This window comes from Streptomyces sp. 1114.5 (genome assembly GCF_003635085.1).
In the GTDB taxonomy this organism is placed as follows: Bacteria; Actinomycetota; Actinomycetes; order Streptomycetales; family Streptomycetaceae; genus Kitasatospora.
In genome coordinates, this window is the sequence record NZ_RBXE01000002.1 from 400,019 (window position 1) to 628,758 (window position 228,740).

Here is a 228,740-nt window from a genome sequence, read left to right on the forward strand (position 1 = left end):
ATGCCCACCGTCCAGCCGACCACCAGTGCCACCCCGAGGGCGAAGGCGGCCGACCCCCCGAGGAAGGTGCCCGCGAGCACCAGCCCGACGCTCCCCACCGGCACCGCCGCCACCAGCGCGGCCGTCCCCCGGTGCCTTCGGATCCCGCCCATGGCGCCCCCGTTCGTACAAGCGATCGGAGGGAAGGCTACGCCGCCGCCGAAGGTGCCTTCCGGCGGGGGCGGCTGCCGAAGCGGGCGAACCAGAGGAGGAGGACGGCGATGCCCGCGTTGAGCCCGATCACCGACCACAGGGAGGCCGTGGAGCCGGCCTCGCCCGGGAGCTTGGGCGCGACGCGCCCGGCCGGGTCCATCCGGACGGTGACGGTGTCGCCGGGCCTGAACCGCTCGGAGTCCTGCGCCAGCGGCCCGCCGGGAACGCCCGCGCCGTCCGCCGACGCGAGGGCGTAGCTCCAGGTCGTCGAGCCGCGGGAGGACTTGTCGGCCTTCGCGGAGACCACCACGGCGTTCACCTCGCGGCCGGAGGAGAGCACCAGGTTCTGCCAGGCGTCCCCGCCCGCGGCGGTGGCCATGATGACGGCCAGGGCGACCAGGGCCAGCGCCCCGCCGACGTCCTTGTAACCGGGGTCGCTCCCGGGCCCTCGGAGCTTGACCAGCCCCACGCCCGCCAGCACGAGGTAGAGGACCACCAGGCCGACGACGAGGAGCGTGCCGACGTAGCCGCCGGCGAGCACGATGCCGATGAACAGGCAGGTCAGGACGGTGATCAGGGCGGCGGCCCGGCCGAGCCACGGGCGGGTGGTGCCCGTGGCCGGGGCGGACCGGGCGAAGGTCATCCGAAGGCCTTCCGGACCGGGTCCCACTCTTCGGGCGGGAGGGCGTCGAGGCTTTCGTCGCGGGGCGGGTGGAAGGAGAAGCCGCGGAAGGCGGTGGCGAGCAGCGGCAGCCACTCGTCCCAGTAGTCGAGGTCCTCGGTGGTGAAGACGGCGGCGACCACGTGCGGGCTCCACGGGTGCGGGAGCAGCAGTTCGAGCTGGCGCACGGTGCTGACGGTGGACTCGGGCACGCCCCACACCGCGCCGGGCACCGGAACGGTCAGGTCGCGGGCGGCGAGGGCGGCGCGGCCCACCGGGAGGTCGACCACGCCGACGTCGGCGTCCGGCCAGGCCTCGGCCAGCTCCTCGGCGACGCGGGCCGGGTAGCTGCCGGGCGGGCCCTGGTCCTGCGGGCGCAGGAAGACGGCGAACATGCCGTGGATCGGCTCGCCGTCCTCGGCGCGGACCAGGCAGCTGGACACGTGGACGGCGCCCTCGCGCAGTTGGGCCTGCAGGGCGGTCTCGGCGGCGATCACGGCGCTGAGCTTCTGCTCGGGGCGGGCCTCGGGGAAGAGCGCGTGGAGCTGTTCGGCCGCGCGGGCCATCCGGTCGCCCAGGTCCTCGTCCAGGTCGACGGCGGTGAACCCCGCGGGGAGGGTGAGCCAGAGCGGGGGCAGGACGGCCCCGGGGGTCTCAACGGCCATAGCCGGCCGCCCATCCGGTCACGCCGATCAGGTTGCCGACGGTGGACACGGTGCCGACGATCGCGTTGGCCTTGCCACCGCCGGTGGCGAGGCCGCCCGAGCCGAGGAGGTTGTTGCCGCCGGTGGTGTAGTTGACCGCGCTGGTCAGGCCGTTGCTCGGGTTGTCCTGGGTGAGGGCGTACGCGGTCGGGGCGTTGAGGCCGGCGGTGGTGACGGCCTGGACGCCGTCGGAGACGTTCATCGCGGTGGCCTTGGAGAGCCCGAGCTTGATGGCGGGCTTCTCGACCGCCGCGACGAAGAGCGGGTTCGCCGGGTCGACCGCCCGGGACGCGGCCCGGACCTCGGTCGAGCCGGCGGTGACCACCCCGCGCACGCCCGCACCGGCGGCGCTCGCCTCCCGGGCGGCGCTCACGCCCTTGGCGGCGACTCCCACCCCGGGGATCGCGCCGAGGACGTCGCCGCCCAGGGTCAGCCAGTTGCCGATGTTCTTCTGCGGCGGCCACAGCTGGCCCTTGGCCGCGTACTGGGCGGTGTGCGCGCCGGCGGCGGCGGCGCTGAACAGGATGGCGGGCAGGGCGAAGGCGGGGAAGAAGATCGCCGCGACGCCGCAGACGCCGGCCGCCACCGTCAGCAGGTCGGCGCCGTGGTTCTTCAGCCAGTTGCCGACCTTGCTGAGCCACCCCGGCTCGGGCGGGGCCTTGCTGTCGGCGGCCTTGCGGATGGCGTCGGCCGTCTTGTGGGCGTCCGCCTTGTGGCCCTCGGCGAGTTCGTGGGCCTGGCTCTGGAGGCCGGTGAGTTCGGCGGTCGCGTTGCCGACCAGGGTGGCGGCGGCGTCGAGGTGGCTCTTCGCCTTGTTGTAGCGCTGTTCGGCGGCGGCGAGGGAGGCGTCGTCGGGGAAGTTCTGGCCGGCCAGTTTGAGGTCGGGGGCGGCGGCCGCGGTGGCGTGGGCCTGTTCGGCCTCGGCCTTCTTCTGCTTGGCGGCGACCGCGGCGCGCGCCAACTCGGCGGCCTTGGGCTGGTGTTCGGTCAGCGCCTTGTACCAGATGTCGAGGGCCTGGTAGGCGGCGGTGATGGAGTCGGCGGCGTCCTGGAGGTAGCCGGGGAGCTTGCCGAACTGGCCGGCGAAGGCCTTGGCGGCATCGCCGGTCCACTGGCCCTGGTTGGCGCTGATCTGGGAGAGCGTGGTGTGGACGCCGCTCAGGTGCGTGCCGACCCGGCGCAGGCTTCCGCTGAGGGCGGTGACGGCGGCGGAGTCGCCGGGGGTCGGGTTGAAGCCGAGGCCGGACCAGTCGGGCGCGGCTGCGGGCGTGGGGTCGCTCATGCCTGGGCCGCCGTCGGGGTGAGGGCCTTGGTGATGCTCTGCTCGGTGCCGTCGTAGCTCTGCTGTACCTTGTCCAGGCCGTCGTCGAGGATCTTGACGCACTCGCGGACCTTCTTCAGGCCGAACGCCCACTTCTCCTTGAAGTGCCCGCAGGCCTCGTCCAGGAAGTCGTAGCCGGTGCCGCTGTGACTGGCTGCCTCGAAGGCCTTGAGCCCCTGGTCGAGTTCGTCGCCGCAGCCTTTGAGGTCCTGGGCCAACTTGGCGAGGAATTCCGTACTGACCGTGAAGTCGGCCACTTTTGCCCCCCGATGCGTCGATTGTCGGACCGGGTGAGCATAACCCTCGTGGGTGCGCGGGTGATCGGGCCGGGAGGATCAAACCCCCGTCGTTACGGGACTTTTACGGGCCGTCGACGCGCCCTTGACGTCGGCGGCCCCACGGCGAGCAGGAGGGGGCAGCGGGTTGCTTCAGTGGCGCCAGAAGCCGCGCTTCGCCGGGGTGACGAGCCGGGCGACGGCGGTGACGAACAGTTCGGCGACGGGGGAGGGCCCGGGCCCGTGGTTGAGGTGGCCCTGGGGGGTCCACTCGCCGAGGACGGTGCCGGGGCTGCCGTCGAGGGGGTGGAAGGCGTGCTCCAGGGTCAGGTAGCGGACGGTCTTGCCGCCCTTGGGGTGGACGGCGGCGACGAAGTGGGCCTCGGTGGCGCCGACCGGGGTGGGCAGGGTGACCAGCAGCAGGTGGTGGCCGTCGACCGACAGGTGGCGGCAGTCGAGGCCGTGGCCGGGCAGGCGGTCCTCGGGCGGGAGGGTCTGGGCGAGGCCGTCCCAGATCCGGGTGATGACGGGCAGCAGGCTGCCGCCGTCCGGGGCCGGGGTGGCCACTCGCGGGCCGAATTCGAGCACCTGGCGGGCGAGCTCGCGGTGGACGAAGCGGTAGTGGTGGGGCCTGGGGTCCGTCATGGGGGACACCGTAGCGAACGGCCGGGAGCGGGAAGTCGGCCCCTCCGACTTCCCGCTCCCATGCGCGAGTTGACCAGCTGTTTCACGAACTGACGATGCGTCAGATGTGCCAGATGCGTCAGATGCTTCAGATGCGTCGGATTCGCCTCAGTGGCTGCTCTTGAGGTTGATCACGACCACCCCGGCGATCACCAGCGCGATCCCCAGCCACTGCAGCCGCCCGAGCGATTCGCCGAAGGCGACCACGCCGATCCCGGCGACCGCCGCCGTCCCGGCGCCCGACCAGACCGCGTACGCGACCGAGACCGGGATGTGCTTGAGGGCGCGGCCCAGCAGCAGGAAGGAGAGCGCGTAGCCGACGCCGACCCCCAGGCTCGGCCAGAGGCGGGTGAACCCCTCGGTGAGCTTGAGGCAGCTGGTGGCGCAGACCTCGCTCAGGATGGCGAGGGCGAGCAGGACGTAGGGCATGTCAGGGTCGAACCGGCGGCGCGGCGGTGATCTTCCCGAGCAGCGCGAGGTCGGCCTGCTCCAGGCTGGCGAGCAGGGTGATCCGGTCGCCGTCCGGCATCGGGGTGGCGGTGGACGGCACGGCGAGCACGGCGCAGCCGGCCGCGCTGGCGGAGGCGACCCCGGTGGGGGTGTCCTCGACGGCGACGCAGCTGGCCGGGTCGAGGCCGAGCCGTTCGGCGGCTGCGAGGTACGGGTCGGGCGCGGGCTTGGTGCGGGCGGTGTCCTCGGCGGCGAGGGTGACGGCGAACCAGTCCCGGCCGATGGCGGACAGCACGAGGTCGACCACCCGGCGCGGGGAGGCGGAGACCAGCGCGGTGGGCACCCGGGCGTCGCGCAGGGACGCCAGCAGGGCGAGCGCGCCGGGGCGCGGAACCGTCTCGGCGGCGACCTTGCCGGCGAAGGAGTCGCCCAGCCGGGCGGCGAGTTCGGCCTCGCTGAGGGTGGTGCCGCTGACCCGGTGCAGGTGGGCGGCGGTGTGCTCGACGGCCTGGCCGAGGACTTCGGGGGCGTCCCGGTCGGTGAGCGGGTGGTGCAGCTCCTCGGCGACCTCGGCGGCGGTCTGCCACCACAGCTGCTCGGTGTCGACCAGGGTGCCGTCCATGTCGAACAGGACGGCGGCGGGGAGCCCGGGGGAGGCGGGCAGGGGGGATTCAGGCATGGCGGTACCTTCGGGGTGGTTCAGCTCGGGTGATTCTCGCAGAGCGCGTTCTGCGAGGGTCAGGCGGGCCAGGCGGGTCGGGCTGGCTACACGGGTCAGGCGGGCTACGCGGGTCAGGCGGGACGGCGGTCCACCAGCACGGGGCGCTGCGGCAGGGTGAGCTCGGCGTGCGAGCCGACCGGCAGGGCGGCGGTGGCCTCGGTGGGCAGGTCGGCCTTGACCTCGGTGCCGTCGGCGAGGCGGACGGTGATCCGGGTGACGGCGCCCAGGAAGGACGCGGAGACGACCAGCGCCGGGCCGTCCGCGGCGGGGGTCAGGGTGACGTTCTCCGGGCGGACCAGCACCTGCAGCTCGCCGTCGGCCGGGATCTCGCCGTCCACCGCGTGGCGGCGGCCGAGCACCTCGACGCCGTCCGAGGTGCGGGCGCACGGGATGCGGCTCATGGTGCCGACGAACTCGGCGACGAAGGCGGTGGCCGGCCGGCCGTACAGCTCGGACGGGGTGGCGCACTGCTCCAGCCGGCCCGCGCGCAGCACGGCGACGCGGTCGGCCATGGACAGCGCCTCCTCCTGGTCGTGGGTGACGAACAGGGTGGTGATGCCCAACTCCTGCTGCAGGCGCCGGATCTCCTCGCGCAGCTGGAGGCGGACCTTGGCGTCGAGCGCGGACAGCGGCTCGTCCAGCAGCAGCACGCGCGGCTGCAGGGCGAGCGCGCGGGCGAGCGCGATGCGCTGCTGCTGGCCGCCGGACATCTGGTGCGGGTAGTGCTCGGCGCGGTGCGGCAGGCCGACCAGCTCCAGCAGCTCGTGGGCGCGCTTGCGGCGCTCGGCCTTGCCGGCGCCGCGCATCCGCAGCCCGAAGGCGACGTTGTCCAGCGCGGTCAGGTGCGGGAAGAGGCTGTACGACTGGAACACCATGCCGGCGTCGCGCTTGTGCGCGGGGATCGCGGTGATGTCCCGGCCGTCGACCAGGACCTCGCCGGAGTCGTGCTGTTCGAAGCCGGCCAGGATGCGCAGCGCGGTGGTCTTGCCGCAGCCGGACGGGCCGAGCAGGGCGAGCAGTTCGCCCGGCCGGACGGTGAGGTCCAGGCCGTCCAGGGCGGTGGTGGCGCCGAAGGAGCGGCGCAGCGCGCGGAACTCGACGGTGGCGCTGCCGGTGGCGGTCCGGTCGGGGAGGGTGGCCGTGGTCATGGCGGGTGACTCCTGGAGAGCGTGGGGTGGTTCAGGACCGGGCGGTCTTGCGGCCGCGGCCGGCGGCGGACATCAACAGCAGGACCAGCCAGACGATCAGCAGGCTGAGCATGGAGACCGCGACGGACATCTGGCCGTCGCTCTTGCCGTTGGAGTTGATCCACACCGAGAAGGGGGCGAAGCCGAGGATGGAGGCGGTGGTGAACTCGCCGAGCACCAGGGCGACGGTGAGCACGGCCGCGTTCAGCAGCGCGCTGCGCAGGTTGGGCAGGACGACGGTGAACACCGCGCGCAGCCAGCCGGCGCCGCAGTTGCGGGCGGCCTCGACCAGGGTGACGACGTCCACGCCGCGCAGTCCGGCGTCGATCGCCCGGTAGGCGAAGGGCAGCGCCATCAGCACGTACGCGATGACCAGGACGATCGGGAAGTCCGGGTTCTGGATCGCCACGATGGTCTGGAACAGCGGGGTGTCCTGCAGGTAGTCCGGGCCCCAGCGCAGCACGCCGATGATGCCGGTGGTGAGCGCGACCACCGGGACGACCAGCGGCATGGAGCACAGCACCTCGATCACCGGGCGCAGCCTGGGCGCGCCGAGCCGGGAGGCGAGCATCGCCGGGACGAGCAGGAGCAGCAGCACCGCGACGGTGACGCCGGCCAGTTCGAGGCTGAGCACCAGGCTGTCGGTGAAGCCGGGGGCGTTCAGCAGCTCGGTGTAGGCGCGGAAGGTGGTGCCGCCCTTGTTGTCGTCGATGCTGAACCACAGCGAGGCGGCCATCGGCACGGCGAAGTAGATGCCGCAGAGCAGCAGCACCAGGCCGCGGCCGAAACGGATGCGTTCGATCAGGCGAGCCACTTGGCACTCCGGCGCTGAAGGGGCAGGTACACGGCCATCACCAGGCAGGCGACCACGATCATGTCGAGGCCGAGGGCGAGGGCGAGGTTGCCCTGGCCGACCAGGACGTTGCCGGACAGGGCGTCGCCGATCTGCATCGAGATCAGCGGCACCGAACTGCCCACCATGGCCTCGGCGGTGGCGTACGCGGCGAAGGAGGCGCCGAACAGCAGGACGAAGCCGCCGAGCAGCGAGGGCAGCAGGACGGGCAGGGCCACGTGCCGCCAGTACTGCAGGGCGGTGGCGCCGTTGTTGTAGGCGGCCTCGCGCCACTGGACGCGCAGGCCCTCCAGGGCCGGGGTGACGGTGATGACCATCAGCGGGACCAGGAAGTAGAGGTAGACCACGGACAGGCCGGAGAAGGTGTAGAGGCTCCAGCCGTGCGCGGTCAGCCCGAGCTTCTTGGTGACCTCGCCGGAGTTGCCGAGGGTGGCGACGAACATGAAGGCCAGCGGCACGCCGCCGAAGTTGGCGAGCACGCCGGAGGCGGACATCACGGCCTCGCGGAACATCCGGAACCGGGAGGTTGCCACGGCCTGGGCCAGCGGCAGGCCGACGACGGTGGCGATCAGTGCGGTCAGCAGCGAGAGCTTCACGCTGCCCCACAGGGCCGTCCAGTAGGCGCCCTGGAGGGAGCCGGTGAGGTTGTCGGTGGTGAAGGTGCCGCCGCCGTCGGGGGCGTCCGAGGAGGTGGTGAACGCGCCGATGGCGATCGCGACGGCGGGCAGGCCGAAGCCGATCACGAAGAACAGCAGCAGGGGGAGGGCGGCGAGCCAGGCGCGGCTGCCGCCGGACCGGCGCCGGCCGGGGCGGGGGGCCTTGGCGGCTTCGGCGGTGGTGGCCTTCGTGGCCTTGGTGGGCGCGGTGGTCGCGGCCGTGGTGCTGGGGGTTGCGGGGCCGGGGGCGCCCCCGCCGCGCTGGGCGGCGGAGGCGGTGGCCGGCACCGGGGTGGGAGCCGTGGTCATCTCAGGTCAGCCCGCGATCGCCTTGGCCCAGTTCTCGGTCACGGTCTTCTTGGCCGCGTCCGTCTGGTCCTGGGTCGGGAAGGTGGTGAAGGGCTTCTCGACGGCCGGGAGCTTGGCGGCGGCGGCCGCGTCGAGGGTGCCGGCGGCCTTCATGGCGTCGAACAGGGCGGGGGTGGCGTAGCCGCCGAGGAAGCCGTTCTGGCCCTGGGCGCTGTAGAGGTACTCCTCCCACAGGCGCGCGGCGGCCGGGTGCGGGGCGTCCTTGTTGATCGCCTGGTTGTAGTACTGGGCGTAGGAGCCGTCCGAGGGGATGGCCACCTGCCAGTCGATGCCCTTGTCCTTGAACTTGTCGCTGTAGCCGGCGTTCAGGTACGACCAGTCGATGCTGATCGGGGTCTCGCCCTTCTCGATGGTCGCCGGGGTGACCTCGACCGGGTTGAAGTTGCCGGCCTGCTTGACCTTGCCGAAGAAGTCGATGCCGGGCTGGATGTTGTCCAGCGAGCCGCCGTTGGCGAGCGCCGCCGCGTAGACGGCGCCGAAGGCGGCACCGGCCTTGGTCGGGTTGCCGTTGAGCGCGACCATGCCCTTGTAGTCGGGCTTCAGCAGGTCGGCGAAGGTCTTCGGGCAGACGGACACCTTCTTGGCGTCGCAGCCGATCGACATGTAGCCGCCGTAGTCGTTGTAGCGCAGGCCCGCCGGGTCCTTCATGGTGTCCGGGATCTTGTCGAAGTCGGCCACCTTGTACGGGGCCAGCAGGCCCTGCTTGGCGGCGCTGATCGCGAAGGCCGAGCCGAGGTCGACGACGTCGGGGGCGCGGTCCTGGCCCTTGCGGGAGGTGACCGCGTTGATCTCGTCCTGGCTGGAACCGTCCGGGTTCTCGTCCTCGATCTCGATGCCGTACTTGGCCTTGAAGTCGTCCATCAGCTTGCCGTAGTTCGCCCAGTCGCGCGGCAGCGTGATGGCGTGCAGCTTGCCCTCCTTCTTGGCTGCGGCGACCAGGCCGTCCATGCCGCCGAAGTCGGCGACCGAGGTGGCGGTCTTGGCGTTCTTGCCGCCCGCGGCGTCGCCGGACTTCGCGGAGGAGCCCGCGGAGCCGCAGGCGGTGAGGGAGAGCGCGGCAGCGGTCAGGACGGCCGCGAAGGCGGCGGAGCGGGCGCGGTGCACGGACACGGGTCAGTCTCCTGAGAAGGGGGAACTGCGAGTGGGCGTCTCGATCGGGGGATCTGGCGAGTGGCGGTCCGGAGTGGTCCGGGCTTCGGGGGCTGTCCGGAACCGTCCGTCGGGTTGTTTCGGAACCGTCCGTCGGGTCGGGGGGAACCGTCCGTCGGACCGTTCGGAGCCGTCCGAGTTGACTAGCCAACTTCGCTGACGGGCCTAAGTACGCCGGAGCTCGGTGACGGGAAGGTGAACGGACGGCCCAGAACCGGGGTCGGCTGCGGGAACGGTGGAATCCGGCCATCGGAGCGTGATCCGTTCGGTGCGATGCTTCGAAGACGCAGCGGGATAGGGTCGGACCGTCCGCGCCGGCACCGCTGCGCAGGACACCGCCCCAGGAGGGACATTGACTGACGTGGCAACAGAGCCCCAGCGCCCCGAGGCCGCGGAACGCCCCGCCACCGAGGGGCGCCCTGTCGCGGCCGAGGAGCGGGCCGCCGGCGCGCTGTACCGGAAGGTGGCCGCCGACCTGCGCGAGGCCATCACCACCGGCGCCTTCGGCGAGGCCGGCCGGCTGCCTGCCGAGGGCGCGCTGGCCGAGCAGTACGGCGTCTCCCGCGGCACCGTCCGCCAGGCGCTCGCGGTGCTGCGCTCCGACGGGCTGGTCACCTCCCGCCGCGGCACCCGCCGGGTGGTGCTCGGCGGCGCCCGGGTGCAGAGCTTCTCCGAACTGCTCAGCTTCACGCACTGGGCGTACTCGATGGGCGAGGAGCCCGGCGGCATCCTGGACTCGCTGGTCCGCCGCCCGGCCGACGCCGCCGAGCGCGAGCAGCTGCGCCTGGAGCCGGGCGCCGACGTGTACGTGACGGTCCGGCTGCGCACCCTGTCCGGTACGCCGGTGATGGTCGAGCGCACCGTCTACCCGCCGCGGGTCGGCGAGATCGTCGCCGAACTGCCGCCGGACGTGGTCTCGCACACCGAGGTGCTGCGCGAGCACGGCATCCTGTTCACCGACGCCGACCACACGATCGACGTGGTGGCGGCCAACGCGGAGGACGCCCGACTGCTCGGCTGCCGCCGGGGCAGCCCGCTGCTGCGCGAGCGGCGCCGGACGACCGACCCGACGGGCACACCGGTGGAGTGGTCCCAGGACCGCTACCTGCCCGGCACGGTGGCGTTCAGCGTGCACAACTCGCTGGCCACGTCGGCGCTTTCGCGGCACGCGCGGGAGATGGACTGAATATTCGCCCGCTCGCCTCCGGCGGTGCACCCGTCAACGGCCATTCGGGTGAGGGGGCTGGGGTTCAGCGCGTTGCGGCGTGGGGAGTCCGGGGTGCTGCGGCACTGTCGGGAGGATTTCCCCCACCTGAGAGGCGCTGTGCCATGGCCCATCCCAACACCACGACCCCACCCGCCGCAGGACATACCGAGCTCAAGCGCGAGGTCGGCGTCATCGGACTGCTCTGGGCCTCGGTCGGCGCGATCATCGGGTCCGGCTGGCTGTTCGGCGCGCAGAAGGCGGCGGTGGCGGCAGGACCCGCGGCGCTGGTGTCCTGGGCCATCGGCGCGGTGGCGATCATCCTGCTGGCGCTGATCCACGCCGAGCTGGGTGGGCTGTTCCCGGTGGCGGGCGGCACGGCGCGGTATCCGCACTACGCCTTCGGCGGGTTCGCGGGAATGTCGTTCGGCTGGTTCACCTGGCTCCAGGCGGCGACGATCGCGCCGATCGAGGTTCAGGCGATGATCAACTACGCCCGGCACTGGTCCTGGGCGGACGGCTTCCTGAACGAGGACCTGACGCTGACCGGGACGGGCTTCGTGGTCGCGGCCGCGCTGATGGGTTTGTTCGTCGCGATCAACTTCCTCGGCGTCCGACTGCTCGCCCACACCAACAGCGTGGCCACCGTGTGGAAGGTCGCCGTCCCGATCCTGACGATCTTCGCGCTCGGGCTCACCGAGTTCCACGGCTCCAACTTCACCGTCCACGGCTTCGCACCGGACGGCGCCAAGGGCGTGCTCGCCGCGATCAGCACCAGCGGCGTGATCTTCGCGCTGCTCGGCTTCGAACAGGCCATCCAGTGGGCGGGGGAGAGCCGCAACCCCCGTCGGGACATCCCCCGAGCCGTCCTCGGGTCGGTGGTGATCGGCACGATCGTCTACGTGATGCTCCAGGTGGTGTTCATCGGCGCCCTGCCGCCGTCGACCTTCGCGGGCGGCTGGGACACGCTGGACTACCCCGGCATCAGCGGCCCGTTCGCGGGCCTCGCGACGCTGATCGGGCTCGGCTGGCTGGCGACGATCCTCTTCATCGACGCCGTGATCTCGCCGGCCGGCACCGGGCTGGTCTACATCACCTCCAGCTCCCGGGTCACGTACGGCCTGAGCCGCAACGGCTACGCGCCGCAGGCCCTGCAGTACACCGACCGCAACTCGGTGCCCTGGCTGGGCCTGATCATCGCCTGGGTCGCCGGCGTGATCTGCTTCCTGCCCTTCCCGAGCTGGCAGCGGCTGGTCGGCTTCATCACCTCGGCGGTCGTCCTGATGTACGCGGGCGCGCCGCTGGCCTTCGGCGTGCTGCGCAAGCGGCTGCCCGGGCTGGAGCGGTCGTACCACCTGCCCGGTGGCACGGTCATCTCGCCGCTGGCCTTCGCGGTGGCGAGCCTGGTCATCTACTGGTCCGGCTGGGACACCCTGTGGCGGCTGGGCCTGGCCATCGTGATCGGGTACGTGCTGCTCGGCGGGTACTCCGCGTACGCCACGTCGAAGGGGGTGCCGAACGCCCCGCGGATGGACTTCAAGGCGGGGCAGTGGCTGCCGGTCTACCTGGTCGGGATGGGGATCATCTCCTGGCAGGGCACCTTCGGCGTCGGCTCGCAGGGGAACCTGCCGCTCTGGTGGGACATCCTCGTCGTGGTGGTGTTCTCGCTGGTGATCTACTACTGGGCCCTGGCGGTCGCCCTGCCCGCGGAGGAGATCGAGCGGAACATCCGTGGTGTCGAGGTGGTGGAGGTCGAGGGGCACTGAGCACCCTGGACGGAGCGGCCCCCGAGGTGACTCGGGGGCCGCTCGGCGCTTCTAGCCGTTGACGGTCGCCGCCCAGGCCGCCTCGGCGGCCTGCAGGGCCGGCTCGGCGTCGGCGTTCGTGGCCGTCGCCAGGGCGGTCAGGCAGGCGCTGACGGTCTCCAGCGCGGCCGCCGGGCCGTAGTGGTTGACCCGCAGCATCCGCGCGGCCAGCGCGCCGCCGCCCGGCTGGACGGGCAGCGCCGGGTCGAGACGGGCGGCGAGTTCCGCCGCGTGCAGGCCGTCCGGGGTACGCAGGGTGGTGGCGACCGGGGCCGCGTGGGCGTCCTCGGTGACGAACGGGGCCAGGGTGCCGAGGGCGCGGGCGCCGGCCCGGGTGGCGGCCGCGGCGGCGCGGTGGCGGGCGATCACGGCGGGCAGGCCGTCGGCGGCGATCCGGTCCAGGCAGGCGCCGAGCGCGAGCATCTCCAACTGGGCCGGGGCGTGCGGGAGTACGGCGCGTCCGGCGTCGGTCCAGCGCTCCTTCCAGTCGAGCAGCGACAGGTAGGAGCGGCGCGGGGCGGCCGGGTTGGCGGCGATCCGCTCCCAGGCGCGGTCCGACACCGAGACCGCGGAGACCCCGGCGGGCCCGCCCATCGCCTTCTGACCGCCGATGACGCACAGGTCGATGCCCCACTCGTCGGTGAGCAGCGGCTCGGCGGCGACGGAGGCGACCGCGTCGAGCATCAGCAGGGCGCCGTGCTCGCGGACCACCGCGCCGATCTCGGCGACCGGGTTGGTGTTGCCGGTGGCGGCCTCGGCGTGGACGAGGGAGACGAAGTCGATCGCCGGGTTCGCCTCCAGGGCCTCGGCCACCTGCTGCGCGCCGACCGCGCTGTCGAAGGGCACGGCCAGGTCGACGACCGTCGCCCCGCAGGAGCGCAGCCAGTTGCCGAAGGTCTGGCCGTACGGGCCGGTGACGATGTTGAGCGCGGTCGAGCCCGGGTGCGCGGCGCCGCGGATCGCCGCCTCCAGCGGGAGCAGCGCCTCGCCCTGGGTGACGATCACGTCGGCCTCGGTGTGCAGCAGCGCGGCCACCCCGTCCTCGATCGCCGCGAACTCGGCGGCGCTGAGCGCGGGGAGGTCGAGGAAGGGGCTCCTCTTGATGACTCGCTCGCTTCGCTCGTTCACGTCGGGTAGGGCCTCTCGCTACGGGGACGGGGGATGGTCGGTGCCGGAACGAGTCTGCCGCATCCGCACTGCTTACACGGAACCCGCCCGTCGGTAGAGTGCGGCCATGAGCGATGGCGCGGTGCTGCACGTGCGGGGTCGGGTGCTGGTCGGTCCGCAGGACGTCCGGGACGAACTCTGGGTGGTGGACGGCCGGGTGAGCTTCACCCGCCCGACGACCGCCGGGGACGTCCGGACCGTGACCGGCTGGGTGCTGCCCGGCCTGGTGGACGCGCACTGCCACGTCGGCCTGGACGCGCACGGCGCGGTGGACGCGGAGACCAGCGAGAAGCAGGCGCTCACCGACCGCGACGCCGGCACCCTGCTGATCCGCGACGCCGGCTCGGCCGCCGACACCCGGTGGATCGACGAGCGTGAGGACCTGCCCCGGATCATCCGCGCCGGCCGGCACATCGCCCGCACCCGCCGCTACATCCGCAACTACGCACACGAGATCGAGCCCGGCGACCTGGCCGCGTACGTCCGGGCCGAGGCCCGGCGCGGGGACGGCTGGGTGAAGCTGGTCGGCGACTGGATCGACCGCGAGCGCGGCGACCTCGCCGCCTGCTGGCCCGGCGACGCGCTGGCCGAGGCGATCGCGGCGGCGCACGAGGAGGGCGCGCGGGTGACCGCGCACTGCTTCGCAGCCGAGTCGCTGCCGGACCTGCTGGCGGCCGGAATCGACTGCGTCGAGCACGCCACCGGGCTGACCGAGGAGCTGATCCCGGTGTTCGCCGAGCGCGGCGTCGCCATCGTCCCGACCCTGGTCAACATCGCCACCTTCCCGGGCCTGGCGGCCGGCGGCGAGGCCAGGTTCCCGGCCTGGGCGGCGCACATGCGGCGGCTGCACGAGCGCCGGTACGACACCGTGGGCGCCGCGCACGACGCGGGCATCCCGGTGTTCGTGGGCACGGACGCGGGCGGCTCGCTCGCCCACGGACTGGTCGCGGACGAGGTGGCGGAGCTGGTGAAGGCGGGGCTGAGCCCGGCCGAGGCGCTGTCGGCGGCGAGCTGGGGGGCGCGGGAGTGGCTGGGTCGGCCGGGGCTGGAGGAGGGTGCGCCGGCGGACTTCGTGGTGTACGAGGAGGACCCGCGGGCGGACGTCCGGGTGCTCGCGGACCCGCGCCTGGTGGTGCTGCGGGGGCGCCCGGTCTCATGATCATCCGCTGAACGCCCTGTCCGTGTAGGCCGATAGGGTGGCGAGCATGGCACCGCGTCCACTGAACGAGATCGTCGAGCCCGGCTGGGCCGCCGCCCTGGAACCCGTCGCCGGACGGGTCGCCGCGATGGGCGACTTCCTGCGCACCGAACTGGCCGCCGGCCGTACGTACCTGCCCTCGGGCCCGAACGTGCTGCGGGCCTTCCAGCAGCCCTTCGCGGACGTGCGGGTGCTGATCGTCGGGCAGGACCCGTACCCGACGCCCGGCCACGCCGTCGGGCTCAGCTTCTCGGTGGGTCCGGAGGTGCGGCCGATCCCGGCCAGCCTGATCAACATCTTCCAGGAGTACGGCCAGGACCTCGGCCTGCCGCAGCCGTCCAACGGGGACCTCACGCCGTGGACGCAGCAGGGCGTGCTGCTGCTCAACCGCGCCCTGACCACCGCGCCGCGCAAGCCGGCCGCGCACCGGGGCAAGGGCTGGGAGGAGGTCACCGAGCAGGCGATCCGGGCGCTGGTGGCGCGCGGCGGGCCGCTGGTGGCGATCCTCTGGGGGCGTGACGCCCGGAACCTGAGGCCGCTGCTCGGGGAGGTCCCGGCGATCGAGTCGGCGCACCCGAGCCCGTACTCGGCGAGCGGGGGCTTCTTCGGCTCGCGGCCGTTCAGCCGGGCGAACGAGCTGCTGGTGCGGCAGGGGGCGCAGCCGGTGGACTGGCGGCTGCCGTAGGGCTGCTGTAGCAGAGTCCGGTTGTAGCAGAGTCCGGTCAGCGCGGAACGTCAATCTCACTCCAACGGGTGAAATGACTTTCCGTGTTGCTCATGTGACGGATAGTTCGAGAAGACTGGCGGCTCATCGTTTCATCTGTGTGGGGGTACCGCCTTGTCTTCTCGCCGAATCGTTTCTGCAGCTGTCGTCGTGGTGGCGAGCACCGCGCTCACCGCCGGGCCCGTCCAGGCCGGCCCGTCGACCCCGCCTTCGCCGGGGAAGGCGCGCGCCGTCACCGCCGAACTCGCCCTGGACGTCAAGCTGTTGAACAACGCCGTGGACGTCCCGGTGAACATCGCGCTCAACAAGGTGGAGACGCCCGAGCAGCGGGAGGGTTCGGTCCTCACCGCCACGGTGGCCGGAGTCGACCAGACCGGCCCGGTCACCCTGGTCAAGGCGGACATCGGCAAGTCCGTGACCCGCGCCGACGCCAAGGGCACCGCCGCCTCCGTCAAGCTGGTCAATGCCGACGTGCACGCCCCCGGCCTGCCCGCCACCGCGCTGCTCGGACTGGAGGCGATGAGCGCCGAGGCGACCTGCCCGGTCGACGGGCAGCCGACCGCGGACGTGGTCGCGCCCGCCAAGCTCACCGTCCTCGGCAAGCCGGTCACCGTCGGCCTGTACGGGCCGACCAACGTGGACGTGCCGCTGATCGGCAGCGTGTCGGTGGAGTTCTCCAAGAAGACCACCACCACGACCACCGCCGCCGCCTCGGCACTGGAGGTGCAGGTGGAGGTCAACCCGCTGAACCTGAACGTCGCCAAGGTCAGCGGGAGGATCACCGTCGCCTCGGTGAGCTGCGAGAAGCCCTCCGCGCCCACCGCCACCCCGCCCACGACCGGCACTCCCGGCACCCCCGGCACCGCGCCGACCAGCGCGCCCGCCGCCCGGCCGGTGGCCGACACCGCCGCCTCGCGCACCGCCGCCCCGCAGGCCGCGGTGGAGAAGCCCGAGCAGCCGGACAAGCTGGCCGCCACCGGCGGCAGCAGCGCCACCGGCCCGCTGGCCGCCGGAGCCGCCGCCCTGCTCGCGGGCGGGGCGGCCGCGCTCTGGGCCACCCGGCGCCGCCGGGCCGCGCACGCGCGCCGGAACTAGACATTCCGCCTGGGCACTCCATGCGGCGGGAGTGCCGTGCCCGGCACTCCCGCACCGTGACCGTGCCAATGCGGACGGTTGGTTCACATGCGCGTTACATGAGAGGAACAACCGGGAAACGGCGGCTTGCGACGCTACGCGGGCACCCACCACCCAGCAATGCGAGGGACCAGCCGTGGCAATCAAGGCCGAGTACATCTGGATCGACGGCACCAAGCCGACCGCGAAGCTCCGTTCCAAGACTCGCGTCCTGCCCAACGCCGACAAGATCCCGACCTGGGGCTTCGACGGTTCCTCGACCAACCAGGCCGAGGGCCACGCCTCGGACCGCGTGCTGGAGCCGGTGAAGGTCGTTCCGGACCCGATCCGCGGCGGCGACCACATCCTCGTCCTCTGCGAGGTCCTGGAGACGGACGGCACCCCGCACGAGTCCAACACCCGCGCCCTGCTGCGTGAGGTCCACGAGAAGTACGCCGCCCAGGAGTCGATCTTCGGCATCGAGCAGGAGTACACCTTCTTCAAGGGCTCCCGCCCGCTCGGCTTCCCGGAGGGCGGCTACCCGGCCCCGCAGGGCGGCTACTACTGCGGCGTCGGCGCCGAGGAGGTCTTCGGCCGCGAGATCGTCGAGCTGCACCTGGACCGCTGCCTCGACGCCGGCCTGGCGATCTGCGGCATCAACGCCGAGGTCATGCCCGGCCAGTGGGAGTTCCAGATCGGCCCGGTCGACTCGCTGACCGTCTCGGACGACCTGTGGATCGCCCGCTACCTGCTCTACCGCACCGCCGAGGAGTTCGGCATCGACGCCACCCTGGACGCCAAGCCGGCCCGGGGCGACTGGAACGGCGCGGGCGCCCACACCAACTTCTCCACCAAGGCGATGCGCGAGGGCTACGACGCCATCATCACGGCCTGCGAGTCGCTCGGCGCCTCCCAGGAGAAGGTGCTGGAGCACGTCAACCAGTACGGTGACGACATCCAGTCCCGCCTCACCGGCAAGCACGAGACCGCCCCGTGGAACGTCTACAGCTACGGCGTCTCCAACCGCGGTGCCTCCGTGCGCATCCCGTGGCAGGTCGAGGTGGAGCAGAAGGGCTACATCGAGGACCGCCGCCCGAACGCCAACATCGACCCGTACGTGGTCACCCGCCTCCTGATCAACACCTGCTGCGAGGCCCTGGAGAAGGCCGGCCAGGTCTGATCCGCCGCCCCCGGGCACACGGCAACACCCACCGCCGGGCCTCCCCTCCTCGTGAGGGGAGGCCCGGCGGTCTTTCCGCGTCCGGCGGTCTTTCCGCGTCCGGCGGTCCTTCCGGGTCCTGCGGACGGTGTCGAACGGGCGGTGAACTCCGGTGGCCGGGGCTGCCGTTGGTTCCGGTGAGGGCCCGCCGAGCGGGCCCGATCCGACCAGTCAGGAGCAGACCATGAACAAGATCAAGGCCGCCGTCGTGGCCGCCGCCGTCCTCGCCGGGGTCGGGCTGGCCGCGGCTCCCGCGTCGGCCGGGGTCATCACCCCCGCGCACTGCGGCAGCACGATGTTCGGCGGCGACTTCCTGTGCGGGGGCGACTACGGCACCAGCGGCCAGACCGTCGTCAACCTCAACGACGGCACCCGGCAGGTCTTCGTGGTCGGCCGCGACCACGCCATGTGGACGCGCTGGACGATCGGCAACTCCAACGGGCTGAGCGCCTGGACCTCCATGGGCGGCTACCTGACCAGCCAGGTCATCGTGGTCAAGGCGGGCTCGGACAACTCCCTCACCCTCCGCGCGCGGGGCGGCGACGACCGCGGGTGGTTCATCGACCGGTACAGCAACGGTGCCTGGAGCAGCTGGTACACCTACGGCGTGCCGAAGGGCTGACCCGGGGGCCTCGCCGGGCCGGGCGGGAGGTTCCGGCCGGGCAGGGGCCTGCAGGGCCGGTCAGGACCCGATCGTGACCGGCAAATCGCTGGTCAATCAGCGTCACCGAACCGAGAATCCCTGACATGACCCAGCAGCCCCTGCTCCTCCTCGACGTGGACGGACCACTCAACCCCTTCGCCGCCCCGAAACGGCGGCCGGACGGCTACCGGACCTACCGGCTGCGGCCCGGCTGGTGGGTGCGCAAGCAGGAGCGGATGGCGGCGGCGGAAACCAGGCTGGCGACGCGCGCGAAGCACGCGAAGCGCCCCGCCGGCCGGGTGAAGCCGCTGCGGGTGTGGCTGAACCCGGCGCACGGGCCCGAGCTGCTGGCGCTGCCCTACGAACTGGTCTGGGCCACCGGCTGGATGGGCGAGGCGAACACCCACATCGGCCCGCACCTCGGGCTGCCCGAACTCCCGTACATCGCCTGGACGGAGATGTTCGCCGAGGACCCGGACGGACTGCACTGGAAGACCCGGGACGTGGTCGCCTGGGCGGCCGGGCGCCCCTTCGTCTGGGTGGACGACGAGCTCGGGCCGCAGGACACCGCGTGGATCGCCTCGAACCACCCCGGCCCTGCGCTCACCCTGCACATCCATCCCGGCAAGGGCCTGCTGGCGGAGGACTTCGCGACCCTGCGGGAGTGGGCGGCCGCCGCATGACCGGGAAGGACGAGGGGGCGGTCCTCGGCACGGTCGAGCGGCTGCGCCGCTACCCGGTGAAGTCGCTGCTGGGGGAGGAGCTGGACGCGGCCGAGGTGACCGGGCGGGGCCTGGCCGGGGACCGCGAGCGGGCGCTGCTCGACCTGGAGACCGGCCGGGTGGCCAGCGCGAAGCACCCCCGGCTCTGGGCCGGCCTGCTGGGGTTCGCGGCGATGGTCGCGGCGGACGGCGGCGTGGCGATCACCGGGCCGGACGGGCGCGGCGCGGGTGTGGCGGACCTGTCCGAGGCGCTCGGCCGCAAGGTCGCACTGGTCGCAGAGCGCGCGGCTGGTGCGACGGTCGAGCGGGCCGTGCCCGAGGAGGTGCTGGCACACGGTATCGCCGCCGAAGTCGGCTTCACCGTCAGCGAGTTGGGCCGTGCTGCGCCCGACGGCGGCTTCTTCGACTTCGCTCCACTGCACCTGATCACCACCGCGACGCTGCGCGCCACCGGCTCCGCGGCCGAGCGCTACCGGCCGAACCTGGTGATCCGCACCGGGGGTGCGGGGTACGTCGAGAACGCCTGGGTAGGGCGGGAGTTGGCGATCGGCCCGACACTGCGCCTGCGCGTCCTGGCGGCCACCCCGCGCTGCGCCGTCCCCACCCTCCGGCACGGGCCGCTGCCCCGTCGCACCGAGGCCCTGCGCCTCCCGGCCGAGCAGAACCGGGTGGTCCCGCTGGAGGGCATGCCGGCGCTGCCCTGCGCGGGGGTGTACGCACAGGTGCTGGCGCCCGGGCGGATCCGGACCGGCGACGAGCTCAGGCTGGACCGAGGAGACTCGAACCGAGCACGGCCTCAAGGGCGTTGAGGAAGCGGTCGGTGGTCGCCTCGTCCCGGACGGCGATCCGCAGCCACTCCTCGCCCAGCCCCGGAAAGGTGTCCCCGCGCCGGACGGCGAAGCCGTGCTCGCGCAGCCGCCGCCGGACCGCTGCTGCGTCCGGCAGCCGGACCAGCACGAAGGAGGCGGCCGGTTCGCCGTACAGCCGTACGGACGGGAAAGTGGCCAGGCCCTTCACCAAGTGCTCGCGCCAGAGCGCCAGTTCGTCCGCGGCTCGGTCCGCCTCGGCGAGCGCCGCCGGGCTGCTGCAGGCCTCGGCGGCGGCCAGCGCCGGGGTGGAGACCGGCCAGAGCGGCTGGGCGGCGCCGAGTTCGGCGATCAGCGGCGCCGGGCCGAGCACGTAGCCGATCCGCAGCCCGGCCAGGCCCCAGGTCTTGGTGAGGCTGCGCAGCACGACGACCCGGCCGGGCAGGTCCCGTACCGGGGCGAGGGATTCGCGCTCGCCCGGCACGGTGTCCATGAACGCCTCGTCCACCACCAGGGTCCGCCCGGGGCGGGCGAGCGCGGCCACCGCCTCGGCGGGGTGCAGGACGGAGGTCGGGTTGGTCGGGTTGCCGAGGACGACCAGGTCCGCCTCCTCGGGGACGGCGCCCAGGCGGAACCCGTCCCCGGGGGAGAGCAGCACCCGGTGCACCCGGTGTCCGGCGTCCCGCAGCGCGGCCTCCGGCTCGGTGAACTGTGGGTGCACGACGGTGATGTGACGAGCCGTCACAACCCGGGCCAGCAGGACGAAGGCCTCCGCCGCCCCCGAGGTGAGCAGCACCTCCTCGACCGGGCGGCCGTGCCGGGCGGCCACCGCGGCGCGGGCGGCGCTCTGGTCGGGGTAGGCGGCGAGGTCGCCGAGGGTGGCGGCGAGGTGGTCGCGCAGCCAGGCCGGGGGCGTGCCGGTGCGGACGTTGACGGCGAGGTCGACCAGGCCGAGCCCGTCGGCGCGGACCTCGGCGTCGCCGTGGTGGCGCAGGTCGGGTTCGGGGGCGGTCACGCGGGGTCTCCCTGGGGGTGGGCGGGTTCGGCGGGTGAGAGGGGTGGCGCGGGCGAGAGGGGTCGGGCGATCGCCGCGGTCGCCGCCACCGCGACCGTCACCATGGCCGACTTCCGCTTGGCGACCAGGAGCCGGCCGCCCGGCGCGCTCGCCAGGGCCGCCGCCTCGGCGACGCTCGCCGTGCCGAGGGCGGCACCGACCGCGGCCGAGGGGTTGGGTACCGGTACGGCGGCCAGTTCCCGTCCCGGGTGCTCGTCCACCGGCACCCCGCCCAGCCAGTGGGCGACCCGGCGCACCGCCGGGTGGTCCGCCTTGCCGGCGACCGTGGCCAGCCGGGCCACCGCGTGCGGGGCGAGCCCGGCCTCCCGGAGCACGTCCGTCAGCAGCTGCACCGCCTCGGCGGACTCGGCGGCGCTGCTCGCGCCGATCCCGACCACCAGGGTGCGCGGGTGCACCGGTGGGTCGCCGGCGACCGGTCCGCTCATCCGCCGCACTCCTCCGTACCCGAGCCCCCGTGATCCCACCACGCACGGTCGGAACGGGTCAATCGCGGGGGGTGTGAGATCCGACGCCACCGGGCGGCAGCTGTTCGTCTGTTCTTCACCTGTCTTGTGCCGTACACGACACCGTGGCGATCCTACTGTTCTCGGCGCTCCCGCCCCGGCAGTCCCGACCTCCGGAGGACCCCATGGCCTTCGTACGACCGCGCACCCCCGGCACCCCCACCGCCGCCCCGCGCCCCGCCGTCCAGCGCCCCACCCGCCGCCGCGGGCCGCGCCCGCTCACCGCCCTGGCGAGCGGCCTCGGGCTGCTCGCCGGCTCGCTCGGCCTCTGGGCCGCCGGCGGCAGCGCCGCCGCCGACACCGCCGCCGGCCTGCCCGCCCCCGACCACGTGGTCGTCGTCGTGCTGGAGAACCACGCCTACACCCAGGTGATCGGCAGCTCCAGCGCCCCGTACATCAACGGCACCCTGGTGGCCGGCGGCGCGAAGCTGACCCGGTCCTACGCGCTCACCCACCCCAGCCAGCCCAACTACTACATGCTGTTCTCCGGCAGCTCGCAGGGCATCGTCGACGACAGCTGCGTGGACGTCGGCGCGCTGCAGGAGCCCAACCTGGCCTCCGAACTGCTCGCCTCCGGCCAGACCTGGGCCAGCTACAACGAGGGCCTGCCCGCCCAGGGCGCCACCGACTGCCGGGTCGACTCCTACGCGCAGAAGCACAACCCGTGGTTCGGCTTCGGCAACGTCCCCACCGACAGCGCGTACGGCATGGACGCGTTCCCGAGCGACTACAGCACCCTGCCCAAGCTCTCCTTCGTCGTCCCGGACCTCTGCGACGACATGCACGACTGCTCCGTCGGCACCGGCGACTCCTGGCTCAGCAGCAACCTCGACGGCTACGCGCAGTGGGCCAAGAGCCACAACAGCCTGCTCGTCGTCACCTTCGACGAGGACAACAGGCTGTCCGGCAACCGCATCCCGACCTTGCTCTACGGCGCCCACGTCGCCCCGGGCAGCAGTACCGCCACCACCTACAACCACTACGACCTGCTGCACACCCTGGAGGACCTGACCGGCGTCAACGCCCACGCGGGCAACTCGTCCGGCGCCGCCGACACCACCGGCATCTGGAACTGACGCCCGTGTACGTCGCGGACTCCCGCAGCTCGAAGGCCCCCGTCGCACCGGCCACCGGCACGGTGCGGCGGGGCGCCGTACCGGGGACGGTGCTCGCCCTGGGCACCGTCAGCCTGGTCACCGACATCTCCTCCGAGATGGTCACCGCCGTCCTCCCCCTCTACCTGCTCACCGGGCTCGGCCTCTCCCCGCTCGGCTTCGGCCTGCTCGACGGCATCCAGAACGGCTTCAGCGCCCTCGTCCGCCTGGCCGGCGGCCACCTCGCCGACCGCCGCGGCCGCGACGGCGCCACCCGCCACAAGGCCGTCGCCGCGGTCGGGTACGGGCTGTCCGCGCTCTGCCGGCCGCTGCTGCTGTTCGTCCACACCGTGCCGCTGATCGGCGCGGTGATCGCCGTCGACCGCACCGGCAAGGGCCTGCGCACCGCGCCCCGGGACGCGATGATCTCGCTCGCCACCGAACCCGCCCACCGCGGACGGGCGTTCGGCGTGCACCGGGCGATGGACACGGCCGGCGCGCTGCTCGGACCGCTCACCGCCTTCCTGGTGCTGCGCCTGACGGGCGGCCCGCTGCTCGCCGACGGCGGCGAACACCACGGCTACGACGCGGTGTTCACGGTCAGCGCCTGCGTCGCCGCGCTCGGCGTGCTGATCCTGCTGCTGTTCGTGCCGAACCGGCAAAAGTCCGACGGCCCGTCAACTCCCGCCCCCTCACTGCGCGACAGCCTCGCCCTGCTGCGCCTGCCCGGGCTGCGCCGACTCACGCTCTGCGCCGTCCTGCTAGGGCTCACCACCGTCAGCGACTCCTTCCTCTACCTGCTCGTCCAGCGCCGACTGGACCTGTCCGTCAGCCTGTTCCCGCTGCTGCCGCTGGGCACCGCCGCCGCCTTCCTGCTGCTCGCCGTCCCGCTCGGCATGCTGGCCGACCGGATCGGCCGCCACCGGCTCTTCCTCGCCGGGCACGGGCTGCTGCTGCTCGCGTACGGGGTGCTGCTCTCGCCGCTGCGCGGGCTGCCGGCGGCGGTCTGCGTGCTGGTGCTGCACGGCGCCTTCTACGCCGCCACCGACGGGGTGCTTGCCGCCGCGGCCGCCGACGCCGTCCCGGCCGAGCAGCGCGGCGCCGGGCTCGCCCTGGTCGGCACCGGGCAGGCGCTGGCCCGGTTCGCCTGTTCGCTGCTGTTCGGCGCGCTGTGGGGCGCGGTCGGCGGCCCGGCGGCGCTGGGCTGGTCGGCGGGGGCGCTGGCGCTGTGCGTGCTGGGCGCGGCCGCGGTGCTGCGCCCGTCCGGACCCGTTGTCGCTGCCGCCGAGGAGAGGGAGAGAACGTGAACCTGCAGAACCGGACCAGGGTGCTCGTGCTGCTGGTCGCCGTCCTGGTGCTCGGCGCAGTCGGCACCGGGGCCGTCCTGTACGCGGCCGACCGCACCGCCCGCCGGGACCAGGCCCAGCCCGGCGGGCCGTCCGTCGAGTCCGGCGCCGTCTCGCTCCAAGTGCCGCACGATGGACGACAGTTGCTGTTCCGCAACATGGCCTGGGGGCCGCACAGGGACGAGATCGTCACCGTCCCCGCCGACCACCCCGACGGCCCGCGCACCGCCTCCGGCCTCAGCTGCCTGCGCTTCCACGCCGCCGCCGGCACCGGCATCTGCCTGCAGGCCCAGCACGGCGCCCTGGAGGACACCTACCGGGCCGTCGTCCTCGACGACCACCTGCGCGAGCGGCGCTCCTTCCCGGCCGCCGGCATCCCCACCCGCTCCCGGGTGTCGCCGTCCGGGCACTTCGCCGCCTGGACCGTCTTCGTCAGCGGCGACTCGTACGCGGGCAGCGACTTCTCCACCCGCACGTCGATCGTGGACGTCCGCGACGGGAACCTCCGGGAGAACCTGGAGGACTTCGCGATCGTCCTGGACGGCCACCCGTACCAGGCGCACGACATCAACATCTGGGGCGTCACCTTCGCCGACGACAACACCTTCTACGCCACCCTCGCCAGCGCCGGGCAGACCCACCTCGTCCGCGGCGACCTCGCCGCCCGCACCCTCACCGCCCTGCACGACAACGTCGAATGCCCCTCGCTCTCACCGGACGGCACCCGCATCGCGTACAAGAAGCGCGTCCCGGGCCTCTCCCCGGACGCACCGTGGCGCCTCTACGTGCTCGACCTCGCCACCATGACCGAGACCGCCACCGCCGAGCAGCGCAACATCGACGACCAGGCGCTCTGGTCCGGCGACGGCACCCTCGTCTACGCCCTGCCCGGCGACTACGGCGCCGACCTGTGGACCGTACCGGCGGACGGCTCGGGCGCCGCGCAGCCGGTCACCAAGGCCGCGGTCGCCCCCGCCTACCTGGGCTGAGGAACTCTCGGCTACGGTCCCACGTCGAGCAGAGTGTGACGTCCTGATCGAGGGGGAGCGAAGAACCGTGGACGGCATCCCACCCGAGCGCATGGTGACCGACTCGTGGCCGGCCCTGAACGGCCGCCCGGTCCTACGGCGCACCGTCGCCGTCTCGCTGGTGCTGTGCGTGTCCGTCGCCGCCGCCCTCGTGGTGCGCGGCGTCAACGCGCTCACCCTCGGCGGCCCCGGCCACGAGACCGACCGCGACCGCGCCGAACGCCTGGCCGGCCTCCACCCCTCCCAGCACCCCGGCGTCGGCCGCTACTACGTGCCGGTCGGCGCCGTCTACACCCACACGTCCGACGGCGCCCCCGTCGCCTACCTGCACTACCGGCTCGGCGGCGGCAGGGCCCCGGGCGTCGGCGACTTCCTCAGCGCCTACGACCTGCCCGACCCCGGGCCCGCCGCGCCCCTGCCGCCCGACCTGGTCGCCGCGCTCGGCGGTGACGAGCCGGCCGAGGCGCCGGAGCTCTCGGAGGGGCCGGTGGCGTCCTCGCCGTCCTCGGCTTCCTCGGCGCCCGCCTCGCCCTCCGGCTCCCCGACGCCGCCCGAGCCGCCGGTCCCCTCCCCCGATCCCGCCGGTCCCAGCGCCCCCGGCGCTCCCGGTCTGCTCTCCGAGGACCCCCCGGACGGCCCGTCCACGGCGGACGGCCCGAACTGCCCGCCCCCCACGGACGGCCCGGACGGCCCGGCTCCCGAGGCCGCGCCCTCCGCCGTCGAGGCGGCCCCCGAGGGCGAGCCAGTCGTCACCGCCCCCGCCGCCGCCCCCGCCGCCGCCACCACCGCCGCCGTCCCGATCCCGGCCCCCACCCTGACCCCGGGCTGGCCCGCCTCCGCGGCTCCCACCCACGCCCCCAGCGCCCGCCGCATCTACGTGGCGACCATCCCGGGCGGCCTCCCCGGCGCCGCCGACATCTACATCCGCGCCACCGGCTGACCGGCTGACCGGCCGCAGCGCTCCGAACCGAGGGCCGACGACGCGCCGAAGCGCCCCGCCGACCGGTGTCGGCGGGGCGCTGGCGTTCCTCGGGCGGCTGTCCGTCAGGCGGCGAGGCCCGAGACGGAGGCGATCGTGACCGGGTGCCCCATGGTGGCGATGCGCCACTCGGCGAGCGCCTGGTAGGCGGGGGAGTGGTACCAGCCGTCGGCGTCGGCCTCGGTGGGGAACTCCAGGATCGCGGTCTTGGTGTACGCCGTCTCGCCCTCCAGCCGGGCCGGGGCGCCGAAGGCGAGCAGCCGGCCGCGGAAGGGCTCCATGGTGGCGCCCACGTTGGCGAGGTAGTGGCCGAGCTCGGCGTCGGAGGTGTGGTCGGTGCGGGTGATGACGATGTAGTGCACGGTGTTCTCCTCGTGGATCGGTGCGGGGGTGCTCAGCGGCCGACGGGCGCGAGCTCGGGGGTCAGGGGGGCGGTGGGGGCGGCCGGGGCCGCAGCGGGGACGGGGGGCTCGGACACCGGCGCCGGGGCGGGCTTCCGGGCGGCCGGGGCCTGGCCGACGACCAGGGCGCCGAGGGCCACCAGGAGGCCGAGGACCTGCCAGCCGGTGAGGGTCTGGCCGAGGACGACGAGGCCGCCGACGGTGGCGACGACCGGGTTGACGAGGCCGAGGAACGAGGTCGGGCCGGCGCCGAGGTGGGCGATGCCGCGGAACCAGAGCACGTAGCCGAGCGCGGTGCTGAGCAGGCCGAGGTAGGCGAAGCCGGCCAGGTTGGCGCCGCTCAGGGCCGGCGGCGCGCCCTCGACGACGGCCGCGAGCGGGACCAGGAAGACCGAGCCGGCGAGCAGTTGCCAGGCCGTGAGGTCGAGCAGGGTGGCGTCCGCGGGGCGGCCCCAGCGGCGGGCCAGCACCGTGCCCATGGCCATCAGCGCGATCGCGGTGACCATCGCGGCGATCCCGACGCCGTCGAGCCGTGCCCCACTCTTGAGCACCAGGAGCGCCACGCCGCCGACCCCGGCCAGCCCGGCGAGCAGGGTCCGCCGTCCGGGCCGGACCCGGAGGACCCCGATGGAGAACCCGGCGACGAGCAGCGGCTGGATCGCCCCGATGGTGGCCGCGACCCCGCCGGGCAGGCGGTAGGCGCCGACGAAGGTGAGCGGGAAGAACAGCCCGATGTTGAGCATCCCGAGCACGGCTGCCCGCCCCCACCAGCGTCCCTTGGGCAGCTTGCGGCCGATCAGCAGGAGCAGCAGCCCGGCCGGCAGGGCCCGCAGCGCGGCGAGCAGCAGCGGGCGGCCCTCGGGCAGCAGCTGGGTGGTGACCAGGTAGGTCGTGCCCCAGGCGGCCGGGGCCAGTGCGGCGGTGGCGGCGATCCCAGCGCGCTTGCGGTCCATGATGCCCATCCCCTCAACGTTGATTATCTGAACGTTGAGATAAGTTCTACGCCCCCAGATCGGTGAACGTCAAGTATGTGAAGGTTAAGATATTCGGGTAGGCAGCAACCGAGCAGACGGCAACCGACCCCCGGAAGGCGGCAGACCATGGAACGGCACGACACCGTGGAACAGCGCGACACCGTCGACGACATCGTCGAGCAGTGGACCAGGACCCGCCCCGACCTCGACGTGGAGGTCATCGCCCTGATCGGCCGGATGCGGCGGCTCGGCATGCGGGTCGACAACGCCCTGCGCGAGTACTTCACCTCCTGCGGCCTGGACTCCTCCGAGTTCGACGTCCTCGCCACCCTGCGCCGCTCCGGCGAGCCCTACGAGCTCAACGCCCGCGCCCTGCTCAAGTCCGCCATGGTCACCTCCGGCGCCATCACCAACCGGGTCGACCGGCTGTCCGCCAAGGGTCTGGTCGAACGCAACCCCAGCCCCACCGACCGCCGCGCCGTCCTGATCCGCCTCACCCCGGCCGGCAAGGAGCTGATCGACGCCGCCCTCGACGGCCACGTCCGCAACGAGCAGCGCATCCTCGCCCCCCTCGACCACGACGAGCGCGCCCAGCTCGACGCCCTGCTGCGCAAACTCCTCATCGCCCACGGCGACACCGAGCCGCTGCTCGACTAGGGCTGTCCCGGCCGACCGGCTCGGGGGCGTGTCCGGCGCCCTCCCGGGTGCGTTAACCCGGGAGGACGCCGCGCCGGAGGAGAGGCCCGATGAAGGACAGGACGCCCAGGGAGATCGCCGTCCACGACCAGCTGCGGGCGGCCGGGGCCGAGGGGGCCCAGTGGCTCGCCGCCGCCGGGTGGGGCCCGCCGGTGACGGTGCCGGTGCAGCTGGCGGCCCCGTGGCAGCAGGAGGTCCGGGCCCGGATGCTGGCGGCGCAGGCGAACCGGTCCTGCACCTGGTGCGACCACCTGCTCGACGGCGGACCGCAGCCCGTCGTCGTCCACGCCGAAGACCCGACCCACCTGATCTGCCGGGCCTGCTCGGTCGCCGCCCGCCCGCACCGCCCCTGCCTGGACTGCGGCAGGCCCGCCGACTCCGCGTCCCCGCTCGACGGCCGCGAGGACGTCTGCATGGGCGCGGTCGCCATCTACACCCGCCTCCGCTGCACCGCCTGCCACCGCAACGGCCCCCCGAACACCACCTTCGGCAAGAGGAGTTGACGGGACTGCTCGGGTCCGGGCGCCCGCTCCGCCGACCTCGCCGCAGACCTGCTCGCCCGGGCCGGTTCCACCGACCCGACCCCGCCGGGCCCCTATACTCCGGGTGCGCGCGGTCGGCCAAGGGGGAAGCATGAGCGTGGTTGTGATCGTCCTCGTACCGGTGCTCCTGGTGCTCCTGTTGGTGGTGCGGTCGCTGACACTGGCGCCGCTGGTGTGGCTCCAGCGGGCGACGCGCCAGCAGGCGGCGGCAGCGGTGGGCGCGGGCGCGCCGGCCGGTCGGCGGCCGTTCGTCGTCGCGTCGGCGCTGGGGCTCGGCTGCGCGGCAGGGGTGGAAGCCCTGCTGTTCCTCGGCGACGTCCGCGGCCTCCGGATGCTGCGGGCCCCGATCGACCCCTCCGACGGGCCGCGCCTGCTGGTCCAGGCATCGCACGTGCCGCTCCACACGGCGGAGCTCTGGTACCTCGTCCCGGCGATCTCGGCGCTGGTGCTCTGGCTGCTGTTCTGGTTCCTGACCCAGCGCAACCTGCTGACGATCCGCATGCCGGCGCGCGTCTGGTCGGCCCGCACCACCCGGCGCCGGGTCTTCGGTCTGCTCGCGCTCCGCGCGGTGCTGGGCGTGTTCCTCCTGCCGTACTGGCTGATCTTCGCCGTGCTGCTGTTCCAGATCGGTGCGACGGTCACCAGCAGGCGGCACGAGCCGGTCGTCGCCAGGGCGGACGCCGCGCCAGCCGTCGTGCCCGCCGTCGTGCCGACGGCTCCCGTCCCCGGCCCGGTCGCGGCCACCCCGGTGCCGCAGCCGTACGTCCCGACGCAGTTCGCGCCGCCCGTCCCGCCCGTCCCGCAGGCCCCGCCCATCGGCAAGCCGCTCAGCCCCCACGACGCTCGCACGATCGGCGGCTACCAGCTGCTCGGCCGGATCGGCTCCGGCGGCATGGGCACGGTCTACCTCGCCCAGCGCCAGGGCTCCGCCACCCAGGTCGCGCTCAAGACCATCAATCTCGAACTCCTCCACGACGCCGAGCTGTTGCGCCGCTTCCAGCGCGAGTCCGAGGTGCTGGCCATGGTGCCCGGCGCCTACACCGCCCGGGTGCTCGACACCGGCGTGGACGCCGGCCGCCCGTACCTGGCCATGGAGCTGCTGGACGGCCGTCCCCTGGACGTCCACCTGCGCGAGCAGGGGCCGATCCGCTCCGCCGAGGCGCTGCGCGCCCTCGCGCTGGCGCTGGCCGTGGCACTGTCCGGGGTGCACCGGCTGGGGCTCGTCCACCGGGACCTCAAGCCCGCCAACATCATGCTCACCTCGGCCGGCCCGCGCCTGCTCGATTTCGGCATCGCGGCGATCGTGGACGGCACCCGGCTCACCGCCACCGGCGGCGGTCCCGGCACCCTGACCTACATGGCGCCGGAGCAGTTCGGCGACGGGCGGGTCGGCACGGCCGCCGACATCTGGGCCTGGGCGTGCTGCGTGGTCTGCGCGGCGCACGGCGCCAGCCCGTTCGCGGCCACCAACACGGGCGCGGTGATCCGCCGGATCGTGGACACCGGGCCCGAACCGGCCGCGCTGGCGGCGGTCCAGGCGCTCGACCCGGCGCTCGCCGCCGTCGTCACCCACGCGCTGGCCAACGACCCGGCGCAGCGCCCGGCGGACGGCACCGGCCTGCTGGCCGCGCTCGCGGCGGCCCAGGCCACCCCGCCGGACCCGACGGCCGTCCACGACCAGATCACCCGGGGCTGGCAGACGCTCGCGCTCTGAGAGCCCCCCGGGGACCGGTCAGCCGAGCGCCAGGACGCGCTCGGCGATCAGTCCGGAGCACTCCGCCGCCGAGGCCCGCGAGGTGTCCACGACCAGGTCGTACGTGACGCCCTCGTGCACCGCCTCGGCCTGCGCGGCGGCCATCCCGGTGACCCGGTCGCCACGGGCGGCCTCCCGGGCCGCGGCCACCGCGGGGTCGCAGCGTACGCCGACCCAGAGCACGGACAGGCCCTCCAGAGCGGCGCGCCAGCGGGCCTGCGAGGCGGTGGTGCCGAGGAACACCTCGTCCACCACGATCCGGGCGCCGGCGCGGGCCATCGCCGCCACCCCGAGCGTCCAGGCGGCGTCCAGCGCGGCGAAGACGGGCCCGACCTCCACCGTGCCGTCCCCGCCCTCCAGGCCGCTGATGCCGCCTGTGCCGCTGCCGCCGTCGCCGCCGTCGCCGCGCAGCGAGGGCGGCAGCGCGTCGACCATGGTGTCCGCGCCGAGGTGCAGCCACGGCTCCGGCAGCAGCTCCTGCAGGCAGCGGGCGATGCTCGACTTGCCGGAGCTGGAGCCCCCGTTGAGGACGATCACGTTCATGCGCGGCATCCTAGGACGCACGGCTTTCAGCGGGCGCGGCTTTCGTAGTCCGCCGCAGCGGCCGCGAAGGCGGAGGCCACCCCCGGCGCCCCCGCCCAGTGCAGGTGCAGGTACGAGGCGTGCACGTTGGTGCCGGCGAAGCCCTCCGTGCGCGGGCCGGTGGGCAGGTGCCAGCCCCAGGCGGGGTGTTCGCCCGCGCCCGGTTCGCAGACCGTCCGGTGGAACTCGTGGCCGCGCAGCCGGGTGCCGGCCGCGGCGAGGGGGGAGTCGTGCAGGGCGACGGCCTCCCGGTAGCCGAGGGTGAGCCGTTCGGTCATCCGGGCGTCGGCGGCCAGTACGCCGCACATCGGCAGGCCGTCCAACTCCCGCCCCAGGTAGAGCAGTCCGGCGCACTCGGCGGCGATCGGCCCGCCCGAGGCGGCGAACGCGGCGATGGCCGAGCGCAGTTCGGCGTTGCCGCTCAACTCCCGGACGTACAGCTCGGGGAAGCCGCCGCCGATGACGAGTCCGGCCGTCCCCTCCGGGAGCGCGGAGGCGTGCAGCGGGTCGAAGGGGACCACCTCCGCCCCGGCTGCGCCGAGCAGTTCGGCGTTCTCGGCGTAGGAGAAGGAGAACGCCGCGCCGCCGGCCACGGCGATCCGCGGCCGCCCGGCCACGGGATCGACCTCGGCCGAGGGCGCCCACGGTTCGGCGTCCAACTCCGGTGCCGTGCGGGCGAGTTCCAGCACAGCGTCGAGGTCGACGGAGGAGCCGACCAGCTCGCCCATGTCGGCGACGGCCTTCAGCGCCTCCGCCGAGCGCTCCACCGCCGGGATCAGCCCGAGGTGGCGGGAGGGCGTGGCGACCGCGGCCGAGCGGCGCAGTGCGCCCAGCACCGGCACGCCGGAGCCCTCCTCCAGCGCCTCGCGCAGCAGTTGCTCGTGCCGGTCGGAGGCGACCCGGTTGAGGATCACCCCGGCGAGCCGCACCTGCGGATCCCAGGAGGCGAAGCCGTGCACGAGGGCCGCCACCGAGCGGGACTGCGAGGAGCCGTCCACCACCAGCACCACCGGCGCCCGCAGCAGCTTGGCCACGTGCGCGGTGGACGCCAGCTCCCCGCGCCCGGACGCCCCGTCGAACAGGCCCATGACGCCCTCGACGACCGCGACGTCCGCCCCCGCCGCGCCGTGCAGGAACAGCGGGGCGATCCGCTCGGGCCCGCACAGGAAGGCGTCCAGGTTGCGGCCCGGGCGCCCGGCGGCGAGTGCGTGGTAGCCCGGGTCGATGTAGTCGGGGCCGACCTTGTGCGGCGACACCGTCAGCCCGCGCGCGGCCAGCGCGGCGATCAGTCCAGTGGCGACGGTGGTCTTCCCGGCGCCCGAGGAGGGCGCGGCGACGACCAGACGGGGGATGTTCACGCGGGCGTGCGCGGGGACGTTGCTCAAGGGGTCACCACTCGATACCGCGCTGGCCCTTGCGGCCGGCGTCCATGGGGTGCTTGACCTTGGTCATCTCGGTGACCAGGTCGGCGAATCCGGTCAGCGCCTCGGGCGCGTACCGGCCGGTGATGACGACGTGCTGGCTGCCCGGGCGGTCCTTGAGCACGGCCACCACCTCCTCCGGGTCGATCCACCCCCAGTGCATCGGGTAGGTGAACTCGTCGAGCACGTAGAAGCGGTAGGTCTCGGCCGCGAGGTCGCGCTTGACCTGCTCCCAGCCCTCCTTGGCCGCCTCCTCGCTGGTCATCTCCTGCTCGGCGGAGCGCTGGATCCAGGACCAGCCGGAGCCCATCTTGTGCCAGTCGACGGTGCCGCCCTCGCCGGAGGCGCCGAGGACGCGCAGCGCGTTCTCCTCGCCGACCTTCCACTTGGCGGACTTCACGAACTGGAACACCCCGACCGGCCAGCCCTGGTTCCAGGCCCGCAGCGCCATGCCGAACGCGGCCGTGGACTTGCCCTTGCCGGGGCCGGTGTGCACGGCGGTGATCGGCAGCGTACGGCGCTGGCGGGTGGTCAGGCCGTCGTCGGGAACGCTCTCGGGGACACCCTTGGGCATGTCGGCTCAGGCCGCCTTTCGCATCGAACGGGTGGGGTTCACGGAACGGTTCTCGCGGACGAGCGAGGCCACGCCCTCGGCGCGCAGCTCGTCCAGGCTGACGGCGCTGCCGCCGAGCTGCCCGGCCAGGGTGCGGGCCAGGCCCAGCCGGACCGGGCCGGACTCGCAGTCCAGCACCACGCTCGCGGTGCCCTGCGCGGCGAACAGCGCGGCCGCGCGGTGGGACTGGGCGAGCGCGTCCCGCCCGCCGGTGGCCCGGCCGTCGGTCACCACGACCAGCAGCGGGCGCCGGCTGGGGTCGCGCAGCCGCTCGACCCGCAGCACCTCGTGGGCGCGCAGCAGCCCGGCGGCCAGCGGGGTCCGGCCGCCGGTGGGCAGCGACTCCAGCCGGGCCGCGCCGACCTCCACCGAGGAGGTGGGCGGCAGTGCCAGTTCGGCGCCCGAGCCGCGGAAGGTGATCATGCCGATCTTGTCGCGGCGCTGGTAGGCGTCCATCAGCAGCGACAGCACCGCGCCCTTGACGGCGGTCATCCGCTGCCGGGCGGCCATCGAGCCGGAGGCGTCGACCACGAACAGCACCAGGTTGGACTCCCGTCCCTGGCGCACCTGTTCGCGGAAGTCGTCCTTCTGCAGCACCAGCGCCCGACCGCTGCGCCCGCGCGCCACCTGGTGCGGCGCGGCGGCCTGCAGGGTGGCGGTCAGGTGCAGCCGGCCGAGCGCGCCCTGCGGCCGGCGGGCGCGGATGGTGTGCCCGCCGGTGGTCTCGGCGGGGGATCGGCGCCCCTGGGCGCCGTGGCCGGTGCCCCGGACGGTGAACAGCTTGGTCCGGTACGGGTCGGCGGCCGCGACGGGCGCCGACTCCCGTGCGGGGGCGGGCTGCTGGGCGGGTACGGGCTGCTGCGGCTGCTCGCCGGCGGAGTCGGCGGAGTCGGCGTCCGGTGCGGACGCCTCCGGGGCGCCGCCGTCGGACGGCTCGGGGGCACCCCCACCGTCCGGGCCGCCACCGTCCGGGCCGTCGTCGCCGGGACCGTCGCCGTCGCCGTCGCCGTCGCCGCCGCCGTCGCCCTCGGGCTCCGGCTCGGGATCGTCCTGCTGGGCGTGCTCCTCCAGCGTCCGGTCCAGCTGCTCCTCGTCCAGCCCCGGCGCGTCGAAGGGGTTGCGCCGGCGCCGGTGCGGCAGCGCCAGCTGGGCGGCCTTGCGGACGTCCTCCTCCAGCACCTCGGTGCGCCCGTCCCAGGCAGCGAGGGCCACGGCGGTGCGGGCCATCACGATGTCCGCGCGCAGCCCGTCCACCTCGAACGCCGCGCACACGGCGGTGATCTGACGCAGCGCCACCTCCGTCAGCTCGACCTTGGGCAGCAACTCCCGTGCCGCGGTGATGTGTTCGGCGAGTGCCCGCTCCTGCTCGGCGAACCGCGCGGCGAAGCCGGCCGGGTCCGCGTCGTAGGCGAGCCGGCGCCGGACCACCTCGGCCCGCTCGGCCGGATCCCGGGTGGCGGCGATCTCCACGGTCAGGCCGAAGCGGTCGAGCAGCTGCGGCCGCAGCTCGCCCTCCTCCGGGTTCATCGTGCCGACCAGCAGGAACCGGGCCGCGTGCCGCACCGAGACGCCCTCGCGCTCGACGTACGAGCGGCCCATCGCGGCGGCGTCCAGCAGCAGGTCCACCACGTGGTCCTGGAGCAGGTTGACCTCGTCGATGTAGAGCACGCCGCGGTGCGCCTTGGCGAGCAGCCCGGGCTCGTACGCCTTGACACCGTCGGTCAGCGCGCGCTCCAGGTCGAGCGAGCCGACGATCCGGTCCTCGGCCACGCCGACCGGCAACTCGACCAGCTGGGACGGGCGTTGGTGTGTCCCGGAGCTGCTGTGCGGCCCGTCCGGGCACTGCGGGTCGGGCGCGGCCGGGTCGCAGGCGAAGCGGCAGCCGTCCACGGCGGCGATGGACGGCAGCAGCCCGGCCAGCGCGCGCACCATGGTCGACTTGGCGGTGCCCTTCTCGCCGCGCACCAGCACGCCGCCCACGGCCGGGGAGACCGCGTTCAGCAGCAGCCCGAGCCGCAGGTCGGCCATGCCGACGATCGCGGTGAACGGATAGCGGACATCGGTCATGCGTCACTCCCAGGTGCCCCGGGCGCCAGGAACGGCAGCGATCCGGCCGCCGGCACCCCGCCCTCGATCAGCTTCCACAGCGCGTCGGTGTCCGCGTGTTCCTCGATCAGGTCGCCCAGCCGGTCCAGCCGGCCCTCGCGGGCCGCGGCGAAGCAGGTGTCCGGCGCGGGCACGAACGCCCGCCCGGCCAACTCGGCGACCTCGCGCAGGAGTTCCCGGCGGAAGCCGTCGTTCTCCAGCGCGCCGTGCCAGGTGGTGCCCCAGACCGAGCCGACCCGGCAGCCGTCCAGGAAGGCTGTACCCCCCTCCACGGTCACCACCCCGTGGTGGATCTCGTAGCCCTCGACCCGCTGCCCGTACGCCTCGCCGACCGGCCGCGCCAGCACCTTCTCGGCGCCGAACCGCACTTGCGTCGGCAGCAGGCCGAGCCCGTCGACGGCGCCCGCCTTGGACTCCACCTCGTCGACGATCCCGCGCGCCAGCATCTGGTAGCCGCCGCACACCCCGAGGATCGGCAGCCCGGCCGCCGCCCGCGCCTTCAGCGCCCGCTCCAGGTCGCGCTCGCGCAGCCAGGCGAGGTCCGCCACGGTGGCCCGGGTGCCGGGCAGCACCACCAGGTCGGCGTCGGCCAGCTCCTCCGGCCTGGTCGCCCAGCGCACCAGTACGCCCGGCTCCTGCGCCAGCGCGTCCAGGTCGGTGAAGTTGGAGAGCCGGGGGAAGCGCACCACGGCCACCCGCAGCACGTCCGCGCCGAGCGGCCCGCGGCCGTCGACCCGGTCCACCACGGTGGACAGGTCCAGCGAGTCCTCGGCGTCCAGCCAGAGCCCGGGCAGCATCGGCAGGGTGCCCAGCACCGGACGGCCGGTCAGCCCGTGCAGCATCTCCAGCCCGGGCGCGAGCAGCCGCGCGTCGCCGCGGAACTTGTTGACGAACCAGCCCGCCACGTGCCGCTGGTCCTCCGCCGACAGCAGCGCCAGCGTCCCGTACATCGCCGCGAACACGCCGCCGCGGTCGATGTCCCCGACCACCACCACCGGCAGCCCGGCGGCCGTGGCCAGGCCCATGTTGGCGATGTCGCGGTCGCGCAGGTTGATCTCGGCGGGCGAGCCCGCGCCCTCGCAGACCACCACCTCGTACCGCCGGCGCAGATCCGCCAGGCACTCCAGAGCGCGCTCCAGCAGGACGGGCTTGCGTTCGCGGTAGTCCAGCGCGCCGACCTCGGCGACCGGCCTGCCCAGCAGCACCACCTGGCTGCGGCCGTCGGCGCCGGGCTTCAGCAGCACCGGGTTCATCGCCGCCTCCGGCTCCACCCGCGCCGCCTGCGCCTGCATCGCCTGGGCGCGGCCGATCTCGGCGCCGTCGGCGGTGACGAAGGAGTTCAGCGACATGTTCTGTGCCTTGAACGGCGCGACCCGCACGCCCTGGCGGGCCAGCCAGCGGCAGATGCCGGCCGTCACCACGCTCTTGCCCGCGTCCGAGGTCGTCCCCGCGACCAGCAGCGCGTTCGTCATGCCCTTCCCCTCTTCCCCAGGAGCGCGCGCAGCAGGACGTGCCCCGCGACCGTCGTACCCAGCGCCAGCGCACCCACCCGCCGGGAGAGCGCACAGGCCCGCTCGATGTCGTCCACCGTCACCGGCCGCAGCTCCTCGCCCAGCACCGGACGGTGCTCCACCCTCTCGCCGTACCGGAGCGTCCCGCCCAGCCGCACCCCCACCGCGCCCGCGAAGGCCGACTCCGCCTGGCCCGCGTTCGGGCTCGGGTGCGCGGAGCCGTCGCGCCGCCACACCCGCCAGGCGGTCCGGGGGTGCGGGGCGGCGGCGACCGTCAGCAGGGCCGTCAGCCGGGCGCCCGGCCAGCCCGCCACGTCGTCCAGCCGGGCCGAGGCCCAGCCGAACCGGGCGTAGCGCGGCGAGCGGTGGCCCACCATGGCGTCCAGGGTGTTCACCGCGCGGAAGGCCAGCAGTCCGGGCGTGCCCGCCAGGGTGCCCCAGGCCAGGGCGTTCACCACGGCGTCGGCGGTGTTCTCGGCCACCGACTCGACCACCGCACGGGCGATCTGCTGCTCGTCCAGCGCGCTCGGATCCCGCCCGCACAGGTGCGGCAGCCGCTCCCGCGCGGCCCGCAGGTCGCCGTCCTTCAGCGAGCGGCCGATGCTGCGCGCCTCCCTGGTCAGCGAGGTGCCGCCGAGCACCGTCCAGGTCGCGGCCGCCGCCAGCGCGGCCCGGCCCAGCGGGCGCCGGCCCACCGTACGGTCCAGGGCGAGCGCGCCCGCCGCGACCGCGCCCACGCACAGCGCCGTGTACCCGGCGCCGGCCGTACGGTCGTCGCGCCACAGGCGCCGTTCCAGCCTGGTCGCGGCGCTGCCGAAGACGGCCACCGGGTGGCCCCGGCGCGGGTCGGCGAAGCGGGCGTCGGCGGCGTAGCCCGCGACGGCGCCCAGCGCGAACGCGGCGGCGCGCACCGCAGGGCGCCCGGCCCGCGGACGGACGGTCACCGGCCGCACGGCGAGAGGCAGCTCGGCGGAAGGATGCTCGGCGAGGGGCAGCCCGGCGGAAGGTGGCCAGGAGTTCGGCGGGGCGGGGCAGCCTGCATCGCGTGCGTGTCCTCACTCAGGGTCCGCGCCCTGGATCGACGTAGCGGGGGCCGAGAGTCTCCTGGCTTCCGGGTCGGACGCACCCCCGGGCCTTCCAGCGGCTTCTGACGGCCCGCCGTGGCGATAGTTCCGAGCGTGCTCCCCGGTGACAGTGGCGGGACCGCGCCGGACTCGCACCGGCTTCCTCTCCATGCCTCCGATTGGCCCCAGGATCCCATCACGCGGCCGAACCGGCCGTCAACCGAGGTCACGGAGGGGTTGGTCACACGCCGGGCGCGCCGGGCAACGCCCGATGAGCTGTGGGATCGCCCAGCGGAGCAGCGCCCCGGCAGCGGCCGCTTCGTGGGTTCGGTCGCTGGGGCCGCGCCGCGACGGGCCCCTACCGTTCGGTGGCATGCGTCGCAAAAAGTCCGCTTCCGTCCCACCTCCGGTGCCGTTCTCCCCCGCGGCCGCCCGAGCCCACCGGGCCGGGCTCGGCCTGACCCCCGAACAGGTCGCCGAGGGCATGGCGGCCCACGGCGTCCGGCTGCTGCCCGGCCACGTCCTGGCCTGGGAGAGCGGTGAGCTGCGGCCGAACGAACCGGAGCTCATCGCCCTCGCCCGAGCCCTCTGGTGCCCCGCCGCCCACCTGATGGACACCCGCCCGGTGAGCCTGCGCGACCACCGGATCGCGTGCGAACTCGGCCAGGCCGCGGTCGCCGAACGCACCGGCACCACCCTCGCCGCCTACCGGCAGGCCGAACTGACCGGCCACTGGGACGGCGACGAGGACCAGACCCTCGCCCTCGCCGACGTCCTCCACCTGAGCCTGCCCGAGCTCGTCGAGGCCACCGGCCGCGGAGAAGCCCTCGACCACCTCCTCCGCCAGTGCGCGGCCGGCCGCTGGCAGCCGCAGCTGCGTGCGCTCGCCCGCATCGTCCCGGCCCCCGCCGACTCCCTCGCCGCCGTCCTCGCCGCCCTCCATCAGGAACACCACGTCCCCACCCACTGGGGCATCACCGCCCGTGCCACCCCGCCCCCCACCCTCGACACCCTCACCGACCGCTTCTGGTACCTCCTCGCCGCCGAGACCGACTGACGCCGAGACCGGCCGGGGGGTGTCCGGCCACGGTGACCCGGACGGCCCAGCCCGGTGGCCGGGCGGTCGGGGCACCGGTGAACTGGTGCACGAACGCCGTCCGGTCCGTGACCAACAGAGCGGGGAACGATATGCGCTGGGGTACCGCTGCCGTCGTGGCGGCCGCCGCCGTCGGGGCGGGGGCCGTCGTCCTGGTGGTCGGCCGCCGGGCCTCCGAGCGGATGGTCCGTCCGGTGGCCACCGTCCAGGAGTCCGGGCCGGTCCTGGTCCGGAGCCTGGGCGTCGGCCGGATCACGTTCAGCCGCAGCCCCGAGAGCCTGCGCCCCGGCCGCTGGGCGGTGGAGTGGGGCGAGGACGGCCACGCGGTCGTCGAGGAGGTCCTGCACAGCGACGAGCAGGGTGTCACCCGCCGGCTGGTCCGCGCCGACCAGGGCACCCTCACCCCCGGCACGGAGGTCCGCTTCACCCCCCGCGTGCACCTCGGCGACCCCACCCGGGCGCTCGGCCTCGCCTACACCGAGACGGCCGTCGACGGCGAGCTCGGCGACCTGCCCGCCTGGTACCTGGACGGCAAGCGCGGCACCTGGGTGATCCTGGTCCACGGCCCCGAGGCCGACCGCCGGCAGACCCTCCCGGTCCTCCCCGTCCTCGACCGCCTCGGCCTGCCCGCCCTCGCCGTCACCTACCGCGGCGACGAGGGCGCCCCCGCCTCCCCGGACGGCTACAGCCACTTCGGCGAGACCGAGTGGCGCGACGTCGAGGCGGCGATCCGACTGGCGCTCGGCCACGGCGCGGGCCGGGTGATCCTGTACGGCTGGTCCGTCGGCGCCACCATGGTCCTGCAGGCGGCGGCCCGCTCCGCCTGGGCGAACGCCGTCAGCGGACTGGTCCTCGACTCGCCGGTCCTCGACCTCCCGGCCACCGCCCGCCGGGACGCCGAACGGCTGGGCTTCAAGGGCGCCGCCGCCGAACTCGGAGCCCTGGCCGCGCAGGGCCGCACCGGCGTGGACCTGGCCGACTTCGCCCGCATCGCCGAGGGCGGCGACCTGCGCGTCCCCACCCTGCTGCTGCACAGCCCGAGCGACCGGGTGTCCCCCTTCCGCAGCGCCGAACGCCTCGCCGCGGCCCGCCCCGACGTGGTCAGCCTCCAGTCCTTCCCCGGCGCCGACCACGCCACCCTCTGGAACACCGCCCCCGACCGCTACACCGAACTCCTCCGCCGCTGGCTCACCCCGCTCCTCTAGGACGCCGGCGAACCGCCTCCGACACGCTCCGTAACCGATCGAACGGGCCCAGCGACCGTCGCCGCCGACCTGGCATGGGCAGGCCACACGTTTCCGGCCAGCCGGTTTGCCACTGTTGCCCGATCTTGCGGAGGTGCGGTCACCGGTCGTCCGGTCGTACGGACAACCGGATGTGACAGAAGGCCCGTACAAGGGGAAGACTGCTCGACGTGACGTCTCGGAACCCGCGCGACCGTGATGCCCCGCTCCCGCCGACGATCGGTACCGGTGCGACGGTGACCCGTCTCCCCGGTACGGCCCACCGGCCCGCCGGTGGCAGGCCGGCCGGGGCGGGTGTCCCCCGTAACGGCGTACCCCGGAGGCGGGGGCCCGCGCCGGCCCCCGGGCGGGGCCGGGTTCCCGTACCCGAGGGCTTCCCCGCGCCGGCCGAGCTGGCCCCGCTGGCCCGCCGGATGCTGGTGGACGCCGTCCGGATCGCCCGCTGGGCCGGGGATCTGGAGGAGGTCGACAAGCGCGGCGAGCTGCTGCCGGAGGACGCCCGTGCGGCGGGCCGGGCGCTGGCCATGACGGTCGGCGCCGCCGCCAAGGCCTGGGGTCAGGCGCTGCTGGTGGGCCTGGTGGAGGCCCGGGACGCCGGGGCCGGCCCCGGCTGGCGCCTGCACGCCTGGGAGCACGACGACGAGGCCGTGATCCGCGGTTGGTCGGCGCTGTTCGACGCCTGGACGCTGCTCGCCCCGGTGCCGCCCGCCGCGCTGCGCGGGGTGTTCGCCGTGCTGGCCGGCCAGGCCGTGGACCAGGCCCCGCAGCTGCTCTCCTTCCTGCACCTGGTGGACGGCCCGGTGGCCGAGAGCGAGCTGCTGGAGCTGCTGCGCCGGGGCCTGGACGAGCGCCGGGTCGGTGGCGGGGCCGGCGGGCCGGGCCTGTCGCCCGTGCCGCACGCCGCCTCCGCGGTGTCGGCGGTCCGCGGCACCTGCCGGGAGCCGCAGATCGACACCCCGCCGGCGCCCTCGGACGTGGCCGCGGTGCTGGACTGGATGCTGGACGGCCTGGCCGCCGTCGGCGCGCTGACGCGCAGGAACGATGCCGCCGAGCTGTCGCCGCTCGGCCACTGGGCGGTGCGGGCGAAGCTGGAGGAGATCTGCACGGTCGCGCAGACCGCGGCCGGGCACATCGAGCAGAGCGCCTTCGAGCTGCTGAACGCCTGCGCGGACTACTCGCCGGGCCCGGCCCGGGCCGAGTACCGGGCCTGGGTCGCGGCCCGTCCGGCGGACCGGGCGGTGGCCGAGCTGCTGGACGCGGCGCAGGGCGACGACGCGCTCGTGCGTGGCCTGGCCTTCGAGGCGCTGCGGGTGGCCGGCGGCCCGGCCGAGCAGGCGGTGCGCGCGGCGGTGGACGAGCCGGTGCTGCGCCCGTACGCGCTGCTGTGGCTGGCGGAGCGCTCGGACGAGGGGGTCGCCCCGGCGGACGTGCTGGGCGCGGACGACGCGGCCTGGCTCTGGGTGGACACGGCCGCGGCGGTGCTCGACCACGGTGAGACGGAGCTGCTGGTGGGTCACGTCGAGGGCGCCTCGGCGGGCGATCCGGTCCGGCTGTTCGCCCGCGCGCGGCAGTCCGGGCACCCGAGAGCGGCCTCGGTGCTGACGGCGGTGTCGAGCGTGCATCCGGACCCGGGTGTGGCGCGGGCGGCCCGCCGCTCGGCCTTCAGCGTCCACAACGGCGGGGCGTGACCCCACCGAGAACGGCACGAGAGCGGCACGAGAACGACGGAAGGGCCCGGAACCGATCGGTTCCGGGCCCTTCCTCGTGTGACGGGATCAGCCGAGCCGCGACTCCGCGCGCCGGGCGCGGACGTCGCCGACCTTCTGCCCCACCTTGCGGCGGATGACCAGCAGCGGCGCCATCGCGGCGAGCGTGATCTGGGCGAACGCGCCGACGTGCATCAGCGCGTCGCCGCCCGGCAGGCCGGTGGCCCAGGCGGCCAGGCAGCCGATGGAGACGACGATCCAGCAGAGCGTGGCGGTGGCCAGCAGCCCCTGCGGCTTCGGGTACTCGATCCGGCTGACCATCAGGTACGCGGCGCCGAAGATGGCGAGCAGACCGGGCAGGAACGGCGGGTCGAGCAGCACGATCGCGATGACCGTCATCGCGCCCATCGGGCAGGGCATGCCCTGGAACACCCCCGGCCGCATCTTGACGGCCGAGAAGCGGGCCAGCCGCAGCACCACCGCGAGCAGCACGGTGATCGCGATGAGCGCCGAGAGCTTGCTGTTGGAGCCCTGGGAGACCATGCCCCAGACCGCGACGAAGTAGGCCGGCGCGATGCCGAAGCTGATCAGGTCGGCCAGGTTGTCCAGTTCCGCTCCGAGGGCGGAGGAGCGCAGCTTGCGCGCCACCAGCCCGTCGAAGAGGTCGCACATCGAGCCGATCAGCAGCAGCGTGACCGCGGTGGCCGCGCTGTGCCGGTCCGGAGCGGCGTCCGGGTTGGTGATGTGCGGGACGAGGACCCCGGTGGTGATCGAGTAGATCGCCAGGAAGCCGCAGACGGCGTTCCCCAGGGTCAGGAAGTCGGCGGTGGACAGGTGCTGGGGAGAGCGCGGGGCGCGCAGCTCGCGGTCGCGCGCCCAGCGGCGGCGGCGCAGGGCCGTCTCCTCGTCGTCCAGGCCGACGATTGTCTCAGGATCAGTCACGGTCAAGGCGCGTCACCCCGGCTGTGGTCTTCTGGCCGACCTCGACGCCGACCTCGACGCCGGCCGGCAGGTAGGTGTCGACCCGGGACCCGAACCGGATCAGACCGATCCGCTCGCCCTGCTCGACCTTGGTACCGGCGGCGACGTACGGCACGATGCGGCGGGCCACGGCCCCCGCGATCTGGACCATCTCGATGTCGCCGAGCTCGGTGTCGAAGTGCCAGACGACCCGCTCGTTCTGGTCGCTGTCCTTGTTGAACGCGGGGACGAAGCCGCCCGCGACGTGCTCGACCGACGTCACCGTGCCCGGCAGGGGCGCGCGGTTGACGTGGACGTTGAGCGGGCTCATGAAGATCGCGACCCGGGTGCGGCCGTCCGGCCAGGCGTCGATGCTCTGTACGACGCCGTCGGCGGGGGAGATCACTCTGCCGGTCCCGATCTCACGCTCGGGGTCGCGGAAGAACCACAGCATGCCCGCGCTGAGCGCACAGGCGGGTACCGCCGCCAGAGCCCACTTGCCGCTGCGCCGGGTGAGGGCGGTGGTGACGGCGGCCGTGGCGAGGGTGGGGACGAACCAGGGGGTGGCTCCGCGCGCGATGGTCACGCGGGGTCGCCGACCGGCCGTCGGGGCTGCGAGGGCATCGCGGTCCGTGACGGAAGTGCGAGGGGACGGGCTGATGGGCATCGAAGACCTTTGTCGCGGGGGATCATGGCCGCTGGACGGGGGCCACCGCGGGATCGGTAATAGAGGGACGGCTTGCTGTCCCGGTGGATGCTATCGGGAGCACACGGTGGGTGGGCAACCCGCCTGCTCGTTCATGTGTCCGGTGGGAGCGCGTCCGCGCGTCCCACCTCTACGACCGTAGCTCGACCCGGTCCGGTTCCCAAGGGACCTGACAGGGCTGGTGACTCTTGTCTCAGCGGGTGCGCCGACGGAACCCGCCGGGGGAAACGGCCGTACGCGCCGGAAGCGGGTGTGCGGAAGCGGCCGCAGGGCGCGTCGTCGCAGCTGTACGCCCTGCGGCCGCTTCCGGAGGGCCGTGCCGGACCCTGGCGGACCAGGCCGGGCCCGTGACGGGGCACGGCCCCGCGCCGGGACGGGCCCGCACGCCCGTCGACCGGCGGTTCGAGGGGGCCGCCCGGCGACGCGGTCCGTCGCCGGGCGGCCGGGGGATCACTCGGCGATCCGGTACTCCTCCAGGAGCCGGCGTCCGACGATCATCTTCTGGATCTCCGCAGTACCTTCACCGATGAGCAGCATCGGGGCCTCGCGGTAGAGGCGCTCGATCTCGTACTCCTTGGAGAAGCCGTAGCCGCCGTGGATGCGGAAGGCGTCCTCGACGACCTCCTTGCAGTACTCGGAGGCGAGGTACTTGGCCATGCCGGCTTCGAGGTCGTTGCGCTCGCCGCTGTCCTTCTTGCGGGCGGCCATGACCATCATCTGGTGGGCGGCCTCGACCTTGGTGGCCATCTCGGCGAGCTTGAACTGGATGGCCTGGTGCTCGGCGATCTTCTTGCCGAAGGTGGAGCGCTGCTGGGCGTAGGAGATGCCCAGCTCGAAGGCGCGGCGGGCGACGCCGCAGCCGCGGGCGGCGACGTTGACGCGGCCGACCTCGACGCCGTCCATCATCTGGTAGAAGCCGCGGCCCGGGACGCCGCCGAGGATGCGGTCGGCCGGGATCCGGACGTCCTGCAGCACCAGCTCGGTGGTGTCGACGCCCTTGTAGCCCATCTTCTCGATCTTGCCGGGCACGGTCAGACCGGGAACCTTGGGGTTCGGGCCGAAACCGGCCTCCTTCTCGATCAGGAAGGTGGTCATGTTCTTGTACGGGGTGTTGCCGCCCTCGTCGGTCTTGCAGAGGACCGCGACCAGGGTGGAGGTGCCGCCGTTGGTGAGCCACATCTTCTGGCCGTTGAGGACGTAGAACTCTCCGTCCTTGACGCCCTTGGTGGAGATGGCCGAAACGTCCGAGCCGAGGCCGGGCTCGGACATCGAGAAGGCGCCGCGGATCTCGCCGGCCGCCATCTTCGGCAGGAAGTAGTCCTTCTGCTCCTGGGTGCCGTGGGCGTTGATCATGTGCGCCACGATGAAGTGGGTGTTGACGATGCCGGAGACCGACATCCAGCCGCGGGCGATCTCCTCGACCACCAGGGCGTAGGTGAGCAGGGACTCGCCGAGGCCGCCGTACTCCTCGGGGATGGTGAGGCCGAAGAGGCCGAGCTGCTTCATGCCCTCGACGATGGCGGTCGGGTACTCGTCCTTGTGCTCCAGCTCGGTCGCGACCGGGATGATCTCCTTGTCGACGAAATCCCGCACGGTGGCGAGGATGTCCCGCTGGATCTCGGTGAGGCCGTCGGTCTGTGCGAGGCGTCCCATCGTGCGGCTCCGGAAAGGTCTAAGAGGGCGGGGGGGGGGGATTGCGGGGGCCCTGCCGGCGTGGCTGCGGCAGCAGGGCCCCCGTTACCGGGTGGGGGTCGGCCGATGACGGCGGCCTGCCCCTCCGGGGTCTCCAGAGAGAGGGGAGAAGTCAGGAGAGCGGGGTGGGGCGGCCGGGCTGCTCGCCGCCGCGCTCCTTGATGTACGTCTCGGTCGGCACCATCACCTTGCGGCGGAAGATGCAGACGACCGTGCCGTCCTGCTTGTACCCCTTGGTCTCGACGTAGACGATGCCGCGGTCGTCCTTGGACTTGGACGGCCACTTGTCGAGGACGGTGGTCTCGCCGTAGATCGTGTCGCCGTGGAAGGTCGGCGCGACGTGGCGCAGCGACTCGATCTCCAGGTTGGCGATCGCCTTGCCGGAGACGTCCGGGACGGACATGCCGAGCAGCAGCGAGTAGATGTAGTTGCCCACCACGACGTTCTTGCCGAAGTCCGTCGTCTTCTCCGCATAGTTGGTGTCCATGTGGAGCGGGTGGTGGTTCATGGTGAGCAGACAGAACAGGTGGTCGTCGTACTCGGTGACGGTCTTCCCGGGCCAGTGCTTGTAGACCGCGCCGACCTCGAACTCCTCGTAGGTGCGTCCGAACTGCATGGCTCAGGCCCTCAGCTTTCCGGGATCTCGAACTTGGTGGTGCGCTCCATGCCGGCGGCCCGGCCCTTGCCGGCGATGACCAGGGCCATCTTGCGGCTGGCCTCGTCGATCATCTCGTCGCCGAGCATCGCGGAGCCCTTGGCGCCGCCCGCCTCGGAGGTGCAGTAGTCGTAGGCGTCGAGGATCAGCTCGGCGTGGTCGTAGTCCTCCTGCGAGGGCGAGTAGACCTCGTTGGCGATGGCGACCTGGTCCGGGTGGAGCACCCACTTGCCGTCGAAGCCGAGGGCGGCGGAGCGGCCGGCCACCTCGCGGTAGCCCCCGGGGTTGCGGATCTGCAGGTACGGGCCGTCGATCGCCTGCAGGTCGTTGGCGCGGGCGGCCATCAGGATGCGCATCAGGATGTAGTGGTAGGCGTCGGCGTTGTAGCCGGGCGGCTGCTCGCCGACCACCAGGGACTTCATGTTGATGGAGGCCATGAAGTCGGCGGGGCCGAAGATGATGGTCTCCAGCCGGGGCGAGGCCTCGGCGATGGCGTCGACGTTGATCAGGCCCTTGGCGTTCTCGATCTGCGCCTCGATGCCGATCTTGCCGACCTCGAAGCCCATGGTCTTCTCGATCTGGGTGAGCAGCAGGTCGAGCGCCTTGACCTGCTCGGCGTCCTGGACCTTGGGCAGCATGATGCAGTCGAGGTTGGGGCCGGCGCCCTCGACCACGGTGATCACGTCGCGGTAGGTCCAGTGGGTGGTCCAGTCGTTGACCCGGACGACCTTGGTCTTGCCGCCCCAGTCGCCGTTGTTCAGCGCGTCGACGATGTTGTGGCGGGCGCTCTCCTTGACGAGGGGGGCGCAGGCGTCCTCCAGGTCGAGGAAGACCTGGTCGGCCGGGAGGCCCTGGGCCTTCTCCAGGAAGCGCGGGTTGCTGCCCGGTACGGCGAGGCAGGAGCGGCGCGGGCGCAGGCGGTTGACAGTGGTCATGAGGGTGGTTCGGTTCCTTCCCAGTGGTCAGCTGGTCAGCTGGTCAGTTCGTGGCCGCGGTCGGTGCGGGCGTCCACGGCTGGAGCTTGTTGGCCAGCCGGATCTCGTCCACGATCCGGCCGATGATGGTGGTGATGCCGAAGTCCTTCGGGGTGAACACGGCGGCGACGCCGGCGGCCTTGAGGGCCTCGCCGTCCGCTGCCGGGATGATGCCACCCACGATCACCGGGACATCCTGCACCCCGGCGCGGTCCAGCCGCTTGAGGACGTCGGGCACCAGCTCGCAGTGCGCGCCGGAGAGGATCGACAGGCCCACGCAGTGCACGTCCTCCGCGACGGCGGCGGAGACGATCTGCTCCGGGGTCAGCCGGATGCCCTGGTAGACCACCTCGAACCCGGCGTCCCGGGCCCGTACGGCGATCTGCTCGGCGCCGTTGGAGTGCCCGTCCAGGCCGGGCTTGCCGACCAGCAGGCGCAGCTTGCCGGCGCCCAGCTCCGCGGCGGTCGCGGCGACCGCGGCACGGACCTGCTCCAGCTCGCCGCCGGGCTCCGCGGCGACGGCGACGGGCGCGCCGCCGACGCCGGTGGGGGCGCGGTACTCGCCGAAGACCTCGCGCAGGGCGAAGGACCACTCGCCGGTGGTGACACCGGCCCGGGCGCAGGCGAGGGTGGCCGGCATCAGGTTGGCCTCGGTGGCGGCGACGGCCTTGAGCCCGGCCAGCGCCTCCTGGGCGGCGGCCTCGTCGCGCCGGCCGCGCCAGGCCTCCAGGGCGGCGAGCACGGACTGCTCGGAGGCCGGGTCGACGACCATGATCGCGGTGTCGAGGTCGGCGGTGAGCGGGCTGGGCTCGGTGGTGTCGAAGCAGTTGACCCCGACGATCTTGTCCTCGCCGGACTCGATCCGGGCCCGGCGGGCGGCGTGCGAGGAGACCAGGTTGGACTTCAGGTAGCCGGACTCGACGGCCGGGATGACCCCGCCCATCTCCAGCACCTTGGCGATCTCCGCCTCCGCGCCGGCCAGCAGCGCGGCGGTCTTGGCCTCGATCACCTCGGAGCCGTTGAAGATGTCGCCGTACTCCAGCAGGTCCGACTCGTACGCCAGCACCTGCTGGATCCGCAGCGACCACTGCTGGTCCCACGGCCGCGGCAGGCCGAGCGCCTCGTTCCAGGCGGGCAGCTGGACGGCCCGGGCGCGGGCGTCCTTGGAGAGGGTGACGGCCAGCATCTCCAGGACGATCCGCTGGACGTTGTTCTCCGGCTGCGCCTCGGTCAGGCCGAGGGAGTTGACCTGGACGCCGTAGCGGAAGCGGCGCTGCTTGGGGTCGGCGACGCCGTAACGCTCCAGGGTGACCTTCTCCCAGAGCCGGGCGAAGGCGCGCATCTTGCACATCTCCTCGACGAAGCGCACGCCGGCGTTCACGAAGAAGGAGATCCGGGCGACGACCTCGCCCATCCGCTCGGCCGGCACCTGCCCGGAGTCGCGGACGGCGTCGAGCACCGAGATGGCGGTGCACATCGCGTACGCGATCTCCTGGACGGGGGTGGCCCCGGCCTCCTGCAGGTGGTAGCTGCAGATGTTGATCGGGTTCCACTTGGGGATGTTGCCGACCGTGTAGGCGATCATGTCGGTGATCAGCCGCACCGACGGGCCGGGCGGGAAGACGTGCGTCCCGCGCGACAGGTACTCCTTGACGATGTCGTTCTGGGTGGTGCCGGTGAGCTTGGCGATGTCGGCGCCCTGCTCCTCGGCGACCACCTGGTAGAGCGCCAGCAGCCACATCGCGGTGGCGTTGATCGTCATGGAGGTGTTGGTCTGTTCGAGCGGGATGCCGTCGAACAGGGCGCGCATGTCGCCGACGTGGCCGACCGGGACGCCGACCCGGCCCACCTCGCCGCGGGCGAGGACGTGGTCGGAGTCGTAGCCGGTCTGGGTCGGCAGGTCGAAGGCGACGGACAGGCCGGTCTGGCCCTTCGCCAGGTTCCGCCGGTAGAGCGCGTTGGAGTCGCTCGCGGTGGAGTGCCCGGCGTAGGTGCGCATCAGCCAGGGGCGGTCGCGCTTCTGAGGCTCGGTCATCGGGGGGCGTCCTCAGACGTTCCGGAAGCGATTGATGGCGTCGATGTGCCGGGCGCGGAACTCGGCGTCGCGCACGCCCAGGCCCTCCTCGGGGGCCAGGCAGAGCACGCCGACCTTGCCCTGGTGCTTGTTGTGGTGCACGTCGAGGGCGGCCTGGCCGGTCTCCTCCAGGGAGTAGACCTTGGACAGGGTCGGGTGGATCTTGCCCTTGGCGATCAGGCGGTTGGCCTCGAAGGCCTCGCGGTAGTTGGCGAAGTGCGAGCCGACGATGCGCTTGAGCGACATCCACAGGTAGCGGTTGTCGTACTGGTGCATGTAGCCGGAGGTGGAGGCGCAGGTGACGATGGTGCCGCCCTTGCGGGTGACGTACACCGAGGCGCCGAAGGTCTCCCGGCCCGGGTGCTCGAAGACGATGTCCACGTCCTCGCCGCCGGTGAACTCGCGGATCTTCGAGCCCAGGCGCTTCCACTCCCGCGGGTCCTGGTTGTTCTCGTCCTTCCAGAACTTGTAGCCCTCGGCGGAGCGGTCGATGATCGCCTCGGCGCCCATGGCGCGGCAGATCTCGGCCTTCTGGTCGTTGGAGACCACGCAGATCGGGGTGGCGCCGCCGGCCAGCGCGTACTGGGTGGCGTACGAGCCGAGGCCGCCGCTGGCGCCCCAGATCAGCACGTTGTCCCCCTGCTTCATGCCGGCGCCGTTGCGCGAGACCAGCTGGCGGTAGGCGGTGGAGTTGACCAGGCCGGGGGAGGCGGCCTCCTCCCAGGTGAGGTGCTTGGGCTTGGGCAGCAGCTGGTTGGTCTTCACCAGCGCGATCTGGGCCAGGCCGCCGAAGTTGGTCTCGAAGCCCCAGATGCGCTGCTCCGGGTCCATCATCGTGTCGTTGTGGCCGTCCGGGGACTCCAGCTCGACCGAGAGGCAGTGCGCGACGACCTCGTGGCCCGGCTTCCAGGAGTTCACGCCGGGGCCGGTGCGCAGCACCACGCCCGCGAGGTCGGAACCGAGCACGTGGTACGGCAGGTCGTGGCGCTTGGTGAGCGGCGACAGCCGGCCGTAGCGCTCCAGGAAGCCGAAGGTGGAGACCGGCTCGAAGATCGAGCTCCACACGGTGTTGTAGTTCACCGAGCTGGCCATGACGGCGACCAGGGCCTCGCCGGGGCCCAGCTCGGGGAGGGCGACCTCGTCGAGGTGAAGGGACTTGCGGGGGTCCTTGTCGCGGCTGTCGAGGCCCGCGAACATCTGCTCCTCGTCCTTGTGGAGCGTGACCGCCCGGTAGGACTCGGGGAGCTTGATGGCTGCGAAGTCCGCCGACGTGCTGTCGGCGCTGAGGATCGCGTCGAGGATTTCCTGCATGGCTGCCTCCGAAGGCGTACCTGTGCGAGGGTCACAGGGCGTCTGGGGGAGCCGGGAGCGGACACCGGCTTCGCTGAGGTGGGTGGTGGGCGGGGTCAGGCTGGGCGCCCGGGGTGAACCGGGCCGTGCTGGCTCTGCTCGTTGCGGGCGCTGCCCGCTACTGGCTCGGTTCCCGGGGTGTGGGAACGCCGGACGACGGCGCGCCGAGGTGGGGAGCCGCGGCGCCGCGACTGGTGAGTAACAAGGTAGTGGCACCCTGTGCCACTCGTAAAGACACCGGGTGCCAGGAATTCCGACGGTCCGAAACGGGCCGAAACGGCGCTCGACGCGCGCCCGGTGAGCATGCGGAAGGCCCGCGCCGACGAATCGGCGCGGGCCCTCAATGCTGCTCTGACCTGCGTAAATACCGGGCCGGTCAGCCCCTGGTGCCGCTCAGCGCGGCCCGGATGCTGTCCACCACGACCTCCAGCGGGGCGTCCGTCCGGGCCACTGTGATGAGCACCTCACCTCCGGGGCTGGCACTCAGTGCGCTCTCGGCCAGGACGTCCCCAGCAGCCCCACTGGCACCGGGTGCCACCAGGGATCCCCGGCGTCTGGCACCGGGCGCACTGGAGCCCCAGAAGGTCCGCCGGATCACCTCGAAGGAGTGGTCCAGCTGCTCCTCCACGTCCCCGCGGCCGCCGGCCCGCAGCCAGCGCCGCAGCACGTGGTTGTGCGCCGCGACGACCGCCGCCGCCGAGACCTCGGCTAGCATCGAGTCGTCCTCGCCGCCGCGCTGCCAGCCGGACGGGATGGACTCCCCGGTGTCGAACCGGCCCAGCAGGTAGCGGGTGAACAGCCGCTCGTAGCGGGCCACCACGGCGATCTCCCGCTCGCGCAGCGCCGGGACCTGGCGGATCAGCTGGTACCGCGCGACCGACACCCCCGGGGTGGAGGCGTACATCCGCAGCACCTCCTTGATGCCGCGGCAGACCACGTCCAGCGGGTGCTCCTCCGGCTCGGCGCTGGCCAGCAGGTCCGCCACCCGGACGAGGGTGTCGTCGTGGTCCGGGAAGATCGCCTCCTCCTTCGACCGGAAGTACCGGAAGAAGGTGCGCCGGGCCACCCCGGCGGCGGCCGCGATCTGGTCGACCGTGGTCTCCTCGTAGCCCTGCGAGGCGAACAGCTCCATCGCGGCCGTGGCCAGGTCCTGGCGCATCTGCTGGCGCTGCGCCGCCGCCCGGCGGCTGCCCGGCCCGCCCTCCGGCCCGGTGCCCCCGGTCGAGGGGGCCGTCCGGTCGGCGCCGTGCGAACCGGCGGGGTGCTGCGGGGAGGCTGACTGAACCCGATCCATGTCCGGAACGCTACACGGCCCCGGGGGAGCGGCTGCGGCCCTTCCCCGGCGCACCGGCTCGACCGGGCCGGTCACCGCCGGGCGCGGCCAGCGGGAGGACACCGTCCCGGGGCTCCAGCCGGGGCGTGTGGAGGGAGCGCCCCCGGGCGCCGCCGTGCCGCCCCCTGGCTGGGGCGTGGTCACCGGCGCGCGTGGTCGCGGAAGCCGCGGCCGGTCTTGCGGCCCAGGCAGCCCGCCGCGACCAGGTGCTCCAGCAGCGGTGCGGCGGCCAGGCCGGGCTCGCGGAACTCCTGGTGCAGCACCTGCTCGATGGTCAGCGAGACGTCCAGGCCGACCACGTCCAGCAGCTCGAACGGGCCCATCGGGTAGCCGCAGCCGAGCTTCATCGCGGTGTCGATGTCGTCCACCGTCGCGTAGTGCTCCTGCAGCATCCGCACCGCGTCGTTCAGGTAGGGGAAGAGCAGCGCGTTGACGATGAAGCCGGCCCGGTCGCCGCACTCCACCGGGTGCTTGCGGACCCTGGCGGTCAGCTCCAGCACCGTCGCGGTGACCTCCGGCGCGGTCAGCACGGTGGAGACCACCTCGACCAGCTTCATGGCCGGCGCCGGATTGAAGAAGTGCATGCCGATCACGTCCTGCGGCCGCGAGGTGGCGGTCGCGCAGCTGATCACCGGCAGCGAGGACGTGGTGGTGGCGAGCACCGCGCCCGGCCTGACGATCTTGTCCAGGGTGGCGAACAGTTCCCGCTTGACCGCCAGGTCCTCGGCCACCGCCTCGACCACCAGGTCGACCTCGGCCAGCTCGGCGTACTGGCCGACCGGGGTGACCAGCGCCAGCGCGGCGTCCCGCTGCTCGGCGGACATCCGGCCCCGGGTGACCGAGCGCTCCAGCGACCTGGCCAGCTGCGCCTTGGCCCGGTCGGCCTTCTCCTGGCTGCGGGCGGCCAGCAGCACCGGGTGCCCGGCCTTGGCGAACACCTCGGCGATGCCGGTGGCCATCGTGCCCGAGCCGCAGACGCCGACGGTGCGGACCTCGCGGCCCGGCACCTTCGGCAGGGCCGGCCCGGTGGCCGCGTCCACCGCCTTGGAGGAGCCCGGCGCCTCGTAGGCGTAGAAGCCGCGGCCGGTCTTGCGGCCCAGCAGCCCGGCCGCGACCAGCTGGCCGAGGATCGGGGCGGGGGCGTGCAGACGGTCCCGGGACTGCTCGTACATCGCCTCCAGGACGGTGCGGGCGGTGTCGATGCCGATCAGGTCGAGCAGCGCCAGCGGGCCCATCGGCAGGCCGCAGCCGAGCCGCATCGCGGCATCGATGTCCTCCCGCGAGGCGTACTTGGACTCGTACATCGCCGCGGCCTGGTTCAGGTAGGCGAACAGCAGGCCGTTCACCACGAAGCCGGCGCGGTCGCCGGCTGCCACCGGCTCCTTGCCGAGGTCCCGGGCGAAGGCGGCGGCGTCCTCGGCGGTCTGCGGGGAGGTCAGCACGGTGCGGACCACCTCGACCAGCTTCATGGTGTGCACCGGGTTGAAGAAGTGCAGGCCGAGCACGCGCTCCGGACGGGCGGTCGCGGCGGCGATCCGGGTCACGGAGAGCGCGGTGGTGCCGGTGGCCAGCACGGTGGCCTCCGGGCAGATCCGGTCCAGCTCGGCGAAGACCTCCCGCTTCAGCTCCAGCTGCTCGGGCACCTCCTCGATCACCAGGTCCGCCTCGGCGGCGGCCGTCAGCTCGTGCCCGACCGAGATCAGCGCGAGCAGCGCGGTGCGCTCCTCGGCGGTGATCCGCTCCCGGTCGACCGCGTGCGCGGTGGCTTCCTCGATCCGGGCCAGCGCCCGGGCGGCCGAGTCCTCGGTGGCCTCGATGCCGATCACCCGGCGACCGCTCTTGGCGACCGCCACGGCGACACCGGCACCCATCGTGCCGAGGCCGACGACGGCGACCGTGGGGAAGGGACGCTCCATTGTCCTGACTCCTAGTCATGAGAGCCCGCGCGTGCTCCGGCAGGCAGGCCGCTGCGCCCGTACGACGGGGGGCGGCCGCCGCCGGAGGAGGGTCCACGCGCGGGGGCTGGGGAGATGACGGGTTCCGGCACACCGGCAGCGGCCGGTCCGCTCCGGCCGAACTGCGGGTGTGCCGTGGTGCTCAGGCGCTCGAAGGTGAAGGAAGCGGCTCTGATACGAGGAAGAGAACCCGGCCCGCCGCGAGTCGCGGCACCGGCCGGTGAAGACGCACCGCGCGAGCGCCGCAGACACGGCGACCGCGAGCCCCGTCGGTGCGGCTCCCGAAGCCCGACAGTGGTGCGTGCGGCCACTGTAGCGAAGCTACTCGCCGGTAGGAAGGGGGCTGTGGGCGGAAAACCGTTCGGGCGCCGGGGCCGCTCTTCGCTAGGGTGATCGACGCGGGGGCGGCTCCGCGGCGTGCTTCCTTCTCACTCATCTCCAAAATGACCCGAGTGCGCCCACTCTCCGCCCCCGCTTCGTCGTACCTGCCGGGGGAAGAGCTGTGAAGAAGCCGAGCGTCGCGGAGCCCGAGACCGGGCTGGACGCCTACCTGCTGCGCCGTCACGGAATGGTCCGGGTCGAGCCCGGCGTCGCGCCCGGGGAACCACTGCCGTGGTCGGCCCAGGGGCTCGTGGCCCTGGAGGCCGACCTGGCGCAGCGCGGCTACGTCCTGACCCGCGCCCTGCGCGCCGCCCTCGGCCGACTGCGCCCGCTGGACCTGTCCGCGGCCGGCACCCGACTGCTGCTGCGGATCGACGCGCAGCTCGGCGCCAACCGCAGCCACCAGCCGCTGTTCCGCACCTTCCCCGACGGCGTCCCCTCGCACGCGCACGCCACCTACTCCGCGACCATCCGCGGCTACCTGCTCTGCCAGGCCGGCCAGATCTGCGTCCTGTGCGAGCGCAGCAGCCTGGAGGTCGGGATCGGCGCGCTGGCCCCGTGCGCCCACCTGATCTGCGGCGAGTGCTACCAGGACATGCTGCTGGAGGACGGCGACGACCGCCGCTGTCCGCTCTGCCGCACCCCGCTGGAACCCAAGCCCTACCTCTCCCCCGACACCCGGGCCGCCCGCCACGCCGCCCGCACCCTCCCGCCCGGCAGCGCGCTGCGGCCGCTGCGCCTGGCCGGCGCCGACGACCCGACCGAGCTCGCCGGCGCCGCACTGGGCGCCCTGCTCGCCCGCCACACCCCGCTGAACCCGCAGGACCGCGAGGACCTCGCGCTGCTGCTCGACCACGCCCCCGCCGACCCGGCCGGCTGGCTGCCCGCCGAGGTCCCCGTCCGGGAGAGCCGCGCCACCGTGCTCGCCGCGCTGCTGCGCGGCGATGCCGACCGCACCCGCCCGCTGCTCGCCGCCCACCTCACCACCGCCACCGACGTGCTGCGGCTGCTCTGGGCGTGGTCCGGCGCCGAGCCCGACCTGCTGCCCGAGACCGCCCGCGGGCTACGGCTGCGCAACCTGCCCCGCCCGCTGCGCCGCGAACTCCTCGCCGTCCTGGACGCGTTCCCGGTCGGCACCCTCGCCGAGGACCTGCGCCGCCACCGGCAGGCCTGGCTGCGGGCCGGCGAACTGCTGCACCCGTACGAGCACCGCGAGCGCTTCCCGTACGCGGCCGCCGCCTTCGCCGTGCTCCGGCAGAGCGACCTCGACCTGCACGGCCTCGGCCCGCAGCTGCGCGAGGCGCCCGCCCCGCTGCGGGTGCGCGAGACGCCCGGCGGACACACCCGGCTGACCGTCGAGACCTTCGCCGCCGCCGTCGAACACGCCCTCGGGCAGGGCGACCTGCCCGCCGCCGTCCGACTGCTGGCCCGCCGCCCGGGCGAACTGGTGCGCCGGCTGCACCACCTGCTGCGGGTGCACCAGACCTGGTGCCGCGACGAGCCGCTGCCCGCCGCGCTCGCCGAGGCGCTGCCGGGGGCACTGCGCGCCGTCGCGCCCGGCCCGCTGCTCGGCGCGTACGGGCGGCTGCGCGCACCGCGCGCGTACGGCGAGCGGCGGCTGTACTTCCCGCGCGGCCGGGTCGCCTCGGCGCACGCCCGCTCCGACCGGGGCACGCCCGTCCCGGCCGCGCTCAGCGCGCCGGTCTGCGCCCTGATCGAGGCCGAACTGCTGCGCCGCGCCGGGCAGTCGGCGCGGGAGGCGGGGCGCCACGAGGTGGCGGTGCTGGACGCCGGGCTGGCCGACCTGGTCGTCCCCTTCGCCGAGCGCGCCGGCGCCAAGACCCTGGTCGCCGTGCCGCGCGGCAGCGTGCAGCGGATCCCGGACGGGCAGTACCTGCGGCTGTTCGTGCACTGGATGCAGCGCCCGCACCAGCGGGTCGACCTGGATCTCTCGGTCGCCTTCTACGACGAGGAGTGGCAGTTCACCGGCCTGTGCGACTACACCCGGCTGGTCATGGGCCCGCGCGCCGCCGTCCATTCCGGGGACTTCACCACCGCCCCGCCGCCGCACGGCGCCACCGAGTTCGTCGACCTCGACCTGCCGGCGCTGGGCAAGGCCGGTGCCCGGTACGCCGTGGTGGTGGTGTTCAGCTACAACGACGTCCCCTTCGAGGACCTCACCGACGCCTTCGCCGGCTTCATGGCGCTGACCCCGTCCGAGGCGGCCCGCCAGCGCACCGGCAGCTTCCACCCCGGGAGCGTGCGCCAGCGGCTGGACCTCGCCGGGGACGCCAGGATCTGCGTGCCGATGATCGTCGACCTCGGGACCCGCCGGCACACCTGGACCGACCTCAACGTCGGCTCCGGCAGCGGCTTCCACAGCATCGACCGGCACCACGAGCGGATCGGCGCGCTGGCCGAGGACGTGCTGGCGCACTTCGCCGCCGGCTCCCGGGCCACCCTCTGGGACCTCGCCTGCGCCGCCGCCGCGGCCGGCAGCGACGAGGTGCTGGTGCGCGACCGGAAGGGCCTCGGGCTGGACACCTACCACCGGGGCGCGGACGAGCCGGTGGCCGACTTCTTCGAGCGGCTGCGCGGGCGCCACGTGAGCGACCGGCGCACCGAGCAGCGGCCGGACGACACCGCCCGGCTGATCGCCGAACGCCTCACCGGCGCCCGGGCGTTCACGGCGCTGGTGCACGCCGACGTGCCCGCCCCGGCCGGTGCACGCGGGACGTTCTACCGGCTCTACCCCGGCCCGACGGACGCCGCCCCGGACACCCTGGAGCGGATCACCGCGGGGGACCTGGTCGCGCGCTTCGCCCCGAACGGGTGAACGGGCGGACGGTCGTCCGTTTGGACCACCCGATAGGGGAGTTACACCACCCCAACCGCCGGGGCAGCATGGTGACATGACCATCGGAACCGGCACCGCCGGCCCCACCGCCTCCGGTCCCGCCCGGCCGTCCGGCTCCGCCGAGCCGACCGGCCCGGCCGGCGCCGCGGCCGCCGTCGCGCTGCCCCCGCGCGCCGAACGGGCCGAGCGCGCCGACGCCGCCGCCGCCCGGCTGCGCACCGCCGCGGTCGAGGCGGTGGCCGTCACCTGGGTGGACAACGCGGGCGTCACCCGGGTCAAGGCCGTACCGCTGGCCGGCCTGCAGCACGCCGCGCAGTGGGGCGTCGGCACCGCGCCCTGCTTCGACGTCTTCCTCGCCGACGACGCGATCACCACCAGCCCGATCATCGGCGGCCCCACCGGGGACCTCAGGCTCTACCCCGACCTGGAGCGGGTCGTCCCGCTGGCCGGCCAGCCCGGCTGGGCCTGGGCCCCGGGGGACAGGTACACCCAGACCGGCGCCCCGCACCCGGGCTGCCAGCGGCTGTTCGCCCGCCGGATGGAGGCCGCGGCGGCCGGGCGCGGGCTGAGCCTCAAGGCCGGCATCGAGGTCGAGTGGGTGGTCGCCCTGGCCGGCACCCCGCAGGAGGAGCCGCAGTACCCCACGCACGGCCCCGCGTACGGGATGCACCGGCTCACCGACCTCTCCGACTACCTGCGGGACGTCCTGCGCGCCCTCGGCGAGCAGGGATTGGCCGTCCTGCAGATCCACCCCGAGTACTCCCCGGGCCAATTCGAGGTCTCGGTCGCCCCCGAGGGCCCGGTCGGCGCCGCGGACACCTCCGTCCTGGTCCGGCACACCATCCGGGCCGTGTCCGCCCGGCACGGCCTGCGGGTCTCCTTCGCGCCGTTGGTCGAGCCGGGCGCGGTCGGCAACGGCGGCCACCTGCACCTCAGCCTCTGGCGCGGCGAGCGCAACCTCGGCCACGGCGGCCCCGGGCCGCACGGCCTGACGGCCGAGGCCGAGGGCTTCCTCGCCGGCGTCCTGGAGGCGCTGCCCGAGCTCCTGGTGCTGGGCTGTTCCAGCCCGGCCGGGTACCTGCGGCTGGTGCCCTCGCACTGGGCCGGCGCCTACCAGTGCTGGGGCCTGGAGAACCGCGAGGCCGCGCTGCGCCTGGTGACGGGGTCCACCGGGGAGCGGGCCGCCGCCGCCAACGCCGAGGTCAAGTGCTTCGACGCCAGCGCCAATCCGTACCTCGCGGTCGGTGCGGTGATCGCGGCCGGTCTCGCCGGGCTGGACCAACGCCGGGCGCTGCCACCGGAGTTCACCGGGGATCCGGCGGCCGCCGAGCCCGGCACGGTGCCCCGGCTGCCGGAGGGCCCGGCCGAGGCGCTGGCCGCGTACGAGCGCTCGGCGGTGCTGCGCGAGGCGCTGGGCGAGCCGCTGTACCAGGCGGTGCTGGCGGTGCGCCGAGCGGAGGGCGAGCAGTTCGCCGCGGCCACGCCCGAGGAGGCGGTCGCGGCGGCACGCTGGCGGTACTGACCGGTGGCCGGGCCGCAGTTCGCACCGTCCGCAGGGGCGCTCGCGCTGGTCGACCACCACTGCCACAGCGTGGTGGCGGCCGAGTTGGCCGACGACGCCCTGGCCGGGCTGCTCACCGAGTCCGACCGACCGCCCGCGCCCGGCTGTTCGCCCTTCGACAGCGCGCTGGGCCTCGCCGTACGGCGCTGGTGCCCGCCGGTGCTCGGCCTGCCCGCGCACGCCCCGGCCGCCGACTACCTGGCCCGGCGGCGGGAGTTGGGCGCCGCCGAGGCGACGGCCCGGTTGCTCGCCGCGGCCGGGCTGGACACCTGCCTGGTGGACACCGGCCTGACGGCCGCCGCGGGGCTGCCGCTGCTGCCGCTCGGCGAACTGGCCGAGGCCGCGGGCGCCTCGGTGCGCGAGGTGGTCCGGCTGGAGACGGTCGCCGAGCGGGTGACGGCCGGCGCCGAGGACTGGCCGCGGGCGGTGGCCGAGGCACTGGCGGAGGCCGCCGGCGGGGCCGTCGCGGTCAAGTCGGTGCTCGCCTACCGGCACGGCCTGGCCGCCCCGGCCGAACGGCCCGCCCGCTCGGCCGTGGTGGCCGCGGCCGGCGCCCGGCTGCGCGGCGGGCCTGAGCGGCTGACCGACCCGGTCCTGCTGCACCACCTGCTCTGGACGGCCGTGGACGTCTGCGCAGAGCTGGGCCTGCCGCTCCAGCTCCACACCGGCTTCGGCGATCCGGACCTCACCCTGCACCGGGCCGACCCCTCCCTGCTGGCGGACTTCGTGCGCGCCGCCGAGCCCAGCGGCGTCCCGCTGGTGCTGCTGCACTGCTACCCGTACCACCGGCAGGCCGCCTGGCTGGCCCAGGCCTTCCCGACGGTCCACACCGACCTCGGATTGACGGCCTCCTACACCGGCCCGCAAGTCGCGGCGGTGCTGGGCGAGATGCTGGAACTGGCACCGTTCGGAAAATTGCTGTTCTCCACCGACGCTTACGGGCTACCCGAACTTTTCTTGGTGGGCACCTGTCAGTTCCGGTACGGACTCGGCGCGTTGCTGGATCGTTGGCAGGCGGACAGTGCGTGTTCCGCAGCCGACGCCGAGCGACTGACCCGGCTGATCGCCGCCGACAACGCCCGCCGGCTGTACGCGTTGTAGCTGCACCGCGGTGGTGCGGCCCGGCGCCCGATCGCCGTTTCCACGTGCACGGCCGCACGTCGGCAAAGCATCACTTTTTAACAATCTTGGCCCTGTTTCCCTTGTTCACCTGCCGACTTCTCGGCTTCGTTGCCGATCCAGGGCTGATCTAGTTGTGACGATTAGATGACTACCTCTTGCGCATCTCATCGAATATTCATTAACGTCCCGGTCATTCTCAGTGCACCTGCCAACCGCAGCTGCCGCATGACGACTCGGGAGGGCCAACCCCAATGAGAGTTCCTCGGATCAGCCGGACCCGGTACGCGGCGGTGGGCCTCGTGCTCGCCACCGCCGGCGCCGTCGCGCTCCCGGCCGGCAACGCCGTGGCGGCCCCCTCCGCCGACCCGACGACCGGTCCGCTGCTCAGCTACGTCGTCAACACCAAGGCCAACCACGGCCAGGTGCAGAAGGTCGAGCAGGCCGTCAAGGGCCTCGGCGGGACGGTCGTCTACTCCTACGACCAGATCGGCGTCGTCATCGCGCGCTCGACGGACACCAAGTTCGCCGAGAAGCTGCGCCTGGCCAAGGGCGTCGAGTCCGTCGGTGCCAGCCGCACCAAGGGCATCACGGCCGCCGACCAGCAGCAGGCCGAGGTCGCCGCCGAGCCCACCGCCGCGCCGGCCCCCGGCGAGGAGCCGTACGAGGCCAACCAGTGGGACATGCGCCAGATCGGTGTCGACAAGGCGCACAAGATCTCGCTCGGCAGCCGCAACGTCACCGTCGGCGTGCTGGACTCCGGCATCGACGCCACCCACGAGGACCTGGCCGCCAACGTGGACGCCTCGCAGTCGGTCTCCTGCATCGACGGCGGCAAGCCGAACACCGACTGGCAGGCCTGGCAGCCGGGCAAGGACGGTGCCCACGGCACCCACGTGGCCGGCACCATCGCCGCCGCCAAGAACGGCAAGGGCATCGTCGGCATCGCCCCGAACGTCAAGCTGGCCGCGGTCCGGGTCGTGGACGACGGCGGGTTCATCTACCCGGAGTACGCGATCTGCGGCTTCGTGTGGGCCGGTGAGCACCAGTTCAAGGTGACGAACAACAGCTACTACATCGACCCGTGGATGTTCAACTGCCCGAACGACAAGGACCAGGCCGCGATCACCGCCGCCGTCCGCAAGGCCGTCGCGTTCTCGCAGCGCAAGGGCGTCCTCAACGTCGCCGCCGCGGGCAACGAGAACATCGACCTGGCGCACAAGACCACTGACGTCTCCAGCCCGGACGACACCACCCCCGGCACCCGCCCGGTCACCAACGACTGCCTGTCGCTCCCGACCGAGCTGCCGGGCGTCGTCGTGGTCTCCTCGGTCGGCGTCAACGGCGAGAAGTCGTACTACTCCAGCTACGGCAAGGGCGTCGTGACCGTCGCCGCGCCGGGTGGCGACAAGCGCTACCAGATCCCGAACACCCCGGACAAGGACGGCCGCATCCTGTCCACCATCCCCGGTGGCAAGTACGGCTACATGCAGGGCACCTCGATGGCCTCGCCGCACACCACCGGCGTGCTCGCCCTGCTCGCCAGCACCTTCCCGTGGGCCAGCCCCGACGAGCTGACCGAGATGCTCACCAACCAGGCCGAGTCCCACGCCTGCCCGACCGGGGAGTTCAACCCGGGCGGCGTCGGCCAGTGGAAGGCCACCTGTGAGGGCGGCGCGGACGACAACGGCTTCTACGGCGCCGGCATCATCAACGCCGAGAAGGCGGTCCAGTGGTGGCGCTGACGTGCTGACCGCGGCGACACCTGATCGCTGAGCCGGGGAGCGGGGCCACCGGGCCCCGCTCCCCGGTCGCGTTTGAGTACCCGTACTCAGGCCGCCGCCGCGCCCGCCGCACAGGATGGATCCGTCACCACCGGAGCCACCACAGGAGTCGATCGGCATGGCGCAGTACCTTCCCGGCGAGCGGGCCCTCCCCGGCCGACCGGCCACCCCCGGCCGGCGGAACCGGATCGCCCTGGCCCTGGGCGTGGGTCAACTGCTGCTCGCCGCACCGATGCTCGCCCAGGTCCTGACCGGCGGCCTGGTGGTCGCGGTGATGGGCCTGGCCGCCGGAGGTCCGGCCGTCGCGGTGCTGCCCCTGGTCCTGCTGCTCACCGGCGGCCCGCTGCTCGGGTTGGGCGCCGCGGCCCTGGTCGCCCGGGTGCGGGGGCTGCCCGGGTCCGTGAGGTTCGCCGTGCTCGCCTCCGGCCTGCTGCTCGGCACCGCCGTCGAATACCTCGGCTGGGTCCGCCCCGCGATCGGCTGACGGCCTACGCCACCGGAGGCCCTAGTCCTCGTCGAAGTGATGGTCCCACGCCGTCTCCACCGACGGCTTGCCGTGCAGGTCCGGTACGTCCCGCAGCCAGGCCGGCCGCCCGGCCCGGGTCCGGGCCGCCCGCCGGCGCTCGGCCTCGCGCAGCTGCTCGGGCGTGGCGAAGCCCTCCGGCAGCCACTCCTCGGAGAGCACCGCCCGGGCGGCCAGGTGGGCGACGTACGCGTGCCGGACGGCGTCCACCGAGTCGAAGCCGGGCTCGCCGGCCAGCCACTCGTCCGGGACGAGCGCCAGCACCTCCTCCAGCAGCAGCACCGTGACCAGTGGGCCGAGCTCCTCGTCGGCCAGCCGGACGTCCGGGGCCGAGCCGCCGAGCGCGTGCGCGCTGAGGTCGTAGCGCTTGCCGACCGCCGCCTCGGCGCCCGCCCAGCGGTGGTGGAAGATCAGCGCGGCGCCGTTGTCGATCAGCCAGAGCCGCCCGTGCCAGACCACCAGGTTGGGGTTGTGTACGGTGCGGTCGACGTTGCCGGTGAGCGCGTCCAGCCAGACCACCCGGCCCGCCTCGACGGAGTCCACCGGGACGAGCCCGGGCCGGTAGTCCGCCGCCCCGGGCAACAGGTCCATGCCGAGGTTGAGGCCGGCGCTGGCCTTGAGCATGTCCTGGATCTCGGTGTCCGGCTCGTCCGCGGCGACGGCCGGGTCGAAGTCCACCAGCCGCAGCTCCGGCACCCGCAGCCCCAGCCGCCGGGCCAGCTCGCCCACGATCACCTCGGCGATCAGCGCCTTGCGGCCCTGGGCGGCCCCGGTGAACTTGACCACGTACGTTCCCAGGTCGTCGGTCTCCACTACACCGGGCACCGAGCCACCGGCCCGCAGGGGGTCGACGTAGCGCACCGCAGTCACCAGATCGAGCACACCGGCCACCCTAATTCGTTGATAGCGGATCGGTGCAGCCAGGGGGCTGTTGTCGGTTCGTTCGAATGCCGTGGTCGTGACGCCTGTGGCCACCCGGGCCGGTGATGCCTTGGGATAGATCGGCGCGCGGCCTCGGCATTCGCGGTGGTGGCGGCCGTGTGGGTGCCGGACGGATGCCTTTCCCAAGCCGGGCCGTCGAGGTCTCTCACGAGAGCGGCGGCGTCCGGTGTCTTCCTGGCCGCCACCACCGTCAGCACCGCGCTCTTGATCACTCGTTGGTGTTGGTGGTGCGAGCCCGCCACACGGTGACCCCTCGAATTGCCCGAGCCGCCTGAGCTCCCGCAACAGACCGGGGCCCGTGGGGTGCGCTGGTGCCACGAACGGCTAGTGAGGTGGCGGACCGGCCGGACGGCCGAGTCCTGGAATTAGGTCGCTGCGTGGCCCGCATGCGCTCGCAACCAGCGCAAACACCGCGCCCCGGGGAGGAAAGACAAGTTGATCTACTGCGGCATCGACTGGGCCGAGCGGACGCACGACGTCGCCTTGGTCGACGACACCGGCCAGTTGCTCGCCAAGCGCCACATCACCGACGACGCAGCCGGTTACAAGCTACTGCTGGACCTGCTCGCCGAGTACGGCGACACCGAAGAGACCCCGATCCCGGTCGCGATCGAAACCTCCCGCGGGCTGCTGGTCGCCGTCCTGCGGACCGGCAGGCGCAAGGTCTTCGCGATCAACCCGATGGCCGCCGCCCGCTACCGCGACCGCCACGCCGTCTCCCGCAAGAAGTCCGACCCCGGCGACGCCCTGGTCCTGGCCAACATCCTGCGCACCGACATGCACGCCCACCGACCCCTGCCCGACGACAGCGACCTGGCCCGCGCCGTCGCCGTCCTCGCCCGCGCCCAGCAGGACGCGGTCTGGAACAAGCAGCAGATGTCCAACCAGCTCCGCTCCCCCCCCTGCGCGAGTACTACCCGGCCGCCCTGGCCGCCTTCGAGCCGTGGAAGAACGGCCTGTGCCGCCCCGAGGCCCGCGAGATCCTCAAGCTCGCCCCCACCCCGGCCAAGGCCGCCCGACTGACCCGCACCCAGCTCGCCGCCGCCCTCAAACGGGCCGGCCGCAAGCGCGGCATCGACACCGAGGTCGACCGGCTGCGCGAAGTCTTCCGAGCCGATTGGGCCCACCAGCCCCCGCTGGTCGAGGACGCCCTCGGCCGACAGATGCTCGCCCTCCTGAGCCAGCTCACGGCGGCCTGCACCGCCGCCGACGACCTCGCCCAGGCCGTCGAGGAGGTCTTCCCGCAGCACCCGGACGCCGAGATTATCTGCAGCTTCCCCGGCCTCGGCGCCCAGCTCGGCGCCCGGGTCCTGGCCGAGATCGGCGACGACCGCGAGCGTTTCGCGGACGCCCGCGGTCTCAAGGCGTATGCGGGGGCCTCCCCGGTCACCCGGGCCTCCGGCAAGAAGTCCAGCATCACCCGGCGGTGGGTGAAGAACGACCGGCTCAACCACGCCGGCTACCTCTGGGCCTTCTCCGCCATCACCGCCTCACCCGGCGCGAAAGCCCACTACCGGCGCCGCCGCGACGACCACGGCGACTGGCACGCTTCCGCCCAGCGGAACCTCTTCAACCGCATGCTTGGCCAGCTCTACCACTGCCTCAAGAGCCGCCGACTTTTCGACGAGCAACAGGCTTTCCCCGCACCACTTGCGGCAGCCGCTTGAGGCACTCAGCGCCCGCAATCGGCGCTCCACTCGTAGACACCCGGGGCCGTCTCGACGACCTCAACGGGCCACGTCCGGCGGACCTGTTCCAGGCGTTCGTGGTGGTCGCTGATCCAGTTCTCCTCCGGGCGAGCCCCGATCATGGTGATCAGGCGGTCCGGATCGTCGACCGTGATCGAGAGCCAACCGTCCTCGTGCAGGTGGAACCCGAGCGTCAGCCCGCGGTCACCGCCGATGCTGGCGTCCCGCCCAAGAGCCAGGGCGGAAAGCTCCTGCTGCCATGCGTCCAGGTCGTGCGGGGAGAGGAAGACGTCCAACCGGGCGTCGACGAAGCTCGCGGACGCGAAAACATCCGCACGCAGGATGTCGTGGAACATCGGGTCACCAGACTTGAAGCGCCCGGTGACCCGCACGATGCAGCGGTTCCCGTCCTCGTCGGCGAGGTCAATCAGGTCCACCGGGACAGGGTCGGTCATCTCGTCGTCGCTCACTCTCGTCGTCCGTCTCGCCCTGCATCCTCTCGTGTCGCGGGATGAGCGCAGCAGCTGGCCCTAGCGAGACCATCCTGTTCGAAAGACCGCCCGGGCCTCGGCCCCGACTTGACGCCTTCGCGCCGTGAGGTGTCTATCCCGCCGCGTCACGGGCGTGACCCTGTGATTGGCTTGCCGGTGAGAGCGCGACCCACCACACGAGGAGAGCAAGGTCATGGGACAGGTGCAGGCCACCACCGAGCGGGTCTACGATGCCGCCCCCGAGCGGGTCTACGAGGCGCTGGCCGACTACCAGGTGACCCGCCCGAAGCTGCTGCCCGCGCAGTACAGCGAGTACGAGGTCCGGGTCGGCGGCACCGGCGCGGGCACCCAGGTGCACTGGAAGCTGCAGGCCACCGAGAAGCGGGTGCGCGACTGCCTGTTCACCGTCTCGGCGCCCACGCCCGACCGGCTGGTGGAGAAGGACGCCAACTCCAGCATGGTGATCACCTGGACGGTCTCGGCCGTCGGCGAGGGCCGCTCCAAGGTCACGGTGACCGCCACCTGGCAGGGCGCCACCGGCATCGGCGGCTTCTTCGAGCGCACCTTCGCCCCCAAGGGCCTGAACCGGATCCATGACCAGGTGCTGGCCAACCTGGCCGCCGAGGTCCGCTGAGGTCCGCTGAGGCCTACCGAGGTCCGCCGAGGCACGCCGGCAGCGGAACCGGAGGCACCGGCACCGCGCGATTCGAGCCGTCCGTTCTTCAACACGCTTGAATCGCCCGGGAATTCGAATGGCTCGGGCGCCCGTACGAGCAGCAAGCCGTACGGGTGGCCGAACCGCCACCTGCGGGTGACGAGGGCCGCCCGGCACGGGGGAGCCACCCTAGGCTCGCCGCCGTGCATATGACGATCCTTCACATTTCCCAACCGGTGGACGGCGGCGTCGCCCGCGTCGTCACCGACCTGGTCCGGGGGCAGCGCGAGGCCGGCCACCGGGTGCTGGTCGCCTGTCCGCGCGGCGGCCGGCTCGCCGAGGAGGCCGCCGCGGTGGGTGCCCTGGTCCAGGACTGGCCGGCCGGGCGCTCGCCCGGCGCGGGCACCGCCGCCGAGGCCTGGCGGCTGCGCCGGATCGTCCGGGCGGCCGCGCCCGACGTGGTCCACCTGCACAGCGCCAAGGCCGGGCTGGCCGGCCGGCTGGCCGTGCGCGGCGCGGTGCCGACCGTCTTCCAGCCGCACGCCTGGTCCTTCGCCGCCGTCGACGGCGCGCTGGCCGCCGCCACCCTGCGCTGGGAGCGCTTCGCCAGCCGCTGGGCGCACCGGCTGCTCTGCGTCAGCGTCCAGGAGCGGGCCGACGGCGTGGCCGCCGGGGTGCACGCCGACTGGGCCGTGGTGCCCAACGGCGTGGACGTCCGGCACTACGCGCCCGCCGACCGTCGGGCCGCCCGGATCGCGCTGGGCCTGGACCTGGACGCCCCGGTGGCGGTCTGCGTCGGGCGGCTCTGCCGGCAGAAGGGCCAGGACGTGCTGCTGGCCGCCTGGCCGGAGGTGCTGCGCCGGGTGCCGCAGGCCCGGCTGGCGCTGGTCGGCGGCGGGCCGGAGGAGCAGCGGCTGGCGGAATTGGTCCGCGGGACCGCCGAGCCCTCCCGGGTCCGGCTGGTCGGGGACGTGGCGGATCCGCGCCCGTGGCTGGCGGCGGCCGACCTGGTGGTGCTGCCCTCGCGCTGGGAGGGGATGGCGCTGGCCCCGCTGGAGGCGATGGCGGCCGCCCGTCCGGTGCTGCTGACCGACGTGCCGGGTGCGCGGGAGTGCCTGCCGCCGGGGGAGCGGGAGCACGCGGTGATCCCGCCCGAGGATGCGTCGGCCCTCGCCACCCGAATGGCCGAGGCGCTGTCCGATCCGATCGAGTGCGAGCGACGCGGCGCACGGCTGCGCGACCACGTCGTGGCCCGCCATGACGTGCGCACCGTGGTCGAACAGGTGGACGTCCTCTACCGCCATCTGCTGGGCGCCGGACCGGCCGCGGGGCGCCGCCGAGCCCGTGTCCCACAGCGGATCTGATCGTTTCACATGCCGTGAATGCCCGCCGTTCCGGCGCTGTCGTATTCGCACCCTCAACCGGATATGGGGCGAGGCGTCAAATCCGAAATACCTATTAATGGGCGGCTGGAATGAAACGGCAAGTCACCTTCCAGCCGGTGCTGCCCGGTTCTGTATTGTCGGATTTTGCCTGCTTCGTTCAGATTTCATTCCGGGAATTCACGGCTGAGCCCCTCGCAACCGAGTCCCTGGCGACCGGTCCCGTCGCGATCGGCCCCGCCGCGGGACATCCGAACGCCGCCAGCGGCAGCAGGTGCTGTCAGGACCGCGCCCGCCGGGCCGGGACGGCAGCCCCGCGCCAACCGGTGCCGGGGCACCGTCACCCCGGGCACACAGCAGGGGAGATCGTGCGCTGATGACCATTGACCACGACAGTGTGCCGCGAGCGGGCGGGCTCCTGTCCGGCCCCCGAAGGCCCGGCACCGGGCTGCTCGACCGTCCGACGGGGACGACGCGCGAACGCGCCGTCCCGGCACCGCGCCGCCACCGCGGGGCGGTCCGCAGCCGGCTGGCCCTGCCGCTCGCCCTGGTCCAGGCCGACATCATCGCGCTGTGCTCCGCCACCGGCATCGCCAACCGGGCCGTCGACCCGGCCGCCCCGCTCGACCCCCTGCTCGGCGTCCCCGCCGTCCTGCCCCTGCTGCTCCTGCTCAACCTCGCCGGCGGCCTCTACCGCTCCCGGCTCACCCTGTCCGTCCTGGACGAACTGCCCGCGCTGGCCGCCCGGGCGGTGGTCGCCGCCGCCTTCGCCGTCACCCTGTCCGGCTGCCTGAGCGGCCGCTGGCCCGACTGCGGCCCGGCCGACCCGGGCCGCCTCACCGCCCTGCTCGGCGCCCAACTGCTGATCGCCGGCATCGGCCGCGCGATCCTCTACCACATGGTCCGGCGGATCCGCCGCAGCCGCCCCAGCCCCGTCCTGGTGCTCGGCGCCGGCCGGCTCGGCCGCCGGATCGCCGCCGCCCTCGGCGAGCACGGCGAGTACGGGATGCGCCCGGTCGGTTTCCTCGACACCAACCCCCAACTGCCCTCCGACGGCACCGGCCTGCCGGTCCTCGGCGGCAGCGAGGTGCTGGAGCGCGAGGTGCGCCGGCACCGGGTCCAACACGTGATCGCCACCGCCGGCGCCACCGACGAGGCCGAGACCGCCACCGCCCTGCGCGAGGCCGCCCGGCTCGGCTGCCAGGTCTGGCTGGTACCGGCCCTACGCGAGTACGGCTCGCTGCCCGCCACCCCGATCGCCGGCGCCGACCACCTGTGGGGCTTCCCCTGCCTGCGGGTCGGCCGCCCCGCGATGCGCCGCCCCGGCTGGGCCGCCAAGCGCGCCCTGGACATCACCGCCGCCACGATCGGCCTGCTGCTGCTCGCCCCCGTCCTGGTGCTCTGCGCCCTCGCCGTCCGCTTCGACACCGGCCCCGGCGTCCTCTTCCGCCAGCAGCGCACCGGACTGGACGGCAAGGTCTTCACCGTCCTCAAGTTCCGCACCCTGCGCCCCAGCAACGAGCACGAATCGGCGACCCGCTGGAACATCGCCCAGGACCACCGGATGGGCGCCGTCGGCCGGCTGATGCGCAAGAGCTCGCTGGACGAGCTGCCGCAGCTGTGGAACGTCCTGCGCGGCGACATGAGCCTGGTCGGTCCGCGCCCCGAACGCCCGTACTTCGTCATGCGGTTCGGCCAGGCCTACCCCGAGTACGCCGACCGCCACCGCGTCCCGGTCGGCCTCACCGGCCTCGCCCAGGTCAACGGCCTGCGCGGGGACACCTCCATCGAGGACCGGGCCCGGTTCGACAACCGCTACATCGAGAGCTGGAGCCTCTGGCAGGACGTCAAGATCCTGTGCCGCACCGCGGCCATGATGCTCCACCCGGACGGGAGCTGACCGCGTGGCCCTGACCCTCACGGCCCTTCCCCGTCCCTCCTTACGGCGCGCCCTGCCCGCCCTCGTGGACCGGCCCAGCCTGCTGGCCGCGGCCACCGTCCTGCTGGTCTGCGTGCCCACCGGGGAGAAGGACGTCGCCGCGGCCGTCCACATCACCGCCGCCGACCTCGCCTCGCTGGGCCTCGTCGCCCTCACCGCGCTGAACCTGCTGCGCGGGCGGCTGCCCGCCGTCGACCGGACCACCTGCCTGCTGTTCGGCGGGATCGTGGTTGCCGCCGCCGTCGCCACCGTCGGCTCGATCGACCCGGCCACCAGCGTCACCGGCTTCGTCCGGCTGACCCAGGTCTTCGTCCTGGTGCCCGCCGGGGTGCTCTGCGCGCTGCGCGACCGCACCGACCAGCGCCTGGTCCTCGGCTCCTTCGTGCTCGCCGCACTGATCCAGGGCGTGGTCGGCGCGAACCAGTACCTCACCCGCACCGGCGCCTCCTACACCGGCCAGCCGATCCGCGCCGTCGGCACCTTCGGCGCGCTCGACATCATGGCGATGTCCACGGTGGTCAGCTACGGGCTGCTCGCCGCCCTCGCGCTCGCGCTGGGGGCCCGCGAGCCGGACGGCAACGTGCGGCTGCGGCGGCGGGCGATGTTCGCCGCCGCGGCCTTCCTCGCCTTCCCGCTCGCCGTCTCCTTCAGCCGCGGCAGCTGGATCGCCACCGCTCTTGCCGCCACCGTGCTGCTGCTGCGCGCCGACGCCCGGCTCGCCGTCCGCAGCGCCGTCCTCGGCCTGGCCGCCGCGGTCGTCCTGGTCGGCGGCCTCGGCCTCGGCGGCTCCGGCGTCACCCAGCGGCTCAGCTCGATCGGCTCCGTCTCCGCCGCCCCCGACCAGTCCGTCTCCGACCGCTACGACCTGTGGGCCACCGCCGGGCGGATCTGGCAGGACCACCCGGTGCACGGCGCCGGCCCCAAGGCCTTCCAGCAGCTGCGCGACAGCCACGCCCCGCTGCGGCTGTCCTCCGGCAGCGACGCCGCCGACGCCACCATCGGCTTCCAGCGCGAACCGCTGCTCTCCCCGCACAACATGTACTTCCTGGTCCTCAGCGAGCAGGGCCTGATCGGCATCGTCGCGTACGCCGCGCTCTTCCTCGTCCTCCTGATCGGCTGCCTGCGCCGCTCCCGCGGCCCCGGCCTCGCGGCGCTCGCCCTGCTCACCTGGGTACTGGTCGACTTCCTGTACGCCGACATCGGCGGCACCACCACCGTGCTGACCTCCGTCGTCCTCGGCCTTGCCGCCCGCGCCGCCGCCGGGGAGCCGGGACCCGGGGGCCGCGGGACCGAGCGCCCCGGAGGCGAGGGGGCGATGACGCCGTGAACACCGACCAGCCGGCCGCCCTGGCCCCCGCCCTCCCGGCCCCGCGCAGCGCCCCCGCCGCGCAGCCGGCCCCGGGTGCGGACCCGCCGCCCCGGCGCGGCTTCCTCGCCAAGGCCTTCGGCATCACCGCCGTGCTCAGCGCCGCCGGCTCCGGCCTCGGCCTGCTGCGCGACCTCCTGCTGGCCCGCTACTTCGGGGCCAACCAGGGCACCGACGCCTTCCTGGTCGCCTGGACCGTCCCCGAGACGGCCGCACCACTGCTGATCGAGGACGCCATGTCCTTCCTCATGGTGCCCGCCTTCGCCCTCGCCCTGGTGCTGCGCGAGGAGGACCCGGACGCGCCCGACCCGGTCCGCCAGCTGGTCCGCGCCACCATGCCCTGGCTGCTGATCGCACTCAGCGCCCTCGCCCTGGCCGCCGCCGTCGGCGCCCCGCAGCTGGTCGACCTGCTCGCCCCCGGCCTGCCCGACCCGGGCCTGGCCGTCACCTGCACCCGGATCACCGCGATCACCGTGCTGCCCTTCGGCGTGGCCGGCTACCTGGCCGCCGCGCTGCGCGCCCACCACCGCTTCACCGCCCCGGCCGGCATCTACGTCGTCTACAACCTCGGCATCCTCGCCGTCCTGCTCGGCTTCCACGCCGCACTCGGCGTGAGCTCCGCCGCCCTCGGCGTCGCGGCGGGCAGCCTGCTGATGGCCGGTCTGCTGGTCGGCCCGTTCCTGCGCGGGCTGCGCCGGGGCCCGTCCGGCGCCGGGCGCGGCCGCCGCTCCCGGCAGGCGCTGGTGCTGATGCCGCTGGCCCTGCTGCCGGTGGGCGCCTTCACCCTGACCCGCCAGTCGCAGGTCTTCGTCGAGCGCTACCTCGGCTCGGCGCTGCCGCCCGGCACCATCTCGCACCTCAACTACGCCGCCAAGGTCTCCCAACTCGCCATGACGGCAGGCATCCTGATCTGCACCGTCACCTTCCCGCTGGTCGCCCGGGCGCTCGCCGCCGGGGACCTCACCGCCGCCCGCGACCGGGTGGAGAAGGACCTCGGCCAGGCGGCGGCCGTCGTCCTGCTCGGCACCGCCTTCCTGATGACCTGCGCGCCCTCCGTGGTCTCGCTGCTGTTCGAGCGCGGGGCCTTCGGTCCGCACGACACCGCTGCCACCGCCGACGTCATCCGGGTGTACAGCTTCGGCCTGCCCGCCCAGGCACTGATCGGCGTGATGATCCGCCCGTACTTCTCGCTGCGCCCGGTGGTCCGCCGAGCCGACGACCCGGCCACCGAGGACGGCGGGCGCAGACTGCTGGACTGGTACCCGGCCGCGGCCATGGTGCTCGGCCTCGGCGTCACCGTCGCCACCGGCCTGCTCGCCACGTCCCGCTTCGGCGCCCTGGGGCTCGCCGCCGGCAACGCCGCCGGCATCACCACCACCGCCGCGCTGCTGCTGCGCGGCCTGGTGCTGCGCGGCATCCCGCTGCGGCTGCGCCGGGTGCTCGGCGGCCACGGCCGGCTGGTGGCCGCCGCCGCCGGGGCCACCGTGCTCGGCACCGCGGCCGCCGGACTGGCCGCCGACCCGCTGCTCTCGACCCTCCTCGGGGGCCTCACCGTGGCGCTGGCCTTCGCCGCGCTCGGCACCGGCCTCGGAGCCCGCGAGGTGCGCGGTCCGGTCCTCGCCGCCGCCCGGGCCGTGGGGCCGGTCCGGACTCCGCCGGCCGGCGCCGGGCCCACCGCCGCCGCGCCAACCGTCGCCGAAGAAGGGAAGCGTCCCGATGGACAATGAACGGGGAACCGTCCGTTCGGCCCGGAAGGGCGTCGGCAGCGTCCCGCCGTACCGGGCACGACTGCCCAGGAGCCGTCACCCGGTCGGCGAACCGCCGAACCCGGGCTCCGCCTCGCCGTGGATCCTGATGTACCACTCGGTGGCGGTCGAGAAGGAGGACCCGTACCGGCTCACCGTCAGCCCCGAGCGGTTCGCCGAGCAGATCGCCTGGCTGCACCGGAGCGGCCGGCGCGGCGTCTCCGTCCGCGAGCTGATGCGGGCTCGCGCGCTCGGCCGGGACGACCGGCTGGTCGGCCTCACCTTCGACGACGGCTACGCCGACTTCGCCCGGTACGCCGTGCCGATCCTCCAGGCGTACGGCTTCACCGCCACCGCGTACGTGGTCGCCGATCTGCTCGGGCGGGACAACGACTGGGACGCCGAGGGCCCGCGCAAGAAGCTGCTCACCGTCCAGGAGGTCACCGAACTCGCCGCCGCCGGCTGGGAGATCGGCTCGCACGGCCTCGGCCACCAGGCGCTGCCCGGCCTGCCGGCCGAAGCCCTGGCGGTGCAGGCCCGGGAGAGCCGGCGCCTGCTGGAGGAGGTCGTCGGCGGCCCGGTCACCGGCTTCTGCTACCCGTACGGCGCCGTCGACCTGCCCGCCACCCAGGCCATCCGGGACGCCGGCTACGACTACGCCTGCGCCATCGCGCACTCCCCGCTCACCGGCCGCTTCGCCCTGCCCCGCTGCTACGTCGGCGACCGCGACGGCGCCTGGCGGCTGCGCGCCAAGAAGGGCCGGCTCCGGCTTCGCGACGCCGTCACCGAACTGCGCCGCGCCCGCACCGCCCGAGACGCGGGCGAGCGTCGTGGAGGCGAGCGGGCGAAGACGGACCGCCCCGAGCCGAAGGGGAACGTCGGCAGCGGGTCCGAGCGTCGTGGAGGCGAGCGGGCGAAGACGGAGCGCCGGTCATGAAGGTGCTGCACATCGTCACCGGGCTCGCCTCCGGCGGCGCGGAGCGCCAACTCCAGTTGCTGATCCGGCACTTGCCCGCGCACCAGCAGTGCGAGGTGCTGGCCCTGACCAACCCCGGCACGGTCGCCGCGGCCCTGCGTGCCGAGGGCGTGACCGTCCACCACCTCGACATGCGCGGCAACCGGGACCTCGGCGCCCTGCCCCGGCTGGTCCGGCTGGTCCGGGTCGGCCGTTACGACCTGGTGCACACCCACCTCTACCGGGCCCAGCTGTACGGCCGGCTGGCCGCGCGGCTGGCCGGGGTGCGCGCGGTGGTCTCCACCGAGCACTCGCTGCACGCCGGGGTGATCGAGGGCCGTCCGGTGACCCGGGGCGTCAAGGGCCTCTACCTGGCGGCCGAACGGCTCGGCAGCACCACCGTCGCGGTCTCCCGCCAGGTCGCCCAGACGCTGCGCTCCTGGGGCGTCCCGTCGGCCCGGATCGAGCTGATCCCCAACGGCATCGACACCGGCCGCTACCGCCTCCCGCCGGTCGAGCGGGCCGCCGCGCGCCGTCGGCTGCGGGCCGAACTCGGCCTGCCGCAGGGGAGTTGGGTGGTCGGCGGGGTCGGCCGGCTGGTCCCCGGCAAGCGCTTCGAGGTGCTGGTCGAGGCGCTGGCCGAGCTCGACCCGGCGACCCGGCTGGTGCTGGTCGGCGAGGGCCCGGCGCGCACCGCATTGGAGCGCCGGGCCGACGAGCTCGGTGTCCGGGAGCGGCTGTTGCTCACCGGCGAGCGCGACGACGTACCGGAGTTGCTGACCGCGCTGGACGTGCTGGCCGCGCCTTCCACCGCGGAGACCTTCGGCCTCGGCGTCCTGGAGGGCCTGGCGGCCGGGCTGCCGGTGCGGCACAGCGCCTGCCCGGCGCTCGACGAACTGCCGCCCAGCGCCGCACCGCAGGCCCGCCGCATCCCCTCCGAGCCCGCCGCCTACGCCGCTGCGCTGCGCGACCTGCGGCACCTGAGCGAGCACATCGCCGACCCGCTGCCGCACCCCCCGGCCGTCGGCCACTACGACATCGCCCGGGTCGCCGCCGACCTGGGCGCCCTCTACGACCGGCTGGCCCGCGTCTGACCGCCCGCCACCGCCGGAACCGCCGTCCCATCCCCAAGGAGCCACAGCCATGACCACACCGCGCCGAACCGCTCGCCGCCTGGCCCGCCGCTGGTGGCCGGTGGCGCTCGCGGTGCCGCTGGGCGCCGCGGCCGGCGCCGGGTACGCCGTCGTCTCGCACCCCTCGTACGCCGCCAGCGCCTACGTCCTGGTGGTCCCGCAGAACCCGGGCGAGGCCGCGACCGCGACCAACTTCGCCCAGGCGTACGGACGGTTGGCGGGCCAGCCGCAGGTGCTCGCGGTGGCGGCCGGCGAGACCGGCCACACCCGGGCCGAGCTGGAGTCCCTGGTGCACGGGACGACCTCCCCGGACGCTCCGATGATCGAGATCACCGGCACCGGGACGAGCGGACAGGAGGCCGCCCGGACCGCCGACGCGGTGGCCGACTCGCTCGTCGCCTTCGCCAACACCAGCAGCAGGGACACCAACGTCCGGCTGGTGACGCTGGCCCCGGCCGCCGCGCCGGACAAGCCGACCACGCCCTCCGGGAAGCTGGACGTCGCGGTCGGCGGCGCGGCCGGGCTGCTGCTCGGCGCGCTGGTGATGATGACCCGTCGGCGGGGCGGGGCCGGGGCGCCGGAGGCCGCCGAGGGCACCGGGAGCGCGGACGCCGTTGCGGAGCCGACCGAGGCTCCCGTGACGCCGCGCCCGCGCAGCGAAGAGCAGCCGGCCGAGGCCGAGGCCAAAGCCGACGCCAAGGGCACGGCGGTCGCGGCGCCGGTCAAGGAGAAGGCCGTGGCCCGGAGCGGACGATGAGCACCGAGACCCGCGGCGCGGGACTGCCGGCCCAGGCCGCGGCGCCCTCCTGGACCACCGAGCTGCGCCGCGAGGACGACGCCCTGGACAGCCTCGCCGAGGAGTGGGACGCCCTGGCCGCCCGCTGCCGGACGGCCACCTTCTTCCAGGCCGCCGCCTGGCAGCGCTCTTGGTGGCGGCAGTACGGCCGCCCCGGTGCCCTGCTCGTGGTGCTGGTGCGCCGGGACGGCCGGCTGGTCGGCGCGGGCGCCTTCATGCGCCGCGGCGGCCCGCTCGGCGGTCTGACCGGCCTCGGCGCCGGGCTGGTCGACTACTCCGACGTGCTGCTCGACGACGACTGCGCCGACCGGGCCGCCGCCGAATTCGCCGCCGCGCTCCCGCTGAACCGCCCCTGGCACTCGCTGGAGCTGCGCGAGGTGCACCCCGAGGCCGCGGTGCAGCGGGTGTACGAGCACTGGCGGGGCAGTCGCCGCCGCTTCCAGGACTCGCTCTGCCAGTACCTGCCCGCCGTCCCGATGGAGCGGCTGCTCAAGCGGTTGCCCGGCAAGACCGCCCAGCGCAGCCGAGTGAAGCTGCGCAAGATCGCCGAGGCCGGGATCCAGGTCCGCTCGACGCCGCCGGCCGAGGTGGCGGAGGCGCTGGAAGGGCTGCTGCGGCTGCACTACCTGCAGTGGCAGGAGCGCGGCGTCACCCCCGAGCACCGCACCGCGCGCTTCGCCCGGCACCTGACCGAGTCCACCACGGGGCTGGTCGCCGCCGGCAAGGCCGCCGTCCACCAGTTCCACCTGGACGGGGAGCTGGTCGCGGTGAACCTGCTGCTGCTCTGCCCGTCCTTCGGCGGGCTGTACCTGTACGGCGCGCATCCGGTGCTGCGCGAGCGGCTGGACATCGCCGGGCTGCTGTTCGGCGCGGCGTTGGAGGAGACGGTCGGCGCGGGCATCCCGGTGCTCGGGCTGCTGCGCGGCCAGGAACCGTACAAGCAGCGCTGGCGGCCGGACCGGCTGCCCAATCAGCGGTTGCTGCTCGGCCCGGCGGGGGCGGCGCCGGTGGCGGCCGTCCGGGCCGGGGCGGTGCGGGTGCGGCAGCAGGCGGCGCACCAGCTGCGCACCCGCTTCCCGCGGCTCAAGGAGGCGCTGCTGGCCTGCCGCCGCGGCTGACCGCTCACCGCCGCGCCGGCGTCGAGGTCGGCGTCGAGGTCGTCACCGGGCTCGCGGTCGGGCTCGGCGTGGCCGGCGACGGGCTCGGCCGGGCGGGGAGGCTCGGGGTGGCGGGCGCGGTGGGCACCGCCGGGGCGGTGGGGGCCGGGGGCGTGGTCGGCACCGCCGTCGGCGCCCCCTTCGAGCCGGACATCAGCTGCTTGAACCGCGCCGCCGAGCGCGGGTTGCGGGAGCACTGGAAGAAGCCGTGCGGGCAGTAGTCGGTCACGGTCTGGTAGGCGGTGTCGTGGGTGCGCATCCACTCGACCATCCGCTGCACGAACTCGGGGTTGTCGCCGTTGCGGAACAGCCCCCACTCCGGGTACGAGACCTGCTTGCCGCGCTTGGCGGCGAACTCCACCTGGTCCTGCAGGCCGTACGGCTCGCGGACGTAGTCGTCGAAGGTGCCCCCGGCGGGCTGGTCGTAGCTGTCCATGCCGATGATGTCGACCACGTCGTCGCCGGGGTAGCACTTGGTCCAGGGGATCGCGTCCAGGCCTCGGTTGGGGGCGAAGTCGAAGCGGAAGCGCTGCCCGGGCACCGAGCGCATCACGCCGACGATCCGCCGCCAGTACGACTTCCAGGCGGAGGGGTCGGGCTTGCAGCGGTGGGTGTAGGTGGTGCCGTTCATCTCCCAGCCGAGGGTCAGTACGGTGTCCGCGCCGCCCAGCGCGACCAGCCGCCGGGCGAGCTTGAGGAAGTGCCCGTCGAAGTCGCCGCGCGCGCCCTGGGCGAGCAGCTTGGCCACCTCGCCGTCGGGCACGTTCGCCTCGTTGGGCACCAGCATCGGCACGCCGAGCACGAGCAGCCGGGAGGGGTCCGCCAGCCGCCACTGGGACCACATGCCGAGGACCACCGGCTCGCCCTCGATGTCGGCCCAGCCGTTGCCCGCCAGGTAGGTGTGGCCGACCTGCAGGTTCGCGTTGCCCAGCCACTGCGCGTACCGGCCGATCTGCGGGATGTAGTTGTCCCAGGAGCCGACGAAGGCGCCGAAGGGCGGCTCGTGCCGGGGCCGCTGCACCGGTGGGCGGGGAGCGGCGCCGCGGGGTTCGAAGGCGTCCGAGGAGAGGCTGTGCCGTTCGGTCTGGCTGAACGGCGTCCCGGCCGGGACGCTGGCGGTGGCCATCAGCAGCAGGGCGGCGGCGGCCAGCGTCAGACGGCCGATTCGCATGGTCTCTCCTCCGGACGTCGCGGGGGTGGGGCGCCCGGTCTCGGCGTGGACGGACCGTGGCGCCCCGGTCGCCGAGAGTAGGTCTGCCGGGGGACGAAAAAGCCGAATGTCACCCTAAAGTGGGCGGTATTCGAACGCCGTCTGCCGCATCGGCGGCCGCTGCACCGCCATGTATCAGCTCTGTAACGGTCCGGCCGGGCCCGCGCGGGCCGCTCCGGCGCGCCCCGAGAAGCGGCCCGGGCGCCGACGACGCAGGTGGGCGGGCGGACGAACGGGCGGGTCGGACGGGCCCGGGCCGCCGACCGCGGAGCCGGGCGGGGGAGTGAACCGAGCTGACTCGCGTGCCCGCTGAAAGGTACGCTCCGGCCGTGTCCCGGAAGCCGCTGCGTGTACTGACCCCCCGCTCGATCCTGCCTGCCCTGGCGGTGATGCTGGTCCTTGCGGCCGGAGCGGCGGCACACGCGAACAAGCCGGTGCCGTTCGGCGACCGGGTGGCCGGGCCGGGCGCGGAGGCCACGCCGGTGAACTCGGAGTCGCTCAGCGCGGCCGACCTGGACCTGCGGGTGGGCCCGGGCCTGGAGGCCTTCCACAAGCAGACCGGCGAGCAGGCCTGGTCCTACCGGCGCGAGGGCGCCGAGGCGCTCTACCTGGCGATGGCCGGGGACAACGCGATCGTGGTCTGGGACGACGGCCTGGTCACCTCGGTGCGCCCCGGCGACCACGAGGTGCGCTGGCACCGCGCGGTGCCCGGCCTGGCGGACTGGCTGCGCGGCGACGGCGAGCCCGGCGCCGACAAGCGGACCGACGTCCAGCGCAAGCAGCTCGCCAAGCAACGGGCCGCGGCCGCGCTGCACACCGTCCAGCGGGACGGCTCGCCCTGGCTGGCCCTGGTGACGCCCAACCTGACCATGGGCCTGCGCGACGCCGACGGCGACCTGCGCTACAACGACAAGCCGTCCAACGGCTGCGTCTACGACCCGCTGCGCGCCGTGCACACCGACTACGCGGTGCTCATCCCGCGCACCTGCAGCAACAGCAGCGGGCAGGCCGTCTCCGGCGGCATCACCGGCTACCGGCTGGACAGCAACGGCTGGGCGACGAGCACCGGCCCGACCGCGACGGTCAAGGTGCTGGACCGCAGCCGGGTGGAGATCACCGACGGCCCGATCGTCCCGCCCCGGGTGTTCGACACCAGGGCGGCCGCGCCCGAGACGCCCTGCGGCAGCCTGGACGCGCCGTTCGCCGCGGTCCGTCCGCAGGGCGGCTGCGCGGACCCGGCGGTGACCCCGACCGTGGACGCCCCGCCGGCTCCGGTCGCTCCGGTGGCCCCGGCCGGGTCGGACGCCCCGACGGCCCCCACGGGGGACCAGCCGGACGCGCAGCAGCAGTGACCGGCCGCCCCGCGGGCACCCCCGGTCGGCCGTCCCCCAAAGGGGTGTTCCGGACGGCCCGGTAGACTTGCCGCCATGGCTATCTTCTCCGGGCAATAGCGGGCGGCGGCGCCCTGTCCGTCGCGCCGACCGCCGATGAAGCCCCTTTCCGCCCGCCCGGCCCCGGGCCCTCCGTCCGGCCGCCCGCCCACGTCCCAGGAGTAGTTCCCAGCCATGATTTCCGCCAACGCCGTAGAGCTGCGCGCCGGTGCCCGGATCCTGATCGAGTCCGCGAGCTTCAAGGTCGCCGCCGGTGACCGGATCGGCCTGGTCGGGCGCAACGGCGCCGGCAAGACCACGCTCACCAAGGTGCTGGCCGGCGAGGGCCTGCCCGCCGCCGGGACCATCACCCGTTCGGGCGAGGTCGGCTACCTCCCGCAGGACCCGCGCACCGGCGACCTGGACGTCCTCGCCAAGGACCGCATCCTGTCCGCCCGCGGCCTCGACACCGTGCTGAGGAAGATGCGCGAGAACGAGGACCGGATGGCGAACGGTCAGGGCGCCACCCGGGACAACGCGATGAAGAAGTACGCCCGGCTGGAGACCGAGTTCCTCACCAAGGGCGGGTACGCCGCCGAGGCCGAGGCCGCCACCATCGCCGCCGCGCTGGGCCTGCCGGACCGCATCCTCGGCCAGCCGCTGCACACCCTCTCCGGTGGTCAGCGCCGTCGCGTCGAGCTCGCCCGGATCCTCTTCTCGGACTCCGACGTGCTGCTCCTCGACGAGCCCACCAACCACCTGGACGCGGACTCCATCGCCTGGCTGCGGGACTTCCTGAAGACGTACAAGGGCGGCTTCATCGTCATCTCGCACGACGTCGACCTGGTCGAGACGGTCGTCAACAAGGTCTTCTACCTGGACGCCAACCGCTCCGCCATCGACGTCTACAACATGGGCTGGAAGCAGTACCAGCAGCAGCGCGAGGACGACGAGAAGCGCCGCAAGCGCGAGCGCGCCAACGCCGAGAAGAAGGCCGCGACCCTCAACGCGCAGGCCGACAAGATGCGCGCCAAGGCGACCAAGACGGTGGCCGCGCAGAACATGGCCCGCCGCGCCGAGAAGCTGCTCACCGGGCTGGAGCAGGTGCGCCAGAGCGACAAGGTCGCCAAGCTGCGCTTCCCGGACCCGGCCCCCTGCGGCAAGACCCCGCTCACGGCCAGCGGGCTCTCCAAGTCCTACGGCTCGCTGGAGATCTTCACCGACGTCGGCCTGGCCATCGACCGCGGCTCGCGGGTCGTCATCCTCGGCCTCAACGGCGCCGGCAAGACCACCCTGCTGCGGATGCTGGCCGGGGTGGAGCAGCCCGACACCGGCGAGGTGATCCCGGGCCACGGCCTGAAGATCGGCTACTACGCCCAGGAGCACGAGACGCTGGACCCGGAGCGCTCGGTGCTGGAGAACATGCGCTCCTCGGCGCCGGACACCGACCTGGTGCAGATCCGCAAGATCCTCGGCTCCTTCCTGTTCTCCGGCGACGACGTCGACAAGCCGGCCGGGGTGCTCTCCGGCGGTGAGAAGACCCGTCTGGCGCTGGCCACCCTGGTGGTCTCCTCGGCCAACGTGCTGCTGCTCGACGAGCCCACCAACAACCTCGACCCGGCCAGCCGCGAGGAGATCCTGGGCGCGCTGCGCGAGTTCTCCGGCGCGGTCGTGCTGGTCACCCACGACGAGGGCGCGGTCGACGCGCTCCAGCCGGAGCGGATCATCCTGCTGCCGGACGGCGTGGAGGACCTGTGGAGCCCGGCCTACGCCGACCTGGTCTCCTTGGCCTGACCGGAAGTAGACGCGGCATCCGCTTTTCGGACCAGAAAATCTAGTCCTTACGGCGTGTCCGGGAATGAAGTAGACCCGGATTCCGTTTAAGGACTTCCTGTCAGCCCGCCACTCGATCGTGGTCGGGCCGACGCTGCTGATCAGCTCTTTCTCGGCGAACGGCGGCACCCGCCCGGGGGCGTGCACTCTGCGTGAGCGCCCTGGTGCGCTCGGATCACCACCGGCGGACCACGCATTTCCGACATCGACCTTGTCGAATGGGTGGCCAGGACGCGGTGGATGGGTGATCATGGGAATCTGACCGAGCAACGCTACGAGGAGGCACGGGTGGCCGAGACTCTGAAAAAGGGCAGCCGGGTGACCGGTGCCGCGCGTGAGAAGCTCGCGGCCGATCTCAAGAAGAAGTACGACTCCGGGGCGAGCATTCGCGCTCTCGCGGAGGAGACCGGTCGTTCGTACGGCTTCGTGCACCGGATGCTGAGCGAGTCCGGAGTGATCCTCCGGGGCCGCGGCGGTGCCACGCGGGGCAAGAACAAAGCGACTGCCGGGGCCGGTTCCTGACGGTTCGTCAGTCATTGGCTGGATGACGCGGCGGCAGGACGCCGACCGAGGAGACGACAGCTGGACGGTCAGCTGGGCGTCCGCCCTCGGGTCGTGTGAACCGGCCGCCGATCGTCATGTCCGGGGTGTCCGCCGACCCCGCCCTCCTATCTCCGGCGGCGCCCGAAGGCCCCCGTCGATCTTTCCGGGCCGGGCCCCTGCCCTCGCGCGCCCAGGTTTGTTACTCTCCGGTAGCCACGTCCCTCGCCACCGGAGGTCCCCGCATGACCGCCCCCGCCACCGAACCGCAGGCCCCGAGCTGGGAGCGGGACGGCGTCCGCCTGGAGATCGAAGGCGAACTCGCCGTCGTCACCCTCTGTCAGCCCAAGCGGCGCAACGCCCAGTCGCCCGCGCTCTGGCGTGCCCTCACCGCCGCCGGCCGCGAGCTGCCCGGCAGCGTCCGGGTGGTCCTGCTCCGCGCGGAGGGCGTCTCCTTCTCGGCCGGGCTCGACCGGGCCATGTTCACCGCCGAAGGCATCCCGGGCGAGCCCACCTTCCTCCAGCTCGCCGCCGAGGGCGACAAGGAGCTGGACGACACCATCGCCTCCTACCAGGAGGCCTTCACCTGGTGGCGCCGCCCGGACCTGATCTCCATCGCCGTCGTCCAGGGCCACGCCGTCGGTGCGGGCTTCCAGCTGGCGCTCGGCTGCGACCTGCGGGTCGTCGCCGAGGACGTGCAGTTCGCGATGAAGGAGACCTCGCTCGGTCTCGTCCCTGACCTGGCCGGCACCAAGCCGCTCACCGAACTCGTCGGCTACGCCCGGGCGCTGGAGATCTGCGCCACCGGTCGCTGGGTCGGCGCCGAGGAGGCCGCGGCGATCGGGCTGGCCAACCTGGCCGTGCCGGGCGCGGAGCTGGACGCCGCCGCCCGTGACCTCGCGGGGGCCCTGCTGGCCGCTCCGCGCGGAGCGGTGATCGAGACCAAGGCCCTGCTGCAGGGGGCCGCCGGGCGCTCCTTCGACGAGCAGCGTTCAGCCGAACGGGCGGCCCAGGCCCGTCGGCTGCGGGAGCTGGCCGGGATCGGCGACTGACCTTCCGTCGCCGACCGGTCGTCTCCGACCGTTCGTCGCCGAGCAGAGGCCCGGCCTCGGGGGACACCCCCGGGGCCGGGCCTTCCGCGTTTCCCGGGCACTCCGAGGGAGCCGGGCGGGCGCCGCTCGGCGGGCGGGGAACGTGGCGAAATGCCAGAGTTGGGGAGGTTTGCGATATAGCTGGAGCCGTACGACGGGAGACTCGCCCATGCCTGACACTCCGACGCCCGCGACCCTGCACAAGAACGCCGGCGGCACCCCGAACCCCGGACCGCCGCCGGGTTCCGGCGGCGCGAAGCCGGTCGCGGATCGCGGTCGTACGGCGCTGGCCGTCGGCGTGGTGGAGAAGATCGCCGGGATGGCCGCCCGGGAGGTCCCCGGGATCCACGCGCTGGGCTCCGGGCTCGCCCGGACCTTCGGCGCGATGCGGGACCGGGTGCCCGGCGGAAAGCCCAGTGTCGGGCGGGGAATCAAGGCCGACGTCGGCGAGAAGCAGACCGCGATCGACATCGCCCTGGTCGTCGAGTACGGCGTGGTCATTCCCGAACTCGCCCGCCAGGTACGGGAGAACATCATCAACGCGGTCGAGCGGATGACCGGCCTGGAAGTCGTCGAGGTCAACATCGCGGTCAACGACGTCCACCTCCCGGACGAACCGGAGTTCGAGGAGGAAGAGGAGTCGGTGTCGGCATCGGGGCAGCGGCCCAAGCTCAAGTAGGGCGCCCGCCCGGGCGGAGGCGGCACGAGGCGGCGCGCAACGAGGCGGCGCGGAACGAGGCAGCGCGGAACGAGGGAGTAGCGGATGAACCTGGCCATCGTCGGCCTGGTGGTGGGCATGGCCCTCGGCTTCGCCGGGTACTTCGGGGGGTTCGCGGCGTTCCTGCTGGTGGCCGCGCTCGGACTGGTCGGCTTCGTGGTCGGGCGTCTGCTGGAAGGCGACATCGAGCTGAGCGAGCTCGGGGACCTGCTCCGCGGCCGCGACCGGCGCCGCTGATGGCGGCCCCCGTTCCCGCGACCGTCCCTGCCCCGGGGCGCCGGGGGCGGCTGCGGGTCGCCGACCGCGTCTACGCCGGGATCGCCGCCCGGGCCGTCCGGGAGGTGCTGGCCGAGGCCTGGCCCGCCGGGCGGGCGAAGGGGGCGCCGCCGCACGTCACGGTGGCCGTGCCGGGCAGCACGGTGACGGTGCGGGTGGCGCTGGAGCTGCCGTTCCCGTCCGATGTCGCGGGGCTGGCCGGGGAGGTGCGGGCGCGGATCGCGGCGCGGGTGGTGGGGCTGACCGGGACGAGGGTGTCGGACGTGGTGATCGTGGTCGAGAAGCTGGTGACGGGGGGAGCGTCGTGAGCACGGAGGTCTCCGAGGTCTCGGATGCGGCCGAGAAGGCGGAGCGGGCCGGGAGGTTGCGGGCGCCGCGGACGGCGGCCGCAGCGCTGGTGGCGACGGGGGTGCTGGTGGTCGCGGGGGCGCTGCTGTACGACGTGGTCGCGGTCCGGGCCGGGCAGCCGGCCCGCAGGTGGCGGGCGCAGATCGCGGACGAGCTGGCGACGCGGCACCTCGACGACCTGTGGGTGCTGGTGGGGGCCGGGGTGGTGACGCTGCTCGGTGGGTGGCTGCTGTGGCTGGCGATCGCGCCGGGGCTGCGGCGGTGGCTGGTGCTGCGGCCGTACGGCGGGACCACCGCGGCCATCGAGCGGGCCGGGATCGGGCACCTGCTGGCGGACCGGGCGGCGGGGCTGGACGGGATCGAACACCTGCGGATCCGGGTCGGGCGGCGGCGGGTCCGGGTGTCGCTGGTCGGGCCGGCGGATCCGGCGCCGGTGGAGCGGCAGTTGCGGGACGAGCTGGAGAGGGTGGGGCTGGCGCGGCCGCTGCGGCTGGATGTGCGGACGGCCGGTGGCCGGGCCGCCGTCGGTGCGCAGGAGAGCACGGAGGTGGCGGAGTGAGGCGGGCAGTCGTCAACCGGGTGCTGCTGGGGGTGGTGGGGGCGGTGCTGCTGGGAGTCGGGGCGCTGGTCCTGCTGGGCGGGCTGGACCTTTACCGGCGGGTGGGCCTGCACCCGCCCGCGCGGTGGCCGCTGTCCTCGCCGGACCAGCCGGTGGTGAGTGCGCGGTCGCGGGGGCGGTGGGTGTCCTCCGCGTGGTGGTGGCCGACGGTGATCGGCGGGCTGGCCGTCCTGGTGGCCGGCATGGCCTGGTGGCTGGTGGCGCAGCTGCGGCGGACCGGGCTGTCGAGCGTCGCGGTGCCGACGCCGGGGGTGAGCGGGTTGCGACTGCGGGTCGGTGCGCGGGCGTTGGAGGAGGCGCTGGAGACCGGGACGGCGGTGCTGCCGGAGGTGGAGCGGGCGGGGGTGCGGCTGGTGCGGGCACCGGGGCACCCCCGCCTTCGCGGTGCGGTGCGGTTGACGCCGGGCGGGGATCCGGCGGCGCTGGTGGAGCACTTCGAGGACGGGCCCCGGGCCGATGCGCTCGGCAGTCTGCGGCTCCCGGAGCTGCCCGCCGACCTGCGGATCCGGGTGTTGCAGGCGGCCCCCGCCGAGCCGCGGCACCGGTGGCCGCGGCGGCGGAGGCCGTCGAGGGTGGTGTGACCGCGCGGTCAGAGGGTGCGGAGCGCGCCGCCGTCGACGGGGATCATGACGCCGGTCAGGTAGGAGGCGGCGGGGGAGAGCAGGAAGGCCGCGACCTTGCCGAACTCCTCGGGGGTGCCGTAGCGGCCGAGCGGGATGCCGGCGCTGGCCTGGGCGCGGGCGGCCGCCGGGTCGGCGGCGAGGGAGTCGAGTTCGCGGACCCGGTCGGTGTCGATCCGGGCCGGGAGCAGGCCGACCACCCGGATGCCGCGGGGGCCGAGCTCGTCGGCGAGCGCCTTGGCGGCCATCGCCAGGCCGGGCCGCAGACCGTTGGAGATGCCCAGGCCGGGGATCGGCTGGCGGACCGAGCTGGAGAGCACGAAGCCGATCACCCCGCCGTCGGAGAGCGCGGCGGCGGTGGTGCGGGCGAGACGGAGGGCGCCGAGGAAGACGGACTCGAAGGCGTCGCGCCAGGCCTCCTCGGGGGTGGTCTCGACCGGGCCGGCCTGCGGGCCGCCGACGCTGATCAGGATGCCGTCGAGACGGCCGAACCGGCTCCGGGCCTCGGCGACGAGGCGCTCGGGGGTGGCGGGGTCGGCGTTGTCGGCGACCAGGCCCCGGGCGGTGCCGAGGGTGTCGAGTCCGGCGACGGCGGCGTCCACGGCGGCCTGGGTGCGGCCGCTGACGAGGACGCGGGCGCCGTCGGCGGCGAGCTCGCGGGCGGCGGCGAGGCCGAGGCCGCGGGTGGCGCCGGTGACGATGTAGGCCTTGTCTTTCAGTCCGAGATCCATGGGGGACATCTTGCCGGGTGGGGCGGCGGCGCCGACCGGGGGTGGGTGCCGGACAGGCCCTGGTTGGGGCTGGCGTTGACGTCGGGGGGAAGGTTTACCGTCGACAGCGGCTGTACGGGAGGAGTGGTCCGGCATGCGGATCGGGGAGTTGGCGGAGCGGGCGGGGACGACCACGCGGGCGTTGCGGTACTACGAGCAGCTGGGGCTGCTGCCGGCCCGGCGGGCGGGCAACGGGTACCGGGCGTACGACGAGGCGGACCTGCGGTTGCTGCGGGAGATCCGGATGCTCCAGGACGTCGGGTTCGAGCTGGAGGAGACCCGGCCGTTCGTGGAGTGCCTGCGGGCCGGGCACCCCGAGGGGGACTCGTGCCAGGCCTCGCTGGAGGTGTACGAGCGCAAGCTCGCGGAGCTGGACGACTGCATCGCGCGGCTCCGGGACGCCCGGGCGCGGGTGGCCGGGCAGTACGAGCGGGCGGTGCGGGCACGGGACGAACTCGCGGCCTCCGAGCAGCCGCCACGGTGTGAACTGACGAGGGAGTAGGCGATGGTGGAGATCGCGGGTGTGCCGGCGGTGACGGACGAGACGTTCGCCGCGGAGGTGCTGGCGGCGGACGGGCCGGTGCTGGTGGACTTCACGGCGGACTGGTGCCCGCCGTGCCGGATGATGGCGCCGGTGCTGGCGGACATCGCGCGGGAGGAGGCGCACCGGCTGCGGGTGGTGAGCCTGGACGTGGACCGCAACCCGCGGACGCAGGCGGCGTACGGGGTGCTGTCGATGCCGACGCTGGTGGTGTTCCGGGACGGCGAGCCGGTGCGGTCGGTGGTGGGGGCGCGGGCGAAGGCGCGGCTGTTGCGGGAACTGGACGACGTGCTCTAGGACCAATACCGGTGACTTTGGTGCGATTCAGTCGTTGGTTGGGTTGTGCCAAGGCCTGGACAGGTGAAGTCGCCGGTGAGTGACCGGCTCTCGGATCGGATCGCGTTGGGGGTGCTGACGCGGGCTTATCCGCCCGAGTTGATCGATGAGGTGGTCGCCGAGTGCGGTCGGGTCGAACAGCGGCATCGATTGCTGCCGGCACGGGTGGTGGTCTATTTCGTCCTGGCGATGTGCCTGTTCTTCGGGCAGGGCTATGAGGAGGTCGCCCGGCTGCTCGTCCAGGGGCTGGAGCGCGATGGCCGGTGGGCTCGGGCCTGGCGAGTGCCGACGACGGCGGCGATCGGCCGGGCGCGTCTTCGGCTCGGGCCCGAGCCGTTGCGGGTCCTGTTCACCCGGGTCTGCCGGCCGGTGGCAGTCCGTGAGACACAGGGCGCCTGGTATCGGCGGTGGCGGCTGGTCGCGGTGGACGGCACCGTTTTCGACCTGCCGGACACGACAGCGAACGCCGGGTTCTTCGGGAGGCCGGGCAGCAGTCGCGGTCAGGGCCGCAGCGCGTATCCGCAGGCAAGGGTCGCGGCCCTGGCCGAGTGCGGCACTCACGCCGTGTTCGCCGCCGAGATCGGACCGCTGTCCGTCCACGAGGCCGTCCTGGCCGAGCGGCTGTTCCCCGCGCTGGTCGAAGGCATGCTCGTGCTCGCCGACCGCGGATTCTGCGGCCTGGACCTGTGGCGGGCGGCGAGGGCGGGCGGCGCCGATCTGCTGTGGCGGGTGCGGAGCGTGGTCGTGCTGCCGGTGGTCGAGATGCTCGACGACGGCTCCTACCTTTCGGAGATCGTCACGGCGCGGGACCACTACCGGCGGGCGGATCCGGAGCGGGTACGGGTCGTCGAGTACACACTCGGCCCGCACGGCGGCGACGGCACCGTCTATCGACTGATCACCAGCATCCTGGATCCCGCCCGGGCCCCGGCCCCGGAGCTCGCCGCCCTCTACGCCCAACGGTGGGAGATCGAGAACACACTCGATGAGATCAAGAACCACCAGGGCGGCCCCGGGCTCGTCCTGCGCTCCCAGCACCCGCACGGGGTCGAACAGGAGATCTTCGCGTTCCTGCTGGTCCACCACGCCCTGCGAGACCTGATGCACCAGGCCGCCCTGCGAGACGGGCACGATCCCGACCGGATCTCCTTCACCCGCACCCTGCGCATCGTCCGCCGCCACGTCACCGGGCAGGCGGCGCTTTCCCCCCTCCCGACTCAACCGGGCTACCGTCCGGAGCCTGCGTGAGATAACCGAACGGCTCCTGCCCCCAAGGCGGTTGCGCTCCAACCCTCGCGTGATCAAACGCAAGATGTCGAACTGGGCACTCAAGCGCGCCGAGCACTCCAACCAACCGCGACCCGACGCACCAACAGTCCGACTGGTCGGGCCGACCCGAGCCACCTCAACCAGCCGGAAAACTACCTAAATCAGCAGTATTGGCTCTAGGACCTGTTCCGGACGGGACGTCAGGCCGGCACGGGTTCGGTGACCGTCTCGGGTTCGCCGGCCTGCCGGGCGCGGTCCTTGGCCTCGCGGCGGGCGAGGATCCAGACGCCGACCGGGATCATCGCGGTGAACAGCCACCACTGGATGGCGTAGGCCATGTGCGGGCCGATGTCGGAGTGGTTGGGCTCGGGAATCAGCTGGGGCTGGTCGGCCGGGGCCGGGGTGGTGGCGGCCAGTTCGAGGTAGCCGCCGAGGAGGGTGGCGCCGGTCTCCTTGGCCTGCTGGTCGGTGTTGATCAGGTTGAACTGGCGGTCCGGCAGGCCGGCGCGGTCCTTGATGCCGCTGGCGCCGTACGTCTCCTCGGCGCGCAGGCGGCCGGTGAGGGTGACCTCGCCGGCGGGGGCGGCCGGGACGGGCGGGTACTCGGTGGCGGTGGCGCCGGAGGCGACCCAACCGCGGTTGACCAGGACGGTGCCCTTGCCGTCGGAGAGCTTCAGCGGGGTCACGACGAAGTAGCCGATCGTGTCCCCGCTGGAGTCGGTCCGCTTGCGGACCACGAACTCGTGTGCCGTGTCGTACTGCCCGGTGGCCGTCACCGCGCGCCAGGTGAGGTCCTTGGGGACCGCGAAGCCCGGGGCCGGCGACAGGCTGTCGTACGGGACGGGCGGGTCGGTGAGGGCCTTGCCGATCAGCTCGTTCCGGGCCACCCGCGCCTCGTGGCGGTGCAGCTGCCAGAAGCCCAGCCTGATCGTCGCGGGGATCAGCAGCAGCGCGATCAGCATGGTGATCAGCCACTGGCGGGTCAGCAGAAATCGGTACACATGGGAACCGTACGCCGACCTCACAACCGGCTCACGCACCGGGGTGCGGGGCGACCTCGCGCAGCAGCTGGAGGAACGCGTCCTCGGTGACCACGGGGGTCCCGACCTCGCGGGCCCTGCGGGCCTTGCCGCTCCAGCTGTCCGGTTCGTTGGTGACCAGCAGGCTGGTGAGGCGGCTCACCGAGGTGGCGATGTGCAGGCCGGCCTCGGCGGCACGGTCCTCCAGGAGCTCGCGGTCGGTGGAGGTGTCGCCGGTGAAGGCCACCCGCATGCCCTGGACGAGCGGCTTGCCGTCCTCCCAGCGCCCCGGGTTGGGGTACGGGCAGGGCGGGCGCTTCTTGGCCTGGCGGTAGGCGGCGCCGGTCCAGGAGGCGCGGTTCGGGGCGGCGGGCTCGTCCTCGCCGAGGTCGGTGACGGCGACGCAGTTCTGCAGCGGCAGGGCGACCCCGCCGGAGCGGGCGAGGTGCAGGCTGGGGCGGAAGGCCTCGGCGAGCACCCGGGCGTCGTCCAGGGCGTTGTGGGCGTGGCGCTGCTGGACGCCGAAGTGCGCGGCGAGCGAGGACAGCTTGCCGTTGGGCAGCGGCAGGCGCAGGTCGCGGGAGAGGACCATGGTGCACAGCCGCTGCTCGACCGGGGCGTGCAGGCCGGCCCGGGAGAACTCGCGGGAGATCATGTTCCAGTCGAAGAGCGCGTTGTGCGCGACCAGGACCCGGCCGCGCAGCCGGTCGGCGAAGGCGTCGGCGATCTGCGGGAAGGTCGGGGCGGTGGCGAGCAGTTCGGCGGTGAGGCCGTGGATCCAGACCGGGCCCGGGTCCCGCTGGGGGTTGACCAGGGTGTACCAGTGGTCGGTGACCTCGCCGTCCGGGTCCAGCTGGTAGACGCCCGCCGAGATGACGCGGTCCGAGCGGCCGAGACCGGTGGTCTCGACGTCGACCACCGCGAAGCCCTCGGTGGGGGCGGCGGAGCGCTGGGCGGGGACCGGGGCGGTCCGCTGCGCGCCGTACGTCTCGGGCTGGATCGGTTGCATGGTCCAACAGGATAAGGGGCGGGCGGGAGGGGCTCGGCCGGAATGTTCCGACCGGGCGCCCGGAATAGAGTGGTCGGAGGGGGTGTCGTACACCTGGTCGAGTTCGTTTTCAGCGAAGGAACAGCGCATGCGTGCCACCGTGATCCACGGCCCCAACGACATCCGGATCGAAGAGGTACCGGACCCGGTGATCCAGCAACCGACGGACGTGGTGCTCCGGGTGGTGAACGCCTGCATCTGCGGCAGCGACCTGTGGGCCTACCGCGGAGTGGCGCAGCGGGTGGCCGGGCAGCGGATCGGGCACGAGTTCCTGGGCGTGGTCGAGGAGGTCGGCGCCGAGGTGCGCGGCTTCGCCAAGGGCGACCTGGTGGTGGCGCCGTTCGTCTGGTCGGACGGGACGTGTGATTTCTGTCGCGAAGGCCTGCAGACCTCCTGCCCGCACGGCGGCTTCTGGGGGCAGGTCGGCTCGGACGGCGGCCAGGGCGAGGCGGTGCGGGTGCCGTTCGCGGACGGGACGCTGGTGAAGCTGCCCAAGGAGGCGGCGGGCGACGAGAAGCTGCTGCCCGGGCTGCTGGCGCTGTCCGACGTGATGTCGACCGGGCACCACGCGGCGGTCTCGGCGGGGGTGCGGCCGGGTGCGACGGTGGCGGTGGTCGGCGACGGCGCGGTGGGCCTGTGCGGCGTGCTGGCGGCGCACCGGCTGGGCGCGGGCCGGATCATCGCGATGGGGCGGCACACCGCCCGTACCGAGCTGGCCCTGCGCTTCGGCGCGACGGACGTGGTGGCCGAGCGCGGGGAGGCCGCGATCGAGGCGGTCAAGGAGCTGACCGGCGGCCAGGGCGCGCACGCGGTGCTGGAGGCGGTGGGCACCGAGGAGTCGATGCGGACGGCCGTCTCGATCACCCGGGACGGCGGCGCGGTCGGGTACGTCGGGGTGCCGCACGGCGGCAGCGCGGGCGTGGACATCGGCCAGATGTTCGGCCGAAACGTTTCACTGAACGGTGGCGTGGCACCGGCCCGCGCGTACATCCCCGAGCTGCTGCCGGACGTGCTCTCGGGGGCCATCGAGCCGGGCCTGGTCTTCGACCGCACGGTCGACCTGGACGGCGTGCCGGACGGCTACCGGGCGATGCACGACCGCTCGGCCCTGAAGGTCCGGATCGCGTTCTGACGCTTCGTCAAGAGGGGCGGCACCGTTGCTCGGTGCCGCCCCTCCTGCATGGGGCGGGGGACTTCCGACGCGTCCGGAGTGATGGTTTTCGGCCAATCGGGTGGTACGAGGGGGTGAACGTCCGGCTGATCGCCGTCAACCCCTTCCGGGGCGGGCGTGACGCTCCTAGCATTGCGCGGCGCACAGGAGGAATGTGACGCCCCTCACGTCCGCTCGTTCCCCTCGTGTGACCTACGCCGAATGAGTGAGGAGACAGAGTGGATTCGCCGCCGATCACCACTGCCCCTACGGAAGTCCAACTCATCGATGACAGTGAGGAGTTCCGGACCCTTCGGCGCTCGTTCCGGAGCTTCGCGTTCCCGGTCACCATCGGCTTCGTGCTCTGGTACCTGCTCTACGTCCTGCTCTCGTGCTACGCCCCCGGCCTGATGCGCACCAAGGTCGTCGGGCACGTCAACCTGGCGCTGGTGCTCGGACTGCTGCAGTTCGCCACCACCTTCGCCATCGCCGCCTGGTACGCCCGCTACGCGGACCGGCGGATCGACCCGGCCGCCACCGCGATCCGCGAGGCGCACGGCGCCGTCGTCCACGCCCCCCGGGAGTCTGCCGAATGACATTGATCGCCAGCTCCGCCACCGAGCACCGCGCCCTGACGATGACCCTGTTCGGCGTCTTCGTGGTGGCCACCCTGGTCATCACCGTCTGGGCCGGGCGGCAGAACCGCAGCGCCGCCGACTTCTACGCCGGGGGCCGCGGCTTCACCGGCTTCCAGAACGGCCTGGCCATCTCCGGCGACTACATGTCCGCCGCCTCCTTCCTCGGTATCGCCGGGCTGATCGCGCTCAACGGCTACGACGGCTTCCTGTACTCGATCGGCTTCCTGGTCGCCTGGCTGGTCGCGCTGCTGCTGATCGCCGAGCCGCTGCGCAACTCCGGCCGGTTCACCATGGCGGACGTCCTCGCGTTCCGGATGCGCCAGCGCCCCGTGCGCACCGCGGCGGGCATCTCCACCATCGTGGTGTCGATCTTCTACCTGCTCGCCCAGATGGTCGGCGCCGGGGCGCTGGTGGCCCTGTTGCTGGGCGTCACCGGGGACGCCGCCAAGCGCTGGACGATCCTCGCGGTGGGCGCGCTGATGATCATCTACGTGGTGATAGGGGGCATGAAGGGCACCACCTGGGTGCAGATCGTCAAGGCGGTGCTGCTGATCGCCGGCGCCGCGCTGATGACCGTCCTGGTGCTCGCCAAGTACCACTTCAACCCCTCGGAACTGCTCGGCGCGGCCGCCTCCGCGAGCGGCAAGGGCTCGGCCTTCCTCGAACCAGGGCTGAAGTACGGGGCCACCGGCACCTCCAAGCTCGACTTCATCAGCCTCGGGATCGCCCTGGTGCTCGGCACCGCCGGCCTGCCGCACATCCTGGTCCGCTTCTACACCGTCCCCACCGCCAAGACGGCCCGGAAGTCCGTGCTCTGGGCGATCGGCATCATCGGCGTCTTCTACCTGATGACCCTGGCGCTCGGCTTCGGCGCGGCGGCGCTGGTCGGCCGCAGCGGCATGGTCGCCGTCGAGGGCAAGACGCCGTCCGGGAACACCGCGGCGCCGCTCCTCGCGGAGCAACTCGGCGGCGGGGCCGGCAGCACCGGCGGGGCGATCATGCTCGCGGTGATCTCGGCGGTCGCCTTCGCCACCATCCTCGCCGTGGTGGCCGGGCTCACCCTCGCCTCCTCGGCCTCCTTCGCCCATGACCTGTACGCCAACGTGATCCGGCGCGGGAAGGCGAGCGAGAAGGAGGAGGTGCGCTCGGCGAAGTGGGCCGCGGTGGCGATCGGCGCGGTCGCCATCGTGCTCAGCCTCTACGCGGGCAAGCTCAGCACCGCGGCCCTGGTGGCGCTGGCCTTCGCGGTGGCCGCCTCGGCGAACCTGCCCACCCTGCTCTACTCGCTGTTCTGGAAGCGCTTCACCACCGTCGGCGCGGTCAGCTCCGTCTACGCCGGGCTGATCTCCTCGGTGGTGCTGGTGGTGTTCTCCCCGGTGCTGTCCGGGGCCAAGAACTCCTTCTTCCAGGGCGTCGACTTCCACTGGTTCCCGCTGGAGAACCCCGGCCTGGTCTCCATCCCGATCGGGTTCCTGGCCGGCTGGCTCGGCACCCTGCTGTCCGCCGAACGCCCCGACCCGGAGAAGTACGCTGAACTGGAGGTCCGCTCGCTGACCGGACTGGGTGCTCATTGATCGTCCCGCGATGACTATGCTGGCCCGGCCCGCCGTGACGGTGGCCGGGCCGGCCGCATCTCGGGAAGGACGCACGTGCTGCTCGACACCTTCGGACGCCAGGCCGTCGACCTGCGGGTCTCCCTCACGGACAGGTGCAACCTGCGCTGCACCTACTGCATGCCGGAGGAGGGCCTGCAGTGGCTGGCCAAGCCCGACCTGCTCACCGACGAGGAGATCGTCCGGCTGGTCACGGTCGCCGTGCGCGACCTGGGCGTCCGCGAGGTCCGCTTCACCGGCGGCGAACCGCTGCTGCGCCCCGGGCTGGTCGCCGTGGTGGCCGCCTGCTCGGAGCTGGAGCCGCGCCCCGAACTCTCGCTGACCACCAACGGCATCGGACTGGCCCGCACCGCCACGGCGCTGCGCGAGGCCGGGCTCGACCGGGTCAACGTCTCGCTGGACACCCTCGACCCCGAGGTGTTCCACACCCTCACCCGCCGCCACCGGCACCAGGACGTGCTGGACGGGCTGGCCGCAGCCGAGGCCGCCGGGCTGGCGCCGGTGAAGCTGAACGCGGTGCTGATGCGCGGGGTCAACGACCACGAGGCGGCCGACCTGCTGGCCTGGTGCCTGGAGCGGGGCTACGAGCTGCGCTTCATCGAGCAGATGCCTCTGGACGCCCAGCACGGCTGGGACCGCTCCTCGATGGTCACCGCGACGGAGATCCTCGACCTGCTCCGCGCCCGCTTCACGCTCACCCCGGAGCCGGCCGCCCGGGGCGCGGCGCCCGCCGAGCGCTGGCTGGTGGACGGCGGACCGGGCCGGGTGGGCGTGATCGCCTCCGTCACCCGGCCGTTCTGCCGGGCCTGCGACCGGACCCGGCTGACCGCCGACGGCCAGGTGCGCAACTGCCTGTTCGCCACCGGGGAGACCGACCTGCGCAGCGCGCTGCGCTCGGGCGCGGACGACGCCGAGCTGGCCGCGCTGTGGCGGGCGGCGATGTGGGGCAAGAAGGCCGGGGCCGGGATCGACGACCCGGAGTTCCTGCAGCCCGAGCGGCCGATGTCGGCGATCGGCGGCTAGGACGGCCTTCGGCGGCGGGGCGGCCCTTCGGCGACTGGGACGGGCCCGACTGGGACGGGCCTTCGGGGGCTAGGCCGACGCCCCGGGGGCTTCCGGGGTCCAGTCGGCGAAGGCGACGACCTCCTTGAGGAAGCCGCGCACGCCGAGGAACTGGGACAGGTGCTCGCGGTGCTCGTCGCAGGCGAGCCAGGTCTTGCGGCGGTCCGGGGTGTGCAACTTGGGGTTGTTCCACACCAGTACCCAGCCGGCGTCCGCGCGGCAGCCCTTGGCGGAGCAGATCGGCGGCTGCGGGGTGTCCATCGGGCGTCCTCAACGGTAGGCGGGAAGGTCGGCACCGCCAGTCTGTCACGCGCGTTCGAAGGGCCCGCTCGAAGCCTGCGCCGGAGGCGTCCGGCCGAGGTCTCCGGGTCCGGGCATGGCGACGCCGGGCAGCCACGGGGGGAGCCGCCCGGCGTCGGTCCGTCGCTCCGACGGGGGATGCGGAGCGCGTACGCAGTATGTCACGCCAGGACCCTCGGTTGGGGAGGTCTTGCATGATTAATCTGAGCTTCTTTTGAGCTTTCCCGGAGCCGTACGGGGGTGAAGCGGGGTGAAAAGGACGGTCAGTTCACGTCCTGTGAAGGATCGGTGGCAGCGGCCTTTGCCTCTCCTGTACCGCCTGCCGCACCAGCCCCACCCTTACCGCCGGGGCCCAGCATCAGCGGGGTGTCCAGCGGGATGTCGAAGGTGCTCGGCAGGCCCGGTGCCCGCTCCCGGCCCGCGTTGGCGATCAGCACCGCGAAGTACGGCAGCAGCACGGCGCCCGCCAGCGCCCCGAACGCCAGCCACCGCTGGACGTCCCACAGCACCACCGCGAGCAGCACGCAGACCGTACGGAGCAGCATCGAGATGACGTAGCGGCGCTGGCGCCCCCGGACGTCCTCGCTGAGGCTGCTGCGCGCTCCCGTGATCCGGAAGACCTGGCCGTCGCCGGCGCTCTTGCCCATGTGTCCTACCGCCCTCGTCACACCCCCGCGCGCCGTGCCGCGCGGCCTCCTCACGGTACGCCGGGGTGGTCGCGGCGACGAGACCGGGTGGGGCGGACGCACCCGGTCGGGTGCGCGAAGGGCCTGTCCGGCGGAGTGGACAGGCCCTTCGGGGAGGTCGGCGTCAGGAGCGCCGGGAGAGGTACTGCGGGGGCACGGCGTCGGTGAGCCAGACGCCGTTCTCGCTGAGCCGGAACTCGTGGCCGGCCGCCGTCATCGCGGCCGCGTTGACGGTCAGCACCACCGGGCGGCCGTGCCGGGCGCCGACCCTGGTGGCCGTCTCGGTGTCCGCCGAGAGGTGGACGTCCTGGCGGGCCATCGGGCGCAGGCCCTCGCGGAAGATCGCCGCCAGGTGCCGGTCGGCGGTGCCGTGGTAGAGCACGTGGGGCGGCACGGCGGCGGCCAGACCGAGGTCGACCGCCACCGTGTGGCCCTGGTTCGCACGGATCGAGAGACCGTCCGGCGAGTAGCCGAAGCGGCGCTTGTTGTTGGTGGCCACGACGTGGTCCAGCTCGGCCTTGGTCAGCCGGTTGCCCTTCGCCGCGAGCGCGGTGAGCAGCGCGTCGATCCGGACCCAGCCGGCCTCGTCCAACGTGACGCCCACCCGGTCCGGGTCGTGCCGCAGGATGCGCGAGAGCATCTTGCTCGTCTTGACCAGCCGTTTCTCGTCCATCATGTCTCTCGTATCCCCCCGTGGGTCAGCGGCTAAGAGGCCTGGCTGACCGAACTCATGTTGAAGTCCGCGACACGCACGGGTGGCATCGCGGTGCGGGTGAAGTAGTCGTTCCACTCGCGGGGCAGGCAGCGTTCGGTGCGGCCCGCCTCGGTGATCCGGCCGAGCAGGTCGACCGGGGACTCGTTGAACCGGAAGTTGTTGACCGCGCCGACGACCTCGCCGTTCTCCACCAGGTAGACGCCGTCCCGGGTGAGGCCGGTGAGCAGCAGCGTCGCCGGGTCCACCTCGCGGATGTACCAGAGGCAGGTGAGCAGCAGGCCGCGTTCGGTGCGGGCGATCATCTCGTCCAGCGTCGGCGCCGACTCCTGCTCGGCCGTCTCCAGCACCAGGTTGTCGATGGCCGGGCGCACCGGGAGGCCGGTGAGGCCGGCCGCGTGGCGGCTGGTGATCAGCTCGTGCAGCACGCCCTCGCGGATCCACTCGGTGGCGGCGACCGGCTCGCCGTTGTCGAAGACCGAGACGTCCCCGCCGCTGGAGTGCGCCAGGACGAACGGCGGGGCCTGCAGGTCGGGCTCGTACGGGTCGGAGCGCAGCGTCAGCGGCAGGCCGCTGAGCTTGTCGCCGACCCGGGTGCCGCCGCCGGGCTTGGAGAAGACCGTCCGGCCCTCGTGGGCGTCCCGGCCGCCGGAGGCCCAGTTGAGGCAGATCAGCAGGTCGGCGACGGCCGAGGGCGGCAGCAGCGTCTCGTAGCGGCCGGCCGGCAGCTCCACCTTGCGGGCGCCCCAGCCGAGGCGCTTGGTCAGCTCGGTGTGCAGGGCCGGGAGGTCGATGTCGGTGAAGTCCCGGGTGGCGGCGCCGACCCAGGCAGAACCGGACAGGTCGGCGGTCTTGGCGTTGATCTCGACCATGCCGGTCGGCTGGTCGTGGCGCAGCCGCAGGCCGGTGGAGCTGCCCAGGTAGCTGGTGACGAGCTCGTGCCGGGCGAAGCCGTACAGCAGCTCGCCCTGCGCGGCGGCGCGGGCGAAGGCCTCGCCGAGGGCCGGACCGAAGGCCTCGAACACCTCGATCGAGGTCTGCGCGGGCGGTCGGGTGAAGTCCGGGGACGGCGGCCGGTCGGCGACCAGGGGCTGGGCGTCCTCGGCCGGGCCGGCCGCGCGGGCGGCCTCCTCGGCGGCCCGCACCAGGGACTCCACCTCCTCCGGTGTGACGGCTTCGCGGGAGACCACGCCGGAGGCGGTGCCATCGGCGCCGGCCACGGTGGCGATCACGGTCAGCCGGCGGCCGCGGGTGACGCCGTTGGTGGTCAGGGCGTTGGCCGCCCAGCGCAGGTTGGCGGTGGACTCCTCGTCGGCGATCACCACGCAGCCGTCGGCGCGGGAGAGGCCGAGCGCCAGCTCGACGAGTTCGTGGGGCTGCATCGCGGCCATCAGTGACCCGCCTCCTGCTGGGTGTTGAGCACGTTGACGTTGCGGAACAGCGCCGACGGACAGCCGTGGCTGACCGCCGCGATCTGGCCGGGCTGCGCCTTGCCGCAGTTGAAGGCGCCGCCGAGCACGTACGTCTGCGGGCCGCCGACCGCCGCCATCGAGCCCCAGAAGTCGGTGGTGGTGGCCTGGTAGGCGAAGTCCTTGACCTGGCCCGCGAGTTCGCCGTTCTTGATGGCGTAGGCCCGCTGGCCGGTGAACTGGAAGTTGTAGCGCTGCATGTCGATCGACCAGGAGCGGTCGCCGACGATGTACAGGCCGTTCTCCACTCCGGCGAACAGGCCCTCGGTGTCCGGGCCGTCGGCGGCGGGCTGCAGCGAGACGTTGGCCATCCGCTGCACCGGGACGTGCGCGGGGGAGTCCGCGAAGGCGCAGCCGTTGGAGCGCTCGAAGCCCTTCAACTTGGCCATGCCGCGGTCGAGTTGGTAGCCGACCAGGACGCCGTCGCGGATCAGGTCCCAGGACTGGGTGGCGACGCCCTCGTCGTCGTATCCGATGGTGGACAGGCCGTGCTCGGCGGTGCGGTCGCCGGTGACGTGCATCAGCTCCGAGCCGTACCTGAGGGAGCCGAGCCGGTCGAAGGTGGCGAAGGAGGTGCCGGCGTAGGCGGCCTCGTAGCCGAGCGCGCGGTCCAGCTCGGTGGCGTGGCCGATCGACTCGTGGATGGTCAGCCAGAGGTTGGACGGGTCGATCACCAGGTCGTAGCGGCCGGCCCGGACGCTCGGCGCCTTCATCTTCTCGGCCAGCAGGACGGGCAGTTCGGCGAGCTCCGCGTCCCAGTCCCACTCGGTACCGGTCAGGTACTCGTAGCCGCGGCCGACCGGCGGGGCCAGGGTGCGCATCGAGTCGAAGGCACCGGTGCGCTCGTCGACCGAGGTGGCCTCCAGCTTGGACTCCAGCCGGATCCGCTGCTGGGTCGTCACCGTGCCTGCGGTGTCCGCGTAGAACTTGTTCTCCTGGACCGTCTGCAGCGCCGCCTGGACGTGCGAGACGCCCTCGGCGGCCAGCAGTCGGGCGCTGCGCTCGGCGAGCAGCGCCGTCTTCTCGGCGTCCGGCACCTCGAACGGGTTGACCTCGTACGAGGAGACCCAGGTGACGTCCCGGTGGACCGGCTCCTCGGCCAGCTCGACCCGCTCGGCGGAGCCGGCCGCCCGGCTGATCCCGCCGGAGAGCCGGGCCACCGCGACGGCCTGCTCGGCGACCCGGGCCGCCGTGCCGGGGTCGAGGTCGACACCGGCGGCGAAGCCCCAGGCGCCGTCCAGCAGCACCCGCACGGCGAAGCCGAGTTGCACGCTGTCGGAGGTGCCGGCCGGGCGGGCGTCGCGCAGCCGCCAGGAGGCGCTGCGGATCCGCTCCAGGCGGAAGTCGGCGTGGCTCGCGCCGAGTTCGCGGGCCCGGGTGAGGGCGGCGTCGGCGAGGGCGTGCAGCGGCAGGGCGAGGAACAGCGGGTCGACGGCGCGCCCGGGCGCGGCGCCGGCGCGGTCGGCCGGAAGGATCGGAGGCAATCGGGCTCCCAGGTCGCGGAGGGTGACGGTGTGGTGCCACAGGGGCAGCCACACCGCATCATTTCCCGTCCACCGGCTTTCCGGCCAGCGCATTTCGACCGGTGCGCTGCGGTTTCGGCCAGGCCCGGCGCCCGGTCGGCGCGGGCGCGCCGGGGCACTGGCTCACGGCCGGGCGGCGCGCCGGCCGGCCTTCGGGAGGGGGCGTCAGCCGACGGACTCCCACCAGCTGTCGAGCTCCGGCGGGTTGTCGACGTCCACCCGCTCGCCGGGGCGCGGCACGGCCAGCGGGACGGCGTGCTCCTTGGCCTCCGTCACCAGCCGCTCGATCGGCTCGGCCCAGCGGTGCAGGCCGAGGTTGAAGGTGCACCAGTGGACGGGCACCAGCAGGCCGGCGGTGAGGTCCCGGTGCGCGAGGACGGCGTCCTCCGGGGTCATGTGGATGTCCGCCCAGGCCTCGTCGTAGGCGCCGATCTGGACCAGCGCGGCGTCGAACGGGCCGTGCTGCTCGCCGATCCGGGCGTAGCCCTCGAAGTAGCCGGAGTCGCCGGTGTAGAAGACCCTGCGGTTCGGGCCGGCGATCACCCAGGAGCCCCACAGGGTGGTGTTGCGGGTCAGGCCGCGGCCGGAGAAGTGGTGCGCGGAGGTCAGGGTGAGCACCAGCTCGCCCAGGTTGCAGGTCTCGTCCCAGTCCAGCTCGATGATCCGGTGCTCCGGGACGCCCCAGCGGCGCAGGTGGGCGCCGATGCCGAGCGGCACCGCGAAGGGCGCGGACTGGCTGCGCACCAGGCGCTTGACCGTCGCCATGTCCAGGTGGTCGTAGTGGTCGTGCGAGATCAGTACGGCGTCGACCGGCGGCAGCTCCTCCAGCTCGACCGGCACCGGGTGCAGCCGCTTGGGGCCGATGTGCGCGGACGGGGAGCAGCGCTCGCTCCAGATCGGGTCGAGCAGCACCCGGAAGCCCTCGATCTCCACCAGCGCGGAGGCGTGGCCGTACCAGGTGATCTCCACGCCCTCGGCGGGCGGCCCCGGCGGGGTGGCCGGGCGGACGGTCGGCACCGGGTGGGCCGGGACGCGGCCCTCACGCTCGAAGAGCATCCGGCGCGCGGTGGCGCCGTCGAAGCCGGGCGCCCCGGCGCTGCGGGCGAGCGTGGAGGGCGCGTTGTGGAAGACGCCGTCGCGGTACTGCGGGGAGTTGCGCACCCGCTCCTCGCGCTCGCCGTCCGGCCGCCGCCCGAACGCCGCCGGCAGGTCGCGCAGTGCCCAGGCGGCCGTGCCCAGGCCGGCCGCCAGGGAGGCGAGGGCCAGCAGTCGTCCGCGTCGGGGGGTGCCCCCGGGCCGTGCCTTGGTCATCCGCTGCTCTGCCTTCGTCGTTCGCCGGGACGGGTCGGGTGAACGGTACGGCAGGTCCCGGGCCGGCCCCTACCCACGGGGGGCAACGGGCGCACCCGCCCGTGTTGTTCCCGTACAGTCGCCCCGATCGGGTCACTGCCCGGGCCTGCGGCGCTGTCCCGGGCCCCGGCGCGGCGGCGGGCGCGGATTGTCGGATTGCGACAGTTCCTTAGGTGCGGCGCTGTGGGAGACCGATGCGCCGCCACCGCCGACCGCCCGATAGCGTCACACTGCGTACGCATTCCGACGTACGCGCTCACACACGGAGAGAGGTGGATCGTTGAGCCGCTCGGTTCTCGTCACCGGAGGAAACCGGGGCATCGGCCTCGCGATCGCCCAGGCCTTCGCCGAGGCGGGCGACAAGGTGGCCATCACCAGCCGCTCGGGCGAGGTGCCCGAGGCCCTGGCGAAGTACGACGTCCTCGCCGTCCGCTGTGACATCACGGACGCCGCGCAGGTCGACGCCGCCTTCACCGAGATCGAGCAGAAGCACGGCGCGGTCGAGGTGCTGGTCGCCAATGCGGGCATCACCAACGACACCCTGCTGCTGCGCATGTCGGAGGAGGACTTCACCTCCGTCGTGGACACCAACCTGACCGGCACCTTCCGGGTGGTCAAGCGCGCGTCGAAGCTGATGATGCGCGCCCGGAAGGGCCGCGTCGTGCTGATCTCCTCCGTGGTGGGCCTGTCCGGCTCGCCGGGCCAGTCCAACTACGCCGCCTCCAAGGCCGGCCTGGTGGGCTTCGCCCGGTCGCTGGCGCGCGAACTCGGCCCGCGCAACATCACCGTCAACGTGGTCGCGCCCGGCTTCGTCGACACCGACATGACCGCCGTGCTCACCGATGAGCGCCGCGCGCAGATCGTTGCGGACGTGCCGCTCGGCCGGTACGCGGCGCCCGCCGAGGTCGCCTCCACCGTGCGGTTCCTCGGGTCGGACGAGGCCGCGTACATCACCGGAGCCGTCATTCCCGTCGACGGCGGATTGGGCATGGGTCACTGAACATGAGTGGAATCCTCGAAGGCAAGCGGATCCTGATCACCGGTGTGCTGATGGAGTCCTCCATCGCCTTCCACACCGCGAAGCTCGCGCAGGAGCAGGGCGCGGAGATCATCCTCACCGCCTTCCCGCGCCCGAGCCTGACCGAGCGGATCGCCAAGAAGCTGCCGAAGCCGGTCAAGGTCCTGTCGCTGGACGTCTCCAGCGAGGAGGACCTGGCGGGCATCGCCGACCAGGTCCGCGAGCACCTGCCGACCCTGGACGGCATCGTCCACTCGATCGGCTTCGCCCCGCAGGACGCCCTGGGCGGCAACTTCCTGAACACCCCGTGGGAGTCGGTGGCCACCGCGATGAACGTCTCGGCGTTCTCGCTGAAGTCGCTGACCATGGCGCTGCTGCCGCTGATGCAGGACGGCGGCTCGGTCGTCGGCCTGACCTTCGACGCGCAGTACGCCTGGCCGCAGTACGACTGGATGGGCCCGGCCAAGGCCGCCCTGGAGTCGACCAACCGCTACCTGGCGCGCTACCTGGGCGAGCGGGACATCCGCTGCAACCTGATCTCGGCCGGCCCGATCGGCTCGATGGCCGCCAAGTCCATCCCGGGCTTCGGCGACCTGGCCGACACCTGGAACCACCGCTCCCCGCTGAAGTGGGACCTGAGCGACCCGGAGCCGGCCGGCCGCGGCATCGTCGCGCTGCTGTCGGACTGGTTCCCGAAGACCACCGGCGAGATCATCCACGTCGACGGCGGTCTGCACGCCATCGGCGCCTGACGCTCCGCTCCGCCCGTACGCCGCTGCCCGGTACCCCTCGTGGGGTGCCGGGCAGCGGCGTACGTCGTGTTCGGGGCGGGGGACGGGGTCGGGGCGCCTGGGTCTACGCCCGGGGCGCCTGGGTCTACGCCTGGGGCGTCCGGAGCGCCTGGGCTGCCTGGGTCGCCGCGTCGGCTGCCGCCTGGGTTGCCTGGGCGGCCAGGGCTACCTGGGCCGCCGCCTCGGCCGTCCCGCAGGCGCCGATGGCGCGGCCGGCCTCGATCGAGGCGCGCTGGGCGTCGCCGGCCCGGATGGCGTCCAGGATGGTGTCGTGGCCGATGTAGCGCTCGGCGATCAGCTCCGGGCCGACGTCGTGCCGCAGGTGTGCGCGGGTGACCTCGCCGAGGTCGGCGTAGACGGCGAGCAGCACGTCGTTGTGGGCGGCGGCCACCACGGCCTGGTGGAAGGCGGCGTCGGCCTGGATGAAGTCCTCGGCCTCGCCGGAGCGCCAGGCGGCCTCCCGGCGGGCCAGGGCGCCGTCCAGCAGCTCCAGGTCGCGTTCGGTGCGGCGCTGGGCGGCAAGGCCCGCCGCGGAGGTCTCCAGCGCCGCCCGCAGCTCGGCGACCTGCGCCTGGTCGGCGTCGGCGAAGCGGCGGTGCATCACTCCGGCGAGCTCGCTGGTGGCCAGGACGTACGTGCCGGAGCCCTGCCGGATGTCGAGCAGGCCGTTGTGCGCGAGGGCGCGGACGGCCTCGCGGACGGTGTTGCGGGCGACGCCCAGCTGCTCGACCAGGGCGGCCTCGGTGGGGATGCGGGAGCCGACCGGCCACTCCCCGGACGTGATCTGGGCACGCAGCTGCGCGATCACCTGGTCGGACAGCGGGGTGCGCCTCGGCGAGGACAGCGCCACGGGGACTCCTTGCGGCTACGGCTCGGGTGGGGCCTGGGTGGGAGGTGGCCGGTGGATGAACGGTCGGCACATCATGCCAATTCCGAGGTGCATCAATTCATCCCATCATTCTATGATGGCCCGTATGCCCGCAGCAGACACCACCGTTCCCCGGCGGAACGACGCCCGGCCGCAGACCGAGCGGCCCGCCGGACCCGCCCCTTCCACCCCCTCCGCCAGGTACTCGGTCTGGCTGTTCGCCGTCGCGATCGCCGCCGCCGCCTTCAACCTGCGTCCCGTGGTCACCAGCCTCGGACCGCTGCTCGACCAGGTCCGCGCCGACCTCGGGATGAACCCCACCCTCGCCGGGCTGCTCACCGCCGTACCCTCGCTCTGCTTCGGCCTGTTCGGCTTCGCCGCGCCCACCATGGCCCGGCGGATCGGCCCGATCGCGGTGATCACCGCCGGCATGGGCGCGATCACCGCCGGCGTGCTGGCCCGCTCCTTCGCCGGCGGCACCGCGGTCTTCCTGCTGCTGACCGCGCTCGCGCTGGCCGGCGTGGCCGTCTCCAACGTGCTGATCCCGGTGGTGATCAAGCGGTACTTCCCGGAGAAGGTCGGGCCGATGATCGGCCTCTACTCGATGGCGCTGTCCGCCGGCACCGCGCTGGCCGCCGCCGTCACCGTGCCGCTGACCAGCTCCCTCGGCGGCGACTGGCGCTACGGCCTGGGCATCTGGGCCGCGCTCGGCGCGCTCGCGCTTGCCCTCTGGCTGCCGGTGCTGATCGCCAGGCGCGAGCGCGGCGAGCGGGCGGGCGGGGCCGCGACCCCGGCGAAGCTGCCGATTGCCCGCAGCCGTACGGCCTGGGCGCTGGCCTGCTTCTTCGGCCTGCAGGCGACCGGCGCGTACGTGGTGATGGGCTGGCTGCCGAAGATCTTCCAGGACGCCGGCATCGACAAGGGCACCTCCGGGTTGCTGCTCGCGGTGACCATGGTGATCGGCGTGCCGGTCTCCTTCGTGCTGCCCAACCTGGCCGCCCGCCGCGGCGACCAGCGGCTGTTCGTGGTGGTGCTGGCCTCCTGCGGGATCGCCGGGTACGTCGGGCTGGCGCTGGCCCCGGCCGGTGCGCCGTGGGTCTGGGCGGCCCTGGTGGGCCTGTCCAACTGCGCCTTCCCGCTGGTGCTGACGATGATCGGACTGCGCGCCCGCACGGCGGGCGGGGTGGCGCAGCTGTCGGCCTTCGCCCAGGGCGTCGGCTACCTGATCTCCATCCCCGGTCCGATCCTGATCGGCCGGATCTACCAGGTCACCGGCGAGTGGTACTGGCCGCTGGGCTTCCTCGCGCTGCTGCTGGTCCCGCAGATGTTGTTCGGCCTGCGGGCCGCGCTGGCCCGGCACATCGAGGACGAGGCGGTCCGCCCGGCGGCGGTCAAGGGCTGAGGCCGGTCGAGGGCTGAAGCCGGTCGAGGCCCGACGCCGGTCAAGGCCCGACCAAGAAGGCGGGGCCACCGCGGGGCGGGCGTGTCGGGGATGGGAGAATTCCCGACATGCCCGTTCTCGACCCGAACCCGACCGACGGCCGCAAGCAGCTCGGCCGTATCGCCCTGGCCTTCGCCGCCATCGTGGTGCTGGTGGCGGTCATCGCCTCCGTCGCCACCTCGCTGGGCTGACGGCCTACCGGCTGCCGTCCGCCGCCGGCTGTCCGCCGTCCGACACCCCGGTGAACGGGGTGTGACGGCACCCGCCACCCCTGCGAGTGGCGGCATCCGGGAGCATCGCGCCCCCGGGCCGCTTTTCTGCCAAGCTTGCTGGGTATGAGCGCCGACACGCCCCGCAGGATCATCGTTCTCCGCCATGCCAAGGCCGACTGGCCGAACGGCGTGGACGACCATGAGCGGCCGCTGGCCGACCGGGGCCGCCACCAGGCCCCGGACGCCGGCCGCTGGCTGGTCGACTCCGGCATCAACCCCGACTACGTGCTCTGCTCCACCGCCCTGCGCACCCGCGAGACGTGGAAGCTGGCGGCGCACGAGCTGCCCAAGCGGGCCCGCAAGACCGTCTACGAGGACCGGATCTACGAGGCCAGCCCCGGCGAGATCATCACCGTCCTCCAGGAGACCCCGGAGGAGTACTCGGACCTGGTGCTGGTCGGCCACAACCCCGGGGTGCTGGGGCTGACCCAGGTGCTGGCCGGGGACGCGGGCGACCGGGACGCGCTGGAGCGGCTGCGCCTCGGCGGCTTCCCGACGGCGGCGATCGCGGTGCTCAGCTTCGACGGGTCGTGGAAGGGCGTCGAGCCGGGTGTCGCCGAGCTGGTCTCGTACTACACGCCGCAGGACTGACGGCCTGAACCAGCTGAGGGGCGTGCGGATCGATCCGCACGCCCCTCAGCTGCGTCCGTGGGCCCTCCTCAGGGCCGGGGAGGGTCCGTCACTCGGTGGGGGTGCCGTGCAGCGCGTCGGCCGCCTCGACCTCCTCACGGGTGATGCCCAGCAGGTAGAGCACGGTGTCCAGGAACGGCACGTTCACCGCGGTGTCGGCGGCCTCGCGCACCACCGGCTTGGCGTTGAAGGCCACCCCGAGCCCGGCCGCGTTCAGCATGTCCAGGTCGTTGGCGCCGTCGCCGATCGCCACCGTCTGCTCCAGCGGCACCTTCGCCTGCTCGGCGAAGCGGGCCAGCCAGCGGGCCTTGCCGGCCCGGTCCACGATCTCGCCGAGCACCCGGCCGGTGAACTTGCCGTCCACCACCTCCAGGGTGTTGGCGGCCGCGAAGTCCAGCCCCAGCTCCGCCACCAGGTGGTCGGTGACCTGGGTGAACCCGCCGGACACCACCGCGACCTGGAAGCCCAGGCGCTGCAGCGTACGGATCAGGGTGCGGGCGCCCGGCGTGAAGCGGACCTCCGCGCGGACCTTCTCCGTCACCGAGGCGTCCAGCCCGGCCAGCAGCGCCACCCGGGCGTGCAGCGACTCGGCGAAGTCCAGCTCGCCCCGCATCGCCGCCGCCGTCACCTCGGCGACCTGCTCCTCGCAGCCCGCGTGGGCGGCGAACAGCTCGATCACCTCGTCCTGGATGAGGGTGGAGTCGACGTCCATGACCACCAGGCGCTTGGCCCGGCGCTCCAGCCCGGCTGCCACCACGGCGACGTCCACCCGCTGGGTGGCCGCCTCCTGGGCCAGCTCGGCCCGCAGTTCCTCGGTGGCCACGCCGGAGACGAACAGTTCGACGGCCGTCACCGGGTACTTGGCGAGGCGGAAGACACGGTCGATGTTGCCGCCCGCCGCGGTGATCCGGGAGGTCAGGGCGGAGACGGCGGCGGCGGTCAGCGGGTTGCCGAGCACCGTGACGTGCGAACGGCCCTCGCGGCGCGGCCGGTTGTCGCCGATGCCGGAGAGGATCTCGGCCTGGAGCTTCTGCTCCTCGGCCCAGCGGTGGACGGTGGCCCGCAGCCCACCCTCGGCGCCGGGGGCGGTGGGCGGGGTGACCAGGGCACACAGCGTGATGCGGCCACGGGTCAAGACCTGCTCGATGTCGATGACGTCGACGCCGAAGCCTGCCAGTGTCGCGAAGAGGCCGGCGGTGATGCCGGGGCGGTCCTTGCCGAACACCTTGACGAGCAGGGTGCGCTCGTCCGCGGTCCGGTGCTGGGCGGCGGGGAGGGGCTCAGCGGCCAGGGGCGATGCGTTCATGGTGCCTCCCACGCTACCCGTCGCCCGGCGGGCCGAGAGCACCTGTCCCACCTCGCGGGACGCCACGGGCCGGGGCTCCGGTAGCAGCCTGGTCACAGTCACCCGGGGTGACTTTCACCGACGGTCGGCGGGCTGGAATGATTCCCCCCGTCAGTCACAGGAACATCGCCCTCCCGGCCGGGGGCCACAATTCGGGGGAACCGAGAGAGCGGGGCAGGCGAGCAGTGCCGCAACTCGTCATCGAGATCAACGGACAGCAGCGGACTCTGGAGCCCGGGCGGTCCTACACCATCGGGCGCAACCCGCAGTCGGACTTCCCGTTCGACGACGCCAGGGTCTCCTGGCACCACGGGACCATCAGCTTCAACGGCAGCGGTTGGCAGCTGGACGACCACGGCAGCACCAACGGCACGTACGTGGCCGGCGCCCGCACCATGCAGGCGCAGCTGTTCCCCGGCGCCGTGGTCAACCTGGGCAACCCGGAGAACGGCCCCCGGCTCGGCTTCTCCGCGCCCGCGCACGCCGCCGCCCCGCAGGCCACCCCGATCCACGAGGCCGCCACCAGCCGCGGTCCGGTGCCGCAGCCGCAGCAGCCGGGTTGGCCGCAGCAGGACCCGTACCAGCAGCCGCAGCAGCAGGGCTGGGCGGGTCAGCCGCAGGCCCAGCAGCCGTTCCCGCAGCAGCAGTACGCACCGCAGCCCCAGCAGGGCGGCTTCCCGCAGCAGCAGGGCTTCCCGCCGGGGCAGGGCTTCCCGCAGCAGCAGGGCCTCCAGCCCCCGCAGCAGCACGGCGCCGGCCCGCAGCCGACCATGATCCGCAACCTGACCGCGGGCATGAACACCGTCCGGATCGGTCGCGCGCTCGACAACGACATCGTGGTGTCCGACCTCCAGGTCTCCCGCCACCACGCCGAGCTGCGCCAGCTCCCGGACGGCCGCTACGAGATCGTCGACCTCGGCAGCCACAACGGCATCTTCCTCAACGGCCAGCGGGTGCAGCGTCAGCTGATGGGCCCGCAGGACCGGCTGACCGTCGGCCACTCCAGCTTCGTGCTGGTCGGCGACCAGCTGCAGGAGTTCGTCGACACCGGCGCGGTCTCCTTCTCCGCCCGCCACCTGACCGTCGAGGTCGAGCACAAGGGCGGCAAGAAGATCCTGCTCAACGACGTCAGCTTCGGCGTCCCGGAGAAGTCCCTGGTCGCCGTCATCGGCCCGTCCGGCTCCGGCAAGTCGACCCTGCTGCGCGCCCTCACCGGCTACCGCCCCGCCGACCGCGGCGAGGTGCTGTACGACGGGCGCAACCTCTACAAGCAGTTCGCCGAACTCCGCTCCCGCATCGGCCTGGTGCCGCAGTCGGAGATCCTGCACCGTGAGCTCACCGTCCGGAAGGGCCTCAAGTACGCGGCCCAGCTGCGCTTCCCCGGCGACACCGAGGCGCGCGAGCGCGAGGCCCGCATCGACGAGGTGCTGTACGAGCTGCGCCTGGACAAGCGCGCCGACAACAAGATCACCGCGCTCTCCGGCGGCCAGCAGAAGCGCGTCTCGGTCGCCCTGGAGCTGCTCACCAAGCCCTCGCTGATCTTCCTGGACGAGCCCACCTCGGGCCTCGACCCGGGCATGGACCGCGAGGTCATGCAGATGCTGCGCGGCCTGGCCGACGACGGCCGCACGATCCTGGTCGTCACCCACTCGGTGGCCGAACTGGCGCTCTGCGACCGGCTGTTGGTGATGGCGCCGGGCGGTTCGGTGGCCTACTTCGGCCCGCCGGACGAGGCGCTGCACTTCTTCGGGTACGAGACCTGGGCGGACGTCTTCCAGGCCTTCGAGAACTACCCGGACCACGACTGGGCCGGCCGCTACCGCGGCTCGGTGCACTACCAGCAGTACTCCGCCCCCACCGTGGAGGCGGGCGAGGTGCAGCACGTCCAGGTGGCCCAGGAGGCCATCCGCCCGCCCAAGCCGCAGAGCTGGGGCTCGCAGCTGTGGACGCTGATGCGGCGCTACATGTCCGTGCTCGCCTCGGACCGGGGCTTCCTCGCGCTGTCGGTACTGCTGCCCGCGGTCATCGGCGCGGTCAGCGTGCTGATCCCCAACGCGCCGGGGCTCGCGCCCAACCCGAAGTCGCAGCTCGGGCTCAACAGCGGGGCCGCGACGATCATGCTGATCCTGGCGATCGGGGCCTGCTTCTCCGGCGCGGCCAACTCGGTCCGAGAGTTGATCAAGGAGCGGGCGATCTACGAACGGGAGCGGGCCACCGGCCTGTCCCGCTCGGCGTACATGATGTCCAAGATCATCGTGCTGGGCATCTTCAGCGTGATCCAGGGCGCCATCATCTCCGCCGTCGGCTTCCTGCCGCGCAAGCTCCCCGCGCACGGCCTGATCGTCAAGAACCTGCCGATCATCGAGATGACCATCGGCATGATCCTGCTGAGCTTCGCCGCGATGATGTTCGGCCTGATGATCTCCGCGCTGGTGAAGACCGCCGAGAAGACCATGCCCCTGCTGGTCATGTTCGCCATCGTCCAGGTCGTCTTCACCGGCTGCCTCTTCCAGATCTTCAGCAAGCCCGGCCTGGAGCAGGTCGCCTGGCTGATGCCGGCCCGCTGGGGCACCGGCATCGTCTCCACCACGCTCGACCTGTCGAAGCTGATGGGCCCCTGGAACAAGGACTTCCAGAACCCCAAGTACGACCCGCTGTGGACTAGCTCCGTCGCCCAGTGGTCGATCGACGCCGGCGTGCTGATCGTGATCTCGGTCGTGATCGGCGTCATCGTGACCCGGCTCCAGCGCCGGCACGAGCCGGAGGTCATGCAGAAGGGCTGACGCCCGGACCCGAGCAAGAGGGCGGCCTTCCCGCGTCGGGGAGGCCGCCCTCTGTTGCTCGCCCGCTCGCCTCCGGGGCGCTCGGACCCGGCACCGACGGTCGGCGCTCCCTCGCTTCTCCCTTTCGGCACCGGCGCGCCCCTTCGGCTCGGGGCGGGAGGGCCCCGCGGCCCTAGGTCCCCGGACCTGCTGCGTGCGCGGCCGCAGGCGGACGCGACCGTCCTGGTCGCGGCGGTAGTTTGGCGGTATGCCCAGCACCATAGGAGACCACCGGGCCCAGCACGGCCCGCTGCCCGCCTGCGAACCCTGCCTGTCCGGGATCGAGGCCGTCAGCCAGGCACTTCTCGCCATGAGCCGGCACCTGGAGGTCCGGGAGGTGCTGCGCCGCATCACCGCCTCCGCCCGGGACCTGCTCGGCGCCGAGTACGCGGCCCTGGGCGTGCCCGACGACCACGGCGGCTTCGCCCAGTTCGTGGTCGACGGCGTCACCGACGAGCAGTGGCGGGCGATCGGCCCGCTGCCCCGCCAGCACGGCGTGCTCGCCGCGATGCTGCACGAGACCGGGCCCACCCGCCTCGCCGACGTCCGCAAGGCGCCCGCCTTCGAGGGCTGGCCCTCCGCCCACCCCGACATGGACGCCTTCCTCGGCATGCCGATCCTGGACACCGACGCGGCCGAGGACGAACCGCAGGTGATGGGCGTCATCTTCCTCGCCAACAAGCGCGGCGGCGGCCTGTTCACCGACCACGACGAGGAACTGCTGCGGATCCTCGCCGCGCACGCCGCCCTCGCCCTGTCCAACGCCCGGCTGTACGAGCGCAGCCGCGAGCTCACCCTGGCCGGCGAGCGCGCCCGGATCGCCCACGACCTGCACGACGCCGTCTCGCAGAAGCTCTTCTCGCTGCGGCTGACCGCCAAGGCCGCTGCCAAGCTCGTCGACCGCGACCCGGCCCGGGCCCGGGCCGAACTCGCCGAGGTCGCCCGGCTGGCCGCCGAGGCCGCCGACGAACTGCGCGCCGTCGTGGTGGAACTGCGCCCAGCCGCACTGGAGGAGGACGGGCTGAGCGCCACCCTCGCCTCCCAGGTGCAGGTCCTCGACCGGGCGCACACCGCCGACGTCGCCTTCGCCGCCGACGGCGTGCGCGCCCTCCCGCCCGCCCAGGAGGCCGCGCTGCTGCGGGTCGCCCAGGAGGCGCTGCACAACGCGCTGCGCCACTCCGGCGCCGGCCGGGTCACCGTCACCCTGGCCGGGACGCCCGCGCGCGGCGCCGTGCTGCAGGTGCGCGACGACGGGCGCGGCTTCGACCCCGAATCCGTGCGCCGGGCCGGCCGCCACCTCGGCCTGGCCTCGATGCGCGACCGCGCGGCCGCCGTCGGCGGCACGCTCACCCTGGAGTCGGCCCCCGGCCGGGGGACGCTCGTCGAGATGGAGGTCCCCGGTGCCTGAGAGCACACCGTCGATCCGCGTCCTGCTGGTCGACGACCACCAGGTGGTCCGGCGCGGACTGCGCACCTTCCTGGAGGTCCAGGACGACATCGAGGTGGTCGGGGAGGCCGCCGACGGGGCGGAGGGCGTCGAGCGGGCCCGCGAACTGGACCCCGACGTCGTCCTGATGGACCTCAAGATGCCCGGTGTCGACGGGATCGAGGCACTGCGCGCGCTCAAGGGGGAGGGCAGCCGGGCCCGCATCCTGATCGTCACCAGCTTCACCGAGCACCGCACGATGGTCCCCGCGCTGCGGGCCGGCGCCGCCGGGTACGTCTACAAGGACGTGGACCCGGAGGCGCTGGCCGGTGCGATCCGCTCGGTGCACGCCGGCCACGTGCTGCTCCAGCCGGAGCTGGCCGAGGCCCTGCTCTCCGAGGACGGCCCGCGCGCGCCGCAGGGCCGCGGCGGCACCCTCACCGAGCGCGAGCGCGAGGTGCTCGGCCACATCGCCGACGGGCGCTCCAACCGGGAGATCGCGCGCAGCCTGCACCTGTCGGAGAAGACGGTCAAGACGCACGTCTCCAACATCCTGATGAAGCTGGACCTCGCCGACCGCACCCAGGCCGCGCTCTGGGCCGTGCGCAACGGCGAGGCCCGGGAGGGGGCGGGGCCGCTGGCCTGACGGACTGTCAGTGCCGTGTGCAAGGGTGGCCCTGACGTCACAGTAGATGACACCGCAGGAGAGGGGGCGTCATGGGGGAGCCGCGCAGGGAGTCCGGGCTCCCCGGGCCCGGGGGCGGCCGCCCGTCGGGCCCGGGGGCGGTTTCCGGCCAGGTGCCGGACCGGCTCCGGCGGGCCGTCAGCGCGCCTCGCGCTCGTCCACCAGGGCGTTGTAGGCAGCCACCTGGGCCCGCCGGGCGGTGCGCCGCAGCGGCGCCAGGACGGACTGCCGCGCGGCCATCTCGGAGGCGCTGACGGCCGCGCCGTGGCCGCCGGAGGCGATCGAGAGCAGGGCGGACACCTGGCGGGCCGACTCCAGGACCCGCACGGCCTGCGGCGGGTAGCCCGGCGCCAGCAGCTCGGCGTGCCCGCGCCGGCGGTACGCCTCCAGGGCACGCAGGGCCTCCGGACCGGCGCCGGCCACGTCGAGCCGGGTGAGCAGGACGGTCGCCTCACGCAGCCCGTCCGCCAGCTCGCGCTCGGCCTCGTGCAGCGACGGCACGTCCGCCGGCGGGCCGTCGTTGACCTCGGCACAGCGCCACAGCACGGTCGCCGAGCGGTCCCCCTCCGGGCCGTACACCGTGACCTCCGGCACCAGGCCGAGCGGCACGCCCACCGCGAGCACCGCCTCGCCCGCGGCCATGGCGCGCTCGTTGAACGACGCCGGGCCGCTCAGCCCCAGCGGATGCCCGGCCGAGGGCAGCGCCAGGCGTAGGCCCTTCACCCCGAGCACCCGCAGCCGGCCCAGCGCCCAGGTCAGCCCGTGCTGCTCGCCCGGCTCGTCCCCGGGCAGCCCGGTCACCCGGTGGCTCTCGTCGGTGCCCAGCACGGCCGCGGCGGCGTTGTCGGGCGGCACCAGGCCCGCCAGCAGGGCGTTGCCCCAGGCGGTCAGCCGCCCCGAACGGGGTTCTTCGTACGGATTGTCGGCAGGAGTCACGAGCATCCGGCCAGCCTACGGAATCGGCGGTCATCCGCGTGGCGTAGGTTTGCCCATGCGTGTGCGGCGCACCCACCTCGTGCCCACCGGCTGCCGGAGTAGGCTCGCCGCCCGCATCGACGGCCGAGAATCTTGTTTTTTGGGGAAGGCGTGGGCATGAGCGACGTGCTGGAGCTGGTGGACGTATCCGTGGTCCGGGAGGGGCGCGCGCTGGTCGACCAGGTCTCGTGGTCCATCTCCGAGGGTGAGCGCTGGGTCATCCTGGGCCCGAACGGCGCCGGCAAGACCACCCTGCTGCAGATCGCCTCCTCGTACCTGTTCCCGACCTCGGGCAAGGTCACCGTGCTCGGCGAGAAGCTGGGCGAGATCGACGTCTTCGAGCTGCGCTCCCGGATCGGCCTGGCCGGCGCCGCCATGTTCGACAAGCTGCCGGCCGAGCAGACCGTGCTGCAGACCGTGCTCACCGCCGCGTACGGCATGACGGTCAGCTGGCAGGAGACCTACGAGCAGTCGGACGAGGGCCGGGCCCTCGCGCTGCTCGACCGCCTCGGCATGGCCGGCCTCACCGACCGCAAGTTCGGCACCCTCTCCGAGGGCGAGCGCAAGCGGACCCTGATCGCCCGCGCCCTGATGACCGACCCCGAGCTGCTGCTGCTCGACGAGCCCGCAGCCGGCCTGGACCTCGGCGGCCGCGAGGACCTGGTCCGCCGGCTCGGGGCGCTCGCCCAGGACGAGTTCGCCCCGGCCATGGCGATGGTCACCCACCACGTCGAGGAGATCGCGCCGGGCTTCACCCACGTCCTGATGATCCGCCAGGGCAAGGTGCTCACGGCCGGCCCGATCGACACCGAGCTGACCGCCCGCAACCTTTCCAAGTGCTTCGGCCTGCCGCTCACCCTGGAGCGCCACGGCGACCGCTGGTCGGCCCAGGGCCTGCCGCTCGGCTGAGGCCCCGTCCGCCCGTCCCTCCGCGAGGCCGTCGGAACCGGTCGCACGTGCGACCGGTTTCCGCCCCTCGACCTGCGGGAACTGTCCGCCTCGAAGGCCTTCGCTCCCTAGGATGGACACGTGGACAGCTGGATCTGGTGGCTCCTGGCCGCCGCAGGGCTCGGCATACCGCTGGTGCTGACCGCGATGCCGGAGTTCGCCATGTTCGCGGTGGGGGCGCTGGCCGCCGCAGGAGTGGCTGCCTTGGGCGGGGGAGTGGTCCTGGAGGCCGTGACCTTCCTGGTGGTCTCGGTCGCGCTGGTGGTCTTCGTCCGCCCGATCGCCTACCGGCAGCTGCAGAAGGGCCCGCAGATCAAGATGGGCATCGAGGCGCTGCAGGGCGCCACCGCGGTCGTCGCGGAAACCGTCGACGGGGAGGGCGGACGGATCAAGCTGAACGGCGAGATCTGGTCGGCCCGCGCGCTCCATCCGGACCAGGTGTACCGGCCCGGGCAGCAGGTCGACGTCGTCGAAATCCAGGGCGCGACCGCCCTGGTCGTCTAGGGGAGAGTCCGTGGAACCCGTCCTTATCGTCCTGGTCGTCCTGGTCGTGGTGGCCTTCATCGCGCTGATCAAGACGATCCAGGTCATCCCGCAGGCCAGCGCGGCGATCGTGGAGCGCTTCGGCCGCTACACCCGGACGCTCAACGCAGGGCTGAACATCGTCGTCCCGTTCATCGACCGCGTCCGCAACCGGATCGACCTGCGCGAGCAGGTCGTGCCGTTCCCGCCGCAGCCGGTGATCACCCAGGACAACCTGGTGGTCAACATCGACACCGTCATCTACTACCAGGTCACCGACCCCCGGGCGGCCACCTACGAGGTCGCCAGCTACATCCAGGCGATCGAGCAGCTGACCGTCACCACGCTGCGCAACATCATCGGCTCGATGGACCTGGAGTCCACCCTGACCTCGCGCGAGGTCATCAACGCCGGCCTGCGCGGCGTCCTGGACGAGGCCACCGGCAAGTGGGGCATCCGGGTCAACCGCGTCGAGCTGAAGGCGATCGAGCCGCCGACCTCCATCCAGGACTCGATGGAGAAGCAGATGCGCGCCGACCGCGACAAGCGCGCCGCGATCCTCACGGCGGAGGGCCAGCGCCAGGCGCAGATCCTCAAGGCCGAGGGTGAGAAGCAGGCGGACGTGCTCAGGGCCGAAGGTGAGGCGCAGGCCGCGGTGCTGCGCGCCGACGGTGAGGCCGCCGCGATCCGGACGGTCTTCGAGGCCATCCACGACGGCGACGCCGACCAGAAGCTGCTCGCCTACCAGTACCTGCAGACCCTGCCCGAGCTGGCCAAGGGTGACTCCAACAAGCTGTGGATCATCCCCAGTGAGGTCGGCGACGCGCTCAAGGGCCTCGGCGGCGCCTTCACCGGGCTGTCCGGCAACGGCGGCGGGGCCAACGGCGGCGCGGTCGCGGCGCCCAGCGCTCCCAAGGGGGCCCCGGCCACCCAGGTGCCGATCGACCCGGCCGCCGGGCCGCGGCCGGTGGACACCGACAAGGGCGCGGCCCGTCCGCGGGTGGAGCCGACCCGGGAGTACCCCAAGATCGACCCGGAGTGACGGGCTGAGCTCCGGTTCGCTCTGTCCGCTTCGTCGAGGGCCCGCCGCCGTACGCGTTCCGTACGGCGGCGGGCCCTCGGGCTTTCGCGACCGTGTGGCGTACGTCCCGAATGACGGGCGGGCCTGGTCCGGCGGCCCGGTGGTCCGGCATGATCGCCTCGGACAGGACCGAGAGGAGAGGTGACCGATGACGCTCTGGGAGGCGATCGCCGTCCTGGTGGCCGGGGTCGGCGCCGGGATGATCAATGTGATCGTCGGCTCCGGAACCCTGATCACCTTCCCGGTCCTGCTCGCCGTCGGCATCCCGCCGGTCACCGCCAACGTCTCCAACTCCTTCGGCCTGGTGCCCGGTTCGCTCAGCGGCGTGATCGGCTACCGCCGCGAACTGGCCGACCAGGGTCGCCGGGTGCTGCGCCTGGGCACCGCCTCGCTGCTCGGCGGGCTGGTCGGCGCGCTGCTGCTGATCAAGCTGCCGAGCGGCGCCTTCGACGCGATCGTCCCGGTGCTGATCCTGCTCGCGCTCGTCCTGGTGGTGATCCAGCCCCGGGTGGCCAAGGCCGTCGCCGCCCGCCGCCGGCCCGGCGGCGATCCGGACGGCAGCCCGGTGCTGCTGGCCGGGGTGTTCCTCACCGGTATCTACGGCGGCTACTTCGGAGCGGCGCAGGGCGTCCTGCTGATGGCGCTGATGGGCATGCTGCTGCAGGAGGAACTGCAGCGGATCAACGGGGTGAAGAACGCTCTGGCGATGATCGTCAACGCCGTCGCGGCACTGTTCTTCCTCTTCACCTCGACCGTCAACTGGACGGCCGCCGGGCTGATCGCGGTGGGCTCGCTGCTCGGCGGCCTGGTCGGCGCCAAGGTCGGCCGTCGCCTCCCGCCGGCCGCGCTGCGCGGGGTGATCGTGGTGGTCGGCCTCGCGGCCGTCACCAAGCTGCTGCTGGCCTGAGCGAAACCGCTGCAGACCGAACCGAACGACCGTCAGACCGTACGAGAGTCGGAGGAATACGCCATGGCCCTGGAGATGCGCGAGACCTGCGAGCGCTGCGAGGTGTCGCTGACCGCCGACGGCCCCGCCTCGATATGTTCCTACGAGTGCACCTTCTGCCCGGACTGCACCGAGGCCATGGTCGGCAACTGCCCCAACTGCGGCGGCGAACTGGTGGTCCGTCCGCGCCGGAAGGCCGCCTGACCCCAGGCACCCGGGCACCCGGGTCCTCCGGTCCTTCGGACCGACGACGCACCAGGAGCGCAGCGATGAGCAGCAGGGCACGGCTGAGCGAGGACGAGATCACGGCGGCCCTGGCGGCGCTGCCGCAGTGGACGCGGGAAGGCGACAGCATCGCCCGAAGCGCCGACGCCCCGGACTTCCCGGCGGCGATCCGGGTGGTCGTCGCCGTCGCCGAGCAGGCCGAAGCGCTCGACCACCACCCCGACATCGACATCCGCTGGCGCACCCTGCGCTTCGTCCTGTCCACCCACAGCGCCGGCGGCCTCACCGGGCTGGACCTCACCCTGGCCGCCCGTATCGACGAGGCCCTGCGGGCCGAGTCCGCGGCCTGAGGCGGGCCCGGCCGAGGAGCGGGAGCGTACGCCGAGGGCCCGGGTCGTCACCCCGGACGGGCGTGAGATGCTGACTGCCGCATCGGCAGGCAGGCGGCTCGGGAGGGACGGAACGGATGGCGCAGGAGCCCTTCGGAGACGCCCACTCCCAGCAGCAGTGGCACCCCCAGGGCCCGGCGGACTGGCAGGTCGGCGGCTCGTACGGGCAGCAGCTGCAGAATCCGCAGCAGCCGCAGGAGCAGGCGCACTGGCAGCAGCAGGCGGGGTACGGCTCGCTCGGCTACGGGCAGCAGCCGTCGTACGACCAGGCGGGCTACGGCCAGCCGGGCTACGGCCTGCCGGGCTACGGCCAGGCAGGCTACGACCGCGGCGGCTATGAGGCCGGCTATGAGGCCGGCCATGACCAGGGCGCCTACGGGCAGACGGGGTATGTCGAGGGCGGCTACGTCCACGGCCCCGGGCCGTACGGCGGCCAGGAGCACTACCAGCCGTACCCGGGGCACGGGCACTCGGAGTACGCCGGGTACCCGCAGCAGTTCCCGCAGTACGCCGATCAGCAGCAACCGTACGCGCCGTACCCCTCCCCGCAGGAGCCCGCCGGGGAGGGGCTGTACGTTCCGGCGGGGGCGGAGTACTCGGCGGACGGCTACGTGCACATCGAGGAGGCCGAGCCGGAGCCCGCACCATCCGACCCGGAGGAGACCTCGGAGCGCGCCGCGGAGTCCGCGGCCGGGCCCGGTGCCGCGCGGTCCCGGAGTACCGGACGGCGGGGTGGTGACAGCGGATCCGGGCCCGGATCGGCGTCCGGATCGGCGTCCGGATCCTCGTTCTCGGCCAAGGCCCGGAAGGCCGCCGACGCGGTGCTGACCGGGGAGCACGTGCCCAGCCGGAAGGCGCTGCTGGTGCGGGCCGGCGCCGGGGTGGCCGCGCTGGGGGTGCTGGTGGCGGCCGGGCTGATGGTCGGTGCCGAGGGCGGCGGCAGCGCGGCGGCGAGCAGTGGCGGAGAGCCGGGGTTCGCGGTGGCGCACACCCGGGCGTGGTCCGCGCAGCCGGCCGCGACCGGGCAGCCCGCGGGTGACGACACCCTGGTCGGCAGCTGGCTGCTCGCGGACGCGGTGGTGCGGGCCGACGGCTCGGGGGTGCACGCGTACGACCGTGCCGGCGGCAAGCCGACCTGGTCGGTGGAGCCTCCGGCCGCCGGCGCCGTTCCGTGCGGGCTGTCGGCGGGCATCAACCAGGCCGGCCTGGGCGCGGTGCTGTTCCGGCCGCAGGCCGATCCGAAGAGCCCCTGCGTGCTGGTCGCAGCCGTGGACACCAAGAACGGCAAGACCGCCTGGACCAAGTCCGTCTCGGAGGCCAAGGGCGCCTACTCGGCGCGGATCGGCGTCACCGAGGACAAGGTGATCGCGATCGGCGACGACCGGGCGGTGGCCTGGGCGTCCGCGGACGGCGCGGACGTCTGGCAGTACACCGGCCAGGGCAGGTTCTGCACCCTCTCCGGCGGAGTCAGCGGCAAGACCGTGCTGGTCGCCTCCTCCTGCGCCGACTCGACGCCCGCCGACCAGGCCGTCGCGCTGAACACCGCGGACGGCAAGGTCGGCTGGTGGCGGGGCCTGAACAACCAGCCGAAGACGGTGACAGTGCTGTCCGCGGAGCCCGCCGTGGTCCTCACCACCGGCGACAAGCCGGAGAACGACCGGGTGTTCGCCTGGGGCGCCGCCGGCGACCCGGCCGCCGAGATCCCGGTGGTCACGGACGGCGGCCGGCTGGATGTCGCTCACGGCGCGTTCGCGGCGACCCCCGAGGTGTTCTTCGAGGGCCGCACGATGGTCGCCACCCTCACGCCGGCGAACGGTGGCGGGCCGGTGGCCGCGGTCGGCTACGACCTGGACACCGGCAAGCAGCGCTGGAAGACGCCGACCACCGTCAAGGGCACCGTGCGAGCGGTCGGCATCGACGGCGGCTCGCTGGTGCTCGCCGCCGACGAACGCCGCGACCAGCCCGCCCGCCTCAGCCGGTTCCCGCTGGTCGGAGGCCAGGAGGCGACCGGCGGCAACTTCCCGGCCGGCACCGGCTCGCTGCTGGTCTCCGGACGGGTGCTGATCGGCGGCGGGCAGGTGGTCGTGGTGCCCGAGCACTCGACCAACTACGGCACCGCGGCCGGGTACCAGGCGAAGGGCTGACGCCGCCTCCCCGGTACGCGGCTCCGCGGCTGGTGCTCGGGCTACGCGGCCGGGGCGGGCACGCCCGGTACGGGCGGCAGCCAGTCGGCGAGCTCCCGGACCTCCGCGCTGCGCAGGCCGAGCGCCAGCATCAGGCTGGCCTGCGGGGTCGGCACGAACGGGCGGCGCAGCAGTCTCATCCCGGCCTGCTCCGGCGTGCGGTCCGCCTTGCGCTGGTTGTCGTCCGCGCACGCGGCCACCGTGTTCAGCCAACTGTCCGCTCCACCGCGCGACTTGGGCTGCAGGTGGTCCACCGTGGTGGCCCGCCGCCCGCAGTACGCGCACAGGTGCTGGTCCCGGGCCAGGACACCCCGCCGCGACCACGGAGCCTGTTGTCGGAACGGTACCCGTACGTACCGTTGCAGTCTGATGACCCTCGGGACCGGAACGGCCACGCCCGTCCCCCGGATCGAGCGCAGCGGATGCGCCTGCTCCACCACCGCCTTGTCCTGGAGCACCAGGACGACGGCGCGCTGGAGCGACACCGTCGTCAGGGGCTCGTAGCTCGCGTTCAGAACCAGCGTGTTGCGCACTCGGCACACCCTTCCCACGGGCGTGCCACGGCGGCACGACCGTCTCCACACACGTCACTGCCGCCGCGCGGCGGTGACACCACTCTGAATGGACCCGCAGCCGACGAACAACGGAATTTCCGGTATCGCGGAGGCACCCGGGGGAGTGGGCGGGTCGACCGGCGGGCGTGGATCGGCGGGCTGGTGGGGTGCCTCGCGGAAGCCTGGGGGAAAACTCGCCGGTCGGAACCGCGTAGGCTCTGACAGGCTGGAGTCGTTCCGACCCGGGGCCCTACCGAACCGGGCCGCCGCCGGGCGGACGCCCGACAGAAGGAGAAGCGTGACCGTGACGGACATCGTCGACGAGCTGCAGTGGCGTGGACTGATCGCCCTGTCCACCGACGAGGACGCACTGCGCAAGGCGTTCGCGGACGGCCCGGTCACGTTCTATTGCGGCTTCGACCCGACGGCCCCCAGCCTGCACCTCGGCAACCTGGTGCAGATCCTCACCATGCGCCGCATCCAGCAGGCGGGGAACCTCCCGCTCGGCCTGGTCGGCGGTGCCACCGGCCTGATCGGCGACCCGAAGCCCACCGCCGAGCGCGTGCTCAACGACCCCGAGACGGTGGCCGGCTGGGTCGAGCGCCTGCGCGGCCAGATCTCGCGGTTCCTCGACTTCGACGGCCCGTACGCGGCGCGCATGGTCAACAACCTGGACTGGACGTCCGGGATGTCGGCCATCAGCCTGCTGCGCGACGTGGGCAAGTACTTCCGGGTCAACAACATGATCGCCAAGGAGGCCGTCGCCCGACGGCTCAACTCCGACGCGGGCATCAGCTACACCGAGTTCAGCTACCAGATCCTCCAGGGCATGGACTTCCTGGAGCTGAACCGCCGCTACGGCTGCACGCTTGAGACCGGCGGCAGCGACCAGTGGGGCAACCTGACCGCCGGCACGGACCTGATCCGCAAGGCCGAGGGCAAGTCCGTCCACGCGCTGGCCACGCCGCTGATCGTCAAGGCCGACGGCACCAAGTTCGGCAAGACCGAGTCCGGTACGGTCTGGCTCGACCCCGAGCTGACCACCCCGTACGCCTTCTACCAGTTCTGGCTGAACGCGGACGACCGGGACGTCTCCAATTTCCTGCGGATCTTCAGCTTCCGCTCGAAGGAGGAGATCGAGGAGCTGGAGCGCGAGACCTCCGAGCGCCCCGCCGCCCGCCTCGCCCAGCGCGCCCTCGCCGAGGAGCTCACCACCCTCGTCCACGGCGCCGAGCAGTACGAGCGCGCGGTCGCCGCGTCCAAGGCACTGTTCGGCCAGGGCGACCTCGCCGACCTGGAGGCCCCGACCCTGGCCGCCGCCCTGGCCGAGGTCCCCAAGGCCGAGGTCCCCGAACTCCAGCCGGTGGTCGACCTGTTGGTCGGCGTCGGCCTGGCGCCGAGCCGTTCGGCCGCCCGCCGGACGATCAAGGAGGGCGGTGCCTACCTCAACAACGTCAAGGTGACGGACGAGGAGGCGGTGCCGACCGAGGCCGACCTGCTGCACGGCCGCTGGCTGGTGCTGCGGCGCGGCAAGCGGAACCTCGCGGCAGCTGAGCTGACGCCGGCGTCCACGTCGGTGTGACCGGAATTCGACGCCGCTGACCTGCGGCTTCGACAGTCGGGGGCGGGATCCAGCCGGATCCCGCCCCCGACGTTTGACGATGTCCTCCAGGTGGCCTAGTGTTGAACGAGTCGCTGAAGCGGCCACCTCACTCAGCACGACCACCCTCACACCTCGATGCCCATTCGATTGGGTTCGTTGGCGTTTTCGTCAACCGGGTGTGAGCGTGAATTTCGAGGAACTCTCGGAATGCGCTAGCGTAGTGGTTGTCGCGGAAAGCGGCCCCGGCCAGTTCGGGAAATCGGATGAATGAAGTTCCGGAAAACGGGGCGGAAAACGTCTGATAAGCTGGAAACACGAATGAACGAAGCCCGGAGGGTCCGCTGGAAGGCGGTCCGAAGGAAGCGTCCGTTCCTTGAGAACTCAACAGCGTGCCAAAAGTCAACGCCAGATATGTTGACATCCCCGGCCTCGGTCATTCTGATCGGGGTTGGAGATTCCTTTTGAAATAACACTAGCGAGGACGCAGTGCGCGGGATCACCCTATTCCGGTGGTTGCCGTGCCGCTCAACGCGAGTGCCGCCCGATTACGGGTAGACATTCACGGAGAGTTTGATCCTGGCTCAGGACGAACGCTGGCGGCGTGCTTAACACATGCAAGTCGAACGGTGAAGCCCTTCGGGGTGGATCAGTGGCGAACGGGTGAGTAACACGTGGGCAATCTGCCCTGCACTCTGGGACAAGCCCTGGAAACGGGGTCTAATACCGGATATGACCCGGGAGCGCATGCTCTCGGGTGGAAAGCTCCGGCGGTGCAGGATGAGCCCGCGGCCTATCAGCTTGTTGGTGGGGTAATGGCCTACCAAGGCGACGACGGGTAGCCGGCCTGAGAGGGCGACCGGCCACACTGGGACTGAGACACGGCCCAGACTCCTACGGGAGGCAGCAGTGGGGAATATTGCACAATGGGCGAAAGCCTGATGCAGCGACGCCGCGTGAGGGATGACGGCCTTCGGGTTGTAAACCTCTTTCAGCAGGGAAGAAGCGCAAGTGACGGTACCTGCAGAAGAAGCACCGGCTAACTACGTGCCAGCAGCCGCGGTAATACGTAGGGTGCGAGCGTTGTCCGGAATTATTGGGCGTAAAGAGCTCGTAGGCGGCCTGTCGCGTCGGATGTGAAAGCCCGGGGCTTAACCCCGGGTCTGCATTCGATACGGGCAGGCTAGAGTGTGGTAGGGGAGATCGGAATTCCTGGTGTAGCGGTGAAATGCGCAGATATCAGGAGGAACACCGGTGGCGAAGGCGGATCTCTGGGCCATTACTGACGCTGAGGAGCGAAAGCGTGGGGAGCGAACAGGATTAGATACCCTGGTAGTCCACGCCGTAAACGTTGGGAACTAGGTGTTGGCGACATTCCACGTCGTCGGTGCCGCAGCTAACGCATTAAGTTCCCCGCCTGGGGAGTACGGCCGCAAGGCTAAAACTCAAAGGAATTGACGGGGGCCCGCACAAGCAGCGGAGCATGTGGCTTAATTCGACGCAACGCGAAGAACCTTACCAAGGCTTGACATATATCGGAAACGGCTAGAGATAGTCGCCCCCTTGTGGTCGGTATACAGGTGGTGCATGGTTGTCGTCAGCTCGTGTCGTGAGATGTTGGGTTAAGTCCCGCAACGAGCGCAACCCTTGTTCTGTGTTGCCAGCATGCCTTTCGGGGTGATGGGGACTCACAGGAGACTGCCGGGGTCAACTCGGAGGAAGGTGGGGACGACGTCAAATCATCATGCCCCTTATGTCTTGGGCTGCACACGTGCTACAATGGTCGGTACAAAGGGCTGCGATGCCGTGAGGCGGAGCGAATCCCAAAAAGCCGGCCTCAGTTCGGATTGGGGTCTGCAACTCGACCCCATGAAGTTGGAGTTGCTAGTAATCGCAGATCAGCATGCTGCGGTGAATACGTTCCCGGGCCTTGTACACACCGCCCGTCACGTCACGAAAGTCGGTAACACCCGAAGCCGGTGGCCTAACCCGTAAGGGGAGGAGCCGTCGAAGGTGGGACCAGCGATTGGGACGAAGTCGTAACAAGGTAGCCGTACCGGAAGGTGCGGCTGGATCACCTCCTTTCTAAGGAGCAAATATGCCGGTTGCAGGCGAATGTCCTGCACGGTTGCTCATGGGTGGAACGTTGACTATTCGGCACACTTGGTTGGCATCCGTTAGTACTGCTTCGGCGTGGAAGGCGGGTTGTTGATCGGGTGTGTCGGGCACGTTGTTGGGTCCTGAGGGAACGGGTAACCGTTGTCTCAGTGGTTGCCGGCCTCACTTGAGGTGGTCTTCGGATCATTGAGGGTGTGTGACTGGTCGTTGTTTGAGAACTGCACAGTGGACGCGAGCATCTGTGGCCAAGTTTTTAAGGGCGCACGGTGGATGCCTTGGCACCAGGAACCGATGAAGGACGTGGGAGGCCACGATAGTCCCCGGGGAGCCGTCAACCAGGCTTTGATCCGGGGGTTTCCGAATGGGGAAACCCGGCAGTCGTCATGGGCTGTCACCCGCTGCTGAACACATAGGCAGTGTGGAGGGAACGCGGGGAAGTGAAACATCTCAGTACCCGCAGGAAGAGAAAACAACCGTGATTCCGGGAGTAGTGGCGAGCGAAACTGGATGAGGCTAAACCGTTTTGGTGTGAGACCCGGCAGGGGTTGCCATTGCGGGGTTGTGGGAATGAGCTTCAGTCGTCTGCCGGCGGCTGGGCGAGTCAGAAACCGTATGGGTAGTCGAAGGACATGCGAAAGGTCCGGCGTAGAGGGTAAGACCCCCGTAGACGAAATCTGTACGGCTTGCTTGCTCATCTCCCAAGTAGCACGGGGCCCGAGAAATCCCGTGTGAATCTGGCGGGACCACCCGCTAAGCCTAAATATTCCCTGGTGACCGATAGCGGATAGTACCGTGAGGGAATGGTGAAAAGTACCGCGGGAGCGGAGTGAAATAGTACCTGAAACCGTGTGCCTACAAGCCGTGGGAGCGTCGTTCATCAGCTTGCTGGTGGGCCGTGACTGCGTGCCTTTTGAAGAATGAGCCTGCGAGTTTGCGGTGTGTAGCGAGGTTAACCCGTGTGGGGTAGCCGTAGCGAAAGCGAGTCCGAATAGGGCGTCTGAGTTGCATGCCCAAGACCCGAAGCGGAGTGATCTAGCCATGGGCAGGTTGAAGCGCGGGTAAGACCGTGTGGAGGACCGAACCCACCAGGGTTGAAAACCTGGGGGATGACCTGTGGTTAGGGGTGAAAGGCCAATCAAACTCCGTGATAGCTGGTTCTCCCCGAAATGCATTTAGGTGCAGCGTCACGTGTTTCTTGCCGGAGGTAGAGCACTGGATAGGCGATGGGCCTTACCGGGTTACTGACCTTAGCCAAACTCCGAATGCCGGTAAGTGAGAGCGTGGCAGTGAGACTGTGGGGGATAAGCTCCATGGTCGAGAGGGAAACAGCCCAGAACACCGACTAAGGTCCCTAAGCGTGTGCTAAGTGGGAAAGGATGTGGAGTCGCAGAGACAACCAGGAGGTTGGCTTAGAAGCAGCCACCCTTGAAAGAGTGCGTAATAGCTCACTGGTCAAGTGATTCCGCGCCGACAATGTAGCGGGGCTCAAGCACATCACCGAAGTCGTGTCATTGCAGCATTGAGGGCCAACGCCTGCTGTGATGGGTAGGGGAGCGTCGTGTGCCGGGTGAAGCGGCGGTGGAAACCAGTCGTGGACGGTATACGAGTGAGAATGCAGGCATGAGTAGCGATACAAGAGTGGGAAACTCTTGCGCCGATTGACCAAGGGTTCCTGGGTCAAGCTGATCTGCCCAGGGTAAGTCGGGACCTAAGGCGAGGCCGACAGGCGTAGTCGATGGACAACGGGTTGATATTCCCGTACCCGCTTTGAAGCGCCAACGCTGAACCAGGTGATGCTAAGGCCGTGAAGCCGGCCCGGAGTCTTCGGACAATGGGACGTGGTGGAGCCGCCGATCCAAGTCTGCAGTAGGTGAGCGATGGGGTGACGCAGGAAGGTAGTCCAGCCCGGGCGGTGGTTGTCCCGGGGTAAGGGTGTAGGACGAACGGTAGGCAAATCCGCCGTTCACATAGTCTGAGACCTGATGCCGAGCCGATTGTGGTGAAGTGGATGATCCTATGCTGTCGAGAAAAGCCTCTAGCGAGTTTCATGGCGGCCCGTACCCCAAACCGACTCAGGTGGTCAGGTAGAGAATACCGAGGCGTTCGGGTGAACTATGGTTAAGGAACTCGGCAAAATGCCCCCGTAACTTCGGGAGAAGGGGGGCCATTCCTGGTGACGGGCCTTGCGCCTTGAGCTGGGGGTGGCCGCAGAGACCAGCGAGAAGCGACTGTTTACTAAAAACACAGGTCCGTGCGAAGCCGTAAGGCGATGTATACGGACTGACGCCTGCCCGGTGCTGGAACGTTAAGGGGACCGGTTAGCTTGGATTCGTCCGGGCGAAGCTGAGAACTTAAGCGCCAGTAAACGGCGGTGGTAACTATAACCATCCTAAGGTAGCGAAATTCCTTGTCGGGTAAGTTCCGACCTGCACGAATGGCGTAACGACTTCTCGACTGTCTCAACCATAGGCCCGGTGAAATTGCATTACGAGTAAAGATGCTCGTTTCGCGCAGCAGGACGGAAAGACCCCGGGACCTTTACTATAGCTTGATATTGGTGTTCGGTTCGGCTTGTGTAGGATAGGTGGGAGACTTTGAAGCGGCAACGCCAGTTGTTGTGGAGTCGTCGTTGAAATACCACTCTGGTCGTGCTGGATGTCTAACCTGGGTCCGTGATCCGGATCAGGGACAGTGTCTGGTGGGTAGTTTAACTGGGGCGGTTGCCTCCTAAAGGGTAACGGAGGCGCCCAAAGGTTCCCTCAGCCTGGTTGGCAATCAGGTGTTGAGTGTAAGTGCACAAGGGAGCTTGACTGTGAGACTGACGGGTCGAGCAGGTACGAAAGTAGGGACTAGTGATCCGGCGGTGGCTTGTGGAAGCGCCGTCGCTCAACGGATAAAAGGTACCCCGGGGATAACAGGCTGATCTTCCCCAAGAGTCCATATCGACGGGATGGTTTGGCACCTCGATGTCGGCTCGTCGCATCCTGGGGCTGGAGTAGGTCCCAAGGGTTGGGCTGTTCGCCCATTAAAGCGGTACGCGAGCTGGGTTTAGAACGTCGTGAGACAGTTCGGTCCCTATCCGCTGTGCGCGTAGGAGTGTTGAGAAGGGCTGTCCCTAGTACGAGAGGACCGGGACGGACGAACCTCTGGTGTGCCAGTTGTCCTGCCAAGGGCATGGCTGGTTGGCTACGTTCGGGAGGGATAACCGCTGAAAGCATCTAAGCGGGAAGCCTGCTTCGAGATGAGCACTCCCACCTCCTTGAGAGGGTAAGGCTCCCAGTAGACGACTGGGTTGATAGGCCGGATATGGAAGCCCTGTGAGGGGTGGAGTTGACCGGTACTAATAGGCCGAGGGCTTGTCCTCAGACGCTCGCGTTCACTGTGTGGTTCCCGGGTAGCGAACAGCTATCGCCGGCGAACACAAGAAACACTTATCAACTGAAAAGTGTGTTTCGCTGAATACCCGATAGGGTTTCGGTGGTCATAGCGTGAGGGAAACGCCCGGTTACATTCCGAACCCGGAAGCTAAGCCTCACAGCGCCGATGGTACTGCAGGGGGGACCCTGTGGGAGAGTAGGACGCCGCCGAACAATTATTCAAGGCCGCGGCCCCAGCGACTCGCTGGGGCCGCGGCCTTTTTGTGTTTTGCGAACGTGAAGAAGTCCGACATGACGGGACTTCCGCCCAGACGCGGAGGGTCCCGGCATGCCGGACAATGGAGAAGGTGCGCGGGCCAGGAGGCCGGCGCCGAAACCGCGTGACGGCAACGGAGTTGCACGCACGGCCCGCGCGGTGGAGCTGAAGCAGCAGAAGGAGTCACCACGATGTCGAACCAGCCCCAGGACCGTCCCGAGCGTCGATCGGACGACGGCCGAGGCTACGAGCCCCGGTCCCGTGGGGGCTGGTCCAACGACCGTGGCGGCAACCGCCGCGACGACCGCCCCTCCGGCGGCTTCCGCCGTGACGACCGCGATGACCGTCCGCGTCGTGATGACCGTCCGTCGGGTGGCTACGGCCGTGACCGCGACGACCGTGGCGGCGACCGCGGCGGCTTCCGCCGTGACGACCGCCCCTCCGGCGGCGGCTACCGCCGTGATGACCGCCCCTCGGGTGGCTTCAACCGTGACCGTGACGACCGCGGTGGTTTCCGTCGCGATGACCGCCCCTCCGGCGGTGGCTTCCGCCGCGACGACCGCCCCTCCGGTGGTTTCCGCCGCGACGACCGCGATGACCGTCCGCGTCGTGACGACCGTCCGTCGGGTGGCTACGGCCGTGACCGTGACGACCGCGGTGGTTTCCGCCGTGACGACCGTCCGGCCGGCGGCGGCTACCGCCGTGATGACCGCCCCTCGGGTGGCTTCAACCGTGACCGTGACGACCGCGGTGGTTTCCGTCGCGATGACCGCCCTTCCGGCGGTGGGTTCCGTCGTGACGACCGTCCGTCGGGTGGCTTCAACCGTGACCGTGACGACCGCGGTGGTTTCCGTCGCGATGACCGCCCTTCCGGCGGTGGGTTCCGTCGTGACGACCGTCCGTCGGGTGGCTTCAACCGTGACCGCGACGACCGTGGCGGCGACCGCGGCGGCTTCCGTCGTGACGACCGTCCGGCCGGTGGCGGTTTCCGTCGCGATGACCGTCCGGCCGGCGGTGGGTTCCGTCGTGACGACCGCCCCTCCGGTGGCTTCCGTCGTGACGACCGTGACGACCGTCCGCGTCGTGACGACCGTCCGTCGGGTGGCTTCAACCGTGACCGCGATGACCGTGGCGGCGACCGCGGCGGCTTCCGTCGTGACGACCGTCCGGCCGGTGGCGGTTTCCGTCGCGATGACCGTCCGGCCGGTGGCGGCTTCCGTCGTGACGACCGCCCCTCCGGTGGCTTCCGTCGTGACGACCGTGACGACCGTCCGCGTCGTGACGACCGTCCGTCGGGCGGCTTCAACCGCGACCGCGACGACCGTGGCGGCGACCGCGGCGGCTTCCGCCGTGACGACCGCCCCTCCGGTGGCTTCAACCGCGACCGCGGTGACCGTGGCGGCGACCGCGGTGGCTTCCGTCGGGACGACCGTGGTGGAGACCGCGGCGGCTTCCGCCGTGACGACCGCCGTGACGACCGCCGTGACGACCGCGGCCGTCGGGACTACGACGACCGCCGGGGCAACTACGAGCCCGTCAAGCGTCTGCCGATCCCGGAGGACGTCACCGGCTTCGAGCTGGACGCGGACGTGCGCCAGGAGCTCAAGAGCCTGCCCAAGACCCTCGCGGACGACGTCGCCCGCAACCTGGTGATGGTGGCCCGCCTGCTCGACAGCGAGCCGGAGGAGGCCTACCAGTACTCGCGTGTCGCCCTCCGTCTGGCCTCCCGCGTGCCCGCCGTCCGCGAGGCGGCCGGTTTCGCCTCGTACATGACCCAGCGGTTCTCCGAGGCGCTGACCGAGTTCCGCGCCGCCCGTCGGATGACCGGCCGGGCGGACCTGTGGCCGGTGATGGCCGACTGCGAGCGCGGTCTGGGCCGTCCGGAGCGGGCCCTGGCGATGGCCGGTGAGCCCGAGGTGAAGCAGCTGGACAAGGCCGGTCAGGTCGAGATGCGCCTGGTGGCGGCCGGTGCCCGCACCGACATGGAGCAGTTCGACGCCGCCGTGGTGACGCTGCAGAGCCCGGAGCTGGCCTCCAGCGCCGTGCACCCGTGGACCGCGCGTCTGCGGTACGCCTACGCCGAGGCGCTGATCGCGGCCGGCCGCGGCGACGAGGCCCGTGACTGGTTCGCCAAGGCGGCGGAGGCCGACACCGACGGCTCCACCAACGCCTCTGAGCGGCTCGCCGAGATCGACGGCGTGGAGTTCACCGACGCGCTCGACCCCGAGGCGGCCGACGAGGACGCCGACCAGTCCGAGGCGGCCAAGAAGCGCAGCGGGGACGTCGCCGACGACCGCGTGATCTTCGAGGACGAGGAGGACGTCGAGGAGTTCTACGACGAGGACGACCTCGAAATCGACGAGGACTTCGACGGCGTGGTGCCCGAGCGTGCCAAGGACGCCCAGGACTCGAAGGGTGCCGACGACGCCGAGGCCGGCGACGCCAAGAGCTGAGCGCCCGCAACAACGCCGTGAGGCCCTGCCGTTCCCCGGGAGATCCGGGAACGGCAGGGCCTCACGGCGTCCGGGCCGACGGGGGCGTCAGCCCAGCGCGAGGTTGCGCAGCACCAGCCCGGTGGCCGGCTTCGGCCCGAAGGAGGTGGACTTGCGCGGCATGGTGACCCCCTGTTCGGCCAGTCGTCGTACCACGCTCTCCCGGACCGGGTGCAGCAGGACGGCGGTGCCGCCGGAGCGGGCGGCCTCCCGTTCGGCGGCCGCGGCGGTGTGCAGGTAGCCGATGTCGTCCGGGCCGTCGGGGACGCGCCAGGTGTGGTCGAGCAGGGTGGCGTGCAGGACGGTGGCGTCCAGGTGGCGCCACTCCTCGGGCCGGTCGTGTGGCACGGTCGCGTCCAGCAGGGCCTCCTCGGGCTCGCCGAGCAGCCAGAAGACGCCGTCGCCGCCGGTCAGGACGAAGCCGTTGCCGCCCTGCCGCTTCTGCTCGGCGAGGGCCTGGAGGGCGGCGGGCAGCGGGCCGGGGACCTCCTTGACCTTCCAGTGGTCGCCCAGCTTCTCCAGCGCCTCGGCCACCGGCAGCCGGTAGAGCACCCGGTGGATGGCGCGGACCCGCAGCGGGTAGCGGGCGGTGTCCACCAGGAGCACCATGCCGCGGTCCCACGGGCTGCGCGGCAGGTGGCGGTGTTCGCGCTGGAGGCGCAGGTACATCTCCCAGCGGTGGTGGCCGTCGGCGATCAGGGCCCGGCAGGTGGCGAGGTCACGGCCGATCTCGGCGATGTCGGCCGGGTCTGCGACGGCCCACAGGCGGTGGTGGGTGCCGTCGGTGGTCGCCGTGGAGACCAGCGGCTCGCCCTCGACCGTCCGCTCGATCACGCCGGAGGCACCGCCGTTGCCGCGGTAGGTGAGCAGCAGCGGTTCGAGGTTGGCCCGGGTGGTGCGCATCAGGCCCACGCGGTCGGCGACCGGCCGCGGCATCACGTCCTCGTGCGGGAGGACGACGCCGACCTCGGGGCCGCTCACCGCGAGGGCGCCGATCAGGCCGCGCTGGAGGAGTTCGGGGGAGTCGGCGGTGGCGGGCACCCGTTGCTCGTAGACGTAGATCGCGGGATCCGGGTCCGCGGCGAGGATGCCCTCGCGCTGCCAGGCGGCCAACAGGCGGGCGGCGTGCCGGTACCGGGTGTCCCGGTCGGGGCGGTCACCGGCGTCCTCGGGCTCGGGCCTGGGCAGGATCAGCCGGACCACGTTGTGCGGGTCGGCGGTCTCCAGGTCGAGCCTGCGGCCCGGGTCGACGACGTCGTACGGCGGTGACATCACCGCGGCCAGGGCGCCGACCCGGTCGGGGACGTAGCGCAGGCCGCGGAAGGGGGACAGGGACAGGCCGGCGGTGGCGACGTGCCCGGGATCACCGGGGCCGCCCTCGGGAGTCTCGACTCCGTCTTCTGCACTGGGTGTGCTCATTCTGGGCATCGTAACCGGGTACGCGTTGTTCAGAGATCGGAATACCCGTGCCGACTCGTGGGGCGGGTGCGCTACCGAGGGCGAGGTACGGCATGGACGACGGGCAGGAACGGGTGGACGGCGGCGCACCGGCCGAGTCGGGTGGCGCGGCCGGTGCCACCGGCACGGACGGCCTGGCCGGCGGTGCCCCGGCCGGCGGGATCCCGCCGCAGAGCCGGTCCGGGGAGCCCGCCGGGGACGTGTACGACTGGTTCCGCCGGGGCGCGCAGCTCCTGGCGCAGGGGCACCCGGCGGCCGCCGAGCAGCTGCTGTCCCGGGCGCTGGCGGCCGAGCCGCACTCGCGCAGCATCCGGGAGGCGCTGGCCCGGGCGCAGTTCGACGCGGGTTCGTACGCGGCGGCGCTGGAGAACTTCCGGGCCGTGGCGCTGGCCGACCCGGCGGACGACTACGCTCAGTTCGGGTGGGGGGTCGCGGCGGCCCGGCTGGGCGACTTCGAGACCTCCGCCGAGCACCTGTCACTGGCCGTGGCGATGCGGCCGGAGACCGACCACTACCGGGCGGCGCTGCGGCAGACCCGGGCGACGCTGGCGGCCCGTGCCGGGGCGTACGGCCCGCTGCTGCCCGGGGCACCCGGGTACCTGGCGCCCCCGCCCGGTGCCGCGGACCCCGCTGGATCCGCGGACCCGACGGGGGGAGAGCCGGACGGCGCCGAGGGCGACGCCTGACCGGCGGCCCGGTGAGCCGGTGACCTGGTGAGCCGGTGCGGACCGGTGAACGACCTGACGGACGACGTGGTGCCTGACGGACGACGTACTGAACGACGACGCAGTGAACGATGACGCAGTGAATGAGGTAGCGCAGCCATGACCGAGACGGCCACCCCCGTGCGACGGACCACCCCGGGCGGCAGCGAGCGGCCGCTGACCGAGGCGTACGACACGGCGCTGCTGGATCTGGACGGCGTGGTCTACGCCGGGGCACAGGCGATCGAGCACGCGGTGGCCTCGCTGGACGCCGCCCGGACGGCCGGGATGCGGCTCGCGTACGTGACCAACAACGCCTCCCGCCCGCCGCGCGTGGTGGCCGAGCATCTGACCGAGCTGGGCGTTCCGGCCGAGCCCACCGACGTGATCAATTCGGCCCAGGCGGCCGCCCGGGTGGTCGCCGAGAAGGTGCCGCCCGGCGCGAAGGTGCTGGTGGTGGGCGGTCTCGGGCTGGAGGAGGCGCTGGCCGAGCAGGGGTTGGTCGCGGTCCGCTCGCTGGCCGACCAGCCGCTCGCGGTGGTCCAGGGCTTCGATCCCTCGGTGGGCTGGACGGACCTGGCGGAGGCCTCGTACGCGGTGCAGAGCGGGCTGCCCTGGGTGGCGTCCAACCTGGACCTGACGGTGCCGCGGGCGCGGGGCATCGCGCCGGGCAACGGCACGCTGGTCGCGGCGGTGCGGGCAGCGACCGGGGTGGAGCCGGAGGTGGCGGGCAAGCCGCTGCCGCCGATGCACCGGGAGACCGTGCTGCGCACCGGCGCGAAGCGGCCGCTGGTGGTCGGGGACCGGCTGGACACCGACATCGAGGGCGCGTTCAACGGCGGGGTGGACAGTCTGCTGGTCTTCACCGGGGTGACCACCCCGGAGCTGCTGCTGGCGGCCCCGGCCGAGCACCGGCCGACCTACCTGGCGGCCGACCTGCGCGGACTGCTCGTCCCGCACGCGGCGGTGACGGTCGAGGGCGACGGCTTCGGGTGCGGCGGCTGGGCCGCCCGGGTCGAGGGCGGCGCGCTGCACGTGACCGGGGCCGGGGACAGCTGGGACGGTCTGCGGGCGCTGTGCGCGGCGGCGTGGACGGCGCTGGACACGGACGGCGCGCCGGTGGAGGGGCGGAAGGCGCTGGCCGAGCTGGGCTTCTGACGGATCTCCGACCGGGGTCTTCGAGGGCCCGGATCTTCGAGGCCCCGGGGCCTTCGGGCAGGGCCGACGGCCGGGTTCAGAGCAGGGCGCGCAGCCGCAGCAGGTCGCGGAAGCCCGCCTCCAGCCGGACCCGGCCGCTCGCCCAGGCGGACGCGAAGTTCAGCCGGCCGCCGACCAGGGCGACCAGGTCGTCGCTGCTCATGGTGAGCCGGATCTCGGCCTTGCCTGCGGGCGCTCCCGGTGTGACGACCACGTCCTGGATCCGGCCGTCCCGCAGCTGCCCGGTGAAGGTCAGGTCGAGGTCGGTGATCCGGCAGCTGACCGAGCGGTCGAGGGCTGCGGCCTTGTGGACGTCACCGGTGGACTTCGCCATGTTCCGGCTGAGCTGCTCCAGCGCCTCGCGGCACTCCTCGGCGTTCGCCATGGGCGGTGGCTCCATCCCCTGGTCGCTACGGTGCTGACTGCGGGCCCACGGTACCTCAGCGGGGTTTTGGCGGTAGCGTCGTCCGTGGGGTGCCCGGAACGGCCCGGGTGCCGAGGGCGACGCAGGGACGCGCGCAGGCGATTGGGAGGCACCCGGATGCTGCCGAGGACGGTTCGGGGAGTGGTGGAGACCGCCGCCGGGGTGGTCGAGGAGGTCGGCAAGCGGGTCGTCGGGACGGCGGCCGTGATCCTGGAGAAGGCCGGGGTCGACGTCGCCGACGTCGAGCGCCGGTTGGGCGGGCAGTTCCCGCCGTCGGCGAAGACGCTGCAGACCCTGGCCGAGGAGGCGTTCACCGCCGGGCGGGCCGGGGTGGACCTGGCGGTCGGGGTGGCGCGCAACGAGGCGGAGAAGGTCTTCGAGAAGGTCGGCGACCAGGTCACCAAGGTCGGGGTGGTGCTGGCGTACCTGGAGAGCAAGCTGAGCGAGGTCGAGGAGGAGGCTCCGGCGGCGGAGCCCGGGACGGGTGCGTACGGCGCGGAGGAGCCGGTGCCGGCGCCGCGGGCGGACGACCTGTTCGGGCGCGGGTGGGAGTTCGAGGAGGAACGTTCGGCGGGCCGCTCGGTGGGGGAGCCGATAGTCGCCGAGCGGGTGGAGGTGGACGAGCCGGTCGAGGTCGATCCACCGGTGCCGCCGGCCACCCCGGCCGCCCCGGCCGTGCCCGCTGTGCCGCGGAAGGCGCCCGCGCGCCGGACCGCGGCGGAGAAGGGAGCGGGGAAGGAGGCCGGGAAGGAGAACGCGGCGGCCGGGAAGCCGGTCGCGAAGAAGGCCCCGGCCAGGAAGGCCACCGCCGAGAAGACCGCCGGGAAGACCGCTGCGAAGAAGGCGGCCGCCAGGAAGACGACGACCGTCAAGAAGAGCGCCACCGCCAAGCAGGCCGCCGCACAGCCCAAGGCGGCCGCGCAGCCCAAGGCCGCCGCGAAGCGGACGGCGACCAAGCGGACCACCGTCCGCAAGGCCACCAGCACGAAGAAGCCCGATGCCCGAGACGAGTGAGACGAGCGAACCGACCGGTGGTCCGTCCGACGCGGGCGCACCGGCCGGGCAGGTGGAGCCGTTGGGCGTCGAGCTGGCCCCGACCGGCCACCCCGCCGTGGACGCCGGGCTGGCCCGGCTGGAGGCCCTGGACGGGGTCCCGGCCGAGGCACACGTCGCGGTGTACGAAGATGTTCACCAGCGGTTGGCCGACACACTGGCCGCGCTCGACCAGGAATGACCCGTAGGACCGGTAGGAGCTGAAACACCAGTGGCAGTGGCACGACGCCGACTCGACGCGGAGCTGGTCCGCCGCAAGCTGGCCCGGTCGCGTGAGCACGCGTCCGAGCTGATCGCGGCCGGCCGGGTGACCGTCGGCGGCACCACCGCGACCAAGCCGGCCACTCAGGTGGAGACCTCGGCGGCGGTCGTGGTGGCCAAGGACGACAACGACCCCGACTACGTCTCGCGCGGCGGCCACAAGCTGGCCGGGGCCTTCGCGGCGTTCGTGCCGCAGGGCCTGGTGGTCGAGGGCCGTCGGGCGCTGGACGCGGGCGCGTCCACCGGCGGCTTCACCGACGTGCTGCTGCGGGCCGGGGCGGCCGGCGTGCTGGCGGTGGACGTCGGCTACGGGCAGCTCGCCTGGTCGCTGCAGAGCGACGAGCGGGTCACCGTGATGGACCGCACCAATGTGCGCGAGCTGACCCTGGAGCTGATCGGCGGCACCCCGGTGGACCTGGTGGTGGGCGACCTGTCGTTCATCTCGCTGGGCCTGGTGCTGCCGGCGCTCGCGTCCTGCGCGGCCGAGGACGCGGACCTGGTGCTGATGGTCAAGCCGCAGTTCGAGATCGGCAAGGAGCGTCTGGGCAGCGGCGGGGTGGTGCGCAGCCCGCAGCTGCGCGCCGAGATGGTGCGCCAGGTCGCCGGGCAGGCGTGGGAGCTCGGGCTGGGCGTGCGGGCCGTGACCGCGAGCCCCCTGCCGGGGCCGTCCGGCAATGTGGAGTACTTCCTCTGGCTGCGCCGGGACGCCCCGCAGCTGGACCCCGCGGAGGCGGACCGGGCCGTGGCGGAGGGGCCCCGATAGGGTGCTCTGCGGACGTCCGGCCCGTCATGCTGTATGGCGGCCGCACCGGGGCCGAGGGCGACCCGGCCGGCGTTAGGGAGAGGGCAGCGGCATGAGCGATGAAGCACGTACGGTCTTCCTGATCGCGCACACCGGCCGGGAGGCGGCGCTGCGCAGCGTCGAGAGCCTGGTGCACGGGCTGCTGAAGGCAGGGCTCCGGATCCGGCTGCTGGAGGCCGAGGCGGTCGACCTGGACCTGCCGGACGGCGTCGAGAAGGTGGCCGAGGGCCTCGGGGCGGCGGACGGCTGTGAGCTGATCCTGGTGGCCGGCGGGGACGGGACGCTGTTGCGCGGCGCGGAGCTGGCCCGTTCGCACGGGCTGCCGATGCTCGGGATCAACCTGGGCCGGGTGGGCTTCCTCGCGGAGGCCGAGCGGGACGACCTGGCGGTGGTGGTCGAGCGGGTGGTCGACGCCGACTACGAGGTCGAGGAGCGGATGACCCTCGACGTCATCGTCCGCACCAACGGCGACGTGGTGCACCAGGACTGGGCGTTGAACGAGGCGTCGATCGAGAAGGCGTCCCGGGAGCGGATGCTGGAGGTGGTCACCGAGGTGGACGGCCGCCCGGTCTCCAACTTCGGCTGCGACGGCGTGGTGTGTGCGACGCCGACCGGTTCCACCGCGTACGCGTTCTCCGGTGGCGGCCCGGTGGTGTGGCCGGAGGTCGAGGCGCTGCTGATGGTGCCGATCTCGGCGCACGCGCTGTTCGCCCGCCCGCTGGTGACCTCGCCGGAGTCGGTGCTGGCCGTCGAGGTGCAGCCGAAGACCCCGCACGGGGTGCTCTGGTGCGACGGGCGGCGCTCGGTCGAACTGCCCGCCGGGGCCCGGGTGGAGGTGCGCCGGGGGCAGACGCCGGTGCGGCTGGCCAGACTGCACCGGGCGCCGTTCACCGACCGGCTGGTGGCCAAGTTCGCGCTGCCGGTGACGGGTTGGCGCGGCCGGGCCGACCACCACTAGGACGAGCGCCAGGGGTTGGACGCCAGGACCGGCTCGGGGCAAGGTGATTGGCGGTCCGTCAGACCGCCAGCGGCTGGGCTTCCTCGGCCGGGCCGAGCCGGGAGCCGGCCGCCGCGCGGGCGGCCAGCCCGGCGAGGCGTTCGACGGCGGCGGGGACGGTCGCGGCGGGCACCGTGAGCGGGATCCGGATGTGGTGCTCGAAGGCGCCGTCCGAGCCGAAGCGGTTGCCCGAGGCGATCCGCACCCCGTCGCGTTCCCCGGCCAGGGCCAGCGCGGCGCCGGACACCCCGGCGGTGGAGACCCAGAGCGCGAGCCCGCCGGGGGGCAGGTGGAAGCCCCAGTCGGGCAGGTGCGCGGGCAGCGCGGTGGCGAAGGCGTGCGCGGTGGCCCGCAGCCGGGCCAGCTGGTGGGCCCGTACGGCGGGCAGCGGCTCGCCGAGCAGTTCGGCGGCGATCAGCTGGTCCAGCACCGGGGTGCCGACGTCGCTGTAGACCCGCTCGCTCGCCAGCCGGCGCACCAGCGCGGGCGCGGCCCGGACCCAGCCGATCCGCAGACCGCCCCAGAGCAGCTTGCCGGCCGAGCCCACGGTGACCACCTGGGCGGACCGGTCCAGCGCCGCCACCGGGCGCGGCAGCGGCGTGGACTCGGCCACGCCCCAGCCGAGTTCGGCGGTGGTCTCGTCCACCAGGACGACCGTCCCGGCGGCCCGGGCGGCGGCCAGCAGCTCGCGGCGCTGCTCCTCATCGATCAGCGCGCCGGTCGGGTTGTGGAAGTCCGGGATGACGTAGGCGAGCTTGGGTGCGGCGCCGCGCAGCACCCGCTGCCACTCCTCCTCGTCCCAGCGGGGGCCGGCGGCCCAGGCGTACGGCACCGGGACCAGGCGGGCGCCGGTGAGCCGCAGGGCCTGCAGGGTGTGCGCGTAGCTGGGCGCCTCGACGGCGACCCGGTCGCCGCGGCCGACCAGCGCCCGCTGGACCAGGTGCAGGGCGCCCATCGCGCCGGTGGTGACCAGAACCTGGTCGGGGGTGGTGGGCAGGCCGCGCTCGGTGTAGCGGCGGGCGACGGCCTCGCGCAGCACCGGGACGCCGGTGGGGTAGTGGCCGTGCCCGGAGGCGTAGTAGGGCAGCTGCTCGACGGCCCGGGCGGCGGCGGCGCCGAGCCAGGGCTGCGGGGCGGGCAGGGCGGCGACGCCGAGGTCCAGGGTGCGGTCCTGCTCGTCCGGCGGGACGGGGTGCAGGGCGTCGCCGGGCGGCGGGGCGCCCTCGGGCAGGGCGGTCCAGCTGCCCGCGCCGCGCCGGCTGTGCAGGTAGCCCTCGTCGCGCAGCGTCTCGTAGGCGGTGGCGACGGTGGTGCGGCTCAGTTCCAGGGCGGAGGCCAGCTCGCGTTCGGCGGGCAGGCGGGCGCCGACCGGCAGCCGGCCCTCGGTGACCAGCAGGCGGATGCGGGCGGCGAGGGAGCGGTAGGCGGGGCGGCGGGTGGCGGCCGACTCGGGGAGCCGGGCGGTGGCGAGCAGCCGGGCCAGCGCGGGCGGGGTGACGGTGGTGTGCCAGTCGGCCATGGCGATCAGTCCACTTGCTCGGGATTGGCCCTGGAGCGGGCCGTTTTGGCCCGGCCATCATGGCAGGGCGGCCGTACCGTCCGCCACCACCGGGCCGCCCGGAGGTGCAGCACCATCGCAGGAGCACCGTTGGCCACCACGACCACACCCGAACCAGCCACCACGTCCAAGCCCGTACCGGCCGCGGCGCCCGTACCGGCCGGCATGACCGCGCCCGTACCGGCCACCGCGGAGAGCACCCTCGTGGCCCGCGTCCTCGGCGACACCGGTGCCCTCGGCCGCCGGATCCCGCAGCTGTTCGCCGGCCTGGCGCTGTACGGCGCGAGCATGGCGCTGATGCTCCGCTCCGGCCTCGGCCTGGACCCGTGGGACGTCCTGCACCAGGGCCTGCAACGCAGCATCGGCCTCTCGGTCGGCACCTGGGTGACCATCTGCGGAGCCCTGGTCCTGCTGCTGTGGATACCGCTGCGCCAGCGCCCGGGCCTGGGCACCGTCGCCAACGTGCTGGTGATCGGCGCGGCGATGGACCTCACCCTGCGGTTCGTCGGCGACCTGCCCGATCTGCCGGTCCGGATCGCCGGGGCGGTTGCCGCGATCACGCTCAACGGTCTGGCCACCGGCCTCTACATCGGCGCGCGCCTGGGTCCCGGGCCGCGGGACGGCCTGATGACCGGACTGCACCGGCGCACCGGCCGCTCGCTGCGGCTGATCCGCACCGGCATCGAACTGGCCGTACTCGCCGTCGGCCTGTTGCTCGGCGGCACCGCCGGGATCGGCACCGTCGCGTACGCGCTGGCCATCGGCCCGCTGGTGCAGTTCTTCCTGCCCTGGTGCACCGTGCCGGTGCCCTCGCGAAACTCCCGGAAGGAGTGAGTTTCGGGGCGCGGAATTGCCGCGCGCCGTTGCCGCTCGTCGCGCGCCGGGGGCGGAACCTCGTAAGGTCGTCTCCGTGTTGGACGAGATGCGGATACGGGATCTTGGGGTCATCGACGATGCGGTGGTCGAACTCGCCCCCGGCTTCACCGCCGTGACCGGTGAGACCGGGGCCGGCAAGACCATGGTCGTCACCAGCCTCGGCCTGCTGCTCGGCGGGCGCGCCGACCCGGGCCTGGTGCGCAACGGCACCGGACGCGCCGTCGTCGAGGGCCGGCTGGAACTGCCCGCCGACTCCCCGGCGGCGGCCCGCGCCGTCGAGGCCGGGGCCGAACTGGACGACGGGGCCCTGCTGATCAGCCGGACCGTCTCCGCCGAGGGCCGCTCCCGCGCGCACGTCGGCGGGCGGGCCGTCCCGGTCGGGCTGCTCGCCGAGCTCGGCGAGGACCTGATCGCCGTGCACGGCCAGACCGACCAGCAGCGCCTGCTGCGCCCGGCCCGCCAGCGCGGCGCGCTGGACCGGTACGCGGGCGAGGCGGTGGCCGAGCCGCTGGCCCGCTACCGCGAGACCTACCGCGCCCTGCGCGAGGTCTCCGCGACGCTGGAGGAGCTGACCACCCGGGCCCGCGAACGCGCCCAGGAGGCCGACCTGCTGCGCTTCGGCCTGGACGAGATCACCGCCGCCGAGCCGGTGGCAGGCGAGGACACCGAACTCGCCGCCGAGGCCGAACGGCTCGGCCACGCCGACGCGCTCTCCTCCGCCGCGACCCTCGCCCACGCCGCCCTGGCCGGCGACCCGGCCGACCCGGAGGCCCTGGACGCGGGCACCCTGCTCGCGCAGTCCCGCCGGGCCCTGGACGCCGTACGCCACCACGACGAGCGGCTGGCCGCGCTCGCCGACCGCCTCAACGAGGTCGGCTACCTGCTCGCCGACGTGGCCGGCGACCTGGCCGGCTACGCCGACGACCTGGACGCCGACCCGGTGCGCCTGGCCGCCGTCGAGGACCGCCGGGCCGTCCTGGCCCAGCTGCTGCGCAAGTACGGCGGCGAGGAGAACACCCTCGCCGAGGTGATCGCCTGGGCCGAGGCCGGGGCCGTACGGCTCGCCGAACTCGACGGCGACGACGACCGGATCGACCAACTGGGCGCCCGGGAGACCGAGCTGCGCACCGAACTGGCCGAACTGGCGGCCGAGGTGTCGCAGGCCCGGCAGGCCGCGGCCGGCCGCTTCGCCGAGGCCGTCTCCGCCGAACTCGCCGAACTCGCCATGCCGCACGCCCGGGTGACCTTCTCGATCAGTCAACTCGACGACCTGTCCGGGATCGAGATCGACGGCCGTACCGTCGCCTACGGCCCGCACGGCGTGGACGAGGTCGAGGTGCTGCTCGCCCCGCACCCGGGCGCCCAGCCCCGCCCGATCGCCAAGGGCGCCTCCGGCGGTGAGCTGTCCCGGGTGATGCTCGCCGTCGAGGTGGTCTTCGCGGGCGCCGACCCCGTCCCGACCTACCTCTTCGACGAGGTGGACGCCGGCGTCGGCGGCAAGGCCGCGGTCGAGATCGGTCGCCGGCTGGCCAAACTGGCCGAGTCCGCCCAGGTCGTGGTGGTCACCCACCTCCCGCAGGTCGCCGCGTTCGCGGACCGGCACCTGGTGGTGGAGAAGACCAACGACGGCACCGTGACCCGCAGCGGCGTCAAGGTGCTGAACGACGAGGAGCGGGTCCGCGAACTCTCCCGGATGCTGGCCGGCCTGGAGGACTCGGAGCTGGGCCGCGCCCACGCCGAGGAGCTGCTGGCCGCCGCCCGCGCCCCGCGCCGCCGGTAGCCGCCGTCGGCGGCCCCCGCGGGCAGGTCGGCGACGCGCCCCGGTGCCGCCGACTGTCCAAGAGGGCCGCCGACCTGGCATGGTGGCGGCTGGACACTGGCTTCCCAGCCCCGAGCGCCGCCCGGCGGGCAATCCTCGCGAAGCGGCGCGCGAACCTGATCGAGTCGGATGCGAGACGACGTGGACCATTCCGCCGCCCGTGCCACCGCGGCCGCCCCGGAACCGGGGCAGCTGCACGTGGTACTCGTCCTGGCCGCCAGCACCGGCGGCATCGGTGCGCACGTGCGCTCCCTGGCCCACGGCCTGGTCGCGCACGGGGTGACCGTCACGGTCTGCGCACCGGCCGGCACGGACGCGCTGTTCGGCTTCTCCCGGACGGGCGCCCGGTTCCACACCGTCGACATCACCCCCACCGCGGGCGCCCGCAGCGACGCCACCGCGATCGGCGAGCTGCGCAGGGCCTTCACCGGCGCCGACGTGGTGCACGCCCACGGGCTGCGCGCCGGACTGCTCTCCGATCTCGCGCTGCGCACCGCCGGCCGTTTCCCGGGCCTGCGCCCGGAGACGCCGCTGGTGGTCACCTCGCACCACGCGCTGCTGGCCACGGGCATGGAGCGCCGATTGCAGCGGCTGATGGAACGCCGGGTGGCCCGCGCCGCCGACCTCGTCCTCGGCGCCTCCTCCGACCTGGTCGCCCGGGCCCGCGAACTGGGCGCCACCGACGCCCGGCTCGGCCCGGTGGCCGCCCCGCCGATGCCCGAGGGCCGGCTCGGCCGGGCCGAGGCGCGCGCCGCGCTGCTCGGCGACGGCGACGGCCCGGACCGCCCGCTGGTGCTGGCGATCGGCCGGCTCGTCCCGCAGAAGGCCTTCGGACTGCTGCTGGACGCCGCCCGGGAACTGTCCGCCCTGGACCCGGAGCCGTTGGTGCTGCTCGCCGGGGACGGCCCGGAGGCGGGCCCGCTGCGCGAGCGGGCGGCCGCCGAGAAGCTGCCGGTGCGGCTGCTCGGCTACCGCACCGACGTGCCCGACCTGCTGGCTGCCGCCGACGTGGTGGTGGTCTCCAGCCGCTGGGAGGCCCGCTCGCTGGTGGTGCAGGAGGCGATGCGGGCCGGCGTGCCGGTCGTCGCCACCGCCGTCGGCGGCATCCCCGAACTGGTCGGTGACGCCGCCGTGCTGGTGCCCGCCGGTGACCCGGCCGCGATCGGCGAGGCGGTGCGTGCCCTGCTGGCCGACCCGGCCCGGCGCGAGCAGCTGGTGGCGGCCGGCCGGCAGCAGGCCGAGACCTGGCCGGACGAGGCCGCCACCGTCGCCCAGGTGCTCAGCACCTACGACGAACTGGTCCAGCGCGCCTGAAGCACGTCCTCGCCGCGGCTCAGACGGTGGCCTGCTCGGCCCGGTCGGCGGCCAGGCCGTCCGGCTGGGCGGACAGGTAGGCGGCGCCGCAGGCGGTCAGCCGCAGGGCGGTGTCGATGAGCGGGACGTGGCTGAAGGCCTGCGGGAAGTTGCCGACCTGGCGCTTGAGCCGCGGGTCCCACTCCTCGGCGAGCAGGCCCAGGTCGTTGCGAAGCGCGAGCAGCCGGTCGAACAGCTCGCGGGCCTCCTGGACCCGGCCGATCATGGCGAGGTCGTCGGCCAGCCAGAACGAGCAGGCCAGGAAGGCGCCCTCGTGGCCGGAGAGGCCGTCCACGTTGTTGCCCGACTCGTCGTGGGTCGGGTAGCGGAGCACGAAGCCGTCCTCGGTGGACAGTTCGCGCTGGATCGCCTCGATGGTGCCGATCACCCGCTTGTCGTCCGGCGGCAGGAAGCCGACCTGGGGGATGAGCAGCAGCGAGGCGTCCAGCTCCCGGCCGCCGTAGTACTGGGTGAAGGTGTTGCGCTCCGGGTCGTAGCCCTTCTCGCAGACGTCCCGGTGGATGGTCTCGCGCAGCTCGCGCCAGCGCTCCAGGTGGCCGTCGGCGGGGGCGTCCTCGGGGGTCTGCTCCAGCAGCTTGATGGTGCGGTCGACGGCGACCCAGGCCATCACCTTCGAGTGGACGAAGTGCCGGCGCGGGCCGCGGACCTCCCAGATGCCCTCGTCCGGCTCCTGCCAGTGGTCCTCCAGGTAGTCGATCAGGCGCAGCTGCAGGTGGTGGGCGTGGTCGTTGCGGACCAGGCCCGTCATGTGGGCCAGGTGCAGGGCCTCGACGACCTCGCCGTAGACGTCGAGCTGGAGCTGCCCGGCGGCGCCGTTGCCGACCCGGACGGGCTGGGAGCCCTCGTAGCCGGGCAGCCAGTCCAGCGAGGACTCGGTGAGCTCGCGCTCGCCCGCGATGCCGTACATGATCTGCAGGTTCTCCGGGTCGCCCGCCACGGCCCGCAGCAGCCATTCGCGCCAGGCGCGGGCCTCGTCGCGGTAGCCGGTGCGCAGCAGGGAGGAGAGGGTGATCGCGGCGTCGCGCAGCCAGGTGTAGCGGTAGTCCCAGTTGCGCTCGCCGCCGATGTCCTCGGGCAGCGAGGTGGTGGGGGCGGCGACGATGCCGCCGGTGGGGGCGTAGGTGAGGCCCTTGAGGGTGATCAGGGAGCGGACCACGGCCTCGCGGTAGGGGCCCTGGTAGGTGCACTGGTCGGCCCACTCGTGCCAGAAGTCGGCGGTGGCGTCCAGCATCTCCTCGGCGTCCGGGGCGGTGGGCGGGTCCAGGTGGGAGGCCTGCCAGGTGAGGGCGAAGGCGATCCGCTCGCCGGCGGTCACGGTGAAGTCGGCGTAGGTGGTGAGGTTGCGGCCGTAGGTGTCGGCCTCGCCGTCCAGCCAGACCGAGTCGGGCCCGGCCATGGCGACGGTGCGGTGGCCGCCGTCAGCCTGCTCGACGCGGTGCACCCAGGGCACGATGCGGCCGTACGAGAAGCGCATCCGCACCGCCGAGCGCATCCGGACGCTGCCGGCCACGCCCTCGACGATCCGGATCACCTGGGGGACGGCATCCTTGCCGGCCAGCGGGCGCGGCGGCATGAAGTCGATCACCCGCACGGTGCCGCCCTGGGTGTCCCACTCCTGCTCCAGGATCAGCGAGTCGCCCCGGTAGCGGCGGCGGTCGGCGGGCACGGCGGGGGCGGCGGCGGTGGGCGGGGGAACGCGCAGGTCGGCGGTGTCGGCGATGCGTACCCGGCCCGCGGTGGTGGGGGCCGTGGCGGCGGCGGGGACGGGCACGGGCATGGGGACCGAGGACACGACGGCTTCGGCCGGGCCGATCCGCCAGAAGCCGTGTTCATCGGTGCCGAGCAGGCCGGCGAACACGGCCGGCGAGTCGAAGCGGGGGAGGCAGAGCCAGTCCACCGCCCCGTCCCTGCTGACCAGGGCAGCGGTCTGCATGTCCCCGATGAGTGCGTAGTCCTCGATACGGCCGGCCACGTGGATCTCCAGTTCGCAATGTGGTCAGGGCATCGGCGAGCGGAGGGAGCGAGCGGTCTGCGGGGCCGGGGGTCCACCCCGGGACGTCCGGACTGCCGGGGGTGGTGGCAGGCCTTGCTGGAGTGTCCGCGCGGGGCTCGGTCGAGCCCCTGGAGTGGGTGGGGAGGAGCTGCAATACGGGGAGGTCCGGTCGCGCATCGGGGACCGGGAGTGTCCTGACCCTCCCACGCCCTCCGCGTGCTCGTGCTGTCGGCGATGCGTCCGTGCAGCTTACGACGGACGAAAGGGGCGAAGCACGCGGGCGAGGCCCGGTGTGGCGCCGCAATTCGGCGGAAATGCCGTGCATCGCGGGCGTGTGGCGAAGGATGGTCCGGAAGGATCACCTCCGGGTGGCCTGCCAGGAGGATCCGGCATGGCCCGGCCGGACGCCCCGGCCTGGCCCGGTCCGGTGGGTCGTGCGACCGGTGTGACTCATGCGGCGGATGATGCGCGGGTGGTGCGCCCGGCGCGCGCCCCCGGTGCGGCGCGCGCGGCCCGAACGGCGACCCGGTCGGGTCACTGTTACCCTGGTATCCCGTGGACCGGCGGGATCAAACGCCCCGGACCAGCCGAACCGACGACCCTTCGAGCGCCGCGCACCCCGCCGGCCTCCCGTCGCCCGGCGAGCCGAGAGCTTCCCGCCCACGTCACCTTCGACACACGACCCACGGGAGCCCCCTCTTGGCACAGCCCCATTCCGGCAAGGCAGCGAACGGCCGCGCCGTGACGACCAAGCACCTCTTCGTCACCGGGGGTGTCGCCTCTTCGCTCGGCAAGGGGCTCACCGCCTCCAGCCTCGGCGCCCTGCTCAAGGCCCGCGGCCTGCGTGTGACGATGCAGAAGCTCGACCCGTACCTCAACGTGGACCCGGGCACCATGAACCCGTTCCAGCACGGTGAGGTCTTCGTCACCGACGACGGGGCCGAGACCGACCTGGACATCGGCCACTACGAGCGGTTCCTGGACACCAACCTGCACGGCTCGGCGAACGTCACCACCGGCCAGGTGTACTCGACCGTCATCGCCAAGGAGCGCCGCGGCGAGTACCTGGGCGACACCGTCCAGGTCATCCCGCACATCACCAACGAGATCAAGTCCCGGATCCGCCGGATGGCGACCGAGGACGTCGACGTGGTGATCACCGAGGTCGGCGGCACCGTCGGAGACATCGAGTCGCTGCCGTTCCTGGAGGCCGTCCGCCAGGTCCGCCACGAGGTCGGTCGGGACAACGTGTTCTTCGTGCACGTCTCCCTGCTGCCGTACATCGGCCCCTCCGGCGAGCTGAAGACCAAGCCCACCCAGCACTCCGTCGCCGCGCTGCGCAACATCGGCATCCAGCCGGACGCCATCGTGCTGCGTGCCGACCGCGAGGTCCCGCAGGCGATCAAGCGCAAGATCTCGCTGATGTGCGACGTGGACGAGGAGGCCGTGGTCGCGGCCATCGACGCCAAGTCGATCTACGACATCCCCAAGGTGCTGCACGGCGAGGGCCTGGACGCCTACGTGGTGCGCCGCCTGGACCTGCCGTTCCGCGACGTGGACTGGACCACCTGGGACGACCTGCTGCGCCGCGTCCACGAGCCGCAGCACATCGTCAAGGTCGCCCTGGTCGGCAAGTACATCGACCTGCCGGACGCCTACCTGTCGGTGACCGAGGCGCTGCGTGCCGGCGGCTTCGCCAACAACGCCCGGGTCGAGATCAAGTGGGTCACCTCGGACGAGTGCGAGACGCCCGAGGGCGCCCGCGAGCAGCTCGGCGACGTGGACGCGATCTGCATCCCCGGCGGCTTCGGCGACCGCGGCGTCAACGGCAAGGTCGGCGCCATCACCTACGCCCGTGAGAACAAGGTCCCGCTGCTGGGCCTGTGCCTGGGCCTGCAGTGCGTGGTCATCGAGGCCGCCCGCAACCTGGCCGGCCTGCCCGAGGCCAACTCCACCGAGTTCGACGCCGCCGCCAAGCACCCGGTCGTCTCCACCATGGCCGAGCAGCTGGCCATCGTCGACGGCAAGGGCGACCTGGGCGGCACCATGCGCCTGGGCCTGTACCCGGCCAAGCTCGCCGAGGGCTCGATCGTCCGCGAGGTCTACGGCGGCGAGCCGTACGTCGAGGAGCGCCACCGCCACCGCTACGAGGTCAACAACGCCTACCGCGCGGACCTGGAGAAGACCGGCCTGACCTTCTCCGGCCTCTCGCCCAAGGGCGACCTGGTCGAGTACGTCGAGTACCCGCGCGAGGTGCACCCCTACCTGGTGGCCACCCAGGCCCACCCGGAGCTGAAGTCCCGCCCGACCCGCCCGCACCCGCTGTTCGCGGGACTGGTCAAGGCTGCCATCGAGATCAAGACCGCTGCCTCCGAGTAGGTCTTCCCCTCCTCGGCCTCGGTCGTTCACCGGACGGCGGCCCCGCGATTCCCGCGGGGCCGCCGTTCGGCGTTAGATTGTGTCGTACTGACGAAAAGGGGAGAGCGATGGACGAGCAGAGCGACCGGGTGATCACCGACGTGGCCGAGGAATGGGAGGTCCGGGCCGGTCGGACGCCGTTCCAGGGCAAGGTCACCGGCGTGCGCAGCGAAGAGGTCCGGATGCCCGACGGCAGCTGGGCCCGCCGTGACTACCAGACCCACCCCGGCTCGGTCTCGGTGCTCGCCCTCGACGACCGCCGGCGGGTCCTGGTCCTGCGCCAGTACCGCCACCCGGTGCGCCAGCGGCTCTGGGAGCTGCCGGCCGGCCTGCTCGACGTCCCCGGCGAGAACCCGTGGCACGCCGCCCAGCGCGAGCTGTACGAGGAGGCGCACTGCAAGGCCGACACCTGGCGGATCCTGGCCGACTACTACACCTCCCCGGGCGGCACCGACGAGGCGCTGCGGATGTTCCTGGCCACCGACCTGTCGGCGGCCGAGGGAGAGCGCTACGCGGCCGAGGGCGAGGAACAGGAGATCGAGGTCGCCTGGGTGCCGGTGCCGGAGCTGATCCGGCTCATCCAGGGCGGCCACCTGCACAACCCGACCCTGATCACCGGCACCCTCGCCGTGCACGCCGCGCTCACCGGGCCGGACGGGCTGGACGCGCTGCGCCCGGCGGACTCGCCCTGGCCGGCCCGGCCCTTCGAGGCCTGAGCGGTCGGTCCGCTCGGCCGGGCCGGCTGGCCCGGTTTTCCCGGGTTCGTCCGGACGGGGGCGGTGCTCCGGGGTGCCGACGGCCGTACCGGTTGATTCGACCGAGTGATTCGCCGGTTCGTACGACCGGATGTCACCTCGGCCGAGCCGGACGGTCGAACTACGCTTCGCAGACAGGGCGCCCGTCCCGGGCCGCCTCCGCTGGGCACCGGACCTCCGAGCACCGTCCGAGCACCGGACGTCGAGTCCGGATGCCGAGCGTCGGATGCCGAGCGGGATGACGTCGGGAGTGGCACGGGTGGCGAGGAAGACGGCGACGATGGACCCCGGCCCCGGCGCGCCCGCCGGGGCCGTCCCGGGCCTGGACCGGCTGCCGGCCGGGCCCGCACTGTTCGTCGGGCGGCGCGCCGAACTGGCCGCGCTGCGGGCGGCCGCCGCCCGCCCGGCCAGCGGCCGCTGCCCGGTCCTGGTCCTGGCCGGGCGCCCCGGCTCCGGGCGGACCGCGCTGGCCGCGCGCTTCGCCCGCACCGTCGCCGCCGACTACCCGGACGGCGTGCTGTTCGCCCGGATGTCCGCCGCCGACGGCGGCCGGGTGCCGCCCGCACGGGCCGCCCGGCTGCTGCTGGAACAGCTCGACCCCGAGTCCCCCGTGCCGCTGCCCGGAACGGCCGGGGACGGGCGCGACGAGCCGGGCTGCGTCGCGCTGCGCGAGGCGCTGGCGGGGCTGCGGGTGCTGCTCGTCCTGGACGACGTACGGGACGCCGGGCAGGTGTGGCCGCTGCTCGCCGACGAACCCGGCTGCCTGGTGCTCGCCACCACGGCCGGGCCGCTCACCGGGATCGAGGACATCGACCCGGTGATCCTCGGCGGGCTGGACCGGACGGCCTCCGGCGAGCTGCTGGCCGACCTGGTCGGCGGCACCCGGATCTCCTGCGACCCGGTCGGCGCGGCCGACCTGGCCGAGGCCTGCGCCGCCCGGCCGGCCACGCTGCGGCTGATGGCGGGGTGGCTGCGCGGGAGCCCGAAGAGCGCGGTGACCGACGCGGCGCGGGAGCTGAACCTGGTGGTGGGGGAGGAGACGGCGCCTGCGGCGGGGGCCAAGGACGGTTCGAGGAAGGCGGGGGGGACGGCGGCTGGGAAGACGGCCGGGGGCGCCGCCGGGAACGCGGCCGGGGCGGTGGCCGGGAACGCGGCCGGGAAGGCGCTCGGGAAAGCGGAGGCGACGGCGAAGCCGTCGAGGGTCGCGCAGAAGTCCGTGCCCGAGAGCGGGCCCAAGGACGCGCCTCGGAGCACCGCCAAGAAGAAGGGGGAGAAGGCGGCCGCCCCCGGCGCCGAGTCGGCGGGCGACCCGGCGGCCTGGGTCAAGCCCGGCCCGGAGCCGGCCGAGCCGGTGCCCGTCCCCGACAACGACCCGTTGCTCGGTGCGTTCGCCCTGCTCTACCGCGCACTGCCGGCCGCCCAGGCACGGATGCTGCGCACCCTCACCCTGGCCCCGGCCCAGACGGCCGACCCGCGCACCGCCTCCGCCCTGGTCGGCTGTCCGGTGCCGGAGGCGGCCGCCACCCTGGCGGCGCTCGCCGAGCGGGAGCTGCTGGGCGAGGAGGCACCCGCCGCCGACGGCACCCCGCGCTACCGGGTGCCCGGGCGGCTCTACCCCCGGCTGGTCAGGCTGCGGCAGCAGGAGGACCGGCCCGCCGAGACCGAGCTCGCCCGGGCCCGGCTGCTGGAACGGCTGGTCCGGCTCACCGAGTCCGCCCGGGCGCTGCTCGAACCGGCCGACGGCTCCGGCTCGGGTGCAGGAGCCGGTGCGGCCCCCGAGCCGCTGCCGGCCGCGCTGCGGCTGCGCTCGGCGGCGCACGCCCGGGAGTGGCTGCTCGGGGAGCGGGAGCTGCTGCTCGGCGCGGTGGCCGACGCGATCGGTCAGGGCGACCTGGACGGCTCGGCCGGGAGGTTGGTCACCGCGCTGCTGCGCGCGCTGCCGCTGACCGGCGCCGCGGCACCCACCGACCTCTACCGGCTGCACGAGCTGGTGCTGACCGTCGCCGAGCGCAACCGCCGGCCCCGCCGGGCCTCCGCCGCCCTGCTCAACCTGGGCGACCTGCAGGTCTCCGCGGGCCGCTGGGAGCAGGCTGCCGCGCACTACCGGGCCGCCCTGGAGCACGCCCGGACCGCCGACGACGAACCGCTCTGCGCGCGCGCCCTGGAGGGCGCGGCCGGCTGCCACCGGGCGCTCGGCGACGCGGTGCGCGCCGCCGACTGGTACGGGCGGGCGCTCGGCCTGCGCCAGTCGCTCGGGGACCACGCGGCCGAGGCCCGGCTGCTCGCCCGGGTGGCCGAGGCGCACACCGCGCAGCGCCGCTTCGACGAGGCCGACCGCGAGTACCGGGCGGCGCTGGCGGTCCTGCGCCGGCTCGGCGACGAGCGCGGCCTGGAGGCGGTCGGGGCGGCCCTTGCGGACCTGCGGGAACGCGTCGACGCCGGGTGGTGACGGGCAGGTTCGGAGGTATTGTCGAAGATGCCTGGTTCCGACGTCTTTGGCGGGTAAGTCGCAGGGGAAGCCTACGAACCTGCCAATGTGTGCGGGAAAATTATTCACTTTGGAAGGCTGACACGCCGACTGGGCTTCATTACACTCGGACCTAGTCGCGCAGCGATCCCCGCCCCGGGCTGCCCGGAGGCTTCCCCACGTGCGCGTCGCCCACCGGTCTTCTCCGGTCGGGACCCCCATGGCAAGAGGACGTGTTCAGTCGTGAAGGTCGGCATCCCCCGCGAGGTCAAGAACCACGAGTACCGCGTGGCCATCACGCCCGCCGGCGTGCATGAGCTGGTCCGCAACGGACACGAGGTCTACATCGAGGACAACGCCGGTCTCGGCTCCTCGATCCCCAACGAGGAGTACGTGGCCGCCGGCGCCACCATCCTCCCCACCGCCGACGAGGTGTGGGCCACTGCCGACCTGCTGCTGAAGGTCAAGGAGCCCATCGCCTCCGAGTACCACCGGCTGCGCAAGGGCCAGACCGTCTTCACGTACCTGCACCTGGCGGCCGACCGGGCCGGCACCGACGCGCTGGTCGCCTCGGGCACCACCGCCATCGCGTACGAGACCGTCCAGCTGGGCAACGGCGCGCTGCCGCTGCTCGCCCCGATGTCCGAGGTCGCGGGCCGCCTGGCCCCGCAGGTCGGCTCGTACCACCTGATGCGTCCGGCCGGCGGCCGCGGCGTGCTGCCCGGCGGCGTGCCCGGCACCCACCCGGCCAAGGCCGTCGTCATCGGCGGTGGCGTCTCCGGCTGGCACGCGGCCACCATCGCCATCGGCATGGGCTACGACGTGACCCTGCTGGACCGCGACATCAACAAGCTGCGCGAGGCCGACCGCATCTTCGGCACGAAGATCAAGGCCATCATGTCCAACTCCTTCGAGCTGGAGAAGGCCGTCCTCGACGCCGACCTGGTCATCGGCGCCGTGCTGATCCCGGGCGCCAAGGCCCCGAAGCTCGTCACCAACGAGCTGGTCTCCCGCATGAAGCCGGGCTCCGTGCTCGTCGACATCGCCATCGACCAGGGCGGCTGCTTCGAGGACTCGCGCCCGACCACGCACGACGAGCCGACCTTCCAGGTCCACAACTCGGTCTTCTACTGCGTGGCCAACATGCCGGGCGCCGTCCCGAACACCTCCACCTACGCGCTGACCAACGCCACGCTGCCGTACGTCATCGAGCTGGCGAACCGCGGTTGGAAGGAGGCGCTGCGCCGCGACCCGGCGCTCGCCAAGGGCCTGAACGTGCACGAGGGCCAGATCACCTTCCCGGCCGTGGCCGAGGCCTTCGGTCTGGAGTCGGTCTCGCTGGAGAGCGTGCTCGCCTGAACCCCCTGACCGCACGGCGGTCGTTCGCCCCCGACCCGATGACTTCGGGTCGGGGGCTTCGCCGTGCCCGTGAACGGCGGGCGGACCGGGTAGGTCGCTCTGTCGTCAATTTCGGTCGGTCATGTCACCCGCCCGCAGAAACGTCGGGGTAGATGACCCACTCATCCCTTGACAGCAGCCCGCCCGATAGTCGACACATCCTGCCCACTACCGTGGATTGTGTTGCTGCGAACGCCTTGAACGGCCTAGAGTCGCAAACCGTCGGCATGCTGCCACGCTGACGAATCGACATAGAGTCCTGGATGCCCAAGGAGGTAAGACGACTTGTGAATGAGTCGACAATTGCTCCCGGGGGTGGTCAGCCAGGACTGGCGCAGTACACCGCCGCCCAGCCGAGTGAGGAGCCCGGGGCCCGGCAGCCCTCCGTGGGCTCGGCCGAGGTCGGCTCGGTCGCACTCCGCACTTTCGAAGCACGCCAGAACACAGCGCAGGTGACCACGGTGACCGATCACGACGCCGACTTGGCGGCCTACGGCCTGGCCTACGGCGAGTTCGCCTACGGCGCCTACGACGACCCGGACGCCGAGTACGAGCCGGACCCGGAGTACGCCGCCACGCTGGCCCCCGACGCCGCGCGCCAGCGCCGCGAGCGGGTCGGCCCGACCGGCCGTCCGCTGCCGTACTTCCCGATCCCCGCGCCGGTCGCCGAGCACGGCCCCGCCCAGATCATCGCCATGTGCAACCAGAAGGGCGGCGTCGGCAAGACCACGTCGACCATCAACCTGGGCGCGGCGCTGGCCGAGTACGGCCGCCGGGTGCTGCTCGTCGACTTCGACCCGCAGGGCGCGCTCTCGGTCGGCCTCGGGGTCAACCCGATGGAGCTCGACGTCACCGTCTACAACCTGCTCATGGAGCGGGGCCTGACGGCCGATGAGGTGCTGCTCAAGACGGCCGTGCCGGGCATGGACCTGCTGCCGTCCAACATCGACCTCTCCGCCGCCGAGGTGCAGCTGGTCAGCGAGGTGGCGCGGGAGTCCGCGCTGGCGCGCGCCCTGAAGCCGCTGCTGCCCGACTACGACTACGTCATCATCGACTGCCAGCCCTCGCTGGGCCTGCTGACGGTCAATGCGCTGACGGCCGCTCACAGCGTGATCGTGCCGCTGGAGTGCGAGTTCTTCGCGCTGCGCGGTGTCGCGCTGCTGACCGAGACCATCGAGAAGGTGTGCGAGCGGCTCAACCCCGAGCTGCGCCTGGACGGCATCCTCGCGACCATGTACGACTCGCGCACCGTGCACAGCCGTGAGGTGCTGGCGCGGGTCGTCGAGGCGTTCGGCGAGCACGTCTTCCACACCGTCATCGGGCGGACCGTGCGCTTCCCGGAGACCACCGTCGCCGGCGAGCCCATCACCACGTACGCGACCAACTCGGTCGGTGCCGCCGCCTACCGCCAGCTCGCCAGGGAGGTGCTCGACCGGTGCCGCCCCGCCGAGTGAGTCTCCCGGGTGCCGACGAGCTGTTCCGGACCACCGGCGGGATGGCGCTGTCGCCGTCCCTCGCGCCGCGTCCGGCTGCCGAGGCATCCAGACCGGAGACCGCGCGGACCGTCAACGGCCAGGACGGTGCCGAGGGCGCCGACTCCGCCCAGGGCGCCCAGGACGACCGGCAGCTGACGCCGGAGCAGTCGATGACCGGCACCGTTCCGGCGCCGGCGCAGCCGGCCGCCCAGCGGCCCGGTGGGGTTGCGGGGGGCACGGCGGTTCCGGGCGTCGCGGGTGGTGCGGGTGTCGCCGGCGTCGCAGGCGGCCGGGGCGCGGCCGCTCCGGCGGGCCGTACGCACGCGGGTGCCGTCGAGGAGCAGACCGCTGCCGCCGGGCGCGCCCGGCCGCGTGGGCGCGCGCCGCGCAGGCCCAGCGGGCGCGAGCGGCACGACGAGAAGATCACCGTGTACGTGTCCGCCGAGGAGCTCATGGACCTGGAGCACACCCGGCTGGTGCTGCGCGGCGAGCACGGCCTGGCCGTGGACCGCGGGCGGATCGTCCGGGAGGCCATCGCGGTCGTCCTGGCGGACCTGGAGCAGCGCGGCGAGGCGTCCATCCTGGTTCGGCGCCTGCGCGGGCGGTAGGGCGGCGGCGCGGCGGTAGGGCGGTCTACCGGTAGTCGGTGGCCGGTAGTTCGGTAGCCGGTGGCTGTGGGGCCCCGGTCATGAGTCGGGCTCATGGGGCTGTCCTGCCTCGGGGGACACCGAGGGTCATGAGCCGGGCTCATGGGCGGCGGCGTGGCGTGAGGGCCGTTGTCGGCTGTTGCGGGGCCGTCGGGCGGTCGGGGGGCGTTCCGGGCCGGTGGCCCGGGTCTGAGGCTCGTGACGGTGCCCTGGAGGGCCGTCTCCGGAGGACGCCGGGCCGTCCGAGGGGCCCGGTGACGCGGCGTGTCGGTGGCCCCGGGGCGTGGCGGGGTGCGGGGACGGGTGAAGATGGACCGTCATGCCGAGCACCGCCGAACCTGCCGCCACCGCCGAGAGCGCGACCGAAGCCGAGTCGCGGGGCGGCTTCCGGGTGCGGCTGGACAACTTCGAAGGCCCCTTCGACCTGCTGCTCAGCCTGATCGCCAAGCACAAGATGGACGTCACCGAGGTGGCGCTGGCCACCGTCACGGACGAGTTCATGGCGCACATCCGGGCGATGGGCCCGGACTGGGACCTGGACGCGACGACCGAGTTCCTGGTGGTGGCCGCCACCCTGCTCGACCTCAAGGCCGCCCGGCTGCTGCCCGCGGCGGAGGTCGAGGACCAGGAGGACCTGGCCCTGCTGGAGGCCCGTGACCTGCTGTTCGCCCGGCTGCTGCAGTACCGGGCGTACAAGCGGGCGGCTGCGCTGTTCGGCGAGCGCTGGGCCGCCGAGCTGCTGCGCCGGCCCCGGACCGTCGGGCTGGAGCCCCGGCACGCGGAGCTGCTGCCGGAGGTGGTCATCACCATCGGTCCGCAGCGGCTGGCCGAGCTGGCGGCCAAGGCGATGGAGCCCAAGCCGAAGCCCGTCGTGTACGTGGACCACATCCACACGCCGCCGGTCAGCGTGCGCGAGCAGGCCGAGCTGGTGGTCGGGCTGCTCACCGAGCTGGGCGAGGCGTCGTTCCGGCAGCTGGTCGAGGACGCGCCGGACTCCCTGGTCGTGGTCGCCCGCTTCCTGGCGCTGCTGGAGCTGTACCGGGAGCGGGTGCTCGCCTTCGAGCAGCCGGAGGCGCTCGGCGAGCTCCGGGTGCGCTGGGTGGCCGAGGAGGGCCGGGGTGTGATCGAGGTGACGGACGAGTTCGACCGGCCGGCGGGAGAGGGCCCGGGAGCGGCCTCGGGCGGCAACGGCTCGGGCGGCAACGGCTCGGGCGAGGGCTCGGGCGAGGTGGAGGAGGGCGAGCGGCGATGAGCGGCGGGAACGAGGGCGGGCGGCCGGTGCGGCGTCCGCTGGGGCTGCCCGGGCAGCCGCGGGCCGAGGAGTGGCTGGAGCCGGCCTTCGCGCTGTTGCCGGACCCGGTGGAGCCTGTGGGGTCGACGGAGCCCGTGGTGCCTGTGGAGTCGGCAGGGCCGGTGGTGTCAGCAGGGCCGGTGGTGTCAGCGGGGCCGGTGGTGCCTGTGGAGTCGGCAGGGCCGGTGGGGTCGGCGGAGCTGGTGGAGCCGGTGGGCTTGGCGGGCCCGGACGCGCGGGTGGTGCACCAGAAGTCGGCTCCGTCGACTTCCGGCGCCGAGGGGCCGGCCGATCCCGGGCTGCGGGCCGAGCTGGAGGCGGTCCTGATGGTCGTGGACGAGCCGGTGGCGGCGGAGCGGCTGGCCGGCGTGCTGGAGCGGCCCCGGGCCGAGGTGGCCGCGGCGCTGCGCGAGCTGTCCGCCGAGTACACCGCCCAGGGCCGCGGCTTCGACCTGCGGCTGGTGGCCGGCGGCTGGCGGTTCTACAGCCGGGAGACCTGTGCCGGAGCCGTCGACCGCTTCCTCCTGGACGGCCAGCAGGCCCGGCTCACCCAGGCCGCGCTGGAGACTCTGGCGGTGGTCGCCTACCGGCAGCCGGTGTCCAGATCGCGGGTTTCCGCCGTCCGCGGTGTGAACTGTGACGGCGTGATGCGTACCCTGGTACAGCGAGGACTGGTGGAAGAGGCCGGATCCGAGCCCGAAACAGGTGCGATCCTGTATCGGACGACGAACTACTTCCTGGAACGGATGGGGCTCCGCGGCCTGGACGAGCTGCCGGAGCTTGCTCCCTTCCTGCCCGAGGTCGACGACGTGGAAGCGGAGTCCCTGGAGGGCACGATGATCGCGGAGGCGGTCGCCGCCGCTGCCGTGCAGGCCGCGGACGGCAGTGGCGAGGCCGGTCGGGCCGGGCCCGATCGGTAGGGGGCGGTGAGGTCGGCCGAAACGACCGCACATCCCAGACGGAACGACGTACGGACACTTTGATGCGTAGCAGTGGCAACGGCAGGAACAGCAGCGGCGGCGGTAGCGGTCGCGGCGGACAGGGCGGGGGCCGGGGCGGCGGCTCCTACGGCGGCGGCAGCGGTGGCGGCCGCGGCGGCTCGGGCGGCGCGCGCGGGGGTTCGTACGGCGGTGGCTCCTACGGGGGCGGCGGCCGTGGCGGCTCGGGTTCGGGCTCGCGCGGCGGCTCCGGTTCGTACGGGCGGGACAGCCGCCGGGACGACCGGCGCGACGACCGCAGGGACGACCGGCGCTACCCGGACCGCCCGCTGCGGCCCGAGGAGCGCAAGTACGACCGCCCCGAGTACGGCGGCGGCCCCAACGCCACCCCCGCCCGCGGCGGCTTCGCCGGCCGGCGCCCCGGCCCGGCCCCGCGTCCGCGCCGTGAGGGCCAGCCGGCGCCCGGCGACCCGCGCCGCCAGCCGCAGCGCTCGCGCGAGCTGCAGGCCAAGATCGAGGACGCCGTCCTCGCCCGGCACGACAAGCCGGCCGTCAAGCTGCCCAAGACCTTCGGCGAGCCCGAGGGCGAGCGCCTGCAGAAGGTGCTGGCCCGGGCCGGCATCGGCAGCCGCCGCGCCTGCGAGGAGCTGATCGAGCAGGGCCGGGTCGAGGTCAACGGCAAGCTCGTCACCGAGCAGGGCAAGCGGGTCGACCCGCAGAACGACGAGATCAAGGTGGACGGCCTGACCGTCGCCACCCAGTCCTACCTGTTCTTCGCGCTGAACAAGCCGGCCGGCGTGGTCTCCACCATGGAGGACCCGGACGGGCGCCAGTGCCTGGGCGACTACGTGACCAACCGGGAGACCCGGCTGTTCCACGTCGGCCGCCTGGACACCGAGACCGAGGGCATCATCCTGCTCACCAACCACGGTGAGCTGGCCCACCGCCTCACCCACCCGCGCTACGGCGTGACCAAGACCTACCTGGCCGCCATCCAGGGCCCGATCCCGCGCGACCTGGGCAAGCAGCTCGCCCAGGGCGTGGAGCTGGAGGACGGCTACGCCCGCGCCGACAGCTTCAAGGTGATCTCCAACGTCGGCAAGAACTACCTGGTCGAGGTGACCCTGCACGAGGGTCGCAAGCACATCGTCCGCCGGATGCTGGCCGAGGTCGGCTTCCCGGTCGAGAAGCTGGTGCGCACCCACTTCGGCCCGATCGCCCTGGGCGACCAGAAGTCGGGCTGGCTGCGCCGCCTGACCAACCCGGAGGTCGGCCAGCTGATGCGCGAGGTCGGCCTGTAGGCCGCAGTTCGCCCGTGGTCCCGAAGGGCCCCTGGTCGCCGCGGTGCGGCCGGGGGCCCTTCGGGGTCGTGCGGGGACGCCGGCGGCTCTCCGGACGCTCTGCGGGCCTCTGGGATCTCTGGGGGCCTCTGGGGGCCTCTGGGGGCCTCTGGGGCCTCTGGGGTCTCTGGGGTCTCTGCGGGGCGGCTGGGGCGTGCGGGGCGTGTGAGCCGGGACGCAACCGCTGGTCACGGCCTTGTCAGCGTCATGATCCGTGGCAGAGGATGGCCACCGGGTCACCACCCCGTCGTATGGCGGGACTGCGCCAGCACGGGCGCCGGTGGGGGCGGATCAGGGGCGAACAGGGGGAGAGGGCGTCGTGTCCGATGCACCACTGGGGCGGGCCGGCGGACAGGCCCTCGGCGCGCTGGGGCTGGCCGAGCCGGACGGGCAGGTGTACGCGGCGCTGGTGGCCAACCCGCAGTCGACCGCGGAGGAGCTGGCGGAGGGCTGCGGCCTGACGCTCCAGCAGAGCGTGCGCGCGCTGGAGCGGCTGTCACAGCACGGCATGGCCACCCGGGCGCCGGTGGACCGGCAGCGGTTCCTGCCGGTCGCCCCGGACGTCGCGATAGGCACCCTGATCGGCCACCGGGAGTCCGAACTGCGGCACGCCCGGGCCGAGATGCACCGGCTGATGGACGCCTTCCGGGAGGCCTCGCGCTACACCGACCCGGCGCACTCGGTGGAGGTGCTGACCGGCGGCGAGGCGATCGCCCAGCGGCTGGAGCACATCACCGAGACCAGCCAGTACCAGGTACGCGGCTTCGACCGCCCGCCGTACATCCAGGACCCGGTGGCTCCGATGCCGCTGCAGCGGCACCGGCTGCGCGAGGGCGTGAAGTTCCGGACGATCTACGACCGGGAGGCGGTGGCCTGGCCCGGGCGGCTGGAGAGGAACATCCTGGTCGGTGTCGCCGACGGCGAGGAGGCGCGAGTCCGGCCCACGCTGCCGATGAAGATGATCATCTCGGACGACCGGATGGCGATCATCCCGATCAGCGTCGGCGACAGCGTCCTGGACGCCGCGTACGTCATCCACCCCTCGGCGCTGCTCCAGGCGCTGGACACGCTGTTCGAGGCGGAGTGGGAGCGCGCGGTCCAACTGCAGGCCGCGATCGGCACCGGGGACGCGTCGCTGGAGCCCGAAGCCGACCACCGCAAGCTGCTGGGGCTGCTCGCCGCCGGGCTCACCGACGAGTCGATCGCCCGCTCGCTCGGCTGGAGCGCCCGGACCACCCAGCGGCGGCTGCAGAGCCTGATGCGGTCGCTGGGCGCCACCACCCGCTTCCAGGCCGGCATGGCGGCCCGGGAGCGGGGGTGGCTGTGAGACGGGTGCGGTCGTGAGCCGGGCTCCGTGGGGAGCCGGGGGCGTGGGGCTCGGCCGTCGCGGCGTTCAGCTCCAGGGGGTGAGAGAGGCCCAGCGGCCGTCGGGGCCGCGTTCGACCTTCTCCAGGCCGACCACGGCGGAGCGGTTCAGCCGCCCGTAGATGTGCGGGAACAGCACGTCGGGGGTGGCCCCGGGCGGCGGGGCGCCGTGCGGGGCCTCCCACTTGACCATCGGCTCCACCAGCGACTCCTCGATCAGCAGCACCATCAGCGGGTCGGGGGTGTCGGCGAAGAAGGCGTTGGCCACCGCGAGCGCCGTCTGCTCGTCCGCCGAGCAGTGGATGAACCCGTCGGTGAGCAGCGAGGCGGTGGCGTACGGGCGGCCGGGGTCGGCCAGCCAGTCGTCCAGGGGGGCGAGGTGGAGGATCATGGTTCCTTTTCTACCCGTTGTCTCCGGGTTGGTCCTGAGCGGTCGTCATCGGTGGGGCGGTCGTCATCGGTGGGGCAGTGGGTCCTCGGTGGGGGCGGTCGTCATCGGTGGGGCAGTGGGTCCTCGGTGGGCACGGGATCAGAGCCCGGCCACCTTGGCGGAGGCGGAGATCTCGTACACCAGTGTGAGGGTGCGGCGGGCGCCCGGGCCGAGCGGGACGTCCCAGCGGACGATGCCCTCGGTGTCGAAGGAGTCCGGCGCCGGGGAGCACTCCTCCTTGCGCAGTCGCACCTCGACCGCCGACACCTCGGAGACCGGCACCCGCTCGCGCACCGTGACGATCCGCTCGTCGTGCTCCTCCGGGCCGGAGAAGCGGGACAGGTGCAGCCGTACCGTCCGCGTGGTGGTCTGGCGGCCGGTGAGCCCGGCGGTGGCCTGGCGTTCCTCGGTCTCGCGGACCACCCGGTAGCCGTCCGAGCTGCCGAAGGACAGTTCGGCGTCGGCGCCTGCGGCGGTGAAGCGCAGCTCGCCCCGGCCGGTGAAGCCGCTGTCGCGGACCAGCTCGACCGGGCCGGCCAGCAGCGGGTGCCCGGCCGCGTTGCGGAACCGGACCACCTGGGTGACCAGCGCGGACAGCTCCGGGGCGCAGGCGTACTCGCTGCTCGCCGGGCCGGTGAAGGCGCCCAGCGGCACCCGGTGCGCCCGGCCGTCGGAGGGCACGTTCGCCGGCGCGGGGGCGGGCAGCACCCGGACCTCGCCGCCGTCGTCCACCCCGGGCACCTCGGCGGACGGGCCGAGGCTGCTGATCGCCTCCTCGCGCAGCTCGACCTCGACCGTGCGGCGCTCCTCCTCGGTGCGTTCGCGCAGCGTCAGGACGTCCTCGACGACGGCCGGCGGGTCGGTGGCGAGGGCGGAGCGGGCGGTGGAGAAGGTGAGCCGGACGTTCGGCCAGTCCTCGCCGGTGCGCTGCCAGACCACCGCCTCCGACTCCAGCCGCAGGGCGCCGCCGTCCAGCGTCGCGCGGTAGGACGGGCGCCAGAGCGCGCAGGGCACCAGGTGGGAGACGGTCAGTGCGGCCGGGCCGGGCTGCGCCGCCTCGACGGTGAGCTCCAGGTGGGCGGTCAGCTCGGCCGGGTCCTCCTCGGCCTCGTCCAGGGCGATCAGGGCCTGTGAGCGCTCCTGCTCCAGGCGGCGCAGCCGGGAGTGGGTGGCGCGCAGCTCCTCGGCGTAGCGCTCGCGTTCGGCGTCCACCCGGCCCAGCTCGCGGGCCCAGCGGGTGCGTTCGAGCTCGCCGACGCCCGCGCCCTCGCCGATCTCGCGCAGCAGGTCGGCGGAGAGCTGGGCGAGCAGGGCCAGCCGGGCCTCCAGCCGGGCGCGGGCCTGGTCGGCCAGGCGGCTCTCGGCGTCCAGCCGGTGCAGCCGGTGGCGCAGCTCGGAGTCGTCCGGGCCGGGCGGCTGCGGGGCGCGCGGCGCCCAGCTGCGGACCAGCCGGGCGTCCAGGACGCGTACGCCCGCGGTTGCCGACTCGGCGCGCAGGGTGCGGTCGACGGCGAGGGCGGTGAGCGGGCCGAGGCGCAGCCGCTGGACGCCTGCGGCGAGGTCGACCGTCGTCGCGCGCTCGACCTGGCTGCGGTCCTCCAGGCAGGTGACGGCGGTGACGGGGAGGGGGTGGGGCGTTCTGCGGGTGGGGGTGGCGCCCGGGTCGTGGTAGGTCGGGTGGGCGCCGGGCTTGTCTGCGGTCGTGGGTCCGGTCATGGTCAGTTCCTCCGGTTTCCGCCGACGATGGCCTTTCCGGCCGGGATCTTGATCAGGTAGCCGCCGTCCAGCTCGGTGCGGCCGCCCGGCGGCAGGTCCACCCGCCAGAGCCGGGTGCCGGTCGGGCACTCCGGCGTGGGGACGGCCGGCGCGTGCCAGTCGGCCCGCTCCTCGATCCGGATCTCGGCGTCGGAGGTGACCGGCACGCGCTCGCGGACCTCCACGGTGACGGGGCGGCCGAGCCGGTTCGCCAGTTCGACGTGCACCCGGTGGTCGAGCACGGTGCTGTTGCCCTTCAGCATGCCGGTGGTGGACTCGCGCAGCTCGGTGCGGCGCGCCACCTCGATGCTCTCCGTGACGCCGATGCCCAGGCGCCGGGTGCCGCCGGGCGCCAGGGTGGGCAGGGCGGCGGTGAGCAGGAACTCGTCGTCCACGGTGACCTCGACCGGGCCGGCCAGGACGGCGCGGTCGGTGCGGTTGGCGAGCACCAGGGTCGCGTACACCTTCTCCTCGACGGCCGGGACGGTGACGTACTCGGGGAGGACGGCGAGCGGGATCTCGTCCACCGTCACGGTGTGCCAGGTGCCGTCGGACGGGATGTCGGCGGGGGCGACGGCGTCGAAGCGGTGGTCGAAGGAGCCGGCCGACTCGCGGGGAGGGACGGCGTGGCGGGGGAGCGGGAGGCGGCGAACCTGCTCGCCCGGGTTGCCGCCGGGGAGGACCCGGTCCAACTCCTCGCGTTCGAGGCGTTCGGGACGGGGGTGCAGGGTGCCGCGCCGGGCGGGCGGTTCGTCGGGGCCGGCCAGGACGAGGTCGGGGTAGTCGAGCAGGGTGGCGTTCGGGGCGAGGCCGGGGGGCGGGGGCGGGGCGGGGAGGGCTGCGTGGCCCGGGTGGCCTGCCTGACCTGCCTGGCCTGCGTAGCTCGCGGTGCGGCGGGCGCGGAGGCCGCCGGGGGCCTGGGGGAGTGGGGCGGCAGGGGCGGTGGGGGCGGTGGCGGCGAAGGTGGTGGGGGGCGGGCCGCCGTAGCCGGCGAAGCCGCCCGGGGCGGGTGGGGGCGCCGCCGCGGACGGGGGCTCGTCGACGTTCAGGGTGCCGCCGCCGTACGGGCCGGAGGGGCCGGGTGGCGTGCTCTCCTGCGCGCTGAAGAACTCGGGGCGCGGGCCGGTCGGGCGGGCGCCGGCGCGGTGGGCGGCTCGGGGCGCGATGCCGGCCGACACCGGGACCGGGTGGCGCCCCTCGCCGTGCGGGGCCGGGCGGTCGGCGGCGGCCGACTCGTAGCCGGTGAAGAGGTCGGAGAGGCCGGCCGGGGGTTCCCGCCAGCCGGAGGGCGGCGGGGCGGGCTGGCTGCGGCCGATCCGCAGCGAGGCGAGCCGGGGAAGGTCGGTGCGGCGGTCGAGGTCGGCGGTGGAGAGGGCGAGACGCACACCCGTCCAGTCCTCGCCGGTCCGCTGGGCGACACCGGCGCGCAGGACCAGCCGGCCGGTGTCGGAGCCGCTGCGGTGGGAGAGGCGGTAGGAGGGCACCCAGCGGGCGGCGGGGACGCCGTACTCCAGTTCCAGTTCCAGCTCCAGTTCTGGGGCCGTGTCGGAGTCGAGGGTGGTGGGTCCGAGGTCGGGGGTGGTCAGGGTGAGCAGGGCGGTGGCGGAGGTCGCGATCGGTTCGGCCCGGTCGGCGGTGGATGCCCGATCGAGCCGGTCGGCGGCCAAGTCACGCTCGTGGTCGGCGAGTTCGACCTCGCGGTTGAGCTCTTCGGCGCGCTCCTGGAGGGCGGCCAGCCGCTCGTCGACGAAGTCGGCGAGCTCCAGCCAGGCGTCGGCGGGCGTACGGCGCAGCGGTTCGTCGCGGCGGCGCTGCGGTGGTACGGCGCGCAGGGCGGCGGTGTCGGCGATCGCGGCGAGGACCAGTCGGCGGCGCTCGGTGAGTGCGCTGAGTCGTTCGGTGGCCTCGTCCAACGCCCTTTGCAGGTCCGGGAGTTCGTCCGGGGTGCGGAGTTGCGCCCGCGGCTCCAGCCGGGCCTCGGTGACGGCCGTGCCGGCCGGTCCGGCGATCACCCGGGCGCGCAGCGAGCGGCCGTCCAGGGTGGTGGGCAGGCCGGTGAGGCGCAGCCGTCCGCCGGGCGGGACCGGGACGGTGGCCCGGCGGCGGCACAGCGCACCCTCCGCGTACACCACGACGGAGTCCAGGACCGACGGGTGGGCCGGTACGGTCGGCGCTTCCGCCGGCGGTTCCGTCGGCGACTCGGTCGGCGCTCCCGTTGGCGGTTCCGTCGGCGCTCCCGTTGGCGGTTCGGTCGGCGCTCCTGTTGGCGGTTCGGTTCGTCCGGTGCGGCCGCTGTGCTGGTCGTCCATGCGCAACCCCTTCGTTCGCGTGTTGCCTGCCGCCTGCCGCTTCTTGTGGCGTGCGGATTGCCCGTGGGCGTGTGGGTCGGTCTGTTCGTGTGTCCGGGTGCCGGCGGGGCCGCTCGTCGGGTGTCGGGTGTCGGGTGGCGGGTGTTCGAGCGGTCGCCTGGTCCGTTCGTGCCTGCCTGGGCGGCCAGTCTGCCCGGGTTCGGTGCGGGCGTCGTCGGATTTCCCGGGTACGGCGTGTGCACTGTGTGGGACGGGGGCCGGGCCGCCCCGGTTGCCGGTGCCGGGTGCTGCCGGGCGGTGCCGCCGTGGTTGCCGGGCGGTAAGTGGGGACTTCGGCGCAGTGGATGAGGGAGGATGGGGCCCGGGTGCTCCCGGACGGTCCCGGCACCTGTCGAGAATCGTGATGAGGAGAGCGACCCGCCATGCGCACTGCCGTCGTCGTCGGCACCGGACTGATCGGCACCTCCGCCGCGCTCGCGCTGACCGCTCGTGGGCTGACCGTCCATCTGGAGGACGCCGACCCGGACGCCGCCCGCACCGCCGAGTCGCTCGGCGCGGGCACCACCGAGCCCGCCGACGGCCCGGTGGACCTCGCGATCATCGCCGTCCCGCCCGCACTGGTCGGCAAGGTGCTCGCCGACTGCCAGCGCCGCAACCTGGCGCACTGGTACACCGACGTCGCCAGCGTCAAGGCCGGCCCCGGCAGCGAGATCGCCGCGCTCGGCTGCGACACCGTCCACTACATCGGCAGCCACCCGATGGCCGGCCGCGAGCGCTCCGGCCCGCTGGCCGCCCGCGCCGACATCTTCGAAGGCCGCCCCTGGGTGCTCACCCCGACCGCCGACACCGACACCGAGACGCTCAACGCGGCTCTGGAGCTGGTCGCGCTCTGCGGCGCGATGCCGATCGTCATGGACGCCGCCGAGCACGACCGGGCCGTCGCCCTGGTCTCGCACGCCCCGCAGCTGGTCTCCTCGCTCGTCGCGGCCCGGCTGGAGAATGCCGACGACACCGCCATAAGGCTCTCCGGCCAGGGCGTGCGCGACGTCACCAGGATCGCCGCCTCCAACCCCGGCATGTGGGTCGACATCCTCTCCGCCAACGCGGGCGCGGTCGCCGACGTCCTGGAGGCCGTCGCCTCCGACCTCGGCGAGACCGTCACCGCGCTGCGCGCCATGGAGGCCACCGAGGAGGACGAGCGCCGGTCGGGTGCGGCCGGGATCACGGCGGTCATGCGGCGCGGCAACGCCGGCCAGGCCCGGATCCCCGGCAAGCACGGTGCGCCACCCACCCGGTACGAGACGGTCGCGGTCGTCCTCGGCGACCAGCCGGGCGAGCTGGGCCGGCTCTTCGGGGAGGTCGGCGACGCCGGGGTCAACATCGAGGACGTCGTCATCGAGCACTCGACCGGGCAGCAGGTCGGCTTCGTCCAGCTGTCGGTGGCGCCGGTGGCGGTCAAGCGGCTGGTGAAGGCGCTGCGGGCGAGCGGGTGGAACGTGCGGGACTGAGGTCGGGGGCGGTCGGCTGGGTCGGGGTCGGGCGGCTGAGATCGCGGGGCCGGTCGGCTGACGTTGCGGGCCGGTCGGCTGAGGTCGGTTGCGGTCGCGGGGTGGTCGGTTGCGGTCGCGGGGTGGTCGGCTGAGGTCGCGGGGTGGGGAGCGTGGTGGGTGTGATCGTCGAATTGCCGCTGGGGGAGACCCGGCACGGGTTCGCCGGGATGCCGGTGGACCTGGGGAACGAGCGGTTCCTGCGGGCCGTCCTCGGGCGGGACCTCCGGATCCACCACCGCAGCGTCGCGGCGATGTACGAGCGGCCCCGACCGGAGCCTGAGAATCAGGGGTTCGGGGAGCCGGGGTTCGTCCAGCCGGAGCCGACGTTCAGCCTGTTGCTGCGTGCGGCCCATGCCGCCTTCGCCGAGCACCTGCCGCTCAGCCTGTCGCCGGACGTGCTCTGGTACGCGGTGGTGCACGAGGTCGCGGTGCACGTACGGATGTACCCGCCGCGGTACCGGGCGCTGTTCGGTGCCGCCGACGGCCGTAAGGCCACGATCGTCGTACAGGACGACAGTCTGCTCGGGCCCGGTCCGGACTGGTCGCACTCGATCCGATTGGTGCGGGAGCCGCTCGCGGCCGAGGTGGGAGAGGAGCTGGTGGACCTCTTCCGGCCGGCCTTCTCGACCACGACGCCGGAGGACGCGGCCTCGGCCCTGGTGGCGCTGATGGACGTGGTCAGCCCGTACTACGACTTCCGTTGGGAGACCCGCTGCGGGATCCCGCGGATCCGGCTGGAGGGTACGGCCGAGGACTGGGCGCGGCTGGCGGCGGGGATCGGCGCGCTGGCGGAGCGCTTCGACTGGCTGGCGCCGTGGTTCGCGGAGCTGCGGCCGGTGGTGGAGGAGATCGCGGCGACGGCGGCCGGGGAGCCGGTGGACGAGGAGTTCTGGCGCTCCTTGTTCAAGTGGCGCTCGATGTCCGGCGGCCCCCGGGTGACCGGCTGGCTCACCGCCTTCCTCGCCCACACCCAGACCCCGGACGGGCCCCGGCTGCGCCGCTCCTTCGGCTGGCGGGAGGCGGCGAACAGCGATTACCACCGGGAGGCGTTCGAGGTGAACGACTTCCCGTCGCACGTCTCGCGGGTGCCGTTCGTGTGGGAGGTCTTCGGCCGGGAGCTGCCGATGACCTTCGTCGGTGGGGTGCTCGGGATCGAGTGGGACGGGGAGTACCTGCGGCCGCGGTTGGGGAACGCGGTGGTGGAGGGGGCAGCCGGGGGTGTGGGGTAGCCGGGGTTGTGGAGTAGTCGGGGTTGTGGGGCAGGCGGGCGAGAGGTGGTTGCGGGGTAGCCGGAGGCGGCGGGATTCGGGGCGGGACAGGCGGCGGAGCGTGTGATGTCGGCGGTCCATTAACCTTGAGGGAGACAATCCCCGGCCGTCCGCCCACGCAGGCTTCGGCTCCCATGCTCAGAGAGAGGTTCGCCCCCGTGGACACTGCCGACCGAGCGCACGCCCCGGTCGTCGTCGCCATCGACGGACCCTCCGGCTCCGGCAAGTCGACCGTCTCGCGGGCGGTCGCCGCCCGGCTGGGCCTGAGCTTCTTGGACACCGGTGCGATGTACCGGGCGATGACCTGGTGGATGCTGGCCAACGAGGTCGACGTGAACGACGCGGAGGCGGTGGCCGTCGCGTGCGGCAAGCCGGTGATCGTGTCGGGCACGGACGCCGACGGCCCCACCATCACGGTGGACGGCCAGGACGTCTCCGGCCCGATCCGCGGCCCCGAGGTGACGGCGCAGGTCAGCGCCGTCGCAGCGGTGCCGGCGGTGCGGTCCCGGCTGGTGGAGCTGCAGCGCGGCTGCGCCGAGGTCGCCGAGCGCGGCATCGTCGCCGAGGGCCGGGACATGGGCACCGTGGTGTTCCCGGACGCCACCGTCAAGGTCTTCCTGACCGCCTCCGAGGAGGCCAGGGCCGCGCGCCGGGCGGCCGAGCTGCGGGCCAAGGGGGTGGACGAGGCGACCATCACCGCGATGGCCGCCGACCTCGCCCGCCGGGACGCCGCGGACTCCTCCCGGAAGACGGCCCCGCTGACCCAGGCCGCGGACGCGGATCTGGTGGACACCAGCGACCTCACCCTGGACCAGGTGATCGACCGGATCGCCGTCCTGGTGGAGGAGCGGGCCGGGCTGTCCTCGGTCTGACCCGGCCTGGGCCGATCCGACCTGGGCCGACGGTCTGGTCTGGTCCGGCCTGGTCTGGTCCGATCAGGTTGGACCGGGCCGACGGTCTGATCATCGAATGAGCCGTGGTGCCGCCGAGGCACTGCGGAGAACACTCGCGCTGCCCCGAGCGGGGCAGGTACGCACGGCACGCCCCTGGGAAGGGCCGGGCCGGGAAACGGAACAGACGAACATGACCGCAGAGCACTCCGCCACCGACCTCGGTGGACTGGACGCCGCCGACTACGCCGAGTTCATGGCCCTCGCCGCCGAGGAGGGCTTCGACGTCGACGGCGTCGACGGCCTGGACGGCGCCGAGCACGTCCGACTGCCGGTGCTGGCCGTGGTCGGCCGCCCGAACGTCGGCAAGTCGACCCTGGTGAACCGCATCATCGGCCGCCGTGAGGCCGTCGTCGAGGACAAGCCGGGCGTCACCCGCGACCGGGTCACCTACGAGGCCAGCTGGAACGGCCGTCGCTTCAAGGTGGTCGACACCGGCGGCTGGGAGATCGACGTCCTCGGCATCGACGCCATGGTGGCCGCCCAGGCCGAGCTGGGCATCGAGCAGGCCGACGCGGTGCTGTTCGTCGTGGACGCCACCGTCGGCGCCACCGACACCGACGAAGCCCTGATCAAGATCATCCGGCGGGCGGGCAAGCCGACCGTCCTGTGCGCCAACAAGGTGGACGGCCAGTCCACCGAGGCCGAGGCCGCCTACCTGTGGTCGCTGGGCCTCGGCGAGCCGTACCCCGTCTCCGCCCTCCATGGCCGCGGCTCCGGCGACCTGCTGGACGCCGTCATGGACGCCCTGCCCGAGGCCCCGCCGCAGACCTTCGGCGACGCCGCCCCCGGCGGCCCGCGCCGCGTCGCGCTGATCGGCCGGCCGAACGTCGGCAAGTCCAGCCTGCTGAACAAGGTCGCCGGCGAGGAGCGCGTCGTCGTCAACGAGCTGGCCGGCACCACCCGCGACCCGGTCGACGAGATGATCGAACTCGGCGGCAAGACCTGGAAGTTCGTGGACACCGCCGGTATTCGCCGCCGGGTCCACCTGACCGCCGGCGCCGACTTCTACGCCTCGCTGCGCACCTCCTCCGCGCTGGAGAAGGCCGAGGTCGCCGTCGTCCTGATCGACGCCAGCGAAACCCTCGCCGAGCAGGACACCCGGATCATCTCGATGGCCGTCGAGGCCGGGCGTGCCGTCGTCATCGCCTACAACAAGTGGGACCAGCTGGACGAGGAGCGCCGCTACTACCTGGAGCGCGAGATCGAGCGCGACCTCGTCCAGGTGCAGTGGGCCCCGCGCGTCAACGTCTCGGCCAAGACCGGCCGGCACATGGAGAAGCTCGTTCCGGCGATCGAGACCGCGCTGGAGGGCTGGGAGACCCGCATCCCGACCGCGCGACTGAACGCCTTCCTCGGCGAGCTGGTGGCCGCCCACCCGCACCCGATCCGGGGCGGCAAGCAGCCCCGCATCCTGTTCGGCACCCAGGCGGGCACCCGTCCGCCGCGGTTCGTGCTGTTCGCCTCGGGCTTCCTGGAGGCCGGTTACCGGCGCTTCATCGAGCGTCGGCTGCGCGAGGAGTTCGGGTTCGTGGGGACGCCGATCTCGATCTCGGTGCGGGTTCGGGAGAAGCGGAAGAAGAAGTAGCAGTCGGGAGTCGGAAGTCGGGAGTCGTAGGTAGGTGGAGTGGAGCGGCTGGCGTAGCCGCTGCTCTGGCTGCGGGACGACTGGACGATTGAGCGGCTGAGCGGCTGAGCGGCTGAGCGGCTGAGCGGCTGAACGGCTAAAAGGCCTGAGGGCCCCGTCACGGTGGTGGCGGGGCCCTCAGGCGTTTCCGTGCGGTGGACGGACCACGGTGGTGGGCGCCGGTGAACGTCAGTGGTGGTCGCCGTTGCGACCTGGGGGGAGGGAGAGCATCTGGCGGTGGCGGCCACCGGTGGCCGGGGCGGTGGCGAGCCCGGTGGCCGTACCCATCACCGGGGAGGGGGCGGGTGGCGCGGGCGGCGCGGGAGCGGGGACGGGCAGGGTCATGGAGTGCGGGGGCGGGCCGAGGTAGCCGGCGGCGACCCAGCCCTGGCCGTTTGCGAACTGGGGTGCGGAATTGGCGTGTTGGGGGTGGGCGGGGGAGTGCGCGCCAGCGGAGGCGAGGGTGGGGGACGGACCGGGGGCCGGGGTGGTGTGGCCCGGGCCGTCGCTGGTGGGGGCGGTGGGGACGTGGTGGTGGCCGGTGTGGGTGGCGTGGCTCGTATGGCCGGTGTGCGCGGAGTGGGCTCCGGGGTGGTGGCTGCCGTGGTGGCCGGTCTGGTGACCGGAGAGCGAGCCTGAACCGTGCAGGTGGGGTGACACGAACTGGGGGAGGCCCGGCATCTGGCCCGCGAGGGTGTGGAAGGCCTGGTGCTGCGGCGGGTGGGAGTGCGGCTGCTGGTGCTGGTGCTGGGGCGGGCGTTGCTCGCCGAGCAGCGGGTAACTGTCGCGGACCGCGAATCCGGTGAACATGAGGTCCTCTTCACCCGAGCGATCGCCGGGCAGGGCACGGAACAGCCGTCGGTACTCGGAGTACAGCTCGTCGTAGATCGGCGTGGTGGAGTGCGGGTGCTCGGCGTCGTACGACGGACGCATGCCGGGGATCGAGCGGGAGGCGGTGGTGGACCGGCTGGGGGACGCGGAGACGTCGTAGCTGTACACGTAGGGGCCAACGAGCGAGAGGGGCGGGGGATGCGGGGCGTGGGGGCGGCGCTCACGTGGGGTGTCATGCGAGGTGCTCATGTGCGGCGGCCGATGAGAGTTGTTCATGGGCGGGGCCATGAGCAGCTTTCACGTGCGTTGCCCATGAGACTTGCTCATGGATGGCGCTCATGAGACTTGCTCATGGACGGAGCGCATGAGAGGTGCTCATGCCCGCTGCCCATGAGCTGCGCTCATGCCTCGTGCTGCTCATGAGGGCCGTTGATTGTCGTGGTGGTCATGAGGCGGGCTCATGAGCTGTGGCCGCGCCGGAGGCGGCCCGGAGTGGAGCGGGCGGCCGCCGTCCGGCGCGTCGGGGTGGGGCGGTCGATCACGTGCCGGCGAGCGGGAGGGAGGCGGCGACCACCTGGCCCAGCGCCACGGCCCGCTCCAGGGCCTGGCGCAGCAGGTCCTCGCGGGGCTGGCGGCCGACCATGCCGGCCGGGACGGCGTACATGGTCACCTCGGAGAGCTGGCTCGCCGCCATTCGCCAGGCGTCGGTGACCTGGAGCGGCTGGTGCGCCTGCCACCAGCCGGTGCTGCCGCCGGCCGCTGCCGGCTGGAGGATCGCGTGCAGCTTGCCCATCGCGACCAGGACCGACCAGCCGGGCAGCTGTTCCGGGGTCTCGTCCAGGTCGGTGACGGCCTGGAAGCCGGCGTCCTGGAGGAGGTCCAGGAACTCGTCCTCGCCCGAGGTGCTGCCGGGCCGGCCGACCGGGCCGGTGGGTTCGACCACCAGCGAGGCGTGTCCGACCTTGCCGTGCAGGACGAGGCCGCAGGTGATGCCGAGGATGGCGGCCTGGCCGGGGGCGGTGGGCTGGCTCACGCCGCCGGCGGGGGCGCCCGGCGTCGGGGCGATCGGCGCGGGCGCGGCGGGTACGGCGAGGTCCGGGGCGCCGGTCTGGGACTGGCTGATGCTGCGGACGGCCCCGGCCAGTTGCTCCTCGGAGACCGGCACCACCTGGGAGGGGATGCAGCGGGCGTGCGCGAAGGCGAGCACGGCGGTCTCGTCACCGACGAACAGCACGGTGCTGGTCGGCTCCACGTGCGTGTCGCCGGGGGTCCGGCAGGAGGTGCACTCGTAGCTGTCAGGGGCGCGGTCGCCGCCCAGGAGGCGGTCGGCCTCGTCGTCGCCGATCTCGGACCGGACCTCGTCGCTGACGTCGAGCATGCGCGGCACAGGGTCTCCTCGGATGGATGCGATTGGGGCTTCGGGGGCGGACACGGGAGGTCGGCATGACCAACGGGCCCTTGTGTCAGGCGTCACGGGTGCCGGTCGAGGGTGACGGGAATTGCTCCGGATCCGATCGCACCACGTGTTCTCGTGGTCGCAATCTGTCGATGTCGGTGACGGGACTGCCGGAATGAAACCGTGAGGTGGGTCACGCGGCCGCGGTGTTTGATCTAGGAATCAATGGCTAAATCCGACATTTCGGACAGGATTGTGTGGGTCTTACCGCCGGTAACCCTTGGCTGAGCTGGGCGGACCACCGGAGTTTTGGTTTCCCCGCCGACCGGCTCGTAGCTTCTTGGTCGGCGCAACGAGCGCCACCCGGGCTCACCCCCGACGCACAGCCCCCCGGTCCGCCGGGTGCGGCAGGTGCCCGCCGACGCGATCGCTCGAACAGGTCGCCGGCGAGCGGCTGGGTGGCCGGGGCGGCAGCGGCACGTCCGACACGTGCACGGCCGTCCGACGGACGCGGCAAGCGAACGCGGCCCTCTCCAGGGTCTGGTTCCGCATGCCCGCCCGGGGCTGTCGAGAGGAACCTCATGACCTTCCGTAACGAGAACGCCGCTGCCACCACCTCCACCGCCACCAAGCGCAACCGCGTCCGGATGGCTGTCGTGGCGGGCGCCGCTGTCGCGGCCCTGCCGGTGGCCGGCCTCGTCACGGCCACCTCGGCCTCCGCCGCCTCCGTCTCCACCTGGGACGCTGTCGCCCAGTGCGAAAGCGGTGGCAACTGGGCCATCAACACCGGCAACGGCTTCTACGGCGGTCTGCAGTTCACCTCCAGCACCTGGGCCGCCTACGGTGGCACCGCCTACGCCTCGCAGGCCAACCTGGCCACCAAGGCGCAGCAGATCGCCGTCGCCGAGAAGGTCCTCGCCTCGCAGGGCCCGGGCGCCTGGCCCGTGTGCTCCGTCAAGGCCGGCCTGACCAAGGGCGGCGCCCCGGCCGCCGTCGACACCTCGGCCGCCACCAAGCCGGCCGCCCCGGTTGCCAAGCCCGCCGCCCCGGCCGCCAAGCCGGCCCAGGCCCCGAAGGCCGACGCCGCGCCGAAGGCTGCCGCTGCTCCCAAGGCTGCCGCCGCTCCCAAGGCTGCCGCCGCGCCGAAGAACGACGCTGCGCCGAAGGCCGACAAGGGCGTCAACGCCTGGACCGGCTCGAACGACGCCAAGCCGGCCAAGGGCGGCAACTACACCGTCAAGTCCGGTGACACCCTGAGCTCCATCGCTGCCGCGCAGGGCCTGGACTGGCACGACCTGTACAAGAACAACACCAAGGTCGTCGGTGGCAACCCGGACCTGATCTTCCCGGGTCAGGTCCTGAGCATCTGAGGCTCCGAGCCTTCCTGAACCGCTGTCAGCCGGGCGTTCGGTCCGGCCGACAGCGGCTCCGGCTTCCGGCCGCTTCTCCACCCGCGCGGGTCCTCCGCCGAGTGGGGGAGCGGCCGTCGGCGTTTCGCGGTGTTCCACGGCGTGTCTGGGCAGGTGGGGGCGAGTGGGGGCGCGGCGTGCCTAGGGTCGGCTGCCATGCCGCAGTCGTGTGATGAACGCATTGGTCGGGCCGTGGTGCGGGCGGGTTCCGCGGTGGCGCTGGTGCTCGCCGCCGCCGCAGGAGGCGTACGGGCCGGCGCGGCCGTTCCGGTCGCGGACCGGGTGGTCGCGGACCTGGTGTGGGACGCGCTCGCCGACTGCGAGAGCGGCGGCGACTGGCAGGCGGACACCGGCAACGGCTACTACGGCGGGCTGCAGATCCGGCCGTCCACCTGGGAGGAGTCCGGCGGCCTGCGCTTCGCCGACCGCCCGGACCATGCAGGCCGGCGGGAGCAGACCACCGTCGGCGAGGAGATCGTGCGGCGCCAGGGGTGGGAGGCGTGGCCGTCCTGCGCTCGGGAGTTGGGCCTGATCGGAGGCGGCGCGGGGGCCGGTGGGCGGTGAGCCGGGCAGGAGCGGGGCTGGTAGGGCTCGGGGTGGGTGGGCTCCGGGTGAGCACCGGCTCTACTTCGGGCAGGAGCTCGGGCAGGAGCTCGGGCAGGGGCTCGGGCGGGGGTGGTGAGGGAGGATGGTGGGGTGATCCAGGGCGAGCTGTTCGGTGATCTGTCCGGGGACTCGGGCTCCGCGGGTTCCGTGGGTTCCTCGGGCTCTTCCGGTCCCTCAGGGGCCTCCGGGGTGCGCGGGCGGTCGGAGCCCGCCCCCGGTGCCGTCCTGCTCCCCGGCTGGCTGTGCCTCGACGCGCAGCTGCGCCTGATCGCGTCCTGCCGCGAGTGGTCCCGCCCGCCGGCCGGCCTGCACGCGGTGCGGACGCCCACCGGCGGGATGATGTCCGTACGCATGGTGAGCCTCGGGTGGCACTGGTACCCGTACGGGTACCGGCGGGTCGCCGAGGACGGCGCGCCGGTCAAGCCGTTCCCGCCCGAACTGGGCCGCCTCGCCCGGCAGGCCGTCACCGAGGCGTACGGGGCTGCGCTCCCGGAGATCGAGGGCGCCGCGTCGTACGAGCCGGACGTCGCGATCGTCAACCACTACCCGCACGGCGCGAAGATGGGCCTCCACCAGGACCGCGACGAGCGGACGGACGCGCCGGTGGTGTCGCTCTCGCTCGGCGACCGCTGCGTCTTCCGGCTCGGGAACACCGAGACCAGGACCCGGCCATGGACGGACCTGGAACTGTCCAGCGGGGACCTGCTGGTGTTCGGCGGCCCGGCCCGCTTCGCGTACCACGGGGTGGTGCGCACGCTGCCGGGGACGGCGGATCCGGAGCTGGGGCTGGTCGGGCGGCTCAACATCACGGTGCGGCAGTCGGGGCTGGTGGCGTAGCCGCGGCCGGTCGGCGACTCGATGGCTCGGACACTCGACGACTCGACCACTCGTTCGAGTGAACTGGAGGTGTGGGCCCGGTGAGCGGGAATGACCCGGGTCGCCGGAGAATTCGAGTGAGCTGGAGAATTCGATCGGAGTCCGTGCCCCGGAGGCCGGAATCCGGAGAGGAAGCGTGCTCATGGGTACCCCCGTCGACGACCTCGTCGATCTGCTCGACCTGGAGCAGATCGAACTGAACATCTTCCGCGGGCGCAGCCCCGAGGAGGCGCTACAGCGGACGTTCGGCGGCCAGGTCGCCGGGCAGGCGCTGGTCGCGGCGGGCCGCACCGTGGACGACGCGCGCCCCGTCCATTCGCTGCACGCATACTTCCTGCGCCCGGGGGTGCCCGGCGTGCCGATCGTCTACCAGGTCGACCGGCTCCGCGACGGCCGTTCGTTCACCACCCGCCGGGTCCTCGCCATCCAGGGTGGCCGGTCGATCTTCGCCCTGACCGCCGACTTCCACAGACCCGAGGAGGGCGGCATCGAGCACCAGTACCCGATGCCGACGGTCGCCGCCCCCGAGGACCTGCCCAGTGCACTGGAGGAGGTCGGCTCCCGGCTCGGCGAACTGCCCCCGTTCATCTCCCGCCGCCAGCCCTTCGACGTCCGCTACGTCGACCGGCTGCGCTGGACCAAGGAGGAGCTGACCGACGTCGAGGCACGCAGCGGGGTCTGGCTGCGTACCAACGGCCCGCTGCCGGACGACCCGCTGATCCACGTCTGCGCACTCACCTACGCCAGCGACATGACGCTGCTGGACGCCGTCCGCGCCCCCGTCGAGCCGCTGTGGGGCGAGCGGCACTTCGACATGGCCTCGCTCGACCACGCGATGTGGTTCCACCAGCCGTTCCGGACCGACGACTGGTTGCTCTACCAGCAGGAATCCCCGATCGCGCACGGCGGGCGAGGCCTGGCACGCGGACAGATCTTCGACCGGCACGGGCAACTGGTGGTCTCCGTGGTCCAGGAGGGGCTGTTCCGGCCGCTGAAGCGCCGGGACGGGTAGGCACAGATGCCCTGCGGCCTTGTGCGCGGCCCGGTGCGCGGTGTCGTGTTGTCCTGTACGTCGATTGCGCGTGTGGCAGGGTGCGTTGCCGGGCGTGGCCGGTTGTGGCCGCGTGTTGAGCGCCGTGTCGGTGCGTTGCTGCCGTGTTGCAGTTTCGGCGGCTTCGGGCCGGCGGGAATGATCCGTCCGAGCGGGCGGTGTTGTGGATGACCGAGACGGGCGGCCCGAACGGCGGGCCGTCCGCGGACCGACCGGGAGGGTGGACCGATGACCGCGACGGCCGCGGAGGACTGGAAGCACTGGAGCGACGGGCGGGCAGCGGCCGTGAGCGCGCCGCACGGCCAGCTCGCGCTCACCGGTACGCACTGGCTGGAGCCCGAGCCCACCGAGATCCCCGGCCTGCCCGGGCGCTGGTGGGCCGACGCCGAGGGCATCCGGGTACGGGCAGCGGCCGGCGACGGCATCACGGTCGCCGGAGCGGACGGGCCGGTGGACGGTGAGGTGCTGCTCCGCCCGGACAGCGACCCGGCCGCCGACACCGCGACCCTGGGCGACCTGCTGCTCGTCCCGATCGAGCGCGAGGGCGAACTCGCCCTGCGGGTTTTCGACCCGGCCGCCCCCCGGCGATCCGCCTTCGCGGGGATCTCCGCCCACCCCTACGCGCCGGAGTGGGCCGTACCCGCCGTCTTCACCCCGTTCGAGGACGAGACGCAGTCGGTCGTCGTCCCCAACGCCGACGGCAAGGAGCGCCCGCTGGCCGTCAGCGGGCAGATCGCCTTCACCGTGGCCGGCGAGCACCGCACGCTGACCGTCAGCCGGTCGGGTAAGGGACTCAGCGGCGTGATCGCGGACGCGAGCAGCGGCAGCGACACCTACCGCTTCCGGTTCATCACCCTCCCGGAGCCGGACGCCGAGGGCCGTACCGTCCTCGACCTCAACCGGGCCTACCTGCCGCCGTGCGCCTTCTCGGACCACTTCATCTGCCCGTTCCCGCCGCCGGGCAACCGGCTGGACTTCGTGGTGGAGGCGGGGGAGAAGCAGGTCCTGAGCCGGTAGCGGTCCGCTCTGGTCCGGGGGCGGTGCGGGCCCGGCCGGGGGCGGGGCGGAGCATGGGGGACTATGTCGAACGATCAACATTCCGCTTCCACCGCGTCGGCCGCCTCCTCAGGTGTCGGTGTTGGTACCGGCACCGGCAGCGTCGGCGATGCGGGTCCGGCACCAGGTGCCGGACCCGCATCAGTGCCGGTGGACGATGTGGCGGTGCCCGAGGCCGAGGCGAGCGCCGCCGCGGCCACCGCCGCCCTGCCCGCGGACCCGGTGGCCGCCCCCGGGCCGTGGTACCGGCGTGCCTTCGCCGACCTCAGCCCGCTGCGCGACCACCCCGACTACCGCCGGGTCTGGCTCGGCCAGGCCATCTCCTCCATCGGGCAGCAGATGACGGCCGTCGCCGTCTCCGTCCAGGTCTACGACCTGACCGGCTCCGCCTTCGCGACCGGCCTGGTCGGCATCTTCTCGCTCGTCCCACTGGTCGCCTTCGGCCTTTACGGCGGCGCGATCGCCGACACCGTCGACCGGCGCCGACTGGGTCTGATCGGCTCGGGCGGCCTGGCCGCCGTCTCGGCCGTCCTGGCGGCACAGGCACTGGCCGGCCTCGGCATGGTCGCCATCCTCTACGCCGCCGTCGCCGTCCAGGCCAGCTTCTTCGCGGTCAGCTCGCCCGCCCGATCCGCGATGATCCCCCGGCTGGTGCCCACCCGCCAGCTCCCGGCCGCCAACGCCCTGAACACCGTCAGCATGAACCTCGGCCTCACCGTCGGCCCCATGCTCGGCGGCGTCCTCATCGGCGCGTACGGCTCCCAGGCCGCCTACCTCGTCGACACCGTCGCCTTCACCGGCACCCTCTACGCGATGTGGCGCCTGCCGGCCATGCGCCCGCTCGGCGAACGCAAGGGCCGCGCCTCCGTCCTCGACGGCCTCCGCTTCCTGCGCGAGCAGCCCAACCTGCGCACCAGCTTCCTCGCCGACCTGGCCGCGATGGTCTTCGGCATGCCCCGCGCCCTCTTCCCCGCCATCGCGGTCACCTTCTACGGCGGCGACGCCAGCACCGTCGGCCTGCTGGTCTCCGCCCCGGCCATCGGCGCCCTGACCGGCGCGCTCTTCTCCGGCTGGGTCGGCCGCGTCCACCGCCAGGGCGTCGCCATCCTCACCGCCGTCGCGGCCTGGGGCCTGGCCATCGCGGCCTTCGGCGCCCTCCACAACCTTTGGCTCGGCCTCCTGCTGCTCGCGGTCGCAGGCTGCGCCGACACCATCAGCATGATCTTCCGCAACACGATGATGCAGGTCGCGGCTCCCGATGAGATGCGCGGCCGCCTCCAGGGCATCTTCATCGTCGTGGTCGCCGGTGGCCCCCGCCTCGGCGACTTCGAATCCGGCACCGTCGCCGCCCTCACCAACCCCGCCACCTCCGTGATCACCGGCGGCCTCGCCTGCGTCGCCGCCGTCCTCCTCCTCGCCGCCCGCCGCCCCGCCTTCCTCACCTACGACGCCCGCCACCCGACCCCCTGACCCCCACCCCCAAACCTGGCAGCGAGCACCCCCCGACGTGCTGTATTGTTTTCCACGTCGCCGGGACAACCGGAGACAAGGTCGAGAAGCCCACAGCAGAGCCCCCCAGGCCCTGACTGCAGGCACCGAGACCACGGGACGTGGCGCAGCTTGGTAGCGCACTTGACTGGGGGTCAAGGGGTCGCAGGTTCAAATCCTGTCGTCCCGACAGTATGTCGGAAGGCCGTTGGCCGGGAGAAATCCCAGGTCAGCGGCCTTTTTGTTGATGGTCCGACAGGTGGCGGCCGGCTGTAACGCTGCCGCTTTGCGATCTTGCTGGGGACCAGCCGGGGGACCGCAGCCATCGGCCGAGGGGCCGCCACAGACTGCTGCGGCGCCGCGCTTTCGCGCCTGCACGAGGTCGCCGGCCTGTCAGCCCGGGGGGACCTTGGGCAGTCCGACCAGGGCGTCGATGTTCAGGTGCTCGGAGAGCAAGGCTTTGAGGTTGCGGCCGTCGATGAGGCGCAGGCGCCCGTTGCGGTGGGCGAAGTCGTAGCTGTCCTTGCCGAACCACGACGTGGAGACGATTGCGCCGAGCCGGTGGAGGCACTGCTGCGGGTCGAGTCGGGGCTCGTCCAGGGCGAAGTCCTTGCGCTCGGCGACGACACTGACGGCGCAGGCTCGGATCGCCTGGCCGGTCGACCGGCCGGTGGCGTTGACGCGGCCGTTGAGGATGACGGTCTCCACGAACGCGGCCGGTGTGGCGGAGAATCTATGGTCGCGGCGAGCAGATCGACCTCGGGGAGGCCGGGCGGTGTCCGGGTGTCCGCGCGGCCAGGCTTCCTCCCGTCGACCTGTCCGTGCAGGGCGTGACTTGGTGGCGCTTCACCCAGGTCATCGAGGTCGCCAAGCGACAGCTACCATGTTTCGGCGCACGTCGCGTGCCGAGCCCGATAGGTGCCACTTCACCACGCAAACAGTCACCAAGCTTGATTCCCCAGTCGCGGTCCGGTTCACGTAGACCGCACACGTCGGAGCCGGCCAACTTCCCGGGCCCCCAGAGTTCAGGCCCGCTACCCGCCGGAAGAACGTGAGACCGGCGCAGCCACTGCAGTGTCGAGCCCGCGTCCTGCGGCGCCGTAGTCCTGGCGGTGACCGGCCGGTGTCGGCAGCCGGCCTCAGCTGCGGGTTCAGGCGGCGGGCCAGCCCCAGGGCTGCCATGCCGCCATCACCGGGCGCTCACTCTGCAGCCGTCGGCCGTTCTTCCGATCCAATGTTCGCCCCTGCGCGTGAGTCTTGAGAGACGATCGGGCCGTCGTCCATCACGCACCAGCCATGCACCGGGGCGATATATCCGAAGGGGGCGGGATGTCCGTACAAGAGGAAAGTGCGATCTGGCGTAATGGTTTGTCAGCGAAGGACCGTTTTGAGTACTGGCGGGAGCTGATCGGGCGGACCCGAGTCGCCGATGCGACGAGCGCACATGCGGACGACTTCACGGCGCAGGCGCGGCGCCTCGAACTGGGGCAGGTGGTGCTGTTAGGGTCGTCATTCCCGTCGGCGCGGTTTCGGCGCACGGAGCGGATGATCCGGCGTTCGGATCAGGAGCTGTACCACCTGACGCTGCTGACCTCCGGAATCCACGGGCTCAGGCGCGGCCGGGACCAGGTGGAGACGTTCGGCGTCGGGGACCTCGCCCTCATCGACAGCTCCACCCCACACGACGTGCGGATGGTCCATGACCGGGCCGCGGGAGGGATAGGTCCAGAAGTCGCCGCCGTGGGCATCGACTTGCCCGCTTCGCTGTTGCCGGTGCCGCCGCGTCGGCTGCGTGACCTGCTCGGGCGCAGACTCTCCGGCCGGGAGGGGACGGGGGCGCTGCTGGCGGACTTCCTGCTCGGCCTGGACCGGCAGGCCGCTGTCCTGCGGCCTGCCGAGGCATCCCGGATCGGCGCGGTTGTGCTCGATCTGTTGTCGGCGTGGATTGCCGGGGAGCTCGACGCCGAGCACGTCCTGCCCGAAGAGGCCCGGCAGCGGGCCAAGGTGGAAAGCATCCGAACGTTCATCCGCGGCCATCTGCACGACCCGAGGCTCACCCCGCCCATGGTCGCCGCGGCCCATCACATCTCCGTCAGCCATCTGCACCGCCTCTTCGCCCGCTACTTCCAGGGCGAGACCGTGGCCGGGTTCATCCGTTGCCAGCGGCTGGGGGAAGCGCATCGCGAACTCGCCGACCCGGCCCTGCTGGCCCTGCCGGTCCACGCCATCGGCGCCCGCTGCGGCATCCGCAATGCCTCCGACTTCAGCCGCGCGTTCAAAGCCGCCTACGGCCTCTCGCCGCGCGAGTTCCGCTTCCGGGCCCACCTCACGCCCAAGGAGGAGACCCCCAGCACAGGGCTGGAGACACTGCGCGCTGTTCCCCGCTGAACGCCTGACCTACGGTGAGAACCGCGCCGGGACAGCGACCCGCCGGCGAAGTCCGAGAAGCACGGTGAGACCGGGCCCACTCGGTAGGGGGTGTCCTGCTGCTCGGAACACAGGGCACCGCGGCCTCAGCGCAGCGCCACAGCGAATCTGCAATCACCAGAAGCAGGGGGAACCATGATCAGGCGTCTCAAGAAGTCGCTGGCAGCCATCGCTGCCGTTCCGGTCCTCGTCCTCGGCTCGGCCAGTTCCGCCAGCAGCGCGGCTGCGGACAACGCCGCCGTCAGCTGGTCGACAACAGACGGCAGTCACAATCTCTGCCTGGCTCACGATTGGATTGACGCAGTGACCCTCGAATACGTCCCGACCATGGTGGGGACGTGCCTGAGCCACGACTCGACCACGTGGCGGGACGACAACAGCAATCTGGAGAAGCCTCCCTACTCCGGCAACTTCTACGCAGAGAAGACGCCCGGACCTGACGGCAAATGCCTGACCGCGTACGGGTCGGCGATCTACCTGGAGCCCTGCAAGTCCCCGGTGAACTGGTACGAACAGTGGGACGAGGAATCGATCGGCGGGCACTGGTTCCTCAAGAACCTCATGACCAACACGTGTCTTGCCCACCCGGGGTTCAGCGGCGTCGCCATGAAGAACTGCGACGCGAGGGACAGCGAGCAGTACTGGTCCTGACCCGCTCTGACACGCCCACCAACCGTGCCTGCCCGGGTGTGCCGCACCCGTAGCCAGCCACCCGGGCCGGCCGCGTACACACGAGTTCAGTTCAGCAATGACCAAGGGGGGAACCTTTCATGTCCCGAAACACGCGCCTCGCCTTACGCTCCGTGGCGCTGCTCGCCGCCGTCGGTATCGGATCCGCTGCGCTGGGCGCGGCGGGCCCTGCCCAGGCCGCGCCCACCGCCGGTGCCCAGTCCCAGTCCGCTGGCGGCGGCTCGGCCCACGCGCCGGCCACGCACCAAGCTCCCGGCCACAGCACCGACTTCGTGCCGACTGTGGCGAACCCGACCACCGCGACCGCCGAGGAACTCGCAGCAGCGACAGCGGCAGCGGCCGCCGGCAAGGGCAGTGCACTGCCCCAGGCCCAGGATCAGGCCCTCGCCGCGGCATCGGCGGCCGGCGGCCGGATCACCCGCAACGAGGTGCTCGCACGCGCCCAGTCCTGGATCGACCAGAACGTCCCCTACAGCCAGACCACCTACTGGTCCGACGCCAACGGCAAGTACCGCCAGGATTGCTCCGGATTCGTCTCCATGGCCTGGCACCTCCCGTCCTCATCCGCCAACAACTACGGTGAAACTACCTGGACCCTGCCCAACTTCGCCACCAAGCTCGGGAGTTACGACGATCTGCGGCCCGGCGACATGATCGACAACATATCCAGCCACACCGTGCTGTTCACCGGCTGGGCCGACGGCGGCCACACGGTCGCCAACATCATGGAGGAGGCCCACCCCGGCACCAATGCTCGCACCGCCACCTACACACGGAGCTACCTCAGCTCCAACGGCTTCCAGCCCTACCGGTACAACAACATCGTCGACGCCCAACCGACCGGTGTCGGTGTGTATCGGCCGGGGGAGCAGGTGTTCTACGAGGCCAACAGGTCGGGTGGAGTGCTGGGGTACAACCGGTTCGGTGTTGCGAACGATGTGCCGTTGATGGGGCATTGGAACGCGGGGTCGTTCGACACGGTGGGGATCTACCGGCCCTCGACGGCGGAGTTCGCGTTGAGTACGGACAACGCGACGGTGTGGGTGAACGCCAGGTTCGGGAACGTGGGGGACGTTCCGCTGGTCGGGGACTGGGACGGGCGCGGGTACACGACGATCGGGGTCTACCGGCCCAGTGACCAGACGTTCTACCTGAGCAATGACAACGCGACGGTGGCGCACACGGTCAGGATGGGCAACCCGGACGACATCCCGATGGTCGGCAACTGGAGCGGCACCGGCAAGACCACGATCGGCGTCTACCGGCCCAGTGACCAGACGTTCTACCTGAGCAACACCAACGACGCGCCGAACGTCGACCACGCCGTCAGGTTCGGCAACCCGGGCGACGTCCCGATCAAGGGTGACTGGAACGGCACCGGCACGGACAAGGTCGGCGTCTACCGACCCGACACCTCCGACTTCTACGGCGCCGGCCAGGACTCCAGCGCCGTCATCTTCGCCATGCGATTCGGCAACCCCGGCGACCAACCCATCACCGGCAACTGGGGCTAAACCAGCACTCCTGGAGATCTCTCACGGGACAGCTCTCGCCGCCAGAGGCCCATTTTCAACGAACGGGAGATGACAGAAAAACTGAGCGCCGACCGCAGGTGACAACCATCGCGCGCAAGCGGTGACAGCTACCTTGCCTCACCTCTCGGCTACCCCCAGCTCATCGACGCTTCCATGTGACAGCTACCTCGCTTCGGCACACTTGGCCTGCTGTGCGACGTAGCGGTAGGAGGCCACCGCAGGGACGATCTCGTGGTTCGGCAGCGCGACGTCGACCAGGAGCTGCTGGGCTTCGAGGAGGTAGACCGCCTGGGCCGCGGTCCGGCAGCCCGGGGGGACAGAGGAACGCTGGAGCAGGTCTTCGATCCGCTCCGCGACGCCCTGAGGACCGTCCTGGGCGAAGGCCTCTTCGATGTGAGGGTGCCACGCCTCCAGGCTCTCGGGGCGCAGCAGCAGGACTGATTCCAGTTCCTGGCGGCGTCGGTTGCACTCGGCGGTGCCTTCCTCGGCCTGGGCTTTGAGTCGGGCCGTCTCGGCTTGCCGGGCTTGCCGTTGGGCTTCCTTCTCGGCCTGGGCGTTCGCGCGCTTCTTGGCCTCCTCCTCGCGGCGGCGAGCCGTCTGGCGCTTGGCCAACTCGGCTTCCACGCGGGCGGCTTCCTTGGCACGGGCGGCCTCCTCGCGTTGGAGGTGCTTCTCGCGGGCGGCCAGGAGCCGGGCGTGTTCGACGGCGGGGTCCACCTTCCGCTTCCTGGGACGGGGTTGAGCCGGCGGGGCGGCAGCTCGGCCGGTCGCCTGTTGGGCTCCGCCCTGCGCCTGCGCGGCTCGCGCCTACTGCTTCAAGCGGTACGCCTCGGCGAGGATCTCCGCCACGGTCTTTCGACGTGCCACCCGGTCCCCCCTGGTCCACGGCAGCGCGGCCCCGCGCGGGGCCGCGCTGCCTGCGCGATATGCCAGCAGCACTACCCGGCTGGGACCGCCGAGATTCCGCTGCGTCGAGCGGAGTAGGAGATGAGCAACTGGCTTGGGGGCACAACGTGTTGTCGCTGCTGGGGCGGTGGAGTGCTCACTGGCGCGGAAGCCGGGAAGAGCTTCCGTCGGAGGCCTTGACCGGGCGGTTGCACAGGTCGCGTACGGCCTCCAGCGGTGCGGCGATTCCAGATGCGCGGAGGCTGCCGTGGATGTTGCGTGCGGTCTGTTCGCGGAGCAGTAACCGGACCCAGGGCGCTGCATCTTCTTCATCGTCTGCCACAAGCCACTTCTACAGCATGCTGGTTGACGTCGACAGGCCGACCGTTGCGGGCGGTTGGCCAGTGGGGATCTCCAGCGGACGTCCGTTGACGCCGCTTACTGGACAAGACGCAGATGACGCTCTGGGTGGGAGTCCACACGGCAACGGGCAGGCGATCGCCTGTCCGTCTCCACTCCGCGACTCGATTGTCCGGCCAGACGGCAGGGTGTGGTCGGGGTGCCCTCGGAAGGTCCATGTGGCGAGCAGAGTCGGTGGTCAGCAGGCCGCTGCGCACGGCGAGGTTCAGGGCGGCACGCAGTGTCGCCTGGACGCTGCGCAGCGTGCTGGCGCTGACCGGTCGGCCCATGCTCTGGTGCCGGCGGACGATCGTGATGAATGCCTGCTGGACGGTGTCGGTGGTCAGCTCGCACAGTAGCTCGCGGCCGAGCAGCGGTATGAGGTACTGCTCCAAGTGCTGCCGGTGGCCGCGGGCGGTCGACGGTCGCAGGTGCGGTTCGACGATGACGTACCAGCGCTGCAGCCACTGGCCGGTTGTGAGCAGCCCGCCTTCGCGGACGTGATCGCGGTCCTGCAGGCGCTTGAGCGCGCGTTCGGCATTAGCTCGTGTGCGATAGCCGCCTCGACGTAGCCGGGACCGGTGATCGTCGACGGCCGCTTGCCTCGGCATCGCGAGGTGCCAGGATCCGTGGCCACGGCGGGGAAGGTTTGGGCAGAGGCTTCCGAGTTGCCTGCCGGTGTGAGGATTCCGGCATCCGCATCGCTTGTAGATGGTTCCAGTGCCATGCATGACGTCCTCCTTCGGGAGTTCAGGTGAACGTAAGGCCAGCGTGCACCTGCGGCACCGCACGATGGCCGTGGACCGGAGGCGAACTGGCGAGGCTCTTGGAACGGCTTTCGGGAGCGCCAGGAATGGTGGGTGTGGCCAACCCGCCGCTTTCAGCAGATCGACTTGGCACGAGACCAAAACCGCGAGCGGTCGTCTGCCAGCGCTTCTCGCGTCAGCGCTGCCGCGGGATAGGCAGGGATTCATGGCGGTGCCAGATCAGTGATCGATCTTCGCGGCGGAGCTCTGCGGATCCCCATTCCAGGCGGACCACGCCGTCGGCCAGCGAGCAGGCGTATGCGACGAGAACGAGCTTGGTGTCGGGCGAGAGGCGAGCGAGATCCGCATGAGGCTCGTCCTCATCCGGCAGTTCGATGTCGAGATCCAGCTCTCCCTGACGTGGGCCGGGGCCGTGCCTGCGGATGAGGTCAGCGCGAAGCCCTGACGCGCTGCGGAGTCTGGCGGCAGTCACGGGTACGTCCTTCTTCGCGTACCGGTACGGGTAGACGACATGGCCGGCGACCACTGCGACGGTGCGCGCCTGGAGGCGTACCAGCTCGACGCCGGGAAGCTGAGAGAGGCCGGCCGATAGTTCCTCGTATTGGGCCGCGTAGAGCCCGTGTCCATACGCTTCGAGCGTCTGCGTGTGGACGCCTTCGTGGCCGCCTTGAGCGCGTTCGTGGGCCCGGACAAGGCATGCGGGCACGATTGCCGTGACTTCGGCGGCGAGGGAGCCGAAGACCGTACGTGCCCACGGACTGGCGGAGTGTGCGTCCGACATGAGAATTCCCCCGACCGATCGTCCTATGACCAACTCAGGGTTTGACAGTGCGCTGAACGACGCGGTGGATCAAGGGCGCATCGGGGGATCTCAGGGTGCACGCAGCAGGTAGTGCTGCGTGGTGAGGCTGAGGATCTTCGAGAGGAGTTTGAGACCCGCGGGTGACGGCGACGCCAGGCCGATCTTCTGCGTGGAGGATTGAGGCTGCAGCGGTGTCGGTGTTCCGGAATACGCTAGGCGGCCATGGACTGGCTGGAGCGGGTGGCGAAGCTGCTCGTACCCGAGTTGCGAACGGCTCTGCGGAGGGATCCGGCGCTGCTGGGCCGTATGGCGCGGGTGCTCCTGGACTTCCACTTCCCGCCGTCACTGCACGCCGACCTGTGCGAGGCCGTCGGCGTCGACCTGGATCTGGTCGGGACCGAGGAGTCGACCAAAAACAGCCCGGGCGGGAGGGAGCGGGCGGCGCGACGGTAGCGGGGCCGGCGCATGCGTGAACTCGTCCTGACCGCCTATGAGTTCCAGTGCGCCTTCTGTGGCTACGACGGGATGCTGGGCGCGAGTACGGCCGGCCTGGAGGCAGCGCACGTGCGCTGGTGGTCGTACGACGGGCCGGACGAGGTCGACAACGGCCTGTGCCTGTGTTCGCTGCACCACAAGCTCTTCGACAAGGGCGTCCTGGGCCTGGGGGAGGGTCGCCGGATACTCGTCTCGCGGCGCTTCGTCGGGCGCAGCGCGGCCGGCAGGCAGCATGTGCTCGCCTTGGCCGGACGCCCGGTCATCGGCCCGCAGGCAGGGGTTCCTCCGGTCGCGGGCCGGCACCGGCAGTGGCACGCCGAACAGGTCTTCCGGGGCGGGGCCAGGGAGCCCCTGGCCCCGGCGTACGCGGGCTGACAGCGGCTGCACGGTCGCTGACTTGTCAGCGACCGTGCGCCGGCCGACTCCGTTCCGGGTGGCCCGTACCCGACTGTGCACACTGGACGGCACCGTGTGCCTCGCCTGGAATCAGTGAGTGGTCATCGGCCGTGGCGGCCGTGCTCCACCGCGATCCGTCCTGTCTGCTGCCCGGTGACCAATTCCCGCAGTTTGGTGCGCGTCTCCGGGTCCGTCGAATACACGACCGTGCCGATCATTCCCCGCGTCAGCAGCACCTTGTAGGTGTTGCGGATCAGTCGGTCGATGTCGGCGTCGGTGGTGGACTTGCGGAAGACAGGGTCCTTGGAGGCCGTCCGGTCGGTGACCCAGTGGTCGGTGCGCCAGACGAGGTCCGGCCCGAGGATGACGCCGCTCCAGTCGTACTCGAAGCCCTGGGCGGTGTACACGCAGCCGACCTGGCCGAAGCCGGCCGGGTCGGTGGCCCACAGCGCGGCGGGCGGGGCGCCGGCGATCGAGCGGTCGCCGTACACGTTCCACGGGCGGGCCCAGTCTCCGATCTGCACGTCGAGGGGGAGCGGGTCTCCTGGGGCCACCTTCGTGGTCCACTTCCAGCAGTAGCCGGCGGACATTCGGGCGCCGTACCCTTCCGCGCGCCGGGCGTCGAGGAAGGCCTCCAGCTCGTGGGGGCTGTCGACGACTTCCAGGGCGACCTTACCGTCCGGTTCCCAGTCGACCGGGCCGCCGGGTTCGAGGTCCAGCAGGCGTACCACCCAGTGCAGGTAGGCGTCGCTGCCTCCGCAGCGGAACTGGCTGTCCAGCTCGACCACCTGGCAGTCCAGGCCCTTCACCGCGGCGGCGGCTCGGATCTGGGCCACGGTGCCCATCTCGCCCGGCCGGACGACCTGGTGCTCGTCCAGCAGGAACACGGGCACCCGGGCAGCGTCGATCAGCTCCTCGATCTGGGGCTTGCCGGTGCGCTGGGCGGCCCGGGTGTAGCGGTTCGCCGACGTCTCCCGGATCCGGTGGGCCTCATCGCAGATCAGCACGTCCAACCCGTTGCGTTCGGCGCTCATGAAGCTGTTGAAGTACTTGAACAGGTCTTGGACCGCACGCTTCCGCGCGCCGGCGACCCGACGCATGGTGGTGGTGAACGAGCTGGATCCGGTCGCGTGCAGGGCCGTGACTCCACGCCGGTACAGATCACCCAGGAGAGACAGCGCGATGACGCTCTTTCCGGTTCCCGGGCCGCCCGTGATGACGACGACCTCCTTGTGATCGGACTGCTGCGCCTGACGGACCGCGCGCAGCACCAGTTCGTAGGCGACCCGCTGCTCGTCCAGCAGGACGAACTGCTCGCGCTCGCGGACCTCCTCGGCGGCCACCGCCATCAGCTGCTTGGACGGGGCCACCTTGCCCGCGAGCAACTGGTCTGCCGCGTCCGCTCCGGAGACCGGCTTCAGCTTCGAGCGGAGGTACTGGACGAACTCCCCGCGGCGCTCGGCGGTGAAGAGCCGGCCGCGCTCGTCCTGCGGCAGCTCGTAGAGGCCCTGGACGCCGAACTCCGTCGCGTTGTGGAGGAAGGCCACTCCGGACAACCGCTCGGGATGGGTGGCGAGTGCGCCGTTGAAGGAGATGAGGTAGTCGCAGTAGCCGCGGACCTGCTCGATGGGGTTCAGCACCGGCCGGGTGTACGCGTCTACCCGGCAGAGCAGCGGCTCGCCGTCCTCCGGGACCGCGCTGCTCCATTGCTTGAGCTCGACCACCACGTACGACGGCTCGCCCGTGCCCGGGTGGACGCCGGCGAGTATGGCGTCGGCGCGCTTGCTGTTGAGGGGCAGCGAGTACTCGACGAGTACCTCCACCATGCCGAGTCCGGCATCCAGCAGCGCGTTGGTCAGGACCGGGATGCTCCGCTCCCAGGAGCGCACCTCGGACGGGCTCGGCTTGTGGCCGTGCTTGTGGACGAACTGGTCGATGAGACGCACGAACAGTGATCCAGCCAGGCTCTCGGCGGCGACTGCGGACGCGGAGTCGCGGAACAGCAAGACATGCTCCCAGGCAGCACGAAGTGACTCGTGCGGGTGGGGGCATGTCCCGGAAGGGAAGCCCGTCGGGCCGCGCTGATGACTGGGTCAAACCTACAACGGAGTGCTGAGCCGGTGTCCGAACATTTGGCTTCCGGCGGCGCGTGACGGATCCCGATGCCTTGTTCGGCTGGCGACCGGATCCCCTCCCGCGGAGTGAGGTCCGCCACGTAGGCGGGCAGTCGGACGACGGCGAGCCGGTCGGCGTTCGCGGCGATGAGTTCCCGTGACGGGTTGGTCATGAGCATTGTGCACAGACGGCCGCTTCTGCATCTAGGATCTGCGGTACTGTTTGCGGCCCGACAGGCTTCCCGCTGAGGACATGCCCCCAACCCGCACGAATCACTCGTGGTCTGGTCTGGGGGAGTCCCTTCGTGCCCATGCTCCTGCTGAAGCTGTCGGCGCAGGATCTGCTCACTCTGAACTCGCGTCGCCGGATGGTGCCGCATCTTGCCGAACGGTGGCGAAAGTTTCGGGAGCACGAGGCTTCGGAGACGGAGCGGTTCGCGTGGGCGGAGAGTCTGATTTGTCTGGCGAACGATCTGGTCGCCGCTGATCGTGGCAATGTACAGATGGTCGTCGAGTGCGCCGCGACTGCTGACGAGGACATCAAGGGGAGCAGTCCCAGGCTGGTGGACGTCGTCCTGGTGGGCCGCCATCCGCGCGAGAATCGGCCGTCCGTCCAGTTGGTGGAGCTGAAGCGCTGGTCGACGGTGACCAGGGTCGAGCGGGCCATTGCGGACCAGATCTACGTGGCGGGCCTGGCGAAGCCCAAGAAGCATCCTGCCCTGCAACTGCGCGACTACTACCTTGCGTTCACCGGCAGCCGGGGCCCCTTTGGCATGGTCGACATCGAGTGCGGCGGCTTTGCCTACCTGCACAACGCCACCGAGGCGTCGGTCCGTCCGCTGATCGACATGGACGCACCGACGGGTGTCTATGCGAAGGTGTACACCGGTGATCGTCGCCGCCAGTTGCTGACCGACTTGCAGGAACACTTTGCCCCAGACGGCGGCGGCACCGAGGCCGAGCTGCTACTGCAGGGCATCGGCGTGCGCAACGCACCGTTGCTCGACGCGATGATGTGGTCCCGCGGCACGGACACGGTCTTCACCCTGCGCGGGCGGCAGAAAGAGGTGGCTGATCAGATCCTGGAGACAGCTGCCAAGGTACTTCCCTCCTCGAAGCAGTCCGCGCTCGTTCCGGACGAGCGACGAGTAGTTTTCCTGGTGACCGGTGGCGCAGGTACCGGCAAGAGCGCTATCGGCCTGCAGATCAAGGCGGAGCTGGAGGCCGCTGGCCGGAACGTCAACTACGCCAGCGGTAGTAGGGCCTTCAACGCGGCTATGCAGGAGCACGTCGGTGTCGGTGACCGGGAGTTCAAGGAGACCTTCACCTACTTCTTCGACTACGTCACGACGCCCAACCCGCTGCTCGACGTTCTGATCTGCGATGAAGCGCACCGACTCCGTGACCGCTCCGAGAACCGGTTCTGGCCGCCCGAGAGGCAGGGATCTCGGCCGCAGGTGGACGAACTCCTCGATGCGTCCCGGCTGACGGTGTTCTTCCTGGACGAAGGCCAAGTCGTTCGTCCGAAGGAGGTCGGTACGGTCGACCTGATCCAGCAGGCGGCTGATCGGCGCGGAGCCAAGGTGGTGCGGTACAACCTCCGGGAGCAATTCCGATGCGGTGGCAGTGACGCGTACGTTCGCTGGGTGCATGCGCTGCTCGGTATATCGGATGACGAACCTGGGCACTGGACGCCGGATGGCTTGATGCATGTCGAGGTGGTGGACACGCCGGATGCGCTCAGGAACATCATTCTCGGCGAGGAGAGCGCCGGGGCATCCGCGCGCATGGTTGCCGGTTACTGCTGGCCGTGGACCGAGCCTTTGGGCCGGGAGAAGCGACTGGAGCGGGATGTCAGGATCGGTGACTGGCACGCGCCGTGGAACGCGAAGAGCGACAGCTTCTGCGCGGACGGCGTCCCGCCTGGTGTCAGGTGGGCGATGCACAAGAACGGCATCGGCCAGATCGGCTGTGTGTATACCGCGCAGGGTCTCGAGTGGGACTGGTGCGGAGTGATCATGGGCGATGACATGGTGCGCCGGGACAACCAGTGGGTGTTCCGGCGAGGCAAGGAGACGGAGAAGTCTGCGCAAGGTGTAAGACGGGTGAGAGTTCCAGGATCGCTTGATCCGAAGGTCAGTGCGAGCAGCGTCGGTGACGAGGAGTTCGCCCGCCTGATTCGGCACGCTTACCACGTGCTGTTGACCAGGGCCAGCCGGGCGACGGTGCTCTATTCCACGGACGAGGAGACTCGGGCCTACCTCAAGGGCCTTGTCGGGGAGACCGAGATCCAGGGATTGCGGCCGACTCGGGAGAGCTTGCCATGGCATCACGCCCGTCCGAAGCGGGGACGGAAGAGGCCCAAGAACGACCTTCGGTTGTTCTGACAGCAGGTTTGGAAAGGTGAAAGTGGCGGGCTCTCCGGGCCCGCCACTGACCTGCGTCAGAAGAGCAGGTGTGCCACCGAGGTCAGCGCCGCCACCAGCATGTTGGAGGCGACTCCGACGGCGATGTCGGTGAGGATCTCGCGGATCCGTCCACGACGCGCAGGCTTGTACTCGATCGAGGTCATGCGACCATCCCCAGGTAGTGATATCGGAATGGCAGGGGGCGCCCTACCGGGCAACCACGCTCACGTCAGATGTTGACCACCTGACGGGCACAACCATTCGTCAATCGCCGCCTGTTGAAGCCGCATGGAACCTAGACCTCGTACCCTCCGGGAAGGTGCGCAGCGCAGTAATCCTACCGCCTGGGCAGATCGGCGGCGGGGGTCAGGGAGCGGAGCTTCTCCCGCGTCGCGTGCAGCCATGGCCCGATCCGGCCCTGGGGATGCCATTGGTCCCAGAGCCCGTCCCACTCGAAGGCACCGTCACAGTGCCCTTCCAGTAGATCGAGCTTGCCGGCGTCCGCAGCGGCGTTCCTCGACTTCGGCGCCGACGGCTTTGGCCGCGAGCGCTACGACGGAGTCGGGGAGGGGCTGGAGCGGAGAGAGCTGGGGAAGTGCCGGGGACCACGCGTCGATCACGATTGCCTCGGAAGCGTCTCTCGGTGAACGAACAGCGCGGGCTGTCTACCGTCTGACGTGCAGCGATGACTACGCCCGGCTGGGGGTCAAGGGGTCGCAGGTTCAAATCCTGTCGTCCCGACCGCGAGTTTTCGCAGGTCGGAGGGCGCTTCCATCAAAATGATGGGAGCGCCTTTTTGTGCGTGTCGCGGGGTGGTGGTCGCATGGTGGTCGCGCCCTGACCGGTCTGGGAACGCAGCCTGATGGCAGGTGGTGGTGGACAACTCGCCGTAGCCAGGCTGGAGTTGGGGCCGGATGGTCAAGCGTGGTGCTTCGCGGTCGGAGGAGCTCGGCCCTCCTGAGGGGTGACCTGCTGTCGTCGGCTTGACGGGCGCCGTACGCGATCTTCCTCGGTGGCGACTGATTCGCACCGGTTCGTCCCGATTTCTGGGTCGGGATCCTCGCTTGAAGTCCTGTCGAGTGATCGTTGCGCTGCGACCACCACGCGATCACCAGAGGCCGGGCGTGGTTGCTGAGCTGCTGCTACCCCTTGAGAGCGCGACAAGGAGCTCACTTCGCCCGTCGCTGCGCCGAGGGCCGCTGGTAACCGCTCGGGTCTCGGCGGGTGAGGCGCGATTCGCTCTTCGTCTTTGTGCTTTTCGGTTGGCGCCGCGATGCTGAGCCCGGAAACGCGCAGGCTTTGGTTGGGTCAGATCTTTGCGGCCGGTGTTCCGTTGGGGTTGTTCCAGGAGCTGCCGCTGTCCTGCTTCCGGTGGTCGTCCGGCCTGGGAAGGCTTCATGGCGGCGCGGATTGCGGGCAGCTGCGATCCGTGCCGGCGGTTCACCGTCTGGAGATGCCGCTGATGCTCGCGGTCGGGGAGTTGTGCACGCATTGCGCGTGGCCGCTTCCGGGTGAACATCCGCTCGTCGCCTTCGCGAAGCGGTGTCGTCTCTGACGCCATTGAGTGCGCGGGTGTGTGCCCCGGGCGATGAGGCAGAGTTCGAGGCGGGCCCCGTCACGGAGGGCGTGAGGCGGGCGGACTCGGATGCTGCGCGCGAGGGGAAGCGTCGGAGGTGGTGGAGCTTGCAGGCGCAGCTGCTGGAGAGTCAGGTGGTCACGGCGGCGTACCCGTGGCTTGCGCCGTGAGTCGAGCCGATGCGTACCGGGCTCGCCGGAGCAGTGGATTGCGCACGTCGGAGCCTGGCCTCGTCGTTGGACGAGTCCGCTCTGCTGGAGGCGGCCTGTGCCGCGACCCTGCCGGATCCAGGGACCGATGGTGGGCCGGCTCTGGTCGGCCCGGGGCCCGGCGGTCCGTGGCTGGTGCAGGAGGCGTGGGCCTGCTGGCAACAGGAGTGTGCTGGCGGCTGGGACGGGCTTGAGGTGGGCAGGGTTGCGGTGATGGCGGTGGTCTACGGGGCGTTCGGGTCCCGCCGGCGGGGTCGCGGGGAGGCTCTCGATGCGCTGGATCGCCTCGTTGATGACTGGAATGCCCAGGCGCGTGCTCTGGCCGCGCAGCACGCGGCGGTTCCTCGCCGTTCGGTCACGGTCGATCTCCCGCCGCTCGACCGCGCCCACGGCAGGGAGGGGGAGGAGGACCGGCTTCCCCGGTGGGAGGCCGGTGTCCTCGCGGTGTATCAGGTGGCTGCGCACTGGTCGGCCGGCAGCGTTGATCTGCTGGTGCCGGGGCCTGTCGTTGATCAACTCCTTCGCAGCGGTTCCCTCGCTGTGGAGGCAGAAGATGGTGACTGCCTGGGCTCGTGATCACCGGATCGCGACCCCGTGCGAGCGGCACTCGCTCGGGCTTGGAGCTGACCGTGCCCGGTCCGGCTCCAAGCCCGGCATGCGAGAAGCGATGGCGCCCGGAGCCCGGCACTTCGATTGCTAGGCAGCGCGCCCGAGGTGGTGAGGACGGCTGGAGTCGAGGTCGGCCTCGGCTTGTGCGAGGGCGTCGGCCAGGGCGTGGACCGCTTCGTCTGCGGCGTACTTGAGCAGGTGCCCGTAGCTGTTGATGGTCGTGGCCAGGGTGGAGTGCCGCAGGGTCTTGGAGATCACCGCCATGGGCACATCAGAGGTGATCATGAGGGTCGCCGCAGTGTGCCTCAGGTCATGCACCCCGATCCGGGGCAGCCCGATCTCGGCGGTGCGCCGCCGCAGCTCATTCAGGACGTGCTGGGGCCGCAGCGGCGAGCCGTCCACCCCGGCGAAGACCAGTCCCTCCGACGGCGCGCCCAGCGGGAGCAGTGACTGCTGGTGGTCGGCCTGGCGCCGCAGGGCGTCCATGGCCCGGGCGTTGAGGCTGACCCAGTTCAGGCTCGCCTTGGTCTTCGGCGGTCCCAGGTGAAGTTCGTTGTTGTTGACCGCGGACAGGGTCCAGCGGACGTACACCTTGCGCTCCATGAAGTGCACGTCCGTCCAGCGCAGACCGAGTGCCTCACCGCGCCGAAGACCGGTTGCGAGGATCACCTCGAACAGGTCCCCGAGCTGATCCGCGTAATTCTGGGCGTTGTGGCTAAGGAACCGGCGGCCTGCAGCGAGGTCCAGCACAGCCGCTCGGGCGAGGCCGGCCGCGCCCTGACGGCGCGCCGGGCCGGGTTGTAGGTCAAGCGCTTGCCGCGCACGGCCTGGCCGAGCGCGCTGCGCGGCACGGAGCCGGCTCGGTACACGGCGACCGGGCCGCGTTCGGCGGAGAGTTGATCGGTGCTCCACTTCTCGATGTGTCGGGCTTTCAGGTCGACCAGCCGGATCCGCCTGAATGTGGGCAGCAGGTCCTTGTGGACGTACGCGTGGTAGTTCGCGTAGGTGGAGGCCTTGAGGGTCATCTCCTTCAACGCCAGCCACTCGAGCAGATAGGCACCCACGGTGATCTTCGGGTCTTCGAACACTCCGATCCGCTCCGCGGCCAGCACGAGTTCCAGCGCGTGCCGCGCGTCCTGCTCCGAGCGGTAGCCGCTGCGGCGGCGGGTCTTGCGTCCCACCTCCGAAGACGGCAGGTCTACCGCGTATGCCCAACTCCCGTGCCCTGCTTCGGCTTGCAGCGCCGGACACGGGGATCCCAACTGCCGTCGGCTCTCGTCACGGCAGCCACAGCGGCGGTAGACACGGCCACGGGTGGGACAGGTGCTCATCGTGTTCTCCCTGCGTCAGGTGATCGTGGTGAGACAAGTGCCCACCAGCCAACAACTCATGAGGAGAACGCGGCCGGCGCGCGAAGCACGGCGCGGCCCCCAGCGCGCAGATGGCGATCGTGTCGGGAGAGCGACACCGCTATCTGCTTCAAAGCGCTGGTTTGATCGGCCGAGAGGTCAGATGCCACCCGGCCGAGCCAGCTGGCATCGGGTTCCACTTTGGTGAGCCAGATCGACCAGCGGTGGGCCGCCGACCGGACGGGGAGCGGGGCGTGGGTGCCCCGTTACCGGGTGGTGCTCAGGCCAGCGCGCCGCCACGGGCGGGGGAGGGGTGGCGCAGCGGGACGCCGCGCTCGCCGGGGCGGCGGTTCGGGGGCAGGCCCAGGTGGTCGAGGGTTTCGTCCGCGTTGGTCCAGTACTCCCCGATCGGGTAGATCCGCCGGGCCTCTTGGGCGGTGGCGATGTCGCGCCCCAGCTCGTCGGCGATGCGGACGAGCTGCTCGACCTGCTGGACGGAGGTGATGCGCTCCTTGCGGGGCGCCCACAGGTTGTCCTCGATGCCGACGCGGACGTGCAGGCCCAGGGCGATCGCGATGGTGTTCATCGGCAGGGTGGAGCGCATGATGCTCTCGATGGTGAGCACGGCGCCGTCCGGGGTGCGGCGGGCGAACTCGACCAAATCGGCGGGGTGGAACGCGGACGCGCCGCCGATGGCGACGTAGTTGAGGTTGAGCGGGCCGGTGTAGAGGCCGGCGCGGATCAGTCGTTCGACAGTCTCCAGGCTGGGGCAGGTTGGCGAGCATGAAGTGCGGCCGGATGCCGTTGGCGGTCAGCCGCTTGAGGTGCTCGAGGTAGAAATCGGGGCCGGAGGGCGAGCGCGGTGACCGAGGCGCGCGCCATCGCCCGGCACCCTGCATCGTGGCGATTCGGCTGGTGCAGGAGATGCGCCAGCCTGCAGCCCACGTTCCGGGGGTCGCCTCCTACGGCTCACCGCGCGTGACCTCCGAACTGCGGGAGGCCGGCGTTCGGGTCAACGAGAAGAAGATCGCCCGCGTGTCCCCTGTCCTTGTTCGGTGTGTGAACCGCGCCCTAGGGTTGACGGTCATGGAGCTCACCCCTCGCCTGCTGGAGCAGTTCGTGGTACTCGCCGAGGAGCAGCATTTCGGCCATGCCGCCCGGCGCTTGTCGATGAGTCAGCCACCACTCAGTCAGGCGATCCAGCGCCTGGAACGCGGCCTCGGAGTGCTGTTGCTCGAGCGCACCAGCAGGGGAGTGCGGCTGACGGTGGCGGGGGCGGCCTTCGCGGCCGACGCCAAGCGGATGCTGGAGGCGCAGGAGGCCGCGGTGGCTCGGGTCCGTCGGATATCCAAGGGCGTCGAGGGCACGGTTCGGCTCGGCTACGTGAGCAGCCTGGGGTACTGGCACCTGCCCCGGTTGCTCGCGATGGCCGCCCGGGAGTTGCCGGGCGTGAGGTTGGATGTCCGTCAGCGGTCGTCCGCCGAGCTGAGCGAGCAGGTCCGGCAAGGGGTGGCGGACCTGGCGCTGGTCCGACTGCCGGTCTCCGACCTGGCGGGTCTGGAGGTGCGGGAGGCGGCCGAGGAGAGCACCGTGCTGGCCGTCCCGTGCGACCATCCACTCGCCGGGGCCGGGTCGGTGCCGCTCGCCCGGCTGCGGGACGAGGAGTTCGTGACCGCCGCGCAGCCGGCCATGCCCCGGATCCGGGCGCTGATCGAGGACGCCTGTCGCAAGGCCGGTTTCGAGTTGCGCACCCGTGCCCAGGCCGAGGACCTGACCAGCATGCTCGGCTACACCGCGGCCGGGGTGTGCGTCTGCTTCGTCCCGGAGCGGGTCGCGGCGCTCGGTCACCCGATGATCCGCTTCGTCGCGATCGAGGGCGGCGACCGGTTGGTGACCACGGTCGCGGCGCTGAGCCGTCCGAACGCCGATCCGGCCGTCGCCACCCTGCTGGAGCTGATGGAGCGCCACCGCCCCGAGATCGAGGGCCCCGCAACGGTGCGCCCGCAGGAGGAGGCCGACGCGCCGGACTGTGGTCACCAGATGAGCTCCGATGCGCCCAGCGGCTCGGCGGTGCGGGACAGGCGCGGTGCCAGCGTGGAGTAGCGCACCTGGGTCGGCAGGTAGCACACTTCTCCGAACGGTCCCCGCACGGTGACCAGTTCGGCCTGGTCGTGCGCCGGGTCGGGGGCGGGCAGCTCGACCACGCCCGCGCGCTGGAGCAGCCCGAGGTCCTGCACCCACATGCAGACCTTCGCCAGGTCGACGTGCACCCGGTAGCTGCCGCCCTCCCGGGCCCGGCGGCGCAGCGCTTCCAGCGCGCCCGCGGCCCCGAGCACTGCGGCTAGGTAGTCGTTCAGAAGGTAGGTCGGGGGCAGCCGGGGAGCGTCGACCGAGCCCTCCTCGGCTGCCAGACCCGTGGCAGCGGAGGCCAGTTGGTCGAAGCCGCCGCGTGCCGCCCACGGCCCGTCGGTTCCCCAGCCGAGGAAGTCCAGCACAACCAGTCCGGGCCGCTGCTCGGCCAGTGCCGCCGGGCCGAAGCCCTTGGCGTCCAGACCCAGGTAGTTGCAGACGTAGAGGTCGGTGCCGGCCAGCACGGACCGGAAGGCGGCGGCCTGAGCCGGGTCGAGCAGGTCGCAGAAGGCGGCCCGCTTGCCGATGCCGGTCTCGACGATCATCCCGGTCGGGTCCGGATGGTCGGGCGAGGACATGTGCAGCACGTCGGCGCCCAGTTCGGCGGCGATCCGCGCGCCGATCGGGCCGGCGATCACATGGGTGTTGTCCAACACCCGCACCCCGGCCAGCGGCAGGTCCCGGTCGGCCGCGCCGGACAGCTTCGGCGGGAACGCCGAGAACGGCTCCGGCGCGCTCTCCCCGATCTTCTCGATCCGGATCAGTGGGCCGTCCTGCAGCAGCCGCCCCTGTGGATGCTGCTGCCATTCCTCCCGGGTGCGCACTGCGATCGCGGTGCCGCCCAGGGTGCAGATGGCCTCCTCCAGCTCCAGCGCGTCCCACTGGGCGATGGCGGCGGCGATCCGCTCGCGGTCCGGCGGGCAGTCCAGTACCCGGCAGGCGGTGTCACGCAGGTGCGGGTAGGAGAGGAGCACGTAGACGAACCGGCCGTCGGTTGCCCGGTAGAAGTCACTGTTGCCGAGCAGGTTGGGGTCCTCCTGCAAGCGATGGACCGGCACGCCCCGCATCCGGGTGAAGAACACCGCCATCAGCTGGCGCACCGCCGCCGTCACCGAGACGGTCACGTCCTGCGCCGCGCCGCCGCGCTCCCGGTGGAGCGCGGCGGCCTCGGTGCCCAGGGCGGCCAGGGCAGCCGCCGCGGCGTCGCCGATCCGGTGCACCGAAGGTGTCACCGGGTCAGCCCCCTGGATCCTCACGGTGCCGCCCGTGTCCGCCGCCGTGATCCCCAACTCGCGGTACAGGCCCTCCAGGGCCCGGTACGCCGCACTGGTCCGCTGCGCCTGATCGATTGCCATGTCCGACTCTCCTTCCGGAGATGACGAGCCGCGTGTGCCGCGGCGGCCGACCCGGTCGGGCGGCCCTTACCAGAACAGCCGGTCCGGCGCCGCACCGTCCAATACGGATTCCCCGAATCACCGATATCCGTGCCCATATGACCCGAGCCGGCGCCGCGTGAATATCCTCCGCCCTATCGATCCGGCGCCCAACTCGTATTGGACGGTGCCGATTCCCCGCGGGTTTCCTGGATTGCAGAACGAGGCAACGCGGCCCGGCCGCCCGCCCTTCACCCGACATTTCAGGAGGTACCAGCAGATGACCCAGGAGCCCAGCGGTCCGTCCGGGCGAGGACTCCTCGCCGGAGTCCGCGTCGTCGAACTGGCCAGCGTGATCATGGCCCCGTACGCCGCCCAGCAGCTCGGCGACCTGGGCGCGGACGTGATCAAGGTTGAGCCGCCGACCGGTGACATGACCCGCCACTACCCGCCGCTGCGCCACCCCGGTATGGGCGGCGCGGCGCTCAACCTGAACCGCAACAAGCGCAGCGTCGCCATCGACCTCAAGGCCCCGCACGGCCGCGACGCCCTGCTCGCCCTGCTGCGGACCGCCGACGTCTTCATCACCAACCTGCGCCCGCAGGCCCTGACCCGGCTGCGCCTGGACTACGCCGAGGTCGCGGCCGTCAATCCCGGCCTGATCTACGCCAACGCACAGGGCTTCCGCAGCGACAGCAGCCACGGCACCCACGCCGCCTACGACGACATCATCCAGGCGACCAGCGGTCTGGTCTGGCTCAACCACCAGGTCTCCGGCCAGCCGCATTACGTGCCGACCGTGCTGGCCGACAAGATCTGCGGCATGCAGATCGCCCAGTCGGTGCTGGCCGCGCTGCACTACCGGGAACACGGCGGCACCGGTCAGCACATCGAGGTCCCGATGGTCGACACCATGCTCGCCTTCAACCTGGTCGAGCACCTGGGCGCGGCCAGCCTGGAGCCCGACGGCGCGTTCGGCTCGACCCGCTCGCTCAGCCCCGAGCGCCGTGCCCAGCGCACTGCCGACGGCTGGATGTGCATCCTGCCGCAGAGCGACCGCAACTGGCGGGACTTCACCGCCTTCGTCGCCCGTCCCGAACTGGCCGACGACCCTCGCTTCGCGACCGGCCCCGACCGGGCCCACCACGCCGACGACCTCTACCGGCTGATGGCGGAACTGACGCCGAACCACACCAGCGCCCAATGGCAGGAGTTCTGCGATCGGGCCGGCATCGCCGCCGCCCCGGTGCTCGACCTGGAGTCCGCCGCCACCACCGCCTACGCCCGAGAGGGGGGCCTGCTCTACGAGGCCGACCACCCCACCGAGGGCCGCTACCGGGTCATCGGTCGCCCGGTCCGCTACTCGGCCGACCCCGAACCGCCGCTGCGGCCCTGCCCGGCCATCGGCCAGCACACCGACGAGGTCCTCGGCCAGGCCGGCTTCGACCCCGCGCTGCTGCACCCCGCCAACTGACCCGATCCACTGGATTTCCCGAGACCGAATCCCCATCGACCATTCCGGAGCGAACCATGCCCACGGCGACAATTTCCCCGCTCGGATTTCCCGAGGCCGTCCTGCCCGAATCGGCCCGGCAGCTGCGCCTCGATGTACGCGACTTCCTCGACGAGGAGCGTGCCCGGGGTACCGTGCTCGGCCGCCCCGACTCCTGGCTGGCCGGCTGGGACCCCGCGTTCACCCGCCGCCTCGCCGAACGCGGCTGGGTCGGCATGGCGCTGCCCACCGAGTACGGCGGTGCCGGGCGCGGTTTCCTGGAGCGCTACGTGGTGATCGAGGAACTCCTGGCCGCCGGCGCCCCGGTCAGCGCGCACTGGGTATCGGACCGGCAGGCCGGCCCGTCCATCCTGCAGAACGGCACCGAGGAGCAGCGCCGCTTCTTCCTGCCCCGGATCGCCGCCGGTAAGTGCTTCTTCTCCATCGGGATGAGCGAGAAGAGCAGCGGCTCCGACCTCGCCTCCGTCCGCACCCGCGCCGAACGCACCGCAGGCGGGTGGCGGCTGACCGGCACCAAGATGTGGACCGGCGGCGCCCACGCCAACGACTACGCCATCGTGCTGGCCCGCACCGAGGAAGCCGAGGACAAGCACGCCGGCCTGAGCCAGTTCATCGTGGACCTGCGCGCCCCGGGCGTGCGGATCGAGCCGATCCACCTGATGAGCGGAGAGCACCGCTTCAACGCCTTCCACCTGGAGGGCGTCCACGTCCCGGAGGCCATGCTCCTCGGACAGCAGGGCGACGGCTGGAAGCAGGTCACCGGCGAACTCGCCTTCGAACGCAGCGGGCCGGAGCGCTACCTGTCCACCTTCCCCCTGCTGGTCTCCCTGCTGCGCGAGTTCGACCGGCGCGCCATGACCGCCGAACAGCTCACCCAGGTCGGCATCCTGACCGCCCGCCTGCACAGCATCCGCCAGCTCTCCCTCGGCGTTGCCGCTGCACTGGACGCCGGCGCCTCGCTCGATACCCAGGCCGCCCTGGTCAAGGACCTCGGCACCCGCCTGGAGGGCGCGCTGGTCGATTCTGTCCGCAGCATCCTGCCCACCCCGGCCGACCCGCACGCCACCCCCGGCAGCCACGCCGAACTGCTCGCCTTCGCCCTTCTGCACAGCCCCGGCTACACCCTGCGCGGCGGCACCAACGAAATCCTTCGCGGCATCATCACTCGTGGACTGGAGCAGCACTGATGAACACCCACACCATCGACACCAGCACCCCGGTCGTCCCCGCCGACGACTACGACACCACCGCCTTCTTCGCCGACCCGGACGCCATCGCCACCGTCACCAACACCACCGACTCCCAGACCGTGCCCCTCCCCACCCCGGACGCCAGCACCGCCGAACTCCTCGCCGCCGTCCATGAAGCCGGCCGCCGCACCGTCCCCGCCCCGTTCGCCGAGACCGCCCTGGTCGCCCGCCCACTGCTGCGCCGTGTCGGCCTGTCGGTGCCCGAGGGCCCGCTCACCTACGCCATCGCCCCCCAGCTGACGATCCGCCACGCGCACCCGGCCGCCTCGGCCGTCGGCTCGGCCGGCAGCGCGGGCGAGGACGACACCCTGCTGGTCGCCGGGACCCTGCGCCGCGTCCCCTGGGCCAGCACCGCGACCGCCGTGGTGGTGCTCGCCAACGCCCCTTTCGGCCCGGTCCTGTTCACCCTCACCGCGGACCAGGCAGTCGTCGCCCCAGGCGCCAACTTGGCCGAGGAAGCGCGCGACGACCTGCACCTCGCCAGCGTCGAGATCCCCGCCGCGCAGGTCCGTCGGATTCCCCGCGAGATCCTCGAGGAGGCCGAGTTGCGGGCGGCACTGGCCCGGGCGGCCCTGATCGCCGGAGCCGGCCAGCGCTGTGTCGAGCTGACGGTCGCGCACACCACCGCGCGCACCCAGTTCGGCCGCCCGCTCAGCCGCTTCCAGGCCGTCAAGCAGGAGGAAGCGAAGCTGATCGAGGAAGCCGCGCTGGTCCGCGCCGCTGTCCAGGCCGCCGCCGCCCCGCTGGACGCTGGCACTGCGGCCGCCCGGTTCGCCATCGCCGGCGCGAAGACCCAGGCATCCGCCTCGGCTGCCGAGATCGCCCGGATCGCCCACCAGTTGCACGGTGCCATCGGCATCACCAAGCTCCACCCGCTCCACCTCGCCACCACCCGCCTGTGGTCCTGGCGCGACGAGGACGGCGACGAGACCACCTGGGCCGCTGGTCTGGCCCGCACCCTCACCGCCGACACCCTCTGGGCCGCGCTCACCAGCACCCCCTGATCCGATGTCAGCGGCCGTATATCGCCGCGCCGGCGAGACGGACCGCGCCACCTGGCCCGGTCCGTCAAAGCCACCGCCCTCACCGCCGAGCCCTGCTCCCTCGTCCCATCGCCTCCGCCGCCGACCGGCCCGACCTGGTCGGTGACGGAGCAGCGCGGTATCCGTACGGTTCGACGTCCCGATCCCCAGTAGCCCTCGGAAGATAGGGTTCCGTCCATGGAGTTCCAGGTCCTCGGCCCCGTGTCGGTCAGTGGGAGCGATGGGCCGTTGCCGCTCGGGCCCGCCAAGCGGCGCAGCCTGCTCGCGATGCTGTTGCTGCGGGCCAATGTCGCAGTCTCCGTCGACACACTCACCGAGGCGCTGTGGGACGACGAGCCCCCCCTGCACGCCCGCACCGTGATCCAAGGCCATGTCTCACGCTTGCGGGCACTGTTGGCGGGCGTCGACGCATCGGCGTACGGCGTCGAGCTGAGCACGCGCGGCTCCGCGTACCACCTGGAACTGCCGGAGACGCTGCTCGACGCCCACCGCTTCGAGGGTCTTGTGGCGCTCGCCCGCCGTGCCACCGACCCCGGTGACAGGGCCGCGCTGCTCACCGAGGCGCTCGACCTGTGGCAGGGCCCCGCGCTGGCCGGCGCCTACCCGTCGCCGCTGCTTCGCTCCGCCGCGCACACCTTGGACGAGGCGCGGCTCGCAGCGGTCGAGCTGCTCGCCGACACGTACGTCGTGGGCGGTGAACACGAGCGCGCTGTCCAGCTGTTGCGGCCGGAGACCGGGGCCCATCCGCTGCGCGAGCCGCTGGCCGCCCGGCTGGTCGAGGCGCTGCACCATGCGGGGCGTTCCTCGGAGGCCCTGGACGCCTACCAACGCGCCCGCCAGGTCCTCTCCGACGAGCTCGGCGTCGCTCCGGGCGCCGAGCTGACCGCCGCCTTCACCCTCGCCCTCGGCCCCGACAGCGCCCCCGTGGCCCGGGCCGATGCGCCCCAACCGGCCCTGGAACCAGTTCAGTTCCGGCCCAACCTGCTGCCTCGTACCCCGCGCGGATTCCACGGCCGCACCGCCGAGAGCGCCGCGCTGACCGCGGCCGCGGCCGGACCTGACGGGCCGGTCGTCGTGGTCACCGGGCCCGCCGGGGTCGGCAAGACCGCACTGGCCGTGTGCTGGGCGGCCGGCCGGCACTCCGACTTCCCCGATGGGACGCTCTACGCCGATCTGCGCGGGTTCAGTGACACCTCGGACCCCGAACCGGCCGAGCTGCTGCGGGAGTTCCTCGTCGCTCTCGACGTTCCACCGCGCCGGATACCCGAGTCGGCGGACGCCGCCGGTGCCCTGTTCCGCTCGCTCACCGCCGAACTGCGTCTGCTCGTCGTCCTCGACAACGCCCGTACCTCCGCCCAGGTGCGCCCGCTGCTGCCCACGGGACCCGGCTGCGTCACCGTCGTCACCAGCCGTGCCCGCCTCGCCGGTCTCGTCGCCTCCGACGCCGCCCGCGTCCTCGCCCTCGACGTCCTCGCCACCGACGACAGCGTGGCCCTGCTCACCCGTCTCGTCGGCGAGCGCCGCACCGCCGCCGAGCCCCAAGCGGCCCGCCGTACGGCCGAGTTGTGCGGTGGGCTGCCGCTCGCGCTGCGGGTCGCCGCCGCTCGGCTCGTGGAACTCCCCGCCCTCGGCCTCGCCTCCCTCGCCGACCGGCTCGCCGACGAGCGCCAGCGGCTCGCGCTGCTCGCCGTCGAGGACATCGGCGTCGCCTCCGCGCTGCGGCTCACCACCGCCCACCTCCCCGTCGACGCAGCGCAGCTGTTCACCGCGCTCGGCCATCACCCGGGCACACACGTCGACCGGTTCAGCGCCGCCGCGCTCGCCGGCACGACCCCGCCGGATGCGGCCCGCGCCCTCGACTGCCTGGTCGCCGCGCACCTGCTCACCGAGACCGCCCCCGGCCGCTACGTCCTGCACGATCTGGTCCGGCTCTACGCGCGTGGCCAGAGCCATGACCCGGCCGCCCGCACCGCGGCCCGGCTGCGCCTGTACGACCACTGCGTGGCGACCGCGCTGTCCGCGTCCGAGGCCGCGGAACCGGGCGGGGAGCCCGCCTTCATGCAGCCTCATGACTTTCAACAGCCGCCCGCAGTACGGGACTTCACCAGCCGCGAGGAGGCGCTCGGCTGGTTCGCCGCCGAACGCGACGACCTCGCTCTGATCGCCGCTGCAGCCCGCGCCGAGGACCGGCCCGAGCGGGCCTGGCGGATCGCCGTGACCCAGTGGCCGCTCGTGGTCTGGCGGGTCCTCGCCGACTGGGCGCCCACCCTGGAGGCCGCCCTCGCCGACGCCCGCGCCTGCGTCGACCCCTATGCAGAGGCCCGCGTCCTGACCCTGCTCGGCTGGGTGCTCGCCGAGGAGGGCCGCACCGCCGAGGCCGTCCGGCACCTGCGCGTCGCGCCCGAACTCGCGGCCCACGCAGGCGACGTACTCGGCGAGGCCACCGCCCTGGTCAACCTCGCCGCGGCCCTCCCCGAGGACGAACCCGGCGCCGCCGAAACGGCCTGCACCCGAGCCCTCGCCCTCGCCACCGAGGCCGACGACGCGCACACCCGGATGCTCGCGCTCCAGCACCTGGCCCGCATCCACCTCGGCGCGGGCCGCCACCGGCAGGCGTACGAGGCTGCCGAGATGGCGCTCGGCCTCGGCCCCGAGCACGAGGCGGTCGCCCGGCGCGTGCTCCTGCGTACCTGGCAGGGCGAGGCGCTGGCCGGGCTCGGCGACACCGTGGCCGGGCGGCGCTGCCTTGCGCAGGCCGCGCTTGAGGCCGAGCAGACCGGCTACGACGCGGGCGCCGTCACGGCGCTCGATGCCCTGCTGCGCATCGCCGACCAGGACGAACTGCCCGAACTGCGGCGTCGGCACGCGGCGGCACACGCCAGGATCCGGGAGCGTTAGCCGGGCGTTAGCGCCGCCGCCGCGCTCGTTAGTGATCTGCCAGCGCGCCGCAACATCCTGGTTCGTGTAAGGGGAAACGACCTCGTGCAGGATCGCGACCCACGAACGAGAACCGGGGGAACCAGCCATGCGCACCACCACCCGTCCCGCCCTGCTCGCCGTCGGCGCCGTCGCGACGCTCGCCCTGTCCCTGACCGCCTGCAACGACGGCAGCGGCACGCAGGACAGCGCCGTCGGCACCAGCGCATCATCAGCCGCTCCGTCGGGTGCAACCTCGGCCCCGGCCTCGGCGCCGGCCTCGGCGCCGGCCGCGGGCTCGGCCTCGGCGCCGTCCGGGGGCAGGACGAGCACGAGCGGTGGTGGCAGCTCGTCCTCCGGCACTGGCGGGGGCGGCGTCACCGCGGCCTGCACGACCAAGAACACCTCGGTGACGTTCCTCCAGTCCTCGGGCCACGCCAGTGACGCGCAGCCCGCCGCCGCGACCCTCAAGATCACCAACAGCTCGGGTGCCCCCTGCACCATCGTCGGCCCGACGACCGTGGTCGCCGACGACGACCAGGGCAAGGCGAGCCCGGTCTCGGGGGACAACTCCAAGGACGGCTCGGACGCGGTCGACGTCCCGGCGGGTGCCGCGGTGGTGGCGAACGTGCTGTACAACGACGTGAACAGCGAGGGCACCACGTCGGCCCGTTACACCTGCCCGGTGCAGGCGTCCCACGTCAAGGTCGCGCTGCCCAAGGACGCGGGCACCACGGTGAACGTGATGAAGGCGAACGGCTCGCCGGGCGGCGTCTTCAGCGTCTGCGGCACCGACTTCAAGGTCGGAGCGTTCGCGGCACGGTAGTGTCCAGCAGGTGTGCTCTTCGGAGCGGGGCCTGGGCGGGACGGAGTACGTGGCGGGGTTGTAGCGCAGCCGCCACGAGCGGACAGCAGCGTTCAAGGCATTGCGCAGGGTCGAGACGGCCCGGTATACGGTGACTCGGCCCCGACCGGCCTTCTGCTGGGCGGTGATCTACGCGCTCGCCCGCGCCGCGGGCGGCAAGCACCACAAGACGGCCGAGAAGATCGCGGCCCGCGCCGGGGTCCCGCGCGCCGACCGTGCCCGCGACCTGTTCCAGGTGCGGTGCGATCGCGTCCAGGGCCCGGGCCAGCAGGTCGTCGTCGAGCAGGGCCGGCTCGATGCCGAACACCTCCTCGACCGCCCAGACCCGGGCCCAGTCGCCGACCCTGAACAGCGGCATCGGCGAGGTGAGCCGGTTCGCGACCAGTGCCTCGATCACCTGCCCGTGGGTCAGGTGCGCACTCGGTGCGGAAGGGCACAGCCCGTCGACGATCCCGGACACGTCCAGCCGGCGCAGAAACTCGGCAGCGACAGGCAGAGCGCCCAGACGCTTCTCCACCACGGACGTCACCACGCACTTCAGGCGCTGACGCTCAGACCGTGGCCGCGGGGACCGGGAAGTCATCGACACACCCGGTTCAACGCGACCCCACGGGACAAACCGACGCAAGCCGACATGCTTGCCCTCGCACGAGGTCGGTGCCCCGAACTCGCCCAACAGGCCGGCCAAGCACCCAAGGGAGTACTTGGAACGGCCCTGCAACGGTGCGACGAACACCTCAGTGACCTGCTGGCACTGTGCACCGGCAACCCCGAGTTGGACACAGCACTCGCAGGCCACCTGAACAACCTCATCCACAGTGCGGAGATGGACATCCGCCGCCTGGAACTGGTCACCGCCGCACTGGCTGATCCGTCCGCAGCATGGGAGACAGCCTTGCGAGCAGCCTCCGAAGACCAGGACGCTGCGCTCGACGCCGCCACGGTCATCGGTGCGCTCAACAGGAGCAGGCCGGGCAGCGCACCGCTCGACCTGGCGGACCGGCTCGCCCCAGTCGTGCACGGAGCCGACTCGGACGCCACCCAGGCACTGGGCGAGGCAGTCAGGTCCATGTCGCGCCAGGTCCGCAAGAAACTCGATGACGCGCTTCCCAGGGACACCCAACAGAACCGAGCCAGGCGAACGGCGTTCCGCAAGGCTGCCGGCTTGTGGCCGCCCGTGCCCCTTCCCATGCACTCAGGGAAGGGGCACAACCTCAACACGCGGTTGGGCTGCCAAGCGCACGGAACCTGCCGTTATGTCTCGGTGGAGGCATGCGGGTTACGCGGCTACGGGCATGGGGTTCTCGCCGTCGTCATCTTTGCGGAAGTGCGTCTGGGTTCGGCCTGCTTGGGCGCGGTCGAGTGCTTGGGCGAGGGCGTGGACGGCTTGGTCGGCTGAGTCTTTGAAGAGGTGGCCGTAGAGGTTGATGGTGGTGGCGAGGGTGGCGTGGCGCAGTGTTTTGGAGACGATGCGAGGGGGATGCCTTCGGCGATCATGATGCTGGCGGCGGTGTGTCGGAGGTCGTGGAGTCCGATCTTGGGCAGGTCGAGTTCGGCGGTGCGCTTGCGGAGTTGGTCGAGGACCCACTGCGGGCGCAGCGGCGCACCGCCGGGGCGGGAGAAGACCAGGCCTTCGAGGAGGCCGTCGGGGTGCGCGGCCATCTGGATCGCGGCTTGGCGTGGAGGGCGGTCATGACTCTGGGGAGAGGCTGATCCAGGCGCGGCTGGCTTCGGTCTTGGGCTGGCCGAAGGTCAGGCTGTTGTTGTTGACGGCGGCGAGCGTCCAGCGGACGAAGAGCTGGTGGTCCATGAGGTGGACGTCCTCCCAGTGCAGGGCCAGGACTTCGCCGCGGCGCATGCCGGTGCCCAGGATCACCTCGAACAGGTCGGTGAGCTGGTCGGCGTACTGCTCGGCGTTGTGCCGCAGGAACGTCGCGGCCTCCTCCGGCGTCCAGCAGGTCCGCTCCTCCGCCCGGGGCTTGGGCGGGACGGAGTGATTAGCCGGGTTGTAGCGCAGCCGCCAGGGGCGGACGGCGGCGTCCAGCGCGTTGCGCAGCGTGGACGCGGCCTTGTAGATGGTGACGAGGCCTCGCCCGGCCTCCAGCTGGGTGCCGATCCACTCGTCGACATGATGGGGTCGCAGGTCGAGCAGCTGGATGTGGCCGAACGCCGGGACCAGGTCACGCTCGACACACGCCACGTACCCGGCGTAGGTGTTCGCCGACAGATACGCCCGCCTCGTCACCAGCCACTCGCGCAGGTAACTCGCCACCGTGGTCCGCCGGTTCTCGTACACCCCGCGCAGCTCCAACACCGCCCGCATCTCCCGCATCGCCTCCGCATGGCTGGCGAAACCGCCACGGCGGCGGACCCGACGCCGCCCCTCGTCCTTCGCCAGATCCACCGCGTACGTCCACGTTCCGTGCCTCGGGTCCCCGGCCAGCCGCGGACGCCACGGACCCAACTGCTTCCGGTTCCCGTCCGAACAACCACACCGCCGGTAGACCCGGCCACGCTGCGCATGCTGTCCCATGGCTTCTCCTCTTGAACTCGGTGAGCTTGAGTCCAAGGTCGCTGCCCGGTCGGGTGTGTCGGCAGAGCGTGCGGGACGGTGCGCGAGGCATGTCAGACCCAGTCGGGGAGGACACGCTCAAGGTTGGGGTCCGCGGTGAAGCCGCCGTTGTGGCCTTCGAGCGGTCGGCGCAGGGCGGCTCGGGCTGATTCCTCGGTGGGGTATACGCCGCGGCGTACGGTGTGGCGGCCGGGGGTGGGTGCGGGCAGGTCGACGGCGAGGGTCCAGGTGCCGTGCCCGGGGTCGGAGACGAGCGCCGGGCAGCGGGCTCCGAGCTGGTGGTGGTGAGGGTCGCGGCAGCCGCAACGGCGGTGGACACGTCCAAGACCGACGACGGGGCGCATCGTGATCGCTTCCAAAGATCGTCGCGATCGTGCTGGGCATCATCGGCGCCGTCGCTCACGGGCCGCCCCGTGCGGCAGGCTGCCGCTGCGGCCCGGCTTCTCGAGCGGCACCGCACACTCATGTCGATGGGGCGGCGCACCGATCGTGGGCGTGCGCATCGCCGGGGTTGGCCTACTTCGTCCGGGGTGGGAGGCGGAGGGTGAAGCGGGCGCCGCCGCGCGGGTTGGTGCCGACGTCGAGGGTGCCGCTGTGGGCGTGGGCGACCCAGGAGGCGATGGACAGCCCGAGGCCGGTGGAGCCGGAGCCGCTGTGGAAGCGCTGGAAGAGGGAGTCGGCGAGAGCCGGGGGGATGCCGGGTCCGGCGTCGTCGATGGTCACCGTTCCGTCGGCGGCCACGGTGACGTCGACTTCTGCGGGCAGGCCCGGGGCATGGCCGTGGAGGAGCGCGTTGCCGAGCAGGTTGGCCACCGCCCGCCGGAGCAGGTCGGGATCGGCGACCACGACGACCGGTTCGGTGTGGACGCTCACGTGGTGCTCGCCGGTTTCGACGTCGTCGACGACCACCTCGACGAGCTGGTCCAGGCGTAGCGGCTGGCTGGCCAGGGTGCCGACACCGGCCATCAGCCGGGCCCGGGTGAGCAGGCCGTCGATCAGGTCGCCCATCCGGGACGCCAGGCGCACGGTCCGTTCGAGCGCGGCGGTGCGGTGCTCGTCGTCGCGCAGCGCGGTCTCCGCGAGGCCGCGTAGCGATGCGGTGGGTGTGCGCAGGTCGTGGGCGGCGTCGGCGAGGAACTCCTCCTGTTGTTGCAGCGCTGTCAGCGCCGGCCGGATCGCCCGCCCGGAGAGCAGGTGCCCGGCCACGGCGGACAGGGCAACCAGGACCGCACAGCCGGCCACCAGGAGCAGAGCCAGTTTGCGGTGCGCGGCCCGGTCGCCGGTGGTGTCGTCGGCTGCGACCACCGCGCCGGCCGTCGACTGGCCGTTGGCTCCCGCGTAGGGCTCGGCGAGTAGCCGGATCCGGTGGCCGTTGTCGCTGCGTGCGTCGACCACGACGGCCGATCCCTCCCGCATCGCTTCCGCGGCCACCGCTTCCAGGTCCTCGGTGTGGGCTCGGATGCAGGGCTTGCGCGGGGTGTAGGAGACCGTGGGCTGGTCGGCCGTGCCGGTCACCACGGTCACCGGCGGGCAGTCGGTCTCCGTCCCGTCCTGCAGGTACTGCGTGTCGAGCCGGCCGTTGTCGTCGAAGCTCAGGAGCAGGGTCGCCTGGCGGGTCTGCAGGGTGAGCGCGTCGTCGAGCCGGTCGCTCCAGGAGTTGTCGTCGGTGTGGATGGCGAACGCCGCCAGGCCGATCAGTCCGATCGCGCTGGTGAGAGAGAACAGTGCGGTGAGTCGCCGGCGCAGCCGCCGGATCCGGGCCGCTGCCGTCATCCTCGGCCGCCGACGCCGCTGCCGGGCGGCGCCAGTCGGTAGCCCACCCCGCGGACCGTGTGGATCAGCGGCGGGTCGCCGAGCTTGCGGCGCAGCTGGGAGACCAGCACCTCGACGACGTTGGAGTTCGGCTCGGTCATCTCGTCCCAGCATTTCTCGATCAGGTCGGCGCGGGGTACGGCCTGGTCCGCCCGGGCCGCGAGCAACTCCAGTACGGCGAACTCCTTGCGGGTCAGCATCAACAGCACGCCGTCCCGGTGCACCTGGCGGCGGGCGGTGTCGATCTCCAGGTCGGCGAACCGCTGCACCGGGGGCCGGACGGTGGCCGCCCGTCGGCACAGGCTGTGCACCCGGGCCGCCAGCTCGGGCACCGCGAACGGTTTGACCAGGTAGTCGTCGCCGCCGACGGCGAACCCCTCGACCCGGTCGGCGACCGTGTCCCGGGCGGTGAGGAACAGCACCGGGACGGTCCGCCCAGCTCGGCGCAGCTCGCGCACGTACTCGACAGCGTCCCCGGAGGGCAGCATCCGGTCGAACACCGCGCAGTCGTATTCGGTGACGAACAACGCCTCGTCGGCGGCCGGCAGATCGGCCACCTCGTCGACGGCCAGCCCCTCGCTGCGCAGTGCTGCGGACACGGCAAACCGCAGGTCATCGTCGTCTTCGGCCACCAGTACTCGCACGGCGGTCAGGATAGCCCGATGTGCGGCCCGGGCCGCCCTCATCAAATCCTCAGCTTCGCCCGGCAATCATCTGTGAGGTCACAGCGGAGCGAACCGGCAGGAGCCGAGTAGCGCGGCCGTTCGCCCGGGAGATACGTGGGCGGACCGGCACGCGGCGCCGTGAGACACCCCCGGGCGCGATCCCCCACGCGCCCGGGGACCGCCAGCGGCCCGGCGGATGGAGCCCTCGGCCCAGCCGCCCCGGGCCGCCGAGGTGGTGCCGGTGCCGCTGACCACTGCGGGCGTCGTGCGCAACAACCCTGCCAAGTCCCTCTGGAGTACCCCCATGAAGCACCCGACGAGCAAGCGTGCCGGCCTGATCCTGGCCTTGGCCGCACTCGGCGTCACGGCACTTGCCGGATGCATCCCGGCGTCCGGGGACACGGCTGCGGAGGGCGCCGACACGGCGCCGACCGATTCCGCGCAGCAGAGCGCTTTGCAGACCTTCTACCGGCAGAAGCCGACCTGGACCACGTGCGGCGAGCTGCAGTGCGCCACGTTGACCGTCCCGGTGGACTACGCGCACCCGGAGACCGGCCAGACCTTCACCCTGCCGCTGGCCAGGTCCGTCACGGCGGATCCCGCCCAGCGCATGGGCTCCCTGGTCTTCAACCCCGGCGGACCGGGCGAATCCGGGGTCGAGCAACTGAAGTCCGGCGGCCTCTCCTCCTTCAGCGAACGGGCGCGCGCCCGCTTCGACATCGTCAGCTTCGACCCGCGGGGCGTGGCCGGCAGCAAGCCGGCCATCGACTGCGGCTCCTCCGACTCCTCCGACCAGGACCAGCCCGAATCCGACTCCGCCTCGACGAGTGCGTATCCGAAGACCGCCGCCGAACGCAGCGCCGCGCTCGCGGACGCCGAGAAGCAGGTTGCCTTCTGCAAGGCCCGCAGCGGAGCCATCCTGCCGCACGTCGGGACGCTGGACGCGGCCCGCGACATGGACGTGCTGCGCGCGGCTCTCTGCGACGAGAAGCTCAGCTACCTCGGCTGGTCCTACGGCACCTACCTCGGCACCGTCTACGGCGAACTGTTCCCGCACCGGGTCCGCGCGCTCGTCCTCGACGGCGCCGTCGACCCCTCGCTCGACTGGTCCGAGGCCGCCCTCCAGCAGGGCAAAGCCTTCCGGAAGTCGGTGGACGACTACGCTCGGCAGTGCGCCACCGTGGTCCACGACGCCTGCCCCGCCACCACCCCGGACGGAATCCACAAGGTGATCACCGACCTGCACCGGCGGACGGCCAAGCACCCGCTGCGGATCAGGGGCACCACCGAGCGGCTCGACCAGAACATGCTGCTCGCCGCCCTCACCAAGTCGATGTACTCACCCGAGTCCCAGTGGCAGGACCTGTCCGAGGCGCTGCGCGCCGCGCGGGGCGGCGACGGGACGAAACTCGCCGAGATCGCCAGCCCCGGTATATCCGGCCAGCCCGCCCAGGCCGGCAGCTCCGACCCGGGCAGCTCCGGCGAGCAGGCCCCCGACAACTCCTCCGTCGCCATCACCGCCGTCAACTGCCTCGACCAGCCACACCCGAGGGACGCGCAGCCCTACTGGGAGCTGCTGGAGCGCGCCAACCAGGAGGCCGGAGTCTTCGGCACCTCCGCCGTGCTCGCCGAACTCACCTGCAAGGGCTGGCCCGCCGGACACCAGCAGCCGCACCGCGTGAACGCCAAGGGCCTGCCCCCGGCCCTGGTCGTCGGCACCACCGGCGACCCGGCCACGCCCTACCAGTGGTCGCAGGGTCTCGCCGACCAACTGCCCGGCGGCATGCTGCTCACCTTCAAGGGGACCGGCCACACCGCCTACGGCCGCAGCAACGCCTGCGTCAACGACGCCGTGGACGCCTACCTCATCGACCTCAAGCCGGTCCCGAGCGGCAAGGCCTGCTGAACGGCCGGCACTCCCGTCGCGCCACCCTCGCCCCCGCTCACGGCTCGCACCACTGGAGACCTTCCACATGCCCATCGACATGTCCCTGGACTCCTTGCCCGCGTCAACGCTTTACCAGCCCCTGCAGCCCGACGATCCGGCCGAAGTAGGCGGCTACCGGTTGCACGCCCGGCTCGGGGCAGGCGGCATGGGGCGGGTCTACCTGTCCTACACCCCCGGTGGCCGGCCCGTGGCCCTCAAGACGGTCCGGCCGGAGTTCGCGCAGGACACGGAGTTCCGGGGGCGCTTCGCACAGGAGGTCACCAACGCCCGGCGGATCCATGGGCTGTACACCGCCCAGGTGATCGACTCCGGCGCGGACGACGACGTGCCGTGGCTGGCCACCGCGTACGTTCCGGGCCCGTCGCTGCAACAGGTGGTCCGGGAACACGGCGCGCTACCGGTGCGCACGGTCCTGCTGCTGATGGGCGGGATCGCGGAGGCGCTGCAGGCGATCCACGGCGCCGGAGTCGTGCACCGGGATCTCAAGCCCGCCAACGTGCTGCTCGCGGCCGACGGTCCGCGCGTGATCGACTTCGGCATCGCCCGCGCGGCCGACGCCGTCGCGCTGACCGGCACCGGTTTCCGGATCGGTTCGCCCGCCTTCATGGCGCCCGAGCAGGCCCTGGGCAGGCCGGTCACGCCCGCGACGGACGTCTTCGCGCTGGGTTCTCTGGCGGCGTACACCGCCGGCGGCACCCAGCCGTTCGGCGAGGGACCGGAGACCACGGTGCTGTACCGGGTGGTGAACGAGCAGCCGGATCTCGGCCGTGTCCCGGGCGACCTGCACGCGCTGCTGCTGCGCTGCCTGGCCAAGCAGCCCGAGGACCGGCCGACCCCCGCAGAGATCATCGAGGCCGCCCGCAACCACCCCGCTGCGGGCGGCGGGCTGCGCTTCGCCGACGACTGGCTGCCCACTCAGGTCAGCACCGACATCACCCGCCGCTCTGACCTGCCGCAGGACTTGGCCGCCGCGTTCTCCCCCGACGTCGTCGCCGCCCAGGCCCCGCCCGGCTCCTACGGCGCTGCGCAGCCCCTGCCCGAGGTGCCGACCGCTCTGCTTCCGCCCCCACTGCCGACCGTCGCCGCTCCCGCGATACCCGCGGTGGGCAAGCCCTACCGCAAGGGCGCGACCTGGAAGACGGTACTGCTGCTGTCGGCGTTGGTGGTGGCTCTCGGTGGCACGGTCGGCGGCGTGCTCCTGTCCCACAAGCTCGACCGGATCCTCGCAGCCACGGGATTGGCCGGCGACAGCCCGACGGCCGGTGACACCGGCCCGGACACGCCGGCACCGGCGGCCGACGGCCCGGGGCCGACCGACCCGGCGAGCCCGGCCACGTACACCGCGGCGTACACCGATGCAATCCTGACCGCACCCGACGACTCCTACGACTTCGACATCGAGACCGGCAAGTTGATCCCCGCGCAGTCCACCGAGTGGTCCGTCGGGCACAACGCCAACGAGTTCCTGATCCCGACGGGAAGCGACGCCGCCATCACCCCCAGCGGGCGGCCAACCCCGGCCGATTGCTCGACGGCCATCGACCGGCAGCCGGCGACGGCCCTCGACTTCAGTGACCTGCCGGCCGGCCGAGCCTTCTGCGTGCGATCGAGAAGCACTCACGCCATCGCGATCGTGCGGGTCATCTCCGTGACCGGCAACGGCCCGGTGAAGGTCTCGATGGACCACTACCGCAGCGACAGCTGACCTCCGCTCCCATCCGGCGGCCTTCGCTGGAGCATGAGCGCCGCGAACGCGGCGGGCGTGTGCGGTGAGGAGGCTCCCGTCCTGAGACGGCTCCGGTCATCGGTTGCTCGGCCGCCGAGGAGCCGGGCTTCATCCGGGCACGCGGCGGCGTATTCCGGGGTGATGTCCGCGCACCTATCCGCCCGATCCGGGGTGCCGCCGGGGGCGGGCGCCGGCAGCGGGAAGTCCGGGCTGAGGTCGGCGGCGAACGGCCTGGTGTCGTCCGCTGCCGACCGTTGTCATCCGTCTGCCCGCGGGTCTGCGGTCGGCGCGCCCGCGGCTGTCAGGAGGTCGGTGCCGGTACGTGTGTTGGCCGGGTCGGACGCCGCTGTCATCAGCCACTCGGCGGCGGAGGCCTCGGCCTCCGGGGGAATCACCAGGAGCTCCAGGCGTAGAGGGGTGAAGGAGCACACGAGCACCTCGTCCGCGTCCTGCTCCTGTTCGAACCACCCGACGTGGATGACATGGCCTGCGACCGGGACGCGCCGGGGGATGGCCGGCCAGTGCGTCGGATTCACGGTGACACGGGTGACCTTCCCCCACGTGGGGTCCAGTGCCGTCGCCAGTGGGGGAAGTTCGCGCAGGAGGTCGTGCGAGCGCGGCCACCAGGCCCCGTCCAGCCGGCCGCGCGTGGCGCCCTCGGGTGTCAGTGAGAGGCGGACCGCCGGCTCCGGCCCCGGTGGCTGGGCGGCGGCGGGATCGGAGGTCGCGGTCATGTCGAAACACCTGCCCTGGGCTCGTCCTTGGACGGCCTTGTGCTGCCGCCGGGGCACGGCAGTAGCTCGCAGGCCGTGGACGGTGCTCTCTTCCACCGTACTCCGGCCACAGCCCCGGCATCCGGGGTGAGCAGGGGCGGTCGGTGGGTTGCCGTTGGTCGACCTGCGTCTTCGTGAAGGCCGGCTCGGAGGCCGGGGGAAGTCGCCGGAAACGTCCGAACAACGCCTGTACGCATGGGCGCAGAGTGTGCGCACCGTGGTGCCGGGTAGGGCTGCGGCCGGTCACTGCCGAGGGGGCGCCCGCCGTTCTGGCGTGGCGAGGAGGCCGGCGTCGGCCCATCGCAGAGCCCGGTCCAGCAGATGACCCAGGAGCCGCTCACCGAAGCCCTGCATTTCGACCGGTCCACCGCAGTCGTGCGGTTCTTCCGTGCGAACTCCGCCACGAACCACGGTTTTCCCGCAGCAGTACTCTCCGTCGGCCGGCTTCCTCGCCCGGCCTCCACGTGGATCGGCGCAGGACTCCCCGGCACTTCCCCTGTCCCGGCATGGCGCCGGCCCTCACCTGCGACACCTCGGCCAGGATGGATCCTGTGACCGTGGGGTGAGCCACAGGAAATATCTCGGGTAGATATTCTGGTCAAACGTCACGCAGGGGAATTTTCAGATACTGACTCATGTGCGCGGCGGACTCGAAGTCTCACATTAAGGAGTATCCTGGAAAATACCGGAAGAAGTTACCGGTAGGACGATCGAGAGGAGGCGAATATGCTGATCACTGAGGCAGGATCCCCGGCTCTGCGACCCGTGATCGAAAAAATGTCCGCCTTTTCGGTGGGAAAGATCACAGGGTGAATGGGGGTCAGGGGGGTGCAGATTCAGATCCTGTTGCCCCGGTCGGCGCTACGTTCATGCAGGCCGGAAAGCCGTTCCCCGCAGGAATGCGGGGAACGGCCTTTTCTGGGGCGGGCCGTGTGCCGTGGTTCGGCGGAGGACGGGTTGTGAAGTCTCCCCTTGAGGTTGGACACGTGGAGACTGGGCGATGCAAGCCCGGAGGAAGCAGCACCAGGTGGGAATCAAGAGCAACATGGCCAAGCGGTACACGGCGGAGTTCAAGCGGGACGCGGTCGCGCTCGTCCGGTCCTCGCCACACCGGAACGTCACCGAGATCGCCCGGGAACTGGGGGGTCAGTCCGGAGGGGCTGCGGGGCTGGGTCAAGCAGGACAGGACCGACCGGGGCGCGGGCCGGCCGGGCGAGCTGACGAGATTGTCCGGAACGGCGTCGTGGCAGCGCGCTCTTGCTCCTGCTCACGCCGGTGTCTGCGGATCAGTCCCATGCCCCGCGTGTTCGCACCGACTGCCACCCGAACCGGCCAGTGGACCGGGCCGGAAAACGGCCTCGATCCGCGCGACCCCAACGCGGGAAAGTGCTGCGCGACGGCGCCCGCGACCGCCACGCGCAACCGCCTGAGGCCCTGCGCCAGGCCTCCTGCGGCGAGGCCGTCGGGAGGCGGCTGCGCCGGGCGAGATCGAACAGCGCAGGTCTGATGGCCGGGTCGTTACCGACGCACCCCTACTGATGTGGGACTGATCTCCGTAGCATCTCGCCATGGAGCTCGAATTCCGGCACCTCCGGATCATCTGCAGCATCGCGGACAGCGGCAGTTTGACGCGGGCCGCCGCGTCGTTGCGGCTGACCCAGCCCGGTCTCAGTGCCCAGTTGACGCGGATCGAGCGGGCGCTCGGCGGTGAGCTGTTCAGCCGCGCGCAGTCGGGTGTCGTCCCGACCGCCTTCGGGGAGGTGGTGCTGAGCCGGGCACGGGCGCTGCTGCCGACCATTGACGAACTGTTGGAGGCCTCCGCTCTCGCCGCGCGGAGGAGCTGTTCGCCGCACCGTTTCCGGCTCGGTTCCGTCAACGCTCCCCTGCTCGGCGGGTTGATCACGGCGATCAGGTCGCACCATCCGGAGGCCGAGATCAGTTCGCGGGGCCACGGATGCCCCGTCCCGCTCGTCGAGGACATCGCGGGCGGCCGTCTTGAGGCGGCCGTGGTGGGCGACAGCCCCGGTTATGAGCTCGTGCTCCCCCCTGGAGTCACCGTCGAGCCGATCGCCACCGAGCCGCTCTTCGTGGCACTGCCGGCAGCCCATCCGCTGGCGGCGCTGGAGGAGGTCGCGCTGGAGGATCTGGAGGAAGAGGACTGGGCCGCTCCTCGGCCGGACAACGACCGGATCCGTGAGTACTGGTCCAGGACCCTGCTCGTCCTGGGGCATCGCATACGCGTCGTCCACGAGGCGGAGGGCCGACTCCTCCTGGACATCGTTCGCCACGGCCACGCGGTGAGCTTCTGCCAGGCCACCTTCGAGGAGGTCCCGGGCATCGCCGTACGTCCGATCGCCGGGAATCCGCTCTGGTACCGGCATCTGCTCGCCTGGTACGAGGAGGGGCCGTTGGAAACGTTGGGCCCCTCCCTCGTGCAGGACGTCATCGAGGCGTACCGGACGGCGTGCGCCCGCAGCACGGTCTACCAGGGCTGGCTCGAAAGGCACGACGGCGCAGTGCCGCCGCAGCGCACTGCGGTGGGCGTGTTGAGCAGTGGCGTGCCTCGCTCTGGGTGAGGCGCCCGGTGGTGTGACACGATCCGCGCGGTGGAGCCTGCGGCGGTGCGATGCGGTCGGCGCCTGTCGCACCGGCCGCACCGCCCGTTGGTCGGAGGCGTTCCGGTGCTACGGGGTCACCACTTGTACGTCCAGAGGGTGTCGGTGGACGCGTCGGAGGCGTTCACGTAGATCCGGATGCGGGCGGTGTCGTCCTGGAACCACTGGCCGGGTTGCCAGGTCTGCATGTCCAGCGTGGCGCAGTTCCCGGCGGGTGGGACGGCTTTGGGGTTGGTGACCACCTGGATCGGCCCGTTGCCGGTGGTGATGGAGGTGTCGACCTTGTAGATGACGACGCCGGTGGCGCAGGCGCTGGAGTCGTTGTAGGCGGCCTTGCGGGACTCGGCGACGTAGGCGGTGGTGGCGCTGGTCTTGATCACCGCCAGCCGGTAGCCGCTGCCCCCGTACTCCAGCCCGGTCAGGGTGGTGGTGTACGTGTTCGCCGTGTCCAGGCAGGACACCTGGCTGTCGGTGATCCACCCGAACTTCCACGCCTCCCAGCCGAAGTTCAGCGGGGCCGGTCCGGAGATCTTGCCCATGAGGTCCCAGCCGCCGACGTACTGGTTCAGTTCCCCGCTGAAGGCGTACAGGTCGGGCAGGCCGAAGGTGTGGCTGGTCTCGTGGTCGGCGACCTTGTATCCCCAGGACCACATGTCCTGGCCGAAGGTCACCGCCCAGTGGATCAGTACCCAACTGCTCGTCGGCGGGTTCCAGACCCAGGTCGGGGAGGCGGGGTCCTGGATGAAGGTCGGGGAGTGGCCGATCGCGGTCGCGGTGGTGGTGGGCACGACGTAGAACATGTCGTACTGGGAGAGGTCGACGCCGGCGTTGGCCGCGGCGGTGAGCGCGTCCTTCACGTAGACCTGGTGCGTGGACCAGGAGAAGCCGCGTTCCCAGTTGTAGTCCGTGGAGTTCTTCGGCATGTGGACCCAGTTGGCGTACGGGACCTGGATGTCCAGCGTGGTCTGGCCGTAGGAGGCGTTCCGCATCCAGTCGTTGGCGCCCTTGAGCGTGTCATAGTACGACGTGAGGGGCAGGGCGGTGCCGGCGGCGTCGGGGAAGTCGACGTAGATCAGGCCGATGCGCTTGATGCCGATCGGGTTCTGGAACCGGGTGTAGTCGGTCTGCTGGCCCTCGTCGGTGTACCCAGTCGTCCCCTGCAGCGCGCAGGCGGAGGTGCTGCCGTTGTACGCGTGGGCGGGGTGCGCGGGGACGACGACCAGGGCCAGCAGGGCGGCCAGGACGAGGATGAGCGCTGCCGACAGGGGGCGCCGGGGTCTGACTGAGGGGTCCATGGGGGCCTCCGAAGGGATCGATCCGGTGACGAGCCCTGCTGGCTGCGCCCTGGCGGGTAGTCAGCCGGGTGTCCTGTGCGCTCCCGGGTACGGTCGGCTACTGCCGCCGTGCGGGAAGCGTGCAGGCTATCGTCCGGATCGATCATTGCCTTCGGTAGCTCCCAGCCCTCCATCACGTTGCGTTATGGAATCGGAGACCTCCCTTCCGAAGCCCTCTGGGCGTGATCACCTGGGTGCTCCGCCGGGCGGCATCGTGACGGTTCGCTCGGCGGTGAAGAACTGCAGCGCGGCGGTGCCCTGTTCGCGGGGCCGTGGATGGCCGCCTTGGCGCCGCCGAACGGCAGGTGGAAGTCGACACCGGTGGAGGGCGCGTTGATCCGGATCATGCCTGCGTCCAGGCGGTCGACTGCGGTCAGCGCCAGGTCCAGGTCCTGGGTGTGCACGGAGGTGGCGAGGCTCTGGGGACTGGAGTTGGCCCTTGTGATCGCCTGGTCCAGGTCCGCCGCGGGCAGCAGGATGGCCAGTGGGCCGAAGAACTCCTCGGTCAGCAACGGGTGCTCTTCCGGGACGCCGGTCAGCAGGGTCGGCTCCAGGAACCATCCCGGCGCGTCGATCCGCTGTCCGCCGGTCACCGTCTCGGCCCCGGCGGCGCGGGCCGAGTCGACCGCGTGGGTGAGCCGGGAGAGCGCGGACTCGTTGATCACCGGGGCGAGTTCGACGTCTGCCAGGGCCTTGGCGATCGCGGCGCGCAGCGGCCGGTACGCGTCACCGACGGCGATCACCCTGCTGGTAGCGGTGCACTTCTGCCCGGCGTATCCGGCGATCGCGGCGGCCAGGTGGGCGGCGGCCTGCTCGATGTCGGCGTCGGGCAGCACCGGCGCGGCGTTCGCGCCGCCCAGTTCTGCCTGTACCGGTACTCCGCGGGCAGTCGTGGTGGCGACGACGGCCCGGCCCACGGCGGTCGAGCCGGTCGCCAGGTCCCCGCTGACGGCCGCCTTGTAGAGCGCCACCGTGGCGTCGGGCAGGGCGTTGGGGTAGCCGGCGATCCAGCCGACGGCGCCGGCCAGGGCCAGCTCCAGAAGCACGTCGTCGGAGCCGATCACCAGGTCCAACGCGGGGGCGAGTTCGGCGAGTTGGTAGGCGCGGCGGACATCGCCGGTGAACTCCTTGACCGCGACGATCGAGCCCTCTGCGTGCAGCTGGGCGAGCAGCGTGGGGGCCGGGTTGACCTTGGTGTCGACGGGGTTGTTGTAGGCCACGATCGGCACGCCGGTCTTGGCCACCTGCGAGCCGTTGGGGACGACGCCGTCGCAGCCGTTGTCGACCAGCCAGCGGACGTGCTCAGCGTAGGCGTCGTAGTCGACGGACAGGTCGGGGCGCAGCGGCAGCGCGGTGGCGACCATGATGCCCCGCCAGGGCCGGGTGGCGTCATGCGATGCGAAGGACATACGAGAAGTCCTTGTGGGGTGTGACATTTTATTGGCGGGCAAGGGATGGCTTGGGTGATGCCGGCCACTGGGCTCACTGGTCGGCGAGTTGGGCCAGGGGAACGGGGCAGGCCAGCGGTCGGCGGCCAGCGGTCGGCGGTCGGCGTCGGGTGCCGGTCGGCCGGTCAGGCAGGCGACGGCCAGGCCGCACATCCAGCCTTGGCACCAGCCCATGCCGGCGCGGGTGAGGAGCTTGGCGGTGCGGGGGGCGCCGGCGCCAGGTCGGCCACGGCCGCGCGGATGCGGCCGGTCGGGACCTCCTCGCAGCGGCACACGTCCGTGCCGTCGTGCAGCCAGGCGGTCCAGCCGGTGCCGGGGCAGTGGGCGGCGCCCGTGAGTTCCGCGAAGGCGCGGCGGCGGGCGCGGTGGCGGCGAGCGGCAGCCGGCGCCGGGCGTGCGGCCACTGCGTACGCGGCCAGTTCGCCCTCGGCGATCGCCAGGTCGGCGCCGCCGATGCCGCAGGTCTCGCCAGCCGCGTACGGGCCCGGCAGGCTGGTGCGCTGCCAGTCGTCCACGGCCAGGGCCCGCACGCCATCCGCGGTGATTGGCGAGCCGAGGTAGTCGCTCGCCTCGATGACCGAGGGCACGTCGGCTCCGGCCGCTGCCAGGGTGGCCACGACGGCGAGCAGCAGCGGCCCGCTGCCGGCGACGACGATCCGTCGGCCGGGCAGCGCGAGGCCGCCCTTGAGCATGGCCTGGGCGCCTCCTGCGGTGACCGCGCCGGGCAGGGGAACGATGCCCGGCGGGCCGGGACCGGCTCCCGGCCAGGTGTCAATCCTGGCCGGGAGTGTTCGCGCCGGTCGGAGCGAAGCTGCTGTGGGGGTCTCCCTGCAGCGTCACGGCGCGAGCTGAGGGGCGGTCACCGCCGGCTCTACTGCTTGGTGACCTGGATGGTGTCGGAGAGCGGACCCTTGCGCAGCACGTCGATCTTCACCCCGGTGGCGGGGTCGGTGAAGGACTGGCCGGGCTGGTAGGCGGCCATGTCGAGAGCGGTGCAGCCGCTCGGCGGGGTCGCGCCCGGGTTGCCGTTGACCACCTGGACGGGCCCGTATCCCGTCTGGGTGGAGGTGTCGACCTTGTAGATCAGCACGCCGGTGGAGCAGGCTTTGGCGTCCCCGGCGACGGCTCGGCGGGATTCCGCGACGTACGCCGTGGCCTCACCGGTGCGGACCATGGCGATCTTGGTTCCGCCGGGGCGTTCGACGGCCTTCAGGTGGACGGTGCGACTGCCGGAGGCGGGCAGGCAGGCGACCTGGCCGTCGTCGATCCAGCCGAACTTCCAGCGCTCCCAGCCGGTGTGCTGCGGCGCCGGGCCGGCGATGTTACCCATGAGGTCCCAGCCGCCGACGTAGGGGTGGACGTCGGTGCCGGTGAAGGCGTAGAGGTCGGGCAGTCCGAAGGTGTGGGAGGTCTCGTGGTCGGCGACCTTGTATCCCCAGTGGTACATGTCCTGGCCGAAGGTGATCGCCCACTTGATCCGGGTGCCGTCGGCGGTGATGCCGGCGGTGGTCGGGTCGTAGAGGTAGGTGGGCGAGAAGGTGATCGCGGAGGCGGACTTGGTGGGGACGATGTACAGCATGTCGTACTTGGAGAAGTCCACGTACGGATCGGCGGCCTGGACGGCCTGCTTCACGTACAGCTCCTGCTCGTCGAACGTGATGCCGCGCTGGAATCCGTAGGAGGCGGAGGTCTGCGGCATGGTGATCCACCGCTTCAGCGGATCGATGTCGAGGCGGAGCTTGCCGTAGGAGTCCTGCTTCATCCACTCCTGCGCGGGGGCGAGTTCGCGGTAGTAGTCGTCGACGGATCCGGCGGCCGGTGCGTCGGAGAAGTCGACGAACAGCATCAGCACGTGCTTGGTGCCCAGGGGCTGCTGGAACTGCGTGTGGTCGGTGTTGTGGCCTTCGTCGGTCCAGCCGGTCTTCCCAGGCAGGGCGCAGCCGGAGGCGGGCGCGACGGTGGTGGCCCGGGCGGTATCCGCAAGGGCCGGGGTGGTGGCGACCAGGGGGAGGGTCGCGGCAAGTACGGCGGCGAGGGACTCGAGTCTCATCTCTTCGTTCCTTTCCCACCGCGGGGGCGGGGTGGTGGGGGATCAGATGCGCGCGGCGGCAAGGTCCATCAGGCGGGCGAGGACGCGGTGGCCGGAGGCGGTGACCCCGTCGTGCTCCCACTCGTTGGTGACCCAGGTGCGCAGGGAGCCGACCGTGCGGGCGGTGCGCAGGGACAGGCCGGCGTCCACGTACATGTCGTCGTGGTAGATGGCGGCGGCGATCGGGACCCGGTTCGCGGCGAGTCGGACCGGGTCGTACAGGGCGGGCCAGTCGGTGCGTTCGGCGAGCAGGTGGACGGCCTCGGCGAACGGGCGCAGCCCGGTGATCTCCTCGAACGTCCAGGGGTGGAACATCTCGCCGGTGAACAGCAGGGGGTCGGCGTCCTCGGCGAACTCGGGACGGGTGGCTATGGCCCGGGCGGCGGCCCAGCCGGTGGCGGCTCCGGGGCGGCCGTAGATCGACTCCTGGAGGGCGGCGAAGAGCGGGTTGTCGGTGAAGGCGGTCAGGTTCATCACCTGGTGCAGGAAGGTGGCCGAGGGCTCGCCGTCGAGGTCGAGTGCCTCGTCGAGCAGCCAGTGCAGGCGCTCGAAGCCGTCTCCCATGCCGAGCATCAGGCCGAGGGTGCGCAGCCGTCGTACCGTGAGCCGGTCGCCGTCGGGCAGGTGGACCGGGCTCCGGTCGAGGAGATCGGCCAGCCTGCACACGAGTTGGCGGTCGCCGGGGTAGCGGGCGTAGTACGCGGTCGTCTTCTCCCGGACCCGGGGGTACGTGGCCGCGTAGACGTCGTCGGCGGTGGTGTCGAGGCCGGGCAGGCCGCCGGTGATGTAGCAGGCGCGCAGGCCTTCGGGGGCGAAGGAGAGGTAGCTGAGGGTGACGAAGCCGCCATAGCTCTGTCCGAGGGTCTCCCATGGCTCGTCGCCGCATAGTTGGCGGCGGATCAGTTCGGCGTCGGCGACGATCGAGTCGGCGCGGAAACGGGCGAGGTGGTCGGCCAGCGCGCCGGCCGAGGGGAACCGGGCGGCGGTCCTGGCGGTCAGCGGTGTGGAGCGGCCGGTGCCACGTTGGTCCAGCAGCAGCACCCGGTGGCTCCTGAGCGCGTGGCCGAGCCAGCCGGAGGTGGCGTTCAGCGGGCGGGGGGACTTCCCGCCCGGGCCGCCTTGGAGGTAGAGCAGCCAGGGCAGCCGGTCGTCGGCCCGCGCCGGATCGACGACCTCCCGGGCGAACACCTCGGTGGTTCCCCGCGCGGGGTCGGTGTGGTCGAGCGGCACGTCGAAGGCGTGGTCGGTGATGGCGAGCCCGGACAGCCGGTACTGGGCGCGGATCACGGCGTCCTCTCGGGGTAGTGGCAGGCGACTTGCTGTCCGAGGGCGATCGTCCGCAGCTCGGGGCGTTCGGCGGCGCAGAGTTCACCGGCCTTGGGGCAGCGGGTGCGGAAGCGGCAGCCGCTGGGCGGGTCGAGCGGGCTGGGCAGGTCGCCGTGGAGCACGATCCGCTCCCGCCCGCGTTCGGCGTCCGGGTCGGGCAGGGGCACGGCGGACAGCAGGGCGTGGGTGTACGGGTGCGCGGGGTGGGCGAACAGGGTGTCGCGGTCGGCGGTTTCGACGACCGATCCGAGGTACATCACGGCGATCCGGGTGCTGATCTGGCGCACGGCGCCGAGGTCGTGCGCGATGAACAGGTAACTCAGCCCGTACTCGTCCTGCAGGTCCTTGAGCAGGTTGAGGATCTGCGCCTGGACCGAGACGTCGAGGGCCGAGACCGGTTCGTCGCACACCACCAGCTTCGGGCGCAGGGCCAACGCCCGTGCGATGCCGATGCGTTGGGCCTGTCCGCCGGAGAACTCGTGGGGGTTCCGGTCTGCGTGTTCCGGTCGCAGCCCGACCCGGGTCAGCAACTCCTCGACCGGTTCGCCGGGTTCGAGGCCCTGGTAGCGGGAGGGTGCGGTGAGGATCTGGCGGACGCTCTGGCGGGGGTTGAGCGAGGAGAAGGGATCCTGGAAGACCATCTGCAGCTCGCGGCGGAGCGGGCGCAGGGCCGTCTCGTCCAACCCGGCCAGGTCTTGCCCGGCGAAGTGGATACTGCCCGAGGTGGGCCGTTCCAGGCGGGTGATCAGTTTGGCGACGGTGGACTTGCCGCATCCGGATTCGCCGACCAGGCCGAGGGTCTCGCCGGGCCCGACGGTCAGGGAGACTCCGTCGACGGCTGCGACGTGGCCGGCCAGCCGCCGCGTCAGACCGTGGCGGACCGGGAAGCGCTTGACGAGGTTCCGCGTTTCGAGCAGAACGGTGCGACCGCCTCCTTCCGCTGCCCGCCGGTCCGCCTCACTCACCGTGCTCCTCCTGATGGCTCGCTCGCTCATGTGGTGGCTCCCAGGGTGGGCAGCCGGTCCGGCAGGGGTCCGTCGATGCGCGGGACGCAGGCGAGCAGGCCGCGGGTGTACGGCTCCCGCGGCCGCTGGAAGACGTCGCGCACCGGGCCGCGTTCGACGGCGCGGCCCTGGTGCATCACCACGACCTGGTCGGCCAGCCCGGCGACCACGCCCATGTCGTGGGTGATGAGCATGATGGCCGTGCCGGCCTCCTCCCGTAGCTCGCGCAGCAGTTGGAGGATCTGCGCCTGCACGGTGACGTCGAGCGCGGTGGTCGGCTCGTCGGCGATCAGCAGGTCGGGTTCCAGGCACAGCGCCATCGCGATCATCACGCGCTGGCGCATTCCGCCGGAGAACTCGTGCGGGTACGAGCGGGCCCGTCGTTCCGGCTCGGGGATGCCGACCCGGTCCAGCATGCGCACCGCGACCCGGTGCGCCGCTCTGCGTCCGGCGCGGTGGTGCGCCCGGTAGGCCTCGGCGATCTGGAAGGCCACCGAGTAGTACGGGTTGAGGCAGGACAGCGGGTCCTGGAAGACCATCGCGATCCGGTTGCCTCGCAGTCGGCGCAGCGAGCGCTGGTCGAGTGCGGTCAGCTCCCGACCGTCGAAGTGGATCTCGCCGCTGACTCGGGCGTCACGCAGCAGGCCGAGGACGGCCAGGCTGGTGACCGACTTGCCGCTGCCGGACTCGCCGACCACGCCGAGCACCTGCCCCGCGTCCAGGTCGAGGTCGAGACCGTCCACGGCGCGGACTCCGGAGCGGAACTCCACGGCCAGGTCACGTACTGTCAGCAGGGTCATCCGAGGGCCCTCACTCTCGGGTCGAGCACCGCGTACACCAGGTCCACCAGCAGGTTGGCGAGCACCACGAAGGAGGCCGCGAACAGGGTCACCCCGAGGATCACCGGCTGGTCGGCGGAGGCGATCGCATCGGCCGCCAGCTTGCCGACGCCGGGCAGGCCGAACACCGACTCGGTGATCAGCGCACCGCCGAGCAGCGCGCCCAGGTCCATGCCGAAGATGGTCACGACCGGCATCAGGGCGGGCCGCAGCGCGTGCCGCCGTACCACGGTGACTTCGGCCAGACCCTTGGCGCGGGCGGTGCGCACGTAGTTCTGGCCGAGGCTCTCCAGCATCTCGCTGCGGGTGACCCTGGCGTAGATCCCGGCGTACAGCATGGCGAGGGTGATCCAGGGCATCACCATCGACCGCGTCCAGCCGACCGGGTCGGCGGTGAACGGCACGACCTGCGGGTACGGCAGCAGTTCGAGCCGCAGCACCAGCAGGTACTGCAGCACCAGGGCGGTGAGGTAGATCGGCAGCGACACCCCGCCGAGGGCGGCCGTCATCGCGGCCCGGTCCCACAGGCTGCCGCGGCGCAGGGCCGAGACCACCCCGGCGCCGACGCCGACGGTGAGCCACAGCACGGCGGCACCGATGGCGATCGAGAAGCTGACGGGCAGCCTGCTGGTGAGCAGCTGCCACACCGGCTGGTCGGTCTGGAAGCTGAAGCCCAGGCACGGGAAGGGGCAGTTGACGGCCTGCGCGCCGCTGCCGTACGTCCGGCCGGAGACGATGCCGGCCAGGTAGTCGCCGAACTGGGTGAGCGGCGAGTGGTTCAGCCCGAGGGTGGTGCGGATCTCGGCGATCCGCTCGGGGCTGCACGCCTTGCCGCAGGCGCCCTGCGCCGGGTCGGCGGGCATCAGGTAGAAGACGGCGAAGGTGGCGGCGCAGATCACCAGCAGGATGGCCGCCGTGACGGCCAGTCTGCGCAGGAGGTAGAGGATCATCGTCGCTGGCTCCGGGGGTCGAGCGCGTCACGGACGGCGTCGCCGAGCACGTTGAAGGCGAGCACGGTGACGAACAGGAAGACGCCGGGGATCAGGAAGTAGGCAGGGTCGGCGGCGTACCAGGGCACCGCGGTGGCGATCATCTGGCCCCAGGAGGCGGTGGGGGCCTGGACGCCAACGCCGAGGAAGGACAGGCCGGCCTCGGTGGCGATGTAGCCGGGGATCGACATGGTCGCCACCACCAGCACCGGTCCGGTCAGGTTGGGCAGCACCTCGCGCAGCAGCAGCGCCCGGCGGGAGGCGCCGAGCACCCGGGCGGCCGCGACGAACTCGCCCCGCGCGAGCACCATCGCCTGCCCGCGCACGATCCGGCCGACGTACGGCCAGCCGAAGAAGCCGAGGACCACGACCAGCAGCAACCGGCGGTCCGTGCCCGGCGCCGCCGAGATCAGCGCGATCATGAAGATCAGGCTGGGGAAGGACAGCAGCAGGTCCATGGTGCGTCCGATCGCGGTGTCGACCCACCCGCCGAAGAACCCGGCGACCAGGCCCAGCGCCGTGCCCACCACCACCGAGAACACGGTGGCGAGCACGGCGATCAGCAGGGACACCTGTGCGCCGTACACCACCCGGGCGAGCACGTCCCGGCCGTTGACGGGCTCCACGCCCAGCCAGTGCCGGGCGCTGATCCCGCCCGCCGCGCCCCGCGGCAGGCCGCCGAGCGCCGGGTCCACCGCGTCGCCGTGGAAGGCCGTCGGCGAGCTCCCGGCGATCCAGGTGATCAATGGCGCGGCGAGCGCGACCAGGACCAGCCCGGCCACCACGGCCAGCGCCAGGACTGCCGAGCGCTGGGCCAACAGCCTTCGGATGACGGTCACTTGCGCAACCCCAGGGAGACCAGGTCGAGCCTGCCGACATAGGCGACCTGCCCGTACGCTCCGGTGACGTTCGGACCGACGAGGATCGGCGCCTTGTCCCACAGGAACGGCACCACCGGGGCGTCCCGCATGATCTGCTCGGCCAGCTGGCCGTACGCCGCCTGGGCCGCGGCCGGGTCGCCCATGGCGGCGATCGTGTCGATCTGCGCGTCGACGGTCGGGGAGTCGTACTGCGCGTAGTTGTTGTTGCCCTGGGCGGTGATCAGGCGGCCGTCGAACACGATCGGCAGGTACGTCGAGGCGCCGGGCCAGTCCGGGGACCAGCCGGCGATCACCAGGTCGTGCTCCTGGGAGGTGTTGCCGACGGTGCTGTAGAAGGCGGAGGAGCTGATCTCGTTGATCTTCACGGTGATGCCGGCCCGGCCGAGCGAGGCCTGGACCGCCTCGGCCTGTGCCTTGCCGGTGGCCGTGGCGGGGGCGTCGAGGGTCAGGGTGAGGTCGGAGGCGTGGCCCGCTTCGGCGAGCAGCGCCTTGGCCTTGTCCGGATCACCCTTGCCGTCCTTGCTCGGGTAGGGGTCCTCGGCCGGGTAGCCGAGGGACGGTGGCAGTAGGCTGGTCGCCAGGTCGCCGGCGATCGGGCCGCCGCGGGTGGTGCGCAGGGCGTCCTTGTCCAGCGCGTAGGCGACGGCCTGGCGCACCCGGACATCGTCGAGCGGCTTGTGCCTGGTGTTGATGCTCAGGTAGCGGGTGTTGATCGAGTCGCCGGTGACCAGCCGGCTCTTCAGCCGCGGGTCGTTCAGTACCCGCCCGACCGAGGCTGGGCCGATCGGCTCCATCGCGACCGCGTTCGCGTCCTCCCCCTGGCCGGCGATCAGCCGCTGGTCGACCACGGCGGCGTCCAGGCCCAGGTCGATGACGACCTTGTCGGGCATGGCTTTGCGGACGGTGTCGGCGGCCGGGTCCCAGTCGGTGTTGCGGACCAGGGTGAGCTGCTTCTTGGGGTCGAAGCCGTCGATCTTGTACGGGCCGGAGGAGAACGGGCGGGAGTCGTAGTTGACGCCGGTGTCCTTGTCCTGCGGTACCGGGGCGAACATCGGCAGCGACGCCGCCGAGCCGAAGTCGGCCACCGGCTGCTTGAGATGGAAGACGACGGTGTTGTCGTCGGGGGTCTCGATCGAGGCGAGCCCGGCGGGATCCTTGTACGGCCCCTTGTAGCTGTCGCCACCCACCAGCCACATCCGGGCGTACGGGGGGCCTTCGGGCAGCTCGGCGGCGAAGGTCCGCTCCACGCCGTACTTGACGTCCGCGCTGGTGATCGGCCGGCCGTCCTCGAACTTCACACCGGGCTTGAGCGTGAAGGTCCAGGTCCTCGCACCGTCGCTGGGGCGCCCGGTGTCGGTGGCCAGGTCGGGCACGATCTTCCCGCCCGCCTGCCCCGGCGCGGCGGCGAAGGTGGTCAGCGTCCGGTAGATCAGTCGGCTCACGTCCTGCGAGGACGTGACGTAGTTACGTGCCGGGTCGAGATGCTCCAGGTCGAGGGTGGACAGCACGTGAAGCGTGCCGCCCTTCACCGGGGCCGCACTCGGTCCGCCGGCGACGCCGCTGTCGGATCCCGTGCACCCGGCAACCGACAGCAGCCCCAGGGCCGCACCGAGGGCCAGCCCGACTCTTCGCTGTCTCACGTCTTCTCCTTGCACGATGTGACATTTCATGCGTGGGAGAAGAGTGACCGACCGGGGGACGTCCCAGAAGATCCCAGTGCACCATCACATCGTGTTATGGCCTTCGCACGGGACCTCGCCGTAGATGTCGTAGACGTGCCCGGGGTCGAACTGTCGCTGCCGAGGCCTGAGTTATCGGGCGGGAGGGTTCGGTGCGTTGACGGCGTACCAGGCGTGGCGGTGGTAGTTGGTGGTGATGCGGTTTCCAAGAGCCGGCTCACCGAGACCGCCCGCAAGCTGAGCTTCCTCGGACACGTGCGTTCAGCGGGTGTCCGAGTAGTCGGGGCGGGGGCGGGGTCGGGACGGCGGGGCGCCTCATAACACGTCGTTATGGGGAAATGGATGCTGGCGGAGCCACCCGCCTGCTCAGCATCCTGTCCTGGAGGCCGCCACCCACCCATGGAAGTGATGATGATGCGTGCGAGGAAATGGGCCACCGTCTGCGCAGGATTCGTGACGTTCGCGGCGTCGATACTCGCCGGCACCACGGCCAAGGCCTCCGTGAGCCCCGGAGGTGGGGCGGACAAGGCAGGTGGCACTGCGGGATCGGTTCACAACCAAGGCCGGGTGAATCTCTATACCCCGGCCTCGAACCAGATCGTCGAGCTGTCGACCAGCTTCGTGGTCCCGCCGATGCCGTCCAAGGTCGGCACCACCTTCCTCTGGCCCGGACTCGAGCCCGTCGACAACGGGGTGAACTTCGAGCCGATCGGCAAGGGGGTGCTGCAGCCGGTCCTGACCTGGGGGCCGAGTTGCGCGCCTGCGGCGGGCAAGCCTGCTGAAGCGTACTCCTCGTGGTGGATCTCCGGACAATATGTCAACACGCTGGGGAGCCAGCCCGGGGACCAGGGATGCTTCTCGGGAGTGGCAATGCTGGTGAAGCCCGGTGACAAGTTGGAGGTCGACCTGAAACTGGAGTCGGCCAGTGGCCAGTGGGTCCAGACCATCGGCGACAAGGGGAAGCGAGTCTCCTTCAGCTTCGACCTCCAGGGCCAGGCCCAGGACCGCGTGATGTTCTACATCGAGAACTACGACGGCGCCCCGTACGCCGGTCCGCTCTCCTTCTCGCACACGACGGTCACTTTCGCGAAGGCGGACAGCAGCACCTGCCTCAGTTGGGCTGCGGTGCCCGGCGTGTCCGGCGTGCGATCAGCCAAGCACGGCCGCAAATGCGTCATCAACACCGCGACCGTCGCCCTCTGACCGGTTTGCTCGCCAGGCGGCCATCCCCGAAATCGGCCACCCGCGCTCATGGCCTCGTCAGAGTTGCTC

At 72.5% G+C, this 228,740-nt stretch carries 193 protein-coding genes, 1 tRNA gene, 3 rRNA genes, 3 pseudogenes and 1 riboswitch (1 of these 201 cut by a window edge); of the genes and pseudogenes, 118 read left to right on the top strand and 82 right to left on the bottom strand.

The features are described from left to right. The 12 genes from BX285_RS25230 to BX285_RS25285 form a co-directional block, all read right to left on the bottom strand. Window positions 1-152: the beginning of a hypothetical protein gene (locus BX285_RS25230; protein WP_097235804.1), read on the bottom strand. The gene continues 445 nt to the left of window position 1, outside the view; only the first 152 of its 597 coding nucleotides appear in the window; the start codon lies at window positions 150-152; its stop codon lies beyond the left edge, outside the window. A 35-nt stretch (window positions 153-187) separates the two neighbouring features. Then, window positions 188-835 carry a hypothetical protein gene (locus BX285_RS25235; protein WP_097235803.1) on the bottom strand — a complete coding sequence of 216 codons (648 nt, stop codon included), beginning with the start codon at window positions 833-835 and terminating at the stop codon, window positions 188-190. Next, window positions 832-1,518, bottom strand: a complete 687-nt coding sequence (locus BX285_RS25240; RefSeq protein ID WP_097235802.1) for a hypothetical protein — start codon at window positions 1,516-1,518, stop codon at window positions 832-834. Before BX285_RS25240 ends, BX285_RS25235 begins: the two co-directional genes overlap by 4 nt. Further along, entirely contained in the window at window positions 1,508-2,839 is a 1,332-nt protein-coding gene (locus BX285_RS25245; protein ID WP_097235801.1) for a hypothetical protein, read from the bottom strand. The genes BX285_RS25240 and BX285_RS25245 overlap by 11 nt, the downstream gene beginning before the upstream one ends. After that, on the bottom strand, window positions 2,836-3,135 hold the full coding sequence (locus tag BX285_RS25250) for a hypothetical protein (protein WP_097235800.1): 300 nt from the start codon (window positions 3,133-3,135) through the stop codon (window positions 2,836-2,838). The genes BX285_RS25245 and BX285_RS25250 overlap by 4 nt, the downstream gene beginning before the upstream one ends. A gap of 171 nt (window positions 3,136-3,306) precedes the next feature. Further along, complete coding sequence (locus BX285_RS25255; protein WP_097235799.1) at window positions 3,307-3,798, bottom strand: hypothetical protein; 492 nt, start codon at window positions 3,796-3,798, stop codon at window positions 3,307-3,309. A gap of 147 nt (window positions 3,799-3,945) precedes the next feature. Continuing rightward, the gene (locus tag BX285_RS25260; protein ID WP_097235798.1) at window positions 3,946-4,266 is read right to left on the bottom strand and encodes a multidrug efflux SMR transporter; all 321 of its coding nucleotides are present in this window, start codon (window positions 4,264-4,266) and stop codon (window positions 3,946-3,948) included. A 1-nt stretch (window position 4,267) separates the two neighbouring features. Further along, complete coding sequence (locus BX285_RS25265) at window positions 4,268-4,966, bottom strand: HAD family phosphatase (protein WP_097235797.1); 699 nt, start codon at window positions 4,964-4,966, stop codon at window positions 4,268-4,270. 113 nt (window positions 4,967-5,079) lie between these two features. Continuing rightward, window positions 5,080-6,156: an ABC transporter ATP-binding protein gene (locus BX285_RS25270; protein WP_097235796.1), complete on the bottom strand. Its 1,077-nt coding sequence runs from the start codon at window positions 6,154-6,156 to the stop codon at window positions 5,080-5,082. Window positions 6,157-6,187: 31 nt separating this feature from the next. Then, window positions 6,188-6,997: an ABC transporter permease gene (locus BX285_RS25275; protein WP_373560546.1), complete on the bottom strand. Its 810-nt coding sequence runs from the start codon at window positions 6,995-6,997 to the stop codon at window positions 6,188-6,190. Continuing rightward, window positions 6,997-8,013, bottom strand: coding sequence for an ABC transporter permease subunit (locus BX285_RS25280; RefSeq protein WP_097235795.1), 1,017 nt, complete (start codon window positions 8,011-8,013; stop codon window positions 6,997-6,999). Before BX285_RS25280 ends, BX285_RS25275 begins: the two co-directional genes overlap by 1 nt. A 6-nt stretch (window positions 8,014-8,019) precedes the next feature. Beyond that, a complete protein-coding gene (locus BX285_RS25285; protein ID WP_097235794.1) occupies window positions 8,020-9,183 on the bottom strand; it encodes an ABC transporter substrate-binding protein in 1,164 nt (387 codons plus the stop codon). 490 nt (window positions 9,184-9,673) lie between these two features. On the opposite strand from BX285_RS25285, the gene BX285_RS25290 reads away from it, so the two are divergent. Together BX285_RS25290 and BX285_RS25295 are read left to right on the top strand one after the other, a co-directional pair. Continuing rightward, the gene (locus tag BX285_RS25290) at window positions 9,674-10,408 is read left to right on the top strand and encodes a GntR family transcriptional regulator (protein WP_097239929.1); all 735 of its coding nucleotides are present in this window, start codon (window positions 9,674-9,676) and stop codon (window positions 10,406-10,408) included. A 143-nt stretch (window positions 10,409-10,551) separates the two neighbouring features. Continuing rightward, window positions 10,552-12,192, top strand: coding sequence for an APC family permease (locus tag BX285_RS25295; protein WP_097235793.1), 1,641 nt, complete (start codon window positions 10,552-10,554; stop codon window positions 12,190-12,192). A gap of 51 nt (window positions 12,193-12,243) precedes the next feature. Here the strand turns inward: BX285_RS25295 and BX285_RS25300 are convergent, their stop codons facing one another. Continuing rightward, entirely contained in the window at window positions 12,244-13,359 is a 1,116-nt protein-coding gene (locus BX285_RS25300) for an alanine--glyoxylate aminotransferase family protein (protein ID WP_257032356.1), read from the bottom strand. Window positions 13,360-13,465: 106 nt separating this feature from the next. Between BX285_RS25300 and BX285_RS25305 the strand changes: the two genes are divergently transcribed. The 7 genes from BX285_RS25305 (at window position 13,466) to BX285_RS25335 (ending at window position 19,826) form a co-directional block, all read left to right on the top strand. Further along, entirely contained in the window at window positions 13,466-14,557 is a 1,092-nt protein-coding gene (locus tag BX285_RS25305; protein WP_097235792.1) for an amidohydrolase family protein, read from the top strand. A 46-nt stretch (window positions 14,558-14,603) separates the two neighbouring features. After that, on the top strand, window positions 14,604-15,281 hold the full coding sequence (locus tag BX285_RS25310) for a uracil-DNA glycosylase (RefSeq protein WP_097235791.1): 678 nt from the start codon (window positions 14,604-14,606) through the stop codon (window positions 15,279-15,281). A 153-nt stretch (window positions 15,282-15,434) separates the two neighbouring features. Continuing rightward, window positions 15,435-16,415, top strand: coding sequence for an SCO1860 family LAETG-anchored protein (locus tag BX285_RS25315; RefSeq protein WP_306458845.1), 981 nt, complete (start codon window positions 15,435-15,437; stop codon window positions 16,413-16,415). A gap of 175 nt (window positions 16,416-16,590) precedes the next feature. Beyond that, window positions 16,591-17,613, top strand: coding sequence for a glutamine synthetase (glnII, locus tag BX285_RS25320; RefSeq protein ID WP_097235789.1), 1,023 nt, complete (start codon window positions 16,591-16,593; stop codon window positions 17,611-17,613). A gap of 223 nt (window positions 17,614-17,836) precedes the next feature. Beyond that, complete coding sequence (locus BX285_RS25325) at window positions 17,837-18,274, top strand: hypothetical protein (RefSeq protein WP_097235788.1); 438 nt, start codon at window positions 17,837-17,839, stop codon at window positions 18,272-18,274. Between the two features lie 125 nt (window positions 18,275-18,399). Next, window positions 18,400-18,978: a hypothetical protein gene (locus tag BX285_RS25330; protein ID WP_097235787.1), complete on the top strand. Its 579-nt coding sequence runs from the start codon at window positions 18,400-18,402 to the stop codon at window positions 18,976-18,978. Then, window positions 18,975-19,826, top strand: coding sequence for an MOSC domain-containing protein (locus BX285_RS25335; RefSeq protein ID WP_097239927.1), 852 nt, complete (start codon window positions 18,975-18,977; stop codon window positions 19,824-19,826). The genes BX285_RS25330 and BX285_RS25335 overlap by 4 nt, the downstream gene beginning before the upstream one ends. On the opposite strand, the gene cobC is transcribed toward BX285_RS25335, so the two are convergent. Together cobC and BX285_RS25345 are read right to left on the bottom strand one after the other, a co-directional pair. After that, window positions 19,777-20,838: an Rv2231c family pyridoxal phosphate-dependent protein CobC gene (gene cobC / locus BX285_RS25340; protein WP_097235786.1), complete on the bottom strand. Its 1,062-nt coding sequence runs from the start codon at window positions 20,836-20,838 to the stop codon at window positions 19,777-19,779. The two genes, BX285_RS25335 and cobC, sit on opposite strands and share 50 nt — an antisense overlap. Continuing rightward, on the bottom strand, window positions 20,835-21,323 hold the full coding sequence (locus BX285_RS25345) for a cobalamin biosynthesis protein (protein ID WP_121178259.1): 489 nt from the start codon (window positions 21,321-21,323) through the stop codon (window positions 20,835-20,837). Before BX285_RS25345 ends, cobC begins: the two co-directional genes overlap by 4 nt. Window positions 21,324-21,526: 203 nt before the next feature. Between BX285_RS25345 and BX285_RS25350 the strand changes: the two genes are divergently transcribed. From BX285_RS25350 to BX285_RS25365, 4 genes are all read left to right on the top strand, one after another. Next, on the top strand, window positions 21,527-22,477 hold the full coding sequence (locus BX285_RS25350; RefSeq protein WP_121178260.1) for an alkaline phosphatase family protein: 951 nt from the start codon (window positions 21,527-21,529) through the stop codon (window positions 22,475-22,477). A 5-nt stretch (window positions 22,478-22,482) separates the two neighbouring features. Beyond that, the gene (locus tag BX285_RS25355) at window positions 22,483-23,802 is read left to right on the top strand and encodes an MFS transporter (protein ID WP_121178262.1); all 1,320 of its coding nucleotides are present in this window, start codon (window positions 22,483-22,485) and stop codon (window positions 23,800-23,802) included. Between the two features lie 2 nt (window positions 23,803-23,804). Continuing rightward, window positions 23,805-24,830 (top strand): TolB-like translocation protein, encoded by a 1,026-nt coding sequence (locus tag BX285_RS25360; protein ID WP_121179004.1) that lies wholly within the window; start codon window positions 23,805-23,807, stop codon window positions 24,828-24,830. A 67-nt stretch (window positions 24,831-24,897) separates the two neighbouring features. Beyond that, a complete protein-coding gene (locus tag BX285_RS25365) occupies window positions 24,898-25,809 on the top strand; it encodes a hypothetical protein (protein ID WP_147465227.1) in 912 nt (303 codons plus the stop codon). A 104-nt stretch (window positions 25,810-25,913) separates the two neighbouring features. On the opposite strand, the gene BX285_RS37525 is transcribed toward BX285_RS25365, so the two are convergent. Both BX285_RS37525 and BX285_RS25375 read right to left on the bottom strand, forming a co-directional pair. Next, window positions 25,914-26,210 carry a DUF1330 domain-containing protein gene (locus BX285_RS37525; protein WP_183107219.1) on the bottom strand — a complete coding sequence of 99 codons (297 nt, stop codon included), beginning with the start codon at window positions 26,208-26,210 and terminating at the stop codon, window positions 25,914-25,916. Window positions 26,211-26,242: 32 nt separating this feature from the next. Continuing rightward, complete coding sequence (locus tag BX285_RS25375; RefSeq protein WP_259470786.1) at window positions 26,243-27,211, bottom strand: EamA family transporter; 969 nt, start codon at window positions 27,209-27,211, stop codon at window positions 26,243-26,245. A gap of 138 nt (window positions 27,212-27,349) precedes the next feature. On the opposite strand from BX285_RS25375, the gene BX285_RS25380 reads away from it, so the two are divergent. From BX285_RS25380 to BX285_RS25390, 3 genes are all read left to right on the top strand, one after another. Next, window positions 27,350-27,880 carry a MarR family winged helix-turn-helix transcriptional regulator gene (locus BX285_RS25380; protein WP_121178265.1) on the top strand — a complete coding sequence of 177 codons (531 nt, stop codon included), beginning with the start codon at window positions 27,350-27,352 and terminating at the stop codon, window positions 27,878-27,880. Between the two features lie 89 nt (window positions 27,881-27,969). Next, window positions 27,970-28,422 carry a hypothetical protein gene (locus BX285_RS25385; RefSeq protein WP_121178267.1) on the top strand — a complete coding sequence of 151 codons (453 nt, stop codon included), beginning with the start codon at window positions 27,970-27,972 and terminating at the stop codon, window positions 28,420-28,422. Between the two features lie 130 nt (window positions 28,423-28,552). Then, a complete protein-coding gene (locus BX285_RS25390; protein ID WP_121178269.1) occupies window positions 28,553-30,175 on the top strand; it encodes a serine/threonine-protein kinase in 1,623 nt (540 codons plus the stop codon). Between the two features lie 18 nt (window positions 30,176-30,193). Here the strand turns inward: BX285_RS25390 and cpt are convergent, their stop codons facing one another. From cpt to BX285_RS25420, 6 genes are read right to left on the bottom strand one after another with little or no spacing between them, the layout of a single operon-like run. After that, complete coding sequence (gene cpt / locus BX285_RS25395) at window positions 30,194-30,757, bottom strand: chloramphenicol phosphotransferase CPT (RefSeq protein WP_183107220.1); 564 nt, start codon at window positions 30,755-30,757, stop codon at window positions 30,194-30,196. 26 nt (window positions 30,758-30,783) lie between these two features. Then, entirely contained in the window at window positions 30,784-32,181 is a 1,398-nt protein-coding gene (locus BX285_RS25400; RefSeq protein WP_121178271.1) for a cobyrinate a,c-diamide synthase, read from the bottom strand. A 4-nt stretch (window positions 32,182-32,185) separates the two neighbouring features. Further along, window positions 32,186-32,791 (bottom strand): cob(I)yrinic acid a,c-diamide adenosyltransferase, encoded by a 606-nt coding sequence (gene cobO / locus BX285_RS25405; protein ID WP_121178272.1) that lies wholly within the window; start codon window positions 32,789-32,791, stop codon window positions 32,186-32,188. Between the two features lie 6 nt (window positions 32,792-32,797). Then, window positions 32,798-34,897, bottom strand: coding sequence for a putative cobaltochelatase (locus BX285_RS25410; protein ID WP_121178274.1), 2,100 nt, complete (start codon window positions 34,895-34,897; stop codon window positions 32,798-32,800). Beyond that, entirely contained in the window at window positions 34,894-36,408 is a 1,515-nt protein-coding gene (locus tag BX285_RS25415; RefSeq protein WP_121178275.1) for a cobyric acid synthase, read from the bottom strand. The genes BX285_RS25410 and BX285_RS25415 overlap by 4 nt, the downstream gene beginning before the upstream one ends. Further along, complete coding sequence (locus BX285_RS25420; RefSeq protein ID WP_097239921.1) at window positions 36,405-37,358, bottom strand: cobalamin biosynthesis protein; 954 nt, start codon at window positions 37,356-37,358, stop codon at window positions 36,405-36,407. Before BX285_RS25420 ends, BX285_RS25415 begins: the two co-directional genes overlap by 4 nt. Before the next feature lie 186 nt (window positions 37,359-37,544). Continuing rightward, window positions 37,545-37,678, bottom strand: a riboswitch (cobalamin riboswitch). Between the two features lie 206 nt (window positions 37,679-37,884). On the opposite strand from BX285_RS25420, the gene BX285_RS25425 reads away from it, so the two are divergent. The 3 genes from BX285_RS25425 to BX285_RS25435 all read left to right on the top strand — a co-directional run bounded on the left by BX285_RS25425 (window position 37,885) and on the right by BX285_RS25435 (window position 41,539). Further along, entirely contained in the window at window positions 37,885-38,568 is a 684-nt protein-coding gene (locus tag BX285_RS25425; RefSeq protein WP_147465228.1) for a transcriptional regulator, read from the top strand. A gap of 131 nt (window positions 38,569-38,699) precedes the next feature. After that, window positions 38,700-39,812: an alpha/beta hydrolase gene (locus BX285_RS25430; protein WP_121178279.1), complete on the top strand. Its 1,113-nt coding sequence runs from the start codon at window positions 38,700-38,702 to the stop codon at window positions 39,810-39,812. Window positions 39,813-40,087: 275 nt separating this feature from the next. After that, a complete protein-coding gene (locus BX285_RS25435; protein ID WP_257032354.1) occupies window positions 40,088-41,539 on the top strand; it encodes a hypothetical protein in 1,452 nt (483 codons plus the stop codon). Between the two features lie 87 nt (window positions 41,540-41,626). On the opposite strand, the gene BX285_RS25440 is transcribed toward BX285_RS25435, so the two are convergent. The 9 genes from BX285_RS25440 to BX285_RS25480 all read right to left on the bottom strand — a co-directional run bounded on the left by BX285_RS25440 (window position 41,627) and on the right by BX285_RS25480 (window position 53,217). Continuing rightward, a complete protein-coding gene (locus tag BX285_RS25440; RefSeq protein ID WP_030059975.1) occupies window positions 41,627-42,505 on the bottom strand; it encodes a CDP-alcohol phosphatidyltransferase family protein in 879 nt (292 codons plus the stop codon). Next, the gene (locus BX285_RS25445) at window positions 42,492-43,184 is read right to left on the bottom strand and encodes a phosphatidylserine decarboxylase (protein ID WP_179852721.1); all 693 of its coding nucleotides are present in this window, start codon (window positions 43,182-43,184) and stop codon (window positions 42,492-42,494) included. Before BX285_RS25445 ends, BX285_RS25440 begins: the two co-directional genes overlap by 14 nt. Before the next feature lie 489 nt (window positions 43,185-43,673). Continuing rightward, entirely contained in the window at window positions 43,674-44,876 is a 1,203-nt protein-coding gene (locus BX285_RS25450; RefSeq protein WP_097235773.1) for an acyl-CoA dehydrogenase family protein, read from the bottom strand. A gap of 151 nt (window positions 44,877-45,027) precedes the next feature. Beyond that, entirely contained in the window at window positions 45,028-45,531 is a 504-nt protein-coding gene (locus BX285_RS25455) for a MaoC family dehydratase (RefSeq protein ID WP_045704019.1), read from the bottom strand. 11 nt (window positions 45,532-45,542) lie between these two features. Next, window positions 45,543-46,505 (bottom strand): CoA ester lyase, encoded by a 963-nt coding sequence (locus tag BX285_RS25460; RefSeq protein WP_121178280.1) that lies wholly within the window; start codon window positions 46,503-46,505, stop codon window positions 45,543-45,545. 43 nt (window positions 46,506-46,548) lie between these two features. Further along, window positions 46,549-48,579 carry a protein meaA gene (locus BX285_RS25465; protein WP_097235771.1) on the bottom strand — a complete coding sequence of 677 codons (2,031 nt, stop codon included), beginning with the start codon at window positions 48,577-48,579 and terminating at the stop codon, window positions 46,549-46,551. Window positions 48,580-48,591: 12 nt separating this feature from the next. Beyond that, window positions 48,592-49,929 carry a crotonyl-CoA carboxylase/reductase gene (gene ccrA, locus BX285_RS25470; RefSeq protein ID WP_097235770.1) on the bottom strand — a complete coding sequence of 446 codons (1,338 nt, stop codon included), beginning with the start codon at window positions 49,927-49,929 and terminating at the stop codon, window positions 48,592-48,594. Between the two features lie 415 nt (window positions 49,930-50,344). Then, a complete protein-coding gene (locus BX285_RS25475) occupies window positions 50,345-51,262 on the bottom strand; it encodes a TetR family transcriptional regulator (protein ID WP_121178282.1) in 918 nt (305 codons plus the stop codon). A gap of 179 nt (window positions 51,263-51,441) precedes the next feature. After that, window positions 51,442-53,217, bottom strand: a complete 1,776-nt coding sequence (locus BX285_RS25480) for a 3-hydroxyacyl-CoA dehydrogenase family protein (protein ID WP_121178284.1) — start codon at window positions 53,215-53,217, stop codon at window positions 51,442-51,444. A gap of 541 nt (window positions 53,218-53,758) precedes the next feature. Between BX285_RS25480 and BX285_RS25485 the strand changes: the two genes are divergently transcribed. From BX285_RS25485 to BX285_RS25505, 5 genes are all read left to right on the top strand, one after another. Further along, window positions 53,759-56,473 carry an MXAN_6230/SCO0854 family RING domain-containing protein gene (locus tag BX285_RS25485; protein ID WP_259470787.1) on the top strand — a complete coding sequence of 905 codons (2,715 nt, stop codon included), beginning with the start codon at window positions 53,759-53,761 and terminating at the stop codon, window positions 56,471-56,473. 76 nt (window positions 56,474-56,549) lie between these two features. Next, the gene (locus BX285_RS25490; RefSeq protein ID WP_121178285.1) at window positions 56,550-58,016 is read left to right on the top strand and encodes a glutamine synthetase family protein; all 1,467 of its coding nucleotides are present in this window, start codon (window positions 56,550-56,552) and stop codon (window positions 58,014-58,016) included. Between the two features lie 3 nt (window positions 58,017-58,019). After that, a complete protein-coding gene (locus BX285_RS25495; protein WP_220783973.1) occupies window positions 58,020-59,156 on the top strand; it encodes an amidohydrolase family protein in 1,137 nt (378 codons plus the stop codon). Between the two features lie 272 nt (window positions 59,157-59,428). Next, complete coding sequence (locus tag BX285_RS25500; protein ID WP_097235765.1) at window positions 59,429-60,919, top strand: S8 family serine peptidase; 1,491 nt, start codon at window positions 59,429-59,431, stop codon at window positions 60,917-60,919. 157 nt (window positions 60,920-61,076) lie between these two features. Beyond that, on the top strand, window positions 61,077-61,442 hold the full coding sequence (locus BX285_RS25505) for a hypothetical protein (RefSeq protein WP_097235764.1): 366 nt from the start codon (window positions 61,077-61,079) through the stop codon (window positions 61,440-61,442). Window positions 61,443-61,463: 21 nt separating this feature from the next. Here the strand turns inward: BX285_RS25505 and BX285_RS25510 are convergent, their stop codons facing one another. Then, window positions 61,464-62,363, bottom strand: a complete 900-nt coding sequence (locus tag BX285_RS25510; RefSeq protein WP_121179010.1) for a HipA family kinase — start codon at window positions 62,361-62,363, stop codon at window positions 61,464-61,466. 495 nt (window positions 62,364-62,858) lie between these two features. Here BX285_RS25510 and BX285_RS25515 point away from each other — a divergent pair. Continuing rightward, window positions 62,859-64,090 (top strand): annotated as a pseudogene (locus BX285_RS25515) (IS110 family transposase). A 5-nt stretch (window positions 64,091-64,095) separates the two neighbouring features. Here BX285_RS25515 and BX285_RS25520 read toward each other — a convergent pair. Further along, window positions 64,096-64,581, bottom strand: a complete 486-nt coding sequence (locus tag BX285_RS25520) for a DUF5959 family protein (protein ID WP_121178287.1) — start codon at window positions 64,579-64,581, stop codon at window positions 64,096-64,098. 214 nt (window positions 64,582-64,795) lie between these two features. On the opposite strand from BX285_RS25520, the gene BX285_RS25525 reads away from it, so the two are divergent. The 9 genes from BX285_RS25525 to BX285_RS25565 all read left to right on the top strand — a co-directional run bounded on the left by BX285_RS25525 (window position 64,796) and on the right by BX285_RS25565 (window position 75,691). Next, window positions 64,796-65,236: an SRPBCC family protein gene (locus tag BX285_RS25525; protein ID WP_097235762.1), complete on the top strand. Its 441-nt coding sequence runs from the start codon at window positions 64,796-64,798 to the stop codon at window positions 65,234-65,236. Between the two features lie 230 nt (window positions 65,237-65,466). Then, the gene (locus BX285_RS25530; protein WP_097235761.1) at window positions 65,467-66,621 is read left to right on the top strand and encodes a glycosyltransferase; all 1,155 of its coding nucleotides are present in this window, start codon (window positions 65,467-65,469) and stop codon (window positions 66,619-66,621) included. 394 nt (window positions 66,622-67,015) lie between these two features. After that, on the top strand, window positions 67,016-68,539 hold the full coding sequence (locus BX285_RS25535; protein ID WP_121178289.1) for a sugar transferase: 1,524 nt from the start codon (window positions 67,016-67,018) through the stop codon (window positions 68,537-68,539). 4 nt (window positions 68,540-68,543) lie between these two features. Next, window positions 68,544-69,905 (top strand): O-antigen ligase, encoded by a 1,362-nt coding sequence (locus BX285_RS25540; protein ID WP_121178291.1) that lies wholly within the window; start codon window positions 68,544-68,546, stop codon window positions 69,903-69,905. Further along, window positions 69,902-71,671: a lipid II flippase MurJ gene (locus tag BX285_RS25545; RefSeq protein ID WP_183107221.1), complete on the top strand. Its 1,770-nt coding sequence runs from the start codon at window positions 69,902-69,904 to the stop codon at window positions 71,669-71,671. The genes BX285_RS25540 and BX285_RS25545 overlap by 4 nt, the downstream gene beginning before the upstream one ends. Next, the gene (locus tag BX285_RS25550; RefSeq protein WP_121178292.1) at window positions 71,661-72,626 is read left to right on the top strand and encodes a polysaccharide deacetylase family protein; all 966 of its coding nucleotides are present in this window, start codon (window positions 71,661-71,663) and stop codon (window positions 72,624-72,626) included. The genes BX285_RS25545 and BX285_RS25550 overlap by 11 nt, the downstream gene beginning before the upstream one ends. After that, on the top strand, window positions 72,623-73,738 hold the full coding sequence (locus BX285_RS25555; RefSeq protein ID WP_121178294.1) for a glycosyltransferase: 1,116 nt from the start codon (window positions 72,623-72,625) through the stop codon (window positions 73,736-73,738). The genes BX285_RS25550 and BX285_RS25555 overlap by 4 nt, the downstream gene beginning before the upstream one ends. Before the next feature lie 49 nt (window positions 73,739-73,787). Beyond that, window positions 73,788-74,534 (top strand): Wzz/FepE/Etk N-terminal domain-containing protein, encoded by a 747-nt coding sequence (locus BX285_RS25560; protein WP_121178296.1) that lies wholly within the window; start codon window positions 73,788-73,790, stop codon window positions 74,532-74,534. Further along, the gene (locus tag BX285_RS25565; RefSeq protein WP_121178298.1) at window positions 74,531-75,691 is read left to right on the top strand and encodes a GNAT family N-acetyltransferase; all 1,161 of its coding nucleotides are present in this window, start codon (window positions 74,531-74,533) and stop codon (window positions 75,689-75,691) included. The genes BX285_RS25560 and BX285_RS25565 overlap by 4 nt, the downstream gene beginning before the upstream one ends. Window positions 75,692-75,695: 4 nt before the next feature. On the opposite strand, the gene BX285_RS25570 is transcribed toward BX285_RS25565, so the two are convergent. Beyond that, window positions 75,696-76,901 carry a glycoside hydrolase family 26 protein gene (locus BX285_RS25570; protein ID WP_121178300.1) on the bottom strand — a complete coding sequence of 402 codons (1,206 nt, stop codon included), beginning with the start codon at window positions 76,899-76,901 and terminating at the stop codon, window positions 75,696-75,698. Window positions 76,902-77,269: 368 nt separating this feature from the next. Here BX285_RS25570 and BX285_RS25575 point away from each other — a divergent pair, with 368 nt between their 5' ends. From BX285_RS25575 to BX285_RS25615, 9 genes are all read left to right on the top strand, one after another. Next, window positions 77,270-78,292, top strand: coding sequence for a hypothetical protein (locus tag BX285_RS25575; RefSeq protein ID WP_097235754.1), 1,023 nt, complete (start codon window positions 77,270-77,272; stop codon window positions 78,290-78,292). 213 nt (window positions 78,293-78,505) lie between these two features. After that, window positions 78,506-80,104, top strand: coding sequence for an ABC-F family ATP-binding cassette domain-containing protein (locus tag BX285_RS25580; RefSeq protein ID WP_097235753.1), 1,599 nt, complete (start codon window positions 78,506-78,508; stop codon window positions 80,102-80,104). Window positions 80,105-80,431: 327 nt separating this feature from the next. Continuing rightward, entirely contained in the window at window positions 80,432-80,665 is a 234-nt protein-coding gene (locus tag BX285_RS25585; protein ID WP_030059940.1) for a helix-turn-helix domain-containing protein, read from the top strand. A 263-nt stretch (window positions 80,666-80,928) separates the two neighbouring features. Next, on the top strand, window positions 80,929-81,735 hold the full coding sequence (locus tag BX285_RS25590) for an enoyl-CoA hydratase/isomerase family protein (protein WP_121178302.1): 807 nt from the start codon (window positions 80,929-80,931) through the stop codon (window positions 81,733-81,735). A 208-nt stretch (window positions 81,736-81,943) separates the two neighbouring features. After that, the gene (locus BX285_RS25595) at window positions 81,944-82,453 is read left to right on the top strand and encodes an Asp23/Gls24 family envelope stress response protein (RefSeq protein WP_121178304.1); all 510 of its coding nucleotides are present in this window, start codon (window positions 81,944-81,946) and stop codon (window positions 82,451-82,453) included. 84 nt (window positions 82,454-82,537) lie between these two features. Beyond that, window positions 82,538-82,729 carry a hypothetical protein gene (locus BX285_RS25600; RefSeq protein ID WP_097235750.1) on the top strand — a complete coding sequence of 64 codons (192 nt, stop codon included), beginning with the start codon at window positions 82,538-82,540 and terminating at the stop codon, window positions 82,727-82,729. Beyond that, window positions 82,729-83,076 carry a hypothetical protein gene (locus tag BX285_RS25605; RefSeq protein WP_097235749.1) on the top strand — a complete coding sequence of 116 codons (348 nt, stop codon included), beginning with the start codon at window positions 82,729-82,731 and terminating at the stop codon, window positions 83,074-83,076. The genes BX285_RS25600 and BX285_RS25605 overlap by 1 nt, the downstream gene beginning before the upstream one ends. After that, window positions 83,073-83,675, top strand: a complete 603-nt coding sequence (locus BX285_RS25610) for a DUF6286 domain-containing protein (RefSeq protein WP_121178306.1) — start codon at window positions 83,073-83,075, stop codon at window positions 83,673-83,675. Before BX285_RS25605 ends, BX285_RS25610 begins: the two co-directional genes overlap by 4 nt. After that, on the top strand, window positions 83,672-84,316 hold the full coding sequence (locus tag BX285_RS25615) for an alkaline shock response membrane anchor protein AmaP (protein ID WP_121178308.1): 645 nt from the start codon (window positions 83,672-83,674) through the stop codon (window positions 84,314-84,316). The genes BX285_RS25610 and BX285_RS25615 overlap by 4 nt, the downstream gene beginning before the upstream one ends. 8 nt (window positions 84,317-84,324) lie before the next feature. Here the strand turns inward: BX285_RS25615 and BX285_RS25620 are convergent, their stop codons facing one another. Continuing rightward, the gene (locus BX285_RS25620) at window positions 84,325-85,086 is read right to left on the bottom strand and encodes an SDR family oxidoreductase (protein WP_097235746.1); all 762 of its coding nucleotides are present in this window, start codon (window positions 85,084-85,086) and stop codon (window positions 84,325-84,327) included. 133 nt (window positions 85,087-85,219) lie between these two features. Between BX285_RS25620 and BX285_RS25625 the strand changes: the two genes are divergently transcribed. The 3 genes from BX285_RS25625 to BX285_RS25635 are packed head-to-tail and all read left to right on the top strand — an operon-like array spanning window position 85,220 to window position 87,250. Further along, entirely contained in the window at window positions 85,220-85,627 is a 408-nt protein-coding gene (locus tag BX285_RS25625; protein ID WP_097235745.1) for a MerR family transcriptional regulator, read from the top strand. A gap of 3 nt (window positions 85,628-85,630) precedes the next feature. Then, on the top strand, window positions 85,631-85,963 hold the full coding sequence (trxA, locus tag BX285_RS25630; RefSeq protein ID WP_097235744.1) for a thioredoxin: 333 nt from the start codon (window positions 85,631-85,633) through the stop codon (window positions 85,961-85,963). A 45-nt stretch (window positions 85,964-86,008) separates the two neighbouring features. Next, complete coding sequence (locus tag BX285_RS25635) at window positions 86,009-87,250, top strand: IS4 family transposase (protein ID WP_121174976.1); 1,242 nt, start codon at window positions 86,009-86,011, stop codon at window positions 87,248-87,250. Window positions 87,251-87,471: 221 nt separating this feature from the next. On the opposite strand, the gene BX285_RS25640 is transcribed toward BX285_RS25635, so the two are convergent. Both BX285_RS25640 and BX285_RS25645 read right to left on the bottom strand, forming a co-directional pair. Further along, window positions 87,472-88,272: an SURF1 family protein gene (locus BX285_RS25640; protein ID WP_121178310.1), complete on the bottom strand. Its 801-nt coding sequence runs from the start codon at window positions 88,270-88,272 to the stop codon at window positions 87,472-87,474. A 31-nt stretch (window positions 88,273-88,303) separates the two neighbouring features. Then, window positions 88,304-89,299 carry a DEDDh family exonuclease gene (locus tag BX285_RS25645; RefSeq protein ID WP_121178312.1) on the bottom strand — a complete coding sequence of 332 codons (996 nt, stop codon included), beginning with the start codon at window positions 89,297-89,299 and terminating at the stop codon, window positions 88,304-88,306. A 127-nt stretch (window positions 89,300-89,426) separates the two neighbouring features. Here BX285_RS25645 and BX285_RS25650 point away from each other — a divergent pair, with 127 nt between their 5' ends. The 4 genes from BX285_RS25650 to moaA all read left to right on the top strand — a co-directional run bounded on the left by BX285_RS25650 (window position 89,427) and on the right by moaA (window position 93,762). Continuing rightward, window positions 89,427-90,470: a zinc-dependent alcohol dehydrogenase family protein gene (locus BX285_RS25650; protein WP_121178314.1), complete on the top strand. Its 1,044-nt coding sequence runs from the start codon at window positions 89,427-89,429 to the stop codon at window positions 90,468-90,470. A gap of 257 nt (window positions 90,471-90,727) precedes the next feature. Further along, complete coding sequence (locus BX285_RS25655; protein WP_097235740.1) at window positions 90,728-91,084, top strand: DUF485 domain-containing protein; 357 nt, start codon at window positions 90,728-90,730, stop codon at window positions 91,082-91,084. Then, the gene (locus tag BX285_RS25660) at window positions 91,081-92,700 is read left to right on the top strand and encodes a cation acetate symporter (protein WP_097235739.1); all 1,620 of its coding nucleotides are present in this window, start codon (window positions 91,081-91,083) and stop codon (window positions 92,698-92,700) included. The genes BX285_RS25655 and BX285_RS25660 overlap by 4 nt, the downstream gene beginning before the upstream one ends. 75 nt (window positions 92,701-92,775) lie before the next feature. Continuing rightward, a complete protein-coding gene (gene moaA / locus BX285_RS25665) occupies window positions 92,776-93,762 on the top strand; it encodes a GTP 3',8-cyclase MoaA (protein ID WP_097235738.1) in 987 nt (328 codons plus the stop codon). A 69-nt stretch (window positions 93,763-93,831) separates the two neighbouring features. On the opposite strand, the gene BX285_RS25670 is transcribed toward moaA, so the two are convergent. The 6 genes from BX285_RS25670 to BX285_RS25695 form a co-directional block, all read right to left on the bottom strand. Further along, window positions 93,832-94,062, bottom strand: coding sequence for a hypothetical protein (locus BX285_RS25670; protein WP_097235737.1), 231 nt, complete (start codon window positions 94,060-94,062; stop codon window positions 93,832-93,834). A gap of 302 nt (window positions 94,063-94,364) precedes the next feature. Further along, on the bottom strand, window positions 94,365-94,748 hold the full coding sequence (locus tag BX285_RS25675) for a DUF3099 domain-containing protein (RefSeq protein WP_097235736.1): 384 nt from the start codon (window positions 94,746-94,748) through the stop codon (window positions 94,365-94,367). Between the two features lie 163 nt (window positions 94,749-94,911). Further along, window positions 94,912-95,460: an RNA 2'-phosphotransferase gene (locus BX285_RS25680; protein WP_097239919.1), complete on the bottom strand. Its 549-nt coding sequence runs from the start codon at window positions 95,458-95,460 to the stop codon at window positions 94,912-94,914. A gap of 32 nt (window positions 95,461-95,492) precedes the next feature. Further along, a complete protein-coding gene (locus tag BX285_RS25685; protein ID WP_121178316.1) occupies window positions 95,493-96,890 on the bottom strand; it encodes a metallopeptidase TldD-related protein in 1,398 nt (465 codons plus the stop codon). Next, entirely contained in the window at window positions 96,890-98,452 is a 1,563-nt protein-coding gene (locus BX285_RS25690; protein ID WP_259470788.1) for a TldD/PmbA family protein, read from the bottom strand. The genes BX285_RS25685 and BX285_RS25690 overlap by 1 nt, the downstream gene beginning before the upstream one ends. A 204-nt stretch (window positions 98,453-98,656) precedes the next feature. Continuing rightward, on the bottom strand, window positions 98,657-99,802 hold the full coding sequence (locus BX285_RS25695) for an MBL fold metallo-hydrolase (RefSeq protein WP_121178320.1): 1,146 nt from the start codon (window positions 99,800-99,802) through the stop codon (window positions 98,657-98,659). Between the two features lie 319 nt (window positions 99,803-100,121). On the opposite strand from BX285_RS25695, the gene fabG reads away from it, so the two are divergent. Beyond that, the gene (fabG, locus tag BX285_RS25700; RefSeq protein ID WP_097235732.1) at window positions 100,122-100,841 is read left to right on the top strand and encodes a 3-oxoacyl-[acyl-carrier-protein] reductase; all 720 of its coding nucleotides are present in this window, start codon (window positions 100,122-100,124) and stop codon (window positions 100,839-100,841) included. A gap of 2 nt (window positions 100,842-100,843) precedes the next feature. Further along, the gene (gene fabI / locus BX285_RS25705) at window positions 100,844-101,611 is read left to right on the top strand and encodes an enoyl-ACP reductase FabI (protein ID WP_097235731.1); all 768 of its coding nucleotides are present in this window, start codon (window positions 100,844-100,846) and stop codon (window positions 101,609-101,611) included. 124 nt (window positions 101,612-101,735) lie between these two features. On the opposite strand, the gene BX285_RS25710 is transcribed toward fabI, so the two are convergent. After that, entirely contained in the window at window positions 101,736-102,500 is a 765-nt protein-coding gene (locus tag BX285_RS25710; RefSeq protein ID WP_121178322.1) for a FadR/GntR family transcriptional regulator, read from the bottom strand. A gap of 115 nt (window positions 102,501-102,615) precedes the next feature. On the opposite strand from BX285_RS25710, the gene BX285_RS25715 reads away from it, so the two are divergent. The 3 genes from BX285_RS25715 (at window position 102,616) to BX285_RS25720 (ending at window position 104,822) form a co-directional block, all read left to right on the top strand. Continuing rightward, entirely contained in the window at window positions 102,616-103,920 is a 1,305-nt protein-coding gene (locus BX285_RS25715; RefSeq protein ID WP_373560469.1) for a CynX/NimT family MFS transporter, read from the top strand. A 107-nt stretch (window positions 103,921-104,027) separates the two neighbouring features. Then, window positions 104,028-104,150, top strand: a complete 123-nt coding sequence (locus BX285_RS38645) for an SGM_5486 family transporter-associated protein (protein ID WP_097235728.1) — start codon at window positions 104,028-104,030, stop codon at window positions 104,148-104,150. A gap of 144 nt (window positions 104,151-104,294) precedes the next feature. After that, window positions 104,295-104,822: a histidine phosphatase family protein gene (locus BX285_RS25720; protein ID WP_097239918.1), complete on the top strand. Its 528-nt coding sequence runs from the start codon at window positions 104,295-104,297 to the stop codon at window positions 104,820-104,822. 88 nt (window positions 104,823-104,910) lie between these two features. On the opposite strand, the gene serB is transcribed toward BX285_RS25720, so the two are convergent. Next, window positions 104,911-106,167 carry a phosphoserine phosphatase SerB gene (gene serB, locus BX285_RS25725; protein ID WP_097235727.1) on the bottom strand — a complete coding sequence of 419 codons (1,257 nt, stop codon included), beginning with the start codon at window positions 106,165-106,167 and terminating at the stop codon, window positions 104,911-104,913. Window positions 106,168-106,391: 224 nt separating this feature from the next. On the opposite strand from serB, the gene BX285_RS25730 reads away from it, so the two are divergent. The 3 genes from BX285_RS25730 to BX285_RS25740 all read left to right on the top strand — a co-directional run bounded on the left by BX285_RS25730 (window position 106,392) and on the right by BX285_RS25740 (window position 111,100). Next, the gene (locus BX285_RS25730; protein ID WP_121178324.1) at window positions 106,392-108,989 is read left to right on the top strand and encodes an FHA domain-containing protein; all 2,598 of its coding nucleotides are present in this window, start codon (window positions 106,392-106,394) and stop codon (window positions 108,987-108,989) included. A 349-nt stretch (window positions 108,990-109,338) separates the two neighbouring features. Further along, window positions 109,339-110,436, top strand: a complete 1,098-nt coding sequence (locus tag BX285_RS25735) for a GAF domain-containing sensor histidine kinase (RefSeq protein WP_257033025.1) — start codon at window positions 109,339-109,341, stop codon at window positions 110,434-110,436. Further along, window positions 110,429-111,100 (top strand): response regulator transcription factor, encoded by a 672-nt coding sequence (locus BX285_RS25740; protein WP_121178328.1) that lies wholly within the window; start codon window positions 110,429-110,431, stop codon window positions 111,098-111,100. The genes BX285_RS25735 and BX285_RS25740 overlap by 8 nt, the downstream gene beginning before the upstream one ends. Before the next feature lie 177 nt (window positions 111,101-111,277). Here BX285_RS25740 and BX285_RS25745 read toward each other — a convergent pair whose 3' ends face one another. Continuing rightward, on the bottom strand, window positions 111,278-112,081 hold the full coding sequence (locus tag BX285_RS25745; RefSeq protein WP_121178330.1) for a hypothetical protein: 804 nt from the start codon (window positions 112,079-112,081) through the stop codon (window positions 111,278-111,280). Window positions 112,082-112,231: 150 nt separating this feature from the next. Between BX285_RS25745 and BX285_RS25750 the strand changes: the two genes are divergently transcribed. From BX285_RS25750 to BX285_RS25780, 7 genes are all read left to right on the top strand, one after another. Beyond that, complete coding sequence (locus BX285_RS25750; RefSeq protein WP_097235722.1) at window positions 112,232-113,023, top strand: ABC transporter ATP-binding protein; 792 nt, start codon at window positions 112,232-112,234, stop codon at window positions 113,021-113,023. 120 nt (window positions 113,024-113,143) lie between these two features. Then, a complete protein-coding gene (locus tag BX285_RS25755) occupies window positions 113,144-113,566 on the top strand; it encodes an NfeD family protein (protein WP_097235721.1) in 423 nt (140 codons plus the stop codon). Between the two features lie 10 nt (window positions 113,567-113,576). Continuing rightward, complete coding sequence (locus BX285_RS25760; protein WP_097235720.1) at window positions 113,577-114,626, top strand: SPFH domain-containing protein; 1,050 nt, start codon at window positions 113,577-113,579, stop codon at window positions 114,624-114,626. 187 nt (window positions 114,627-114,813) lie between these two features. Beyond that, window positions 114,814-115,572 carry a sulfite exporter TauE/SafE family protein gene (locus BX285_RS25765; RefSeq protein WP_097235719.1) on the top strand — a complete coding sequence of 253 codons (759 nt, stop codon included), beginning with the start codon at window positions 114,814-114,816 and terminating at the stop codon, window positions 115,570-115,572. A 63-nt stretch (window positions 115,573-115,635) separates the two neighbouring features. After that, window positions 115,636-115,815: a DUF1272 domain-containing protein gene (locus tag BX285_RS25770; RefSeq protein ID WP_121178332.1), complete on the top strand. Its 180-nt coding sequence runs from the start codon at window positions 115,636-115,638 to the stop codon at window positions 115,813-115,815. A 65-nt stretch (window positions 115,816-115,880) separates the two neighbouring features. Beyond that, a complete protein-coding gene (locus BX285_RS25775; RefSeq protein WP_097235717.1) occupies window positions 115,881-116,186 on the top strand; it encodes a 4a-hydroxytetrahydrobiopterin dehydratase in 306 nt (101 codons plus the stop codon). Between the two features lie 116 nt (window positions 116,187-116,302). Further along, entirely contained in the window at window positions 116,303-118,369 is a 2,067-nt protein-coding gene (locus BX285_RS25780; RefSeq protein WP_121178334.1) for a PQQ-binding-like beta-propeller repeat protein, read from the top strand. A gap of 41 nt (window positions 118,370-118,410) precedes the next feature. Here the strand turns inward: BX285_RS25780 and BX285_RS25785 are convergent, their stop codons facing one another. After that, on the bottom strand, window positions 118,411-118,941 hold the full coding sequence (locus BX285_RS25785) for an HNH endonuclease (RefSeq protein WP_097235715.1): 531 nt from the start codon (window positions 118,939-118,941) through the stop codon (window positions 118,411-118,413). A 325-nt stretch (window positions 118,942-119,266) separates the two neighbouring features. On the opposite strand from BX285_RS25785, the gene tyrS reads away from it, so the two are divergent. The 6 genes and pseudogenes from tyrS (at window position 119,267) to BX285_RS25820 (ending at window position 128,766) form a co-directional block, all read left to right on the top strand. Then, window positions 119,267-120,544 carry a tyrosine--tRNA ligase gene (tyrS, locus tag BX285_RS25790; RefSeq protein ID WP_121179011.1) on the top strand — a complete coding sequence of 426 codons (1,278 nt, stop codon included), beginning with the start codon at window positions 119,267-119,269 and terminating at the stop codon, window positions 120,542-120,544. Window positions 120,545-121,123: 579 nt separating this feature from the next. After that, window positions 121,124-122,647: ribosomal RNA gene (locus tag BX285_RS25800) — 16S ribosomal RNA — on the top strand. 276 nt (window positions 122,648-122,923) lie between these two features. After that, window positions 122,924-126,044 (top strand): 23S ribosomal RNA (locus BX285_RS25805). Window positions 126,045-126,153: 109 nt separating this feature from the next. Further along, window positions 126,154-126,270 (top strand): 5S ribosomal RNA (gene rrf, locus BX285_RS25810). Together the 16S, 23S and 5S rRNA genes form the textbook arrangement of a ribosomal RNA operon. A 243-nt stretch (window positions 126,271-126,513) precedes the next feature. After that, window positions 126,514-127,695 (top strand): annotated as a pseudogene (locus tag BX285_RS39540) (hypothetical protein); the annotation flags it as partial. 162 nt (window positions 127,696-127,857) lie between these two features. After that, window positions 127,858-128,766, top strand: coding sequence for a tetratricopeptide repeat protein (locus BX285_RS25820; protein WP_183107267.1), 909 nt, complete (start codon window positions 127,858-127,860; stop codon window positions 128,764-128,766). An 87-nt stretch (window positions 128,767-128,853) separates the two neighbouring features. On the opposite strand, the gene BX285_RS25825 is transcribed toward BX285_RS25820, so the two are convergent. After that, a complete protein-coding gene (locus tag BX285_RS25825) occupies window positions 128,854-130,224 on the bottom strand; it encodes a DUF1015 family protein (RefSeq protein ID WP_097235713.1) in 1,371 nt (456 codons plus the stop codon). A 92-nt stretch (window positions 130,225-130,316) separates the two neighbouring features. On the opposite strand from BX285_RS25825, the gene BX285_RS25830 reads away from it, so the two are divergent. Continuing rightward, window positions 130,317-130,949 (top strand): tetratricopeptide repeat protein, encoded by a 633-nt coding sequence (locus BX285_RS25830; RefSeq protein ID WP_121178340.1) that lies wholly within the window; start codon window positions 130,317-130,319, stop codon window positions 130,947-130,949. 138 nt (window positions 130,950-131,087) lie between these two features. Next, the gene (locus BX285_RS25835; RefSeq protein ID WP_097235711.1) at window positions 131,088-132,125 is read left to right on the top strand and encodes an HAD-IIA family hydrolase; all 1,038 of its coding nucleotides are present in this window, start codon (window positions 131,088-131,090) and stop codon (window positions 132,123-132,125) included. A gap of 76 nt (window positions 132,126-132,201) precedes the next feature. Here the strand turns inward: BX285_RS25835 and BX285_RS25840 are convergent, their stop codons facing one another. Next, window positions 132,202-132,549, bottom strand: a complete 348-nt coding sequence (locus tag BX285_RS25840) for an SCP2 sterol-binding domain-containing protein (protein WP_097235710.1) — start codon at window positions 132,547-132,549, stop codon at window positions 132,202-132,204. Window positions 132,550-132,729: 180 nt separating this feature from the next. Between BX285_RS25840 and BX285_RS25845 the strand changes: the two genes are divergently transcribed. The 4 genes from BX285_RS25845 (at window position 132,730) to BX285_RS25860 (ending at window position 135,662) form a co-directional block, all read left to right on the top strand. Beyond that, window positions 132,730-133,602 carry a hypothetical protein gene (locus BX285_RS25845; RefSeq protein WP_121178342.1) on the top strand — a complete coding sequence of 291 codons (873 nt, stop codon included), beginning with the start codon at window positions 132,730-132,732 and terminating at the stop codon, window positions 133,600-133,602. After that, window positions 133,586-133,822, top strand: coding sequence for a hypothetical protein (locus BX285_RS25850; RefSeq protein ID WP_097235709.1), 237 nt, complete (start codon window positions 133,586-133,588; stop codon window positions 133,820-133,822). Before BX285_RS25845 ends, BX285_RS25850 begins: the two co-directional genes overlap by 17 nt. Before the next feature lie 36 nt (window positions 133,823-133,858). Beyond that, the gene (locus BX285_RS25855; RefSeq protein ID WP_097235708.1) at window positions 133,859-134,665 is read left to right on the top strand and encodes a TlyA family RNA methyltransferase; all 807 of its coding nucleotides are present in this window, start codon (window positions 133,859-133,861) and stop codon (window positions 134,663-134,665) included. 91 nt (window positions 134,666-134,756) lie between these two features. After that, window positions 134,757-135,662 carry an NAD kinase gene (locus BX285_RS25860; RefSeq protein ID WP_097235707.1) on the top strand — a complete coding sequence of 302 codons (906 nt, stop codon included), beginning with the start codon at window positions 134,757-134,759 and terminating at the stop codon, window positions 135,660-135,662. 58 nt (window positions 135,663-135,720) lie between these two features. Here the strand turns inward: BX285_RS25860 and BX285_RS25865 are convergent, their stop codons facing one another. Beyond that, window positions 135,721-137,220: a PLP-dependent aminotransferase family protein gene (locus BX285_RS25865; RefSeq protein ID WP_121178344.1), complete on the bottom strand. Its 1,500-nt coding sequence runs from the start codon at window positions 137,218-137,220 to the stop codon at window positions 135,721-135,723. A gap of 129 nt (window positions 137,221-137,349) precedes the next feature. Between BX285_RS25865 and BX285_RS25870 the strand changes: the two genes are divergently transcribed. From BX285_RS25870 to BX285_RS25880, 3 genes are all read left to right on the top strand, one after another. Further along, entirely contained in the window at window positions 137,350-138,093 is a 744-nt protein-coding gene (locus BX285_RS25870; RefSeq protein WP_398901164.1) for a YitT family protein, read from the top strand. 88 nt (window positions 138,094-138,181) lie between these two features. Next, the gene (recN, locus tag BX285_RS25875) at window positions 138,182-139,915 is read left to right on the top strand and encodes a DNA repair protein RecN (protein ID WP_097239914.1); all 1,734 of its coding nucleotides are present in this window, start codon (window positions 138,182-138,184) and stop codon (window positions 139,913-139,915) included. A gap of 180 nt (window positions 139,916-140,095) precedes the next feature. Beyond that, entirely contained in the window at window positions 140,096-141,268 is a 1,173-nt protein-coding gene (locus tag BX285_RS25880) for a glycosyltransferase family 4 protein (protein ID WP_097239913.1), read from the top strand. A 19-nt stretch (window positions 141,269-141,287) separates the two neighbouring features. Here BX285_RS25880 and BX285_RS25885 read toward each other — a convergent pair whose 3' ends face one another. Continuing rightward, window positions 141,288-143,300, bottom strand: coding sequence for a glycoside hydrolase family 15 protein (locus BX285_RS25885; protein WP_101948160.1), 2,013 nt, complete (start codon window positions 143,298-143,300; stop codon window positions 141,288-141,290). Window positions 143,301-144,020: 720 nt separating this feature from the next. Between BX285_RS25885 and BX285_RS25890 the strand changes: the two genes are divergently transcribed. From BX285_RS25890 to BX285_RS25935, 10 genes are all read left to right on the top strand, one after another. Further along, window positions 144,021-145,700: a CTP synthase gene (locus BX285_RS25890; RefSeq protein WP_257032350.1), complete on the top strand. Its 1,680-nt coding sequence runs from the start codon at window positions 144,021-144,023 to the stop codon at window positions 145,698-145,700. 107 nt (window positions 145,701-145,807) lie between these two features. Next, complete coding sequence (locus tag BX285_RS25895; protein WP_097235704.1) at window positions 145,808-146,455, top strand: NUDIX hydrolase; 648 nt, start codon at window positions 145,808-145,810, stop codon at window positions 146,453-146,455. A gap of 298 nt (window positions 146,456-146,753) precedes the next feature. Then, complete coding sequence (locus BX285_RS25900; protein WP_183107222.1) at window positions 146,754-148,943, top strand: tetratricopeptide repeat protein; 2,190 nt, start codon at window positions 146,754-146,756, stop codon at window positions 148,941-148,943. A 261-nt stretch (window positions 148,944-149,204) separates the two neighbouring features. Beyond that, a complete protein-coding gene (ald, locus tag BX285_RS25905; protein ID WP_097235702.1) occupies window positions 149,205-150,320 on the top strand; it encodes an alanine dehydrogenase in 1,116 nt (371 codons plus the stop codon). 425 nt (window positions 150,321-150,745) lie between these two features. Continuing rightward, the gene (locus BX285_RS25910; protein WP_030245868.1) at window positions 150,746-151,813 is read left to right on the top strand and encodes a ParA family protein; all 1,068 of its coding nucleotides are present in this window, start codon (window positions 150,746-150,748) and stop codon (window positions 151,811-151,813) included. Then, window positions 151,810-152,442, top strand: coding sequence for a hypothetical protein (locus BX285_RS25915; RefSeq protein WP_121178348.1), 633 nt, complete (start codon window positions 151,810-151,812; stop codon window positions 152,440-152,442). Before BX285_RS25910 ends, BX285_RS25915 begins: the two co-directional genes overlap by 4 nt. A 358-nt stretch (window positions 152,443-152,800) precedes the next feature. Then, window positions 152,801-153,733: a ScpA family protein gene (locus tag BX285_RS25920; RefSeq protein ID WP_121178350.1), complete on the top strand. Its 933-nt coding sequence runs from the start codon at window positions 152,801-152,803 to the stop codon at window positions 153,731-153,733. Window positions 153,734-154,098: 365 nt separating this feature from the next. Then, window positions 154,099-154,692 carry an SMC-Scp complex subunit ScpB gene (locus BX285_RS25925; protein ID WP_257033022.1) on the top strand — a complete coding sequence of 198 codons (594 nt, stop codon included), beginning with the start codon at window positions 154,099-154,101 and terminating at the stop codon, window positions 154,690-154,692. Window positions 154,693-154,754: 62 nt separating this feature from the next. Further along, complete coding sequence (locus BX285_RS25930; protein WP_097235698.1) at window positions 154,755-156,011, top strand: pseudouridine synthase; 1,257 nt, start codon at window positions 154,755-154,757, stop codon at window positions 156,009-156,011. Between the two features lie 358 nt (window positions 156,012-156,369). After that, window positions 156,370-157,377: a helix-turn-helix domain-containing protein gene (locus tag BX285_RS25935; RefSeq protein ID WP_179852716.1), complete on the top strand. Its 1,008-nt coding sequence runs from the start codon at window positions 156,370-156,372 to the stop codon at window positions 157,375-157,377. Between the two features lie 66 nt (window positions 157,378-157,443). On the opposite strand, the gene BX285_RS25940 is transcribed toward BX285_RS25935, so the two are convergent. The 3 genes from BX285_RS25940 to BX285_RS25950 all read right to left on the bottom strand — a co-directional run bounded on the left by BX285_RS25940 (window position 157,444) and on the right by BX285_RS25950 (window position 161,732). Then, window positions 157,444-157,806: a DUF952 domain-containing protein gene (locus BX285_RS25940; RefSeq protein ID WP_097235696.1), complete on the bottom strand. Its 363-nt coding sequence runs from the start codon at window positions 157,804-157,806 to the stop codon at window positions 157,444-157,446. A 138-nt stretch (window positions 157,807-157,944) separates the two neighbouring features. After that, entirely contained in the window at window positions 157,945-159,561 is a 1,617-nt protein-coding gene (locus BX285_RS25945; RefSeq protein WP_121178352.1) for a mucoidy inhibitor MuiA family protein, read from the bottom strand. 2 nt (window positions 159,562-159,563) lie between these two features. After that, window positions 159,564-161,732 (bottom strand): DUF4139 domain-containing protein, encoded by a 2,169-nt coding sequence (locus tag BX285_RS25950; RefSeq protein WP_259470790.1) that lies wholly within the window; start codon window positions 161,730-161,732, stop codon window positions 159,564-159,566. Between the two features lie 599 nt (window positions 161,733-162,331). Here BX285_RS25950 and BX285_RS25955 point away from each other — a divergent pair. The 4 genes from BX285_RS25955 (at window position 162,332) to der (ending at window position 167,265) form a co-directional block, all read left to right on the top strand. Continuing rightward, window positions 162,332-163,417, top strand: a complete 1,086-nt coding sequence (locus tag BX285_RS25955; protein ID WP_097235693.1) for a prephenate dehydrogenase — start codon at window positions 162,332-162,334, stop codon at window positions 163,415-163,417. Window positions 163,418-163,578: 161 nt separating this feature from the next. Continuing rightward, window positions 163,579-164,688: a DUF4419 domain-containing protein gene (locus tag BX285_RS25960; protein ID WP_259470791.1), complete on the top strand. Its 1,110-nt coding sequence runs from the start codon at window positions 163,579-163,581 to the stop codon at window positions 164,686-164,688. 197 nt (window positions 164,689-164,885) lie between these two features. Beyond that, a complete protein-coding gene (cmk, locus tag BX285_RS25965) occupies window positions 164,886-165,599 on the top strand; it encodes a (d)CMP kinase (RefSeq protein ID WP_121178356.1) in 714 nt (237 codons plus the stop codon). A gap of 211 nt (window positions 165,600-165,810) precedes the next feature. After that, a complete protein-coding gene (gene der / locus BX285_RS25970; protein ID WP_097235691.1) occupies window positions 165,811-167,265 on the top strand; it encodes a ribosome biogenesis GTPase Der in 1,455 nt (484 codons plus the stop codon). Between the two features lie 228 nt (window positions 167,266-167,493). Here the strand turns inward: der and BX285_RS25975 are convergent, their stop codons facing one another. Next, a complete protein-coding gene (locus BX285_RS25975) occupies window positions 167,494-168,384 on the bottom strand; it encodes a hypothetical protein (protein WP_147465231.1) in 891 nt (296 codons plus the stop codon). A gap of 289 nt (window positions 168,385-168,673) precedes the next feature. After that, entirely contained in the window at window positions 168,674-169,522 is an 849-nt protein-coding gene (locus tag BX285_RS25980) for a hypothetical protein (protein ID WP_121178360.1), read from the bottom strand. 590 nt (window positions 169,523-170,112) lie between these two features. Between BX285_RS25980 and BX285_RS25985 the strand changes: the two genes are divergently transcribed. From BX285_RS25985 to BX285_RS26020, 7 genes are all read left to right on the top strand, one after another. Then, window positions 170,113-170,901: a transglycosylase family protein gene (locus BX285_RS25985; protein ID WP_121178362.1), complete on the top strand. Its 789-nt coding sequence runs from the start codon at window positions 170,113-170,115 to the stop codon at window positions 170,899-170,901. A 234-nt stretch (window positions 170,902-171,135) separates the two neighbouring features. Beyond that, window positions 171,136-171,504 (top strand): transglycosylase family protein, encoded by a 369-nt coding sequence (locus BX285_RS39305; RefSeq protein WP_310794237.1) that lies wholly within the window; start codon window positions 171,136-171,138, stop codon window positions 171,502-171,504. Between the two features lie 231 nt (window positions 171,505-171,735). Next, the gene (locus BX285_RS25995) at window positions 171,736-172,383 is read left to right on the top strand and encodes an alpha-ketoglutarate-dependent dioxygenase AlkB (protein WP_121179014.1); all 648 of its coding nucleotides are present in this window, start codon (window positions 171,736-171,738) and stop codon (window positions 172,381-172,383) included. Between the two features lie 181 nt (window positions 172,384-172,564). Next, a complete protein-coding gene (locus BX285_RS26000) occupies window positions 172,565-173,434 on the top strand; it encodes an acyl-CoA thioesterase II (protein WP_097235687.1) in 870 nt (289 codons plus the stop codon). Window positions 173,435-173,701: 267 nt separating this feature from the next. Then, window positions 173,702-174,490, top strand: coding sequence for a DUF1684 domain-containing protein (locus tag BX285_RS26005; protein ID WP_097235686.1), 789 nt, complete (start codon window positions 173,702-173,704; stop codon window positions 174,488-174,490). A gap of 204 nt (window positions 174,491-174,694) precedes the next feature. Continuing rightward, entirely contained in the window at window positions 174,695-175,999 is a 1,305-nt protein-coding gene (locus BX285_RS26010) for an MFS transporter (RefSeq protein WP_398901173.1), read from the top strand. A gap of 134 nt (window positions 176,000-176,133) precedes the next feature. Then, a tRNA-Pro gene (locus BX285_RS26020) sits at window positions 176,134-176,207 on the top strand. 203 nt (window positions 176,208-176,410) lie between these two features. Here the strand turns inward: BX285_RS26020 and BX285_RS26025 are convergent. Beyond that, complete coding sequence (locus BX285_RS26025; RefSeq protein WP_121178368.1) at window positions 176,411-176,725, bottom strand: hypothetical protein; 315 nt, start codon at window positions 176,723-176,725, stop codon at window positions 176,411-176,413. A 621-nt stretch (window positions 176,726-177,346) separates the two neighbouring features. On the opposite strand from BX285_RS26025, the gene BX285_RS26030 reads away from it, so the two are divergent. The 3 genes from BX285_RS26030 to BX285_RS26040 all read left to right on the top strand — a co-directional run bounded on the left by BX285_RS26030 (window position 177,347) and on the right by BX285_RS26040 (window position 180,648). Next, complete coding sequence (locus tag BX285_RS26030; RefSeq protein WP_121179015.1) at window positions 177,347-178,405, top strand: AraC family transcriptional regulator; 1,059 nt, start codon at window positions 177,347-177,349, stop codon at window positions 178,403-178,405. A gap of 174 nt (window positions 178,406-178,579) precedes the next feature. After that, on the top strand, window positions 178,580-179,095 hold the full coding sequence (locus tag BX285_RS26035; RefSeq protein WP_121178370.1) for a hypothetical protein: 516 nt from the start codon (window positions 178,580-178,582) through the stop codon (window positions 179,093-179,095). Window positions 179,096-179,214: 119 nt separating this feature from the next. Continuing rightward, window positions 179,215-180,648: a hypothetical protein gene (locus tag BX285_RS26040; protein WP_147465232.1), complete on the top strand. Its 1,434-nt coding sequence runs from the start codon at window positions 179,215-179,217 to the stop codon at window positions 180,646-180,648. A gap of 183 nt (window positions 180,649-180,831) precedes the next feature. Here BX285_RS26040 and BX285_RS26045 read toward each other — a convergent pair whose 3' ends face one another. From BX285_RS26045 to BX285_RS26050, 3 genes are all read right to left on the bottom strand, one after another. Continuing rightward, window positions 180,832-181,386: a hypothetical protein gene (locus tag BX285_RS26045; protein WP_121178374.1), complete on the bottom strand. Its 555-nt coding sequence runs from the start codon at window positions 181,384-181,386 to the stop codon at window positions 180,832-180,834. 497 nt (window positions 181,387-181,883) lie between these two features. Beyond that, window positions 181,884-182,684 (bottom strand): hypothetical protein, encoded by an 801-nt coding sequence (locus BX285_RS36890; RefSeq protein WP_147465233.1) that lies wholly within the window; start codon window positions 182,682-182,684, stop codon window positions 181,884-181,886. A 211-nt stretch (window positions 182,685-182,895) separates the two neighbouring features. Beyond that, window positions 182,896-183,501 carry a hypothetical protein gene (locus BX285_RS26050; RefSeq protein WP_183107224.1) on the bottom strand — a complete coding sequence of 202 codons (606 nt, stop codon included), beginning with the start codon at window positions 183,499-183,501 and terminating at the stop codon, window positions 182,896-182,898. 273 nt (window positions 183,502-183,774) lie between these two features. Between BX285_RS26050 and BX285_RS26055 the strand changes: the two are divergent. After that, window positions 183,775-184,392: pseudogene (locus BX285_RS26055) on the top strand (phosphorothioated DNA-binding restriction endonuclease); the annotation flags it as partial. Between the two features lie 122 nt (window positions 184,393-184,514). Here BX285_RS26055 and BX285_RS26060 read toward each other — a convergent pair. Next, window positions 184,515-186,419: a DUF2075 domain-containing protein gene (locus BX285_RS26060; protein ID WP_121178376.1), complete on the bottom strand. Its 1,905-nt coding sequence runs from the start codon at window positions 186,417-186,419 to the stop codon at window positions 184,515-184,517. 419 nt (window positions 186,420-186,838) lie between these two features. On the opposite strand from BX285_RS26060, the gene BX285_RS26065 reads away from it, so the two are divergent. Then, on the top strand, window positions 186,839-188,914 hold the full coding sequence (locus BX285_RS26065; protein ID WP_259470881.1) for a DUF2075 domain-containing protein: 2,076 nt from the start codon (window positions 186,839-186,841) through the stop codon (window positions 188,912-188,914). Between the two features lie 56 nt (window positions 188,915-188,970). Here BX285_RS26065 and BX285_RS37955 read toward each other — a convergent pair whose 3' ends face one another. Next, on the bottom strand, window positions 188,971-189,099 hold the full coding sequence (locus BX285_RS37955) for a DUF6408 family protein (protein ID WP_220783974.1): 129 nt from the start codon (window positions 189,097-189,099) through the stop codon (window positions 188,971-188,973). Between the two features lie 1,834 nt (window positions 189,100-190,933). Between BX285_RS37955 and BX285_RS36895 the strand changes: the two genes are divergently transcribed. Then, on the top strand, window positions 190,934-191,296 hold the full coding sequence (locus tag BX285_RS36895; protein ID WP_147465234.1) for a hypothetical protein: 363 nt from the start codon (window positions 190,934-190,936) through the stop codon (window positions 191,294-191,296). A gap of 120 nt (window positions 191,297-191,416) precedes the next feature. Here BX285_RS36895 and BX285_RS26080 read toward each other — a convergent pair whose 3' ends face one another. The 3 genes from BX285_RS26080 to BX285_RS26090 form a co-directional block, all read right to left on the bottom strand. Then, a complete protein-coding gene (locus tag BX285_RS26080) occupies window positions 191,417-191,998 on the bottom strand; it encodes a site-specific integrase (RefSeq protein WP_183107225.1) in 582 nt (193 codons plus the stop codon). Beyond that, entirely contained in the window at window positions 191,995-192,510 is a 516-nt protein-coding gene (locus tag BX285_RS26085) for an N-terminal phage integrase SAM-like domain-containing protein (RefSeq protein WP_183107226.1), read from the bottom strand. Before BX285_RS26085 ends, BX285_RS26080 begins: the two co-directional genes overlap by 4 nt. A gap of 448 nt (window positions 192,511-192,958) precedes the next feature. Further along, window positions 192,959-193,441, bottom strand: coding sequence for a 3-keto-5-aminohexanoate cleavage protein (locus BX285_RS26090; protein ID WP_310794261.1), 483 nt, complete (start codon window positions 193,439-193,441; stop codon window positions 192,959-192,961). A 323-nt stretch (window positions 193,442-193,764) separates the two neighbouring features. On the opposite strand from BX285_RS26090, the gene BX285_RS26095 reads away from it, so the two are divergent. Continuing rightward, a complete protein-coding gene (locus BX285_RS26095; protein WP_121179019.1) occupies window positions 193,765-194,781 on the top strand; it encodes a LysR family transcriptional regulator in 1,017 nt (338 codons plus the stop codon). Here BX285_RS26095 and BX285_RS26100 read toward each other — a convergent pair. Next, entirely contained in the window at window positions 194,712-196,163 is a 1,452-nt protein-coding gene (locus BX285_RS26100; protein WP_121178382.1) for a CoA transferase, read from the bottom strand. The two genes, BX285_RS26095 and BX285_RS26100, sit on opposite strands and share 70 nt — an antisense overlap. A 298-nt stretch (window positions 196,164-196,461) precedes the next feature. Here BX285_RS26100 and BX285_RS26105 point away from each other — a divergent pair, with 298 nt between their 5' ends. The 5 genes from BX285_RS26105 (at window position 196,462) to BX285_RS26125 (ending at window position 203,729) form a co-directional block, all read left to right on the top strand. Continuing rightward, on the top strand, window positions 196,462-197,655 hold the full coding sequence (locus tag BX285_RS26105) for a CaiB/BaiF CoA-transferase family protein (RefSeq protein WP_121178383.1): 1,194 nt from the start codon (window positions 196,462-196,464) through the stop codon (window positions 197,653-197,655). Between the two features lie 56 nt (window positions 197,656-197,711). After that, entirely contained in the window at window positions 197,712-198,881 is a 1,170-nt protein-coding gene (locus BX285_RS26110; protein WP_121178384.1) for an acyl-CoA dehydrogenase family protein, read from the top strand. Beyond that, window positions 198,881-199,948 (top strand): acyl-CoA dehydrogenase family protein, encoded by a 1,068-nt coding sequence (locus BX285_RS26115; RefSeq protein WP_121178385.1) that lies wholly within the window; start codon window positions 198,881-198,883, stop codon window positions 199,946-199,948. The genes BX285_RS26110 and BX285_RS26115 overlap by 1 nt, the downstream gene beginning before the upstream one ends. A 216-nt stretch (window positions 199,949-200,164) precedes the next feature. Continuing rightward, a complete protein-coding gene (locus BX285_RS26120; protein WP_121178386.1) occupies window positions 200,165-202,885 on the top strand; it encodes an AfsR/SARP family transcriptional regulator in 2,721 nt (906 codons plus the stop codon). A gap of 127 nt (window positions 202,886-203,012) precedes the next feature. Continuing rightward, on the top strand, window positions 203,013-203,729 hold the full coding sequence (locus BX285_RS26125) for a DUF4232 domain-containing protein (RefSeq protein WP_121178387.1): 717 nt from the start codon (window positions 203,013-203,015) through the stop codon (window positions 203,727-203,729). Here the strand turns inward: BX285_RS26125 and BX285_RS38660 are convergent. Next, on the bottom strand, window positions 203,701-204,288 hold the full coding sequence (locus tag BX285_RS38660; protein ID WP_259470792.1) for a DUF4277 domain-containing protein: 588 nt from the start codon (window positions 204,286-204,288) through the stop codon (window positions 203,701-203,703). The genes BX285_RS26125 and BX285_RS38660 overlap by 29 nt on opposite strands. Window positions 204,289-204,594: 306 nt before the next feature. On the opposite strand from BX285_RS38660, the gene BX285_RS26135 reads away from it, so the two are divergent. Continuing rightward, on the top strand, window positions 204,595-205,167 hold the full coding sequence (locus tag BX285_RS26135) for a hypothetical protein (protein ID WP_121178388.1): 573 nt from the start codon (window positions 204,595-204,597) through the stop codon (window positions 205,165-205,167). Between the two features lie 291 nt (window positions 205,168-205,458). Here the strand turns inward: BX285_RS26135 and xerC are convergent, their stop codons facing one another. The 3 genes from xerC to BX285_RS26155 form a co-directional block, all read right to left on the bottom strand. Then, entirely contained in the window at window positions 205,459-206,172 is a 714-nt protein-coding gene (gene xerC, locus BX285_RS26145) for a tyrosine recombinase XerC (RefSeq protein WP_183107227.1), read from the bottom strand. A gap of 684 nt (window positions 206,173-206,856) precedes the next feature. Beyond that, a complete protein-coding gene (locus BX285_RS26150) occupies window positions 206,857-208,113 on the bottom strand; it encodes a sensor histidine kinase KdpD (RefSeq protein WP_097235666.1) in 1,257 nt (418 codons plus the stop codon). Further along, a complete protein-coding gene (locus BX285_RS26155) occupies window positions 208,110-208,796 on the bottom strand; it encodes a response regulator transcription factor (protein WP_257032341.1) in 687 nt (228 codons plus the stop codon). The genes BX285_RS26150 and BX285_RS26155 overlap by 4 nt, the downstream gene beginning before the upstream one ends. A 325-nt stretch (window positions 208,797-209,121) precedes the next feature. On the opposite strand from BX285_RS26155, the gene BX285_RS26160 reads away from it, so the two are divergent. Further along, entirely contained in the window at window positions 209,122-210,723 is a 1,602-nt protein-coding gene (locus BX285_RS26160) for an alpha/beta hydrolase (protein WP_121179020.1), read from the top strand. A 67-nt stretch (window positions 210,724-210,790) separates the two neighbouring features. Continuing rightward, window positions 210,791-212,470 (top strand): serine/threonine-protein kinase, encoded by a 1,680-nt coding sequence (locus BX285_RS26165; RefSeq protein WP_259470793.1) that lies wholly within the window; start codon window positions 210,791-210,793, stop codon window positions 212,468-212,470. A gap of 278 nt (window positions 212,471-212,748) precedes the next feature. Here BX285_RS26165 and BX285_RS26170 read toward each other — a convergent pair whose 3' ends face one another. After that, window positions 212,749-213,225, bottom strand: coding sequence for a DUF5994 family protein (locus BX285_RS26170; protein ID WP_121178391.1), 477 nt, complete (start codon window positions 213,223-213,225; stop codon window positions 212,749-212,751). 1,607 nt (window positions 213,226-214,832) lie between these two features. On the opposite strand from BX285_RS26170, the gene BX285_RS26175 reads away from it, so the two are divergent. Continuing rightward, window positions 214,833-215,840 carry a LysR family transcriptional regulator gene (locus tag BX285_RS26175; protein ID WP_097235663.1) on the top strand — a complete coding sequence of 336 codons (1,008 nt, stop codon included), beginning with the start codon at window positions 214,833-214,835 and terminating at the stop codon, window positions 215,838-215,840. Between the two features lie 116 nt (window positions 215,841-215,956). Here the strand turns inward: BX285_RS26175 and BX285_RS26180 are convergent, their stop codons facing one another. From BX285_RS26180 to BX285_RS26225, 10 genes are all read right to left on the bottom strand, one after another. Beyond that, entirely contained in the window at window positions 215,957-217,174 is a 1,218-nt protein-coding gene (locus tag BX285_RS26180) for a M6 family metalloprotease domain-containing protein (RefSeq protein ID WP_121178392.1), read from the bottom strand. A gap of 182 nt (window positions 217,175-217,356) precedes the next feature. Continuing rightward, entirely contained in the window at window positions 217,357-218,622 is a 1,266-nt protein-coding gene (locus BX285_RS39545) for an aldehyde dehydrogenase family protein (RefSeq protein WP_121179022.1), read from the bottom strand. A gap of 164 nt (window positions 218,623-218,786) precedes the next feature. Next, the gene (locus BX285_RS26190; RefSeq protein WP_183107228.1) at window positions 218,787-219,353 is read right to left on the bottom strand and encodes a hypothetical protein; all 567 of its coding nucleotides are present in this window, start codon (window positions 219,351-219,353) and stop codon (window positions 218,787-218,789) included. 179 nt (window positions 219,354-219,532) lie between these two features. Further along, window positions 219,533-220,711 (bottom strand): M6 family metalloprotease domain-containing protein, encoded by a 1,179-nt coding sequence (locus BX285_RS26195; protein ID WP_097235661.1) that lies wholly within the window; start codon window positions 220,709-220,711, stop codon window positions 219,533-219,535. Between the two features lie 42 nt (window positions 220,712-220,753). Then, window positions 220,754-222,037 (bottom strand): alpha/beta hydrolase, encoded by a 1,284-nt coding sequence (locus BX285_RS26200; RefSeq protein ID WP_259470794.1) that lies wholly within the window; start codon window positions 222,035-222,037, stop codon window positions 220,754-220,756. After that, the gene (locus tag BX285_RS26205) at window positions 222,034-223,041 is read right to left on the bottom strand and encodes an ABC transporter ATP-binding protein (protein ID WP_257032338.1); all 1,008 of its coding nucleotides are present in this window, start codon (window positions 223,039-223,041) and stop codon (window positions 222,034-222,036) included. The genes BX285_RS26200 and BX285_RS26205 overlap by 4 nt, the downstream gene beginning before the upstream one ends. Before the next feature lie 26 nt (window positions 223,042-223,067). Next, window positions 223,068-223,880 carry an ABC transporter ATP-binding protein gene (locus tag BX285_RS26210; protein ID WP_097235659.1) on the bottom strand — a complete coding sequence of 271 codons (813 nt, stop codon included), beginning with the start codon at window positions 223,878-223,880 and terminating at the stop codon, window positions 223,068-223,070. After that, window positions 223,877-224,869: an ABC transporter permease gene (locus BX285_RS26215; RefSeq protein ID WP_097235658.1), complete on the bottom strand. Its 993-nt coding sequence runs from the start codon at window positions 224,867-224,869 to the stop codon at window positions 223,877-223,879. The genes BX285_RS26210 and BX285_RS26215 overlap by 4 nt, the downstream gene beginning before the upstream one ends. After that, window positions 224,866-225,747 carry an ABC transporter permease gene (locus BX285_RS26220; protein ID WP_097235657.1) on the bottom strand — a complete coding sequence of 294 codons (882 nt, stop codon included), beginning with the start codon at window positions 225,745-225,747 and terminating at the stop codon, window positions 224,866-224,868. Before BX285_RS26220 ends, BX285_RS26215 begins: the two co-directional genes overlap by 4 nt. Beyond that, window positions 225,744-227,429, bottom strand: coding sequence for an ABC transporter substrate-binding protein (locus tag BX285_RS26225; RefSeq protein ID WP_259470795.1), 1,686 nt, complete (start codon window positions 227,427-227,429; stop codon window positions 225,744-225,746). The genes BX285_RS26220 and BX285_RS26225 overlap by 4 nt, the downstream gene beginning before the upstream one ends. 438 nt (window positions 227,430-227,867) lie before the next feature. Between BX285_RS26225 and BX285_RS26230 the strand changes: the two genes are divergently transcribed. After that, the gene (locus BX285_RS26230; protein WP_121178394.1) at window positions 227,868-228,671 is read left to right on the top strand and encodes a hypothetical protein; all 804 of its coding nucleotides are present in this window, start codon (window positions 227,868-227,870) and stop codon (window positions 228,669-228,671) included. Window positions 228,672-228,740 lie beyond the last annotated feature (69 nt).

What these genes read in the sequence shown, in the direction of transcription:
- BX285_RS26150 (WP_097235666.1), bottom strand. Translation starts at nt 208,113, where the DNA reads ATGACGGCAGCGGCCCGGATCCGGCGGCTGCGCCGGCGACTCACCGCA.
- BX285_RS25625 (WP_097235745.1), top strand. Translation starts at nt 85,220, where the DNA reads ATGCGGATCGGGGAGTTGGCGGAGCGGGCGGGGACGACCACGCGGGCG.
- BX285_RS26120 (WP_121178386.1), top strand. Translation starts at nt 200,165, where the DNA reads ATGGAGTTCCAGGTCCTCGGCCCCGTGTCGGTCAGTGGGAGCGATGGG.
- BX285_RS25270 (WP_097235796.1), bottom strand. Translation starts at nt 6,156, where the DNA reads ATGACCACGGCCACCCTCCCCGACCGGACCGCCACCGGCAGCGCCACC.
- BX285_RS25385 (WP_121178267.1), top strand. Translation starts at nt 27,970, where the DNA reads ATGAAGGACAGGACGCCCAGGGAGATCGCCGTCCACGACCAGCTGCGG.
- BX285_RS25865 (WP_121178344.1), bottom strand. Translation starts at nt 137,220, where the DNA reads ATGGCCGACTGGCACACCACCGTCACCCCGCCCGCGCTGGCCCGGCTG.
- BX285_RS25825 (WP_097235713.1), bottom strand. Translation starts at nt 130,224, where the DNA reads ATGAGCACACCCAGTGCAGAAGACGGAGTCGAGACTCCCGAGGGCGGC.
- BX285_RS25280 (WP_097235795.1), bottom strand. Translation starts at nt 8,013, where the DNA reads ATGACCACGGCTCCCACCCCGGTGCCGGCCACCGCCTCCGCCGCCCAG.
- BX285_RS36890 (WP_147465233.1), bottom strand. Translation starts at nt 182,684, where the DNA reads ATGCATGGCACTGGAACCATCTACAAGCGATGCGGATGCCGGAATCCT.
- BX285_RS25255 (WP_097235799.1), bottom strand. Translation starts at nt 3,798, where the DNA reads ATGACGGACCCCAGGCCCCACCACTACCGCTTCGTCCACCGCGAGCTC.
- BX285_RS25380 (WP_121178265.1), top strand. Translation starts at nt 27,350, where the DNA reads ATGGAACGGCACGACACCGTGGAACAGCGCGACACCGTCGACGACATC.
- cobO (WP_121178272.1), bottom strand. Translation starts at nt 32,791, where the DNA reads ATGCCCAAGGGTGTCCCCGAGAGCGTTCCCGACGACGGCCTGACCACC.
- BX285_RS25940 (WP_097235696.1), bottom strand. Translation starts at nt 157,806, where the DNA reads ATGATCCTCCACCTCGCCCCCCTGGACGACTGGCTGGCCGACCCCGGC.
- BX285_RS25945 (WP_121178352.1), bottom strand. Translation starts at nt 159,561, where the DNA reads ATGACCGGACCCACGACCGCAGACAAGCCCGGCGCCCACCCGACCTAC.
- BX285_RS25660 (WP_097235739.1), top strand. Translation starts at nt 91,081, where the DNA reads ATGACATTGATCGCCAGCTCCGCCACCGAGCACCGCGCCCTGACGATG.
- BX285_RS25425 (WP_147465228.1), top strand. Translation starts at nt 37,885, where the DNA reads ATGCGTCGCAAAAAGTCCGCTTCCGTCCCACCTCCGGTGCCGTTCTCC.
- BX285_RS25245 (WP_097235801.1), bottom strand. Translation starts at nt 2,839, where the DNA reads ATGAGCGACCCCACGCCCGCAGCCGCGCCCGACTGGTCCGGCCTCGGC.
- BX285_RS25860 (WP_097235707.1), top strand. Translation starts at nt 134,757, where the DNA reads ATGAGCGATGAAGCACGTACGGTCTTCCTGATCGCGCACACCGGCCGG.
- BX285_RS25530 (WP_097235761.1), top strand. Translation starts at nt 65,467, where the DNA reads ATGACGATCCTTCACATTTCCCAACCGGTGGACGGCGGCGTCGCCCGC.
- BX285_RS25430 (WP_121178279.1), top strand. Translation starts at nt 38,700, where the DNA reads ATGCGCTGGGGTACCGCTGCCGTCGTGGCGGCCGCCGCCGTCGGGGCG.
- der (WP_097235691.1), top strand. Translation starts at nt 165,811, where the DNA reads ATGACCGCAGAGCACTCCGCCACCGACCTCGGTGGACTGGACGCCGCC.
- BX285_RS25500 (WP_097235765.1), top strand. Translation starts at nt 59,429, where the DNA reads ATGAGAGTTCCTCGGATCAGCCGGACCCGGTACGCGGCGGTGGGCCTC.
- BX285_RS25335 (WP_097239927.1), top strand. Translation starts at nt 18,975, where the DNA reads ATGACCGGGAAGGACGAGGGGGCGGTCCTCGGCACGGTCGAGCGGCTG.
- BX285_RS26100 (WP_121178382.1), bottom strand. Translation starts at nt 196,163, where the DNA reads ATGGCAATCGATCAGGCGCAGCGGACCAGTGCGGCGTACCGGGCCCTG.
- BX285_RS25480 (WP_121178284.1), bottom strand. Translation starts at nt 53,217, where the DNA reads ATGGAGCGTCCCTTCCCCACGGTCGCCGTCGTCGGCCTCGGCACGATG.
- BX285_RS25620 (WP_097235746.1), bottom strand. Translation starts at nt 85,086, where the DNA reads ATGGATCTCGGACTGAAAGACAAGGCCTACATCGTCACCGGCGCCACC.
- BX285_RS25325 (WP_097235788.1), top strand. Translation starts at nt 17,837, where the DNA reads ATGAACAAGATCAAGGCCGCCGTCGTGGCCGCCGCCGTCCTCGCCGGG.
- BX285_RS25645 (WP_121178312.1), bottom strand. Translation starts at nt 89,299, where the DNA reads ATGCAACCGATCCAGCCCGAGACGTACGGCGCGCAGCGGACCGCCCCG.
- BX285_RS25460 (WP_121178280.1), bottom strand. Translation starts at nt 46,505, where the DNA reads ATGACCACTGTCAACCGCCTGCGCCCGCGCCGCTCCTGCCTCGCCGTA.
- BX285_RS26190 (WP_183107228.1), bottom strand. Translation starts at nt 219,353, where the DNA reads ATGCTCAAGGGCGGCCTCGCGCTGCCCGGCCGACGGATCGTCGTCGCC.
- BX285_RS25445 (WP_179852721.1), bottom strand. Translation starts at nt 43,184, where the DNA reads ATGCCCATCAGCCCGTCCCCTCGCACTTCCGTCACGGACCGCGATGCC.
- BX285_RS38645 (WP_097235728.1), top strand. Translation starts at nt 104,028, where the DNA reads ATGCCCGTTCTCGACCCGAACCCGACCGACGGCCGCAAGCAGCTCGGC.
- BX285_RS26210 (WP_097235659.1), bottom strand. Translation starts at nt 223,880, where the DNA reads ATGACCCTGCTGACAGTACGTGACCTGGCCGTGGAGTTCCGCTCCGGA.
- BX285_RS25415 (WP_121178275.1), bottom strand. Translation starts at nt 36,408, where the DNA reads ATGACGAACGCGCTGCTGGTCGCGGGGACGACCTCGGACGCGGGCAAG.
- BX285_RS26105 (WP_121178383.1), top strand. Translation starts at nt 196,462, where the DNA reads ATGACCCAGGAGCCCAGCGGTCCGTCCGGGCGAGGACTCCTCGCCGGA.
- BX285_RS25835 (WP_097235711.1), top strand. Translation starts at nt 131,088, where the DNA reads ATGACCGAGACGGCCACCCCCGTGCGACGGACCACCCCGGGCGGCAGC.
- BX285_RS26170 (WP_121178391.1), bottom strand. Translation starts at nt 213,225, where the DNA reads ATGACCGCGACCTCCGATCCCGCCGCCGCCCAGCCACCGGGGCCGGAG.
- BX285_RS25840 (WP_097235710.1), bottom strand. Translation starts at nt 132,549, where the DNA reads ATGGCGAACGCCGAGGAGTGCCGCGAGGCGCTGGAGCAGCTCAGCCGG.
- BX285_RS25475 (WP_121178282.1), bottom strand. Translation starts at nt 51,262, where the DNA reads ATGGATCGGGTTCAGTCAGCCTCCCCGCAGCACCCCGCCGGTTCGCAC.
- BX285_RS25330 (WP_097235787.1), top strand. Translation starts at nt 18,400, where the DNA reads ATGACCCAGCAGCCCCTGCTCCTCCTCGACGTGGACGGACCACTCAAC.
- BX285_RS25715 (WP_373560469.1), top strand. Translation starts at nt 102,616, where the DNA reads ATGGCCCGTATGCCCGCAGCAGACACCACCGTTCCCCGGCGGAACGAC.
- BX285_RS25560 (WP_121178296.1), top strand. Translation starts at nt 73,788, where the DNA reads ATGACCACACCGCGCCGAACCGCTCGCCGCCTGGCCCGCCGCTGGTGG.
- BX285_RS25525 (WP_097235762.1), top strand. Translation starts at nt 64,796, where the DNA reads ATGGGACAGGTGCAGGCCACCACCGAGCGGGTCTACGATGCCGCCCCC.
- BX285_RS26215 (WP_097235658.1), bottom strand. Translation starts at nt 224,869, where the DNA reads ATGATCCTCTACCTCCTGCGCAGACTGGCCGTCACGGCGGCCATCCTG.
- BX285_RS25780 (WP_121178334.1), top strand. Translation starts at nt 116,303, where the DNA reads ATGGCGCAGGAGCCCTTCGGAGACGCCCACTCCCAGCAGCAGTGGCAC.
- BX285_RS39545 (WP_121179022.1), bottom strand. Translation starts at nt 218,622, where the DNA reads ATGTCCTTCGCATCGCATGACGCCACCCGGCCCTGGCGGGGCATCATG.
- BX285_RS25450 (WP_097235773.1), bottom strand. Translation starts at nt 44,876, where the DNA reads ATGGGACGCCTCGCACAGACCGACGGCCTCACCGAGATCCAGCGGGAC.
- BX285_RS26125 (WP_121178387.1), top strand. Translation starts at nt 203,013, where the DNA reads ATGCGCACCACCACCCGTCCCGCCCTGCTCGCCGTCGGCGCCGTCGCG.
- BX285_RS26110 (WP_121178384.1), top strand. Translation starts at nt 197,712, where the DNA reads ATGCCCACGGCGACAATTTCCCCGCTCGGATTTCCCGAGGCCGTCCTG.
- BX285_RS25685 (WP_121178316.1), bottom strand. Translation starts at nt 96,890, where the DNA reads ATGGCCGCGATGCAGCCCCACGAACTCGTCGAGCTGGCGCTCGGCCTC.
- BX285_RS25775 (WP_097235717.1), top strand. Translation starts at nt 115,881, where the DNA reads ATGAGCAGCAGGGCACGGCTGAGCGAGGACGAGATCACGGCGGCCCTG.
- BX285_RS25490 (WP_121178285.1), top strand. Translation starts at nt 56,550, where the DNA reads ATGACCATCGGAACCGGCACCGCCGGCCCCACCGCCTCCGGTCCCGCC.
- cpt (WP_183107220.1), bottom strand. Translation starts at nt 30,757, where the DNA reads ATGAACGTGATCGTCCTCAACGGGGGCTCCAGCTCCGGCAAGTCGAGC.
- BX285_RS25695 (WP_121178320.1), bottom strand. Translation starts at nt 99,802, where the DNA reads ATGACCAAGGCACGGCCCGGGGGCACCCCCCGACGCGGACGACTGCTG.
- BX285_RS26000 (WP_097235687.1), top strand. Translation starts at nt 172,565, where the DNA reads ATGGGTACCCCCGTCGACGACCTCGTCGATCTGCTCGACCTGGAGCAG.
- BX285_RS26135 (WP_121178388.1), top strand. Translation starts at nt 204,595, where the DNA reads ATGGACATCCGCCGCCTGGAACTGGTCACCGCCGCACTGGCTGATCCG.
- BX285_RS25350 (WP_121178260.1), top strand. Translation starts at nt 21,527, where the DNA reads ATGGCCTTCGTACGACCGCGCACCCCCGGCACCCCCACCGCCGCCCCG.
- BX285_RS25770 (WP_121178332.1), top strand. Translation starts at nt 115,636, where the DNA reads ATGGCCCTGGAGATGCGCGAGACCTGCGAGCGCTGCGAGGTGTCGCTG.
- BX285_RS25680 (WP_097239919.1), bottom strand. Translation starts at nt 95,460, where the DNA reads ATGGACGAGAAACGGCTGGTCAAGACGAGCAAGATGCTCTCGCGCATC.
- BX285_RS25720 (WP_097239918.1), top strand. Translation starts at nt 104,295, where the DNA reads ATGAGCGCCGACACGCCCCGCAGGATCATCGTTCTCCGCCATGCCAAG.
- BX285_RS25670 (WP_097235737.1), bottom strand. Translation starts at nt 94,062, where the DNA reads ATGGACACCCCGCAGCCGCCGATCTGCTCCGCCAAGGGCTGCCGCGCG.
- ccrA (WP_097235770.1), bottom strand. Translation starts at nt 49,929, where the DNA reads ATGCAGGAAATCCTCGACGCGATCCTCAGCGCCGACAGCACGTCGGCG.
- BX285_RS25310 (WP_097235791.1), top strand. Translation starts at nt 14,604, where the DNA reads ATGGCACCGCGTCCACTGAACGAGATCGTCGAGCCCGGCTGGGCCGCC.
- BX285_RS26115 (WP_121178385.1), top strand. Translation starts at nt 198,881, where the DNA reads ATGAACACCCACACCATCGACACCAGCACCCCGGTCGTCCCCGCCGAC.
- BX285_RS25750 (WP_097235722.1), top strand. Translation starts at nt 112,232, where the DNA reads ATGAGCGACGTGCTGGAGCTGGTGGACGTATCCGTGGTCCGGGAGGGG.
- BX285_RS25235 (WP_097235803.1), bottom strand. Translation starts at nt 835, where the DNA reads ATGACCTTCGCCCGGTCCGCCCCGGCCACGGGCACCACCCGCCCGTGG.
- BX285_RS25955 (WP_097235693.1), top strand. Translation starts at nt 162,332, where the DNA reads ATGCGCACTGCCGTCGTCGTCGGCACCGGACTGATCGGCACCTCCGCC.
- BX285_RS26160 (WP_121179020.1), top strand. Translation starts at nt 209,122, where the DNA reads ATGAAGCACCCGACGAGCAAGCGTGCCGGCCTGATCCTGGCCTTGGCC.
- BX285_RS25850 (WP_097235709.1), top strand. Translation starts at nt 133,586, where the DNA reads ATGCCCGAGACGAGTGAGACGAGCGAACCGACCGGTGGTCCGTCCGAC.
- BX285_RS25465 (WP_097235771.1), bottom strand. Translation starts at nt 48,579, where the DNA reads ATGACCGAGCCTCAGAAGCGCGACCGCCCCTGGCTGATGCGCACCTAC.
- BX285_RS25535 (WP_121178289.1), top strand. Translation starts at nt 67,016, where the DNA reads ATGACCATTGACCACGACAGTGTGCCGCGAGCGGGCGGGCTCCTGTCC.
- serB (WP_097235727.1), bottom strand. Translation starts at nt 106,167, where the DNA reads ATGAACGCATCGCCCCTGGCCGCTGAGCCCCTCCCCGCCGCCCAGCAC.
- BX285_RS25925 (WP_257033022.1), top strand. Translation starts at nt 154,099, where the DNA reads ATGGTCGTGGACGAGCCGGTGGCGGCGGAGCGGCTGGCCGGCGTGCTG.
- BX285_RS26175 (WP_097235663.1), top strand. Translation starts at nt 214,833, where the DNA reads ATGGAGCTCGAATTCCGGCACCTCCGGATCATCTGCAGCATCGCGGAC.
- BX285_RS26040 (WP_147465232.1), top strand. Translation starts at nt 179,215, where the DNA reads ATGTCCCGAAACACGCGCCTCGCCTTACGCTCCGTGGCGCTGCTCGCC.
- fabI (WP_097235731.1), top strand. Translation starts at nt 100,844, where the DNA reads ATGAGTGGAATCCTCGAAGGCAAGCGGATCCTGATCACCGGTGTGCTG.
- BX285_RS25930 (WP_097235698.1), top strand. Translation starts at nt 154,755, where the DNA reads ATGCGTAGCAGTGGCAACGGCAGGAACAGCAGCGGCGGCGGTAGCGGT.
- BX285_RS25305 (WP_097235792.1), top strand. Translation starts at nt 13,466, where the DNA reads ATGAGCGATGGCGCGGTGCTGCACGTGCGGGGTCGGGTGCTGGTCGGT.
- BX285_RS25735 (WP_257033025.1), top strand. Translation starts at nt 109,339, where the DNA reads ATGAGCCGGCACCTGGAGGTCCGGGAGGTGCTGCGCCGCATCACCGCC.
- BX285_RS26050 (WP_183107224.1), bottom strand. Translation starts at nt 183,501, where the DNA reads ATGTCGGACGCACACTCCGCCAGTCCGTGGGCACGTACGGTCTTCGGC.
- BX285_RS25595 (WP_121178304.1), top strand. Translation starts at nt 81,944, where the DNA reads ATGCCTGACACTCCGACGCCCGCGACCCTGCACAAGAACGCCGGCGGC.
- BX285_RS25260 (WP_097235798.1), bottom strand. Translation starts at nt 4,266, where the DNA reads ATGCCCTACGTCCTGCTCGCCCTCGCCATCCTGAGCGAGGTCTGCGCC.
- BX285_RS25240 (WP_097235802.1), bottom strand. Translation starts at nt 1,518, where the DNA reads ATGGCCGTTGAGACCCCCGGGGCCGTCCTGCCCCCGCTCTGGCTCACC.
- BX285_RS25295 (WP_097235793.1), top strand. Translation starts at nt 10,552, where the DNA reads ATGGCCCATCCCAACACCACGACCCCACCCGCCGCAGGACATACCGAG.
- BX285_RS25650 (WP_121178314.1), top strand. Translation starts at nt 89,427, where the DNA reads ATGCGTGCCACCGTGATCCACGGCCCCAACGACATCCGGATCGAAGAG.
- BX285_RS25580 (WP_097235753.1), top strand. Translation starts at nt 78,506, where the DNA reads ATGATTTCCGCCAACGCCGTAGAGCTGCGCGCCGGTGCCCGGATCCTG.
- BX285_RS26195 (WP_097235661.1), bottom strand. Translation starts at nt 220,711, where the DNA reads ATGAGACTCGAGTCCCTCGCCGCCGTACTTGCCGCGACCCTCCCCCTG.
- BX285_RS25985 (WP_121178362.1), top strand. Translation starts at nt 170,113, where the DNA reads ATGACCTTCCGTAACGAGAACGCCGCTGCCACCACCTCCACCGCCACC.
- BX285_RS25765 (WP_097235719.1), top strand. Translation starts at nt 114,814, where the DNA reads ATGACGCTCTGGGAGGCGATCGCCGTCCTGGTGGCCGGGGTCGGCGCC.
- BX285_RS25830 (WP_121178340.1), top strand. Translation starts at nt 130,317, where the DNA reads ATGGACGACGGGCAGGAACGGGTGGACGGCGGCGCACCGGCCGAGTCG.
- BX285_RS25565 (WP_121178298.1), top strand. Translation starts at nt 74,531, where the DNA reads ATGAGCACCGAGACCCGCGGCGCGGGACTGCCGGCCCAGGCCGCGGCG.
- BX285_RS25570 (WP_121178300.1), bottom strand. Translation starts at nt 76,901, where the DNA reads ATGCGAATCGGCCGTCTGACGCTGGCCGCCGCCGCCCTGCTGCTGATG.
- BX285_RS25605 (WP_097235749.1), top strand. Translation starts at nt 82,729, where the DNA reads ATGGCGGCCCCCGTTCCCGCGACCGTCCCTGCCCCGGGGCGCCGGGGG.
- BX285_RS26230 (WP_121178394.1), top strand. Translation starts at nt 227,868, where the DNA reads ATGGAAGTGATGATGATGCGTGCGAGGAAATGGGCCACCGTCTGCGCA.
- BX285_RS37955 (WP_220783974.1), bottom strand. Translation starts at nt 189,099, where the DNA reads ATGACCTCGATCGAGTACAAGCCTGCGCGTCGTGGACGGATCCGCGAG.
- BX285_RS26065 (WP_259470881.1), top strand. Translation starts at nt 186,839, where the DNA reads ATGCTCCTGCTGAAGCTGTCGGCGCAGGATCTGCTCACTCTGAACTCG.
- BX285_RS26180 (WP_121178392.1), bottom strand. Translation starts at nt 217,174, where the DNA reads ATGGACCCCTCAGTCAGACCCCGGCGCCCCCTGTCGGCAGCGCTCATC.
- BX285_RS36895 (WP_147465234.1), top strand. Translation starts at nt 190,934, where the DNA reads ATGGCGGTGGTCTACGGGGCGTTCGGGTCCCGCCGGCGGGGTCGCGGG.
- BX285_RS25600 (WP_097235750.1), top strand. Translation starts at nt 82,538, where the DNA reads ATGAACCTGGCCATCGTCGGCCTGGTGGTGGGCATGGCCCTCGGCTTC.
- BX285_RS25390 (WP_121178269.1), top strand. Translation starts at nt 28,553, where the DNA reads ATGAGCGTGGTTGTGATCGTCCTCGTACCGGTGCTCCTGGTGCTCCTG.
- BX285_RS25745 (WP_121178330.1), bottom strand. Translation starts at nt 112,081, where the DNA reads ATGCTCGTGACTCCTGCCGACAATCCGTACGAAGAACCCCGTTCGGGG.
- BX285_RS25375 (WP_259470786.1), bottom strand. Translation starts at nt 27,211, where the DNA reads ATGGGCATCATGGACCGCAAGCGCGCTGGGATCGCCGCCACCGCCGCA.
- BX285_RS26030 (WP_121179015.1), top strand. Translation starts at nt 177,347, where the DNA reads ATGTCCGTACAAGAGGAAAGTGCGATCTGGCGTAATGGTTTGTCAGCG.
- BX285_RS25920 (WP_121178350.1), top strand. Translation starts at nt 152,801, where the DNA reads ATGCCGAGCACCGCCGAACCTGCCGCCACCGCCGAGAGCGCGACCGAA.
- trxA (WP_097235744.1), top strand. Translation starts at nt 85,631, where the DNA reads ATGGTGGAGATCGCGGGTGTGCCGGCGGTGACGGACGAGACGTTCGCC.
- BX285_RS25555 (WP_121178294.1), top strand. Translation starts at nt 72,623, where the DNA reads ATGAAGGTGCTGCACATCGTCACCGGGCTCGCCTCCGGCGGCGCGGAG.
- BX285_RS26035 (WP_121178370.1), top strand. Translation starts at nt 178,580, where the DNA reads ATGATCAGGCGTCTCAAGAAGTCGCTGGCAGCCATCGCTGCCGTTCCG.
- BX285_RS26005 (WP_097235686.1), top strand. Translation starts at nt 173,702, where the DNA reads ATGACCGCGACGGCCGCGGAGGACTGGAAGCACTGGAGCGACGGGCGG.
- BX285_RS25410 (WP_121178274.1), bottom strand. Translation starts at nt 34,897, where the DNA reads ATGACCGATGTCCGCTATCCGTTCACCGCGATCGTCGGCATGGCCGAC.
- BX285_RS25550 (WP_121178292.1), top strand. Translation starts at nt 71,661, where the DNA reads ATGGACAATGAACGGGGAACCGTCCGTTCGGCCCGGAAGGGCGTCGGC.
- BX285_RS26095 (WP_121179019.1), top strand. Translation starts at nt 193,765, where the DNA reads ATGGAGCTCACCCCTCGCCTGCTGGAGCAGTTCGTGGTACTCGCCGAG.
- BX285_RS25975 (WP_147465231.1), bottom strand. Translation starts at nt 168,384, where the DNA reads ATGAGCACCTCGCATGACACCCCACGTGAGCGCCGCCCCCACGCCCCG.
- BX285_RS25895 (WP_097235704.1), top strand. Translation starts at nt 145,808, where the DNA reads ATGGACGAGCAGAGCGACCGGGTGATCACCGACGTGGCCGAGGAATGG.
- BX285_RS25455 (WP_045704019.1), bottom strand. Translation starts at nt 45,531, where the DNA reads ATGCAGTTCGGACGCACCTACGAGGAGTTCGAGGTCGGCGCGGTCTAC.
- BX285_RS26165 (WP_259470793.1), top strand. Translation starts at nt 210,791, where the DNA reads ATGCCCATCGACATGTCCCTGGACTCCTTGCCCGCGTCAACGCTTTAC.
- BX285_RS25505 (WP_097235764.1), top strand. Translation starts at nt 61,077, where the DNA reads ATGGCGCAGTACCTTCCCGGCGAGCGGGCCCTCCCCGGCCGACCGGCC.
- BX285_RS25265 (WP_097235797.1), bottom strand. Translation starts at nt 4,966, where the DNA reads ATGCCTGAATCCCCCCTGCCCGCCTCCCCCGGGCTCCCCGCCGCCGTC.
- BX285_RS25675 (WP_097235736.1), bottom strand. Translation starts at nt 94,748, where the DNA reads ATGGGCAAGAGCGCCGGCGACGGCCAGGTCTTCCGGATCACGGGAGCG.
- recN (WP_097239914.1), top strand. Translation starts at nt 138,182, where the DNA reads ATGCGGATACGGGATCTTGGGGTCATCGACGATGCGGTGGTCGAACTC.
- BX285_RS25345 (WP_121178259.1), bottom strand. Translation starts at nt 21,323, where the DNA reads ATGAGCGGACCGGTCGCCGGCGACCCACCGGTGCACCCGCGCACCCTG.
- BX285_RS25590 (WP_121178302.1), top strand. Translation starts at nt 80,929, where the DNA reads ATGACCGCCCCCGCCACCGAACCGCAGGCCCCGAGCTGGGAGCGGGAC.